This window comes from Streptomyces sp. P9(2023) (genome assembly GCF_032436795.1).
GTDB lineage: Bacteria > Actinomycetota > Actinomycetes > Streptomycetales > Streptomycetaceae > Streptomyces.
Map to the genome: position 1 here is coordinate 222,705 of NZ_JAUPWM010000001.1, position 230,686 is coordinate 453,390.

General features: G+C 71.8%; 180 protein-coding genes and 6 pseudogenes (2 of these 186 only partly in view). 86 read left to right on the forward strand and 100 right to left on the reverse strand.

The window, feature by feature from the left end:
• The 9 genes from Q5762_RS01095 to Q5762_RS01135 form a co-directional block, all read left to right on the forward strand.
• On the forward strand, positions 1 to 321 hold the 3' portion of the coding sequence (locus tag Q5762_RS01095) for an alpha/beta fold hydrolase (protein WP_315889956.1). The gene continues 585 nt to the left of window position 1, outside the view; the window shows 321 of its 906 coding nt (coding positions 586–906); the start codon falls outside the window, past its left edge; its stop codon occupies positions 319 to 321.
• The gene (locus tag Q5762_RS01100; RefSeq protein WP_315889957.1) at positions 318 to 1,832 is read left to right on the forward strand and encodes an FAD-dependent monooxygenase; all 1,515 of its coding nucleotides are present in this window, start codon (positions 318 to 320) and stop codon (positions 1,830 to 1,832) included. Before Q5762_RS01095 ends, Q5762_RS01100 begins: the two co-directional genes overlap by 4 nt.
• Positions 1,833 to 2,232: 400 nt before the next feature.
• A complete protein-coding gene (locus tag Q5762_RS01105; protein ID WP_315889958.1) occupies positions 2,233 to 2,598 on the forward strand; it encodes a hypothetical protein in 366 nt (121 codons plus the stop codon).
• A gap of 745 nt (positions 2,599 to 3,343) precedes the next feature.
• Positions 3,344 to 4,879 (forward strand): FAD-binding oxidoreductase, encoded by a 1,536-nt coding sequence (locus Q5762_RS01110; RefSeq protein ID WP_315889959.1) that lies wholly within the window; start codon positions 3,344 to 3,346, stop codon positions 4,877 to 4,879.
• A 248-nt stretch (positions 4,880 to 5,127) separates the two neighbouring features.
• Entirely contained in the window at positions 5,128 to 5,808 is a 681-nt protein-coding gene (locus Q5762_RS01115; RefSeq protein ID WP_315889960.1) for a cation:proton antiporter, read from the forward strand.
• Between the two features lie 878 nt (positions 5,809 to 6,686).
• Complete coding sequence (locus Q5762_RS01120; protein ID WP_315889961.1) at positions 6,687 to 7,142, forward strand: helix-turn-helix transcriptional regulator; 456 nt, start codon at positions 6,687 to 6,689, stop codon at positions 7,140 to 7,142.
• 263 nt (positions 7,143 to 7,405) lie between these two features.
• Positions 7,406 to 7,933, forward strand: coding sequence for a regulator component (locus tag Q5762_RS01125; protein WP_315889962.1), 528 nt, complete (start codon positions 7,406 to 7,408; stop codon positions 7,931 to 7,933).
• Complete coding sequence (locus Q5762_RS01130) at positions 7,930 to 9,120, forward strand: MAB_1171c family putative transporter (protein WP_315889963.1); 1,191 nt, start codon at positions 7,930 to 7,932, stop codon at positions 9,118 to 9,120. Before Q5762_RS01125 ends, Q5762_RS01130 begins: the two co-directional genes overlap by 4 nt.
• A complete protein-coding gene (locus Q5762_RS01135) occupies positions 9,117 to 10,307 on the forward strand; it encodes a cytochrome P450 (RefSeq protein WP_315889964.1) in 1,191 nt (396 codons plus the stop codon). Before Q5762_RS01130 ends, Q5762_RS01135 begins: the two co-directional genes overlap by 4 nt.
• 103 nt (positions 10,308 to 10,410) lie before the next feature.
• On the opposite strand, the gene Q5762_RS01140 is transcribed toward Q5762_RS01135, so the two are convergent.
• Positions 10,411 to 11,670 (reverse strand): FAD-dependent oxidoreductase, encoded by a 1,260-nt coding sequence (locus Q5762_RS01140; protein WP_315889965.1) that lies wholly within the window; start codon positions 11,668 to 11,670, stop codon positions 10,411 to 10,413.
• Positions 11,671 to 12,403: 733 nt separating this feature from the next.
• Here Q5762_RS01140 and Q5762_RS01145 point away from each other — a divergent pair.
• Positions 12,404 to 12,526 carry a hypothetical protein gene (locus Q5762_RS01145; RefSeq protein ID WP_315889966.1) on the forward strand — a complete coding sequence of 41 codons (123 nt, stop codon included), beginning with the start codon at positions 12,404 to 12,406 and terminating at the stop codon, positions 12,524 to 12,526.
• Positions 12,527 to 12,548: 22 nt separating this feature from the next.
• Here Q5762_RS01145 and Q5762_RS01150 read toward each other — a convergent pair whose 3' ends face one another.
• Positions 12,549 to 20,060 carry an SDR family NAD(P)-dependent oxidoreductase gene (locus Q5762_RS01150; protein WP_315889967.1) on the reverse strand — a complete coding sequence of 2,504 codons (7,512 nt, stop codon included), beginning with the start codon at positions 20,058 to 20,060 and terminating at the stop codon, positions 12,549 to 12,551.
• Between the two features lie 273 nt (positions 20,061 to 20,333).
• On the opposite strand from Q5762_RS01150, the gene Q5762_RS01155 reads away from it, so the two are divergent.
• The gene (locus tag Q5762_RS01155; RefSeq protein WP_315889968.1) at positions 20,334 to 21,293 is read left to right on the forward strand and encodes a 3-oxoacyl-[acyl-carrier-protein] synthase III C-terminal domain-containing protein; all 960 of its coding nucleotides are present in this window, start codon (positions 20,334 to 20,336) and stop codon (positions 21,291 to 21,293) included.
• A gap of 22 nt (positions 21,294 to 21,315) precedes the next feature.
• Here Q5762_RS01155 and Q5762_RS01160 read toward each other — a convergent pair whose 3' ends face one another.
• Complete coding sequence (locus tag Q5762_RS01160; protein WP_315889969.1) at positions 21,316 to 24,033, reverse strand: aminotransferase class III-fold pyridoxal phosphate-dependent enzyme; 2,718 nt, start codon at positions 24,031 to 24,033, stop codon at positions 21,316 to 21,318.
• A 179-nt stretch (positions 24,034 to 24,212) separates the two neighbouring features.
• Here Q5762_RS01160 and Q5762_RS01165 point away from each other — a divergent pair, with 179 nt between their 5' ends.
• From Q5762_RS01165 to Q5762_RS01185, 5 genes are all read left to right on the forward strand, one after another.
• Positions 24,213 to 25,145 (forward strand): hypothetical protein, encoded by a 933-nt coding sequence (locus Q5762_RS01165; protein ID WP_315889970.1) that lies wholly within the window; start codon positions 24,213 to 24,215, stop codon positions 25,143 to 25,145.
• Between the two features lie 342 nt (positions 25,146 to 25,487).
• Complete coding sequence (locus tag Q5762_RS01170) at positions 25,488 to 26,585, forward strand: UDP-glucuronic acid decarboxylase family protein (RefSeq protein WP_315889971.1); 1,098 nt, start codon at positions 25,488 to 25,490, stop codon at positions 26,583 to 26,585.
• A 128-nt stretch (positions 26,586 to 26,713) separates the two neighbouring features.
• The gene (locus Q5762_RS01175) at positions 26,714 to 28,603 is read left to right on the forward strand and encodes a glycosyltransferase family 2 protein (RefSeq protein WP_315889972.1); all 1,890 of its coding nucleotides are present in this window, start codon (positions 26,714 to 26,716) and stop codon (positions 28,601 to 28,603) included.
• Positions 28,604 to 28,637: 34 nt separating this feature from the next.
• Positions 28,638 to 29,660, forward strand: a complete 1,023-nt coding sequence (gene galE / locus Q5762_RS01180; RefSeq protein WP_315889973.1) for a UDP-glucose 4-epimerase GalE — start codon at positions 28,638 to 28,640, stop codon at positions 29,658 to 29,660.
• Positions 29,661 to 29,724: 64 nt separating this feature from the next.
• Positions 29,725 to 31,161: a UDP-glucose/GDP-mannose dehydrogenase family protein gene (locus Q5762_RS01185; RefSeq protein WP_315889974.1), complete on the forward strand. Its 1,437-nt coding sequence runs from the start codon at positions 29,725 to 29,727 to the stop codon at positions 31,159 to 31,161.
• An 89-nt stretch (positions 31,162 to 31,250) separates the two neighbouring features.
• On the opposite strand, the gene Q5762_RS01190 is transcribed toward Q5762_RS01185, so the two are convergent.
• Positions 31,251 to 32,924, reverse strand: coding sequence for a right-handed parallel beta-helix repeat-containing protein (locus tag Q5762_RS01190; protein WP_315890240.1), 1,674 nt, complete (start codon positions 32,922 to 32,924; stop codon positions 31,251 to 31,253).
• A gap of 504 nt (positions 32,925 to 33,428) precedes the next feature.
• On the opposite strand from Q5762_RS01190, the gene Q5762_RS01195 reads away from it, so the two are divergent.
• From Q5762_RS01195 to xdhC, 3 genes are read left to right on the forward strand one after another with little or no spacing between them, the layout of a single operon-like run.
• On the forward strand, positions 33,429 to 34,922 hold the full coding sequence (locus Q5762_RS01195) for an FAD binding domain-containing protein (protein WP_315889975.1): 1,494 nt from the start codon (positions 33,429 to 33,431) through the stop codon (positions 34,920 to 34,922).
• Positions 34,919 to 37,318: a xanthine dehydrogenase molybdopterin binding subunit gene (gene xdhB, locus Q5762_RS01200; RefSeq protein WP_315889976.1), complete on the forward strand. Its 2,400-nt coding sequence runs from the start codon at positions 34,919 to 34,921 to the stop codon at positions 37,316 to 37,318. The genes Q5762_RS01195 and xdhB overlap by 4 nt, the downstream gene beginning before the upstream one ends.
• A 1-nt stretch (position 37,319) precedes the next feature.
• Positions 37,320 to 38,129 carry a xanthine dehydrogenase accessory protein XdhC gene (xdhC, locus tag Q5762_RS01205; protein ID WP_315889977.1) on the forward strand — a complete coding sequence of 270 codons (810 nt, stop codon included), beginning with the start codon at positions 37,320 to 37,322 and terminating at the stop codon, positions 38,127 to 38,129.
• Positions 38,130 to 38,193: 64 nt separating this feature from the next.
• On the opposite strand, the gene Q5762_RS01210 is transcribed toward xdhC, so the two are convergent.
• Positions 38,194 to 38,961, reverse strand: a complete 768-nt coding sequence (locus tag Q5762_RS01210) for a response regulator transcription factor (protein ID WP_315889978.1) — start codon at positions 38,959 to 38,961, stop codon at positions 38,194 to 38,196.
• Positions 38,958 to 40,295 (reverse strand): histidine kinase, encoded by a 1,338-nt coding sequence (locus tag Q5762_RS01215; protein WP_315889979.1) that lies wholly within the window; start codon positions 40,293 to 40,295, stop codon positions 38,958 to 38,960. The genes Q5762_RS01210 and Q5762_RS01215 overlap by 4 nt, the downstream gene beginning before the upstream one ends.
• A 170-nt stretch (positions 40,296 to 40,465) precedes the next feature.
• Between Q5762_RS01215 and Q5762_RS01220 the strand changes: the two genes are divergently transcribed.
• The 5 genes from Q5762_RS01220 (at position 40,466) to Q5762_RS01240 (ending at position 46,702) form a co-directional block, all read left to right on the forward strand.
• Complete coding sequence (locus Q5762_RS01220) at positions 40,466 to 41,632, forward strand: serine hydrolase domain-containing protein (protein ID WP_399494161.1); 1,167 nt, start codon at positions 40,466 to 40,468, stop codon at positions 41,630 to 41,632.
• A gap of 260 nt (positions 41,633 to 41,892) precedes the next feature.
• Positions 41,893 to 42,564, forward strand: coding sequence for a DUF4389 domain-containing protein (locus Q5762_RS01225; protein ID WP_315889980.1), 672 nt, complete (start codon positions 41,893 to 41,895; stop codon positions 42,562 to 42,564).
• 599 nt (positions 42,565 to 43,163) lie between these two features.
• Positions 43,164 to 43,697: a hypothetical protein gene (locus tag Q5762_RS01230; RefSeq protein ID WP_315889981.1), complete on the forward strand. Its 534-nt coding sequence runs from the start codon at positions 43,164 to 43,166 to the stop codon at positions 43,695 to 43,697.
• Positions 43,698 to 43,702: 5 nt separating this feature from the next.
• The gene (locus Q5762_RS01235) at positions 43,703 to 45,820 is read left to right on the forward strand and encodes an HAD-IIB family hydrolase (protein ID WP_315889982.1); all 2,118 of its coding nucleotides are present in this window, start codon (positions 43,703 to 43,705) and stop codon (positions 45,818 to 45,820) included.
• A 93-nt stretch (positions 45,821 to 45,913) separates the two neighbouring features.
• Complete coding sequence (locus Q5762_RS01240; protein WP_315889983.1) at positions 45,914 to 46,702, forward strand: VOC family protein; 789 nt, start codon at positions 45,914 to 45,916, stop codon at positions 46,700 to 46,702.
• A 351-nt stretch (positions 46,703 to 47,053) separates the two neighbouring features.
• On the opposite strand, the gene Q5762_RS01245 is transcribed toward Q5762_RS01240, so the two are convergent.
• Positions 47,054 to 47,524: a hypothetical protein gene (locus Q5762_RS01245; RefSeq protein WP_315889984.1), complete on the reverse strand. Its 471-nt coding sequence runs from the start codon at positions 47,522 to 47,524 to the stop codon at positions 47,054 to 47,056.
• A 154-nt stretch (positions 47,525 to 47,678) separates the two neighbouring features.
• Positions 47,679 to 47,909 (reverse strand): DUF6213 family protein, encoded by a 231-nt coding sequence (locus tag Q5762_RS01250; protein ID WP_315889985.1) that lies wholly within the window; start codon positions 47,907 to 47,909, stop codon positions 47,679 to 47,681.
• 219 nt (positions 47,910 to 48,128) lie between these two features.
• Between Q5762_RS01250 and ligD the strand changes: the two genes are divergently transcribed.
• The 4 genes from ligD (at position 48,129) to Q5762_RS01270 (ending at position 50,861) form a co-directional block, all read left to right on the forward strand.
• The gene (gene ligD, locus Q5762_RS01255; RefSeq protein ID WP_315889986.1) at positions 48,129 to 49,046 is read left to right on the forward strand and encodes a non-homologous end-joining DNA ligase; all 918 of its coding nucleotides are present in this window, start codon (positions 48,129 to 48,131) and stop codon (positions 49,044 to 49,046) included.
• Between the two features lie 9 nt (positions 49,047 to 49,055).
• Entirely contained in the window at positions 49,056 to 49,673 is a 618-nt protein-coding gene (locus Q5762_RS01260) for a DNA polymerase ligase N-terminal domain-containing protein (protein ID WP_315889987.1), read from the forward strand.
• 149 nt (positions 49,674 to 49,822) lie between these two features.
• The gene (locus Q5762_RS01265; protein ID WP_315889988.1) at positions 49,823 to 50,443 is read left to right on the forward strand and encodes an endonuclease; all 621 of its coding nucleotides are present in this window, start codon (positions 49,823 to 49,825) and stop codon (positions 50,441 to 50,443) included.
• A gap of 112 nt (positions 50,444 to 50,555) precedes the next feature.
• Positions 50,556 to 50,861: a DUF3040 domain-containing protein gene (locus tag Q5762_RS01270; protein WP_315889989.1), complete on the forward strand. Its 306-nt coding sequence runs from the start codon at positions 50,556 to 50,558 to the stop codon at positions 50,859 to 50,861.
• Here Q5762_RS01270 and Q5762_RS01275 read toward each other — a convergent pair.
• Positions 50,858 to 51,271: pseudogene (locus tag Q5762_RS01275) on the reverse strand (Cmx/CmrA family chloramphenicol efflux MFS transporter); the annotation flags it as partial. The gene Q5762_RS01270 and the pseudogene Q5762_RS01275 sit on opposite strands and share 4 nt — an antisense overlap.
• Before the next feature lie 389 nt (positions 51,272 to 51,660).
• Here Q5762_RS01275 and Q5762_RS01280 point away from each other — a divergent pair.
• On the forward strand, positions 51,661 to 52,722 hold the full coding sequence (locus Q5762_RS01280; RefSeq protein ID WP_315889990.1) for a LacI family DNA-binding transcriptional regulator: 1,062 nt from the start codon (positions 51,661 to 51,663) through the stop codon (positions 52,720 to 52,722).
• 20 nt (positions 52,723 to 52,742) lie between these two features.
• Here Q5762_RS01280 and Q5762_RS01285 read toward each other — a convergent pair whose 3' ends face one another.
• From Q5762_RS01285 to Q5762_RS01295, 3 genes are read right to left on the reverse strand one after another with little or no spacing between them, the layout of a single operon-like run.
• Positions 52,743 to 53,453 (reverse strand): sulfite exporter TauE/SafE family protein, encoded by a 711-nt coding sequence (locus tag Q5762_RS01285; protein ID WP_315889991.1) that lies wholly within the window; start codon positions 53,451 to 53,453, stop codon positions 52,743 to 52,745.
• Entirely contained in the window at positions 53,450 to 54,862 is a 1,413-nt protein-coding gene (locus Q5762_RS01290) for an amidohydrolase family protein (protein WP_315889992.1), read from the reverse strand. The genes Q5762_RS01285 and Q5762_RS01290 overlap by 4 nt, the downstream gene beginning before the upstream one ends.
• Positions 54,859 to 56,166, reverse strand: coding sequence for a uracil-xanthine permease family protein (locus Q5762_RS01295; RefSeq protein ID WP_399494261.1), 1,308 nt, complete (start codon positions 56,164 to 56,166; stop codon positions 54,859 to 54,861). Before Q5762_RS01295 ends, Q5762_RS01290 begins: the two co-directional genes overlap by 4 nt.
• Before the next feature lie 511 nt (positions 56,167 to 56,677).
• On the opposite strand from Q5762_RS01295, the gene Q5762_RS01300 reads away from it, so the two are divergent.
• Positions 56,678 to 57,226 carry a DUF1062 domain-containing protein gene (locus Q5762_RS01300; protein WP_315889994.1) on the forward strand — a complete coding sequence of 183 codons (549 nt, stop codon included), beginning with the start codon at positions 56,678 to 56,680 and terminating at the stop codon, positions 57,224 to 57,226.
• Positions 57,227 to 57,374: 148 nt separating this feature from the next.
• Here Q5762_RS01300 and Q5762_RS01305 read toward each other — a convergent pair whose 3' ends face one another.
• The 9 genes from Q5762_RS01305 to Q5762_RS01345 all read right to left on the reverse strand — a co-directional run bounded on the left by Q5762_RS01305 (position 57,375) and on the right by Q5762_RS01345 (position 67,018).
• Complete coding sequence (locus tag Q5762_RS01305; RefSeq protein WP_315889995.1) at positions 57,375 to 58,886, reverse strand: aminopeptidase P family protein; 1,512 nt, start codon at positions 58,884 to 58,886, stop codon at positions 57,375 to 57,377.
• Between the two features lie 61 nt (positions 58,887 to 58,947).
• Positions 58,948 to 59,475 carry a MaoC family dehydratase gene (locus tag Q5762_RS01310; RefSeq protein ID WP_315889996.1) on the reverse strand — a complete coding sequence of 176 codons (528 nt, stop codon included), beginning with the start codon at positions 59,473 to 59,475 and terminating at the stop codon, positions 58,948 to 58,950.
• A 93-nt stretch (positions 59,476 to 59,568) separates the two neighbouring features.
• Positions 59,569 to 60,987 carry a hypothetical protein gene (locus Q5762_RS01315; RefSeq protein WP_399494168.1) on the reverse strand — a complete coding sequence of 473 codons (1,419 nt, stop codon included), beginning with the start codon at positions 60,985 to 60,987 and terminating at the stop codon, positions 59,569 to 59,571.
• Positions 60,974 to 61,939 carry an ornithine cyclodeaminase family protein gene (locus Q5762_RS01320; RefSeq protein ID WP_315889998.1) on the reverse strand — a complete coding sequence of 322 codons (966 nt, stop codon included), beginning with the start codon at positions 61,937 to 61,939 and terminating at the stop codon, positions 60,974 to 60,976. Before Q5762_RS01320 ends, Q5762_RS01315 begins: the two co-directional genes overlap by 14 nt.
• Positions 61,936 to 62,814: an aldolase/citrate lyase family protein gene (locus tag Q5762_RS01325; protein WP_315889999.1), complete on the reverse strand. Its 879-nt coding sequence runs from the start codon at positions 62,812 to 62,814 to the stop codon at positions 61,936 to 61,938. Before Q5762_RS01325 ends, Q5762_RS01320 begins: the two co-directional genes overlap by 4 nt.
• 23 nt (positions 62,815 to 62,837) lie before the next feature.
• Complete coding sequence (locus Q5762_RS01330) at positions 62,838 to 64,091, reverse strand: aminotransferase class I/II-fold pyridoxal phosphate-dependent enzyme (protein WP_315890000.1); 1,254 nt, start codon at positions 64,089 to 64,091, stop codon at positions 62,838 to 62,840.
• A complete protein-coding gene (locus tag Q5762_RS01335; RefSeq protein WP_315890001.1) occupies positions 64,091 to 64,957 on the reverse strand; it encodes a cupin-like domain-containing protein in 867 nt (288 codons plus the stop codon). The genes Q5762_RS01330 and Q5762_RS01335 overlap by 1 nt, the downstream gene beginning before the upstream one ends.
• 121 nt (positions 64,958 to 65,078) lie before the next feature.
• Positions 65,079 to 66,092 (reverse strand): 4-hydroxy-2-oxovalerate aldolase, encoded by a 1,014-nt coding sequence (gene dmpG, locus Q5762_RS01340; RefSeq protein ID WP_315890002.1) that lies wholly within the window; start codon positions 66,090 to 66,092, stop codon positions 65,079 to 65,081.
• The gene (locus Q5762_RS01345) at positions 66,089 to 67,018 is read right to left on the reverse strand and encodes an acetaldehyde dehydrogenase (acetylating) (protein WP_315890003.1); all 930 of its coding nucleotides are present in this window, start codon (positions 67,016 to 67,018) and stop codon (positions 66,089 to 66,091) included. Before Q5762_RS01345 ends, dmpG begins: the two co-directional genes overlap by 4 nt.
• A gap of 565 nt (positions 67,019 to 67,583) precedes the next feature.
• Here Q5762_RS01345 and Q5762_RS01350 point away from each other — a divergent pair.
• A complete protein-coding gene (locus Q5762_RS01350; RefSeq protein WP_315890004.1) occupies positions 67,584 to 68,879 on the forward strand; it encodes an MFS transporter in 1,296 nt (431 codons plus the stop codon).
• 93 nt (positions 68,880 to 68,972) lie between these two features.
• Positions 68,973 to 70,361, forward strand: a complete 1,389-nt coding sequence (locus Q5762_RS01355; RefSeq protein WP_315890005.1) for a hypothetical protein — start codon at positions 68,973 to 68,975, stop codon at positions 70,359 to 70,361.
• Positions 70,362 to 70,379: 18 nt separating this feature from the next.
• On the opposite strand, the pseudogene Q5762_RS01360 reads toward Q5762_RS01355, so the two are convergent.
• Positions 70,380 to 71,005: pseudogene (locus Q5762_RS01360) on the reverse strand (SDR family NAD(P)-dependent oxidoreductase).
• A gap of 1 nt (position 71,006) precedes the next feature.
• Here Q5762_RS01360 and Q5762_RS01365 point away from each other — a divergent pair.
• Positions 71,007 to 71,426: a VOC family protein gene (locus tag Q5762_RS01365; protein WP_315890006.1), complete on the forward strand. Its 420-nt coding sequence runs from the start codon at positions 71,007 to 71,009 to the stop codon at positions 71,424 to 71,426.
• Between the two features lie 127 nt (positions 71,427 to 71,553).
• A complete protein-coding gene (locus tag Q5762_RS01370; protein WP_315890007.1) occupies positions 71,554 to 71,973 on the forward strand; it encodes a DoxX family protein in 420 nt (139 codons plus the stop codon).
• Positions 71,974 to 72,048: 75 nt separating this feature from the next.
• Here the strand turns inward: Q5762_RS01370 and Q5762_RS01375 are convergent, their stop codons facing one another.
• The 10 genes from Q5762_RS01375 to Q5762_RS01420 all read right to left on the reverse strand — a co-directional run bounded on the left by Q5762_RS01375 (position 72,049) and on the right by Q5762_RS01420 (position 87,013).
• The gene (locus Q5762_RS01375; protein WP_315890008.1) at positions 72,049 to 73,284 is read right to left on the reverse strand and encodes a hypothetical protein; all 1,236 of its coding nucleotides are present in this window, start codon (positions 73,282 to 73,284) and stop codon (positions 72,049 to 72,051) included.
• A 240-nt stretch (positions 73,285 to 73,524) separates the two neighbouring features.
• Positions 73,525 to 74,955 (reverse strand): amidase, encoded by a 1,431-nt coding sequence (locus Q5762_RS01380; RefSeq protein ID WP_315890009.1) that lies wholly within the window; start codon positions 74,953 to 74,955, stop codon positions 73,525 to 73,527.
• Positions 74,956 to 75,035: 80 nt separating this feature from the next.
• A complete protein-coding gene (locus Q5762_RS01385; RefSeq protein ID WP_315890010.1) occupies positions 75,036 to 75,740 on the reverse strand; it encodes a helix-turn-helix transcriptional regulator in 705 nt (234 codons plus the stop codon).
• A 77-nt stretch (positions 75,741 to 75,817) separates the two neighbouring features.
• Positions 75,818 to 77,245 (reverse strand): nucleobase:cation symporter-2 family protein, encoded by a 1,428-nt coding sequence (locus tag Q5762_RS01390; RefSeq protein ID WP_315890011.1) that lies wholly within the window; start codon positions 77,243 to 77,245, stop codon positions 75,818 to 75,820.
• A 293-nt stretch (positions 77,246 to 77,538) separates the two neighbouring features.
• Entirely contained in the window at positions 77,539 to 77,868 is a 330-nt protein-coding gene (locus Q5762_RS01395) for a hypothetical protein (protein ID WP_315890012.1), read from the reverse strand.
• Positions 77,861 to 78,277 (reverse strand): ArsR/SmtB family transcription factor, encoded by a 417-nt coding sequence (locus Q5762_RS01400; protein ID WP_399494263.1) that lies wholly within the window; start codon positions 78,275 to 78,277, stop codon positions 77,861 to 77,863. Before Q5762_RS01400 ends, Q5762_RS01395 begins: the two co-directional genes overlap by 8 nt.
• Before the next feature lie 33 nt (positions 78,278 to 78,310).
• On the reverse strand, positions 78,311 to 79,048 hold the full coding sequence (locus Q5762_RS01405) for a hypothetical protein (protein WP_315890013.1): 738 nt from the start codon (positions 79,046 to 79,048) through the stop codon (positions 78,311 to 78,313).
• Positions 79,049 to 79,330: 282 nt separating this feature from the next.
• Positions 79,331 to 85,444, reverse strand: a complete 6,114-nt coding sequence (locus Q5762_RS01410) for a non-ribosomal peptide synthetase (RefSeq protein WP_315890014.1) — start codon at positions 85,442 to 85,444, stop codon at positions 79,331 to 79,333.
• The gene (locus Q5762_RS01415; protein ID WP_315890015.1) at positions 85,441 to 86,202 is read right to left on the reverse strand and encodes a class I SAM-dependent methyltransferase; all 762 of its coding nucleotides are present in this window, start codon (positions 86,200 to 86,202) and stop codon (positions 85,441 to 85,443) included. The genes Q5762_RS01410 and Q5762_RS01415 overlap by 4 nt, the downstream gene beginning before the upstream one ends.
• Positions 86,203 to 86,260: 58 nt before the next feature.
• On the reverse strand, positions 86,261 to 87,013 hold the full coding sequence (locus Q5762_RS01420) for an alpha/beta fold hydrolase (RefSeq protein ID WP_315890016.1): 753 nt from the start codon (positions 87,011 to 87,013) through the stop codon (positions 86,261 to 86,263).
• 502 nt (positions 87,014 to 87,515) lie between these two features.
• On the opposite strand from Q5762_RS01420, the gene map reads away from it, so the two are divergent.
• The 3 genes from map to Q5762_RS01435 all read left to right on the forward strand — a co-directional run bounded on the left by map (position 87,516) and on the right by Q5762_RS01435 (position 89,701).
• Complete coding sequence (gene map, locus Q5762_RS01425) at positions 87,516 to 88,286, forward strand: type I methionyl aminopeptidase (protein ID WP_315890017.1); 771 nt, start codon at positions 87,516 to 87,518, stop codon at positions 88,284 to 88,286.
• A gap of 79 nt (positions 88,287 to 88,365) precedes the next feature.
• Positions 88,366 to 88,989: a hypothetical protein gene (locus Q5762_RS01430; protein ID WP_315890018.1), complete on the forward strand. Its 624-nt coding sequence runs from the start codon at positions 88,366 to 88,368 to the stop codon at positions 88,987 to 88,989.
• Between the two features lie 7 nt (positions 88,990 to 88,996).
• Complete coding sequence (locus tag Q5762_RS01435) at positions 88,997 to 89,701, forward strand: TetR/AcrR family transcriptional regulator (RefSeq protein ID WP_315890019.1); 705 nt, start codon at positions 88,997 to 88,999, stop codon at positions 89,699 to 89,701.
• A gap of 145 nt (positions 89,702 to 89,846) precedes the next feature.
• Here the strand turns inward: Q5762_RS01435 and Q5762_RS01440 are convergent.
• The 3 genes and pseudogenes from Q5762_RS01440 to Q5762_RS01450 all read right to left on the reverse strand — a co-directional run.
• Positions 89,847 to 91,560, reverse strand: a pseudogene (locus Q5762_RS01440) (ABC transporter ATP-binding protein).
• Entirely contained in the window at positions 91,557 to 92,153 is a 597-nt protein-coding gene (locus Q5762_RS01445) for an ABC transporter ATP-binding protein (protein WP_315890020.1), read from the reverse strand. The pseudogene Q5762_RS01440 and the gene Q5762_RS01445 overlap by 4 nt, the downstream one beginning before the upstream one ends.
• Positions 92,154 to 92,302: 149 nt before the next feature.
• A pseudogene (locus Q5762_RS01450) lies at positions 92,303 to 92,917 on the reverse strand (ABC transporter transmembrane domain-containing protein); the annotation flags it as partial.
• Here Q5762_RS01450 and Q5762_RS01455 point away from each other — a divergent pair.
• The gene (locus tag Q5762_RS01455) at positions 92,877 to 93,131 is read left to right on the forward strand and encodes a hypothetical protein (RefSeq protein WP_315890021.1); all 255 of its coding nucleotides are present in this window, start codon (positions 92,877 to 92,879) and stop codon (positions 93,129 to 93,131) included. The pseudogene Q5762_RS01450 and the gene Q5762_RS01455 overlap by 41 nt on opposite strands.
• A 120-nt stretch (positions 93,132 to 93,251) precedes the next feature.
• On the opposite strand, the gene Q5762_RS01460 is transcribed toward Q5762_RS01455, so the two are convergent.
• Complete coding sequence (locus Q5762_RS01460; protein ID WP_399494177.1) at positions 93,252 to 95,120, reverse strand: NAD-binding protein; 1,869 nt, start codon at positions 95,118 to 95,120, stop codon at positions 93,252 to 93,254.
• Between the two features lie 487 nt (positions 95,121 to 95,607).
• On the opposite strand from Q5762_RS01460, the gene Q5762_RS01465 reads away from it, so the two are divergent.
• A complete protein-coding gene (locus Q5762_RS01465; RefSeq protein ID WP_315890022.1) occupies positions 95,608 to 97,155 on the forward strand; it encodes an alanine/glycine:cation symporter family protein in 1,548 nt (515 codons plus the stop codon).
• Between the two features lie 208 nt (positions 97,156 to 97,363).
• A complete protein-coding gene (gene nhaA / locus Q5762_RS01470; protein WP_315890023.1) occupies positions 97,364 to 98,680 on the forward strand; it encodes a Na+/H+ antiporter NhaA in 1,317 nt (438 codons plus the stop codon).
• Between the two features lie 21 nt (positions 98,681 to 98,701).
• Here nhaA and Q5762_RS01475 read toward each other — a convergent pair whose 3' ends face one another.
• Positions 98,702 to 99,421: a leucine-rich repeat domain-containing protein gene (locus Q5762_RS01475; RefSeq protein WP_315890024.1), complete on the reverse strand. Its 720-nt coding sequence runs from the start codon at positions 99,419 to 99,421 to the stop codon at positions 98,702 to 98,704.
• A 335-nt stretch (positions 99,422 to 99,756) separates the two neighbouring features.
• Between Q5762_RS01475 and Q5762_RS01480 the strand changes: the two genes are divergently transcribed.
• Positions 99,757 to 100,362, forward strand: a complete 606-nt coding sequence (locus Q5762_RS01480; RefSeq protein ID WP_315890243.1) for an AMP-binding protein — start codon at positions 99,757 to 99,759, stop codon at positions 100,360 to 100,362.
• Between the two features lie 67 nt (positions 100,363 to 100,429).
• Here Q5762_RS01480 and Q5762_RS01485 read toward each other — a convergent pair whose 3' ends face one another.
• From Q5762_RS01485 to Q5762_RS01595, 23 genes are all read right to left on the reverse strand, one after another.
• The gene (locus Q5762_RS01485) at positions 100,430 to 101,944 is read right to left on the reverse strand and encodes a DUF885 family protein (protein ID WP_315890025.1); all 1,515 of its coding nucleotides are present in this window, start codon (positions 101,942 to 101,944) and stop codon (positions 100,430 to 100,432) included.
• A gap of 34 nt (positions 101,945 to 101,978) precedes the next feature.
• Complete coding sequence (locus Q5762_RS01490; RefSeq protein ID WP_315890026.1) at positions 101,979 to 103,181, reverse strand: ATP-grasp domain-containing protein; 1,203 nt, start codon at positions 103,179 to 103,181, stop codon at positions 101,979 to 101,981.
• A gap of 3 nt (positions 103,182 to 103,184) precedes the next feature.
• On the reverse strand, positions 103,185 to 104,522 hold the full coding sequence (locus Q5762_RS01495; RefSeq protein ID WP_315890027.1) for an MFS transporter: 1,338 nt from the start codon (positions 104,520 to 104,522) through the stop codon (positions 103,185 to 103,187).
• Between the two features lie 130 nt (positions 104,523 to 104,652).
• A complete protein-coding gene (locus Q5762_RS01500; RefSeq protein WP_315890028.1) occupies positions 104,653 to 105,237 on the reverse strand; it encodes a cupin domain-containing protein in 585 nt (194 codons plus the stop codon).
• Complete coding sequence (locus tag Q5762_RS01505; protein ID WP_315890029.1) at positions 105,234 to 107,747, reverse strand: ATP-grasp domain-containing protein; 2,514 nt, start codon at positions 107,745 to 107,747, stop codon at positions 105,234 to 105,236. Before Q5762_RS01505 ends, Q5762_RS01500 begins: the two co-directional genes overlap by 4 nt.
• On the reverse strand, positions 107,744 to 109,048 hold the full coding sequence (locus tag Q5762_RS01510; protein ID WP_315890030.1) for an aminotransferase class I/II-fold pyridoxal phosphate-dependent enzyme: 1,305 nt from the start codon (positions 109,046 to 109,048) through the stop codon (positions 107,744 to 107,746). Before Q5762_RS01510 ends, Q5762_RS01505 begins: the two co-directional genes overlap by 4 nt.
• 3 nt (positions 109,049 to 109,051) lie before the next feature.
• A complete protein-coding gene (locus Q5762_RS01515; protein WP_315890031.1) occupies positions 109,052 to 109,873 on the reverse strand; it encodes a 2,3,4,5-tetrahydropyridine-2,6-dicarboxylate N-succinyltransferase in 822 nt (273 codons plus the stop codon).
• Positions 109,874 to 109,890: 17 nt separating this feature from the next.
• Positions 109,891 to 111,168, reverse strand: coding sequence for a diaminopimelate decarboxylase (locus Q5762_RS01520; protein ID WP_315890032.1), 1,278 nt, complete (start codon positions 111,166 to 111,168; stop codon positions 109,891 to 109,893).
• 36 nt (positions 111,169 to 111,204) lie between these two features.
• Positions 111,205 to 111,897 carry a class I SAM-dependent methyltransferase gene (locus Q5762_RS01525; RefSeq protein WP_315890033.1) on the reverse strand — a complete coding sequence of 231 codons (693 nt, stop codon included), beginning with the start codon at positions 111,895 to 111,897 and terminating at the stop codon, positions 111,205 to 111,207.
• A gap of 18 nt (positions 111,898 to 111,915) precedes the next feature.
• Positions 111,916 to 113,298: a hypothetical protein gene (locus tag Q5762_RS01530; protein ID WP_315890034.1), complete on the reverse strand. Its 1,383-nt coding sequence runs from the start codon at positions 113,296 to 113,298 to the stop codon at positions 111,916 to 111,918.
• 57 nt (positions 113,299 to 113,355) lie between these two features.
• Positions 113,356 to 114,966, reverse strand: coding sequence for a GMC family oxidoreductase N-terminal domain-containing protein (locus Q5762_RS01535; protein ID WP_315890035.1), 1,611 nt, complete (start codon positions 114,964 to 114,966; stop codon positions 113,356 to 113,358).
• Positions 114,967 to 114,973: 7 nt separating this feature from the next.
• Positions 114,974 to 115,837, reverse strand: coding sequence for a TauD/TfdA family dioxygenase (locus tag Q5762_RS01540; protein ID WP_315890036.1), 864 nt, complete (start codon positions 115,835 to 115,837; stop codon positions 114,974 to 114,976).
• A gap of 45 nt (positions 115,838 to 115,882) precedes the next feature.
• Positions 115,883 to 117,724 (reverse strand): asparagine synthase (glutamine-hydrolyzing), encoded by a 1,842-nt coding sequence (gene asnB, locus Q5762_RS01545; protein WP_315890037.1) that lies wholly within the window; start codon positions 117,722 to 117,724, stop codon positions 115,883 to 115,885.
• Between the two features lie 200 nt (positions 117,725 to 117,924).
• Entirely contained in the window at positions 117,925 to 119,262 is a 1,338-nt protein-coding gene (locus Q5762_RS01550) for a cation:proton antiporter (protein ID WP_315890038.1), read from the reverse strand.
• On the reverse strand, positions 119,259 to 120,236 hold the full coding sequence (locus Q5762_RS01555) for a hypothetical protein (RefSeq protein ID WP_315890039.1): 978 nt from the start codon (positions 120,234 to 120,236) through the stop codon (positions 119,259 to 119,261). The genes Q5762_RS01550 and Q5762_RS01555 overlap by 4 nt, the downstream gene beginning before the upstream one ends.
• Before the next feature lie 47 nt (positions 120,237 to 120,283).
• A complete protein-coding gene (locus Q5762_RS01560) occupies positions 120,284 to 120,739 on the reverse strand; it encodes a GNAT family N-acetyltransferase (protein ID WP_315890040.1) in 456 nt (151 codons plus the stop codon).
• Positions 120,740 to 120,769: 30 nt separating this feature from the next.
• Positions 120,770 to 121,780 carry a hypothetical protein gene (locus Q5762_RS01565; protein WP_315890041.1) on the reverse strand — a complete coding sequence of 337 codons (1,011 nt, stop codon included), beginning with the start codon at positions 121,778 to 121,780 and terminating at the stop codon, positions 120,770 to 120,772.
• On the reverse strand, positions 121,777 to 122,058 hold the full coding sequence (locus Q5762_RS01570; RefSeq protein ID WP_315890042.1) for a hypothetical protein: 282 nt from the start codon (positions 122,056 to 122,058) through the stop codon (positions 121,777 to 121,779). Before Q5762_RS01570 ends, Q5762_RS01565 begins: the two co-directional genes overlap by 4 nt.
• The gene (locus Q5762_RS01575; RefSeq protein ID WP_315890043.1) at positions 122,048 to 122,974 is read right to left on the reverse strand and encodes a chlorinating enzyme; all 927 of its coding nucleotides are present in this window, start codon (positions 122,972 to 122,974) and stop codon (positions 122,048 to 122,050) included. Before Q5762_RS01575 ends, Q5762_RS01570 begins: the two co-directional genes overlap by 11 nt.
• 2 nt (positions 122,975 to 122,976) lie before the next feature.
• A complete protein-coding gene (locus Q5762_RS01580) occupies positions 122,977 to 123,948 on the reverse strand; it encodes an amidohydrolase family protein (protein WP_315890044.1) in 972 nt (323 codons plus the stop codon).
• 11 nt (positions 123,949 to 123,959) lie between these two features.
• Complete coding sequence (locus tag Q5762_RS01585) at positions 123,960 to 124,196, reverse strand: acyl carrier protein (protein WP_315890045.1); 237 nt, start codon at positions 124,194 to 124,196, stop codon at positions 123,960 to 123,962.
• Positions 124,197 to 124,207: 11 nt separating this feature from the next.
• The gene (locus Q5762_RS01590; protein ID WP_315890046.1) at positions 124,208 to 125,809 is read right to left on the reverse strand and encodes an AMP-binding protein; all 1,602 of its coding nucleotides are present in this window, start codon (positions 125,807 to 125,809) and stop codon (positions 124,208 to 124,210) included.
• Between the two features lie 393 nt (positions 125,810 to 126,202).
• Positions 126,203 to 127,207 (reverse strand): LuxR family transcriptional regulator, encoded by a 1,005-nt coding sequence (locus tag Q5762_RS01595; RefSeq protein ID WP_315890047.1) that lies wholly within the window; start codon positions 127,205 to 127,207, stop codon positions 126,203 to 126,205.
• Positions 127,208 to 127,411: 204 nt separating this feature from the next.
• Between Q5762_RS01595 and Q5762_RS01600 the strand changes: the two genes are divergently transcribed.
• Entirely contained in the window at positions 127,412 to 127,735 is a 324-nt protein-coding gene (locus Q5762_RS01600) for a hypothetical protein (protein WP_315890048.1), read from the forward strand.
• Positions 127,732 to 128,016, forward strand: a complete 285-nt coding sequence (locus Q5762_RS01605) for a hypothetical protein (RefSeq protein WP_315890049.1) — start codon at positions 127,732 to 127,734, stop codon at positions 128,014 to 128,016. Before Q5762_RS01600 ends, Q5762_RS01605 begins: the two co-directional genes overlap by 4 nt.
• Positions 128,017 to 128,031: 15 nt before the next feature.
• Here Q5762_RS01605 and Q5762_RS01610 read toward each other — a convergent pair whose 3' ends face one another.
• The 3 genes from Q5762_RS01610 to Q5762_RS01620 all read right to left on the reverse strand — a co-directional run bounded on the left by Q5762_RS01610 (position 128,032) and on the right by Q5762_RS01620 (position 135,461).
• Positions 128,032 to 129,444: a M1 family metallopeptidase gene (locus Q5762_RS01610; protein WP_315890244.1), complete on the reverse strand. Its 1,413-nt coding sequence runs from the start codon at positions 129,442 to 129,444 to the stop codon at positions 128,032 to 128,034.
• A gap of 44 nt (positions 129,445 to 129,488) precedes the next feature.
• The gene (locus Q5762_RS01615) at positions 129,489 to 133,433 is read right to left on the reverse strand and encodes a Pls/PosA family non-ribosomal peptide synthetase (protein ID WP_315890050.1); all 3,945 of its coding nucleotides are present in this window, start codon (positions 133,431 to 133,433) and stop codon (positions 129,489 to 129,491) included.
• Positions 133,434 to 133,622: 189 nt separating this feature from the next.
• A complete protein-coding gene (locus Q5762_RS01620; RefSeq protein WP_315890051.1) occupies positions 133,623 to 135,461 on the reverse strand; it encodes a glycoside hydrolase family 15 protein in 1,839 nt (612 codons plus the stop codon).
• Between the two features lie 227 nt (positions 135,462 to 135,688).
• Here Q5762_RS01620 and Q5762_RS01625 point away from each other — a divergent pair, with 227 nt between their 5' ends.
• Positions 135,689 to 136,873 carry a serine hydrolase domain-containing protein gene (locus Q5762_RS01625; RefSeq protein ID WP_315890052.1) on the forward strand — a complete coding sequence of 395 codons (1,185 nt, stop codon included), beginning with the start codon at positions 135,689 to 135,691 and terminating at the stop codon, positions 136,871 to 136,873.
• A gap of 118 nt (positions 136,874 to 136,991) precedes the next feature.
• On the opposite strand, the gene Q5762_RS01630 is transcribed toward Q5762_RS01625, so the two are convergent.
• From Q5762_RS01630 to Q5762_RS01665, 8 genes are all read right to left on the reverse strand, one after another.
• Entirely contained in the window at positions 136,992 to 137,315 is a 324-nt protein-coding gene (locus Q5762_RS01630) for an SCO0607 family lipoprotein (protein WP_315890053.1), read from the reverse strand.
• Positions 137,316 to 137,397: 82 nt separating this feature from the next.
• Positions 137,398 to 138,606 carry a cytochrome P450 gene (locus tag Q5762_RS01635; protein WP_315890054.1) on the reverse strand — a complete coding sequence of 403 codons (1,209 nt, stop codon included), beginning with the start codon at positions 138,604 to 138,606 and terminating at the stop codon, positions 137,398 to 137,400.
• On the reverse strand, positions 138,603 to 140,291 hold the full coding sequence (locus Q5762_RS01640) for an NAD(P)/FAD-dependent oxidoreductase (RefSeq protein WP_315890245.1): 1,689 nt from the start codon (positions 140,289 to 140,291) through the stop codon (positions 138,603 to 138,605). The genes Q5762_RS01635 and Q5762_RS01640 overlap by 4 nt, the downstream gene beginning before the upstream one ends.
• Before the next feature lie 50 nt (positions 140,292 to 140,341).
• Positions 140,342 to 142,012 (reverse strand): NAD(P)/FAD-dependent oxidoreductase, encoded by a 1,671-nt coding sequence (locus tag Q5762_RS01645; RefSeq protein WP_315890055.1) that lies wholly within the window; start codon positions 142,010 to 142,012, stop codon positions 140,342 to 140,344.
• Positions 142,002 to 151,547: a non-ribosomal peptide synthetase/type I polyketide synthase gene (locus Q5762_RS01650; RefSeq protein WP_315890056.1), complete on the reverse strand. Its 9,546-nt coding sequence runs from the start codon at positions 151,545 to 151,547 to the stop codon at positions 142,002 to 142,004. The genes Q5762_RS01645 and Q5762_RS01650 overlap by 11 nt, the downstream gene beginning before the upstream one ends.
• A 268-nt stretch (positions 151,548 to 151,815) precedes the next feature.
• A complete protein-coding gene (locus tag Q5762_RS01655; protein WP_315890057.1) occupies positions 151,816 to 152,676 on the reverse strand; it encodes a sterol desaturase family protein in 861 nt (286 codons plus the stop codon).
• A 337-nt stretch (positions 152,677 to 153,013) separates the two neighbouring features.
• Positions 153,014 to 153,541, reverse strand: coding sequence for a cysteine/serine endopeptidase inhibitor (locus Q5762_RS01660; RefSeq protein WP_315890058.1), 528 nt, complete (start codon positions 153,539 to 153,541; stop codon positions 153,014 to 153,016).
• Between the two features lie 189 nt (positions 153,542 to 153,730).
• Complete coding sequence (locus Q5762_RS01665) at positions 153,731 to 154,321, reverse strand: TetR/AcrR family transcriptional regulator (RefSeq protein ID WP_315890059.1); 591 nt, start codon at positions 154,319 to 154,321, stop codon at positions 153,731 to 153,733.
• A 184-nt stretch (positions 154,322 to 154,505) separates the two neighbouring features.
• Here Q5762_RS01665 and Q5762_RS01670 point away from each other — a divergent pair, with 184 nt between their 5' ends.
• Positions 154,506 to 155,456, forward strand: coding sequence for an alpha/beta fold hydrolase (locus Q5762_RS01670; protein ID WP_315890060.1), 951 nt, complete (start codon positions 154,506 to 154,508; stop codon positions 155,454 to 155,456).
• 91 nt (positions 155,457 to 155,547) lie between these two features.
• Here Q5762_RS01670 and Q5762_RS01675 read toward each other — a convergent pair whose 3' ends face one another.
• On the reverse strand, positions 155,548 to 156,090 hold the full coding sequence (locus tag Q5762_RS01675) for an MOSC domain-containing protein (RefSeq protein ID WP_315890061.1): 543 nt from the start codon (positions 156,088 to 156,090) through the stop codon (positions 155,548 to 155,550).
• 82 nt (positions 156,091 to 156,172) lie between these two features.
• On the opposite strand from Q5762_RS01675, the gene Q5762_RS01680 reads away from it, so the two are divergent.
• Together Q5762_RS01680 and Q5762_RS01685 are read left to right on the forward strand one after the other, a co-directional pair.
• Entirely contained in the window at positions 156,173 to 156,874 is a 702-nt protein-coding gene (locus tag Q5762_RS01680; protein WP_315890062.1) for a 4'-phosphopantetheinyl transferase superfamily protein, read from the forward strand.
• A 120-nt stretch (positions 156,875 to 156,994) separates the two neighbouring features.
• Positions 156,995 to 158,173 carry an ROK family transcriptional regulator gene (locus tag Q5762_RS01685; RefSeq protein ID WP_315890063.1) on the forward strand — a complete coding sequence of 393 codons (1,179 nt, stop codon included), beginning with the start codon at positions 156,995 to 156,997 and terminating at the stop codon, positions 158,171 to 158,173.
• A gap of 27 nt (positions 158,174 to 158,200) precedes the next feature.
• Here Q5762_RS01685 and Q5762_RS01690 read toward each other — a convergent pair whose 3' ends face one another.
• The gene (locus Q5762_RS01690; RefSeq protein ID WP_315890064.1) at positions 158,201 to 158,485 is read right to left on the reverse strand and encodes a hypothetical protein; all 285 of its coding nucleotides are present in this window, start codon (positions 158,483 to 158,485) and stop codon (positions 158,201 to 158,203) included.
• Positions 158,486 to 159,269: 784 nt separating this feature from the next.
• Here Q5762_RS01690 and Q5762_RS01695 point away from each other — a divergent pair.
• The 6 genes from Q5762_RS01695 to Q5762_RS01720 all read left to right on the forward strand — a co-directional run bounded on the left by Q5762_RS01695 (position 159,270) and on the right by Q5762_RS01720 (position 164,499).
• On the forward strand, positions 159,270 to 160,448 hold the full coding sequence (locus tag Q5762_RS01695; protein WP_315890065.1) for an ATP-binding protein: 1,179 nt from the start codon (positions 159,270 to 159,272) through the stop codon (positions 160,446 to 160,448).
• Positions 160,445 to 160,846, forward strand: a complete 402-nt coding sequence (locus tag Q5762_RS01700; RefSeq protein WP_315890066.1) for a roadblock/LC7 domain-containing protein — start codon at positions 160,445 to 160,447, stop codon at positions 160,844 to 160,846. The genes Q5762_RS01695 and Q5762_RS01700 overlap by 4 nt, the downstream gene beginning before the upstream one ends.
• Positions 160,843 to 161,220: a DUF742 domain-containing protein gene (locus Q5762_RS01705; protein WP_315890067.1), complete on the forward strand. Its 378-nt coding sequence runs from the start codon at positions 160,843 to 160,845 to the stop codon at positions 161,218 to 161,220. The genes Q5762_RS01700 and Q5762_RS01705 overlap by 4 nt, the downstream gene beginning before the upstream one ends.
• A complete protein-coding gene (locus tag Q5762_RS01710) occupies positions 161,195 to 161,788 on the forward strand; it encodes an ATP/GTP-binding protein (protein WP_315890068.1) in 594 nt (197 codons plus the stop codon). Before Q5762_RS01705 ends, Q5762_RS01710 begins: the two co-directional genes overlap by 26 nt.
• Before the next feature lie 8 nt (positions 161,789 to 161,796).
• On the forward strand, positions 161,797 to 163,146 hold the full coding sequence (locus tag Q5762_RS01715; RefSeq protein ID WP_315890069.1) for a cytochrome P450: 1,350 nt from the start codon (positions 161,797 to 161,799) through the stop codon (positions 163,144 to 163,146).
• A 246-nt stretch (positions 163,147 to 163,392) separates the two neighbouring features.
• Positions 163,393 to 164,499: a tryptophan dimethylallyltransferase family protein gene (locus tag Q5762_RS01720; protein ID WP_399494266.1), complete on the forward strand. Its 1,107-nt coding sequence runs from the start codon at positions 163,393 to 163,395 to the stop codon at positions 164,497 to 164,499.
• Here Q5762_RS01720 and Q5762_RS01725 read toward each other — a convergent pair.
• On the reverse strand, positions 164,496 to 165,830 hold the full coding sequence (locus Q5762_RS01725; protein WP_315890071.1) for an FAD-dependent oxidoreductase: 1,335 nt from the start codon (positions 165,828 to 165,830) through the stop codon (positions 164,496 to 164,498). The two genes, Q5762_RS01720 and Q5762_RS01725, sit on opposite strands and share 4 nt — an antisense overlap.
• Positions 165,831 to 166,135: 305 nt before the next feature.
• Here Q5762_RS01725 and Q5762_RS01730 point away from each other — a divergent pair, with 305 nt between their 5' ends.
• The 5 genes from Q5762_RS01730 (at position 166,136) to Q5762_RS01750 (ending at position 170,790) form a co-directional block, all read left to right on the forward strand.
• Positions 166,136 to 166,942, forward strand: a complete 807-nt coding sequence (locus tag Q5762_RS01730; protein ID WP_315890072.1) for an endonuclease — start codon at positions 166,136 to 166,138, stop codon at positions 166,940 to 166,942.
• A 141-nt stretch (positions 166,943 to 167,083) separates the two neighbouring features.
• Positions 167,084 to 168,334, forward strand: coding sequence for a serine hydrolase domain-containing protein (locus Q5762_RS01735; RefSeq protein ID WP_315890073.1), 1,251 nt, complete (start codon positions 167,084 to 167,086; stop codon positions 168,332 to 168,334).
• 51 nt (positions 168,335 to 168,385) lie between these two features.
• A complete protein-coding gene (locus Q5762_RS01740; RefSeq protein WP_315890074.1) occupies positions 168,386 to 168,727 on the forward strand; it encodes a helix-turn-helix transcriptional regulator in 342 nt (113 codons plus the stop codon).
• Positions 168,724 to 169,920, forward strand: coding sequence for a hypothetical protein (locus tag Q5762_RS01745; RefSeq protein WP_315890075.1), 1,197 nt, complete (start codon positions 168,724 to 168,726; stop codon positions 169,918 to 169,920). Before Q5762_RS01740 ends, Q5762_RS01745 begins: the two co-directional genes overlap by 4 nt.
• 90 nt (positions 169,921 to 170,010) lie before the next feature.
• Positions 170,011 to 170,790, forward strand: a complete 780-nt coding sequence (locus Q5762_RS01750) for a hypothetical protein (RefSeq protein WP_315890076.1) — start codon at positions 170,011 to 170,013, stop codon at positions 170,788 to 170,790.
• On the opposite strand, the gene Q5762_RS01755 is transcribed toward Q5762_RS01750, so the two are convergent.
• The 4 genes from Q5762_RS01755 to Q5762_RS01770 form a co-directional block, all read right to left on the reverse strand.
• The gene (locus Q5762_RS01755) at positions 170,782 to 171,381 is read right to left on the reverse strand and encodes a DUF998 domain-containing protein (RefSeq protein WP_315890077.1); all 600 of its coding nucleotides are present in this window, start codon (positions 171,379 to 171,381) and stop codon (positions 170,782 to 170,784) included. The genes Q5762_RS01750 and Q5762_RS01755 overlap by 9 nt on opposite strands.
• 101 nt (positions 171,382 to 171,482) lie before the next feature.
• Positions 171,483 to 172,286, reverse strand: a complete 804-nt coding sequence (locus tag Q5762_RS01760; RefSeq protein ID WP_399494196.1) for a pyridoxamine 5'-phosphate oxidase family protein — start codon at positions 172,284 to 172,286, stop codon at positions 171,483 to 171,485.
• On the reverse strand, positions 172,283 to 173,695 hold the full coding sequence (locus Q5762_RS01765) for a globin domain-containing protein (protein WP_315890078.1): 1,413 nt from the start codon (positions 173,693 to 173,695) through the stop codon (positions 172,283 to 172,285). Before Q5762_RS01765 ends, Q5762_RS01760 begins: the two co-directional genes overlap by 4 nt.
• Positions 173,696 to 173,924: 229 nt before the next feature.
• Entirely contained in the window at positions 173,925 to 175,958 is a 2,034-nt protein-coding gene (locus Q5762_RS01770) for a prolyl oligopeptidase family serine peptidase (protein ID WP_315890247.1), read from the reverse strand.
• 348 nt (positions 175,959 to 176,306) lie between these two features.
• Here Q5762_RS01770 and Q5762_RS01775 point away from each other — a divergent pair, with 348 nt between their 5' ends.
• From Q5762_RS01775 to Q5762_RS01790, 4 genes are all read left to right on the forward strand, one after another.
• Positions 176,307 to 176,558: a hypothetical protein gene (locus Q5762_RS01775; RefSeq protein ID WP_315890079.1), complete on the forward strand. Its 252-nt coding sequence runs from the start codon at positions 176,307 to 176,309 to the stop codon at positions 176,556 to 176,558.
• A gap of 129 nt (positions 176,559 to 176,687) precedes the next feature.
• Complete coding sequence (locus Q5762_RS01780) at positions 176,688 to 177,494, forward strand: HlyD family efflux transporter periplasmic adaptor subunit (protein WP_315890080.1); 807 nt, start codon at positions 176,688 to 176,690, stop codon at positions 177,492 to 177,494.
• Positions 177,491 to 179,761: an NHLP family bacteriocin export ABC transporter peptidase/permease/ATPase subunit gene (locus Q5762_RS01785; protein WP_399494199.1), complete on the forward strand. Its 2,271-nt coding sequence runs from the start codon at positions 177,491 to 177,493 to the stop codon at positions 179,759 to 179,761. The genes Q5762_RS01780 and Q5762_RS01785 overlap by 4 nt, the downstream gene beginning before the upstream one ends.
• A 1-nt stretch (position 179,762) precedes the next feature.
• Entirely contained in the window at positions 179,763 to 182,687 is a 2,925-nt protein-coding gene (locus tag Q5762_RS01790) for an NHLP bacteriocin export ABC transporter permease/ATPase subunit (protein WP_315890081.1), read from the forward strand.
• Here Q5762_RS01790 and Q5762_RS01795 read toward each other — a convergent pair.
• Both Q5762_RS01795 and Q5762_RS01800 read right to left on the reverse strand, forming a co-directional pair.
• Positions 182,675 to 183,895 (reverse strand): MFS transporter, encoded by a 1,221-nt coding sequence (locus Q5762_RS01795; protein ID WP_315890082.1) that lies wholly within the window; start codon positions 183,893 to 183,895, stop codon positions 182,675 to 182,677. The two genes, Q5762_RS01790 and Q5762_RS01795, sit on opposite strands and share 13 nt — an antisense overlap.
• Positions 183,892 to 184,743 (reverse strand): DMT family transporter, encoded by an 852-nt coding sequence (locus tag Q5762_RS01800; protein ID WP_315890249.1) that lies wholly within the window; start codon positions 184,741 to 184,743, stop codon positions 183,892 to 183,894. Before Q5762_RS01800 ends, Q5762_RS01795 begins: the two co-directional genes overlap by 4 nt.
• Positions 184,744 to 184,894: 151 nt before the next feature.
• On the opposite strand from Q5762_RS01800, the gene Q5762_RS01805 reads away from it, so the two are divergent.
• On the forward strand, positions 184,895 to 186,028 hold the full coding sequence (locus Q5762_RS01805; protein ID WP_315890083.1) for an AI-2E family transporter: 1,134 nt from the start codon (positions 184,895 to 184,897) through the stop codon (positions 186,026 to 186,028).
• 4 nt (positions 186,029 to 186,032) lie between these two features.
• Positions 186,033 to 186,791 carry a hypothetical protein gene (locus tag Q5762_RS01810; protein ID WP_315890084.1) on the forward strand — a complete coding sequence of 253 codons (759 nt, stop codon included), beginning with the start codon at positions 186,033 to 186,035 and terminating at the stop codon, positions 186,789 to 186,791.
• Here Q5762_RS01810 and Q5762_RS01815 read toward each other — a convergent pair.
• A complete protein-coding gene (locus Q5762_RS01815) occupies positions 186,788 to 187,090 on the reverse strand; it encodes a hypothetical protein (RefSeq protein ID WP_315890085.1) in 303 nt (100 codons plus the stop codon). The genes Q5762_RS01810 and Q5762_RS01815 overlap by 4 nt on opposite strands.
• Before the next feature lie 67 nt (positions 187,091 to 187,157).
• Between Q5762_RS01815 and Q5762_RS01820 the strand changes: the two genes are divergently transcribed.
• Positions 187,158 to 187,613: a hypothetical protein gene (locus Q5762_RS01820; RefSeq protein WP_315890086.1), complete on the forward strand. Its 456-nt coding sequence runs from the start codon at positions 187,158 to 187,160 to the stop codon at positions 187,611 to 187,613.
• A gap of 26 nt (positions 187,614 to 187,639) precedes the next feature.
• Here the strand turns inward: Q5762_RS01820 and Q5762_RS01825 are convergent, their stop codons facing one another.
• Both Q5762_RS01825 and Q5762_RS01830 read right to left on the reverse strand, forming a co-directional pair.
• Positions 187,640 to 188,488, reverse strand: coding sequence for an SMP-30/gluconolactonase/LRE family protein (locus tag Q5762_RS01825; protein WP_315890087.1), 849 nt, complete (start codon positions 188,486 to 188,488; stop codon positions 187,640 to 187,642).
• Positions 188,485 to 189,255, reverse strand: a complete 771-nt coding sequence (locus Q5762_RS01830; RefSeq protein WP_315890088.1) for an IclR family transcriptional regulator — start codon at positions 189,253 to 189,255, stop codon at positions 188,485 to 188,487. Before Q5762_RS01830 ends, Q5762_RS01825 begins: the two co-directional genes overlap by 4 nt.
• A gap of 200 nt (positions 189,256 to 189,455) precedes the next feature.
• Between Q5762_RS01830 and Q5762_RS01835 the strand changes: the two genes are divergently transcribed.
• The 7 genes and pseudogenes from Q5762_RS01835 to Q5762_RS01865 all read left to right on the forward strand — a co-directional run.
• A complete protein-coding gene (locus Q5762_RS01835) occupies positions 189,456 to 190,622 on the forward strand; it encodes a mandelate racemase/muconate lactonizing enzyme family protein (protein ID WP_315890089.1) in 1,167 nt (388 codons plus the stop codon).
• Entirely contained in the window at positions 190,619 to 191,665 is a 1,047-nt protein-coding gene (locus Q5762_RS01840) for an alcohol dehydrogenase catalytic domain-containing protein (RefSeq protein ID WP_315890090.1), read from the forward strand. Before Q5762_RS01835 ends, Q5762_RS01840 begins: the two co-directional genes overlap by 4 nt.
• A 116-nt stretch (positions 191,666 to 191,781) precedes the next feature.
• Entirely contained in the window at positions 191,782 to 192,768 is a 987-nt protein-coding gene (locus tag Q5762_RS01845) for a hypothetical protein (protein WP_315890091.1), read from the forward strand.
• A gap of 5 nt (positions 192,769 to 192,773) precedes the next feature.
• The gene (chvE, locus tag Q5762_RS01850; protein ID WP_315890092.1) at positions 192,774 to 193,883 is read left to right on the forward strand and encodes a multiple monosaccharide ABC transporter substrate-binding protein; all 1,110 of its coding nucleotides are present in this window, start codon (positions 192,774 to 192,776) and stop codon (positions 193,881 to 193,883) included.
• Positions 193,884 to 193,919: 36 nt separating this feature from the next.
• Entirely contained in the window at positions 193,920 to 195,470 is a 1,551-nt protein-coding gene (gene mmsA, locus Q5762_RS01855; protein WP_315890093.1) for a multiple monosaccharide ABC transporter ATP-binding protein, read from the forward strand.
• A complete protein-coding gene (gene mmsB, locus Q5762_RS01860) occupies positions 195,467 to 196,726 on the forward strand; it encodes a multiple monosaccharide ABC transporter permease (RefSeq protein WP_315890094.1) in 1,260 nt (419 codons plus the stop codon). The genes mmsA and mmsB overlap by 4 nt, the downstream gene beginning before the upstream one ends.
• 71 nt (positions 196,727 to 196,797) lie before the next feature.
• A pseudogene (locus tag Q5762_RS01865) lies at positions 196,798 to 197,163 on the forward strand (serine/threonine protein kinase); the annotation flags it as partial.
• Positions 197,164 to 197,296: 133 nt separating this feature from the next.
• Here Q5762_RS01865 and Q5762_RS39915 read toward each other — a convergent pair.
• From Q5762_RS39915 to Q5762_RS01885, 4 genes and pseudogenes are all read right to left on the reverse strand, one after another.
• Positions 197,297 to 197,639, reverse strand: a pseudogene (locus Q5762_RS39915) (transposase); the annotation flags it as partial.
• A gap of 146 nt (positions 197,640 to 197,785) precedes the next feature.
• Complete coding sequence (locus Q5762_RS01875; protein WP_315890095.1) at positions 197,786 to 199,231, reverse strand: glyceraldehyde-3-phosphate dehydrogenase; 1,446 nt, start codon at positions 199,229 to 199,231, stop codon at positions 197,786 to 197,788.
• 95 nt (positions 199,232 to 199,326) lie between these two features.
• Positions 199,327 to 200,934 carry a molybdopterin-dependent oxidoreductase gene (locus tag Q5762_RS01880; protein ID WP_315890096.1) on the reverse strand — a complete coding sequence of 536 codons (1,608 nt, stop codon included), beginning with the start codon at positions 200,932 to 200,934 and terminating at the stop codon, positions 199,327 to 199,329.
• Between the two features lie 67 nt (positions 200,935 to 201,001).
• The gene (locus Q5762_RS01885; protein ID WP_315890097.1) at positions 201,002 to 201,805 is read right to left on the reverse strand and encodes an N-formylglutamate amidohydrolase; all 804 of its coding nucleotides are present in this window, start codon (positions 201,803 to 201,805) and stop codon (positions 201,002 to 201,004) included.
• 96 nt (positions 201,806 to 201,901) lie between these two features.
• Between Q5762_RS01885 and Q5762_RS01890 the strand changes: the two genes are divergently transcribed.
• The gene (locus Q5762_RS01890; protein ID WP_315890098.1) at positions 201,902 to 202,264 is read left to right on the forward strand and encodes a zinc ribbon domain-containing protein YjdM; all 363 of its coding nucleotides are present in this window, start codon (positions 201,902 to 201,904) and stop codon (positions 202,262 to 202,264) included.
• A 63-nt stretch (positions 202,265 to 202,327) separates the two neighbouring features.
• Here the strand turns inward: Q5762_RS01890 and Q5762_RS01895 are convergent, their stop codons facing one another.
• A complete protein-coding gene (locus Q5762_RS01895; RefSeq protein ID WP_399494269.1) occupies positions 202,328 to 205,168 on the reverse strand; it encodes a hypothetical protein in 2,841 nt (946 codons plus the stop codon).
• Between the two features lie 252 nt (positions 205,169 to 205,420).
• On the opposite strand from Q5762_RS01895, the gene Q5762_RS01900 reads away from it, so the two are divergent.
• Entirely contained in the window at positions 205,421 to 206,335 is a 915-nt protein-coding gene (locus Q5762_RS01900; RefSeq protein WP_315890099.1) for a diiron oxygenase, read from the forward strand.
• Positions 206,336 to 206,369: 34 nt separating this feature from the next.
• Complete coding sequence (locus tag Q5762_RS01905) at positions 206,370 to 208,022, forward strand: FAD-dependent oxidoreductase (protein WP_315890100.1); 1,653 nt, start codon at positions 206,370 to 206,372, stop codon at positions 208,020 to 208,022.
• 169 nt (positions 208,023 to 208,191) lie between these two features.
• On the opposite strand, the gene Q5762_RS01910 is transcribed toward Q5762_RS01905, so the two are convergent.
• The 3 genes from Q5762_RS01910 to Q5762_RS01920 form a co-directional block, all read right to left on the reverse strand.
• Entirely contained in the window at positions 208,192 to 208,842 is a 651-nt protein-coding gene (locus Q5762_RS01910) for a DUF4232 domain-containing protein (protein ID WP_315890101.1), read from the reverse strand.
• A 30-nt stretch (positions 208,843 to 208,872) separates the two neighbouring features.
• Entirely contained in the window at positions 208,873 to 209,493 is a 621-nt protein-coding gene (locus Q5762_RS01915) for an L-threonylcarbamoyladenylate synthase (RefSeq protein ID WP_315890102.1), read from the reverse strand.
• Between the two features lie 77 nt (positions 209,494 to 209,570).
• Positions 209,571 to 210,149, reverse strand: coding sequence for a Type-2Aa cytolytic delta-endotoxin (locus tag Q5762_RS01920; protein WP_315890103.1), 579 nt, complete (start codon positions 210,147 to 210,149; stop codon positions 209,571 to 209,573).
• A gap of 113 nt (positions 210,150 to 210,262) precedes the next feature.
• Here Q5762_RS01920 and Q5762_RS01925 point away from each other — a divergent pair, with 113 nt between their 5' ends.
• The gene (locus Q5762_RS01925) at positions 210,263 to 211,510 is read left to right on the forward strand and encodes a Tm-1-like ATP-binding domain-containing protein (RefSeq protein WP_315890104.1); all 1,248 of its coding nucleotides are present in this window, start codon (positions 210,263 to 210,265) and stop codon (positions 211,508 to 211,510) included.
• Positions 211,511 to 211,584: 74 nt separating this feature from the next.
• Here the strand turns inward: Q5762_RS01925 and Q5762_RS01930 are convergent, their stop codons facing one another.
• On the reverse strand, positions 211,585 to 214,302 hold the full coding sequence (locus tag Q5762_RS01930; protein ID WP_315890105.1) for an FAD/NAD(P)-binding protein: 2,718 nt from the start codon (positions 214,300 to 214,302) through the stop codon (positions 211,585 to 211,587).
• A 170-nt stretch (positions 214,303 to 214,472) separates the two neighbouring features.
• On the opposite strand from Q5762_RS01930, the gene Q5762_RS01935 reads away from it, so the two are divergent.
• Entirely contained in the window at positions 214,473 to 214,934 is a 462-nt protein-coding gene (locus Q5762_RS01935; protein ID WP_315890106.1) for an Rrf2 family transcriptional regulator, read from the forward strand.
• Between the two features lie 26 nt (positions 214,935 to 214,960).
• Here the strand turns inward: Q5762_RS01935 and Q5762_RS01940 are convergent, their stop codons facing one another.
• Together Q5762_RS01940 and Q5762_RS01945 are read right to left on the reverse strand one after the other, a co-directional pair.
• Positions 214,961 to 215,299, reverse strand: a complete 339-nt coding sequence (locus Q5762_RS01940) for an antibiotic biosynthesis monooxygenase (RefSeq protein WP_315890107.1) — start codon at positions 215,297 to 215,299, stop codon at positions 214,961 to 214,963.
• 45 nt (positions 215,300 to 215,344) lie between these two features.
• Positions 215,345 to 216,388 carry a M28 family peptidase gene (locus tag Q5762_RS01945; RefSeq protein ID WP_315890108.1) on the reverse strand — a complete coding sequence of 348 codons (1,044 nt, stop codon included), beginning with the start codon at positions 216,386 to 216,388 and terminating at the stop codon, positions 215,345 to 215,347.
• A 184-nt stretch (positions 216,389 to 216,572) separates the two neighbouring features.
• On the opposite strand from Q5762_RS01945, the gene Q5762_RS01950 reads away from it, so the two are divergent.
• On the forward strand, positions 216,573 to 217,118 hold the full coding sequence (locus tag Q5762_RS01950; RefSeq protein ID WP_315890109.1) for an EF-hand domain-containing protein: 546 nt from the start codon (positions 216,573 to 216,575) through the stop codon (positions 217,116 to 217,118).
• Positions 217,119 to 217,202: 84 nt separating this feature from the next.
• A complete protein-coding gene (locus Q5762_RS01955; RefSeq protein ID WP_315890110.1) occupies positions 217,203 to 217,439 on the forward strand; it encodes a hypothetical protein in 237 nt (78 codons plus the stop codon).
• Here Q5762_RS01955 and Q5762_RS01960 read toward each other — a convergent pair.
• Entirely contained in the window at positions 217,436 to 219,310 is a 1,875-nt protein-coding gene (locus Q5762_RS01960; RefSeq protein ID WP_315890111.1) for a S8 family serine peptidase, read from the reverse strand. The genes Q5762_RS01955 and Q5762_RS01960 overlap by 4 nt on opposite strands.
• Before the next feature lie 207 nt (positions 219,311 to 219,517).
• Between Q5762_RS01960 and Q5762_RS01965 the strand changes: the two genes are divergently transcribed.
• The 3 genes from Q5762_RS01965 (at position 219,518) to Q5762_RS01975 (ending at position 223,464) form a co-directional block, all read left to right on the forward strand.
• A complete protein-coding gene (locus Q5762_RS01965) occupies positions 219,518 to 220,183 on the forward strand; it encodes a response regulator transcription factor (protein ID WP_315890251.1) in 666 nt (221 codons plus the stop codon).
• Entirely contained in the window at positions 220,180 to 221,514 is a 1,335-nt protein-coding gene (locus tag Q5762_RS01970; protein WP_315890112.1) for a HAMP domain-containing sensor histidine kinase, read from the forward strand. The genes Q5762_RS01965 and Q5762_RS01970 overlap by 4 nt, the downstream gene beginning before the upstream one ends.
• 339 nt (positions 221,515 to 221,853) lie before the next feature.
• Positions 221,854 to 223,464: an alpha/beta hydrolase gene (locus tag Q5762_RS01975; RefSeq protein ID WP_315890113.1), complete on the forward strand. Its 1,611-nt coding sequence runs from the start codon at positions 221,854 to 221,856 to the stop codon at positions 223,462 to 223,464.
• On the opposite strand, the gene Q5762_RS01980 is transcribed toward Q5762_RS01975, so the two are convergent.
• Positions 223,458 to 223,736, reverse strand: a complete 279-nt coding sequence (locus tag Q5762_RS01980; RefSeq protein WP_315890114.1) for a hypothetical protein — start codon at positions 223,734 to 223,736, stop codon at positions 223,458 to 223,460. The genes Q5762_RS01975 and Q5762_RS01980 overlap by 7 nt on opposite strands.
• A 182-nt stretch (positions 223,737 to 223,918) precedes the next feature.
• Between Q5762_RS01980 and Q5762_RS01985 the strand changes: the two genes are divergently transcribed.
• Entirely contained in the window at positions 223,919 to 224,110 is a 192-nt protein-coding gene (locus Q5762_RS01985) for a hypothetical protein (protein ID WP_315890115.1), read from the forward strand.
• 57 nt (positions 224,111 to 224,167) lie between these two features.
• Here the strand turns inward: Q5762_RS01985 and Q5762_RS01990 are convergent, their stop codons facing one another.
• Positions 224,168 to 225,367, reverse strand: a complete 1,200-nt coding sequence (locus Q5762_RS01990) for an aromatic acid exporter family protein (protein WP_315890116.1) — start codon at positions 225,365 to 225,367, stop codon at positions 224,168 to 224,170.
• A gap of 208 nt (positions 225,368 to 225,575) precedes the next feature.
• Here Q5762_RS01990 and Q5762_RS01995 point away from each other — a divergent pair, with 208 nt between their 5' ends.
• Positions 225,576 to 226,304 (forward strand): VOC family protein, encoded by a 729-nt coding sequence (locus Q5762_RS01995; RefSeq protein WP_315890117.1) that lies wholly within the window; start codon positions 225,576 to 225,578, stop codon positions 226,302 to 226,304.
• A gap of 10 nt (positions 226,305 to 226,314) precedes the next feature.
• Here the strand turns inward: Q5762_RS01995 and Q5762_RS02000 are convergent, their stop codons facing one another.
• A complete protein-coding gene (locus Q5762_RS02000) occupies positions 226,315 to 226,932 on the reverse strand; it encodes a hypothetical protein (protein WP_315890118.1) in 618 nt (205 codons plus the stop codon).
• A 162-nt stretch (positions 226,933 to 227,094) separates the two neighbouring features.
• Here Q5762_RS02000 and Q5762_RS02005 point away from each other — a divergent pair, with 162 nt between their 5' ends.
• Positions 227,095 to 228,672, forward strand: a complete 1,578-nt coding sequence (locus Q5762_RS02005) for a GMC oxidoreductase (protein ID WP_315890119.1) — start codon at positions 227,095 to 227,097, stop codon at positions 228,670 to 228,672.
• Positions 228,673 to 228,698: 26 nt separating this feature from the next.
• Here the strand turns inward: Q5762_RS02005 and Q5762_RS02010 are convergent, their stop codons facing one another.
• On the reverse strand, positions 228,699 to 229,184 hold the full coding sequence (locus Q5762_RS02010) for a carboxymuconolactone decarboxylase family protein (RefSeq protein ID WP_315890120.1): 486 nt from the start codon (positions 229,182 to 229,184) through the stop codon (positions 228,699 to 228,701).
• Positions 229,181 to 230,260 (reverse strand): dihydrodipicolinate reductase, encoded by a 1,080-nt coding sequence (locus tag Q5762_RS02015; RefSeq protein ID WP_315890121.1) that lies wholly within the window; start codon positions 230,258 to 230,260, stop codon positions 229,181 to 229,183. The genes Q5762_RS02010 and Q5762_RS02015 overlap by 4 nt, the downstream gene beginning before the upstream one ends.
• A gap of 183 nt (positions 230,261 to 230,443) precedes the next feature.
• Here Q5762_RS02015 and Q5762_RS02020 point away from each other — a divergent pair, with 183 nt between their 5' ends.
• Positions 230,444 to 230,686, forward strand: the 5' portion of a protein-coding gene (locus Q5762_RS02020; RefSeq protein WP_315890122.1) for a DUF779 domain-containing protein. It continues 138 nt past the right edge of the window; 243 of the gene's 381 nt are visible here — the first part of the coding sequence; it begins with the start codon at positions 230,444 to 230,446; its stop codon lies beyond the right edge, outside the window.

Here is a 230,686-nt window from a genome sequence, read left to right on the forward strand (position 1 = left end):
CGCCGCCTCGTCGGCGAGCCGTACCGCTTCCACGGCTCGATCCACGCCCTGCTGTCCACCCTCAGGAATTTCCCGCTGGCCGCCCAGCACGACCTGTACCGGCGAGCCGGCCGGCTGCCGGTGCCGAAGCTGCTTCTGTGGGGCAGGCACGACCGGGTCACCCCCATCGACCAGCTCGAGTCGGTCCGGGAGCTGTTCCAACCGGACGACAGCCACCTGTTCGACCACTGCGGGCACATGGTCCCGTTCGAGGACCCGCACGGCACCGCACGGCTGCTCGCCGCCTTCTTCCGCACGATCACCGGAGAACGATCCGCATGACCACACAGCACCACGACGTCGACGTACTCATCGCCGGGGCCGGTCCGACCGGCTCCACCCTGGCGGCGGACCTGCTCCGGCGCGGCGTGCGCGTCCGCCTGATCGACAAGGCACCGCACGCCTTCACCGGCTCCCGCGCCAAGGGCGTCCAGCCGCGTACCCAGGAGGTCTTCGAGGACCTCGGCATCCTCGGCGAGGCGCACAGTGAGGGCGGCCCGTACCCGCTCGCGGGCCTGCACCTCGGACCGGTCACCGTGCCGTGGCGGATGCAGCAGAACAACCAGCCGACCCCCGACGTGCCCTATCCGAACATCCTGCTGCTGCCGCAGCACCGCACCGACGCCATCCTGCACCGCCTGCTCGACCGCCAGGCACTGCGCGTCGAATACGGCGTCGGCCTGGCGGGCTTCGGACAGGACCCCGCCGGCGTGACAGCCACCCTCTCCACGGGCGAACGCCTGCGCAGCACCTACCTCGTCGGCGCCGACGGCGGTGCGAGCACCGTGCGCAAGGACGCGGGGGTCTCGTTCATCGGAGCCACCGACGACTCCGACCGGACACTCATCATCGACGGCACGATCGACAAACTGTCCCGCAACCGCTGGCACATGTGGCCCCGTACGCACGGCAGATCCGTGGGCGCGTGCCCGCTGCCGCACTCCGACCAGTTCCAGGTCATGATCCGGCTGAAGCCGGACGACACACCGGACCTCGACCACGCCGCACTGAGTGCCCAGTTCCGGCGGCTCACCGGCCTGCGACTGCGCGACATCACCTGGACGTCGGTCTTCCGGCCCAATGTCAGGCTCGTCGAGCACTACCGCGTCGGTCGCGTCTTCCTGGCCGGCGACGCCGCCCACGTCCACACCCCGGCCGGCGCGCAGGGCCTCAACACCGGGGTACAGGACGCCTACAACCTGGGCTGGAAGCTCGGCCAGGTCATCGCCGGGGCACCCGACAGCCTCCTCGACACCTACCAGACCGAGCGGCAGCCGATCGCCGCACGCGTCCTGGGCAAATCCAGCGAGCTGTACCAGGGCCTCGACAAGCACCGACTGGCCGGCCTCAAACGCGGAGACGAGGAACGACAGCTCTCGCTCTCCTACCACGCCGGCCCACTCGCCCCCACCGGCACACCGACCACCACCACACTGCACGCGGGCGACCGGGCACCCGACGCGCCCTGCACCGGACCAGACGGAGCCCGACGCCTGTTCGACCTCTACCAGGGACCGCACTTCACCCTGCTGGCCTTCGGCTCCAACGCCGCCCAGGCACTGCCCGACCTGACCTGGCCGGCCGACGGCGCCGAACTGCACCGCTACCCCGTCCACACCGGAGGCGGCGCCGATGACAGCGTCATCGACACCACCGGAGAACTGGCCGAAATCTACGGCATCACCGGCGACGCACTGATCCTCATCCGGCCCGACGGCTACATCGCACGCATCATCACGGCCGACTGGACAACCGCCTTCGCCACCGCGGCCAAGACGCTGGCCCCGGCGTAACCCAGAGGACCTCGACGCTCTGCCCGCGCCCACGCCGTGCCATACGCAGCCGCGTCCGCGTAGTTACCCGCCTGGTTCCGGAACAGCCGACCGACCGGCGCCACGCCGAACCGTTCGACGTGTGCACGGAAGATGCGTACGAACCGCGGCGGGACAGGCACAGGCCGGATCGCGGTAGCCGCACGGCGTCTGAGTGCGCGCTCCTCGTGCAGCGCGCCATCGCCCGCCGCGTAATAGATACATCCGAAGTACGCCTCCAGGGAACCAGCTTCACCACCATCTCCGGGGGACGCGGATGGTGACATGATTCCAGCCGCCCGGGGAGCGGTGCGGGCATGACCGGCACCCGCACCCCGGGCGGCACCCCATCCGCACCATCCTGAACGAGGAGTGGAGCAGCATGTCCTATGACGGGGCGTTCCTGTGGGGCCCGGCGAACTTCTCCGGGCGGCCGCCGGCCCGCCTGGTGGTAGAGGGCGTCGTCGTGGGCGTCCTGACGGCCGGTCTGGTCGCGGGTGCCGCGGTGACGGGGGTGCTGACCGGTTTCGACACGGTGGGCACGGTGGTCGGCGTCGTCGTGGGCTTGGCCGCCGCCTGGTATCTCTTCTCGACGAACGCGGGACGTGTCCTGGTCGGCGCGGTCGCCCTGCTCGGCGGGGCGCTCGCCTGGTGGATACCCGGCCAGGCCACGCAGGCCGTCCTCGCGGCGCGCGGCGAGGACCGTACGGTGGTGGTGACCGAGGTCCACGTCCACCGCTACGAGTGACGGGACCACGTCAAGAACTCCTGCTCGGTACGGCTGCTCGACGGCACCCCCGTCCCGACCGAAGCCTGGCGCACCTGCGGTGCCACCGCACGCCCGGGCCGGCACCTCACGAGGGTCTTCGACCCGGAGGACGCCGTCCCACCGACGGACCGCGTCCTTCCCTCCTCTTGCCGCCGAGGCCCTCGCGGGGCCGACGGCGGCGACTCTGGCCCTCGCGGCGCTGTGCTGCATCGCGGTGATCCGATCCCAACCGTGACACGCGGGCTGTGCGCGCCCGCGCGGACAGCCCGGTCGTGCCCCGAACCGTGCTCACCACGAGTGGCCTGCCCGCCTGGTGGTACCTCCTCCGATGCCTCGCGGATAGTGAGGATGCGGGGGGGCCGAGGAGGGGCCGCTCCCCGCGACCTCCGCCGCCCTGAAGGACCAGTGCGACCTGGACAAGGCCCTCTCGGCGGTGCCCCGGAAGGGGGTGGGAGTCCAACAGCAGCCGGCGACTCGCCCGACACGTCCTCGCGCACGGGAACGACGTGCGGTCTCCACGGCGCGGCGCGGCCCACCCGCCCGTCGCGCGCGGGGTCTCGCTCCGTTCGTATGAATCGCGAGCGCGGCCGGGTGTCACGGCCGGTGCCTGCTCCGTGCGCCCTCATCGTGGGTCCGGGCCGCCGACCAGTGCCCTCTGCCGCTCGTGCCCGGGTCCACTTTCCGGTACTCGAGCTACTCGAGCCCACCACGAAGGGGTGCACCTGTGAAGACCGGCCGACGAGAACTACTGCGCACCGGAGCGGCCGTCGTAGCCGCCGGGAGCCTGATCGGGCTGGGCGCCGGCTCCCGACGGGCCACCGCCGGCCCCCGCCCCCAGGCACCCTCCGCACCACCGCCCTTCGCTGGTGAGGACGTCGAGCCGGGCGCGTGGCGCGCACTGAGGCGGAGTCTCAGCCCCGCCGCCGCTCTGTACCGTCCGGGGGCCTCGCAGTACGCGACGCAGGCGGCACCCGACAACCAGCGCTACGCGTCCGTCCGCCCGGCCGGCGTCCTCGCCTGCGCGACCGAGCACGATGTGGCCACCGCGATTCGGTGGTGCGCCACACACCATGTGCCGTTCGCGCCTCGCTCCGGCGGCCACAACTACGCGGGGTACTCCACCACCCCAGGTCTCGTGATCGGTCTGCGCGCTCTGAAGGAGGTGGTCCCGCAAGGGCGGCGGCTGCGCCTGGGCGGCGGCGCCACGAACTCGGACGTGTACGCGGCCCGTGAGTTCGACCTGTACTTCCCCGGCGGGCGTTGTCCGGGAGTGGGCGTCGCCGGGCTCACCCTGGGCGGCGGACTCGGTTTCAACGACCGTAAATGGGGCCTGACGTGCGACCGGCTCACCGAGACCCGTGTCGTCCTCGCCGACGGGACGCTGGTGCGCGCGGCCGACGACGAGAACGCCGACCTGTTCTGGGCCTGCCGGGGTGGAGCGGGCGGCAACTTCGGCATCAACACCGGCTTCGTCTTCGACGCCGTCCCCGTCAGCGGGCTGCGCGCCACCGTCTTCGACGTGAGCTTCGGCCTGGACGCGGGCGTCAAGGTGATGGAGGAGCTGAGGTACGTCCTCGACGGGGACCACCACCACGACTTCGACGTACGGATCGGCTTCAAGCACGCCGGCGACGGGACCACGTCGCTCTGGCTCCTCGGGCAGCGGCTCGGCGACGCGGACGCCCTGCGGCGCCTGTTCAGGCCCCTTCTGCAGCTGCGACCGACACGGACCGTCATCGAGGAACACGGGTTCTGGTCCGCGCAGAACCGCCTCATGGAAACCCCCGGAGCGAAGGACGCCTACGCCTCAAAGTCCCTCGTCCCCGACCGGTGGCCCGGTCCGGACGCGGTGGCCGCCGTCGGCGACTGGGTACGCGGCTGGCAGCCGGGACCCGGCCGGGCCACCGGTTACATCACCCTGTTCGCCATGGGCGGCGACAGCGCCGCGCCTCGCCCGGACGAGACGGCCTACCCGCACCGCCACGCGACATTCGTCGTCGACATCGGCACCCACTGGAAGCCCGGCGCCCCACACTCCGAGGTACGCACGCTCCTGGAACAGACCCGCGCCGCCCACCACATGCTCCGCCGCCGCCTGTCCACCCGCGCGGCCTACGTCAACTTCCCCGACCCGGAGCTGCACGACTGGCAGCACGCCTACTACGGCCCCAACTACGACCGCCTGGTCGCCGTGAAGCGCCGGTACGACCCCGAAGGCCTGTTCCGCTACGAGCAGGCCGTAGGCGGTCCCCGCGGCTGAAACCGCCGCACAAGGCGGCGCCGGCCCCGCCCTCGGAAAGACCGGCATCACCCACCTCCGGGTCCCCGCACTCGTACGTCACGGACTGAATGTCGAAAGCGGCCTGAACGACGGCATGGCGCGGAGGAATGCGTGGTCGGCATCTTCTGTCGCGCCCTGGTACTGAGCACCGCGCTGGGTCTGCTGGTCGGGTGGGTCGGTGGCCGGCTCCTGCAGTGGTCCCGGGCCAAGGGATGGGTCACGCGGGAGTGGCGGCACGTCTATCTGCCGGCGTCGCGGCCGGGGCGTACGAACTCGCCGTCGTGACGTACGGCAGCGGCTTCATCGCCGCCTGGGTAGCCGGGTTCGCCGGCGGGTTCGCCCTTCGCCGTCACCGGATCGAGGGCGGGAAGGGACAGCGGGACCACACAGCCGAGTTCACCGAGAATCTCGGAGGACTCCTCGCCGCGATCAGCCTTCTCGTCTTCGGTGCGGTGCTGCTCGGCCCCGCGCCGGAGCACGTGAACTGGCGGATCATCCTGTGCGCCGTCCTCAGCCTTACCGTGGTCAGGATGCTGCCGGTTGCTCTCTCCCTCGCCGCGAGCGGGCTGCGGCCGCCCACCGTGGCGTACATCGGCTGGTTCGGGCCGCGCGGTCTTGCCTCCGTGGTCCTGGCGCTGCCCGTGGTGGAGGAACACGTCCCGGGGGTGGAGTCGCTCGGGCAGGTGGTCGCCATCACCGTCGGTCTCAGCATCCTTCTGCACGGCGTCTCGGCCGTATCCCTCGCCGAGCGGTACGGCCGCTGGCACGAGAAGGCCTCGGCCACCTCCCGGGATCTGCGCGAGGGCAGCGTGAAGGGCCAGGTCGCCGGAGTGGAAGTGGTTGGGATCCAGCGGCCCACTTCGCAGGGTCGCTACCCAACAGCCACAACCGGGCCGGCCGTGACCTGAGGACGGTTCGGGAGCAGCGGCGCGAGATTGTCCCTGACGAAGTCCGCCGCCCGCTCGATCGACTCTTCGGCGCCGGATCGGTCTTCAAAGACGCTGGTAGAGACCATCACTCCGTCCCCGGCGTCCACCCAGTAGTAAGCCACGAAGCCGGGGACTCGGCGGAGGAGAGGTACGAATCCCTCGTCCACTCGGCGTGCTGCCTCGGTGGAGTCAGTCACTCCTTCGTAACGCCGAATCACAGCGTACATAGCTGATCTCCTCGTGGATCCCAAGGTCGCCTTGCGCGAATCGACCTACCCCCACCGAGCGTCTCTCGCTCGGTGGACGTCCGCACGTGACCCGGATAGGCGTACCGGTGATCCAATGGGGAGCCGCAGGTCGTGGCGGTGCAATCCCGGTTGGTGGCCCCTTTGCACACCATGGCCACCGATCGAAGAGACTGACCTTCCCATCCGGCCGAAGCCACCTGTCGCCGGCATGGCACGGCGCCGGCTTGCGGCAGGCACAACGGCCTGACAGGCGACGCGTCCCCGGACGCGGTACCCGCAGGCCCGTTCCCCGACCGATCGCGTCAGTCGGCGAACGGGACGGCCTCGGGCCTGCGCCTCCCCCGCGTCGCCGCGCGCCGGCCGGGGCCAACCCGGCCGGCGCGGCCACGGCGCTCCGGGCCGTCGGTCGAGCTCACCCCCGTGAAGCTCAACGCCGACCCGGCCCGTGCCGCCACCACCCCCTCGACACTTCAGTGGTGACGAAGCATTGGTAACGTACACCAGAGTGACTGTCCGGCGTCAACCAAAGTGTTGCCGGGGCCGGCCCGATGGGCTTCGAGAAACACTGTGGTGGGCAAAGACTCGGCATCACACAAGGAGGTCGTGTACGTGGAGGATGACCAGTCGCCCACCTTCGCCCAGCTCCTGGACCACCTCTTCCGTGAGGTGCACCCTCCTTCCCGGGGGCCGTACACCTACGCGGAGGTCGCCGAGGGAATCCGCAAGGCCGCGACCGGAGAGGGACGCGGGGTGACGGCGAGTGCCATCCAGCAACTGCGCACAGGCGCCAAGCGGAACCCGACGCGACACACCATCAAGGCCCTGGCCGACTTCTTCGGAGTCCCGGCGGGCTACTTCGTCGACAGCGCGGAGGCCGAACGCACCAAAGCGGAGATCGGCCTCCTCGCCGCCATGCGCGATCAGGACGTCCGCAAGGTGGCCCTGCGCGCCAACGGCCTGAGCGTCGACAGCCTGAAGATGCTGTCCACCGTGATCGAACAGGCCCGGAAACTCGAAGGGCTCACCACCGACGACCCCGCGCAGGACCTCAACCTGGACGACTGAACCGCGCACCGGGCGGCGATCACACGGTCCCCGCCCCGACACGACACCCCCCTGTGGTCGCTCTTCGACAGGGGGGCATCAGGCGTTTCCCGGCACAAGCCCGGCATCCCGAGCCGCACGGCCCTACCGCGGCGGCACCCCGCCCTCGAATGGGAGTCGCGAACATGTCAGCATTGGGGCGCGCGTACGACCCAGGGGGCAGGCTTCGAGGGAGAGGTTCGCCCCGGCCGACCACCCCCGACCGGCGTCACCAGAGTGAGGACATGGACCTTGAGCAGCTTCGCGCCACGTGTGAGGCGCGCATCGAGGCACTTCAACTCCCGCACCGCTTCAGCACCCGCGACCTCCGCGACGCCGTGGCCGAACAACGCGGACGCCCCATCATCCTGCGCCCCCTGAGCACCCTGGGCGCCATGGACGCCCCGTGCGGCATCCGCCTGGAGACCCCGGACGCCGACCTGTTGTTCTACGAGGAGGCCACCTCCCCCCTCCACCAGAACCACATCCTCGCCCACGAGATCAGCCACATCATCTGCGACCACCCCGGCAGCCTGGAACTGGACCAGGACACCCTGCGCGCGATCGGCTTCAACCCCACCCTCGTCCAGCGCATGTCCGGCCGGACCAGCTACACCAGCGAGGACGAACGCGAGGCCGAGGTGATGGCCAGCGTGATCCGACAACTCATGTACCGGGGACGCGAAGGCCCGTCGAGCCGGCCCGCCAGCGGCGCCGAGAGCTGGGACGCGCTGTTCGCCAAGCCACACAGGAAGAAACGCCACCGGAAATGATCAACATCCTCTTCACGGGCACGGCCGTCGTACTGCTGTGCTTCGCCGCCTACTGGGTGCGAGGACGAGGCGGACACCGCCCCACGGGCACCTGGGCGATGGCGGCGCTGCTGACCTCGTTCGCCCTCGCCTTCGCCTCCTACGCCCCCGCCGTGGAGCGCGCGGTCGAGTCGGTGGTCCCCCACGTCGCCCGACTCCTCAGCAACACCTTCACCCTGACGGCGGCCACCTCGGTCCTCGCCTTCCTCTTCCAGCTCAATCTGGACCGCGAGCGGGCCCACCGGCAGATCCGACTGCGCGTCATCGCCCTCGGGATCTCCGTCGCCGGCATGACCGCCTTCTTCGTCGCCGAACAACTCACCGGGCGGAACCCGGTGTTGTACGCGTGCTACGTGCTCATCTACATCTCCTACCTGGGCTACACGGCCAAGGACTTCCTGCTGCAGACCTGGGCCCAGTCCAAGCGCTCGACCCGCCGCAGTCAGCGCTGGGGCCTGCGCACGACCTCGGTCGGCTGTGGCTTCGCCCTCGTCTACGCCGCCTACAAGCTCTTCGCCCTGGTCTCGATCGGTCTCGGCCTGGGGCTCGTTCCCGACGGCGCCCGGTGCTCGACGCCGCTGACCCCCTTCCGCTGCACGTTCAGCGTGACCGCGCCCGCCGTCGCCGTCCTCCTCATCACCGTCGGACTCACCCTCCCCGCCCTGCTGTGGCCGCTCAGCCAACTGCGCCGCCGCCGCTGGGAACGGAACTCGTTCGCCGCGCTGGAACCCCTGTGGCGGGAGGTCACCTCGGCGGTCCCCGAAGTCGTACTCGACCCGGGTAACACCGAAGCCGACACCCACGACCTCGACTTCCACCTCCACCGCCGGGTCATCGAGATCAACGACTGCGTGCTGGCCCTGCGCCGGTACCGTCAGGCGTCGGTACGGGACGCCGCGGCCGCCGAGGTCGCCCGCCGGGGCACGGCCGACACTCCCGAGGGCGAGGCCGAGGTGGAGGCGGCGGTCATCGCCGCGGCCGTCAACGCGAAGCGCGCCGGACTCCCCCTCGACGGCGACGAGGCCCCGCCCGCCGCCGGCACCGGCTCCCGCAAGGGCGACCTCCCGGCGGAGACCGCGTGGCTGCTGCTCGTGGCGGACGCCTACGCGCGGCACCCGGCACCCGAGAACGCGGGAGCGGCCTCGTGACCGCCCCGCGGCAGGACCCGCTGCGCGACCCGCGCTTCTTCGCCGACCCCTACCCCACCTACGACCGGCTGCGCGAAGGCTGCCCGGTCCAACGAATCCCCACCGGCTCCGGCGGACACCACGCGTACCTGATCACCGGCCACCCCGAGGCCCGCGAGGCGTTCACCGACCACCGCCTGTCCAAGGACACGGCCCGCTTCTTCGCCGACCGGCCCTCGAACCGCGACCTGCACCCGGCGATCTCCCGCAACCTGCTGGCGAGCGACCCACCCGCGCACACCCGCCAACGGCGGGTGGCGACGCCCCTGTTCACCACCGGTCGCGTCCGGGAACTGCGCCCGTACATCACCCGGGTCGTCGACGACCTCATGACCGCGTGGCGACCGGGCACGGAGGTCGACCTGGTGGCAGACCTGGCGGTACCCCTGCCGGTCACGGTCGTCTGCGAGCTGCTGGGGGTGCCGGAATCCGACCGGGCCACGCTCGCCGGCTGGTCCCACGACCTCTTCGACGCGACCGACACCGACCGCGTCGACGCCGCGTCACACCGGATCGGCGACTACCTGACCCACCTCGTCGACTCGACCCGCGCCGCCCCCGGCGACGGCCCGCTCCACTCCCTCCTGCGCGACTGCGACGCGGGCGGCCTCGACCTGGACGAGACCGTCTCCCTGGCCGCGCTCCTCCTGGTCGCCGGGCACGAGACCACCACCCACTTCATCGGCAACGCCGTCCTGGCCCTGCTCCGCCACCCGGACGCGTTCGACCGCCTGCGCCGGGACCCGGACCTGATCCCCGGCGCCCTCGACGAACTGCTCCGCTTCGACTCCCCGGTGAGCGTGGCCACCTTCCGCCACAGCACGGAGGACCTTCAGATCGGCGGGATCGACATCCCGGCGGGCTACCCGGTGCTCATCGCCCCCGGGGCCGCGAACCGCGACCCGGCGGCGTTCCCCGACCCGCACCACCTCGACCTCGACCGCGACGCCGGCGGACACCTCTCCTTCGGCCACGGCATCCACCGCTGCCCGGGCGCCCCCCTGGCCCGGGCCGAGGCGGAAATCGCCCTCCGCGCCCTGGTGACCCGCTTCCCGAACACGCGCCTGGCTATCCCCACAGAATCCCTGACCTGGCGCCGAACCCGCCTCACCCGCGGCCTGACCACCCTTCGCCTCACCCTCACCTGACCCACCCCAACCACTGCGCCCGACCCCCGACCGGGAACCCGTGCGGGCTCCGAACGCTCGCCGTTCACCGGCACGGGTTCCGGAACCAAGGCGGAGCCTGGGGTCATGACGCCTCCCGCACCGCGGAGCCGCCGCGGACCGATTCCGCAGGCGGCCGCTCGCGCAGCGCGCCGTACCCGATGAAGTAGGCCGGTACCCGGTTCAGCCACCGCGAGTCGGTGACGAGTTCCGTCAGCCGCTTCGCCCGCTGCGGGTGGCCGAACGCGGCGCGCCCGGCCAGCAGAGGTTCGATGACCTGGGCGTGGGCCAGGCGTTGCAGGCCCTGGGTCACCACCGTCGTGGGCATGCGGCGGCGCTGTACGCGGCGTACGTCGTGAAGCCCCACGGTCCCCGCGCGGAGGGGTTCCACGAGGTAGCGGGCCGCGGCCACCGCGTCCTGTACGGCGAGGTTGATGCCGATGCCGAAGACCGGCGACATGGCATGGGCGGCGTCGCCGATGCACAGCAGCCCCGGCCGGTGCCAGCGGCGCAACCGGTCCAGCCGTACGTCGAGCAGCTTGACCTCGTCCCAGGAGGTGACCGAGTGCGCCCGGTCGGCCAGCCACGGGACGGCCTCCGTGAACTGCGCCATGAACCGGTCCAGGCCTTCGGCGCGCCGCTCGGCATCGGTCCCCTTGGGGATGAGCCCCGCGCACTGCCAGTAGTCGCCGCGGTCGATGAGCGCGCTGAAGAACCGCTCGCCCAGACCTCCCACGAGCCCGCTGGGATCGCCGTCATGGCGCGGTAGCCGGAACCACCAGGCGTCCATCGGGCACGGGAAGCTCTCCAGGCCGAGCTCGGGCAGCTCCCGGGCGAAGGATCCGCGGCCGTCGCAGGCCACGGTCAGCGTGGCCCTGAGCTCACCGGCGGCACCGTCCGCGGTGCGGTACCGCACGCCCGCGACCCGGCCGCGTTCCATCAGGAAGGACGTCGCCTCGGTGTCCATGCGCAGCCGGAAGGAAGGCTCCTTGCCCGCCTCGTCGGCGAGCAGGTCGAGCAGGTCCCACTGCGGAACCATCGCGATGTAGTTGTACTTCCCGTGCAGCGCCCCGATGTTCCCGACCGTGACGAGGGATCGGTCCGGCCCGATGGGCAGTTGCACGGAGGTCACCCGCCGCTGCGGCAGCCGGGCGAACCGCTCGGCGAGTCCGATGTCGTCCAGCAGCGACAGGGTGGACGGGTGCACGGTGTCGCCGCGGAAATCGCGCAGGAAGTCGCCGTGTCTCTCCAGCACGGTGACCTCCACCCCGGCCCGGGCCAGCAGCAGGGCCAGCACCATCCCGGCGGGCCCGCCTCCCACCACACAGCAGGCCGTACGCTCCACGGCAACCACTCCCTTCGCCCGGCATCGGGTCAAGCCCAAACGACGTATACCCCACCAGGGGCGGCGGTTTGCGGTAGCGCCTTGCGAGTCGGCCGCCGACTGCTGGGAGTTGTCGTCAAAGCCTCACGCCCACATCGGGAGCGAAGCGGGGGTGACGGCTGCTTGGTAGTACCTGCCGGCCGTCCTGCAAGCAGCGCGGGGCTTCGGCAAACACGCGGACACACAGCTCAGGACCAGGACCCTGCGCCGGGACGCTCAGTACGGGTTCAGACTGTGTGGTCGCCTGGCTCGCGGGCGTCTCCGCCGCACGACGCTGCCGGGCGGTGCCCTTGGCCTGGCCGGCTGCACACTCTCCAGCATCCGCAGATAGGTCGGCTCGTCCACGAGCGGGACGCCCTCGTCCGCGGCACGACGCAGCTTCCCGGATGTCGCGCCGGGGTCGTTGGTGACGACCAAGCCAGGATTGCGGTACGCAGGGGGCGTCAGCCGGCGCCGGCAGAGGGCCCCGCGTGTCGCCTCCCATCGCCGGGCCGAGCAGGCTGAACCTGGAGTGCTTCTTCGCGGAGCGGCGAGCAAGTCCTTCGCACGGTTGCAGGAGGCCCTGGAGACGTACCGGGCAGGGGCGTGCAGGCCCGCGGCGGCGGCGCCTCGCTCTCGGTCAGGATGCCGGTTGCCCACCTGCGCCTGCCCGACGTGGCACTCCCCCGTCTTGAACAGCTCGCCTCGAAGGTCCGTGGCCGCGACATCCTGGCTCTCCTCGGCGACGAACCACGGCCGTCGGCGCCTGGACGTTCCAGGCACCCCGGTGGCCGCCAACAATCGCCCGTTCTACCTGCCGACGGGGCCGCGCCTCTGATTCCGGGGCCGAGCGGCGGCGCTCACCCTCGCCGCTCCGTGCCGTCGAGTTGGGGGGCCAGTCGCTGGTGGACGACCCGCGCGACGTCGGCCAGTGTCATGGCGGAGCCCAGCAGTTCGGCGGGCGAGACGGACAGGTCGAAGCGTTGACGGAGCCTGACGAGGAGCTCGGCGCCCATCAGGGAGTCCATGCCGTATTCCTCCAGGCGCCGGTGAGGATCGAGCTCGTCGACGTCCATGTGCAAGACCTCCGCCACGAGCGCCGCGAGCATGTCGGTGATCCTGCTCTCCGCCTCCTCCGCGGGCAGGCCCGCGAGTTGTGACAGCAGGTCGCCCTGATCCGCTTCACCGCCGTCTGCCGCGCCGGACACCACCCGCGACCAGCGGGGGCTGTCGAGCAGGGGAAGCAGCACGCGCGCGCGGGTCCAGTCGAAGCGGCCCACGCCGGTCGTGACGGTTCCGTCGCCGAGCAGCGGTCCCGCGGTGCCGAAGGCTTCCCGGGGCGACACCGGTACGAGTCCGACGCGGCTGACGGCCTCCTCCATACCGTGCCGGGCCACGTAGCCCGTCTCCCCGATGGCACCCCAGGCGATGGTGGCGCTGGGCAACGCACCGGCCCGCCGGTGTCGCGCGAGTGCTTCCAGATACGCGTTGCCGGCGGCGTACGGCGCCTGGGTGATGTTGCCGATACGTGCCGAGACGGAGGAGTAGGCCAGGAAGAGGTCCAGTTCCCGCTCCCGGGTGAGGAGGTCGAGCAGCGCGCCGCCCGTCATCTTGGGCGCCAGAACGGCATGCAGGCGGTCGTGAGTGAGGTCGGTCAGGAGCGCGTCGTCCAGGTGCATCGCGCAGTGCACCACACCGCGCAGCCGGTGGCCCGTACCGTCGATCTGCTCGATCAGTCGGCGCACGGCGCCCTCGTCCGTGACATCGACCGCGTACGGGGTCGATGTGACCCCCCGTTCGGCAAGCCGCTTGAGGACGCCGGCCGCCTCGGGCGACCGGTCGCCGCGGCGTCCGGCCAGCGCCAGGTGACGGGCTCCGAGGTCGGCCAGCCAGCTCGCCGTCGCGGCGCCGAAGCCGCTCAGGCCGCCGGTGACGAGGTAGGTGCCACTCGGGTCCAGGACGGGCGGGGCCGGGGTGGGCACCGTGCGAACGGGCTCGTCGAGCGGGTCGAAGGTGACGACGACCTTGCCGATGTGACGGGAGTGTTGCAGCAGCCGGAAGGCCTCGCCGACCCTCGACGCCGGGTACGCGCTGTGCGGCAACGGTCCGTACCGACCCGACGCGACCCGTTCCGTCACCTCGGAGAACACGGTGTCCGTGCCTTCGGGCCCGGTCGGCAAGGTGTTCAGGTCGACGCTGAAGAAGGCGATGTTGCGGCTGAACGGACGCAGGCCGAGCGGCTTGTTCTCGTAGATGTCGCGTTTACCCAGCTCGATGAAGCGCCCACCGTGCTTGAGCAGGTCCAGGCTGCGCGCGATGGCCGCTCCGGCGACGGAGTTCACCACGACGTCGACACCGAGGCCGCCGGTGACCTGGAGCACTTCATGGGCGAAGTCCAGGCTGCGCGAGTCGAAGACGTGCTCGATGTCGAGGGTTCGGAGCCAGTCCCGTTTGGCATCGGTGCCCGCCGTGGCGATCACCCGCGCACCGCACGCGCGGGCGTATTGGAGGGTGGCCAGACCGACACCGCCCGCACCGCCGTGGACGAGCACCGTCTCACCCGGCGTGAGGCGGGCAAGACGGTGCAGGCTGTGGTGGACCGTGGCATGGACGACCGGGAGGGTCGCCGCCTCCGCGAAGCTCATGCCGTCGGGAATGCGGCCGAGCGCTTCGGCGGAGGTGACGGCGTGCGAGGCGAGGGCGGCGGCGGCGAGGCCGAACACGCGGTCCCCGGCCTTCCACCCGGTCACGCCCGGACCCACCTCGGTGACGACGCCGGCGCACTCCATGCCGAGGCCCTGGGCGGTGGGGGTGCCTTCGACCACCTCGTGCGGCAGCAGCCCGTTCGCCGCGAGCGTGTCCCGGTAGTTGAGTCCGGCCGCGCGCACGGCCAGGACCACGTGCCCGGGGCCCGGGCGTGGCAGCGTGGTCCCTTCCCAGCAGAGCCGGTACCGCAGTCCGGGGTCCTGGACGCGCAGTGCGAACGACTCCCCGTCGCAGGGGGAGGTGAGGGGGTCGGGATCCGGTGCCTCGTTCGTCTCCCGGGGTACGTAGCGGCCATGACGGGTCAGGACGATCTCGTCCTCGTCGTCGGGTGCGAGGAGTTCGCCGGCCAGGCGGTGAGCGTCGGCGTCCAGGTCGTCGCCCCGCTCCATGCTGATCCGGCGGATGGTCAGCCGGGGCTGCTCATTGGCCAGGGACCGGGTCATGCCCCACATGGCGGCGTCTCCGGGGTGTGCCGGGGTCTCCGGTGCCGGGAAGAGTCCGCTCGGGCGGGTGACCACCGACAGCCCGATGTCCACGCCGTCCGGCAGGTCCCGGCAGGCGATGGCCAGGGCACGCAGGAGGCCGGCTCGGAACGCGGTCTGCGCCGTCAGGCGCGCGGGATCGGTCTCCGGCTCGGCACAGACGAGGACGACGACCGCCCGCCCGGCGTCGGCGGGCATCGAACGGGCCCAGCTTTCGGACGACGTGTCGGCTGCGACGGTCCCGACCGTGCCCTGGTCATCGGCTCCCGATCGGCGCAGCCGTGCCGCGATCGCCTGTGCCGTCGCGTTCTCGTGCTCGTTCTCCGCGGCCACGATCCAGGTGGTGGCCTCGGTCGGCGCGGGCGCTGCGGCCGGTGCGGCCGGTGGGGCGAGACTGTCGGACGGAACGGACGCGAGCAGGACCGAATAGTGCTCCCTGCAGGGCTCGCGGTCGTCCCCGCTCTGTACCACGTCGGCGAAACCGCACTGCTCCAACAGGCCGGGCCACTGCTCGCGTGCGAGCAGGATGGACCGTGGCCGGAGGTTCTGGTCACTGCGTCGCCAGAAGCTCTCCAGCGTGCCGAACAAAGAGCCCAGCAGCTCCGTGTCGTGCGACTCCACGGCCAGCAGGTGGCCACCCGGCGCCAAGAGGGTGCGAATGCGCCGCAGTGAGGCGGCCACGTCGCTGGTGGCATGCAGGGTGTTGGCGGCGACCACCAGGTCGAACTCGCCTTCCGCCAGGTCCTGGCTGCCTGGGTCGGCGTTGAGGTCGAGGGTGCGGTAGGTGAGGAAGTCATGGGCTGCGAAGCGGTGCTCGGCGCGGGCGAGGAATGTCGGTGAGATGTCGGTGTACGTATAGCGAGTGAGCTGGGGAGGCAGCAGCGGCAGGAGGGCCGCCGTGGTGCCGCCCGTGCCCGCGCCCACCTCCAGCACGCGCAGCGGCCGGCCGGCGGGCCAGTCCTCGAGGAGTCGCCCGACCAGAGCCTGGGCGATGCGGTTGTGGAAACGGCAGATCGGCGCGATGTCGTAGAACTGTTCGTAGACCGCGCCGTCGGTGGCCAGCAGCTCCAGGGGATCCTCGGCGCCACGCAGGACCGCCCCCAAGTGCCGGGCGCGTCGGGCGAACAGGGCGGTCTCCGCGGAGAATGCCGGATGGTCGAGCGCAAGGCAGCGCAGAAGTTCCGCGGCGCGGAAGGCTTCGGCCGTCAGGCGCCACCGCCCTTCCGCCACCCGGCGCACGAGGCCGTACCGCTCCGTCAGCGACAACATGGGCTTCACCAGCCGACGGTGGGTGGTGCGCAGCCCCGCCTCGGTGAGCGTCGTCATGTCGAAGTCGGAGCGGGGGTCTGGCAGGAATCCGCTCAGCACCTCCGCCCAGACGTGTGCGAGGCACTCCTTGGTCTGCGCCTCGAAGTGCTCGTAGCGTGCCTCGCGCCAGGCGGTGCGCAGCTCGGCGATCCGCTCTTCGGCCGCCTCCGCGATGCGGGACGCCGTGCGCGCGTCACGGGGTGGCGGAGGGCTGTCGTGCCGAGGCGCGCCGCGCAGCACGGTGTGCTGGACCTGCACCGGCGTGGTCCCGGCCATGGCGAGGCGGCGCAGGCGGCAGCCCTCGATCTCCACGGCGACGGCTCCGTCGTCGTCGGTGACGGTGATGTCCCAGCAGACCTCGGCGGCGCTGCGGGACCGTTCGCGTACGTGGACCAGGCCCGTGGGCGAGGGGGCGCGCCACACCCGCACGGATGTGAGCGCGTAGGGCAGGTGCGCCGTGGCCGTGCCGGCCGGCTCGGTCAGCAGGGGCGCCCCGGCCTGCAGCGCGCCGTCCAGCAGGGCCGGGTGTGCCTCGTAACCTTCCGTGTCCGGGTCCGGGAGGCAGTACGTGGCCAGGACCTCACCGTTGCCCACCCGTAGTTCGCCCAGCACCTGGAACGCGGGCCCGTAACCGAGCCCGGCGTTCTCGCAGGTGCGGTAGTGGTCGGAGGCGTCGAGGGTACGCGGGCACCGGGTGCGTACCGCCGCGGTGTCGAGGCGTGCCGGGTCTTGGCCGAGCAGGGCCCGCACCCGGGCGCGCACGTGCTCACGCGGTTCCGTGGTGTGGGCGTCGGTGCTGGTCACCGTCAGTACGTCGTCCGGTGTGAGGGCCACGTGGGTGCGCAGGGACTCGGGATCCGGCCACGGCACGGTCAGGGGGCGGTGGATCTGTACGTGATCGACCTGAGCCGGGCCGCCCAGGGCCCGCCGGCCCGCCGCCAGCGCCATTTCCACGTAGCCGGTGGCGGGCATGACGACGGTACCGGTGAGGCGGTGGTCGGCGAGCCAGGGAACCAGGACGGGGTTGACCTCGCTCGACCACAAGGGATGCGGGGCTGGGATCCGCTCGCCCAGCAGGGGGTGGTCGATCCGGCCGTCGCCACCGGAGTTCAGCACCCATTTCTCGGGCGTGCCACACCAGTGGCGCTCGCGCTGCCATGGGTACGCGGGCAGCGTGGCGGGCCGGCCGGGGTGGGGGAAGTGACGCGCCCAGTCGACCGGGGCGCCCGCGGTGAGCAGTCCGGCGAGCGTGCCCCTCATCGCGGCGACACCGTCGGCTTCGCGGTGGAGCGTGGGCAGACAGGTGACGGGGACGGGCAGCGCGGGATCGCTCGCCAGGCGCAACAGGTAGGGGCGCAGCACCGGGTGTGGGCCGATTTCCACGACGACGCCGACGCCGCTCTCGTCCCACGCCCGGGTCACCGCGTCGGCGAAGCGGACGGGCTCGCGAACGTTGCGCCACCAGTAGCCCGCGGCCAGCTCCTCGCCCCGCACGGGGCGTCCCGTGACGGTGGAGATCATGGGCAAGCGGGTGACGGTGGGGGTGAGGCCGGCGAGTGCGTGTGCGAGGGGGCCGCGGACCGGGTCCATGGCCCGGCTGTGGAAAGCGTGGTCGAGTCCGAGGTCGCGGAAGAAGATCTGACGGGCTGCGAGCTCCTCGCCGAGCGCCCCGAGCGCGTCCGGGTCTCCCGCGACCGTGACGTCCGTCGCGCTGTTCACCCCCGCGATCTCCAGGGCTGCCCCGTACGGGGCGATGATCTCGCGGGCCTGTTCTTCGCCCATGCCCGCGGCGGCCATCCGGCCGCTGCCGGCGGTGCCCACCTGAGCTCGGCTGCGTTCGGCGATGACACGTGCGGCGGACGGCAGGTCGAGCGCTCCCGCGGCGTGCGCGGCGGCCACCTCGCCCACGCTGTGCCCGATGACCAGGGAGGGGTGAACTCCTCGGTCCGCGAGCAGCGCGACCAGACCGACCTGGAGCGCGAACAACAGGGGCTGGGCGACGTCGGTGCTGTCCCAGTGCATCTGGCCGGAGAGTCGTTCCGCGGCTGACCATCCCAGGTGCGGGAGGAGGGCCGAGTCCACGTCGTCGACGGCTGCTTTGAAGACCGGCTCGCGGGCCATGAGATCGGCGGCCATGCCCGGCCACTGCGAGCCGTTGCCGGAGAAGACGAACGCCACGGTGTCCCGGCTGCCGGCAGTGCCGACGACGCCGGGGGGCCGTCGTGTGGACGGGGAGGTGCCCTCGGCGGGGAGGAGCTGTCGCAGCCGCCCGGCGGCCTCCGGGGCCGAGCCCGCGATGACGACGGCCCGGTGCGGGTGGGCGGTGCGCCGCACGCAGCTGGTGCGGGCGATGTCGTAGAACTCGTCCGGCCCGGTGACGGTGTCCAGCTGCTCCGCGACCTGCTTCGCCAAGTCCCGCAGCGCGCCCGCCGACCGGGCCGACACGAGGACGGGCAGCGGACGGTCCCCGCCGCCGCGGGAGCCCTCGTGGCGGCGGGGCGCGTCGGCGGTGGTCGCGGGGGTGACGACGACGTGGGCGTTGGCGCCGCCGAAGCCGAAGGAGTTGACGCCCACGACGGAGGCCTCGGTCAGGGTGACGCCGCACGGTTCGACGACGGGGGCGAGCCCGAGGCCGGCGAAGTCGATGTCCGGATTGAGTGGTTCGGCGTGGAGGGACGTGGGGATCCGTCCGTGGCGCAGGACGAGCAACGCCTTGAAGAGCCCGGCCATTCCGGAGGCCGGCTCCAGGTGCCCGAGGTTGGATTTGACCGAGCCCATCGGCAGCGGACCGCCGCGGCGCCGTCGTCCGAGTGCGCGGCCGATGGCGGCGGCCTCGACGGGGTCACCGACCGGCGTACCGGTGCCGTGCGCCTCGAAGTACACGAGGTCGTCGGGGTCGACGCCGGCATCTGCGTAGACGGCACGGAGCAGTTGCTCCTGGGCCTCCGCGCTCGGCAGCGCCAGCCCCTGCGTATGGCCGTCGCAGTTCGCCCCGGAGGCGGCGATCACGGCGTGGACGCGGTCCTCGTCGGCCAGCGCGTCGGCCAGTCGCTTGAGCACGACGACTCCCCCGCCCTCGGCCCGGACGAAGCCGTCTGCCTCGGCGGAGAACGCCGAACAGCGTCCCCGCCGGGACAGCATTCCGGCCTGCGAGAAGCCGATGAACCCCTGAGGTCCGAGCAGCACGTTCACACCGCCCGCGAGGGCGGTGCGGCCGTGGCCCTCACGCAGGAAACGGCATGCCCGGTCGAGTGCGACCAGTGACGAGGAGCAGGCGGTGTCGATGGCCATGCTGGGGCCACGCAGATTGAGGAAATGCGACAGGCGGTTCGCCGCGATGGAGGGTGCGCCACCGATCATGGTGTAGGGATCCACGCTCTCGGTCATGCAGAGCTGCAGAACCCCGTAGGAGTGGTCGGAGATTCCGATGAACACCCCTGTGTCGGAGCCGGCCAGCGACGAGGCGGGCATCGCGGCGTCATCGAGGGCCTCCACCGCCATCTCGAGCACCATGCGGTGCTGTGGATCCATCCGGGCGGCCTCCCGGGGAGAGATTCCGAAATACGCCGCGTCGAATCCGGCGATGTCGGGAAGGAACCCACCGGCCGCCGTGTACGACTTTCCGGATCGCGGGTAATTCCGGTCGACGAAACGGCTGATGTCGAACCGGTCCGCGGGCACCTCACCGATCAGTTCCCGGCCTTCTTCCAGCGCCGTCCAGAGCCCCGACAGGTCATTGATTCCGCCGGGGAGCCGGCAGCCGACACCCACGATGGCCACGGCTGCGTCACGTTCACCGGCCCGGATCCGTCCCATGCGCACGGTGCCTCCACAAAGGAAAATGGTGGGTGACGAAAACCCCTCGGATCACGTCCCACGGTTCGCAACCTACGATGCACCGAGCTGATGGAGTCGGTGTACACGCCGAATGGGATTCCTCCGAATCTCGTCCTTTTGGGATTGATGGCGCGGTTACCTCGCGGGCGGGACCGCGAAATGAACGGATCGCGCTACTGTGGCGCAATGTCGTCTCGTTCACGTGCCCGCCTGTCCGGTATCGCGGTCTGGCTTCCGCACGGATACCGGACCATGGAACAGACCCGCGCCGAACTGGAGCGCCGTAGCCCTTTCGTCCCGCCGCACCGGGTCCTGGAGGACCTCACCGGAATCCGCGGCGTCCATGTGCGGGAGCCCGGAGAGCAGGCGTCGGACCTCGCCGTCGCCGCCGCGCGGAAGGCGATGGCGGAGGCCGGGGCCGGCACCGCTGATGTGGATCTGCTGCTGTTCGCGTCCTGCTGCCAGGACCTGATCGAACCGGCCACAGCACACATCGTGGCCGCGAAACTCGGCCTCGGCTGCCCCGCGTTCGACGTCAAGAACGCCTGCAACAGTGTGCTCAACGCCTTGGAAGTAGCCGGCGCTTTCATCGAGTGCGGGCGCTACCGCACCGTTCTCATCGCATGCGGCGAGACCCCCACCATGGCGACCCGCTGGCATCTGCCGGACGAGGACACCTTTATTCGCGCCCTGCCGGGATACACGCTCTCCGACGCGGGCGCCGCACTGCTGCTCACGGCCGGGCCGGCCGGGGAGAACGATCCCGGCCTGATCACCACGGTCTTCGGGGCCCATTCGGCCGCCTGGAACGCCTGCACCGTGGAGAGCGGCGGATCCCTCCACTACCGGCCGGTCGACGACGAACCGACCTATGTCCGGCTCAACGGCGACTTCCTGCGCGACACCGTCCTCGATCTGGCCCCGATGGCTCTGGAACATGCCCGCAGCGAGCTGGAGTCCGTCCGGCGCAGCGCCTTCATCGCCTTCCACCAGATCAGCCGGAGGCACTACGACGAGATGTGTGACGGCCTCGACCTGCCCGCCGACCGCTGTCTGCCGGCCGTGGTCGACCACGGCAACACGGCCTCGGCGTCCCTGCCGCTCCAGCTGGTCCGCGCCCGGGAGGCCGACCGCGTCGAGCCCGGTGACCAGGTGGCGCTCATCGGGATGGCCAGTGGCTTCAGCGCGGGCCTGGCCCTCATCCGGCTCTGAGCCTACGGCGGCCGGCGGGCGGCTATGCGACGAAGAAACCGTCGTCGGCCATCTCCGAGAGGCTCAGTCCGAACGCCTCGGACACCCGCTGGACGTCGTCATCGGTGTGAGCCGCATTGAGCAGCATCGTGTGCAGTTCGGGCACGTAGACACCGTGCTTGCGCATGTAGTACGACAGGGCCAGGTTGGCCTTGAAGTTCGGGCCGGCCAGCCGGTCGCGGATGAGCCGGGGCTCGGTCCGGTCGAACGTGATGGAGAAGATCGACCGCAGGGCCCTGACGCTGAAGGGAATGCCCAGGGCTGCCGCCTGGGCCGCCATGTCGCCGGCCAGCCAGTCCGTCCTGCGGTCCAGGTCCGCGTAGATCTCCGGGTGCGCTCGCAGATGTCCGAGCACGGCGGCGCCGGCCGCGGCGGTGACGGAGTTCCCGCTCATCGTTCCACCGACGAACGCCCTGTGCTCCAGGTCGGTGAACGGGTCCTCGCTCGTGCGGACGATGTCGACCACGCCGGCGCGACCGGCCACCGCGCCGCACGGCAGACCACCTCCGATGATCTTGCCGAGGCAGGTCAGGTCGGGCCGCACGTCCACGAGGTGCTGCGCGCCGCCGTAGTGCACCCGGAAGCCGGTGACGACCTCGTCGTAGACGACCAGAACGCCCTTCCGGGCGCAGACGTCCCGGAGTTGTTCGAGGAACGCCCGGTCGAGCGTGCCGAGCGCCGAAGGCATGGGTTCGAGGATCACGCAGGCCAAGCTCCGGGCATGGGCGGAGATCCGTTCCAGTGATGCCGACTCGCCGTACTGGAGCACCAGCGTGTCGTCCACGACCATGCGGTGCATGCCGGCCGAGTTGGCGACCGGACGGGGGTGGTGTGCGTCTCCGCTGTGGCGGAAGAGCGAGCTCACGAGACCCTGGTCGGAGAAACCGTGGTAGTGGCCCTCGAATTTGGCGACCCCCTGCCGGCCCGTGTAGGCACGGGCCATGCGCAGGGCCATCTGGACGGCCTCCGTGCCCGAGTTCCCGAAGACGACCTTGCTCCCGGGTGCGAAGGCCTGCGAGATCGCTTCCGCGAGGCGCAGTTCCGCCGGGTTGGCCAGGGCATTGACGGCGCCCCGGCTCACGGCGTCCTGAACGGCCCGGACGACGACGGGGTGCGCATAGCCGAGCATGTGGGGGCCGTATCCGGACGACAGATCGATGTACGTGTTCCCGTCGAGGTCATGCAGCCGGGCTCCCTCGGCGCGCGCCACGACCAGGGGGAACGCGCTCGGCAAGACGTAGCGGTCGAGGTGGGTGGGGGCGACCAGATGGCGTGCGGCGCCACGTCTGGCGGCCATGGACCGGGGCGTGACCCGCCCGATGTCGCGCTCGAACTTCTCCCGCAGGTCCTCGCTCAGGTACGGGGAGCACATGTCGGTGAACCGCCGTGCGTTGCGAGGCAGGTCGATGTCGGGATCGGTCTGCGACACGAACCCCTCCCCGGTCAGCAGGGACAGGGCGAGGAGCGAGAACCGTGTCGAGGCGCGGGCTCCGCAGGTGGCGCCGAGCCGGGTGGCCTCGTCGAAGAACGCCATGGTGGACCATCGGGACGTCCGTCCCTCGAAGTGCCTGCGCAGGATGGCCGCGAGTTCGTCCTCGTAGGGCTTGCGATGGGCCGGGAGCTCCTCGGGGTTCGCCACGAAGGTGCGGACGAAACGCTGGACGGCGACGGCCCACTGCCCCCTCATGCAGGCGTAGTAGAACGAGCCGAGGTTCCACCTGTCGTCCGGGGTGAGGTGTCCGACGAGACCGAAATCGAGCATGACGATCTGACCGTCGGGGCCGAACAGCACGTTTCCCGGGTGCGGATCGACGTGGAAGAGCCCGTGGAAGAACACCATGGTGTAGAAGGCGTCCTGCATCCGGCGGGCGAGCGATGGACGGGGGTGCCCCGTGAGGTCGGGCTCCTGGCCCCGGATGCCGTGCACGTACTCCATGACGAGGATGTCGTTCCCGCACAGTCGGTCGTACGTCGTCGGCACGCGCACGAACGGATGCAGGCGGAAATTCGTGGCGACCTCCTGCTGCCTCAGCGCTTCCCGGCGCATGTCGCCCTGGCCCGCCAGCAGCGGCCGAAGCTCGGCGAAGTGTGCCGGGAGGTCGTACCGGCGCAGCGGTGGGACCAGTGCGTGCACGGTGGCCAGCAACTTCCCCAGGGTCCACGCGCTCACATGCAGTCGTTCCCGCACCCCCGCCTTGACCACCTTCACCGCGACCTCGCCACCGTCGTGGAGGACCGCCCGGTGTACCTGGGCGACGGAACCGACCGCGACCGGCTCCCAGTCGAACGACCTGAACGCCTCCTCCACGGGCAGGGGAAGGCCACGGGCGAGGGTGCGGCGCAGGTCCCGCTCGTTCATGGCAGGGAGTTCGCTGAAGAAGGAGCGGAACTCCGCCGTGGCCTCGGGGGACAGCAGACCCGTCTGGGTGCCCAGGACCTGACCGACCTTCATGTACAAGGGCCCCAGGCCCAGCATGCAGCGGCGCAGCAAGGCCGCGGTGTGCTCGTGGGAATGGTCGTCGCGGCGCACGAGGCGGGTCATTGCCCAGCGGGCGAGGCAGTACGCGGCCCACCACACGACGCGGGCGCCTTCGACGACGGCGAGCGGCACCGCGCGCAGGACGTGTGGGGGTACCTGGTGCTCCGCGACCGGCGCTGGAGCGGGCTCCGCCGAGGAACCGGTGTTCGGGGACTCCGACATCGACGTCACAGTAGCGACAGTGGCCGGGGTTCTCGCGCCGTCCACGCCGCATTCAGTCGTCGCGGGCCGCGGCCTGCCGACAGCGCGGCGCTCGTTGCGGACCGGGTGCGACACGCGCTGCGGGGGTGCCCGCGTGGGGTGAGGGGCTCGGGGATCCTGGTGGGGAGTGAGGGTAGTCCGTGCCCCGCCCGGGGAGGTGTGTCGTCGACGGATCCGCCTGCGCCCTGCTGGGCGTGTACAAGGGGTTCGGCGCCGGGGCCGTCGCCGCGACCGTGCGGCACGAGGAGCTCCTGGGCCGGCCTGTCGAGATCGGCAACGACTACCTGCCGCACAAGAGTTGGGCGGAGTTCGATCCGGCGGCGATGTGCCGGTACCAGCTCGATCCGTGGCGCACATGGCGGGACGGACGTCCGGGATCGGCGTTCGTGTACGGGGTTCCGCCGCTGGTCGAGGGTTGTGAGGGAGCGTTCGCGCGGGGGGTGGCGGGCGAGTTCGACGCCGCGTACGGGAGGGCGGCGCGGGCGCTGGTGGAGTCCGGGCACGGCGACGCGATCGTCCGGCTCGGCTGGGAGCCGAACAACCGGGCCATCGGCCCGTGGCAGGCGACGGACGACCCGGCGGGCTACACCGCTCTGTTCCGGCATGTCGTCGGCGTGTTCCGCGCGACACCCGGGTCGTGCTTCACGTTCGAGCTGTCGAGCTCCCTCGGGGTGCAGCCCGGACGACGGCTGCGCACCTTCACCGACTACTACCCGGGGGACGCGTACGTCGACTGGCTGGGCATGAACGTCTACGACCTCAAGTGGGGCGACCCGACGGTGTCCCCGGACGACCGCTGGTCGTGGATCCGGTCGCAGGCGTCGGGCCTCGACGCCCATGTGGCCTTCGTCCGCGCGCGGGGGAAGCGCAACGTGTGCTCCGAGTGGGGCCTGTACCGCCGCGGGGACGCGTTCGCGGGCGGCGGGGACGACCCGTACTACGTCGATCGGATGGTCGAGTACTTCTCCTGGGGCGAGGTCGCGTACCAGTCGTACTTCGACCACGACTGGGGCGGCGGCACCCTGGCGGAGTTCCCCGCGGGACGGGCCGCGTACCTGGGGCGGCTCGGGTAACCCGATACGGGCAACCAGGTTCGGACAGCCCCGCTCGGGTGCCCTGATTCCGATCAGGCATACGCGGCGCGACTCACACCTGCGCGTGACCCTGACGAATTACGCCGTTCGAATGCGGGATCAACCTCGCACTGGGCGGTGACGCCGTCCACCCCCCGCGCGGCCGCCGCCGAACAGCCCAACAGCCAATTTCACCTTCCCAAAAATGCCTTCATACGCCGATATCATCGCCCTACGTTTTCCGAGAGCACTCCGCTTGTCGGCTCGTCAGGTCATCTGCAATTCGGCCGTCCGTGCGAGCGGGGCGTGAGGTCAATTCGCTTCTCATTCATGGAGAAACACATGCGCGTTGCCGTCACCGGTGGCGGTGGTTTCCTCGGGTCACACCTCTGCGAAGCGCTCTTGCGGCGCGGCGACTCGGTGGTGTGCCTGGACAATTTCTCGACTGGCGACCCCGCGAACATCGCACACCTCCTGTCCGACCCGGCCTTCGACTTCCAGCACGCCGACGTGAGCGTGTCCGTGGAGGTCGCCGGCCACATCGACGCCGTCGCCCACCTGGCGTCCCCCGCCTCCCCACCCGACTACCTGCGTCAGCCGCTGGAGACCCTCGCGGTCGGCAGTCGTGGCACCGAGAACGCGCTGCGCCTGGCCCTGCGTCATGACGCGCGCTTCATCCTCGCGTCGACGAGCGAGATCTACGGCGATCCCCTGGTCCACCCTCAGGAGGAGGCGTACTGGGGCAACGTCAACTCCATCGGCCCGCGGAGCGTCTACGACGAGGCGAAACGATACGCGGAGGCGGTTTCGGCCGCGTACCGCCGCACGCACCGCGTCAACGTCGGCATCGCACGGATCTTCAACACCTACGGCCCGCGGATGCGGCCGCACGACGGCCGTGTGGTGTCCAGCTTCATCACCCAGGCGCTGACCGGTGAACCGCTCACCATCTACGGCGACGGCCTGCAGACCCGCAGCTTCTGCTTCGTGGACGACCTGGTCCGCGGTCTCGTCGCGCTCCTCGACTCGTCCGAGATGGGCCCCTTCAACCTCGGCAACCCGGTCGAGCGCACCGTCTCCGAACTCGCCGAGATCGTGCTGGCGATGACGGGCTCGACCTCCGAGGTGAAGTACCACCCGCTGCCGGTCGACGACCCGGTCCGGCGCCGCCCGGTGATCACCCGAGCGCGCGAGGTGCTGGGCTGGCAGCCGGAGATCGACATCACCGAGGGCCTGCGCCGGACCGTCGCGTACTTCGGCGCCCGCCCGGACCGGCTGACCGCTTCGGCCGCGGCGATCCGCGGCGGCCAGGGCGAGACGGTCCCGCTCGCCACGGTGACGGACGCGGCCACCATGGCGCAGACGATCCCCGGCCCGTCGGCCGCCTCCGCCGAGGTGGCGTCCGCCGCCGCGGCCGGGCCGTCCGCCTCGGGCGGCTGATCCCCACGCCGCGGCCGGCCGCTCCGCCGGCCCGGCCGCGGCCCTCGTCGTACCTCCCGCCTCCCCTCTCCCCGCACCTCCCCGCACGCCCTCGGCCCGCTGTCGCACTGCCTGGAGAACCCGCTGCCATGACGTCGTTGGAGCAAGGTCCCACCCTCGGGACCGGCACCGTCCAGGACCCCCCGCTCCCCACTCCGGCACCCGGCTCGCCGGAGGAATGGGAGGCGTTGGGGCACGAGATCACGGCCCTCTCCCACGGCGCGGTGGCCTCCATCGGCCCGGACGGCCCGGTTCTGGCTACGCCCCGGCACCGCTTCGAGACCCGCCCCGACAGCTTCGTGCGCGAGTTCTCCCGCGCGAACCGCGCCCTCGTCATGCTGCTGTCGCTGGGCTGGTTGGCCTGCCTGGTCTGGTTCTGGGTGTGGTGGCTCCAGCCCTCCCACCGCATCGGCTGGACCGGACTGGTGGTCAACAGCGCCCTGCTGCTCTACCTGGCGTATCTGCCGGTGCACTTCCTCGTCGCGCTGATCCGGATGCGACGCTTCAACCCGTCCGTCGAGGTGCCGGGGCTGCGCACCGCGTTCGTCGTCACCCGCGCCCCGTCCGAGCACTGGGACATCGCCCGCACCACCCTGGAGGCGATGCTCCACCAGGACTTCCCGTACGTCTACGACGTCTGGCTGTGCGACGAGGACCCCACCGAGGAGATCATCGACTGGTGCCGGGCCCAGGGCATCGGGGTCTCCTGCCGACGTGGCCGCGCCGACTACCACCGGGCCGACTGGCCGCGGCGCACCCGGTGCAAGGAGGGCAACCTCGCCTACTTCTACGACCACTGGGGCTACGAGCACTACGACGTCGTCGCCCAGCTCGACTGCGACCACGTGCCGCACCCGCGCTACCTCGCCGAGGTCGTCCGGCCCTTCGCCGACCCGGCCATCGGCTACGTCGCCGCCCCCAGCATCTGCGACGCCAACGCCGACCAGTCCTGGGCGGCCCGCGGCCGCCTCCAGCGCGAGGCGCTCTTCCACGGCCCCGTACAGCTCGGCTACTCCGCCGGACTCGCACCGCTGTGCATCGGCTCCCACTACGCCGTCCGCACCCAGGCGCTGCGGGACATCGGCGGCCTCGGCCCGGAGCTCGCCGAGGACTTCTCGACGTCGTTCCTGCTCAACTCGGCAGGCTGGCAGGGCGCGTTCGCGATCGACGCCGAGGCCCACGGGGACGGTCCGATCACCTTCGGCGCGATGATCACCCAGGAGTTCCAGTGGTCCCGCAGCCTGGCGGTGATGTTCTTCGGGATGCTGCCGCGTCACCTGAGCCGGATGCCCGGAAAGCTGCGGCTCCGCTTCGCCTGCGCGCTGCTGTACTACCCGCTGCTCGCCCTGACCACGGTGATCGGCATCATGCTGCCGCCGATCGCGGCGCTCACCGGTGTTCCGTGGATCAACGTCAACTACTTCGAGTTCCTGGCCCGCTTCTGGACGATGTCCGTCTGGCTGATGCTGCTCACGCTGCTGTGCCGCCGGCGCGGCCTGCTGCGCCCGAAGGACTCGCCCGTCGTCAGCTGGGAGATCTGGCTCTTCGGCCTGGCCCGCTGGCCGTACGTGGCCTGGGGCGTGGGCGCGGCCCTGATGCAGAAGCTGCGGCCACGTCCGGTCACCTTCAAGGTGACGCCGAAGGAACGCGACGGCCTCGAACCGCTGCCGCTGCGCGCCGTGGCGCCCTACCTGCTGATCACCCTGTTCCTGTCGAGCACGGCCGTCGTCGGCCAGTTCACCGGTCCCGCCTTCGGTTACGTGTTCCTCTGCATCCTCGGCGCCCTCTCGTACGCGGCGGTGACCCTCGCGGTCTGCGCCCTGCACATCGGGGAGACGGCGCGCGCCGCCGGAGTCCGGCGGCACCGGGCTCTGCGCACCGCCGCCGTCCCGCTCACCGCGGGGCTCCTCGTCCTGATCCCGCTGGCGCTCGCCGTCGGCGTCTTCCCCACCTACCTCGCCGGCTTCTACGCCTGGTGACGGCCCCCGGGCCGATCGAGAAATGAGGTCCCCCGTGCCCCAGACGGTCCTGGTGACCGGCGGCGCCGGTTTCATCGGCAGCCACACCTGTGTCGAGCTCCTCCGCTCCGGCCACGAGGTCGTCGTGCTCGACGACCACTCCAACAGCTCCCCCGAGGCCCTCGAACGCGTCGAGAAGATCGCGGGCCGGCCGATCGCCGCGTCGCACGTCGCGGACGTCCGCGACCGGCGGTCCCTGGACGCCGTGTTCACGAGCCACCCGATCGACGCGGTGATCCACTTCGCCGCGAAGAAGGCCGTCGGCGAGTCGGTGCGCATCCCGCTCGTGTACTACGACATCAACATCGGCGGCACCACGGCCCTGGTCTCGGCGATGCACGACCACGGGGTGCGTCGGCTGGTGTTCTCCTCGTCCTGCTCGATCTACGGCGACACGACGACCGTCCCGCTGACCGAGGAGTCCCCGGCCGCGCCGACGAACCCGTACGCCACCACCAAGTGGACCTGCGAGCAGATCCTCGCGGACCTGTGCCGGCACCTGCCCGACCTACGGGTGCTGGCGCTGCGGTACTTCAACCCGGCCGGCGCCCACCCCACCGGGCTGCTCGGCGAGGACCCGCGCGGCGTGCCGAACAACATCATGCCGCTCCTCACCCAGATCGCCGTGGGCCGCCGCGACGAACTCAGCGTCTTCGGCGACGACTACCCGACGCCCGACGGCACGGGGGTGCGCGACTACATCCACGTCGTCGACGTCGCCGAGGGGCACCGCGCGGCCCTCGAACACATCGACGACGAGCCCGGCATGCGCGTCTTCAACCTCGGTACCGGGCGCGGCGCGTCCGTCCTTGAGCTCGTGCGCGCCTTCGAGGAGGCCTCGGGGCGGCCGATCCCGCATCGGGTCACCGAGCGTCGCCCCGGCGATGTCGCGGAACTCGTCGCCGATCCGGCGAAGGTGGCCGGGGCCTGGGGCTGGAGCGCGCGGCGCGACCTGGCCGCGATGTGCCGCGACGCGTGGAACTTCCAGCAGCAGAACCCGTACGGCTACGCCCCCTGACCCGTCCCGTTCGCCCCCCTTCCCCTCCGGCCCCACCTCCGCGCCCCAGACAGGAGAGCAGCACATGCGGTTGACCGTCATCGGTACGGGATATCTCGGAGCCGTGCACGCCGCGTGCATGGCCGACATCGGACACGACGTCCTCGGTGTCGACGTCGACACCGAGAAGATCACGGCCCTCGCCGAAGGCCGACCCCCCTTCTACGAGCCGGATCTCGACGACGTCCTGACCCGGGCGCTCGCCTCGGGACGCCTGCGCTTCACCACCAGCCTGCGCGAGGCGGCGCTGCACGGCGAGGTCCATTTCATCTGCGTGGGCACCCCGCAACAGGCCGGCTCCCAGGCGGCCGACCTGCGGTACGTGGACGCCGTGGTCGACGGGCTCGTGCCGCACCTGCCCGCCTCGTGTCTGGTGGTCGGCAAGTCCACCGTCCCGGTGGGCACGACCGCCCGCCTGACCTCCCGCATCGCGAGTCTCGCGCCGGCGGGGGTACGAGCGGAGGTGGCGTGGAACCCCGAGTTCCTGCGCGAGGGCTTCGCCGTCGACGACACGCTGCGACCGGACCGGCTCGTCGCGGGCGTGACCAGCCGGGAGGCCGACGAGACGCTGCGCCGGGTGTACGCCCCGATGCTGGCGGCGGGGGTCCCGTACATCAGCACCGACCCGAACACGGCGGAGCTGGTGAAGGTCGCGGCCAACTCCTTCCTCGCGACCAAGATCTCCTTCATCAACGCGATGGCCGAGGTCTGTGACGCCGCGGGCGCGGACGTGGTCACCCTGGCCGACGCCCTCGGCCACGACACCCGGATCGGCCGCCGGTTCCTGAACGCCGGTCTGGGCTTCGGCGGCGGCTGCCTACCCAAGGACATCCGGGCGTTCACCGCCCGGGCACAGGAGCTGGGTGTCGGTCCGGCGGTGGCGTTCCTCGACCAGGTCGACGAGATCAACAGACGTCAGCGCACCCGGACCGTCGCGCTCGCCCGTCAGCTGGTCGGCGGCGACCTGACCGGCCGCCGGGTGACCGTCCTGGGCGCCACCTTCAAGCCGAACAGCGACGATGTGCGCGACTCGCCGGCCCTGGCCGTCGCGACGGCGCTGCACCGGCAGGGCGCCGACGTCCGGGTGCACGATCCGGAGGGCTCGGCGAACGCGCGGGTCGCCCACCCGGAGCTGGCTTGCGGCGCGGACCTGCTGACCGCCTGCCAGGGCGCGGAGATCGTCCTCCACCTCACCGAGTGGGGCCAGTACCGCGAGGTGGACCCGGTCAAGCTGGCTCGCGTGGTCCGCGAGCCGGTCCTCATCGACGGGCGCAACGCGCTCCCGCACGACGAGTGGCGGGCCGCCGGCTGGACCGTCAAGGCGCTGGGTCGCCCCGCGCCGTCGGACCGGCCGCCGACCGCCCGGTCCGGGGAGCGGCTGCGGGCCACGATCACGTCCCCGGCCACCGATGCCGATCGGGCCGGGGCCAGGGCCCCGGCGCTGCCGACCGGCAGGGCGTAGCACCGGCTACGAGAAACACACCGGCTCTGCCCTGCCGCACGGTCCTCGACCGTGCGGCGGGGCAGAGCCATGTGACGTGCCGGTTCGGCTCAGTCGGCGGGGCGCGGTTGCGCGGCCCCGACCGTCAGCGCCTCGCGGATCCGGTTGCCGAAGTAGTCGACGGGGCCCGGGTTGACGCCCGACGCCTGCGGGCCCAGGGCGGCGGGCACCTCGTCCTCGCAGCGCGGCACCAGATCCGAGGCGCCGGCCGAGTCGGCGATCGGGGCGGCCAGACCGCGCAGGCACGGGTCGTCGACGGAGCCGGTCGGCTCGCCGTCGAGCGTCTCCTGGCGGGAAGCGGTGCGCCAGCCCGCCAGCGACGCGAAGCGTTTGGCGCCCCACCCCAGTGACCAAGGGCCCGTGCTGTAGTAGTCGTTGCCCTGGAGCCGAAGCGTGGCGGGGGCGTACGACGACTCGGCCTCCAGCAGGGGGCCGCCGTCCGTGGCGAAGATGTTGTTGAGGACGCGCACGCCACGCATGCCGTCGCGCAGCCGCAGCGCCGGCGGCCGGTTCCCCGCGGAGGCCAGGCCCTCCGTCCGCATCACGACCGTGTTGTGGTAGATGTCCAGGTTCCTCATCCGGGTGCCGTAGGCGACGATGCCGCCGTACTGGGGCAGCTTCCGCGCGTCGTCCCAACTCATATTGAAGCGGACGGTGTTGTTCCGGTGGGCTCCGGTCGACTGGCCGGAGTAGACGAGGAAGCCCGGCCCGTCGTTGCCGTACGCGAGGTTGTACTGCATGACCGAGAAGGACACGTTGTTGTCGAGTCCGAATCCGCCGCCGTCGACCCGTGAACCGGTGCGGTTACGGTAGGACCTGTTGTTCTCCAGCACCACGCGGGTGGAGTCGTACACCCAGATGCCCTCGGGCCCCTCCTCGGCGTCGGCGGCGGACCTCGCACCGTTGTCGTGGGCCACCGAGCGCGTCACCGTCACGTCCCGGACGCTGCCGAGTGCGATGCCGCTGCCGGTGTTGCGCGCGCCGCTCTTCGGGTCGCCGGTGTTGGAGTACGCCTTCACCCGCTCGATCCGAAGCCCCGAGTGCGCGTAGGCAGGGTTGTCGGCCTCGAACTCGGGCCCGTAGAAGACGAGTCCGCCCTCGAGGTTGTGGTGCACGGAGACATCGGCGATCCGAACGTCGCCGAAGCCCACGGCGGCGTCCTTCTCCGCGCCGACGCTGATCCCGTTCTGGAAGCCCCTCGCCTCGACGTTCGTGATCGTGACGTGGTCGAGCCGCCGGGAGCCCGGGAGGGTTTTGCGGAAGGCGATGCCCACCCCTTCTCGTAGCGCCCTGCGGTCGCCGACGAGCGCGATGTTCCTGATCTCCACGCCGGCGGTGTCGCGCACGGTGATGCCGGACGTGCCGCGCGGCGCGATCGTGGCGCGGCCGGTGCCGTACGACTCGATCACGACGGGCCGCGTCGCACTGCCCGCCTCGGTCTTGTCCAGGCTGACGCTGCCGCGGAACCGCTCGCCGCCCTTGAGTCTGAGCTGGTCGCCGGGCTGGAAGCGCACGGCGTTCGCATGGTCGAGGGTCTTCCAGGGCTTCTGCGGCGAGAGGCCGTCGTTCTTGTCGTCGCCGTCGGGGCTCACGTAGAAGGTGTACGGACCTCCGGTGGCGGGTCGAGCCGGCCGGTAGATCCCCTGCACGTCGCACCCTGTCAGCAGCAGAAGCACTGCGGCCGAGACTCCGGCGACGGTCTTCGTCGCCTGGCTCCGCTTCACCGCGTTCAAGCGCACCCCTTAGGGACGTTCCTCTGGCACATCAAGCACACAACGCCACAGACTGCCAGAAACCGCGCATACGAAACGCCGCCGGGAGTGCGGCATCCGAGTCACGTGGGCGCGCGATGTTAACCAGCCGGTCGCTGTACTTGGCGGAGGCCCGCCACTTGACCGCTGGGACGTCAGCCGCTAGCTTGCGGTCCACGTCGATCCAGAACGACCGAGAGGAGGCGACCGGCGGATGTACACCAGCTCTGACCTGAGTCGCCTCGCCCACACCACGGTCTGGGTTCCGGGTCGTATCGCGCACGGCTGCTGATTACGCCGTTCTGATGTGCCCGTCCGTGGCGCATTCCAGGTTTCCCTTCCCCATCTCCTGGCACGTCGCTGTCGCGTGCCGTTCTGCGCCCGCTCCTGTCCCGTGGCGCGTCTGAACACAGAAAGCTGCCCGAAATTGGCGAACATGATGAATCGACCGATCGCGCACCGAAACGAAGGCCCGTCATGGTAGGGCCGCGGATCACGGTCAACGGGAACGAAACACCCCTTTCTCCGGCTGCCCCCCAGACCACGGTGCTGGATTTTCTGCGCGAGCGTGGCCTCACCGGAACCAAGGAGGGCTGTGCCGAGGGCGAATGCGGCGCCTGTTCGGTCCTGGTCGCCCGCCCCGGGGTGAACAAGCCCACCGACTGGGTGGCGGTCAACGCCTGCCTGGTCCCGGCCGCGGCGCTCGACGGTCAGGAGATCATCACCTCCGAAGGTCTCGCCACCGCCGGCGAACCCGGCGCACCGCCCACGCTGCACCCGGTACAGGAGGAGATGGCGGTCCGCGGCGGCTCCCAATGCGGCTACTGCACACCGGGATTCGTCTGCAGCATGGCTGCCGAGTACTACCGACCCGACCGCTGCGCGCACGCGGAATCGGCGGACGGCGCCGGCTCGGCCGACGCCACCGACTCCGACTCTGACTCCGAACACGGTCCGAACGGTTTCGATCTGCACTCGTTGAGTGGAAACCTGTGCCGCTGCACCGGTTACCGTCCCATTCGCGATGCCGCGTTCGCCGTCGGTGCCCCCACCGCGGACGACCCTCTGGCGCGGCGTCGCGAGCAGTCCGCGCCCGAACCGGTCGCCACCGAGTACACCCAGGGCGACAGCACGTTCCTGCGGCCGAGCACCCTGAGCGAAGCGCTGCGGCTGCTGGGCGAGCGGCCCGACGCGGTGGTGGTCGCCGGGAGCACCGACTGGGGTGTGGAGGTGAACATCCGTTCCCGCCGGGCGAATTGCGTGGTCGCCGTCGACCGACTGCCCGAACTGCGGGAGCTGCGCGTCGAATCCGACCACATCGAGATCGGCGCGGCGCAGACACTCACCGAGATCGAACGCCGCCTCGACGGCACCGTCCCACTGCTGGCGGAGCTCTTCCCGCAGTTCGCGTCGCGGCTCATCCGCAACAGCGCGACCCTCGGCGGCAATCTGGGTACCGGCTCCCCCATCGGTGACACCCCGCCGGTGCTGCTCGCGCTGGAGGCGTCGGTGGTACTCGCCGGCCCGGACGGTGAGCGCGAGGTCCCGCTGGCCGACTACTTCACCGGCTACCGGCAGAGCGTCCGCCGGCCCGGCGAACTGATCCGCGCGGTGCGCGTCCCGCTGCCGCTGTCGCCGGTCGTGGCCTTCCACAAGATCGCCAAGCGGCGCTTCGACGACATCTCCAGCGTGGCGGTCGCCTTCGCGCTCGACATCGAGGACGGGATCGTCCGCAAGGCACGCATCGGGCTGGGCGGCGTGGCCGCCACCCCGATCCGCGCCCTCGCCACCGAGGCGGCCCTGGAGGGCAAGCCCTGGGCGGCGGAGACCGTCGAGGCCGCGGCCCAGGTGCTGCGGGCGCAGGGCACACCGATGAACGACCACCGCGCCAGCGCCGAGTACCGCTCCGCGATGCTCGGCCAGAGCCTGCTGAAGCTGTACGCGCGAACCACCGAGGCGGTGCCGTCATGAGCCATCTGTCCGAACTCCCCGAAAAGCCTGTCGTAGGCGTCTCGATGCCGCACGAGAGTGCCACCCTGCACGTCACCGGCACCGCGCTCTACACCGACGACCTGGTCCAGCGCACCAAGGACGTGCTGCACGCCTACCCGGTCCAGGTCATGAACGCCCACGGCAGGATCACCGCGCTGCGTACCGAGCCCGCGCTCGCCGTGCCCGGCGTGGTCCGCGTGCTGACCGGTGCCGACGTGCCGGGCGTCAACGATGCAGGCATGAAGCACGACGAGCCGCTGTTCCCCGACACGGTCATGTTCTACGGCCACGCGGTCGCCTGGGTGCTCGGGGAGACCCTGGAGGCGGCCCGGCTGGGGGCGGCGGCCGTCGAGGTGGAACTCGACGAACTGCCCTCCCTGATCAGCCTGCGGGAAGCGATCGCGGCCGACAGTTTTCACGGCGCCCGGCCCGTGATGCTGGCCGGAGACGTCGACGCCGGCTTCGCCGACTCCGCGCACGTGTTCACCGGCGAGTTCCACTTCTCCGACCAGGAGCACTTCTATCTGGAGACGCACGCGGCGCTGGCCCATCTCGACGAGGGCGGCCAGGTGTTCGTCCAGAGCAGCACCCAGCACCCCTCGGAGACCCAGGAGATCGTCGCGCACGTGCTCGGCCTGCACAGCCACGAAGTGACCGTGCAGTGTCTGCGGATGGGCGGTGGCTTCGGCGGCAAGGAGATGCAGCCGCACGGGTTCGCGGCCGTCGCCGCGCTCGGCGCCAGGCTGACCGGCCGGCCGGTCCGGGTACGGCTCAACCGGACCCAGGACCTGACCATGTCCGGCAAGCGCCACGGGTTCCACGCCGAATGGAGGATCGGCTTCGACGACGACGGGCACATCCAGGCCCTGGACGCCACCTTGACCGCGGACGGTGGCTGGAGCCTGGACCTGTCCGAGCCGGTGGTGGCCCGCGCGCTGTGCCACATCGACAACACCTACTGGATCCCCAACGCACGCGTCGCCGGTCGCATCGCCAAGACCAACAAGGTCTCCAACACCGCCTTCCGCGGCTTCGGCGGACCGCAGGGCATGCTGGTGATCGAGGACATCCTGGGCCGGTGCGCGCCGCTGCTCGGCCTGGATCCGATGGAGTTGCGGGAACTCAACTTCTACCGGCAGGGCCAGTCCACGCCGTACGGACAGCAGGTCCTTCATCCCGAACGGATCTCCGCCGTCTGGCAGGAGGTTCACGACCACGGGGGCATCGCCGACCGGAAGCGTGAGATCGCGGCCTTCAACGCCGCACACCCGAACACCAAGCGGGCGCTCGCGCTCACCGGCATCAAGTTCGGAATCTCGTTCAACCTCACCGCCTTCAACCAGGCGGGCGCACTGGTGCTGATCTACAAGGACGGCTCCGTCCTGATCAACCACGGCGGTACGGAGATGGGGCAGGGCCTGCACACCAAGATGCTGCAGGTGGCGGCGACCACGCTGGGCATCCCGCTGCACAAGGTACGGCTGGCCCCGACACGCACCGACAAGGTGCCCAACACGTCTGCCACCGCGGCGAGTTCCGGCGCGGACCTCAACGGTGCGGCGGTGAAGAACGCCTGCGAGCAGCTGCGCGATCGGCTGTTGCGGGTGGCCGGCACCCAGTTGGGTGCGAACGCCTCGGATGTGCGCATCGTCGAGGGCGTCGCGCGCGTCATCGGCAACGACAGGGAACTGGCCTGGGACGACCTGGTGCGCACCGCGTACTTCCAGCGGGTTCAGTTGTCGGCGGCCGGCTTCTACCGGACCGAGGGCCTGCACTGGGACGCGAAGACGTTCCAGGGCTCGCCGTTCAAGTACTTCTCGTACGGCGCCGCCGCGACCGAGGTGGAGGTCGACGGCTTCACCGGCGCGTACCGGATCCGGCGGGTGGACATCGTGCACGACGTCGGCGACAGCCTGTCACCGATGATCGACATCGGCCAGGTCGAGGGCGGCTTCGTACAGGGCGCCGGCTGGCTGACGCTGGAGGACCTGCGCTGGGACACCGGTGACGGGCCGAACCGCGGCCGGCTGCTGACCCAGGCGGCGAGTACCTACAAGCTGCCGAGCTTCTCGGAGATGCCCGAGGAGTTCAACGTCAGGCTGATGGAGAACGCCACCGAGGAGGGTGCGGTCTACGGGTCCAAGGCGGTGGGTGAGCCTCCGCTGATGCTGGCGTTCTCGGTCCGAGAGGCGCTGCGGCAGGCCGCCGCGGCGTTCGGGCCGGTCGGGGTCAGCGTCGAGCTCGCCTCCCCCGCGACACCGGAGGCGGTGTACTGGGCGATCGAAGCAGCCCGCGGGAGCGACGTGCGGCGCGACGGCCACGCTCGCAGCGGCAGCGAGATCCCCGCCGACGCAAGCGCTCTGAGCGATGCCTGACATGACCTGGGTGACCGCGGTCGCGCGGTTGCGAGCCCGTCGGGAACCCGGCACGCTCGCGACCGTCGCGACCGTGCGCGGCCACGCGCCCCGTCGGGCCGGTGCCAAGCTCGTCGTGGGGCTGACCGAGACCTGGGGTTCGATCGGCGGCGGCAACATCGAGGCCGTCGCCATCGATCGGGCGCGCGAACTGAACGTCGCGGCCGATCCGGAGCCGGAGTTGATGGAGTTCGCCCTCAACGACAAGGTCACCGGTCGGCACGGCGTGCAGTGCTGCGGCGGAGCCGTCACCGTCCTGCTCGAACCGCTGCCGGTGGTCCAGGCGGTGGCGGTCTTCGGCGTCGGGCACGTCGGGCTTGAGCTGGCGCGGATCCTGGCCCGCCACGACCTCGATCTGCACCTGATCGACAGCCGCCCCGACGTACTCACCGACGAACGGCTCGGCGTACTCGCGGACGCGGTGGCGCAGATCCACGTGCACCACACACCACTGCTTCCGGAGGAGGTCCTCGGGCAGCTCCCGCCCGGCACCCACGTCCTGATCATGACCCACGACCACGCCGAGGACGCGGCGCTGTGCGACGCCGCCCTGCGCACCGCCGGTCTCGGCTCGATCGGATTGATCGGCTCGGCCGCCAAATGGGCGCGGTTCCGCCACCGCCTGGCCACCGAGGGCGACCACGACGCCGCCACCATCGACCGGATCAAGACCCCGGTCGGAATCGGCGAGATCAGGGGCAAGGAGCCCGCCACGATCGCGGTGAGCATCGCGGCGGACCTGCTCCGGACGTTCGAGAGGGACCGCCGCTGAAGGGGAAGGCTGTTCTTGCCGGACGGCGGTGACGTCGCGCACCGGCGCCGAGGCCGACGGCGCCTCAGCCTGTGAACCCCGGCACCACCAGACCGGACTCGTACGCGATCACCACCGCGTGGGTCCGGTTCTGCGCGCCGAGCTTGGTCAGCACGTTCCCGACGTGCGTCTTGACCGTCTCCAGGCTCACTGTGAGGGACTCCGCGATCTCCGGGTTGGAAAGCCCGGTGGCCACCAGCCGCAGTACCTCCTCCTCCCGCACCGTCAGCGCCGCCTTCGGCAACGCCTCGGCGGACTCCAGCGGACGGGCGGCGACCATCCGGCGCAGTGTCGTCGGGAAGAGGATCGCCTCCCCCGCCGCCACCACTCGTACCGCCTCGGCGATCTGCCGGACCGGAAGCCGCTTGAGTACGAAGCCGCTGGCCCCGGCGCTGAGCGCGGCGGTGACGTAGTCGTCGTTCTCGAAGGTCGTGATCACGACGACCTTCGGCGGTCCTGCGGACTGGACCGGCGCGGCCGACTCGGTCGACTCGGGCAACTCGGTCGACTCGGTCGACTCGGCGAGGAGTTGGCGGGTAGCTTCGATCCCGTTGCGACGTGGCATGCGTACATCCATCAGGACCACGTCCGGACGCAGCCGCCGCGCCTGCTCGACCACCTCGACCCCGTCGGCGGCCTCCCCGATCACCACGATTCCCGGCTGCGCCGCGAGCAAGGTGCGCAGACCGCTGCGGGTCACCTCGTCGTCGTCCGCGACGAGGAGTGTGACGGGCGTGTCCGCCGGGACGGCCGGCTCCGCCGTACCGGCCGTGCTCGCCGTGGGGCCGTTCATGCCGACAACCGTACGGGCAGCCGCACGGCCAGCCGCCAGTGCCGCGGCCCGTCCGGGCCGGCGTCGAAGTCACCGTGCAGCAGCCGCACGCGCTCGGCGAGGCCGGGCAGACCGTGCCCGGATGTCGGGAAGGCACCCCCGCGCTGCGGTCCCCGGCTCGTGCCCTCGCCCGTGCCCCCGCTCGCTCCGGCCCTGGTCGCGTTGACCACGCCGAGCTCCAGTCCTTCCGGTGCCGCCGCCACCCGGACCTCGATCGGACCGCCCGCTCCGTGCCGCATCGCGTTCGTGAGCCCTTCCTGCAGGATCCGGTACGCCGCCCGGGAGAGCGTTCCCTGCACCTGCGCCGGGTTCCCCGAAAGCTCCAGCTCCACCACCCCGCCCGCGTGCCGCACGCGGTCGAGCAGCTCGGGCAGATCGGCCAAGGTGCGAGGCGGCGCGGTCTCGGCCTCCCTTTCGCGCAGCACACCGAGCACGTAGTCCAGGTCTTCGAGCGCGGCCCGGGCCGACTCCTCGATGCTGCGCAGAGTGGCCCGCGCCGCCACCGGGTCGGTGGACATCACCTCGCCCGCCACCGCGGCCTGGATCGTGGTCGTCGTCAGCGTGTGCCCGATCGAGTCGTGCAGCTCGTGGGCCAGCCGGTTGCGTTCGGCCAGACGCAGCTCCCGTTCAGCCGCCAGCGCGAGCCGCTCCGCCGACGACGGCCCGAGCAGCCTGGGCGCCGACCATCGCATGGCCTTCGTCACCCCCGCGCACACGGCCGCCGCAAGGAGCAGGCAGCCGAGCCCGGCCGCCCAGCTCTCCCAGCCGCCCGACACCCGTACCGACCGTCCGAACAGGCTCAGCCCTGCCTCGGCCTTGAGCCAGCCCACCGGGAGAGTCAGGCCCATGAAGAGCAGCACACCGCTCCCCAGGGCCCCCGTCCACCCGAGTGCCACGTGCAGCAGCATCCAGAGCGGAGTCCGCCAACGGTCGGCCACGGACGCCACGGCAGGGCCCGGCAGGCCAGGGGCCGACCCGGCAGCGGCCGACCCGGTGCCGGACGAGCTCGCGGACGTTCGTACGGCAGCGGGATCGGACAACGACACACCCAGCAGCCGGCGGGCGGACACGATCAGCACCCGCCGCGTGGTGCGGGCCAGCCCGACCAGGCCGACCAGCACCGCCCAGACGAGCAGGACCACGACGATCTGCACACCCTCGGGAGCGGACCGCCAGGCCAGCGCGGGCAGCAACGCGAAGGACAGCAGGGGAAGGCTCGCCAGGACGCCGCCATAGGCGAACAACGCACCCGCGTACGTGGATCGGCTCAGCAGCGGCCGCATTGCTCTGATCATGATCAGCCAGTATGTACGGGCGGCTCACCTGCGGCCTCCCCCGATCGGGGGAGCATTTTCTCCCGCCTTCCCGCGATGTGCGCCGGAGCCCCCGGAATCCATGATCGTGTCCTGCCCGGTCGACGGGTGGAGCAGCCGACAGCACCCCACGATTCCAACGGAGTTGACTTATGCGTGAGCAGACATGGCACGGGCCTCGTTCCTCCGAGCGGCGGCACGGCGGGCGACGCGGAGCGATGGCGGCCGCGGCCGCGGTGGTCGTCGCCGTCATGACCACGGGCACACTGGCGCCGTCCCCGGCGTCCGCCGCCGCCCGGCCCGACGCCGTCCAGCAGGGCCTGCAGGCGCTGGTGCGGGACGGCCAGCCCGCCGCGCTGGCGAGCGTCGAGGACCGTGATGGCCGTACCCGTACCTATACGGCGGGGGTCGGCGACCTGGCCACCGGCTCGAAGGTGCCCAGGGACGGTCAGGTGCGGATCGGCAGCAACACGAAGACGTTCACCGCGGTGATCGTGCTGCAACTGGTCGGCGAGGGGAAGATCGCCCTGGACGCGCACGTCGACACCTATCTCCCGGGCCTCGTACGCGGAAAGGGCATCGACGGACGCCGCATCACCGTCCGCCAACTGCTCCAGCACACCAGTGGACTTCCCGAGTACGGGGTGCACATCAGCGACGACGAGCTGAAGTACCGGTACTTCGAGCCCCGCGAGCTCGTCGACATCGCTCTCCAGGACGAGGCCGAGTTCGCCCCCGGGAAGAAGTGGAGTTACAGCAACACGAACTACGTGCTGGCCGGCCTGATCATCCAGAAGGTCACCGGCCGCCCCCTCGCCGAGGAAATGGACCGGCGCATCATCAAGCGCATCGGGCTGCGCCACACCTACTTCCCCACGCCCGGTGACAAGACCATCCGGGAGCCGCATCCGAAGGGGTACGCCAGGAGTTCGGACGGCGCGCCGCCGCGCGACTTCACGGAGATCGACCCTTCGGCGGGCTGGGCGGCAGGCCAGCTGATCTCCACCAACTCCGACGTCAACCGCTTCTTCACCGCGCTCCTCGGGGGCCGCCTCCTCCCGGCGGCCCAGCTCGCCCAGATGCGTACGACCGTCCCGGTCGGGGACACCGGCAGCCACTACGGACTGGGGGTCATGAGCAGGAAGCTGTCCTGCGGAGGCGTCTACTGGGGCCACGGCGGCGACCTCGTGGGCTACGAGACCCGGGGAGGAGCCACGGACGACGGCCGCGCCGCCAACGTCACGGTCACGAGCATCCCGCCGGACGAGGCGGGCACGAACCGTGTCCAGGCGGTCGTGGACACGGCTCTCTGCCGCTGAGACGTCCCTGCCCGGTCAGCAGGTGTGCATCCACGACCGGATCCCTGCCGCGCACGCCGTCGCCCACGGGCATGCCCCTGACAGGATGCGGGGTCACCCTCCCACGGACCACGGAACCGGGCGATCCTGAGAGGTGGGAGGGACGCCGGCCGGCTACTCGACGTCGTCTCGGAGGTGCACCTGGTGACGGTGTCGCGGGGGGGCGGGGGCTGTACCGGCTCTCGTACGCAGACGACCGACCTCGTGAGGAAGTGACCCTCATGGACACCCCGTCCGCCCCGTCCGCCCCGTACCCGCCGGTCGCGGTGACGGCCGAGCTCGACGCCCCGCTCTCCCGCTGGCTGTGGCTGGTCAAGTGGGTCCTGGTGATCCCCCACTGGATCGTGCTGTTCTTCCTGTGGATCGCCTTCTTCGTCGTGACCGTGATCGCCTTCTTCGCCATCCTCTTCACCGAGCGCTACCCACGGGGCCTGTTCGACTTCAACCTCGGTGTGCTCCGCTGGTCCTGGCGCGTCTCGTACTACGCGTACGGCGCCCTCGGCACCGACCGGTACCCGCCCTTCAGCCTGGGCCCGGAGCCCGACTACCCGGCCCGGCTGGACATCGCCTACCCGGAGCGGCTCTCGCGCTCGCTCGTCCTGGTCAAGTGGTGGCTGCTCGCCATCCCGCAGTACCTGGTGATCGCCTTCTTCACCGGCGGCATGCGGACGCACTGGTGGGGCGGCGGGCTGATCACCCTGCTCGCGGTCATCGCGGGCTTCGCCGTCGCCTTCACCGAACGCTACCCACGCGATCTCTTCGCCCTGCTCGTCGGCCTGAACCGCTGGGTCCTACGCGTGGCCGCCTACGCGAGCCTGATGACGGACGCATACCCGCCCTTCCGGCTCGACCAGGGCGGCACGGAACCGACGAGGAGCGACGAGGTCCGCTGACGGCACCGCCCCCGGACCGCGCCCCACGGCCCGCAGCGCACAAGACTCACTCTCAGTGATCCCGCCGTCCCCAGGTGATCCCGACCCGCGAGGGAAGAGAACCATCACCGACAACCCACCATCGTCCTCGTCCACGGCTTCTGGGGCGGCGCCGCCGCCCACTGGGCGAACGTCATCGTCGAGCTGAACAAGCGCGGCTACGACATGATCCGCGCGGTCGAGAACCCCCTCACCGCCCTCGTCTACGTCGCCCCCCCCGACGCGGGTGAGAGCCCCGGCCCCCGGCAAGCCCTACGAGTCACGCCAACGGGTCGCCGCCACCATCCTCGGCGTCCTCGCCGCAGAGGGCCGCAGAACCGGAGCCCTGGGCCGACCGTCTGGTGGAACGGCCGCATCGTCGGAGCCTGGGCACAACACGCCGACGGCGGCATCAACCACCAGCTCCTCACCGACCCCGGCCAAGAAGCCCGCATAGCCACAACAGGGGGACGTGCAAGCGTCAGCCGCTCGGCCCCTCCCCGCGTGCGCGCGGCGAGGGTTCCGGCGAACGTTGATCTGATTGACCAGGCACCCAGGCTTCCGGGAACGAGGTGCGGATCGTGTCGTTGAGGATCAAACGGATCGACCCCTGCAGTGGATCTCTCCACCAGTACGTCACCCTCACCGGAACCCTGCTCGGCACCCGGCACATCCTGTGGGGTGACCGTGTACTGGAGGAGGGCGAGTGGAAGGGTGAGGTTTTCGCCCCCGGGGACGTCACCCTCACCTTCACCATTCCGCAGGGCAGCGGAACCGTGTCCGTGGTCGCCATCGACGGCGAAGAGCGCAGTAACACCGTGCACTTCACGTACATCCGGCCTCCGGTCCAGCCCGATGGTGCGGAAACCCCTGCGCCGCTCCTCGACGGAGAGCCGTCGGTCTTCGACGAACTCGTGAGTTGTGTTCGTGGAGCGCCGCGCGAGCTCGTCGACCGGCTGGAAGAGAGCGACGACGCCAGGATGGCCCGGCTCGGTCGTGCCATGCGGAGTGTCCGTGGGCAACTCCCGCCCGGACCCGACGGATCCGACCGCTCAAGCCTCACCGGCGACGGGCCCACCGTGATCGACCCCGTGACGCACGACCCGGCCTGGTAGCCCCAGTGCCCGGCGCCAGCCCAAGCCCCGGCCCAAGCCCCGGCCCCACGGTCCTTGTCGCTGACCTCGACGGGACCCTCCTGGCCGGGGACCCGGACAGCCGCCGACAACTGCTCCACGCCCTGCGCCGGCACCCCACGATCACGGTCGTCTACGCCACCGGCCGCGGCCTCTCCTCGGTACAGGCGCTCCTCGCTCAGGACCCCCTGCTGCCGCCGCCACGCTGGATCATCGCGGACGTCGGTGCGAGCGTCATCGACGCCACCGACATGCGCCACGTCACCGCTCTGGAGGAGCCGCTCCGTACCGGATGGCCGGGACACGACCACGTACGGAGGGCGCTCAGCCGGTTCCCCGCGCTCGTGTACCAGCACGACGCCGACCAACAGGGCCGCTGCTCGTACTATCTGGCGCCCGAGCACCGCTCACCTGACATCACGGCAGCCGTTGACGAGTTGGGCTGCACCTGGACGTACTCCGCAGACCGGTACTTCGACGTCCTGCCGGCCCGGTCGGGCAAGGGGCCCGCCCTCCGCCGGCTCATGCGTCGCCTCCGCTGGCCCGAGACCGGGGTGCTCGTGGCAGGTGACTCCCGCAATGATCTGTCGCTGTTCCAGATCGGTTCGCACGGTGTCGTCATGCGGAACGCCGAGCCCGATCTGCTGGCGCACGTCAGCACCGACCCGCTGGTGCACCGACCCGCGCTAGACGGCGCGGCCGCCATCCTCGCGGCCCTGGAACGCCTCGGCTGGGTGAAGCGCCTCAAGGGCGTGGTGATCGGCTATCACCGCCCGCCCGTGCACTGGTCGGAGGGAGAGTGGCACGAGCCGTGCAGCCCCAACGGCATCCTGCCGACGCTGGCGTCCCTCCTCGACTCCGGCGCGGACGATCTCGACGCCGTCTGGGCCGCCGCCACCACCGACGACGACGCCGGGGCCGCGCCCGTACCGACGCGGCTGCCCCTGGCCCTCCTCCCCGTGCCGGCCGACCGGTGGAACGGCTACTTCCACCGCGCCTGCAAGGAGACGTTGTGGCCCGCACTGACCTCCCAGGACCATCTCATCCAGCATGACGCCGCCTGGTGGGCCGACTACGAGGCGTTCAACTCCGCCTTCGCCCGCCACATCAACACCCACGCCGCGCGCAACGGGACCGTCTGGCTCCACGACTACAACCTCTGGCTCGTCCCCGGCCTGCTCAAGCGGGAACGTCCCGACCTCGCCGTCGGCCTGTTCCACCACACCCCCTTCCCCCACCCCCTCGCCTTCCGCCGTCTGCCGGCGGCCGAGCAGCTGCGCACGTCCCTTCTCCAGCTGGACTGGGCGGGCTTCCACACAAGCGACTTCGCCGACAACTTCCGACGCGTGCTCGGCGGATCCCCTCGCATACCCCGCATCGGCGTCCATCCGCTGGGCATCGACCGTCACACCGTCGCCGAGCTCGCCCGTTCACGCGTTCCCGCCGCGCCCAGGGACCCGCATGCTCTGCTGGTCCTGTCGGTGGAAAGGCTCGACTACGCCAAGGCGCCCGTACAGAAGATCGACGCCGTCGCCGCGCTCCTCGAACAGCAGCCGGCGCTGCGCGGACGACTGCGCTACCGCCTGGTGTGCCCGCCGCCCGCTCCGGGCATCCACGCCTACGACACCACCCGCGCCCACCTCGAACACGCCATCACCGAGCTCAACTCACGTTGGCACACCCCGGATTGGGCACCGATCGACTACCTGCCCGAGACGTTGTCCTTCCCCGACGTCATCGATCACTACCTGGCCGCCGACGTCTTCTGGGTCACCTCGCTTGCGGACGGCATGAACCTCACCGCTCAGGAGTTCCTCGTCGCACAGGCCGCGACCGAAGGGGCGGGCGTTCTCGTCCTCTCCCGTTACGCCGGTGCGGCCGACTACCTCCGCGGGCCCGCACTTCTCACCGATCCCCAATGCGCCGACGACCTGGTCGACGTCCTGCGCACCGCACTCACCATGACGCCCGCGCAGCGCCGTGCCAACACCATGCGCCTGATCCGTCTCCTGACCATGCCCCCGCCGGCCGAGTGGGCCCGCACCGTCATCGCCGCGATCCGCGACGAGCCCGTGCCCGTACCCGGAGGCGTAGTGTCGAGATGAGGGCAGGTCTCCGTCGTACGTACACGCAGGATGATCGGTGGCCGTGGTCTGCCGGCAGCTGTGTGCTGAGCGTGACCAGGGAGGAGACCGAGCGTGGTCCAGGTGACCTCCGACGTACTCGGCGCCCCGTGCTGGCTGAGCCTGATGGCTCGGGACCGGCAGGCCGCCGAGGCCTTCTACGGGGCCGTACTCGGCTGGACCTTCCGCCGGGCCAGCTTCGGCCGGGCCTTCTCCGTCGCCGAGCTGGACGGCGTGCCCGTGGCCGGCATCGGCGCCCTGGCCGGTGAACTGGCCGTGCCGGTCGCGTGGACCGCGTACTTCGCCGTGGCCGACGCCGACACCGCCGTCGCGCGGATCCGGGAACGCGGCGCCACCGTCGGCGTCGGGCCGGTGTCCTATCCGCCGAGCGGACGGGCCGCGCTCGCCGCCGACCTCGAAGGCGCGAGCTTCGGCATCTGGGAGGGCCGCGTGCGCTCCGAGTGGCGGTTCGGCGACGGCCGGGCACCGGCCTGGCTGGAGCTGCACACCCGGAACGCCTTCGACGCCGCCGTCTTCTACGGCGAGGTCCTGGAGTGGGCGGACGGCAGCGACGGCTGCTGCGACATCTCGTACGAGGAGGACCAGGTCGTCCTCCGCCACGGCGGACAGCCGGTCGCCCGCCTGAACAGCGGTCCGGTCGAGCAGGCCGCCGAGAAACCGCAGCTACGGCCCCGGTGGCTCGTCCACTTCAAGGTCCCCGCGCTGGAGCCGGCCCGCGCCGCCGTGATCGAACACGGCGGCAGCGTCATCAAGGACGGCCCCTGGCCCCGTACCGAACACCAGCTGACCGTCCGGGACCCGGACGGCGGACTGTTCACCCTCGACCAGTCACCGGCGGTCTGAGGCCGGGTGACCGGCGACAGCAGGCGCGGGGCTGTTACGAGGCGTCCCTCGTCGCTCAGCGCCCTCCGTACGGATGACGGGATCCGGGGCCGGTACGGGGCCGGGCAGGGGGCCGGGCTGGGGGTGCGGCTCCGGGCGTGGGGCGGGTGGGGGCTGCGGATCGGGTTCCGGTTGGGGCGGTGCCGGTGGGGTCGGGTCGGGCCCGCCCGGCGAGGGGACCGGACCTGGTACCGGCCCGGGCTGCGGACCGGGGCCCGGGCCTGGTGCCGGGGTGGGGCTCGGGGGTACCGGATCGTCGGGAGGAGTACCCATGGCCGTCTCCCTCGCGGTCGCGGTTCGGTGGGTGGAGGTTCAGGCGGGGCGCGCGGCTCCGGGGTGTACGGGCGTGGTCGCGGCCGGGGACCGACCGTGCCGACGCCTCGTCCCGAGGGCGGCCTCCCCTCGGTGGACGATATGGAAGCGGTGACGTTCCCGGGCGAGTTCCCGGCCGTCGGGGTCGACGATCCGGCCCGTCACCTCGTACGTCCCGCATCCGCGCCCGATGGGAAGCCGCTCGGCCGGCAGCTGGATCTCGTACGGCCCGCCGGCCCGGAACCCACCCAGGACGGTACGGTTCTCGGCGATCACGCGCCCCTCGTGCGACCGCTCCTCCAGGAATGTCAGCCCGTCGACCTCCTCGCCCGTACGGAAGGTCAGGGCGACGCCGATCACCGTCCCCTCCGGCAGCTCGACGGCTTCCCGCCCGTTCGTGTTCAGGGGCACGGTGACCCGGCCGTACTCGTCCGACACCAAGGCCACGTCCATCAGCTCGAAGACCGCCATGGCGGACTCACGACCTCTCGCCCCGGGCGTACGGCGGGATGGCATCCGTCAGGCGACGTTCCCTGTACTGATCCCGGTGGCATCCACGGTACGCCCCGACAGCGGCCACCCTCCGTGTCGCTGCGGCCACACCACGACAGGGCCACGGCGGTTCTCAGGCCTCTTCGTCCCGGGACGGCATGAAGGCGATGCACTCCGCATCGAGCTGGTCGGCGACCGCGCTCAGCGCACCTGCCAGCGTCCCGACCGTGTCCGCGTCAAGGCCGCGCGCGTCCGCCGTACGCAGCCAGCCGTCCGCGAAGTGCCGCAGCAGCTGGGACACCTCGTCGGCGGGGACCAGCAGATGGGCACCGTCGGGGGACACCAGGGAAAGAGCCATCACCATGCCGAATCGCCTCCGGAGGCGCGAGCGAGCGGGAAGTGACTTCCTCCCTCCCACCTTGCCTGTGACTCTCGGGCCGCGCCTACCCGGCCGGCCTGTGGGCACGCGCGCCGCTCGTGGCTGTTTCGGGCGGAGGCCGACGAGCCCGGCTCGGGCGATGGCGCGGCGCATACCGGTCGGTGCCCAGGGCAGGGGCTGACCAGGGGCTCAGGAGGGAGCATGATGAGCGCGGCGCAGAAGGTCCGGGCGGGCAGACACACCGTCGAGGTCAGCAGGCCGGAGAAGGCGCTCTTCCCTGATGACGGCATCACCAAGGCCGACCTCGCCGCGTACTTCCGCACCGTCGCCCGCCGAATGCTGCCGCATCTGCGTGGCCGCCCGCTGATGCTGGAGCGCCATCCGGACGGTATCGACCATGCCGGGTTCATGCAGAAGGAGATCCCCGAGCACTTCCCGGACTGGGTCCACCGCGCGGAACTGCCCAAGGAGGGCGGCACGGTCACGTACGTGATCTGCGAGGACACCGCCACCCTGGTCCTGCTCGCCGACCAGGGTTGCATCACGCCGCACCGGTTCCTCTCGCGGGCCGACCGGCCCGATCATCCGGACCGGCTGGTCTTCGACCTCGACCCGCCCGACCTCGACCCGCCCGACGAGTTCGGCCGGGTCCGCGAGGCCGCCCGGTGGTTCCACGAGCTCCTGGACGAGCTGGGACTGCCGTCGCAGCTGATGACCACGGGCTCACGTGGTCTGCACGTGGTCGTGCCGCTGGACCGGCGCGCCCCCTTCGACGACGTACGCGCCTTCGCGGCCGACGCCGCGGCCGTACTCGCCGACCGCCACCCCGACCGGCTCACCACGGAGGTCCGCAAGAAGGCGAGGCAGGGGCGGCTCTACCTCGACATCCAGCGCAACGCCTACGGTCAGACGGCTGTCGCACCGTACGCGGTACGGGCCCGCCCCGGCGCGCCCGTCGCGGCCCCGCTGGCCTGGGGCGATCTGGAGGATCCGGCTCTCGACGCGCGCCGGTGGACCCTCGCGGACGCGGACGTGCTCCTCAAGGAGAACCCTTGGAGCCCCGCACCCCGACCCCGCTCGCTGAACGCGGCGGCGGACCGCCTCCGTCGCGCCCGACGGTAGGAGGAGGCCATGGCGGCGAGGCAGTCACTGACGGAGTACCGCCGTCGGCGTGACTTCTCCAAGACGGCAGAGCCGAAGGGCGACACCGGCGGGGAAACGAGCGCGCGGCCCTCCTTCGTCGTCCAGATCCACGACGCGAGCGCGCTGCACTTCGACTTCCGCCTCGAAGTGGACGGTGTACTGAAGTCGTGGGCGATCCCGAAGGGCCCGTCCAGCGACCCGCACGACAAGCGGCTGGCCATGCCGACCGAGGACCATCCGCTGGAGTACCGGGAGTTCGAAGGTGTCATCGAGTCGGGCGAGTACGGCGCCGGCACGGTGATCGTCTGGGACGAGGGCACGTACCGCAACCTCTCCACCGACCGCCACGACGAGCCGGTCCCGCTCGCCGACGCCCTGGAGCACGGACACGCCTCGTTCTGGCTGAACGGCCGGAAGCTGCACGGGGGTTACGCCCTCACCCGCATCCGCGCCGACCGCGGCGGAGAACGCGAGGCCTGGCTGCTGGTCAAACACGCCGACGAACGCGCCTCCGCCCACGGCACCCCCGACCCCTGGCGCGCCCGCTCGGCCCGCAGCGGTCACACGCTCAAGCAGGTCGCGGCGTCCGGTGGTGAGACATCATGAACCGGCTGCACGGCCGACTGCCCGCCGAGCAGAAGGGCTTGCCGCGCCGGGTCCGGCGGCGGGGATCCCGATGCCGGCGGCCGCGCAGGCCTGCCACCACCCGACACACCCGACGTGAACCAGGGATGACGGGCCGGAAGGAGCGTCCGATGGAAAGCGCCCGGATGATCGAAGGGCTGCTGCGCGAGCACGGACAGACGTACGCCGACGAAGCCGGCATCACCCTCCGCGACAAGCCCGCCCCGCTGTACCAACTCCTCGTCCTCACGGTCCTGTGCTCGATCCGCATCAGGGCCGAGACGGCCACCGCCGCAGCCCGGGAGCTCTTCGCCGCAGGACTGCGGACGCCGCAAGCGATGGTGGAATCCACCTGGCAGCAGCGCGTGGACGCCCTCGGACGGGCGCACTACGTCCGGTACGACGAGAGCACCGCGACCGCGCTCGGCGACGGCGCGCGACTGGTACTCGACCGCTTCGACGGCGACCTGCGGAAACTCCGTGAGACGGCGGCGGGTGACACGGACGAGCTGCGCGAACTGCTCCAGGAGGTGCCCCGGATCGGGCCGGTGGGCGCGGACATCTTCTGCCGGGAAGCCCAGGAGGTGTGGCCGGAGTTGCGCCCGTTCTTCGACGAACGCTCCCTCGCGACCGCCGCCGACCTCGGACTCCCCCACACCCCTACCGGCCTCGCCCACCACGTCCCCCCGAAGGACCTGGCCCGCCTTGCGGCCGCGCTCGTACGCGTCAGTCTGGCCCGCGTGAGGCGGTGAACAGGGGTTACCGCGGGTACCTCCGAGGGCGTGGCGAAGGGACGCATCCAAAGGGTGCCCGGCGGGAACCCTTCCTCAGAGAGCACCCGCTCGCAGTCCAGAAGGGGTCACCATGAGTCACCCCGCAGATGACCAGCGCATCCTCGCCGAGATGGAAGACGCCCTCGCCCTTGACGATCCCACCCTCGTCGCCGCGATCGACAATCTGAACCGGCAGTTCCCCGAGGAGTCACCACTACCCACGAACACCGCCGCGCCCCGACATAGCCGCCGGGTCGTGGTCGCCGTGGTTCTGGCCATCATCGCCCTCGTGGCGCTGCTGATCACCGTCGCCCTGAATTCCTCGTCCCCCCCGACCGGCGAGGAAGGCGTCTACCCCGCAGCCCTGACCGTGGCCACAGTCCCCTTCGCGCGCTAGGGGCGGTGGCCCGCGGCCCGGGCCACTCCCGCCAGGACCAGCGCGGTGGCGACGAGCGCGGCGCTCACGACCAGCGGCGAGCGGTAGCCGAGGTCGGCACTCAGGGCGAGACCCCCCAGGGCGGGTCCGGCCGCCGCGCCGACGTTGAGCGCGGCCGTGGCGAAGCCGCCGGACAGTGTGGGGGCGTCCGAGGCGGTGTAGAGGGCCTGCGCGATCAGCGTGGAGCCGACACCGAACGAGAGCACCCCCTGGACGAAGACGAGGATCAACGCCACGACCGGGTTCGCGGCCGTGAGGGCGAAGAGGAGCCAGCCCGCCGAGAGCGCCGCACCACCGACCGCCAGCACCCGGCCGGGACGGCTGTCCGCAAGCCGGCCGCCCACGTTGACCCCGACGAAGGACCCGATGCCAACGCATGGACCGGAAGGTCATGCGGTCGCGTGGGAGTTGCCTCGGAGAGAGCTCCGGGCGTGGTCCCGCGCTGCGGTTGATCCGTGGCGGATGCGCGACGTACTGCTCGGCGACGGGGCCGGAGGAAGCAGGGTCGTCAGAGGGTTACGCGATCGGCCACCGGATCACCGGTGGCCCGCTTCTTTCCGCCTCAGGACTCGACATGTCTCGCAACGTAGCAACGCCCGGATCGCCGCGTCCAACGCATTGCACCCCCGGCGTTCCGGCGGATCGACGGCGCCGCCCTGGCCATCGACGCCGAACCCTGGGGTGCAGGCTCCGCCGCCGCGCGCGTTCGGCGAAGATGGTGGGGTCACCCGTGCTCAACACGCGAGGAGTGTTCCCGCAGATGCCCACTTCCGGTTCCGGTCCGAGGCCGCCGACGATCGCCGATGTCGCGCGGGTCGCGGGGGTGTCCCGTACGACGGTCTCGCACGCCCTCAACGGAATCGGCAAGGTCGACCCCCGGACCCGCGAGCGCATCAAGCAGGTCGCCGGCGAGCTCGGCTACCGGCCCAACCTGCGGGCGCAGCGGCTGCGGCGCGGGCAGGCGAAGGCCATCGCGCTCGCCTCCTCCATGCCGTTCGCGGTGGCCGGCGGACCGTCCCGGCTCGGGTTCTACATGGAGGTCGCGGCCGCCGCCGCCGAGAGCGCCCTCGTACACGACTACGCGCTGGTCCTCGTGCCGCCCGTGCAGTCCGGGTCCGCCCTGTACTCCGTCGACATCGACGGGGCGATCGTGGTGGAGCCCGACGTGGACGACGCGGCGGTGGCCACGTTGCAGGCGCGCGGGCTGCCGTACGTGGCGCTCGGCAGGCCCGTGTCGCCGGACGCGGACGTACCGTACGTCGATCTGCGCGGCGGGCTCGTCGCCGAGCTGCTGCTCGCCCACCTGCGCGAGCAGGGTGCCCGGCAGCCGGCCCTGATCATCGGCTCCGGCTCACGGCACTCGTCCGTCGACGCGCGCGCCGCCTACGCTCGGGTCGCCGAGGAACACGGCTGGGCCCCCCTCGTGGCCACCGCTGCCGAGGCGGGCGGTGAACAGGCCGGGTACGAACAGTGTGCCGCCCTGCTCGCCGAGCACCCCGGGATCGACGCGGTCTGCGCGCTGGTGGACGCCTTCGCGGTGGGCGCCGTCCGGGCGGTCCAGGACAGCGGGCGGACCGTCCCGGACGACGTCATGGTCGTCACCCGGTACGACGGGCTCCGCGCCCGCACCTGCGAACCACCGCTGACCGCCGTCGACCTGCACCTGGACCGGGCGGCCGCCGAGGCGGTGGAACTCCTCCTCGGCCGACTGCGCGGCGACTCCGCCGCCACGACGGTGGCATCGATGGCGACGGTGGCGACGGTGCCCGAACCGCGGGTGATCGCCCGGGCTTCGTCGCTGCGGGAACCGGCCGGGCCGTAAGCCACACCGGGTTCGTACGGTCAGATTCCCAGCATCAGCACCGCCCCCGAGACCAGGGCGAAGACCAGCACGAACAGACGCATCCGCCGTGCGTCCAGCCGGTGGTGCACCAGGCGGCTCAGCCACGCCCCCACGGCGATCGCGGGCAGCAGCGCGAGCGCCCACCCGAGGTCGGCGGGGTTTCCCTCCCCCGTCGCGAACAGCAGCAGCAGCGAGGCGACTTCGCCGACGAGGAAGCACGCGGCGACGGTGGAACGCAGTTCGGCGGGCGGCCGGTGCTGATAGACCAGTGCCAGCGGCGGGCCGCCGACCCCCGTCGCGGTCTCCGTCAGACCGGTCACCGCACCCGCACCCACATAGGCGGCCCGGCCGGGTGTGAACGCGGGCGCGGCCAGGCTCACGACGGCGGCGAGCACGGTGGCGATGCCCACGAACAGGCCGATGCTGCGGTCCGGAATCAGCCAGAGCAGCGCCAGTCCGCCCGGCGTGGCCGCCAGCCGCGCGGCCGTGATCCATCCGGCACCCCGCAGATCGAGCGAGGCCCGCTCACGCCAGGCGACGTACACGTTGAGCGGGATCATCGACGCCAGCACGAACACCGGGAGCAGGCCGGGATCCAGGATCCCGGCCACCGGGGCGACGATCAGGGCGAAGCCGAGACCGCTGCTGCCCTGGACGAACGCGGCGACGGTCACCGTGACGGCGAGCACCGCCAGTGTCTCGGTGGTCACCTCGCCGTGCTCCGCCCCCGTGCCGCGGCTTCCCGTGCCGCCGTGGAAGTGGGGTGTACGCGGGTGACGGCGGCCCTTCCCACGGCCGCGCGGGCCAGTTCGGCCGCCCGGCCCACGAGTGCGGGACCGTCCCAGTCGACGGGCCGGCCGTCCCACAGCCGCAGGCGTCCGCCGACGAACACGGCGGTGATCTGGTCGCGGTTGCCGCGCCGTACCAGCTCCCAGGGAAGGTCCCAGGAGAGCGCGAGTTCGGGGGTGGTGACGTCGACGAGGAGGAAGTCGGCGGCCAGGCCCTCCGCGATCGTGCCGGTCCGCGCGCCGAGTCCGACGGCGTCGGCGCCGCCGCGCGTGGCGTGTTCCAGCCAGGTCCAGCCGGCGCCGCAGGACGAGTCGCCGGTGACGAGCCCGTACGCGAGCCGCTGCGCGAACTCGGCCGCCTCGGCGAGCCGGAATCCGTCGCCCCGGGTGCCGTCCGTGCCGAGCCCGAAGCGGACGCCGCGTTCCGCCATGGCGGTCGCGGGTGCGACGGCGTTGCCCTTCCAGGCGCTGGCGACGGGGTTGTAGCTGACCGCCGTCCCGGTGTCGGCGAGCAGGGTGAGCTCGCGGGGTGTGAGGAGGGTGGCGTGCGCGGCGAGCAGCTGCGGGCCGAGCGCGCCGATGCTGTGCAGGTACTCGAGGGGGCGCAGCCCATGACGTACGAGGGAGCGCTCGACCCCCGCCAGGTGCTCGTTGACGTGGATCTGGACGACGGCCCCGGACTCGGCGGCGAGGCGGGCGGTGCGCCGGAGCGTCTCCTCGGTGGCCGCCTCGGGGATGGAGACGGCGAGGGAGGCGTGGACGAGCGGGTCGCCGTCGTAGCGCGCGAGGTGCTTCTCGGCGAGGGCCAGGGCGGGCGTCGGGTCCTCGCTCTCGGCGTCGTTGCACACGAGGCCGAGCACGCAGCGGATGCCTGCGTCGCGGGCGGCGGACGCGACCACGTCGACGTCGACGTCCGCCCGGGTTCCGGCGTCGGCGACGGTGGTGAAGCCGCCGCGAAGGGCTTCGAGCGCGGCCAACTTGGCGGCCACGTACGCCGATTCCTCGTCCAGCGCGCCCTCCAGCGGCACCCACACCCGGCGGAATATCTCCGACGGTTCGCCGAAGGCGAGCGCGGAACCGAAGCTCTGGGTGAGGTGGTGGTGGGCGTCGACGAAGCCGGACATCAGGACGTGGCCCGGCAGACGTATCGGGTCGAGGTGCGGATGCGTCCGTACCAGCTCCTCGGCCGGCCCCACGGCACGGAAGGTGCCGTCGGCGACGACGGCCGCGTGGCCGTCGGCAGGGCCTTCGGGCAGCAGGACGGCGTCCGGTACGAAGAGGAGGGGGCCGGGGCCTGGGTCGGTCAGGAGGTCGCGGGTGCGGGGGTTCATCGGTCGCTTTCCGTACGGGGGGTGGCCGGGCGGGCGGGCGCCAGGCGGGCGGCGATGCCCGGCCTGACGTGGTGGAAGAGGATGTTGAGGACGGCGGCGACGAACGCGCCGACGGCGACGCCGCTTTCGAGGAGGATGCGGACGTTCGGCGGGAAGCCGCCGTACACGCCGGGAACGAGGATCGGCAGCAGGCCGAGCGCGAGGGCGACGGCGCAGATGAACGTGCTCGTGTGCTTGTCGAGGTCGGAGCGGCCGAGCATCTGCACGCCGAGCACGGTGATCACGGCGAAGACGACCATCGCGGTGCCGCCGACGACCGCGGACGGGATGACGCTGATCGCGCGGGTCACGGGCGCCAGGAACCCGATGACGATGAGCACGACGCCGGCCGCGGCGGTCACGAACCGGCTGCGTACGCCGGTGACACGGACGATCCCGATGTTCTCGCCGCTGGTGACCATGAGCGGCAGTCCGAAGAACCCGCCGAAGAGCGAGGTGAGCGCGTCGCCGCGGACGGTCTTCGGGACGTCGGAGCGCTTGTCGATCTCCTTGCCGACGGCTTCGGCGTTGATGACGGTCTGTCCGGTGGCCTCCGCCATGGAGGCGAGGCTGTAGAGCATCAGGGGCAGCGCGGCGACCAGGTTGAACTGGGGCGAGCCGAACGGCATCAGCTGCGGAACGGTCCACAGGCCGCCGTCGGCGGCGCGGCCGAGGTCGATGCTGCCGAGGAACCCGGCGAGAGCGGTGCCGGCGAGGAGTCCGAGCATGACGGCGAGTTGGCGCAGGATACCGCTGAAGAGCAGGTAGAAGGCGACGGTGAAGCCGATGGTGGCCAGGCCGAGACCGAGGTTGAGGGGGTCGGCGAAGCCGGGCCGGCCGGGCCGTCCGGTGACGAGGACCGCGCCGACCTTCACCAGGTTGACGCCGACGATGACGATCATCGTGCCGATGACGAGGGCCGGGAAGAAGGCCAGCAGCCGGGAGAAGACCGGCAGCACGACGAAGTAGAAGACGGCGGTCAGGATCACCGCGCCGGTCGCCGTGCGCAGCCCGTGCTGTTCGGCGATGGCGAGGAAGAGGATGAGCGGCGCTCCTCCCGGCAGCATCACGAACGGGAGCCGGGGCCCGAACTTCCAGGGACCGAGCGACTGGATCAGGGAGCCGACCCCGGAGAGCACGAAGGCGGCGGAGAGCAGGTTGACGGTCAGACCGGGGTCGAGGCGGAGGGTCGCGCTCATCAGGAAGATCGCCGAGATGGGGGTGGCGGCCATGACGAGGACGTGCTGGATCCCGAAGAGCAGAATCCGGCCGAGGGGGCGGGATTCGTCGACGGGGTGGGGAGTGGCGGGTGCGGGTGCGGGTTCGGGTGCGGGTGCGGGTTCGGGTTCGGTTGCGTGCTCGGCTGCGGGTGCGGGTTCGGGTGACTCTTGTTCCGTGCCGGGCAGGGTCGGGCGGGGACTGGACACGTTCAGGCTCCGTTCGGGCGTTGCTGCACGCTCGGATTTCAGCCGCGATCCGGCCCTGGACGGAGAGCCAAATCGATTTGGCCAAATCGATTTGGCCGCCAGTATCGAAGGACGACCGCCGGGCGTCAAGGGTTCCGGCAGGACGGCGCTCGGTGGCGGGGGGCCGCTCCGAAAACCGGTGGAACGGCGCCGCGCTGCGCCACTACCGTGCTGACCGACCAAGCCGTCTAGCCAAGGACGCCCCGTTGTACACCGTGTGAGACCTCCCGAGAGCTGATCTGTCGCGCGTCGCGCATCTGCGCCGCGCTCCTTTTTGCTGCGGACTTCTCACTGGAACCGGTGTACTTCTGTGCTCAATCGCTGGGTGGTCATGCCCACCTGCCTGCCTACCGTTCTCCGCCGCTGCCACGCATGCGCGTCCGAGCGCTTCAGGGCGAACGGCAAGTTTCGCGTCAACGCGAACCACAAGCTCCTCGACGCCTGGCTCCTCGTGCTCTGTACCGCGTGCGGGGACACGGCGAAGCTCACGGTCCTGGAGCGGATGAACGTCCGCTCCGTACGACCTGATCTCCTCGACCGGATGCATGGCAACGACCCTGTCCTGGCAGCCGAGTTGCTCCAGGATCCGGTCGTCCTGCGCCGTAATCGCATCGCCCTCGACTGGGACGACGCCTGGCGCCTCGACACCGGTGGATCGGATCACCTGGCGAACGACGTCATCGACGTCTCGGTCCGCTTCGAGGCGCGCATCCCTGTCCGGCCGGCGCGACTGATCGCTGAAGGCTGCGGTCTTTCGCGGGCCGAGGTCGAGAGACTGATCACCGAGGGCAGACTCGTCTCGGCGGTCCGGCTGAGCGGCAAGCTCTCCGGCGACTTCACCTTCATCCTCAAGCGCTGAGCCCTCCTCGGGACCAGGGGCCTGTCCTGCAAGCTCCGCCGGCCAGGCCCCAGTTCGCCCATAGGGGATGAGCCCGCTGACGACCGTGCCCCTGCCGGATCACCGGCAGGGGCACGCTTCAGTCAGGCCTGTCGAAGCCCTGGCGAAGTCATCGGTTCGCCGCGGGATCCGACACCCGCGCGATCCACTCCTCCACCTCGTAGGAGGCACTCGGCATCGCGGCGGACAGGTTCTCGCAGCCGTCCTCGGTCACCAGCACGTCGTCTTCGATGCGTACCCCGATGCCGCGGAACTCCTCCGGTGCCAGCAGGTCGTCCGCCTTGAAGTACAGGCCCGGCTCGACCGTGAGGATCATGCCCGGCCTCAGCTCGCCGTCCATGTACTCCTCGCGCAGCAGCAGCTGGCAGTCGTGCACGTCCATGCCCAGGTGGTGGGAGGTGCCGTGGACCATCCAGCGGCGGTGCCAGCCGCCGTTCTCCGGGTCGAGGGTCTGCTCGAGCGTGACGCCCTCCGGCAGCAGCCCCCACTCGTGCAGGTGGCGCGCGACGACCTCGTTCGCGGCGGCGTGGATGTCACTGAACCTGTTGCCGGGCTTCACCGCCGCGAGGCCGGCCTGCTGCGCCTCGTGGACCGCGTCGTAGATCTTGCGCTGTACGTCGGTGAAGCGGCCGGTCACCGGAAGCGTACGGGTGATGTCGGCGGTGAAGAGGGAGTCGATCTCGATCCCGGCGTCGACCAGGATCAGGTCGCCCTCGCGGACCTCGCCGGTGTTCCTCGTCCAGTGGATGGTGTTGGCGTGGTCGCCGGACGCGCAGATCGACTCGTATCCGACGCCGTTGCCCTCGTGCCGGGCGTACAGACCGAAGATCCCTTCGACCCACCGCTCGCCGCGCCCCTTGCGCACGGCTTCCGGCAGGGTGGCGATGATCGCCTCGAATCCCTTGTGGGTGGCGGCGATCGCCGTGCGCATCTCGCCGACCTCCCACTCGTCCTTGACGATCCGCATCCCGGACAGGTGGCAGGCCAGTTCCTCGTCGGCCTCCTCCTGTTCCTCGACGGTCAGGGACGTTCCCGCCTGGACGCGGGTGGTGTCGACGAGCTCGGCGAGCCGCGGGTCGGCCGACCGGACCACACGCAGCCGGGCGGCGGCCTCGTCCTTGGCCAGGTCGGCGGGGAGCTCGTCGATGTGGCGTGCGGTGAGGCCGAGTTCCGACTCGACGTCCGCGATGGTCCGGCGGGAGCCGACCCAGAACTCCCCGTACCGGGAGTCGATGTAGAACTCCTCGGTGTCCCGCGGGGCCGGCGGGCGGAAGTACAGGACGGCATGATGTCCGCCCTCGGGGCTTGGATCCAGGACCAGGACGCTGTCGGGTTCGGCGTGTGCGCCGAGCCCGGACAGGTGGGCGAAGGCGGTGTGCGGCCGGAAGGTGTAGTCGGTGTCGTTGCTCCGCACCTTCAGGCCGCCGCCGGGGATGACGAGCCGCTCGCCGGGGAACCGCTCGGACACGGCCGCCCGCCGGCGGGCCGCATGGTCGGCCACCTCCGCACGGGGCGCGGGCGCACGGTCGTCGGTCGCCCATCCGGAGGCCATGAACTCGCGGAACTCGGTGCTGATGGGGATGCCGCGGTGGCCCGCCTTGGGCTGATTCTCGCTCGTCATGCCGGATATCCTTTCAGACCGACCGATCATTCGGACCCCCGTCGATCAAACTGACGATCACTCACACCTCGTGGCTGGACGGGGCGTCGGGAGCCACGTCCGCTCCCTCCCGGCAACGCACCATGAACGACCGCTCGAAGACGATGACGGACTCCCCCGTCGACTTCGTGCCCGTCGTCTCCACCGTGATGATCCCCTGCCCCGGACGGGACCGGGACAGTCGCTTGTCGAGGATCCGGCTCGTCGCGTAGAGGGTGTCGCCGACGAAGACGGGGTCCTTCAGACGGACTCTGTCCCAGCCCAGGTTGGCCACCGCCCGCGCCGACAGCGCCTGTACGGTCATCCCGCCGACCAGGCACAGCGTGATGCCGCTGTTGACCAGGACCCTTCCGTACTCCGCGCCGGCGCCGTAGTGCTGGTCGAAGTGGAGCGGGTGCTGGTTCATCGTCAGCAGGGTCAGCCAGGTGTTGTCGGCCTCGGAGAGGGTACGGCCCGGCCAGTGCCGGATCACCATGCCGGGCTCGAAGTCCTCGTAGTCCCCGCCGTGTTCCTCGGCGTACTCGTTGTCCTTGACATGGCGCAGGGTCATGCGGTTTCACTCCGGTGATGTCGCTGGAGAGGGCGACGCGGACGGCACGTCCCGCGCGCCCGGAAGATGGGCAGAGCTCGACGCGTCCTGCCGTCAGATCGCCACCATCACGTTGTCGGAACTGCTCGTCCCTCCCCGGACGCTGACGATCCCGGCGGAACCGTCGCCGAAGAACCGGCAGAACAGCCCGGCCGGGCGACCACCGAACACCAGGGGGCCGAGGACCGGGGCGACGTCGACGTCGTGGGGCTCGTCGGAACCGTCGGCGATCAGCGCGACCCGGCAGGTCTGCGGCCGTACGAACTCCTGCACCACGCTGGTGCCGGCCTCGACCGCCGCACCGACGGCGGACTCCCACCCGGCCTGGTCGACCTCGCGGCCGATGACCACCTGCTTCCCGCTCTCCCCCAGGCCGGCCTTGAGTACCAGCAACTCCCGGTTCGCCAGCACGAACGGAAGCAGGTCGACCTGCCGGCCCTCGCGGTCGGTCTTCCGCTCCGAGAGGATCCGCGTCCACGGCAGGTACCGCTCGACGAGCCTGCGCTCGCCCTCGGTCATCCAGGGCCTCCCCTCCGACAGCAGGCCCATGGTGAGCTTGCTGTGCATGAAGGTCGAGGTCTGGGTGCCCACCAGCAGGCAGCCGTTGTCGAGGGCGTCCTGGACCGGCGCGGTGTCGAGGCCCACCTCCAGCCAGTCCGGGATGGTGAAGTTCCGCAGTCCGATCGGATGACGCAGATGCGGGGCGCAGTCCCAGGCCTCATGCAGCTCCTCCGGCTCGAAGAAGCGTGCGCTCAGGCCGTGGCTGTTGTAGTAGTCGGCCTCCATCTCGAAGTACCGTCGCTGCACGCCGATCACCCGGGCACTGCCGACGACGGCCACCCGCGGTGCCAGCGCCAGCTCCGCGCTGAGCGACCGGAACATCTCGGCGCGTACGGCGAACGGGCTCGGCGAACGGAACGGGGTCCGGCCCTCCGCGTCGGCGTGGAGCCTGCGCCACACCGCCAGCCGGCTCTGCGTCTCCACCACGCCGCCGAGCGCGCCGCTGACGTTGAACTCCAGGAACTGTGGCCCGTTGGGCCCGATGACCAGATCCGGGCGGACCACGGAGTCGGCGTACCGCTCCTCGATGAAGGGGTCGCGCACCCACAGCCGGTCCTCGGTGGCGGGCATGTCGTAGGCCGTCAGCCTGTCGGCGGTGGTGGGTCCGGTCTCCAGGGCGGTACGGCGCAACAGCTCGATCAGCGCGACGCTCACCCGGAAAACCTCGGCGTAGGCCGCACGCGGGATCGCCATCGGTGCCGCGGGAAGGAGCCGCTGGTGCGGCCAGCCGGTGTCCCGGAGCTCGTGCCGCAGCATCTGCCGGATCGTGTCCGCCGACGCGGCGGGCCGCAGCCGGTGACCACCGAACCACGGATGCCCGTTTCCGGTATGCCCGTTCCCCATATGGCTGTTCCCCGTGTGCCCGTGCCCCGTATGGCCGTTCCCCATACCCAGGTCCTCATATGTGTCCATCCGGCACTCCCTCCCACAGCGCCACCGCGGCGGCGGTGTCCTCGATGGCCATCCCGACCGTGCGCAGCACCGAGGTCCGGCCGACGACGCCGATCTCGCCGCTCACCACCCGGCCCAGCTCGTACAGGTCCTCCGCCTTGATCGAGCCGTCGGCCACTGCGGCCCGGATCTCGCCCGCGCCGTCCTGCGCCGCGGCCCGGTCCTCGACGAGCGTCACGGCGCGGGCCAGAAGGGCTGGGTCGAGCTCGACGGCGTCCGGGTGGGTGCCACCGATCACGTTCACATGCGCCCCGGAGGCCACCCAGTCCGCCTCCACCACGGGTGTGGCGTCGGCGGTCGAGGTGGCCGTGCAAATGATCGGCGCGTCGGTGACGGCGTCCTTCGCGGTGTCGCAGACCGTCGCGCGGACGGGTCCGGGTACGGTCTCCCGGATCCAGTCGGCGAGCCGCTCGGCGCCGGCGCGCGTGCGCGAGTGGATCCGTACGGTACGGATCGGGCGGACCGCCGCCACCGCCCGGATCAGGGCCCGCGCCTGTACCCCCGCGCCGATCACCGCCAGGTCGTCGGCGTCGTCGGGAGTGCACCAGCGGGTGGCCAGCGCGGCGACCGCGCCGGTACGTACGGCGGTGAGCTCGGCGCCGTCGAGGAGGGCGGTGATCCGCCCCGTCTCCAGGTCGGTGAGGGCGACGATCCCGTGGATCAGCGGCAGCCCGCGTGCCGGGTTGTCGGGGGTGAGCGTGGTGACCTTGACGCTGCCCACCCCGCGCTGCTCCCAGACGGCGGGGCTGACCAGGAGGACGCGCTGATCACCGTGTTCGACGACGGTACGGGCCGGGGACCGGGTCCGGCCGGCGGCCAGGTCCACGAACATCTCGCCGAGCACGTCGATCACTCGGGTCATCCGCCGGGTGCCGGACATGTCGGCCGCGTGGACCATCACCGGTGCGGTCATGCCTGCTCACCGTCTCCGCCGAACCGGCTGGTCCAGGCGTCCTCGCGCGCCACCGTGGTGCGGGCCAGCCGGGCGAACGGCGGCCCGACCATGTTGCCGTCCAGGACGGCGATCCCGCCGTTGGCCGCCGTCACGGCCTCGGCCACCTGGCGGGCCAGTCCCAGTTCAGCGGGTCGGGGCCGCAGCATGTGGTTGATCACGTCGAGTTCGCCCGGGTGCACCGTGGCCTTGCCGTGAAAGCCGAGGGCCCGCACCCGGGTGGTCTCCTCGGTGAGGACCGCCGGCTCGGCGAGCCGGAAGTTGGCCGTGTCGATGCAGGCCGCGCCGGACCGGGCGCAGGCCATCGCCATCGCCTGCCGGGCGGCCTGCATGGCCTCCCAGCTGATCTCGACCCCGAGCGTGGCGGCCAGATCGGCCGAGCCGAGCACCAGGCCGTCGGCGGAACTCGCGATGGCGTCGATGTTCGTGATCGCCTCGACCGTCTCCACCGTCACGTAGAGCTCCGGATACGCGCCCGCCGACGCCAGGATCCGGCGCAGCAGGTCGATCTCGACCGCCGAGTTCACCATCGTCATCATGACGATGCCGGGCTTCACCGGACTGTCGGTCAGCATCAGTACGTCGCGCACCGCCGCGAGGCTGCCGAGCTCGTTCATGCGCACGGCGACGTTCTCGGGCCGCGGCGCCTGCTCCAGCGCGGCCAGGCAGACCGCGCGGGCGGCCGGCTTGTCGGCGGGCGGTACGGAGTCCTCAAGATCGATGAGGTGGACGTCCGCGTCGTACGACCAGGCCTTCACCACCCGTTCCAGCGAAAGGGCCGGCGTGTAGAGGATGCTGCGCGGGATCGCCCGTGCCGTGCCCGTCGTCCCTCCCACGCCGGTCGTCCCTACCACGCCGGTCACCGGGGTTCCGGCTCGGGCAGGGCGGCCGCCGGGCGCGCCCCGGCCTCGATCAGAGCCGAGCAGAGCCGCTTGATCTGCTCCTCGGTCTGGCCGGCCCGCAGCATCACGCGCAGTCCGGCGGTGCCGCGGGCGACGATCGGGAAGAACACCGGCGAGGTGTAGAACCCGGCCGCGAAGACCTGCTTGGCGGCGTCGACGACGGTCTCGTCGCTCATCGGCACCACCCGGATCGGGTACGTGCTGCTGGCCTGCTCGGTCGTGACCAGCGAGTCGAACAGCGCGATGTTGGCCCGCAGGCGCCCCTGCAGCCGGGTGAGTTCCTCGGTGCGGTGGATCTCGGCCGAGGCGAGCGCCGCGCCGACCGCGGCGGCGTTCATCTTCTGCGAGTAGCCCAGCGGGCCCGCGAACCGTTCGACGAGCCGCCGCGTGTCCTCTCCGTACCCGTCGAGCAGGATCGCCGTGCCACCGGCGCCGAAGCCCTTGCTCAGGGTCGCCACGGTGATGGTCCGCTCGTCGAGGACCGGGGAGTGTGAGCGGACGTAGCCGATGCCGCGCTCACCGTAGGCGGACAGCGAGTGCGAGTCGTCGTAGAACACCAGGAGGTTGTACTTCTCCTGCAGTTCGGCCAGCTCGTCGACGGGCGCGTAGCCGCCGAGACTGTCCGAGCCGTCGACCACGTACGCGACGCGCTCGTAGGTGCGGCACATGTCCTTGAGGAAGTCGAGGTCGTGGTGGCCACAGCTCACCACCTCGGTCTCGTCCGCGCAGCTCGGCTTGGAGTTGGCCAGCGAGACATGGGCGTTCTTGTCGAAGACCATCAGCGGCCGGGTGCCGTTGCCGAGGTGCCCCGACGCGATCAGCGGAAGCAGACCGGTGCTGGCCGCCGCGGTGGAGACCGCGCTGATCACCATCGCGCCGAACAGTTCGCCCAGCGACTCCTCCAGCTCCAGCAGGACCGGTGTCTGGACGCGGGTGCGCGGGATGCAGTGGTCGAGCACCCCGAAGCGGCGCAGTGAGGCGACCGCACCGTCGATGACCTTGGGGTGGGTGTCCAGGTCCAGGTAGGAGCAGACGGTGAAGTTGACGAACTCGTGCCCGTCGGGCATGTGGAACACGCCGTCTTCGAGGTCACCGACGATGCCGGCGACCCCGTGCTCGTAGGACATGTTCCAGAAGGTGTTGCCGATCCCGATGAGCCTGTCGTTGTTGCGGTACCGGTGGGTGGGAGTGATGGACTTGCGCTCGGTCATCAGGAGTTCACCTCGGTGGGCTGGTAGCTGTAGACGCCCTTGAACCTCCGGTAGGCGTACGTGTACAGCGCGACGCCGAGCACGTGCGGCCTGCGGAGGATCTTCTTGGACTTGAGCCAGAAGTTGACGTTGATGTTCATGTCGTCCAGCGACTCGGCCTGGTGCCACCAGCCGAGCGGCAGGTAGAGCATGTGGCCGGGTTCGAGGACGAAGTCACGGCGCTGGCCGAGCTTGGCCGCCAGCCTGGGGTAGCGCTTCAGGTCGACGTCGTCGAGGTCGACGACCTGGGACTTGTCCCCGAACCCGCGCAGTACCGACCTCGGGTAGTAGTCCCGTACACCGGGAGGCGCGATGATGAACCGCTTGCGGCCCTCCAGCGCGATGTTGAAGTTCTCGAACTCGTCGAAGTGGTTCTTGGTGAACACACCGCGGTGGCTGATCCACAGGTTGGCCGCGTACAGGCTGTCGCCGTAGCCGAAGAACTCCTCGGCGTCGAAGCCTATGACGGCGTTCACGTCGGCCGGACTGCTGCGGATGTTCGACACCACCCGGTGCCAGGTGTCCGTGCCGGTCAGGTTCCGCTCGTCCGCGAAGAAATCGCGGAGCTTGATGTCCCGTGTCTCCCAGCGCCCCGGGTGGTTCTTGTCGCCCGGCTCGGTGAAGAGGGTGACGGTCATCTCGGCGAGGCGCGCGGCCACTTCGTCCCGGCCGAGTCCCTGCACGCTGCTCGGCAGCTTGATCACCACGGGCCGGTCGGCGTTGTAGAGCCCCCGGGGGCCGACGGCCGTGAACTCTTCGAACGACATACGGGTGACCTCGACACCCGTCGCCCCGTTCGACTCGGGCACAGCTTCCGGAACTGCCATGTCGTTTGTCCTCCTTTCCTGAAGGCCGGGCATTCTTGAAGGGCGGGCTTCTTGAGGGCGGGCTCTGCTGAAGGCGGTCTTCTTGAAGGGCAGGCTTCTTGAGGGTGGGTCAGATGCCCCGTCAGCCGTCTGTCTCGCGGCCGCTCAGCTGCGCCACCACGTCCACGATCAGGTCCTCCTGGCCGGCGATGGCCTGCCGCCGGCCGAGTTCGAAGAAGACGTCGCGCGGGTCCACACCGGCGGCCGCGGAGAGTTCGACGACCCGGTGCTTGAATCCGGAGAACACTCCCGCCAGGCCGCTGACGATGCTCATCGAGGCGGTCACCGGTGGTGCGGGCATGAGTTCGCGCTCGGCGAGGTCGGCGGCGTCGAGGAGTGCGTACAGGTCGATACCGGTGGCGTACCCGCTCCGCTCCAGCACCGGGACCACCACTTCGAGCTGAGTGTTGCCCGCTCCGGCGCCGAAGCCACGGGCGCAGCCGTCGATGATCAGGGCGCCGGCGTCGGCCGCGGCCACCGAGTTGGCGACGGCCATGCCGAGGTTGTTGTGTCCGTGGAAGATCACCGGGACGGAGTCGGCCGCCTCGACGATCGCGCCGATCCGCGCGGTGACGTCCGCGGGGAGGAAGTGGCCCGCGGAGTCCATGATCCCCACGGCCTGCGCCCCGTATCCGACGGCCCGCGCGGCCTCCTCGGCCAGTTCGTCCGGGGAGGCCATGTGACTCATCATCAGTACGCAGTGGGCCTCTGCGCCTTCGTCCCGTAGGAAGCCCAGGTGGCGCTCGGCGAGTGACGTCTCGGTGGCGTGTACGCCGATGCGGAAGACGTCGACCTGGTGGGCGATAGCCCGCCGCAGGTCGTCGGAGGTGCCCCAGCCGGGCAGCATGAAGACGCCCATCCGGCTGTGGCGCAGCGACTCCCGTACGGTCGAAAGCATCTCGTCGTCGCTCGCCGCGGCCTGCCCGACCTGCAGCGAGGAGGCGCCCAGACCGTTGCCGTGGCCGACTTCCACCACCGGAATCCGCGCCGCGTCCGCGGCCTCCGCGTATCGGCGCAGCGCGGTCACCCCGAGCTGGTGCCGGACCGCGTGCTGGCCGTCGCGCAAGGTCGGGTCGTGGATCACGAGTCGCTTCATGAGGTCACCCCCGTGCGGGACGCCCGGTCCGGCCGGGCCGCGTACTGCTCGGCGACCATGACGGCGGCGGAGTTGATGATGTCGAGGTTTCCGGCGTACGGCGGCAGGACGTCGCTGTGCGCAAGGACCTGGAGAGTGATCGTCACCAGGTCGCCGACCGCGGTGCAGGCGGTGACCTCGTACCCGGGGGCGAAGGACCGCACTTCCTCGGCCACCCCGTCGACCACCGCGCGCACCGCGGCCGCGTCGGCGCCGGCCATGCGGGCGTGGACGGCCGTCCGGAAGGTCGCCGGCGGCACCGCCGGACTGATGTTGAGGATCGCCTTGACGTCGCTCACGCCGGAGAACGCCGTCACGGCGTGGCCGGTGGTCGCCACGTACTCGTCGAGGTTCAGCCTGGTCGCACGGCCCGCGACGTCACTTGCCACGGTCGAGACGACCTCGATGTACGTCACCGGGAAGCGGGCCGCGAGCGCGTGCGTGACCGGGACGGACGCCTGACCGCCGCAGCTGATCAGATTGACGTTGCGCCCGGTCGCCGCCGACAGGCCGGTCACGGTGGGCGCCACCATCTGCCCGACCTTGCTGGGCGTCAGATCGATCACCAGCGTCCCGAGCGGCTCGAGGAGCGGCCAGTGATCCCGGTGGGACGCGGCACTGGTGGCGTCGAAGACGACGTCGAACGGGCGCGGGGCCGCCAGTACGGCTTCGATGCCGTCGGCGGTGGTGGCGTAGCCGAGGCTCTCGGCGTACCGCAGGCCCGCCGACTCCGGGTTACGTCCGGCCACCAGCCGGCACTCCAACGCGGGTGACCGGTCGATCTTGCTGACCAGGTCGCGGCCGATCGCCCCGGTGCCGATGACGGCGACCGTCACAGGTTCGACGACGTCCGGGCGGACTTTCGTCAGGCTGGCCGTGAGACTCAACGTATGCCTCCGTCAGGCCGGAGGTGGCAAGTTCCCATGAACGTCGTCCTCAACCCTTCGACGTGCGCGCGGCCGCTTGTGGCGGCCCTGACTCAGGCGAAGCGTGAGGAAGCCGACGTGCGGCGGGACCGGAGACGGAGAATCCGCGGCCGCGGGTCGGCGCGCCGAAACGATTCATCCCCAAGTCGGACCAGGGGCCCTGACGGAGCGTACGAATGCCCCGACGACGGCCTGCCCTCCCCCTGCATACACCGTGCATACACCGTTGCTGACCACCGGTTCAGCGCCCAGCGGCGGCGAACATATCAGAAGACCGCGGGACGCAAACCCCCTCTGCCATACGGAATTTGATCTTCCTCGGACGAGCTCGGGCGACAGGTGTCTCGCCGCCCGACGGACCTGATCTTTCCCTCGACGCCGCCGCACGGCGCCGTCTATCCTCGCCGAGACCGGCACGCCAGGCGTACGGGTCTCGGCGAGCGACGGCGGGCCGATGGGGGTCGCCGACCGGCGGCATGTCGAAGGGGGAGACGGTGGACTGTCGGCTGCGCTGCCGCATGGCGTCATGAGCACATCGACGACCGACAGGACCAGCGCGCAACGGCCGCGCCTGGGCCGCGACTTCTCCCGGCTGTGGTGGTCCGCCGCCGTGTCCTCGCTCGGCGACGGGGCCACGATCGCCGCCGCCCCGCTGCTGGCCAGCCGGCTGACCGACGACCCCCGCCTGATCGGCGCGGCCTCGGTCGCCTTCACCGCGCCGTTCCTCCTGTTCGGCATCCCGGCCGGGCTGTTGGTCGACCGCGTCGACATCCGGGCGATGATGGTGCGCGTCGACATCGCCCGGGCCACCCTGCTCGCGGTACTCGCCGTCGGGATCCTCGGCGGCTGGGGCGGGCTGCCGCTGCTCTACGTGTGCATGTTCCTGCTCGGCGTCGGCGAGGTCCTCTGCCGCAACGCCGCCCAGGTACTCGTCCCGTTCATCACCCCGAAGGCCGGACTCTCCACCGCCAACGCCCGCATCATGGCCGCGCAGGAGGCCGGCACCGGCTTCGTCGGCCCGCTCCTGGGCGCGCTGATGTTCGGTGTGGCGATGGCCCTGCCCTTCGCCGTGGACGCGGCCACCTTCCTGTGTTCCGCCGTCCTGGTCAGCCGTATCCGCCGCACCCGGCCGATCGAGCGCGGACCGGACAAGGCCGGCTCCGGGGTGCTGTCGGAGATGCTCGCCGGCGCCAAGTGGCTGTTCTCGCACCACCTGTTGCGCAGCCTCGCCCTGGTGTCGTGCCTGATCAACCTCGCCGGGAACGCGATGCTCGCCGTGCTCGTGGTGTACAGCGGGAAGGTGCTCGGCCTGGGCCCGTTCGGGTACGGAGTCCTGCTCGCCTGTCAGGCCGTCGGAGCCGTCGCGGCCTCTCGATTCGCTCCCGCCCTGACCGAACGCCTCGGCCGGGAAGGAGCGTTGGTCGCCACCGCCGTCCTGATCACCATGAGCGAGACGGTGCTGGCCACCGTGGACTCGGTGTACGCGGCCGGCGCGGCCCTCGCGATCTTCGCGTGCGGGACGGTGACGTGGAACGTCGTCGTGGTCGTGCTGCGGCAGACCCTGGTGCCGCAGCACCTGCTCGGGCGGGCGAACAGCGTGTACCGGCTCGTCGCCTGGGGCGGACTCCCCGTCGGTGCGGCGGCCGGCGGCATCCTCGCGGCCGAGGTCGGCACCCGCGCCGTGTTCGGCGCCGGCGCGGTCGTCATGGCGGTCGTCGCGGTGGGGCTCCTCGTGGGCGCCCGCCGCCATTGGATCACCCGAGCCGAACAGAACGCCGAGCAGAGCACCGAGCAGGCACCGCGACCGACGGACACGGACTGATCGGCGCGTCGGCGCGTCGGCGCGTCGGTGCATCGGTGCATCGGTGCATCGGTGCGTACCGGACCCCACAGTCAGCTCCGGAAAGGACATGCGATGACGACCACCAGCCTGCCCACGCCGCCCAGGTCGCGGTTGGGCCACGCGTACGCGGAACAGCTCGCGCGGCATGCGTGGACGGGTCACCCCACGGCCGCCGCCCGGGAGTCGGCCACCCTCACGCTCGCGTACCAGGACCGGTTCCTGAACGGCCCGGCCTTCCTCGCCGAGGCCGAGCGCCGCACCGTGGTGGAAGACCTCCACACCGTCTACGAGCTGCTGCGCTCGCTGCCGGAGCGGGTGTTCGGCGGCAGCATCACCGCACTGGCCGCGGCGGTCGGCATGGATCCCCTGCAATCCGCGCTGATCACGCGGAGCGCCCGGACCGGAGTGCTGCTCCCGCTGGGGCGGGCCGACCTCTATCACGACGGTACGGGGTTCAAACTCCTCGAATTCAACATCACCAGCGCGCTCGGCGGCTTCGAGAACGCGGACATCAACCGGGCGATGCTGACGTACCCACCGCTCGAGGAGTTCGTACGGCGGCACGGGCTCCGCTACCGGGACACGCTGGGCCTCATGGTGCGGACGATGTACGCCGAGTGCGCCGCGGCCATCCCCACCGACCGGGCGCCCGTCGTCGCCGTGGTGGACACGGTGGAGAACTTCGCCGTCGTGGGCCCCCGGCTGAAGGTGTTCGCCTCGATGCTGGCCGACCACGGAGTCGAGGGGATCGCCTGCGACCTCGGCGAGCTCACGTACCCGAACGGCCGTCCGACGGTCTCGGGCCGGGCCGTCGACGTCGTCTTCCGGTACTTCCTGGCCGAGGACCTCACCGACCCCGCGTCGGCGGCCCAGCTGGAGCCGCTGCTGGCCGCGGTCGAGCAGGGCAGGGTGGGCCTGTTCAGCCGGCTGGACGCCGAACTGTACGGAAACAAGGGCACCCTGGCGATGCTCTCCGACGAGCAGCACCGTGACCTGTTCGACGCCGCCGAACTGGCGTGCATCGACCGGGTCCTGCCCTGGACACGGTACGTACGCCCCCGCACCGCGGACCCCGGCGGCACCCAGGTCGACACGCTCGCCCACGCCCTTGCCCACCAGCACGAGCTGATCCTGAAGCCGACCCTGCTGCACGGTGGCAACGGAATCATCGCCGGCTGGAAGGTCGCCGCCGCGGAGTGGGAAGGCCAGGTCACCTCGGCGATGAACGGCCCGTACGTGCTCCAGCACCGGGTACGTCCCGCGGCTGAGCCTTTTCCCGACGGCGTCGGCGGCGTACAGGAACTCTTCCTCAACTGGGGCCTCTACCTGGGTGCCCGCGGCGCCGACGACGACGGCTACGGCGGCGGCTTCGTACGAGCCGGCACCGACCCGGCCGTGGGCGTGGTCAGCATGGGCAGCGGCGCCACGGTCGGTTGCGTCTTCGACGGTGGTGACCGCTGAGGACGCGTGGACCAGGGGTCATACGAGTTCCGGCCCGCCGTCGACGGTGAGGATCTGGCCGGTGAGCCAGGTGGTGCCGGGGTCGGCCAGGCGCAGGATCCACTCGGCGACCTCTTCGGGTTCAGCGCGCCGGCCCAGCGGGATCCGGGCAGCCTCGTGCTGCACGAGCGCGCCAGCTGTTCGAGGGCGGCCTTGGACGCCCCGTAGGCCTTGGACGCCCCGTGGTGGGTGGCCCCGGGGTCCGGCCGGTGGCCGTAGGTACTGGAGACGTTGACGATCGCGCCCCGACTCCGTCGCAGGTGCGGCAGAGCCGCGTGCGCCAGCAGGCTGGGCGCGACGACGCGCAGGTCGAACCGGCCTCCTCCAGCGCGGCGACCCGGCGACCCACGCGCCGCCGGCGTCATCCGCGGCCGGCAGGAAGGCACCCGCAGCTTCGTCCGGCTGCGCCGGGAGGACCTCGACGCCCGGTTCCCGGGACTGCTCGACGCCATACTCGCCGCCGACCGCGACGGCGTAGGGGCCCAGGCAGGCATCGCCGACGACCCGACCGCGTCCTGGCTCGCGTCCACCGGGGAGTCGCCCAGGCCGTCGGCGGAGATTCGCCTAATCTGCCAGAACTGACGCACCATCACGAAGGGATGCATCGTGCCTTCTCGGCTCAACCCCTACATCAGCTTCGACGGCGACGCCCGGCAAGCCATGGAGTTCTACAAGACCATCTTCGGCGGCACTCTGACGATGAGCACCTTCGGTGACTTCGGCGAGAAGGAGGCCGGAGACGCCGCCGACAAGATCATGCACAGCATGCTCGAAGCCGACAACGGCTTCACGCTCATGGGCGCCGACACCCCGCCCGGAATGGGGCACAAGCCCGGGAACAACATCTCGGTGAGCGTGAGCGGGGAGGACGACGCGGAACTGCGTGGCTACTGGGACAAGCTCTCCGCCGGCGGCACGGTGTCCGTCCCGATGGAGAAGCAGATGTGGGGGGACGTCTTCGGCATGTGCACGGACCGCTTCGGCATCACCTGGCTGGTCAACATCAACCAGCAGCCGCAGGCCTGAGCGCTCGCGGGCTCTGTCCCTCCGGACCAAGCCCCTCGTGTCGGGGGCTCCGGAGGGTCGGCCTCGCTTCGCGGTCACGGTGAGAGAATTGAGATGTCGCGGCCGCAGGTGTCTCCGGGAGGTCACCATGGACGCATTGGTACTCATCGGGCGCATTCTCTTCGTCCTGCTCTTCTTCGCGTCGGCCTTCGGCCATCTCACCAAGACCCAGGCCATGGGGGCCTACGCCGCCTCGAGAGGCGTACCGGCCGCCGTCCCGGCCACGATCGCCAGCGGCCTCCTCATACTGGCCGGCGGGGTGAGCATCGCCCTCGGCATCTGGGCGGACCTCGGCGCCCTTCTCATCGCCGCCTTCCTCTTCCCCACCGCCGTCCTGATGCACGGCTTCTGGCGGGAGGAAGATCCCCAGGCGCGGCAGATGGAACAGGTCCACTTCCTGAAGGACATCGCCCTGGGCGGTGCGGCGCTGATGCTCCTCGCGTTCTTCTCGTACGTCGGCGACGACCTGGGCCTGACGATCACCTGCCCGCTCTTCGACATCAGGTGAGGGCGCGCCCCGTGCGCGAGGAGCGCCTCCAGGGAAACCCTGAGGCGCTCCTCGGCGGGGTCGCGACACGGCGCGTCAGGCGCTGTCCGCCGCGCCGGCCGCCCTCGCGGAGCGCACCACGGTCGAGCCGGCCAGCATGACCACGGCCACGGCGCTCAGCAGCGCTGCCGCCTTCGCCCAGGTGTACGTGAAGGCGAGGCCGCTGTTCAGCAGATGGACCATGCCGCCGCTCTCCAGTGCGTGGAGCACGATGACGCCGACGGCGAGCCCCGTGGCGGCGGCCCAGACGATCATGGTGTCCCGTACCGCCAGCCATACGCCGCACAGCAGACAGAGCACGGTGACGACCACGGACAGCGTCTCCGCCTGGCCGCCCGCGCGCAGGTCGGCGAGATCCGTAGGCACGTGGACGAGGCCGCAGACGAGCAGGGCGACCGCGGCCGGCCAGCGGAACACGGACCGCAGCGCCGAGGAGGCGGTGTGGCTGCCGGGACCTGCGGCCAGGGCGCCGTCCAGGGCCGACCTCGGCCACTTCGCGGATCCCTCCGGCCGCTTCGAGGCCTTCGAGGCGGCGGCGTCGCTGCCGACCCGCTCGCCGTCGTCCTTGCCGCGCCCGGCCTTCCGCTCCTCGGCGTCCGCGCCGGCGGAGCGCCAGTCGCTGCCGTCCGTTCCGAGGATGTTGACGAGCGCCACCACGTCCTCGATCGGCCGCCCCACGGCCGCGGCGCGCAGCGTGGTCTCGGCCTGGTGGAGGTCGTACCCCGATTCGTTGAGCAGCGCGACGAGCTGCCGTACCTCGTCCAGGGGGCGGGTGACGGCGGCCGCGCGGAGCGCCACGTCGGCGGGGCTGGACAGCTCTCCGGTCGCCTGGAGGCGGGCTACCAGCGAGGCGACCTCTTCGACCGGCCGCTCGGTCGCCGCCGTCGAGAGAAGGGTGTGTATCGCCTCGTCGCCGGTCTCGGACCTGTCCGCCTGCTCCGAGGCGTCGGCTGTGTCGGCTGCGGCGGGTGCGGCGGGTGTGTCGGCTTCGGCGGGTGGGGCGGGTGTTTCCGCTTCGGCGGGTGGGGCGGGTGTTTCCGCTTCGGCGGGTGGGGCGGGTGTTTCCGCTTCGGCGGGCGTTTTGGCTGCGGCGGGCGTTTCGGGTGTGCCCGCTGCCCGCTCGTGGCCCGGCGGCGCCGGCCATACGGCAGCGGGAGGGGGCGTACTCGGAGCCGGGGGGACAACGAACTGAGGGGACGGCGTGGGGGCGGGCCCGGCGATCCGGTCTCCGTCGTCTTCGGCCCGATTGCTGGTGAAGGGGTAGGGGGTCATCGCGGGCTCCGTTCGTGGAACAACCTAGGCGTCCACCGTGGCTGTCTCGTGAGCACCAGAAAGCGCACACTTGATTACCAGTAGTGCGCAGCCGGTGATACTGCGCCATCCGGGAACGTCCCCGCTGGGCCGACGGAGCGAATAACACGTCCGGGGAGCAGTACTACGAGGTCGATCCCGGGTCTCCCCCGCCCCGGCACCGGCACCGGGCACTGCCGGGGTCGCCGTACCGCCGCGATGTCACGAGCCCTGGATACGCCGGAACGGGCGCTCGGCCTCCAGCGCGAACGCGGCCTCCAGCAGCGTCCGTTCACTGCCGGGACGGCCGGAGAGCATGACGCCGACGGGCAGCCCGTCCTCGGTCGCGCCCGGCGTGGGCACCGAGATCGACGGGGTGCCGACGACGTTGTCGATCGGCGTGAACGCGACGTACGCGAGGATCCGTTCGATCAGCGTCGGGTAGGGGACGGTGGGGCCGAGGTGACCGATCGGGGGCGTGGTGTGGGCGAGTACGGGGGAAAGGATCAGGTCGAGCCCGCGGAACGCCGCCGCGTACGCCTCCCTCGTGCGCTTGAGCCTGCGCAGCACGCCCGGAGTGCGCCGCCAGTTCTGGAGGTACGCGTCGCGTAGCCCCCGGCTGAGGCCGTCCATGCGGTGCCGGTCGAAGTCGGCGCCGAGGGTCCGCCCCGTGGCGCCGATGAGGAACGACAGCATGCCCCAGTAGGTGAGGAAGTCCTCGGTGAAGCGGGGTTCGATCGCGAGCTCCACCGGCTCCACGGTGTGCCCCAGGCGTTCGAACGTCGCCACGGTCTCCGTGACGGCCGTACGGGTGGCGGCGTCGGAGTGGACCCCGTTCGGCGAGTCCAGCAGGAACCCGATGCGCAGCCGCCGCTCCGAGGGGCCCTCGACCCGGCCCACCGGCGGCAGCTTGGGGTTGCGCCAGTACGTCTCGGCGGCGGCCAGGAACGCGGCGGTGTCCCGCACGGAACGGCTCACGATGCCGTCGGAGATGATGTCGAGCGGCAGTTGCCGGCTCTGGGCGTTCGCCACGACCCGGCCACGGGTCGGCTTGAGACCGACGAGACCGCAGCAGGCGGCGGGGATACGGATCGAGCCACCACCGTCGTTGGCGTGCGCGATCGGCACCGCGCCGGCGGCTACGAGCGCGGCGCTGCCGCCCGACGAACCACCGGCCGAGTACGCCGTGTTCCACGGGTTCCGGACCGGCTCGGCGCCTTCGTACTCCGTGGTCGGGCTGAACCCGAACTCGGGCAGCCGGGTCTTGCCCAGCACCGTGACGCCGCTGCCCAGGAACTGCCGGGCGAACGGCGCGTGCCGCCGCGCCGCCCTCGGCGTGAAGGCCGCGCTGCCGTGACCGGTGGGCAGGCCCAGGTAGTCGGTGTTGTCCTTGACGAAGGTCGGCACTCCGGCGAAGGCACCGCCCGCTTCGGAGCCGCCCGCGTCGGCGCCGGCCGCCGGGACGTCGACGTACGCCTGTACGGCGTTGAGGCGCGCCTCGACCGCCCGTACCCGCTCGGCCGCATCCCTGGCGACCTCGGCGGCTCCGACCTCGCCCCGCCGGATCGCCGCGGCGAGACCGACGGCGTCGTGCTCTCCCAGGGCGTCGTCCCGGAAGGCGTGCACCTTGGTCCGCTCGTCGAAAGTCGTCACCGCTACCTCAGCCCCCCGCGTATGGATGGTTGTCCCCACATCATCGCTTACCGATGAGTAACACGCGAGGGGTTCACCGCTCAGGGCGAGGGCCGGGTGCCGGCGTCGGCGAGGTGGAGGAAGCGGTCCGGGAGGGCGTGCAGCCAGTCGGCGCGTTCAGTGGCGATCTCCTTCAGCCGTGCGTGGTCGCTGCGGGCGACGAGGTGGCCCATGTAGCGCTCGTTGAACCGGCCGTACTCCTGGTGAAGGGTGCGCAGCGCCTGCGCCACTCTGCGCTCAGGGGCGCCGACCAGCCGCGCGAGCGTGGCGGTGTGTTGCTTCCAGCGGCCTTCGACGGCCTGGCGGAGTATGCCGTCGAGTTCGCCGGCGCGACCGATGACGCGCAGCAGTTCGCCCGGTTCGAGGCCGAGGGCGTCCGCCAGGAACAGCGTCTGCCGGTCGGTTCCGCTCCAGTCGTGGTCGTTCTCGGCCCGGGCGTACGTGTGTACGTCCATGCCGATGCGCTGGGCCAGGCGCTCCGCGGTGAAGTGCCGGGCCAGGCGATGTTCGCGCAGGGATCTGGGCTGCAACGCCATGAGCTCCGGTACGGAGCACCACAGGGCGTCGGCCAGCGCGAAGAGTTCGGTCTCCGAGGGCGCCGCCACCCCCGTCTCCCAGGAGATGACGGTCTGCGCCAGGTGGTGCACCCCCAACTGGGCCATGGCCGCCACGACCTGTTCGGGGGTCAGGCCGATACGGAGACGGGCGGCCCTGGCCTGGGCGGGAGAGAACGGAGGGTGGGACACGTGCGGATCACCTCGGTGGGCGGCTCCGCAGAGCGACGGGCTCTGCGGAGCGGAGACGGGTCAGCGGGCCGCGGCGGTCAGCGGGCGGCCGCGGCGGCCTGCGGACCCGCCCCGTCGTCGTACGCGGCAAGCCCGTCCCAGTCGATCGCCTCCCGCTTGCGGCGGCTCTCGAACACGTGGAAGAACAGGTTCAGCAGGACCGCCGCCAGCGTGCCGAGGGTTATGCCGCTGCCCAGGACGGCCCGCACCTCGGTGGGCATGCGCTCGAAGAACGGCGCGACCGCGGTCGGGAGCATCGCGGCGCCGAGACTGACGGCCAGGATGATGGAGTTGCGTTCCTCCCGCAGGTCGACCTTGCCGAGGATCTGGATGCCGACGGTGGCGACCATGCCGAACATCACGACCGCCGCCGCGCCGAGCACCGGGTGGGGTACGGAGGCCACGACGGCGCCGGCCTTCGGCACGAGGCCGAGCAGGATCATGAAGACACCGGCCGCGACGATGACGAACCGGCTGGTGACGCGGGAGATCCGGACCAGGCCGATGTTCTCCGCGAACGCCACGTACGGGAAGGAGTTGAGCACGCCGCCGAGCACGGTGGCGACGCCGTCGGCCCGCAGCGCACGGCTGACCGTGTCCCCGTCGACCTTCCGGCCGGTGATCTCGCCCATCGCGTACACGTCTCCGGTGGTCTCCACCACGGTGATGAGCATGACGACGACCATCGCGAGCATCGGGAAGACCGAGAAGTGCGGCATGCCGTAGTGGAAGGGCGTGCTGACACCGAGCCAGTCGGCCTGGTCGACCGCCCCGAGGTCGGCGTCGCCGAGGAGCCAGGCGACGGTGGTTCCGCCCACCAGTCCGAGCAGCACCGCGACACTGCGCAGGAACGGGCCGCCGAACCGGATCACCAGCAGGATGAAGAGGAGAGTCCCGCCCGCGTAGGCGAGGTTGACGGGGTCTCCGTAGCCGGGCCGGCCGAGCAGCGCCGAGCCGCCGCCGACGTCCTGCAGCGCGACCGGGATGAGGACGATGCCGATGACCGTGAGGAGGGTGCCGGTCACGATCGGCGGGAAGTACGCGGTCAGCCGCCCGGCGAACGGGGCGAAGAGGAAGGCCGCGACTCCGCCGGTGATCACGGCGCCGTACACCACGAGCAGACCGGCGGTGCCGCCGCCCGCGCCCTGGCCGATGGCGATCATGGGCGAGACGGCCGTGAAGGTCGCGCCCTGGACGAGCGGCAGCCGGGCTCCGATCCGCCAGAAGCCCCACGCCTGGATGATCGTGGCGATGCCGGCGGTGACCAGGTCGGCGTTGATGAGGTAGACGAGTTCCTGCCGCGAGAGTCCGAGGCTGTTGCCGAGGATCACCGGTACGAGCACCGCGCCGGCGTAGAACGCCAGGACGTGCTGGAATCCGTAGAGCGCGAGGCTGGGGAGCGGAAGGACCTCGTCCACCGGGTGCGGGGTGGTGCGGGGTCGTCGGCGCGCGGCCAGTGGTGCCATCTCTGCCTTGCCTTGAGGGTAGGTGAATGAGAGGGAGCGCGACGCGGGTCGCGCGGCGAGCCTCGACAGGTCGTCCGGGCGGCCGCGCGGATCGGGCGGTTCACCGGCTGGCGGCACGGGGTTACCGGTGCGCGGCCAGGCGTCCAGACATGGAGGCGTGCGGGGGCCAGGGCGAAACGGCCCGGGCAGGACTCAGATACTTGCGGACAGGTATGGCACCACGCAAGCCGAAGAGCCATGCTTTTTTAAGCAAAACCCTTGAGTAACATTTGAATCGATGGTCGAGAGCCATCTCAAGTGCGGATTTCGTTGCCTCCCCGAGAGGGTTCGGCGGCCGGTCGGACCGGGACGCGGACGCGTGCGAGCAGCCCGACGCCGAGCCGCCCCTTGAGCAGGCCGCGCAGGGTGCCGGGGACGAAGGTCGCCGCGCCGACGAGCAGCGCCGCCAGTCCGGCGGCCGTGTCCCAGGGGCCGGGCAGGAAGAGGGAGACCAGCAGCAGGACACCGGAGACGGCGGCGGCCTGGAGCTCGCGGACCTGCCATATCGCGGCCGGCGGCGCGGCAGGCTCGGCGGCGGCGGGAGCCGGGGCGGGCGTGTCGGTCCCGCAGCACGCGTCAGCCATGAAGGGCCTCCTCGGCCGTGGTGGCAGCGGTGGTCGCAGTGCCCTCTCCGCCGGGGCGGGCGCAGTCGTCCGGGGCGCACACCTCCTCGGCCGCACCCTCGGAGTCGACGAGCAGGACCAGGGCGGCCAGCTCGGCGAGGGCGTGCGCGAGCTTGGGGTCGGCCAGTTCGTAGCGGACCCGACGGCCGACGGACACGGTGCGCACCAGGCCGCAGCCGCGCAGACAGGACAGGTGGTTCGACACGTTCCCGCGGGTCATCCCCAGCGTTTCGGCGAGATCCGAGGGATACGCGGGGGCCTCCAGCAGGGCCAGCAGCAGCCGGCGCCGGTTCTCGTCGGCGAGCGCCGTCCCGATGCGGGCGAGCGCGGCGGCGTTCACGGCGACCGCGGGGGCGCCTGCGTGACTCATCTCCATGAGCCGAACAGTACAGTCGATCCTGAATTAAGCCCAGCCTGAATCGGATTGCAAGCGCTTGGTGGCGGCGAGTCCGAGCCCCACCACGGCCGTACGCAGCAGGACACCGCACACCGCGGCCAGCAGGACGGGGGTCGCGGACGGCGGCAGTGGCCGGAGGGCGGCCAGGACGACGCCGACCGCGGGGCTGATCCCGGCGACCAGCAGCCAGGGCGCGAGCCGCCCCTCGGCCTCCTTGATCAGCGTGGCCAGGGCGAGTCCCTCGCCGACCGAGTGCAGCACGAGCCCGAGGATGACGGGCAGTGATACCGACAGACCGAGAGCGGTGCCCTCGATCACGCGGTGGGTGACGAGGGCGGCAGCGGTACCCGTAACGCCGAACACGGCCGAGGGCCGCGGAGGCCTGGCCCGGTCGGGACCGCATCCGCAGCCGGGGCGGGTGACGGGGGCGATCACCAGGAACCCGGTCGCGGCGGCGACCGCGCACCACCACAGCGGTACGCCGCTTTCGACGGCCCCCCGCCAGACCTCCGGGCCGATGTCGGTCAGCGCGGTCACCAGCATCACGGCGGAGCCGAGCGAGAGCCACAGGGCCACGCTCCGTTCGTACCGGCGGACCAGCCAGGCGCCCAGCAGGGTCGCGGCGCAGATGAGGGCGGCCGCCGCCCACGCACCCTCTCCGGGGGAATTTCCTTCATGGGAGTCGCCGGCGAAACGCAGGAACTCGTGCGCGGTCGGCGCGTGCCGCCGGGAAGCAACGATCATGCGACCGTCCGTACCAGAGAACGGGCGGGTATACGCGCAGGCCGGGCGGGTCGAGCGTCAGGTTCGGCCCGTGACGACCACCGTGCGGCCGCCACCTCCAGCGCGCCGCACCAGGGGGCAGCCAGGTCGGTGAGCCGGTCGGCGGTCCTGCCGACGCGGCCGGGCCGCAGATGCCGGTGGTCGCCCACCGGCCGACCTGCGGCTCGCGGTCCGACGACGAGGGCCGCGGTGGTGGGGAGGTTCCTCCACCACCGCGGCCCTCAGGCGTCGTCGGCTGTCCGGTCAGCCGTTCGCCTCCGTCCCGAGCCGGTCGACCGTCGTCGCCAGTTCCGCGATCGTGCGGCAGGTGAACATCTCGCGCAGGCTGATCGGGACCTGGAACCCGTCGCGGATGCGGACGACCAGTCGGGTCGCGGCCAGCGAGTTGCCGCCGAGCTCGAAGAAGTTGTCGTGGACGCCCACCTGCGGCAGGTCCAGGACCTCGCACCAGAGGATGGCGAGCCGTTCTTCGGTCGAGGTGCGTGGCGCGACGAACCCGGGCGCGTCGCCGGACTGCCTGGGGGCGGGCAGAGCACGGCGGTCGAGCTTGCCGTTGGGGCTGAGCGGCCAGCTGTCCAGGGTCAGCACATGGCCGGGGACCAGGTGCGCGGGCAGCCGGTCGCCGAGCCACTCCCGGAGCCGTTCGGTGAGCGGCCCGGCAGGCCTCGCAGGCTCATGCGGCCGGGCCGGGGCGCTGCGGTCCACCCGGCCGCCCAGCAGGGAGTGCACCAGCACGTGCCGCTCGCCGAGCGCGAGCAGATGCCTCACCGGGTCGAAGGAGAGCGCTCCGATCGGGCAGAGGCCGATGACGTCGGTGCGCGCCGCCCGGTCCATCAGGGCCTGGCCCATGTACCCGGCTTCAAGCAGGCACAGATCGCGGGCGATCGAGCCGTACATGGGCTCGATCGCGTCGAGGTCGGCGACGAGGAAGACGCTGAAGCCGGCGGCCTCGAAGACCGCGCGGTTGTGCGCGGCGTGGATCCCGGCGTCGACCGTGGCGCTCTCGTCGAGGGTGACCAGCGCGTTCTCCCGCGGGTCCAGGTAGTACGTTCCCGCCGGCAGGCCGGACACCGCGCCGGCCTTCACGTACAGGTACGTCTGGACCGGGTAGAGGCCGCCGCCGGACGGGTAGCGGCACTTGGCCAGCCCGTCCACCTCGTCCTGACGCAGTACGCCCAGGCAGTCGGCCAGTTCGGCGAGGCCGATCGGCTCGGCGAGGAACGCCCGGTCGCTGCGCCGCCGCGACGGCTGGTCGGGGACGCGCGGGAGGGCGACCCGGGGCCGTTCGGGTTCGCGGCGCAGTCCGTTCCGGGCGAGCTTGAACGCGGCGCGGTCCACCGGGTCGAGCAGGGTGACGCCGCTACGGCGGGCCTCCTCGATCTCGGCCGCGTCCGGCTCGGCGGCATCGAGCACGGCGGCATCGAGCACGGCGACGCCCGGCCCGGGGCCGCCGGCCGACGGCTCGGCGACGACGTAGGCGACCAGGCCGTCGTGCCCGGGCCGGTCGGGGCGGCCGGTGGCCGTGACGACGGCCGAGGCGACGGCGGGGTGCGCGAGCAGCGCCGCCTCGATCTCGCCGAGTTCGATGCGCTGGCCGCGGATCTTGACCTGGAAGTCGGCCCGGCCCATGAACTCGATGGTGCCGTCCGGCCGCCACCTGCCGAGATCGCCCGTGCGGTACATCCGCTCCCCGGTGTCGGGGTGGGCGAGGAACACCGCGTCGGTGCGCTCGGGGTCGCGCCAGTAGCCGTCGGCGAGGCAGGCACCGGAGACGTACATCTCGCCGGTGACCCAGTCCGGGCACTCCTGCAGCCGCTCGTCGAGCACGCGGTAGCGGACGTTGGCGAGGGGGGTGCCGTACGGGATGCTCCGCCAGGCCGGATCGACCTCGGTGACGCGGTGCCAGATGCTCCAGACCGTCGTCTCGGTCGGGCCGCCGATGGAGACCACCTCGACGCCCGGCGCCGACCGCGCCAGCCGGCCCGGCACCGTCAGCGGGATCCAGTCGCCGCCGAGGATGGCCAGCCGGAGCGAGGCGAGCCGGTCGCCTTCGCCGGCGCTCTCCAGGAGCATCTCCATCATCGCCGGCACCGAGTTCCACACCGTGATCCGGTGGGTGGCGATCAGCTCGGCCCAGTGCGCCGGGTCGCGGCGGCCGGCGGCGGCCGGTACGACCAGCGTGCCGCCCGCGCCCAGCACACCGAAGACGTCGAAGGCGGACAGGTCGTGATGGAGCGCGGTCACCGCGAGACAGCGGTCGCCCTCGGCGATCCGGAACGCCTCGATGGTCTCCACCAGGCAGTTGACGAGCGCCCGGTGGTTGACCATCACACCCTTGGGTTCGCCCGTCGAGCCGGACGTGAACATCGTGTACACGAGGTCGGCCGGGCTGCCGCCGGACGGGAGCGCCGTCCCGGTGGCGTCCGGGCCCGTGGCGGGCAGCGGCCGGTCCAGGCAGAGCCGCAGCGGTCCGGTCGGCCAGTCCAGGCTGTCGTCGAGCCGTGACTGGGTGAGGACGAGCTCCACCTCGCCCTTGGCGAGCAGCCGGCGCAGGCGCGGGCCGGGCAGGTCCGGGTCGATCGGCAGGTACGCCGCGCCCGAGAACAGCACCGCGTAGGCGGCGACGGTCTGCTCCCAGCCCTTGTCCATGACGATGGCGACCAGTCGGCCGGGACGGGCGCCGTGCGCGCACAGCCAGTCGGCCACCTGCCGGGCGGCGGTGTCGAGTTGGGCGTACGAGAGGGTCCGGTCCGGGGCGATCACCGCGGGGGCGTCGGGACGGGCGGCCACCTGCCGTGCGAACAGGTCCTGCACCTGGAGGTCCGGGACGGCGCGGCTCGGGCCGGCGCTCCTGTGGCGGCGCTCCGCCTGCGCGGCCGGCAGGGCGAGCGGCAGCTTCCGCGACCAGGTGTTCTCGTCGGTCGCGAGCCGGTTGAGGAGGGCCGAGTGCGCGGCGAACATGTCGTCCAGCAGTCCGTCGGGGAAGAGCTCGTCGACGGCGTCCCAGTTCAGGAGCAGCGCGCCCGCCTCTTCGTGAACCTGCTCGTCGAGGGAGACCTGCGGGGTCTGCGAGACGGCGAAGACCGGGGTGAGCAGCTCCTCCAGCGGCGTCCTCACCGCGGTGGCGAAGGCGAGGTTGCTGGTCATGACCACCGGCATGAGCGCCTGGTCGAATCCGCCCTGGAGCCGCATCAGTTCGCGGAGCACCTCGACGCCACTGACGTCCTGGTGGCGTAGGTCGGACCTGAGCTGTCGCTGCAGCCCGCGCGCCCGGTCCTCGAAGGTGGCGGCGGTGCGGAAGTCGACCTCAAGGAGCGTGAAGGACGCGAACTGGCCGAACACCTCGTGGTACGCAGGGTCGTGCACGGGCCGGGTGAGGCGCGGCACGTTGAGCGTGAAGTGCCGGCCGGTGCTCCAGGTGGCCACGGTTTCGGCGTAGACGGCGAGCAGCAGTCCGGTCGGTGTCAGCCCGGCCCGGCCGGCCCGCTCCTTGAGGCCCTGCCACAGTTCGGCGGAGAGTGTGGTCTCACGCCGGGTGAACCGCGGCCGGTCGACCGATCCCGCGCGGGCGGCGGCGGGCAGCTGCGGTGCCGGGGGCAGTTGCGGCAGCCTGCTCCACCAGTAGTCGCGCGAGCGCAGGTAGGCGGCCCCCTCGCGCCGCTCCGCCTCGGCACGCACGTGGTCGCGGAAGGACTTCCGCGGTGCCGACGGCCGGGCGTCGGGCTGGTCGTAGAAGCGGGACAGGTCGTCGAAGAGCAGCCGCCCGGAGGAGAAGTCGGCGATCAGCGAATCCACGCTGAGGTGGATGCGCAGGCCGCCGTCCAGCCTGGTCGCGGCGACCTCGAACAGCGGCCACTCGTCGGCCGGACGTACCTCGTGCGACAGCCGGTCCCGGGTTGCCGCCAACTCCGCCTCGGCCTCGTGGCGTTCACGGCCGCGCAGGTCGGTGACCTGGATCTCGTACGGGGGCACCTCGGGGAGGATCCGCTGCTCGTTGCCGTCGGGCAGCATCACGGCCCGCAGCATCTCGTGCCGGTCGATCACCCGCCGCCAGGCGTGCTCGAAGCGGGGCAGGTCGAGGTCGGGGGCGTCGAACTCCAGATAGACGTGGGTGGAGACGTTCCCCAGCTCGAAGGCGCCGGTGCGTCCGAGGCAGTAGGCCTGCTGGGTGTCGGTCTGGGGGAAGGGGGTGTGGGGGTCGGCGGCCTCGGCGGCCTCAGCCGGCTCGGCATCCTCGCTCGTCCCGGTGGCTCCGGTGGCTCCGGAGGTTCCGGGGGTTCCGGGGGTTCCGGGGGTGAGCGGGAGTCCCGACGGGCGCCGCTGGACGATCGTGGCGGCGAGCGTGGTGATCGTCGGATCGCCGTCGAACACGGCGTCGGAGACGTCCACTCCCAGGTCGCGCTCGATCCGGCCGACGAGCCGGAGCGTGGCCAGGGAGTCCAGACCCAGGTCGAGCAGCGGTCGCTCCCGGTCGGGCGCGCCCGTGCCGGCCGGCACCAAGGTCGCCACCAGGCCGCTCAGATAGGCCTCGACGGCGGGGTGCCGGTCGTCTGCGACGGGTTGCGCCGGGCTCGTGTCCGCACCGGCGGTCCACTCTCCGACGACGGTGAGGGTGCCGTCGAGGAGGGCCTGCCGGGTGGCCCGCCGCTGGATCTTGCCGCTGGACGTCTTGGGGATGGTGCCGGTACGTACGAGGACCAGGCGGTGGAGGCGGACGTCGAACTCCGCGGCGATCGCCCGGCCGAGGTCCCGTGCGACCTCGGCCGCGGGCGGCAGCTCCGCCCCGCGCCGGACCTCGGCGATGAGCACCAGCTGTTCCGCCCCGCCGTCGTCGACGGCCACGGCGGCAGATGAGTTGGCCTGCAGGGCCGGATGGCCGCGCTCCGCGCAGCGTTCGATGTCCTGCGGGTAGAGGTTGCGGCCCCGGATGATGATCAGGTCCTTGGTGCGGCCGGTGACGAACAGTTCGCCGTCGCGCACGAACCCCAGGTCTCCCGTGCGAAGGAACGGCCCTTCTCCGGTGGCCAGTTCGGCTTCGAAGACCGCCGCGCTCTCGTCCGGCCGCCCCCAGTAACCGTGGGCGACGTTCGGGCCGCTCACCCAGACCTCACCGACGTGCTCGGGGCCACGGACGGCCCCGGTGGCCGGGTCGACGACGAGTAACCGCTGCCCGTCGACGGCCGAACCGCACCCGACGATGTCCCGGCTGCTGCAGGGCGTGGCGTCGGCCGCGCCAGGCGCGCCAGGGACGACGGGGACGATGGGCAGGACGCGGTGCGCCTCCAGGGCAGAGGCGTCGAGCGTGACGGCGGACGAGCGGGTGAGGTGCTCCCCGCAGGACACCATCAGGGTGCCCTCGGCAAGGCCGAAGCTGGGCCGCAGCACTTCCCGGCGCAGCCCCCAGCGGGCGAAGTGGTCGGCGAAACGGTCCAGCGTCGCGGCCCGTACGGGCTCCGCGCCGACGATGACGGTGGCCAGAGTGCTCAGGTCCAGGGGCTCGTGGTCGGCGGGATCGACCCGGTCGACACAGAGGTCCAGGGCGAAGGGGGGTGTCGGGGAAGTCGTGGCGCCGTAGGTGGAGATCGCGCGCAGCCATTGGACGGGGTCGAGGACGAAGGTGCCCGGCGCCATCAGGACTCCGGGGAACCCGGCGACGAGGGGTTGCAGAATGCCGCCGATGAGTCCCATGTCGTGGTACGGCGGCAGCCAGCTCACATTGAGGGAGTCCGCCGACGTCCGCGTACGCCGCTGGATCTGGGCGGAGTTGTGCAGCAGGTTGCCGTGCGAGACCATCACGCCCTTCGGCGCGGCGGTGCTGCCGGAGGTGTACTGCAGGAACGCGAGGCTGTCGGTGCCGACGAGCGGATCGGTCCACTGCCCGGCGTCGGCGGTGAGGGCGCCGGTCGGCAGCCAGATGACGGCCCGCAGCTCGGGCGCGTCGAGGAGCTGCCCGCGGACGCCGGGCGCGATCCGGTCACCGGTCAGGGCGGCGGTGGGTGCCGCGTCCGCGGCGACGGCCCGGAGCCGGGCCAGGTTGCGGGAGTGCGGCGGGTAGCACGGTACGGCGATGGCCCCCGCGTACAGGCAGCCGAAGTACGCGCTCAGGTAGTCGGCGCCCGGCGGGTGCAGGATCAGCACCCGGTCGCCGGTCTTGCTCTCCCCCTGGAGGGTCGCCGCCACCACCCGTGCGCGGTGGTCGAGTTGCCCGTACGTGAGGCGGGACTCCTCCTCGCCGTGACTGTCGAGGAAGACGTACGCGAGGCGGTCGGGCTGCTGCGCGGCCCGTGACCGCAGCAGGTCGACGATGCTGCTCGGTCGACGGCCGTGCACCTGCGGGAAGGGTACGGAGAGGTTCATGACTGCTGCGTCCCGTCTCGGTCGTCGTCACCGGGGTGGGCGGCCGGCTTCTCGGCGCTGACCAGCAGGGTCGGGATCCAGGGGCCGCTCCACCACATCCGGGGGCCGGCGTCGGTGCAGGAGGTGTTGACGGCGCCCGCCGCGAGGAGGATGTCGAGGTAGCGGCGGGCGTGGAAGATGTCGGCGATGAGCAGCCGGCCGCCCGGCTTGAGGACCCGGTAGGCCTCGCGTACGGCCTCCTCGCGTCCACGTGCGCTGGTGATGTTGTGGATCGCCATGCTGGACACGACGACATCGAACTGGTCGTCACCGAGGGGTAGTTGCCGCATGTCGGCGGTGACCAGATCGACCTGGTCGGCGACCTGTTCGCGCTCGGCGTTGCCTGCGGCGGCCTGCTGGTTGTTGCCGGACTGGTCGACCGTGCGCCAGATGTCGACGCCGGTGACCCGCCCCTTCGGCACCCGGCGGGCCACCGCGGTCAGCACCGCTCCGCGCCCGCAGCCCAGGTCCAGGATCCGTTCGTCGCCCCGCAGGTCGAGCGCGTCCAACTGCTCTTCCCAGACGAGGAACTTGCCACGCACGGTCGCGTGCAGGTACAGCCCTGCCGGGACGGCCAGGACCGGCGGGATCCGCAGCAGCCAGCGGGGGCCGCCCGCGGCCACCGCCGCCAGCGGGGCCACGACCCCGCCGCCAAGGGCCAGCAGCCAGCCCGGCCCGTCGACGCCGTAGCGCCCTCGTCGCAAAGATGTGTTGCTCATGAAAGACATTCCTTGATTCCCGAATTTCATAAGGTCGGAGTGCGGATCGGAGTGCGGATCAGCGGGTCCGGCAGGCGGCCGAAACGAGAGCGAGGACCTGGTCGGCCTGCTCGAAGGGGAAGAAATGGCCACCGGGGAAGGTCCGGACCGTCACATCGGTGCCCAGCTCCCGCCAGCGTTCGACCTCGGCGGGCGAGGCCGCCGGGTCGTCGGCGCCGCCGAGGGCGATCAGCCGCACACCGGCCGACAGCGCGCTCGGGGTCCGATAGGTCTCGGCCGCCTCGAAGTCGGCGCGCAGCACCGGGAGGAAGAGATCGAGCCACTCCTTCTCGGCGAGCAGCTCCGGCGGAATGCCGCCCAGCGCGCCGAGACGGTCGCGGAACTCCTCGTCCGGGAGCAGATGCATCGCGGGGGTGCTGCGGGGTACGTGCGGCGGAACGGTGCCGGAAACGACCACCGCCGCCGGTGGGCGGGGACCGTCCTGGAGGGCGAGGCCGAGTTCGTAGGCGAGCAGGGCGCCCATGCTGTGGCCGAACAGGACGTAGGGAAGGTCACCGGCCCGTTGGGCGATCGGCTCGGCGAGCCGCTCGCGGAGCCGGACGATCGAATGGTCGGCGGGCTCCGCCAGCCGGATCCCGCGCCCCGGCAACTGAACGGGAACGACCTCGATCCCGGGACCCACCAGGCTGTGCCACGGCTGGAACACCGACCCGTCCGCTCCACCGTGCGGAACGCAGAAGAGCCGGGCATCGAGCGGGGACGTCACGGAACGTTCGGGTGGGAACCAGAGGTTCTGGGAGATGACACTCACGGATGGCACGCACTTTCGATTTACTGGTGACACTTAGTCACCCCAATGGATCTTTGAGTGCAACGAACGCTCCGACCGAAGGAAACGGTGATCTTGATGGCGGCGGTGCGGCGCAGGCGGCGAGGCGGAGCTCCGGGTAGGTCGCGACGGTGAACCGCTGAACATCCAGGGTGAGTTCGCCGACGACAGGATGAACCGGAACCGACGCGCGGGCCGTCGAGTACGGACTGCCGTCGGGTTCCGTGGTCCAGAAGACTGGCACCGGGCTCCCGCAGGTGAGCTCGTGAGGCCGGCTCCAGGAGGCGGCCACATGGGGCCGGTGAGCCGATCGGCCGACTTCGGCGAGGACTACCCGGTCGAGCTCGTCGACCACCCGCAGCGGAGGCACAGCGATGACGCAGGTCACGGGGTCAGCGCCGAGTCACGGATCACCGGTGGCACCCATTCTCGTACCGGTATAGTATTGCCGGTATAATTATTGGTTGCATGAGAAGGGCGCCGCGTGATCGAGATTCTGAACCCCACCCTGCTGGCCCGAGCGAAGGACACCGGCGCCCTGGTCGCTCACATCCTGCAGACGCTGAAGAGCCGAAGCACGACCGGCACGAACCTTCTGGACATCGACCGGTGGGCCAAGGCCTTGATCGTCGAGGCGGGGGCGCAGTCCTGCTACGTCGACTACGCGCCCTCCTTCGGGCGTGGCCCGTTCGGCCACTACATCTGCACCGCCGTCAACGACGCCGTGCTCCATGGCCGGCCGTACGACTACACGCTCGCCGACGGCGATCTGCTGACCCTCGACCTCGCCGTCTCCCAGGGCGGAGTCGCCGCGGACGCCGCCATCAGCTTCGTCGTGGGCGACGCGAAGCACCCGGAGAGCGTCGCGATGATCAGCGCGACCGAACGCGCGCTGGCCGCGGGGACCGCCGCCGCCCGGCCCGGGGCGCGCATCGGCGACATCTCCCATGCCATCGGCACGGTCCTTCGCGAGGCGGGGTACCCGATCAACACCCAGTTCGGAGGCCATGGCATCGGATCGACGATGCACCAGGACCCGCACGTGGCGAACACCGGACGGCCCGGACGTGGCTACAAGCTGCGCCCCGGGCTGCTCCTCGCCCTGGAGCCGTGGGTCATGGCGGACACCGCCGAACTCGTCACCGACGCCGACGGGTGGACGCTCCGCAGCGCGACCGGCTGCCGGACCGCACACAGCGAGCACACCATCGCCATCACCGACGACGGAGCCGAGATCCTCACCCTGCCGAAGTAGGCGCAGCCGTCACGGTGATCGACCTGACGAGACGACTCGGCGCCAGGGCCGAGTGCTCGTCAGGTGTCGGCGCCTGCCGGTGTGTTCAGCCGCGGACCGCCTGGCTGGTCAGGGCGGCGACGGCGGCGGGCTGCGGGCCACCTCGACGGTCCTCGAGTCCGGGCTGCTCGCGGTCACAGCGCTGGAGAACCCCTACCGCGCCCGGGGTGGCTGGCCACTGATCCTCGTCCTGCGCACCCGGCCCGACCGGACCCTGCGGCTTGCCCGCCATCTCGCCCAGATGTACCCGGTGAAGACCGTCTGGGTGCTGGACAACAACGAGACTTTCGCGCTCGTGCACCCCCGCGACCGGGACGAGCGCACCGAACTGACGCCACGTCATCTTCCGATCGCCGCCGATCTCCTCGACCCGCGGACCCTGCCGGTCCTGCGCGCCCACACCCTCGCGGGGCCGCCGCAGCCGCCGCTGCTCACCGGCGCACAGACCCGCGCGATCCGTCACCCCTACGGCGATCCGAGCCTCGAACCCGGCGCCCGGCTCGGCGCGGCCACGCACACCTCCGCCGCTACGGCCCAGCGGCGGCTCCACCGGTTGCTGCTGACCGGCGGCGCGGAGATCGCCACCGTCTTCGACCGCTGCCAGGGCGGCCTGCCGAGCGCGCATGACCCTCGTCTTCGGCAGGGCCTGAACAGAAGGGCATGATGGGACGGTGTCCCGAACCAACGCACCGCACGGCCGTGTCGGCCGACCGCCCGTGACCTCCCGTACGCAGATCCTGGCCGCCGCCCGTCGGCTCATCGATCGGGACGGCTGGGAGAAGCTGACGATCCGTCGGCTGGCCGCCGAGATCGGCATCGGGGCGACCACCCTGTACCACCACGTGCAGAACAAGGAGGACCTGCTGTTCCTCCTGATCCAGGAGTACGCCGAACAGATCCCGCACCCCGGGCTGCCCAGTGAGCCGCGGGACCGGATCATCACGGCCATCACCGCGATCCACGACGCCCTCGCGGACTGGCCGTGGGCGGCGGACGTCCTCACGGCCCACGGGTTCCTCGTCCGGCTCGGCGACTCGGCCCTGTGGCTGGTCGAGACGATCGTGGCCGGCGCGATCGACTACGGCTGCACACCCGAACAGGCCGTCTACGTCGTCCGCAACCTCTGGTACTACACGGTCGGCGAGATCCTCGCCCGCGCGCACTCCGCCCGCCGGCGGGCCGACGACGAACAACCCGCCGACCGCGACGCCCTGTCCGGCATCCTCGACGCGTCCCAGGTGCCGAGGCTCGCCTCCCTCAGCGACCAGTGGTCCGCGCTGGCCTCGCGGGACGACTACCACCGGGGGCTGCAGGCCTTCGTCGACGGCCTGCTCGCCCAGGCAACGGCGGCCACGCCCCCGCGCGACAAGGCCTGAGGAGCGCGACCGGAGTCGTCAGCCGTGCGCCGGGGGCCGGCCGGTAGGTCTCGCCCAGACGGTAGTGGCTCGCGCCGCCGCCGTGCGGGAACAACAGCACCCGGGCCGGGGTTTACGGTGGCGGCGCGAGGCGGATCGGCGTGACCTAGTCCCCCGCTACCGGTGCCATGGAGATGTTCCAGAAGTCCGCGTACCGGCCGCCGCGGCGCAGCTGTTCGTCGTGGCTGCCGTCCTCGACCACCCGGCCGCCGTCCAGGAAGACGACGCGGTCGGCGCGCTGGACGGTCCGCATCCGGTGCGCGACCATCATCACGGTCCGGCCCGCCATGAGGCGTTCGATGCCCTCGTGGACGGCCGCCTCGTTCACCGGGTCCAGTGCCGAGGTCACCTCGTCGAGGAGCACGACCGGCGCGTCCTTCAGCAGGGCGCGCGATGGAGACGCGTTGGCGCTCACCGCCGGACAGCAGCGCGCCGCCCTCGCCGACGTTCGCGCCCCATCCGTCGGGCAGCCGCTCGACCACCTCGTCGAGGTTGGCCGCGGTCGCCGCCGCCCGTACCTCGGCGTCGGAGGCGTCGGGCCGGCCCAAGCGCACGTTCTCCTCGATGGTGCCGTCGAAGAGATACACGTTCTGGAAGACGATGGCGATCTTCCCCATCAGGACCTCGGGGTCGATCCGGCGTACGTCCACGTCGCCCACGCGCACCGCGCCGGCGTCCACGTCGTAGAACCGCGCGAGCAGCTGCAGCAGGGTGCTCTTGCCCGCGCCGGACGGGCCGACGACGGCGAGCCGCTGTCCCCGCGGTACGGAGAGCGAGGCGTTGTCGATCACCGTACGGTCGCCGTGCTGGAAGAGCACGGAGTCGAACGTCGCGTCGTGGCGTACCGGCCGGACCGGTTCGGCGGCCTCCGGAAGCGGTTCGGTGCTGAGGACCGTGTCCAGCCGTGCCAGTACGGAACGGGCGCCGCGGAGCTTGCCGCCGATGTCCGTCAGCGACAGCAGCGGATCGGCACAGCGGGCGGCCAGCACCAGGATCGTCAGGATCTCGGGCACGCCGATGTTCCCGTCGAGGGCGAGGTAGGCGCCCAGGACGAGCAGCGCGGTGAACATCGCCTGCACCGTGAGCGTCAGACCCACCGCGCCGGGCAGCGCCGACAGGGTGGAGCGGCGGGAGGCGCGCTGGACCTCCCGCAGCGAGTCGTCGAGCAGCCGGAGGCGCTCGGAGGTCCGGCCGCCGGCCCGCAGCACCGGCTGGGCCTGGAGGAACTCGATGACGCGGCCGGTGGCCTCGTGGTCGCGTTCGTCGCGCTCCGCGTCCTCGGCGGCGGTCGTACGCCCCGTCCAGACCTGGATCGCCGCCACGATCGGTACGGCGACCAGCGCGGCGAGACCCATCTGCCAGTTGAAGGCGAGCATCACGACGACGATCGTCAGGGGAGTGACGGAGGCCGAGATGAACGGGGCCAGCAGGTGCGCGATCACGCTCATGGCGTCCAGGACGCCGCGGCCGGCGAGTACGGACACTTCGCCGAGCCGGCCGGCGCTGTACCAGCCGATGGGCAGCCGGGCCAGATGGTCGCCGAGCCGGTGGTACATGCCGCGCAGCAGCGCGGCGCCGACATGGAAGCCCGACAGATCGCTGACGTAGCGCAGCACGGCGTAGAGGGCGATGGCGACGCCGAAGGCGATCAGCCAGGGCCAGACGTCCTCGGGGGTGCTCCCGAACAGTTCCCGTAGCACTGGAACCAGCAGTGCGTAGGACAGCCCCTCGACGATCGAGGTCACCGTCATCAGGGTCAGGGCGCGACGCAGCGGCTGGGCGAACTCGCGCCCCAGCACGCGGAGCAGCATGCGGATCATCGGGACTCGTCTCCTTGCAGTACGCCACCGCGCGGGTCGGTCTCCTCCGCGACGGCCGACCGGTGGGATTGCCAGAACGACGCGAACCTGCCGTTCCGTGCGAGCAGTTCGGAGGGCCTGCCGCGTTCGACGATCTCCCCGTCGTCCAGCATCACGACGGTGTCGGCGTCGGCGATCGTCTCCAGGCGGTGGGCGATGACCAGGATGGTCCGGTCGCCCTCCAGCGTCGCCAGTGCCTGGCGCACCGCCTGCTCGGTCTGGGGGTCCGCGAAGGCGGTGGCCTCGTCGAGCACCAGGACGGGCGCGTCGGCGAGCAGTGCGCGCGCCAGCGCGATCCGCTGCGCCGCGCCACCGGACAGGCCGGCGTCCTCGCCGATCACCGAGTCGTAGCCGCGGGGCAGTTCCAGGACGCGGTCATGGATGTTCGCGAGCCGGGCGGCCCGCACCACGTCGGCGTGGTCGGCGTGCGGTACGGCCAGCGCGATGTTGTCCGCGACCGAGGCACGCAGCAGCCGGACGTCCTGGAAGACGAAGGAGACCGTCCGGTAGAGCTCCTGGCTGCCGAGCTCGCGCAGGTCGACGCCGCCCAGCACGACCGAACCGTGGGTCGGGTCGAAGAACCTCGGCAACAGCGCTGCGCGCCCTGCATCTCGTCGAAGCCGTGGCCGAGGGCCGCCACCGGGGCGGTCAGGCCGAGGCCGAGCAGCAGCAAGGGCAGCAGGTCGGCCGGGGCCAGGGAGCCGTCGGTGATCAGGGCCGCGCCGCCGATCAGCACGACCAGGAGCACGAACGGCGGGGACAGGACGAACTGCATGCCCGCGGCGATCCTGGAGATGCCGTGCACCCAGCGGTTGAAGGTGCCGACGAAGTCGTCCGCGGCGGTGATGAACATCCGGTGGGCGCGGGTGGATCCGCCGAACGCCTTGACGACCGCGATGCCCTGCACGAACTCGACGACGGAGGTGGAGATCCGGCCCATGGCCGTGTCGAACTCCTCCTGCTCGCGCTGCCGCGTCGGGGTCATCATCAGGGGAACGAGTGCCATGGCGAGGACCACCGGGATCAGCGTGATCAGGGTGAGCCGCCAGTCGACGGTGAACAGGTAGATCAGGGACGCCAGGGGCACCACGAACGCGGAGACGAGCTCGCCGGGGGTGTGGGCGATGAACGGGTGCACGGCGCTGACGTCCTCCCCCACCACCTTCGCCAGCTCGCCGGTCCTGCGCCTGGAGAACCATCCGACGGGTACGCGTCCCAACTGCGCGGCCAGTTGCCGACGGAACGTCAACTGCACCTTGCTGTCGAGGAGATGGCCGATGCCGGACGACGCGGCGGTGCAGACCAGCCGGACGAACAGGCCGACCGCCCAGGATCACGACCGTCCAGACGTGATCGCGGTCGACCGTGCCGGGCGCGAGGAGGGTGCGACCGAGTTCGACGACGGCGAGCAGGGGTGCGAGGCCCGCGAGAGCGCCGACGACCTGAAGGATCACCACGGCCGCGAAACTCCCGAGGTGGGGACGGAGGAGCCGCCCCATGCTCGGTTTCTCCGCGGATTCGGCTTCGGGTAACGGCATGGACCGCTCCTTCACCTCAGCCAAGTCGATCGCATTCATCGGACTCCCCTGAGTTTTGAAACGCGTTCCGATATTACGTTGGCGCGCACGGGCCCATGGGGCCACACATCTCCGTCAGTCCAGGAGTTCCGCGAGGCCTCGGCGGGTGGCGGCTATGACGACGCGGTCCTCGGGGTGGAGTACGTAGCCGGGGTGGAGGTCCCAGAGCAGCTGGTGCTGTTCGCCGTCGTGGTGGGTGGAGGCGAGGTCGGGGCGGCGGGCTCGGGGGGAGGCCGTGTCGAGGGCGAGGAGCCGCCAGGCTCCGGGGCGGGAGGCCTCGGCGACGGTGCGGCCCTCGAACTGGGGGTGCGCGGCGACCAGGAGGGCGGCGAAGAGCAGGACCTTGCGTTCGACCGGTATCGCGCCGAGGATCTGGCGGCCCATCATGGCGCCGGCGAACGCGGGCGCGGCGAGGTGGGTGACACTGCGGCTGCGGGTGAGGGCGCCGGGGTGCGTGGTGCGCAGGGTGCGGTAGACGGCGGTGGCGAAGTCGTCGTCGTACAGCCGTAGGGCGACGCGCAGGTCGGCCTTGACGGTACGGGCGTAGAGGACGGCCTCCAGGTTGGTGGTGTCGGAGCTGGTGAGGGCGAGCAGCGCGTGCGCGCGGTGGATCTTCGCGGACTCCAGGACGCCCTCCTCGGTGACGTCGCCGAGGACGACGGGGACACCGAGGCCGCGGGCGACGGGGATGCCGCGGGCGTCCGGGTCCTCCTCGACGCAGACCACGGGGATGTCGAGTTCGCGGAGCCGGGCGAGGACCCGGGTGCCGATTCTGCCGAGCCCGAGCAGGACGACGTGCCCGGCGAGGCCCCGGGGCGGGCGCCGCAGGGCGCCGGCGCCCCGGAAGGTGCCCAGGGCCTCCAGCGCGGCGGCGACGAGCAGGGGCAGCAGCGCGAGGCCGACGAGACCGGACAGGAGCTGGAGGATCTGGTGGGTGGTCCCGGCGCCGAGCGCGGGGTCGTTGATGGAGAACAGGTCGAGCAGCGTGATGTACGCGGCGTGGACCGGGTCGGCGTCGGTGAGCAGGGTCGTGGTGAGGGTCAGGGCCACCACCGAGGCGACGATGCCGGCCAGCGCCCAGCGCAGTCGGCTGGAGAACAGCTCGCGCAGAGGAGCCCCGCCGCGGGCGAAGCGCCGGACGGGCAGGGTCGGTCCGGCGTACCGCACGGTCTCCAGGACGATGCTGCCGCGCCCGGTGCTGCCCGCCACGGTCCGGTCGTCGGGCAGCAGCAGGGGGCCTTGCAGGCCGCTGGCCTCCGAGCCCTCGGCGCCCGCCGGGTCGGCGGTCGTGGACGACAGCAGCGCGAGGGTGCACAGGCCGGGGTCGGGCACCTCGCCGCGCCCGGGCGGGGTGCGTTCGGCCGCGCGCAGGAGGAGGCCGTCGGCCTGGACCACCTTGCTCGTGCCGGCGACGGCGGTGGCGGCGAGGGCGGGGGCGGCGGTGTCCGCGTCGGACAGGACGGTGGTGGAGGCGTCGAGGACGGCCCGGTCCATGCCGGGGGCGTGCACCAGCGCGGCCTGGTCGAGCAGCTCCTCCAGGTGCTGGCCGAGCCTGCGGTTGTACATACGGACGACGAGCCGGATGCCCGGGCTGAGGCGGCGGGCGGCGAGCGCGGCCCGCAGGTTGGTCTCGTCGTCCTCGTAGAGCAGCGCCAGCGCGCTCGCCCGGGCGACCCCGGCCGCGAGCAGCGCGTCCTCCGTGGGGGCCTGTGCCGTCATCACGCGGACCGGCGTGATCGCGCCGCCGCTCGTGGTGTTCGAGGTGCCGTCGCTCGTGGTGCTCGCGGTCGCCTCGCTCCGTGCGGTGGTCCGCTCCTCGGCCGGATCGCCGCTGACGACCAGGACGACGCGCTGCCGGTAGACCTCCCGTAGTTCGTCGGCCAGCCGGTACGCGAGCCCGTCGTCGCCGCACACCACCATGTGCCCACCGGCGTGTCCCGCCATGTCTGTCTCCCCCTGTGACGTCATGACACCCGCCCCTGGAGGAATCGTTCCATCGAGTCGACTCCCGGTGCACTGCGGGAGTCCGGCAAGATTCCGCCCCTGACAGGTGCGTCGATAGCACAAGCCCCTGACCTGCGAAAATAAATGCACCGTGAACGGATACGGGTGTTCGGATAACGGTCACATCACGAGTGCTGGGCTTTCCCTTGATCACACTCCGTGGTGTGGGATGCGTCACACAGGATGCGCGGGGTGTCGTGGTAGGAATGCGCAACTTCGCAGGTGGCACCACCCCCAGCCACCTCGCGCAAGGCCGGCACCATCCCCGGCAGCACGACGCACGTGATCACGGTCCGAGAACGCGGACCGTCGACGCCGGTCGCAGATCGGACGACGGCGTTCGCTCTCCCAGACCGCTCTCCCAGATCGCTCTCCCCACCAGTGCGGCATTCAGCGCGCCGGTCCAGCGCCACTGAGGTAACCCACCGTGTCACTCGATTCCTTCACCCAGTCCGTCGACAAGGCGGTGAGCGGGTTCTTCGAGCCCATCGCCACCTGGCTCGTCGACGTCGTCTTCTACTCCGTACCGGTCGGCGGGACCGAGGTTCCGCTCATCGTGGCCTGGCTCGTCGTCGCCGGTCTGGTCTTCACCGGCTGGTTCGGCCTCGTGCAGGTGCGCAAGTTCAAGCTCGCCGTGAACGTGGTGCGGGGCAAGTACGACGAGAAGGGGTCGGCCGGTGAGGTCAACCACTTCCAGGCGCTGACCGCCGCCGTCTCCGGCACGGTCGGCCTCGGCAACATCGCCGGTGTGGCCGTCGCGGTCTCCATCGGTGGCCCCGGCGCCACGTTCTGGATGATCCTGTGCGGTCTGCTGGGCATGGCGACGAAGTTCGTCGAGGTCACGCTCGGTGTGAAGTACCGCGAGGTGCACGCCGACGGCACCGTCTCCGGCGGCCCGATGCACTACCTGCCCAAGGGCCTGGCCGAGCGCTTCGGCAAGAACGGCAAGACGCTCGGCAAGGTCCTGGCCGTGCTCGCCTCGTTCTTCGTGCTGTTCTTCGGCCTGTTCGGCGGCAACCTCTTCCAGGTCAACCAGTCCTACGCCCAGCTCGTCTCCGTCACCGGCGGCGAGGACGGCATGGTGGGCTCCTCCGCCGGCGCACTCTTCTTCGGCATCCTCATCGCCGCCCTCGTCGGCATCGTGCTCCTCGGCGGCATCCGCTCCATCGCCTCGGTGACCAGCAAGCTCGTGCCCGCCATGGCCGGCATCTACATCGCTGCCTGCCTGGTCGTCATCCTGGTCAACGTCAGCGCCGTCCCGACCGCCGTCTCCTCGATCATCGAGGGCGCGTTCAACCCCGAGGGTGTCGCCGGTGGTGTCCTCGGCGCGCTGATCGTCGGTTTCAAGCGGGCCGCGTTCTCCAACGAGGCCGGTCTGGGCTCCGCCCCGATCGCGCACTCCGCGGTCAAGACCAAGCACCCCGCGAGTGAGGGCCTGGTCGCCCTGCTGGAGCCGTTCATCGACACGGTCGTCATCTGCACCATGACCGCCCTGACCATCGTCATCGCCAACCCGGCCAGCTGGGCCGAGGCCCGCGCGGGCGAGTCCATCGGCGGCGTCACGATCACCTCGGACGCCTTCGGCACGGTCCTGCCCTGGTTCCCGTACATCCTCACCATCGCGGTGATGCTGTTCGCGATCTCCACCGTGCTCACCTGGGGTTACTACGGTCTCAAGGCGTGGACGTACCTCTTCGGCCGTAGCAAGGCCAGCGAGATCACGTACAAGGTCGTCTACACCGTCGTCGCCGTCGCGGGCTCGCTGCTCACGCTCCAGACCCTGATCGACATGGCCGACGCGGTGCTCTTCATGCTCGCCGTCATCAACATCATCGGCCTCTACCTCCTCGCCCCCGTCGTCAAGCGCGAGTTGAACTCCTTCCTCGCCTTCGTCAAGAAGCGCGACGCGGGTCTCGACACGGACGAGGCCACGGACGGGGACACCGACCAGGAGCCGGTGAAGACCACCGTCTGACCCCCCCTGCGGTACGGCTCCCGAGAGGGCCCGTCCTCACCTCGCGCCTTGGTGGGGACAGGCCCTCTCACCCGTCCTGTACCGGCACGCCCGCCACCCGATAGGGTGTGAAGAACGCGTCAATACGACGCTGGTGTGCCGGGAAGTCTGGTCGGCGTCCGAGGGGCTGTGCGCCCATCTGTCGACTCGCCCCGGAGGTTTCCTTCCCATGGCCCAGGCACGCCCGCCACGCAGGACCGTCCTCGGTCTGCTGCCCTGGCCCGAGCGCCAGGCGGTCGCCGAAGCCCTGCGCACCGAGACGGTCGGCGGCCTGGTCCTGCTCGCCGCGGCCGTCATCGCCCTCGTCTGGGCGAACAGCCCGTGGAGCGCGGCGTACGAGTCCGTTCGCAACGCCCACTTCGGCATACCGGCCCTCGGGCTCGACCTGTCCGTCGGGCACTGGACGGCCGACGGTCTGCTCGCCGTCTTCTTCCTCGTCGCCGGCATCGAGCTCAAGCGCGAGCTCGTCGTGGGTGAACTGCGCACCCCCGCCAACGCGGCGCTGCCGGTGATCGCCGCCTTCGCCGGCATGGCGGTCCCCGCCGCCCTCTACACCTTCACCGCCGCGGCGGGCGGCGGAAGCCTCGACGGCTGGGCCGTCCCGATGGCCACCGACATCGCGTTCGCCCTCGCGGTCCTTGCGGTCATCAGCACCCATCTTCCGGCCGCCCTCCGGGCGTTCCTGCTCACGCTCGCGGTCGTCGACGACCTCGGTGCCATCCTCATCATCGCGATCTTCTTCACGAGCGACCTCAACTTCTGGGCGCTGGGCGGCGCGTTCGCGGGACTCGTCGTCTTCTACGGCCTCCAGCGCCTCCGGGTGCGCGGCTGGTGGTGGTACGCGCCGCTGGGCATCGTGATCTGGGCGCTGATGTACAACTCCGGGGTGCACGCGACCGTCGCGGGCGTCGCCATGGGCCTGATTCTGCGTACGACCCGTGACAAGGGCGAGGAGAAGTCCCCGGCCGCCCGGGTCTCCCACCTCGTGCACCCCTTCTCGGCGGGCATCGCCGTCCCCGTCTTCGCGCTCTTCGCAGCGGGCGTGAGCGTGTCGGGGGACGCCCTGGCCAGGGTCTTCACGGACCCGGAGCCGCTCGCGGTCTTCATCGGCCTGGTGGCGGGCAAGATCCTCGGAGTCTTCCTCGGCACCTATCTGGCGGCCCGCTTCACCCGCGCCAGGCTCAACCCGGACCTCGCCTGGGCGGATGTCCTGGGACTCTCGGTCCTCGCGGGCATCGGCTTCACGGTCGCGCTGCTCCTGGGCGAACTATCCTTCCCGGACGCCACCCAGGCCGAGCACGTCAAGGCCGCCGTCCTCCTCGGCTCCCTCGCCGCGGCGGCCCTCGCCGCCGTACTGCTGCGCCGCCGCAACCGCGTCTACAAGCGCCTGTACGAGGAAGAGGAAATCGACGCGGACGCGGACGGCATCCCCGACATCTACCAGGGCGCCGGCCGCGTCCCGGGATCCGGGCACCCCGAAGGCTGAAGCGCGCCCCGGGCGGCTCCCTCACGCCAGGACGACGCACCCCCGCCGCTCCAGCTCCCCGACGAGCGGCTGGGAGGGATCGACGTCGTTCCAGCGCAGATCCAGCTTCTCCAGCGAGGGCATCCGGGCGAGCCAGTCCGGCAGCCGGCGGAGGCGGTTGGAGCGCACGTCGATCTGACGCAGGCGCGGAAGGCCGGCCAGTGAACCCGGCAACTCGGTCAGCGAGTTCTCGCGGAGGTCGAGGTGGCGCAATTCCAGCAGTCCGGCCGCCGACGACGGCAGCTCCTCGATCGCGTTGCCCCGGAGCCACAGCTCACGCAGGTCACGGAGGTGCCCGATGCTGTCGGGCAGGGTGGTGAGCCGGGTGTGCTGCGCCCTGAGCTCGACGAGGCCGGTCATCGCGCCGATGGTCTCCGGGAGGGTGGCGAGCGGGTTCTCACCGACGTTGAGATAGCGCAGCCGGGTCAGCTCTCCGAGAGCGTCGGGGAGCCGTGACAGCTGGTTGTCGTGCAGGTAGAGGAAGCCGCTGAGCCCGGTCAGCCCGCCGAGTTCCTCCGGCACCGACGTCAGCGCGTTGTGGCCCAGGTCGAGGGTGGTGAGGCGGCACAGCCGCCCGATGTCCGGGGGGAGGGACGTCAGTCCGTTGTCCGCGAGGATGAGCACGCGGAGCTCGGTCTGGTGCCAGACCTCCTCCGGCACCTCTCCGAGCTGGTGACGCCAGAGGTTCAGTGCATGCCGCACGGCCTCTCCCCTCCCCTTCGTACGTGTCGAATGCCGAGGTCCAGCTTTACCCCATGGCTGGGCGGCCTAGGCGGGCCCGCCTCCCTCATGGCGAGTCGAATCGAGCCGAGTCGGTCCGATTCGACGGATATCCCCCGTTCGCGTTCCAGGCATCAACCTGCCGTGCAGCATCTTGATCGGCTGCGTCCGCCGCGCGGTGGGCGGGTTGTGTCAGCGTGTTCTGCGCCGACGAGCCGACGTGACAGGGAGAGACGCGTGACCGTGAACACGGCGAACACCCGGCGCGGGGTGGAGCAGGTCCGGTTCCTGGACCGACCGGGTCCGGGGAGGCCGCGCTGTCGACCGGCCTCGCCCAGGGCGAGGTCTACGCGGCACTGGTGACCGGCGCGACCCTGGTCCTGGTCTCCCCCGAGGACGCCTCCTCCGCCCCGGCGCTCGCCGCTCTGATGCGCGAGCAGCGGGTCACGTACGCGGGCCTGTCGGTGCCCCGGCTGGACCAGCTCGACAGCGGTCCGTACCCGCACCTGCGCCACCTCACGGGCGACGGCGAGGTGATCCCGGCGGAGCTGGTCAACAAGTGGAACATCCCGGGCCGTAAGTTCGTGAACCTCTACGGAACTGCCGAAACGGGCGTCGCCTCCACCCGACACCTCTGCGCCCACGTCAAGTGGCAGACGCCACCGCCGGTCGGCCGGCCCGAACCCGGTCGGCGCCACTACGTGGTGGACGTGCACGGCGACCTGCTGCCGGCCGGGGTCGCGGGCGAACTGCTCGTCGGCGGCGAGGGTCTGGCCCGCGGCTACCTCAACCTGCCGGAGCTCACCGCCGAAAGGTTCGTGCCCGATCCCTTCGTGCCCGGCGGCCGGGTGTACCGCACGGGCAGGTCGGCCCGCCGGACGCCCGGCCTCCGACTGGAGCTGCTGGACAGCCTCGACCGGTAGCCACGGCACGCACGCACACGATCAACCCCCGCCGCCCCGGCGGGGGTTGATCGTGTGTGGGTGCCGGTCAGGCGGCGAGGTCGCCGACAACGGCCCGGGCGAGCAGGCCGATCGGCGGCATGCCGAGCGCAAGCAGCGCGTCGTGGAACCGCCGGTGCGTGTAGCCCGCTCCCCAGCCGCTCCGCGCCAGGCTCCGAACCCGCGCGATCTCCAGCTTGCCCAGCACATAGCGGCCGTACGTGGACTCCACGGCGCCCCTGAGGGCTTCCCCACGCGCGGCCCGGCCGCGCAGGAACGCGTCGGACTCGAAGCGCGCCGCGGCCTCCTCGACCGTCATGGCTCCCGTGTGGATGCCGACGGAGCACGTCAGCCGGGTGACCCGCAGCAGGGCCTCGACGGCCATGCCGATCGCGTACCGCGGGTCACCGCCGCGGAACCCCTCCTCGGCGTACAGCTCCTCCACGTAGTGCGCCCAGCCCTCGACGAACGCGGGCGATTCGAGCGACCGGCGTACGTCGCTGGTCAGGGCCCGCAGGGCGCGGCCGTGGGCGTAGTGGCCGGGGGTGACCTCGTGCACGGTGATGGCGGGCAGCGACGTACGGCTGAAGACCGCGAGCCACTCCGCCCGTTCCTCGGCCGGCCAGGCGGGGTCCGGCGGCACGACGTAGTACCAGCTCGGGGCGTCCGCCTCGTAGGGCGCCGACCACGACATCATGGCCTGGGCGAAGGCCCGTGAGGCGGGGGCGGGTCCGACGCGGCACAGGCCGCCGGGCTCGCCGATCAGGTTCCGTTCGCGCGCGAAGTCGCTGACCTCGCCGATCAGGGCGGAGGCCTCGGCGAAGACGCCGTCCACGGTCACCGGGTGATCCCTCATCAGGGCCGGAACGACCTCGGCGGCCTTCTCGCCGGGGGCGTACCGATCGACGGCCTCGTCCAGGATCGCCCGTAGGCGGGCCGTCTCGCGTTCGGCGGTCTCCGTCAGCCCGGCGAGCTCGTAGGCGATCCCCTCACCGGCGCCGAGCAGCCGCAGGAACGTGTCGGCGCCCAGCGCCGCCGAAGGCTCGCCGTCGCGTTCGGCCGCCTCCACATGGGCGACGAAGCGGCGCACGGCGGCGAGGGCCTTCGGGTCGTCCACGCCCTCCGCGAGGCCGCGCACGGCGGGCAGCGACGCGGCGGCGACGGGGGCCGGCACCCGGTCGAGGGCCTCGACGGCGTGGTCCACCGCCGCCGGCCAGGCCGCCAGGTGCCGTTCGCGGGCGCGGCGACGCTCCTCGGCCGGGGCGTACTCCCGGTCGTAGCAGGCCAGGTCCATGGCGCCGACGTGCAGCAGCGGATCGCGGCGGTGCACCTCGGCCTCGGCGAAGCGGGCGCGCAGCCCGTCCTCATGGATCTCCGTGACGGCCGCGTCGAACGGGTCCCGGGGCAGCGGTCCGGTCCCCAGGGCCGCCAGCGCGGCCGTCACCCCGCTCGGCGACAGGTCCTGGACGCGCCCGTCGTACGTGTGCAGCCCGACGTACTCGCGCGCCCGCGCGACATCGAGGTCCAGGGCCGCGCGGACGCGTGCGCCGGGGGCGTGCGTCATGGCCGGTGCCTTCCCTCGGGTCGGATCCGCGCGCTCATCCGGTGTCCCCGTCGGGCCGGCGGGTCTCCACCCGCAGCAGGCCCCGGACCTCGGCGAGCGCGGCCTCCAGCTCGTCCCGGCGCGGCGCGGCGAGGACGACATGCCCGACCCGCCCGGCCGACGAACGTACGGGGGCGATGGTCGCGCCCTCCGCGACCTCCACCTCCGCCTCGACCACGCGGGGATGGGCGAGGACCTCGGCGAGGCCGTGGACGGCGGTCACCGTCCCCGGGTGCGCGGTGGGCAGATAGCTCGCCGTGTGGCGCAGCGGTCCCTGGGGCGGCGGCGGGAGTTCACGGCCGAGCGCCATGCGGACGACCATCTCGTACCAGTCCGTCCCGTACGCCAGACCGAGCAGGTCCATGAGGCGGTCGCCGGGGGTGCGGACGGCGACCTCCATGACCGCGGGCCCGTCGGGGGTGAGCCGGAACTCCAGGTGGACGATGCCGGTGTCCATGCCCATGGCGTCGAGGACGGAGCGGCCGAGGGCGTCGACGATGTCGCGCGTGGGGCCGTCCACCTCGGCGGCTGTGCGGTGGGCCGTCTCGACGAAGTAGGGCGGTCCGGTGGTCTCCTTCCGCGTCAGGTTGGCGAACCACACCTTCCCGCCCCGGACCAGCGCCTCCCAGCTGAACTCCGGCCCGCTGACCGCCCGTTCGACGAGCAGCCGGCCCTCCGTTCCCCGGCGGGCGACGACCTCGTCGTACGCCGCGTGGTCCGCGACGAGTTCGACGCCCGCGCTGCCGGCCGAGGAGAGCGGCTTGACCACCACGGGCAGGTGCGCGGACGCCCAGGCGCGGGCGTCGGCGAGGGCGTCGGTCACCAGGTGGTCGGGCTGGCCGATGCCCGCCGCGGCGAAACGGCCGCGCTGGAGCGCCTTGTTCCGCGAGAGCGCGGCGGCGCGCAGCGAGGGTCCTGGCAGTCCGAGCTCGTCCTGGACGAGTGCGGCGGCGAGCACGTGCGGTTCGCTGAACGCCACGACCCCGTCGGGGCGGGCGGCGCGTACGGCTTCGCTCGCGGCCTCGTACCACAGTTCGTCCGAGCCGCCCCGGCACACGGTGACGTCGTCGACCTCGCCGGCGAGCGTCGCCGCGCGTTCGGCCGTCTCCACCGCGTGCACCCGCACGCCGAGCCGTCGTGCCGCGGCGACGTAGGGGCGTCCGGTCAGACCCACCCCGATCATCAGCAGCCTCTGCATGGGTCACCTCTCCTGTGACAGCTCGTCCGCGGGCGTGCGCGACGCCTCGCGTCCGGCGGCCACCGTCTCGTCGGCCGATTCGGTCTCGTCCTGCGCCGGTTGCTGGTTCGCGGCCGTCGCCTGGGCGCGCCCCGCCCGACCCGCGATCAGCACGATCGCGAAGCCCGTCAGGACGAAGCAGCCGGCCAGGCCCACCCAGCCCGCGGCGCCGTTCTCGATCACGCCCCAGGTGATCAGCACCGGTCCCGCGGCCGACGCCCCGCTCGTGCCGAGCTCGTAGACCGACAGATAGGTGCCTCGCCGCTCCTTCGGGGACAGCGCGTAGGACAGCCGCCAGGCGCCCACCGACTGCCAGATCTCCCCCAGCGTCAGGGCCGCCGTGGCCGCGAGGAGTAGCACCGTGGCGGTCACGGCGCCGCCCTGGGCGGCCAGCGCCACCAGGACGCAGCAGGCGGCCAGGCACAGGCCCGACCACTGCTGGCGTCGCGCCGCGCTGCGCAGGTCGGTCGATCCGCCGCTCAGCCGGACCTGGGTCAGCACGACCATCCCGGTGTTGAGCACGACGACGACACCGATGACCGCGGGCGGGGCGTCCGTCCGGGTGCTGATCCACAGCGGAAGGGCCGCGGTGAGGAGGACGGTGTGGAGGAACAGCACTCCGTTGAGCACGGCGAGTGCCAGGAACCGCGGGTCGTGCACCTTCATGCCCGGCCGGTCCGCCTTCGCGCGTCCGGCCCTGACGTTCGCCACCGCGGGCAGCCGCGAAAGCAGCACGGCGGCGGCGAAGAACGTGACGGCGTCGGCGAAGACGAGACCGGAGAACGCCCTGGTGCTCTCGGTCGCCAGCGCGCCGGCCGCCAGGACCGCTCCCAGGCTGAAGCCGACGTTACGTACGGTGGCGATCACGGCCATGGTCCGCACGCGCGCCGCGTCGCCTTCGACGGCGCCGACGATGCTCTGCACGATCGGCCCGCCGCCCCATTCCGCGATGCCGATGAGGAAGGCGATGACGTAGAAGAAGGCGGGCTCGGCGGCGAACGGATAGACGGCGAAGCAGAGCCCCCGCCAGGTGTAGAGCGCCACGATGGCCTTCTTGGCGCCGATGCCGTCGGCGAGCCTGCCCAGCGGCACCATGCCGAGGAATCCGGCGAGTCCGGCCAGCGAGAGTCCCACGCCCACCTGGATCGTCGACAGTCCGAGGCCCCGGGTGAAGAAGAGGGCCGAGCCGGCGATGAACAGGCCCGTGCCGACGGAGTCGACGAACGACGCGGCGATGAGCCGGCGGGCGCTGCGGCCGGCGGGCAGCCAGGAGCGCAGCCGGGCGCTCAAGGGCGTGGTCATAGGCGGGTCGACCTGTCGTGAGGGGGGTGGGGTCAGAGGAAACGGGCCTGGTCACAGGCTGGCAGGACGCGGGCCGACCAGGTCCGTCCGCGGCGGGCATCAAGCTGCACCGCAGCATCCTGCCGGGCGGTCATCCCTGGATTTGTTCGGACTTTCGGGGCCGGGCGTCCTCGTGTCGGCCGGCCCGCTCGGCGCCGATGCCCACGAAGCACATCAGGGCCGGGCGGTCACCGCGGTTGTGCCAGGCGTGGCGGGTGCCCAGCTGTACGACGCAGGTCCCGGGGGTCACCCGTACCTCCTGGCCGTCGTCCAGCTCCAGATGCAGCTCGCCTTCCAGGCAGATCCCGTAGTCGAGCGTGTCGGTGGTGTGCATCCCGGAGTCACCGGACTCGAACACCTCAAGCAGACCCGGGAGTTCGCGCTCCACCTCGGCGGCGAGCTCGTCGGGGTCGCCGACCGGCGCCGGGGCGGAGGATTCCGGCTGGTAGCGCGCGAACAGCAGCCGCGTACCGCCCTTGCCGGCGAAGAACGGCATGGTCGTCGGGGTCGGCGGTCCGCCGTCGAGCTCGACGGAGCCCTCGGTGCCCCACAGCAGGAAGAACTCCGAGCCGGGCCAGGCACCGACCGTGACCGGGCGCACCTTCTCGTCGAGGGTGACGGCGGAGCCGCCGTCGTGGCCGCGGGCCGCCACGACGAGCCGTGGTTCCAGGGTCATCGCGGGTCCTCCGTGGGCTCCACCCGGACCGACGCGAAGAACTCGGTCAGGAACCGTTCCAGTACGGCCGCGGGCGCGGGTCCGACGACGCCGGCGACGGGTACGTCGGCGTCCGCGTAGGTGATCGTGGTCTTGATCGGCTCGTCGGCTCCGCGCTGCACCCAGCGCTGGACCACCGGGTCCTGGCGGAAGGGCTCCTCGCCGGTGATCCGGCAGTACCGGGAGCCCAGGGTGTGGCCGGGCACCACGAACCAGCCGTAGCGCTCGTCCGGTTCCGGCGTACGGACCTCCGGCCGCTCGGCGGCCCCGTCGACGATCAACCGCACCTGTGCGGACGGCATGTGGACGCCGGTGGCCAGCGCGAACGTGTCGACCACGTCGGCACCTCCGACCCGCGCCCCGACCTCCAGGAACACCGGACCCTCGTCGGTCTCGATGGCCTCCAGGTGGAACGGGCCGTCGTGGATGCCGACCGCGCGCAGGCAGGCCAGCGTCCAGTCGACGGTCTCGGGCGGGGTGTCGATCTGTACGGAGCCCAGCGGCCGGCCCTCGGCGTATCCCAGGCAGGTGCCGACGTACCGGCTCGCCTGGACGACGATCGGCTCGCCGGCCGCGACCAGCCCGTCGACGTGGATGATCGGTCCGGTGACGAACTCCTCGACCTCCAGGGAGCCGATGTCGATGCCGGGCTCCGCGCCGCGCACCGCGTCGAGCGCGGCGGCCGCCGTCGAGTACGTCGTCACGCCCTCGCTGGACGCGCCCGCGACGGGCTTGAGGACCGTGCGGCCGCTCCAGGGGAGGGCGTCGGCGCCCTGGCTGAGCGCCTTCAGGAGCGGGGCGTACCGCGGTGTCCGCAGTCCGGCCGCCGCGACCGCCGCCTTCATCACGACCTTGTCCCTGGCCGGAAGCACGTCGTCGGGCCGGGGCCCGGGGACACCCAGCGCCTCGCGTATCCGGGCCGCCGGGATGAGGTCGTACTCGGACAGGGCGATGACCACGTCCGGCGTCGGGAGGCCGGCGACGGAGGCGAGCACCTCGGCGACGGTGTCCCCGATGCCGGGGCGTTCGAGCCGACGGGCCTTCACGTCCGCGGGGAGCGTGGCGGTCCGGTCCACGGCGCTCACATACGTGACGTCGTGCGCGTCGTGGTCGATGTTCTCGGCGTACCGCACGAACGAGTCCGGGATGCGGTGCAGGACGAGGATGCGCAGCGAGGGCCGCTCGGCGGCCGGAGGGCGCGGGGACGGTACGGAGCCGGTGGCCCCCGTGGCCCCGCCGACCGTGAGCCGCAGCGCGCGTTCGGCGTGGGCCAGCGCGGCCTCGCAGTCGGCGTCCGTCTCCGCGACCGCCGTGGCGAGGGCGATCCGGCCGTCGATCAGGCCCTTGCGCGGCGGCGAGACCACGTCTCCTGGGCCCACCAGCGGGTCCAGCAGGTCGAGTTCGGCGGGCAGGCCCTCCGGGTCGAAGGCCACCGAGGCGATCAGCGTGTCGTTCTCGCGCGGGTAGAAGAAGCGCACCCCGGCGAAGGCGGCAACGGAGGGCGCCACGTCGGGCGCCACGCCGCAGGCCACGTCCGCGGCGGCCAGGCCGGGGTCGATGCCCGTCGCGCGCAGGCCGAGGTACGGGATGAGGTCGCCGCCGAGTCGTCCGTTGACCTCGATGAGCTTGGGTCCTTCGGGCGTCAGCTTGAGCTCCGCGTGCGTCCAGCCGTCCGTGCAGCCGAGCGCCCCGTGGATGTCCGTGAGCGTCCGCAGCAGCTCCGGGTCGGTCAGCAGCGGGTCGGCGCCGCTGACCCGGTGGCCCGTCTCCTCGAAGTACGGCGGGAAGCCGACTTCCTTGCGGCCGACGAAGACCGGGGTGACCCGGCCCTCGTGGACGACGGAGTCGACGCTGATCTCCGGCCCTGCGAGGTACTCCTCCACCAGGACGACCCGGTCGAAGTCGGGCGCGTGCGGGACCGGGACGTCCCGGGTCGCCTCGAACTGGTCGGCCAGCTCGGCCGCGTCGCGGACCAGCACGACGCCCTGACTCCCGCCCGCGGCGCGCGGCTTGAGGACGACCGGGTAGCCCAGCCGGCCGGCGGCGGACAGCGCCTCGGCGACCGTCCCGACCAGGGCGAAGGCGGGCTGCGGGAGCCCCGCCGCCGCCAGGGCGGTCCGGGTCTCGAACTTGTCCCGGCAGCGGCGCACGGCGGTGGCGCGGGTGCCCGGCAGGCCGAGTTCCTCGGCGACGAGGGCCGCCTGGACGATGTGCTCCTCGTGCCAGCTCATGACCCCGGCGACCGGCTGCTCGGCGGCGATCCGCCGGGCGGCGGCCGACACCGACCGCTCCCCCGTGTCGGGGACGACCGTGGAGCCCGCCAGGTACGGCAGCTCCCAGGTGGGCGCGACGGAGTCGATGAGGTGCACGCGGTAGCGGGTGGCGATCGACCTCAGCAGGTACTCGCGGTAGCGCCGGAGTCCGCTGGTGATGACCAGCAGCAACGGCTTCTCCTCGTCCAGCGGTGTCATCGGGAGGTGTCCTTGGTCTGGAGGATGGGCGGTCGGTGGGAGGCGGAAGCGGAAGCGGAAGGAAGGAGAGCAGCAGTGCGTACGCCGGTGGTCATCCCGTCCCGCAGACGCAGGAGTGCCTCGCGCATCAGGGGCTCCTCGTGGACGAGGGCGATCCGGACGTGCCCGGCACCCGGGTTGACGCCGTCGTGCCCCACGGCCCCGAAGTAGCGGCCCGGCATCACCGACAGGGCGTGGTCGCGCCACAGCCGCAGGGCGGTGGCTTCGTCGTCGTCCACCGGCAGCCAGAGGAAGAACCCGGCCTCGGCCCTTCGGTAGTGGGGGACGTCGGCCAGGATCTCGTCGGCGAGCTCCCAGTTCCTGGCCAGTGCCTGGCGTGTCAGCTCCACGTGCTCGTCGTCCCGCCACAGCCGGGCGGCGATCGAGCAGACCGGCAGCGGGGTCGACACGCCGCAGACCCGGTTGTGGTACGCGTAGTCGGCCACGGTCTCGGCGTCGCCGGCCGCGAACCCGCTGCGCAGTCCGGGCGCCCCGGACCGTTTGGACAGGGTGTGGAGCACGAGGAACCGGCCGTTCGCGGCCTCCGACCGCTCCACGAGGGCGAGGTAGCCGGTCGGGGTACGGCCGAACGACAGGTCCGTGTAGCACTCGTCGACGACGAACAGGGCGTCCGCGGCGCGGGCGGCCGCCGCCGCGTCCCGCAGGAACGCCTCGGACAGCAGGTCGCCGCGCGGGTTCCCCGGGTTGCAGACGATCAGCGCGGCGACGGGGACGCCCGCCGCCGCGACGGCTTCCTCCACGGCGGCGGCGCCCCGGTCGGGGTCGTAGAAGACCGGGCGGGCGCCGGCCGCCAGCGTCGCGGCGTGGTAGGTCGGGTAGAAGGGGTTCGGCATGACCACGGCACACCCACCCCGCCCGCCGCCGACCCGGCCGCCGGCCTCGCCGGAGACCCCGGAGGCTCCGGCGGCCCCGGCCCGCCCCACCGCCCGGGCGAGGGCGAGCGCCACCGCCTGCTTGGTCCCCGGGGTGGGTTCGACCGCGACGGTCCCCCGGGCCAGTGCCTCCCGTACGCCGAAGCGCCGCTCCAGCCAGTCGCGGTAGGCCGCGCGTAGCTCCTCCGTGCCGCCGAGCGGCGGGTACCGGGACCAGCCGCCGGTGGCGAGGAGGGCCAGGTCGTCGATGCCCGAGCTCGGCAGCCGCGACTCACCGAGGTGGAGCCGGACCGGGGTGAGCCCCGGCGGTGTGGGCACGCCGTCCTGGAGGGCGCGCAAGCGGGCGAAGGCGCTACGGGCCTGCTGCATCGGTCAGTCCCGTACGAGGTCGTTGAGGGCCGTCTTGCCCCGGGTCCGCTCGTCCGCGTACTTCACGATCACCGCGGCGTACGTGGAGAGTTCGGGCCGCTTGGGGTCTGTGCGCGCGCCGGGGACGACGACCGCGTTCTCGGGTACCTCGCCCCGGGTCACCTCTCCGGTGGCGCGGTCGACGATGGGGGTGGACGCCCCCAGGTAGACCCCCATGCCGATGACGGCCCCGGTGCGGACCCGTACGCCCTCGGCGATCTCGCTGCGCGCGCCGACGAAGACGTCGTCCTCGATGACGACGGGGTTGTCGCCGATGGGTTCGAGGACGCCGCCGATGCCGGCGCCCCCGGAGATGTGGCAGCGCTCGCCGACCTGGGCGCAGGAGCCGACCGTCGCCCAGGTGTCGATCATGGTCCCGGCGCCGACGTACGCGCCGATGTTGACGAAGGACGGCATGAGTACGGCTCCGGGGGCGACGTACGCCCCACGGCGGACGACGGCGCCGGGCACGACCCTGATCCGGGCCTTCTCGAAGTCGGTCTCGTCCCACTCCTCGAACTTGAGCGGGACCTTGTCGTAGGTGGTGGGCCGGCCGTCGGCGGACCGGGCCAGGGTGTTCCGGCTCAGCGGGAAGGACAGCAGGATCAGCTTCTTGACGAAGGTGTCCGCGGCCCAGCCGCCCTCCACCGGGTTCGCCGCGCGCAGTTCACCGCGGTCGAGGGCGGCGAGCCCGGCCTCGATGTGCGGGGCGAGCGCCGCGAGGTCCGCCGGCGTCAGCGCGTCGCGGCGTTCGAAGGCGTCCTCGACGAGGTGCCTGTCGTACATGGCTTTCACTCCCGTACTCATGCGATGGGTGCCGCGTGCCGGTGCGCCGGGGCGGCCAGGACGGGGACCGGCTGGGGCGCGGTCGTCGCGACGTAGTCGGCGAAGGTCTCGGCGCGCCGGATCTCGACGACGTCGCCGTCCTCGGTCAGGAGGAGTTCGGCCGGCCGCAGTCGCCCGTTGTAGGTGAAGCCCATGGCGTGACCGTGCGCGCCGGTGTCGTGGACGAGCGCGATGTCGCCCTCGCGCGGCTCGGGCAGCGGCCGGTCGACCGCGAACTTGTCCATGTTCTCGCAGAGGGCGCCGACCACGTCGTACGCCGACTCGGGCCGCCCTTCCGCGAAGGGGAGACTCACGTGGTGGTAGGCGCCGTAGAACCCGGGGCGCATGAGCGCGGACATCGAGGCGTCCACGCCGACGATCTCCCGTCCCTTGCTGCACCGGTTGATGACCGAGGTCACGAGGACCCCGTGCGGGCCGGTGACGTACCGTCCGCACTCCGTCAGGATGCGGGGCGTCGAGCGGGGGAAGAAGCGGCGGCGGGCCGCCACGATCGCGTCCGCGTAGACCTGGAAGTCGAGCGGCCGGTCCTCCGGCCGGTACGGGATGCCGAGACCGCCCCCGACGTTGACGTAGTCGAGTTCGATGCCGGCCCGGTCGGCGACGTGGGCGCCCAGCTCGATCACGTCGACGGCGGCCCGGACGGCCCGGTCCACGTCGAGTTCGTTGGCGCAGATCATGCCGTGGATGCCGAAGCTGGTGGCGCCGCGCGCCTTGGCCTCCCGGTAGGCGTCCACGAGTTCGCTCACCGGCACCCCGAACTTGGTGGCCCGCGCGTCGCCCATGAGGCGGGAGCCGGCGGAGAGTCCGTGGGGCGAGACGCGGAACGCGACGGTGGGCGGCAGGGGGTCCGCCTTGTCGAGGAAGGAACGGTCGTCGAAGGTGACGAGCGAGCCGGTGGCGAGGGCGAGCCGGTACTCCGACACCGCGGTGTTGTTGGAGGTGAACACGGTGTCGCCGGGTCCGACGCCCAGGCCGCGGGCGAGTTCGAGCTCCACCGGCGAGGCGCAGTCGAGTCCGCTCCCCTGCTCCCGCAGGAGCGCCAGCACATGCGGGTTGGGCAGGGCCTTGACGGCGAAGTACTGGCGGTACGGCTCTCCTGCGAAGGCGTCCGTCATGGCGCGGTAGGTGTCGACGATGCCACGGGCGTCGTAGAGGTGGAACGGGGTGCCGTAGGCCGCCACGAGCTCGGTGAGCAGCGGCGTCAGGCGGCGCGAGAACCCCTCGGATATGGGCACGGTCTCCCTTTCTGGGGCAGGAACGGCACGCTGGGGCTACGGGACGCGGGCGACCACGACGGTGCGGTTCCGCAGCCCGCTGAGGGGCCGCAGGTACGGGAAGTAGTAGCTCTCCACCGGTATGTGGCCGAGCGCCGAGAGGCGGTCCGCGAGGTAGTCCTTGGAGAGGAACCAGAAGTCCTCGACCCGCTCGTGCTGGGCGAACGCCGCGTGCCGGTCCGCGGGCGCGTCGTTCGAGAAGACGAGCAGGGTGCCGGACTTCAGCTCGAGCTCGGCGAGCTTCGCGAGCGCGGGCGTGATCTCGCGTTCGCCGTCGAAGAGGTGGCCGAGGAAGCCGTCGGCGTAGACGAGGTCGGCGCCGGCGACGTCCGAGGGAAGCAGGGCGAAGTAGTCGGCGGCGAACGCGTCGACGCCCTTCTGCCGGGCCAGTTGGACGGCCTCCTCGTTGAAGTCGATCCCGCGGACCGTCCGGTTCTGCGCCGCGAGCACTCCTTCGACGGCGGCGTTGCCGCAGCCGAGCGAGAAGATGCTCCCTCCGTCATCGGTCAGCGAGAGCAGCTTGAGCGCCATGTGGGAGCGGTACTCGGGCACGTACGTGGAGGGGGTGATGGAGTCGTTGAACGCGCCGCCCTGCTCCCAGATGGCGTAGATGCTCGCCTGCTCCTCGCCGACGGAACGCTTCACCGTGTAGTAGTCGCGGACGCTGCCGAGGTTCTGCTTCGTTTCCATGATCATCGTGTCCCACTCTCAGGAGGCCGAGGTGCCGGTGGCGTGGAGGTGCTCTTGGGTGTACTCGATGGACTTGAGGGGCTCCTGACGGAGGATCTCGACCAGCGAGGACAGCGGGGCGGCGGTCGTCGGCCCGTACCGCTGGTGCAGCCGGACCGAGCGCTGGGCGTCGCTGGCGAGCAGGCTGTCCGCGAGGACGCGGGCCAGCGAGCGCAGGCCGGCCAGCACGGTCTCGGTCTCCCCCGCCAGCCGGGGACCGTTCTCGTCGACCGGTTCGAGGGCGCCCAGCTGCGTGAGGTAGGAGAGCTGGAGGAACATGCCGTCGCTGTCGGGGAAGCGGCCGAGCCCCCGGTCCACGTACCGCAGGCACTCCGCCAGGTAGTACGCGACGCAGTCGGCGGGGTCGATGCCGAGGCGCGGCGCCCATACGTCGGCGAGGATGAGGATGCCGAACACGTCGGCGGCGACTTCCTGCAGGACGACCGAGGCCCAGCGGTCGGCCGCGTTCAGCTCCTTGAAGTCGGTGGCGGGGCGGTGGACGAAGTGGCCCAGCTCGTGGCTGAGGACGCCGAGCGTGGGGATGGCGGCGCACCGCGGCGCGGCCGGGTCGAACCGTGCGTCGAGCCGTAGGTGCTGCTCGGCCAGCGGCACCGACACGCTCTCCAGGAGCGCGTGGTGGGTGTTGGCGAAGTAGTACGTCTTCTTGAACGGCGAGTACTTGACGCCCTCGTCCTCGGGGAGGAAGTAGGCGATGTGCTTGGGGTGCAGGTTTCCCTCGCCGGCCATGAAGAACAGCTCGGCCGCGCCGAAGGCGGGCAGCTCGCCTACGCGCAGGTCGGCGTGGAGCCTGCCGAGGCGGGCGGCGACCTCGTCCGGGGCCGCGAGGGCTTCGGTGACCAGGCGTTGGCGGGTCTCGTCGGCACGGCATCCGAAGGCCGTCGGCAGGCCTCGCACGTCCTTGCCGTACCAGGTGGATATCTGCCCGGCGACGACCGTGAACTCCTCCTGCAGGGTGGCGAGTTCCTGGAGGATGGCGTCGTCGTAGCCCTCCTGGACGGCGTGGGCGCGCAGTTCGGCCGCGCGCCGGTCGTCCTCGCCCGGCAGGTGCTTGGCGACCTCGCGCATGGCCTCCGCGACGGACTCGGGCTCGTTGAAGCGGCGACGGGCGGGGATGCCGAGCTCCTTGACCCGCTGCCACTCGGCCTCGACGGCCGTCTTCAGCGCCGCCAGGGCGGCCGGGAACCCGTCGCCGAGCGCGGGGGTGGTGTCGGCCAGGTCCAGGCAGGCCAGCGCGTAGGAGCGGGACGGCGGCCAGAAGGCGCTGCGGTGGGCGCGGTACGAACCGGCCGCCGCGAGGTTGGATTCGTATGCGAAGCGATCCGCCGTGAGCTTGTCAGACATTGGGTTTCCACTTCTGGAATCGAGGTTGAGCGACCATCGATGGGACTCCGTGGGGCTTCAGGAGCGGGCCCACTCCTTGTGGTCCTCCAGGACCATGGCGGCGCCCTTTTCGCCGATCATCAGGCTCGCGGCGTTCGTGTTGCCCGAGACCATGGCGGGCATGACGGAGGCGTCGATGACGCGCAGGCCGTGCACGCCGTGCACGCGCAGCCGCTCGTCGACCACCGCGCCCGGATCGTCGCCCATGCGGCAGGTGCCGACCGGGTGGTACGAGGTGTCGCCGTGTTCCCGTGCGTAGGCGAGGAGTTCGTCGTCGGTCCGTACGTCGGCTCCCGGCGTCAGTTCGAACGCCCGGTAGCCGTCGAGGGCCGGCTCCTCGACGATGCGGCGGCCGATGCGCATGCCGGCGACGAGCGTGGCGCGGTCCGTCTCGCTGTCCAGGAAGCGCGGGCGGATCGCCGGAGCGGTCAGCGGGTCGCGGGAGCGGATGTGCAGGGAGCCCTTGGACTCGGGGCGCAGCGGATAGACCCCGAGGGTCATGCCGGGTGACGTGTCGAGGCGCCTGCTGGCGCCGGCTCCGTAGCTCGCGGGCGCGAAGTGGAACTGGATGTCGGGGCGGTCCGGGCTGCGGTCGGTGCGGACGAATCCGTACCCGAGGGCGATCGGCAGGCTGAGCAGGCCGCGCCGCTCGCGCAGGTAGTGGGCGACCTCGCGGGCCAGTCCGAGACCCCGGGACCGCTCGTTGAAGGTGATCGGCCGGCGCACCCGCCACCTGAGGCGGGCCGCGAAGTGGTCGCGGAAGTTCTCCCCGACACCGGGCAGGTGGTGCACGACGGGGACTCCGGCCTGGCCGAGGACGTCCGCCGAGCCGATGCCCGAGAGTTCGAGCAGCTGCGGCGACTGGACGGCGCCCGCGCTGACGATCACCTCACGCCCGCAGCCGGCGCTGTGCTCGGTGCCCCCCTGCCGGTAGTTCACCCCGGTGCAGCGGGTGCCCTCGAAAGTGAGCGCCGTGACGTGGGCGTCGGTGATCAGGGTGAGGTTCGGCCGGCGCCTGGCGTCCTTCAGGTAGGTGCCGGCGGCCGAGGAGCGCCGCCCGCCCTCGTGGTTCACCTGGTAGTAGCCGAAGCCTTCCTGGTCCCCGGAGTTGTAGTCCGGGTTCTCCTGGTAGCCGGCCTTGACCGCGGCGGCGAGGAAGGCGTCGGTCAGCTCGTCGCGGTCGCGCGGCGGTCCCACCGAGATCGGGCCGCTCCGTCCACGGCCGGCGCCCTCGATCCCGTGGACGCGCTCCATGGAGCGGAAGTACGGCAGGACGCCCTCCCAGGACCAGCCGGGATTCCCCAGCCGCTCCCAGTCGTCGTAGTCCTCCCGCTGACCGCGTACGAAGATCATCCCGTTGATCGCGTTCGAGCCGCCGAGGAGCCGGCCCCGGGGAATGCGCACGCTGCGGCCCAGGACCGTGGGGTCGGCGTCCGTCTCGAAGCACCAGTCGTACTTGGGGTTCCCCATGAGCACGGTCTCGGCGGCGGGGATGTCGAGGAGCGGGCTGCGGCGTTCGCTGCCCGACTCCAGGAGGAGCACCCTGATGGCCGGGTTCTCCGTGAGCCGTCCGGCGAGCACGCAGCCCGCGGCGCCCGCGCCGACGACGATGTGGTCGTATCGCATCATCGGCCGGTCACGCCTCGCTGCCCGTGCCGGCGGCGGACCGCACGCCCGAGATGGTCGTCCGGTGCATCAGACGCCGGTGCTTGACGTGGTCGTAGTACGTGGCGCGGTGCATCGCGCTGCGGTTGTCCCACAGGACGATGTCGCCCACGCTCCACCGGTGGCAGTACGTGAACCGCGGCTGGACGGAGAACTCCTGCAGGAAGGTGATGAGCGGCGCGCTCTCGTCCTCGGAGAGACCCTCGATGCGCCACGGCACGTTCCCGCCCGCGTAGAGCGCCTTGCGGCCGCTGACCTCGTGGACGCGCACCAGGGGGTGGGTGACGTCGACCCACTCGGCGCGTTCCTTCTCGGTGGGCGCCGGACGGTCGGGGTAGTTGTACGGCCGCGACTGGACCCGGCTGATGACGACCTTGAGGTCGGCGATCCGCTCCTGGACGGCCGGCGGCAGCGCGTCGTACGCGGCCATCATGTTGCCGTACCAGGTGTCGCCGCCCTCGGGGGGAACCTCGCGGGCGTACAGCATGGAACCCACCGGCGGGTCGGTCAGGTAGGCGCCGTCGCTGTGCCACACACGGCCGCTGTAGGCGGAGCCGATCGGCTTCCCGTCCCGGGTGATGTTGGACAGGATGAGGATCTCGGGGTGTTCGTCGTCGTTGAACTGCGAGCGGGTGTAGGTGAAGACCTCGCCGAAGTGCCGGGTGAACTCGACGTGCTGGGTGGGGGTCATGTCCTGGCCGCGGAACACCAGGATCGTGGTGTCGATCCAGGCCTGGTAGATGCGCTCGAGGTCAACGTCGGAGACGGGCCGGGTCACGTCTATGCCGCGGACCTCGGTGCCGATTCCCTCGGTGATGGGGACCAGTTCAAGCATGAAGGGGACTCCCTGGGAGTTCTGTCGTTTCGTCGGGCGGCTCCGTCAGGGGAGCGCGACCTGGTACTCGTCCATCCAGTTCCGCAGTTCCACGAGCTGGATCAGCAGGGCCGCCGGGTTGGAGCCGCCGGGCAGCTCCTCCCGGATCGCGTTCGCACCGATCTGCCGGATCAGCCCGTTCAGCCCGTCGCCGTCGAACATCCAGGACAGCGGAGAGGCCTTGTCGTTGACGATCCAGGACGCCTCGCGGACCAGCGTCCGGTCGTACTCGGGGTTCTGCACGTGCGGGTAGGCGCTCTTCTTGCGGTTGACCGTGCTCGGCGGGAGCACGTCCGCCATGGCCGCCTTCAGCAGGCCCTTCACGCCGCCCCGCGACTTCATCGCCCAGGGCACGTTCCACACGTACTGGACGAGCCGGTGGTCACAGAAGGGCACCCGCACGTCGAGACCGTGCGCCATGCTCATGCGCTCCTTGCGGTCCAGGATCACGGCGAGCGGCCCGGAGAGGCCGAGGAAGAAGACCTCCCGCATACGGGCGTCCCCGGCGCTCTCGCCGGCCAGCCGCGGTACGGCGGACAGCAGTTGGGAGTAGCGGGCGCGTTCGTCCTCCGCCGGGTCGAGCTCGGCCGTGAGGTCCGGCGAGAGGAAGCGGGAGAGCTTGGGGCCGTCGCCGAGCCAGGGGAACCCGTCACGTCCGGTGATCTCCGGCTTGAAGAAGTACGGGTAGCCGCCGAAGACCTCGTCCGCCGCCTCGCCCGTCAGGGCCACCGCGCAGTTGCGGCGGATCTGCTCGAAGATCAGGTACATCGACGCGTCGAACTGGCCCCAGCCGGGCAGGTCGCGGGCGCGCCGCGTCGCGGGGATGACGTCGAGGAGTTCGCCGACCGTCGCCGTGAGCGTGGCGTGCCGGGTGCCGAGGAACTCGGCCGCGGCCGCCGCGTAGGGGGCGTCGACGTCCGGCCTGAGCTCGGTGGAGACGAAGTGGGCCGGGTCGCTCTCGAACTGGACGCAGAAGGTCTCCAGTTCGCGGCCGGGATCGCGGGTGGCCAGCGCCCGGGTCGCGAGGGCGGCGACGGAGGTGGAGTCCACGCCGCCGGACAGCATCGCGCCCAGCGGTACACCGGTGACCAACTGCCGGCCGACCGTGTCCTCGAGCAGCTCGCGCACCCGCAGCGCCGTCTTGTCGAACGAGTCGTCGTGCGGTGCGCTGACGAGCTCCCAGTAGCGCCGGCGGGAGGATCCCGACTCACCGTAGGTGAGGACGTGCGCGGGCGGAACCTCGTACAGCCCCTTCAGCGGTGTCTCACCGGGCAGGGTCAGCCTCGGCTGCAGGACGACGGGGAGTGCGGAGATGTCGAGGCGCGCCTCGAATTGCGGATGGGCGATTATTCCCTTGGGCTCGGACGCGAAGAGAATTCCACCGGGATACTCGTGGTAATAGAGCGGCTTGACACCCAGGTGGTCCCGGCCGAGGTGCAGTTTCCGGGTCCGGCCGTCCCAAATCGCGAAACCGAAGGCTCCGTTGAGCCGGTCCACGCATTCGGCACCCCAGAGCAGGAATGCCTGCAGGAGGCATTCGGCGGTGGACGCGTTCCTGAGCCTGCCGCCGGCCGCCTCGATGTCCCGCCCGAGCTCCGCCGTGTTGTACAGCTCGCCGGTGTGCGCCACGTACACGGTGCCCGTGGGCGCGTCGAACCGCGCCGGCCGTGCGTCGTCCGCCTCTCCGGTGGTCGCGAGTCCGCGGTGGCCGATGGCGGCGCACGGGGACAGCCAGACGTCCCGGGTGTCCGGGCCACGGTGTCGCAGGGAATCGGTCATCGCGTCCAGAACGGCGTCCTGACGGCCGATGTCGCGCCGGAAATCGATCCAGCCCACCACGCCACTCATTTGTTCTCTCCTGATCGGTCGAAGCAGAATCTTTTGTTCCGACAAGCTGCCGCGCATGTGAATTCGGGCTGGCTGCGCACGCCTGGGACAACCGTGCCACGCAAGGCGGCCGGAAAGGCTCGGCACTTCGGCACATCAAGCTGCATGGCAGCTTGATGAACGCGAGAGGTAGAGCAATAAATCGGGCATACCGATTCTTGTTAGGGGGTGCTCCCCGACGAGGCGGACACGGCGGCGCGGCCGGGTTCGGGGCCTGGTTCCGGCTCGGCCGGGCCGGCGGTGTCCGGCCGGGCGAACCACCGGAGCAGCGGGCCGGTCATCGCCGTGGTGAGCACAGCCATGACCACGAAGAGCGAGAAGAGCCGCTCGTCGATGAGTCCGGCCTCCAGGCCGATGCCGAGCGCGATGAGCTCGGTCAGTCCCCTCGTGTTCATCAGACTCGCCAGGACGGCGGCGCTGCGGGACGACAGCCCCTGCGAGCGCGCGGCCACCCATGTGCCCCCGAACTTGCCGGTGGTGGCCACCAGCAGGATCAGTCCGAGGTGGACCAGACCCTCGGCCCCGATCCCGGACAGGTCGACCTTGAGCCCCGCGACGACGAAGTACACCGGCAGGAGGATCGCGGTGGTGTGCTCGGTGCGCCGCACGAGGTCCTCGCGCAGGCCCGGTATCTCCTGCCGGGGCATCACCAGGCCGAAGAGGAAGGCGCCGATCACGAAGTGCAGCCCGAGGAGCTGGGTCACCGCGGCGGAGACCAGCGCGCCGGTGAGCGCGATGACGAGCGGCCCGGCCGACCTCCCCGGCCCGGCCGACTTCCGGTCCGGTCCCGCCGAACTCCCGTCCGGGCCCGCCGACTTCCCGTCCGGGCCCCTCCGGGCCAGGACCTTCCGTAGCAGGGGCCGGACACCGAAGACGAGCAGGAGCACGTACGGGACGACCAGCAGGACCTTCCACGGGCTCTGGCCGCCCGTGCCGGCCAGCACCTGGATGCCGACGAGCGCCGTCCACGCGGCCAGGTCGCAGATCGCCGCCGTCGAGAGGGCCAGGGTGCCCAGCAGCGTGCCGCCCATGCCCCGGTCGGCCAGGATGCGAGCGAGCACCGGGAAGGCCGTGACCGACACGGCGACCCCGATGAAGAGCGCGAACGCCGTACTGTTCACCGGCTGGTAGTCACCGACGAGGTACCAGGCGAGCAGCAGCCCGAGGCCGAACGGAAGCAGGGTCGAACCGGCGACGGCGGCGCCGGCTATCCGGCCCGCTCCCCGGAGCCGGCCGAAGTCGAACTCCAGGCCCACCAGGAACATGAAGAGCACCAGGCCGAGGTTGGCCAGGACTCCGAGGTGGGGACGGATCTCCACCGGGAAGAGGGTGTCCGCGACGGCTCCGTCGAGGAGGGTGGGGCCGAGCAGAACCCCCGCGCCGATCTCGCCGATGACCGCGGGCTGGCCGAGGGCCCGGGCGAGCCGGCCGGCGACCCGGCAGACCGCGAGGATCAGGGCGAGATCGACGAGCAGGATCGCGACCTGGGTCTCCGTCATGCCGCCTCCCGGGCGCGGGTGACCTCCCGCAGCCCGTGCAGCAGCTCCGTCTCCGCCGTCTTCAGCCCGAGGCAGAGGGCCGAAAGCCGGTCCACGTCCAGCAGGCCGGTCACCTTGCCGAGCAGCAGCTGGTTCTGTGCGTCCGCCGTCCGCGCCACGATCCGGTCCAACACCGCCGCGACCTCCGGCTCGGCGGCCGAGCCGGGTATGGACGGGGCCGAGCCACGTATGTACGCGGCCAGGCCGGCCCGCGACCCCTGATAGATCGAGAACACGTCGTGCAGGGCGGCGATGGCCCGCTCGGGGGCGATCCAGCGGCTGGCGAGGAGGTCCCCGACCCCGGTCAGCAGGGTGTGGCTGTCCTCGTACCGGTCCACCCGGTCGGCGAACGCCCGGCGGGCCGCCTCCCGGCCCTCGTCGGCGTCGAAGGACGTGGTGGTGTAGTACCGGACGCGGCGCAGCTCGTTGTTGTCGAAGCCGGCCGCGATCACGTCCTCGGGGTACGCGTACGAGCACAGGACGCTCGCCGGGTTGTCGTCGATGATCGACCACTGTCCGGTGTCCGGCTCGAAGCCCTTGAGCACGATCGTGTGGACCAGGTGCTTGGAGGTGTACTCCGGGCAGTGCGGCCAGTAGAAGACATCACCGACGAGGATGGCGGAGCCTTCCCCGGCCACGACGTCGAGCAGCAGCCGCCGCGCCTCCGCGTAGGTCTCGAAGGCGACCTCCTCGGCGACGATCCCGATGCCGGCCAGGTCGTCGGGGGCGAGCAGCTCGCTGTCGAACGCGTACTTGGGACGCTGTTCCCGGACGATCTGCCGCAGCATGTCGTCCGTGCTGACCAGGCAGCGGTGCAGCAACTGGGGCACCGGCGCCCCGCGTTCGGCGAGCATCACCAACGACTGGCGCTGGAAGCAGTTGAGAAACAGCCGGCTGTACAACCCTTTGTCGTAGGGGTACACCATGTCTTTCACGTACCGTCCCCTTGGGTGTCGAGCGGGGTTCCCGCTGCGGGGCTCCGCTAGAGCAGTCTCGTCATGAAGGCGCTGTTGGGGTCTTCCTTGTACTCCGCGAACGGCGCGCAGGGCTCGAAGCCGAACTTCGTGTACAGGGCCCGCGCGGGTGCGAAGAACTCGGTCGAACCGGTCTCCAGGCTCAGCCGCTCGTATCCCGCCTGCCTGGCCTCGGAGATGATGTGGTCGAGGAGCCGGGACGCCACTCCGCCGCGCTTGCGCGCCGGGTCGGTGCGCATCGACTTGATCTCGGCGTGGCCGGCGTCGAGCCGCTTGAGGGCCCCGCATCCGACGAGGGTTCCGTCGTCGGTCATCGACCAGAAGGTGACCTCGGGCCTGCGCAGCCCGTCGAGGTCGAGGGCGTGCTTGCTCTCCAGTGGCGTGACGGACCGCATCTCCAGGACGTGCGCTTCGAGGAACGCGGCGATCTCGGGGCCGGAAAGGTCGTCCACTGCAATCTTCATCCGTCTCACCTTTGCTTGGGAGGAGGGGGGTCAGGCGCCGGCGAGCAGTCCGCAGGCGAAGAACCCTGGCGCCGAGGACTGGGCCAGATACAACTCTCCCGCACGGATGCCGACGGCTTGGTGATAGTCGACGAGGTTGATCATCCAATCCGAATTGCCGCAATGGCCATAGGCGGCGAGCGTGTCGGTGAAGTGCAGCCGGTCCCGGTCCACCCCCGCCATGGTGGTGTTGAAGAGCGTGACCGGTGCGTAGAGGTTGGTGGGGAACACCTTGGTGACGTCGTCGAGCCGTCGTCCCTCGCCGAGGACCCGGGCGTACGCGGCCTGGGCGACCTTCTGGCGCGACAGGAAGGAGTCCTGGCCCAGCAGTCCGGCGTGGTCGAGGCCGACCGCCGACGACAGCAGGCGCACCGGGCCGGTGCCGTCCAGGGCTGCCTCGCGGGTGATCAGGCAGCTGACGACGGCGTCGCTGAAGAGCGCGAAGGGTCTGACCCGGTCGGCGTCCTCGGGAGTGAAGTCGAGCGAGACGACGACCACGTTCCGCACCGCGGGGTCGCGGAGTTCGGCCCAGCCCTGCGCCAGCGCCGTCAGGGAGCCGCAGCACTGCTGGAAGGAGATCACCTGCGGAACGCAGTGGACGAGTCCCAGGCCGTCCAGCACGCGCGCGGCGAAGTCGGGCCCGAGCGAGCCGAGTCGGGCGTCGCTGGTGGCGAAGACGATCCGGTCGACGCGGTCGGCCGGAACGGAGCCGGTCCGCAGGGTCGCGCCTACCGCCTCGCGCACGTACTCCTCGATCGGGCGCGTCATCGTACGGAAGGTCCCGCAGCCCATCGCGGTGAAATCGGTGTCGGGCGAACGGTCGTTCCACAGGCGCTCGAAGTCCGGGATGTCCTGCGGCTTCCGCTCCCGTTCGCCGAAGGCGCGGGCGAACGCGCCGATGACCACGCCCTCGTGGCCTTCGGTCGAGGGCTGTGCGGGGTCCCGGGTCCCGGCGGCCGGGGCGGCCGCCGGGCGGGAACTGCCGGAGGCGTCGACGGTCACGCCGGCGCCTGCGCGAGGTCGGTCTCATCGATCTCGCGCAGCACGGAGGCGATTCCGTCGATGTCGCTCAGCCGGGAGACCCATTCCGGCTTGATCGGAACCTGGTCGTTCTTGTGTTCCTTGATGTAGTTCACGACCACGAGAATGATGTTCAGCGAACTGATCCCGAGCTCTTCCCGGGTGGTCGCCCGCATGACGTCCTCGTGGCTCACGCCCTGACCCATCGGCTGTGTCAGGAGGAAATCGGCGAACTTCTTCCGGTATGCGTCAGCGCTCATCGATGTCGACCTTCTCGAAGGGGAAGCCGTTCAGGTTCTTCTCGTGGATCCGGTTGTGCCCGTAGTTGTCCTCGCCGGACACCAGGACACTGCCGTGGTAGTCGAGGCTGATGGTGTCGCCGAACTCGCTGAGGCTGTCGACGTCCTCGTAGACCTTCACGGACGGCGACACATAGCGGGAGGCGAATCCCAGCCGGGTGGTGTCGCTGACGTTCGGCAGGGAGCCATGAATGCACTTGGCCAGGAAGATGACGAACTGGCCGGGCTTCATCTCCATGTCGACGATGTCTTCGTCGTTCGGGTCCCAGTCCTTGTCGAGCTTGAGCTCCGAGTAGTCGTACCCGAAGAAGTCGTGGGACTTGCTCTCGACATCACGGGTGAGCGGCTTGCTCTCGTCGTAGTACCACTTCTTGTGACTGCCGGGGATGTAGCGGAGGCAGCCGTTCTCCTTGCCGGCGGGCGAGAAGGCGGTCCAGACGGTGAGCTCCTGCGTCACCTTCTCGCTCTCCTCCGTGTACTTCAGGGAGGGGGAGGAGGTGGTGGTGGTCTCGCCCACGACGAAGGTCTCGACCTGGTGCCAGCCGGTACCGGCCTCGCCGGGCGCCTTCTGGAAGATGTTCGTCTTCCAGCACAGGACGTCGTCGCCGATCAGACTGCGCAGCTTGTGCACGATCTCCGGGCGGCTGATGTGCCGGGAGAGGGTGTTGCAGTCGAGGTGACGGTCGTAGTTGATGATCGTCGAGTTGTGCGGCTTGTTCTCGGAGGTGACCATCTCGATCATGGCCTGGTTCCACAGCATCGGAGCCTCGTCCTCCGCGTACAGGTCGAACGGGCCGACGAAGCCGTTCTCCTGGAAGAACTCGAGCTGCTCCTCGGTGAGGCCGAGGAACTCTTTCCCAGTGGTGCTTTCAGTCACGTTCAGGCCTTTCTCGATGACACGGGTGACGGAGTCGACGTGGGCGTCTTCAGCTTGTTCTTCGCGAGGAGCCGCGCGGCGTTCTTGTGGAAGAAGAGTTCCTTGTCCGCCTCGGACATGGACTCCGGGAAGGCGCCTTCCTTGTACAGCTTCCCGACCAGGCTCTCCTGCCGGCCCTGCAGCCGGAACACCGGCCAGTCGGTGCCGAAGAGGATCTTGTGGTTGATCCCCCGGCGGAACAGCGTGTTCAGTGCCGTGGCGCCGAAAGCCTCGTATCCGCTGACGTCGACGTAGACGTTCGGCCGGTTGTTGCACAACATGGCGACCTCGTCCGGGTAGTGCACACTTCCGTGCGCCAGGACGAAGTCGATTCCCGGGAAGTCCCTTGCGGCCTTGTCGACGTAGATCGGCTGGGCGATCTCGAAGTCGAGCACCGGAGATGTGGCCCCGATGTGGGAAAGGACCGGCAGCGCGTACTGCGCGCAGATCTCGTAGTACGGATAGAGCAGGTCGTCGGAGAGCTTGTAACCGCACGGCGGATACAGCTTCATGCCGTCGAAGCGGTAGTCGACGATCGCCTTCTCGAACAGGGCCAGACCGTCCGCGCCCCAGCGCGGGTCCACGCCCACCAGCACCCGGAAGCGGCCCGGGTGGCGCTCCACGACCGCCTTGTGGTGGTCGATGAGCTCCTCGATGGTGTGCGTGCTGTCCTTGAGCGCGTACGTGAAGTCCGGCAGCAGGAGGACGGACTCGGAGATGCCGGCCTCGTCCATCTGCCTGACCAGTTCGTCGCAGAGCGGGTCGGTCAGCGTGCCGCCGTGCATCCGCGCGACCTTGTCCCGGGTCACGGGCAGACCCCGGCTCGCCAGCGCCACCGTCATGTTGTCGACGACGCCGTCCTGGAACGACTTCGGGAAGCACATCTCGGACGCGATGTGGCTGTGGAAGTCGATGATCGTGGGCTTGTCGCTCATGGTCGCGGACCTCAGCTCTTCCGGACGATCGCGATGAGGTCGGAGACGGACTCGGCGCCGACGAACTCCTCGACCCGGCTGAAGGCGTCGATGCCGGCCTGCTCCTCCAGGACGAAGACGATGCTCATGAGTCCCAGCGAGTCGATGCCCAGATCACCCCGCAGGCTCATGTCCGGGGAAATACCGTTCCTGGCCGACTGCTTGGGTAGCGCGCCGGCGATGATCCGGCAGATGTCGTCGTCGCTCACATGCTCTCTGTTCATCGTCCCGCCCGAGTGCCGTCGTCAAAGATCCGCCGCATGACCGCGTCTCTGTCGACCTTGAAGTTCCTGGTCAACAGGCCGTTCTCCACCGTCAGTTCATCCTCGGGACGGAAGACGACCCGAGAGATGCGCTGCGCGGTCTCCCTCTTCTTGTTCGACTCGCCGATGTACGTCTCCACCTCTGCGGTGCGTTCGGAGGACTGCCAGTCGTCCAGCCAGACGACACAGGTCAGCAACCCCTCCTGCCCGGGAGCGGCGACCATGGCCTTGGCGACCCGGCAGCCCTTCTCCACCGCCAGCTCCAGTTCCTCCGGATTGATCTTGACGCCGCTGCGCGTGACGATGATGTTCTTCTTGCGTCCGATGAGCCGCAGGAAGCCGGCCCGGTCGAATCTGCCCAGGTCACCCGTGGCGACGACGCCGTCGGGCAGGAAGACCGCGGCCTGGGTCTCCTCGCCCTGGAAGACGTAACCCAGGCACTGCGGATACTCCGTGCGGACCAGGACCTCGTTGTCTGCGGCGATCTCCACCTGGATCCGGTCGACGGGGCGCCCCGCGCTCGCGGTCCGGTGCCGGCCGGGCAGGTTGAAGGCGATCCACCCGATCTCCGTCGAGCCGTACACCTCGAAGAGCGGCGCCCCGAGCCGCTGGAACAGCCGCACGGTCCGCGGCGGAACCGGCGCCGACCCGGTGAGCATGAGCCGCACCCGCGAGCCGTACATGCCCAGCCACTTCCTGCCGAGCCGTGCCCGCAGTCCGCGGCTCAGCCACCCGGGGGCGATGCCCTGCAGTACGCCGGCGAGGACGTACGGCAGACGGTCCTTCAGGCTCCCCGAGGTGACGCGGTGGTACGCGACCTCGAAGAACGACGGAGGCCCGAGGATGATCGTCGGCTCGAACTCCCTGAGCTTCTGGAACATGCGCTCCGGCGCCACGACGGTGATGTCCGCCCCGTGCCGTACCGCCATGTACATCAGGTACCGCTGCTGGAAGTTGGAGAAGGGCATGACGATCAGCACGTTGTCGTCGCCCGAGACCTGCCAGGCCTCCGCCGAGGTCCGGATGGTGTTCTCGACACCCTTCCCGGACATCAGGAGACCCTTCTTGCTCCCCGAAGTCCCGGACGAGAAGGCGATGGAGAAGACATCGTCGGCGAGCGGCGGACGACCACTCGACTGCTTCCGCCTGTCGAGGACGAGCGGACGCTCCTCCAACACCGCCACTCCCCGGGGGAGTTCGGATCCCACCGGCAGCGCTCGCGTGATCAGCACGGCCGCGAGCCCGTACGTCTCGGCGAGCTCCCCCACGGTCGCCGCGTCGGTCCGGCGCTCCAGCGGCAGTGCGACCGAGACGCATTCCAGTCCCAGCAGCGCGAGATCCCCGACGACCCATTCGTACGAGTTCGGTCCGGCGATTCCCACGAGATCCCCGGACCCGAGGCCGCTCGCACGCAATTCGGCCATCAGCCGGATAACGTCTGCGTGAACCTCCGCGAAAGTCTTGGTTACCAACTTTCCGTCGATGGACAGAAATCTCATCCGACGGTCCGGGTGTTCCGTCAGATTCTCGTAGAGGCCGCTCAGCCCGTGCTTCGACAAGGACTCATCCCCAGCCGGTGTCGTCGTCGGCGACGACGACCCGGTCCAAGGCGCCGGCCTGCCCCCCGGCACCGGCCGTCCCCCAGCCTCCGAGAATCGCCACGGCGATCGCACCCATCAGCACAACGGACCTCTGAAAGCCCTTCACAGCCTTTCCCCCCACCTGTTCCGTCCTCGCCTTTCTCGACTCCGTGCGACTGCCGCGACGCTGCGGCAGCGGGGAGTCGACCTGCACTCAAGGTGCCAGGCCGGGGGGAGTTCAGGGAGCATCTCCAGGGAGCATCAAGCTGCATGGCAGCATGATGTCCACCGGAAGAAACCGGCATAGGCGACGCGACGACACTGGCGCGTCGGTGAAATGGGGGACGCGACGACACCGGCGCGTCCGGGGAGTTACGCGGAATGCTCGCGCTGGGCCAGCAGATAGCCGGCCTGGAATCGGCTCTCGGCGTCGATGGTGGCCATGATCTCCGCGACGTGACGCCGGCAGGTGCGGACGGACATGCCGAGCCGTCGTGCGACGGCCACGTCCGTCATGCCGGCGGTGAGCAGCCGGACGATGGCCTCCTTCAGGTCGTCGGTGATCTCGGGCTGTGCCTCGGAGTCCGCCACGAAGGGTTCGGCGGCCAGCCAGAGCCGCTGATACGCGTCGACCATGAAGGCCACCACGTTGGGATCCCGCACGATCGCGGCGACGTTCGGGTCGGCCGACGTCGCGAACACCGCGCACTCCCGGTCGAAGATCAGCAGTCGGGTGAACTCGTCGTTGGTCGTGCGGACATGGGCACCGAGCCCGGTCACCTGCTCGACGTAGGCGTGGGTGCCCCGGCTGGAGCGCGCCGTGTGCTGGTAGAGGATGCGCATCGTGACGCCTCTGCGCAGCGCCTCGTAGTCACGCGGCGCCGCCTCGACGAGCACCTCCTCGCGACGGCCGCCCCCCGGTTGGGCCGTCAGGATCTCCTCCCGGCACTTCGCGGCGAGTTCGGCGATGATCATCCGGACGTCGGTGAGGCTCTCGATCAGGTCGACCTGCCTGCGGTCGCCCTGCCGGGTCAGGCTGGCGTCGAAGACGGGCGCGAAGGACGTGAGCCGACGGCGGGTCTCCTCGATGTGCACGCGCCGTGCCTGCAGTTCGAGCTCCAGCGGCCCGACCACCCGGCTGACGGCCTCGTCCGGCGACACCGCGACGATGCCCCGGCCCGACTGGGTGCGCAGGAGCCCTATCTCGGTCAGTTCGGCAAGTGCGGTATGGGTGTCCATGACCGGCAGATCGAGCTCCGCGGCGATCCCCGAGACGTCGATGACGTCCCCGAGGGGCTGGCCGAGGACGCAGGCGTAGACGCGGCGCAGCAGTTCACCGTCGACCGCGTTCCGCCGGAAATAGGAGTCTGCTTCCACTCTTGGCGTTCTCCCCCCTGTGGCAGCTTGTTGCAGCTGCACGTTGTTGCTGTGCGAGTCGCAGCGTTCGGCACGGTACCGACCGGTCACATTCTTGTTAAGGAGCTGTCCGGCTGTCGGACGTGGTGGAGCGCGACATCCCCCTCCCGCCGGGGGAAAGCGAGCCGTACCGTGGAATCCGTACGAGAGCGAGGAGGCCCCGTCATGAGCGCGTCGCCCCGAGAGACGCCGGTGCCGGCGTACGCGAGTCCGTACCGGATCGAGGCCCACGAGGGCCCGCAGACGCTCGCCGAGCTCCGTGCCGCCCTGGCGGTCGTCGACCCCGTCGAACTCACCGCGTTCACCGCGAAGTTCGACGCGGCCCGCTTCGGCGTCGAACAGGCCGCGGTCATCACGCACGCCCGCCACCTCGTCGCCCTGCGGACCCGCCCCGAGGTGACGGAGGCTATCCGGGCGTCGCTCGCCGGCGAGACCGAGCTCATGAGCGCGGACGACCTGTGGGCCGAACTCGACAAGGGCGCCGCGTGACCCAGTGGGCGGTCCAGGTGCCCCGCCGGCTGTACGCCGAGTTCGCGCACCTCTCCCCCGCCGGCCGCCGCGCGGTCCACGACGCCCTGGCCCTCCTCGCCACCGACCCCCGCCACCCCACCTCGACCGCCGGCCCCGTCCAGTCCGCCGAGATCCGCCACCTGACGACGGCCCCGACCCCGGACACGGCGGTCACGATCACCCTCCTCTACCGCGTCCACGACCCGAAGCCCCAGACCCCGGGCCGGGTAGAACTCCTCTTCATCCTGACCGGCCCCTGAGCATGTACGAAGGCGCTAGGCCGAAGCCGTCCCCCTGATCGCCGGGCCGCCGCCCCCGTTCATCGGGGGGTAGCCCGGGCGGGCCGGGATCGGCGCGGCGCCGTGCGGCGTGGGCAGGGGCGGCAGGGCCGGCTCGTACAGCCAGGCCGTGAACAGGTCGTTCAGCGGCTCGTTGGCGTAGCCCGTCGCGTGCCCGGTGAAGCCGGCCGTGGTGACCACGCCGTGGCGGTGCACGGTGGCCCAGTCGCGCAGCATGCGGAAGAACGCGCCGTCGCCCAGGGCGCAGCGGACAGCGTGGACGGCGAGGCCACCGCGCTCGTACAGGCGGTCGTCGAACATCAGCTTGCGGCCCGGGTCGGCGAGCTTCAGGTCCTGGGGCTGGGTGGTCAGCAGCCGGTGCGCGGTGGCGGCCATCTCGTGCGCCGTGCGGCCGCCCGAGCGCTCGGACCAGAGCCACTCGGCGTACTTGGCGAGGCCCTCGTTCAGCCAGATGTGCCGCCAGTCGGCGATGGTCACGCTGTTGCCGAACCACTGGTGCGCCAGTTCGTGCGCGATCAGGCGCTCGGAGCCGCGCGCGCCGTCCACGTGGTTGGTGCCGAACAGGGAGAGGCCCTGCGCCTCCACCGGGACATCGAGCTCCTCGTCGGCGACGACGACCGCGTACTCGCCGAAGGGGTAGGGCCCGAACAGCTCCTCGAACAGCTGCATCATCGCGGGCTGCCGGGCGAAGTCCCGGGAGAAGTTCGGCAGCAGGTGCGCCGGTACGTGGGCGGTCTGCGGCACACCGCCGAGACCGGGGTCGCCGAGCAGCACCGTCTGGTGCATGCCGATGGAGAGCCCGACGAGGTAGCTGGAGGTCGGCGCCGGCTGCTCGTACACCCACGTGGTCGTGGAGGCCCTGGTCGTACGGGTGAGCAGCCGGCCGCCCGCCACCACGGTGTACGCGGAGGGGGTGTTGACCGAGATCAGGTACGAGGCCTTGTCGGCGGGCCGGTCGTTGCAGGGGTACCAGGACGGCGCGCCGACGGGCTGGCTGGCGACCAGCGCGCCGTCGGTCAGCTCCTCCCAGCCGAGGCCGCCCCAGGGGCTGCGCACCGGCTTGGGGTTGCCCGCGTAGTGCACCTCGACGGTGAACGCGGCGCCGGCGGGCAGCGGCTTGGCCGGCCGGACCCGGAGCTTGCCTCCGCGGTGGGCGTAGTGCGGCGCCCGGCCGTTCACCAGGATCCGGCCGACCTTGAACTCGCCCAGGTTCAGCTGGAACTCGGTGAGCGGGGCCCGGCCCACTATCGCGCTGAGCCGGGCCGTCCCGGCCAGCCGGTTGGGGCCGGGACGGTACTCCAGCCCCAGTTCGTACCGGTGCACGCGGTACCGGGAGTCGCCGTTGGCCGGAAAGTACGGGTCCGACGCCGTTGTCTGCTGGCCGCTCACTGCCGCTTCCGCTCCCTGCCCTGTGCTGTGCTCGTACCGCCCGTTCAGGGTCGCCACGCCTCGATCGGATTGCCCAGCCAGCGGGTGTCGGCGGGGACGGTTTCCCCGGCCATCACGAGCGAGGCGGGACCCAGTGTGCTGCGGGCCCCGACCGAACTGCCCGGCAGGACGATTCCGCCCGGGCCCAGGGTGGCGCCCTCGCGGAGGACCACAGTATCCGTCCTCAAGATCCGGTCGTGGAAGAGGTGGGTCTGCAATACGCAGCCCCGGTTCACGCTGACCGCGTCGCCGAGGACCACCAGGTCGGTCTCGGGCAGCCAGTAGCTCTCGCACCACACGCCCTTGCCGATCCGGGCCCCGAGCCCGCGCAGCCACAGGGACATCACGGGGGTACCGGGCACCGAGCCGATCAGCCAGGGCACGGCCAGCACCTCGACGAAGGTGTCGGCGAGCTCGTTACGCCAGACGAAGCCGCACCAGAGCGGATGCTCGCCCGCCCGGTGCCGGCCGACGAGGAGCCACTTCGCGGCGGCCGAGACCACACACGCGGCGACACCTGCGGCCAGCAGCACCGCCCCGGACAGCAGCGCGGCGCCCGCGACACCGACACCGCTCGCCATCAGGGCGCAGAAGGCCGCCACGGTCAGGACGGCGAGCGCGGCGGAGCAGAACACGGGAAGGATCCGGCACAGCTCCACGAGGCCGCGCGCCCAGAGCAGCCGGGCGGGCGGGTCGTACGTACGGCTCTGGTCGGAGTCGGCGGCGGACCTCGGCAGCTTCACCGGCGGCAGGCCCAGGTACGAGCTCCCCTTCTTGGCCTTCTTCGGGGTCGCGGAGAGCACCCCGACGAGGCCGTCGTCGGGCACCGTACGACCCGGCGCGGTCATGCCGGAGTTGCCGAGGAAGGCCCGGCGGCCGATCTCGGAGTGGCCGATCCGCACCCAGCCGCCGCCCAGCTCGTACGGCGCGGTGAGGGTGTCGTCGGCGAGGAACGCGCCTTCGCCGACGGTGGTCAGGCTCGGCAGGGCGAGCACCGTGGACACCTCCGCGCCGCGGCCGATCTTCATGCCGAGCAGCCGCAGCCACACCGGGGTGATGAGCCCGGCGTAGAGCGGGAAGAGGGTCTCCCGCGCCAGGTCCATCAGCTGGGTGACCGTCCAGGCCTGCCAGGCGACCCGGCTATGGGTCGGGTGGCTTCCGGTCCGCAGGCCGAGGCTGAGCAGCCGTACGGAGACCAGGACCAGGGCCGCGTACGCGAACCCGTAGGCGAGCGCGCCGGGGACCACGGCGAGCAGCGCGCCCCGCAGCGCCTCGGCGAGCCCGGCGCCGGCGGGTACGAACCGGCTGACGACGAGCAGCGCGGGCAGGGCGGCGAGCACGGGCAGCGCGGTCAGGCAGAAGCCGGTCGCTCCGTATATGGCCCGCCAGTGGACCGCGCGCGGCGGCCGTTCCTTGGGCCAGTTGCGCTTGGCCTTGCCGAGCTTGCCGGCCGGGGCGCCGGCCCAGCGCTGGCCGGTCGGGATGGTGCCGACGACGGCGGAGCCGGGGGCCACCTCGGCCCGCTTGGCGACCCGGGCCCCGGGGAACAGCACGCTGCGGGTGCCGACCACGGCGCCCGCGCCGACCTTGACCGGGCCGATCTCCAGCCGGTCGCCGTCGAGCCAGTACCCGGAGAGGTCCACCTCGGACTCGACGGCGCAGCCGCGGCCGAGCTTGAGCATGCCGGTGACCGGGGGCAACGAGTGCAGGTCGACGTCGGGGCCGACCTTGGCGCCGAGAGCCCGGGCGTAACGTTCCAGCCAGGAGCCGGTGAGCGCGGTCGCGCCGACGCACTCGGCGAGCCGTTCGGCCGTCCAGAGCCGCAGGTGGACGCTGCCGCCGCGCGGGTGGCGGCCCGCCTTCACGCCGCGCAGCAGCAGCCGTGCGCCGCCGGCCGCGATCGCGAGGCGGCCGGGCGGGCTGAAGAGCAGCGCGGCGCCGGCGGCGACGAGCCACCAGGAGGCGGTCGGCGCCCACGGGTAGGGACCGAACCAGTGCAGGACGTTGCTGAAGGCCAGCAGGGCCACCGTCCAGCGCAGGCCGACGACGGTGAAGAGCGGGAGCAGCAGGATCGACTGCGTCACCTTGGCCCGGAGCGGGACCGGGGCGACGGTCCGGGCCGCGCCGTCGTCCTGGACGGACTTCTCCAGGCGCCGGGCCAGCTTGCGCAGGGTGGGCTGCTGGTAGATGTCGAGGACGGCGGCGCTCGGATAGCGGGTGCGCAGCAGCGTGGTGAGCTGGGCGGCGGCGAGGCTGTTGCCGCCGATGGCGAAGAAGTCGTCGGTGGCGCCGGCGACGGTGGTGCCGAGGGTCTCGTTCCACTGCTCGGCGAGCCAGGCCTCGGTGCCGTACAACTGCTCGACGGGGCCGGTCTTCTCCAGCTCGGGCTGGGGGCCCCTCCCAGCGGTAGCTGGGGGAGGCCAGGGCAGCGCGTCCCGGTCCACCTTGCCCGAGGTACGGGTCGGCAGCTCGGCGACGGGCGCGAGGAGCGGTACGAGGGCGGCGGGCAGCTCGGCGCGCAGCCGCTCGACGGCCGCCGAGTGGTCCCAGCCGTCCTGGGTGACGAGGTAGCCGACCAGCAGCTGGTTGCCGCTGCGCGCGGTGCGGACGGCGGCGGCCGCGCCGGCGACGCCGGGCAGGGCCTGCAGGGCCGCGTCGACCTCGCCGAGCTCGATCCGCCGGCCGCCGAGCTTGATCTGCTCGTCGCCGCGGCCGAGGAAGACCAGGCCCTCCGTTTCGGCGCGGACGAGGTCGCCGCTGCGGTAGGCGCGCTCCCAGCCGAGGGATTCCAGCGGCGCGTACTTCTCTGCGTCCTTCACCGGGTCGAGGTAGCGGGCCAGGCCGACGCCGCCGATGACCAGCTGGCCGCTGCCGCCCATCGGCACCGGCTCGCCCGACTCGTCGACGACGGCCAGCTCCCAGCCGTTCAGCGGGAGGCCGATCCGGATGGGCTCCTCGCCGGTCATGAGGGAGGCGCAGGCGACGACGGTGGCCTCGGTGGGGCCGTACGTGTTCCAGACCTCGCGGCCCTCGGTGACCAGCCGCTGGGCCAGCTCCGGCGGACAGGCCTCGCCACCGAAGATCAGCAGCCGGACCTCGTCCAGTGTCTCGGGCTCCCAGAGCGCGGCCAGGGTCGGCACGGTGGAGACGACGGTGATCTCCTGCTCCACCAGCCAGGGGCCGAGGTCGGCACCGCTGCGCACCTGGGAGCGCGGGACGGGCACGAGGCAGGCGCCGTAGCGCCAGGCCAGCCACATCTCCTCGCAGGAGGCGTCGAAGGCGACCGAGAGGCCTGCCATGACCCGGTCACTGGGGCCGATCGGCTCCTCGACCAGGAAGAGGGCGGCCTCGGCGTCCACGAAGGCGGCGGCGCTGCGGTGGGTGACGGCGACGCCCTTGGGCTTGCCGGTGGAACCGGAGGTGAAGATGATCCAGGCGTCCTGCTCGGGTCCGGGGCGCGCGGCGGGGGCGCGGTCGTCGGCGCTTCCGGTGAGTTCTCCCGCGGTGACGTCGACGCGCTGGTCGGCGCCCAGGACGGCGCGGACGCCGGCCTCGCCGAAGACCAGCTCGGCCCGCTCGTCCGGGTCCTCGGCGTCGACCGGCACGTAGGCGGCGCCCGCCGCGAGGACGGCGAGGATCCCGACGTAGAGCTCGTTCGTCCCCGAGGGCACGCGGACGCCGACCCGGTCGCCGAGGCCCACCCCGGCGGCCGCCAGGGCGCGCCGTCGGCGCTCGACCTCGCCGGCCAGCGCGCGGTACGTCAGCTGGGCGCGGCCGTCGTCCAGGGCGAGCTCGTCGGGGTACGCCTGGACGGAGGCCTCGAAGACGTCGATCAGGGTGCGCGCGGGGGCGGCGGGCCCGGCGGCGAACCGGGCGTGCTTTCCGGATTCCTCACGGGTGTCCGCGTCGTCGAGCAGAGTGAGCTCACCACTCCCAGGTGTCGCTGCCATCGGCCCTCGCGTTTCGTTCCCGGGCACTATCCGGGGTGCCGGGCGGAGCCCGGGTCTGCCCAGGTTGTTCCGTTCCGACGCCAAACAGCCCGCCAGTCTAGTCCGTCACGGTGGAATTTCTGGTGGACGCCTTGCGCATGGCCGGGAAGGGGCGGTATTGGGGGCCCGCCGTCGTAGGCGTCGAGGCGGTCATCGCGGCGGGTTCCAGGCGTCGTGGGCCCTGTCCAGTTCCTCGTCCAGGGCCATGGCCGCCGTGATCAGGGCGAGGTGGGTGAACGCCTGCGGGAAGTTCCCGAGCTGCTCGCCGGTCGGGCCGATCTCCTCGGCGAAGAGGCCTACGTGGTTGGCGTACGTGAGCATCTTGTCCATCGCGTAACGCGCCTGGTCGAGGCGGCCCGCCCGGGCCAGCGCTTCGACGTACAGGAAGCTGCAGAGCGAGAAGGTGCCCTCGGAGCCGCGCAGGCCGTCGGGGGACGCCTCGGGGTTGTAGCGGTAGACGAGGCTGTCCGTGACGAGTTCGCGGTCCATCGCGTCCAGGGTGGACAGCCACGAGGGCGCCTTCGGCGAGATGAAGCCGACCAGGGGCATGAGCAGCAGGGACGCGTCGAGCACCTCGCTGTCGTAGTGCTGGACGAACGCCCCGCGCTCGGCGTTCCAGCCGCGCTCCATCACCTGCGTGAGGATCGCGTCACGCTGCGCGATCCAGCGCGGCAGGTCGGCGGGGCGGGCGTACTGGGTGGCGAGGCGGATGCCGCGGTCGAGGGCCACCCAGCACATCAGCCGGCTGTACGTGAAGTCCTTCCGGCCGCCCCGGGTCTCCCAGATGCCCTCGTCGGGGCGGTCCCAGCTGTCGGCGAGCCAGTCGAGGAGCTTGGCGAACCCCTTCCAGGCCTGGTAGCCGGCGAGGTCGGCGAGGTCCGGGGAGTGGGTCATCGCGTAGGCGAACTCGCCGTAGATGTCGAGCTGGAGCTGGCCCGCGGCCCCGTTCCCGGCCCGTACGGGAGCGGAGTCGCGGTAGCCGGACAGGTGCTCCAGGATCTCCTCGGACAGTTCGGGGTCGCCGTCGATCCGGTACATGATCTGCATGGGCTCGCTGCCGGGCGGGCGGGGCGCGCGGCCGCGCTCGCCGAGCCAGCGGCGGAACGCGTCGGCCTCCTCGACGTAGCCGAGGTCGAGCAGGACGCGGACGGAGAAGGACGCGTCGCGGATCCAGGTGTAGCGGTAGTCCCAGTTCCGCTCGCCGCCGACCTGTTCCGGGAGGCCCATGGTGGCGGCGGCGATCGGGGCGCCGGTCGGGGCGTAGATGAGCAGTTTGAGGGTGATGGCGGACCGGTTGACCATGTTCTGCCAGCGGCCCCGGTAGCGGCAGCGGCGGATCCACAGGTGCCAGAAGGCGTGGGTCCCGCGCAGTTCCTCCTCCAGCGTCGGCGCGGTGACGGGCGCGGGGGCGGGGGCTCCCGGGGAGGAGGTCTCCAGGACGATCCCGGCCCGCTCGCCCTGCCGGAGGGTGACGGTGGCGCGGACGTCCTGGCCGTCCGCGTCCAGCGGGACGGAGCTGCGCAGGTGCACGTCGAGGCCGGGGCCGTGGAAGGTGGCGGCGTCACCGTCGAGGGTGAGGGTGTGCCGGGCGCGGCCGTAGTCGAAGCGCGGCCGGCACTGCACGTCGAAGGTGAGCGTGCCGCGTACGACGCGCAGGGCGCGGACCATGCGGTGCCGGTCGGTGGCCACTCCCGGCCGCTCGTCCACCGGCATGAAGTCGACCACTTCGCCGACGCCCTCCGGGGTGAGGAAGCGGGTGATCAGGACGGCCGTGTCGGGGATGTACAGCTGACGGACGGTCACGTCGTCGCCGGCGGGCGCGATGGTGAAGTGGCCGCCGCGCTCCCGGTCGAGGAGGGCGGCGAAGATGCTGGGTGAGTCGAAGCGGGGCGCGCAGAACCAGTCGACGGCGCCGCCGGCGGAGATCAGCGCGGCGCTCTGGAGGTCGCCGATCAGTCCGTGGTCCGCGATCGGTGGGTAGCCGGGCACGAAGGACCTCGCTTCCGCCGCGCGCGGCTCGTGGGTCCGGTACGGCTCGTCGACTCGGCTCCACGGAACGCGCCGCCGTCCGTCTCGGCAACCCGGGGGGCCCGACCGGGCGAACGTGGCGCGGCGGGGCCGCGTGGCCGCGCGGGGTCGGTACACACCCTTCCCGCCGGTCCGACCAGTCGGTATGTTGCGGGGACTGCCACGCGCCGAGCGCCCCTGGAGGCCCCATGTCCGAGCCCGACCCGGTCCGTTCGCCGGCCGCCACGATCGAAGGGCAGTGCGACCCGCGTTTCGCCGCCGTACGGGACGCCTTCGAGGCCAACTTCCGTGACCGGGACGAACTCGGCGCCGCGGTGACGGTCCAGGTGCACGGCGAGACGGTGGTCGATCTGTGGGGCGGCTGGGCGGACGCCGCCCGTACCCGCCGCTGGGAACGCGACACCGTGGTCAACGTCTGGTCCACGACCAAGGGCGCGACCGCGCTCTGCGCCCACCTCCTCGCGGACCGCGGGCTGCTCGACCTGGACGCGCCGGTCGCCACGTACTGGCCCGAGTTCGGCGCGGCGGGCAAGGAGACGCTCCCCGTACGGTTCCTCCTCTCGCATCGCGCGGGGCTTTCCGGCCTGCGCGAGCCGCTCTCGCTCGCGGAGTTCTACGACTGGGAGACGACGACCGCCCGGCTGGCCGCGATGGAGCCGTGGTGGGAGCCCGGCACGCGCTCCGGATACCACGCGCTCACGTACGGCTTCCTGGTCGGCGAGGTGATCCGGCGTGTCACGGGACAGCTGCCCGGCGCCTTCCTCCACGAGGAGGTCACCGGGCCGCTGGACCTCGACTTCACCATCGGCCTCCCGGAGAAGGAGGCGCCGCGGGCGGCCGAACTGGTGCACCCTCGGGTCGCCTCCTCCAGTGAACAGGCCGCTCTCTTCGCCCAGTTGGATCCCGCCGCACAGGCCGCCCTGGCCAACCCGCCGGTCGGCGCGACGGAGGCGAACAGCGCGCCGTGGCGTGCGGCGGAGGTGCCGGCGGCCAACGGTCACGGCACGGCTCGCGCGGTCGCGGGGCTGTACGGCGTGTTCGCGCGGCGCGGCCGGTCCGGGGAGCGGGTGGTCCTCTCGGAGCGGGCCGCCGAACGGGCCCGCGAGGGGCAGGGCTCCTGCCGTGACCTGGTGCTGGGCGCGGGCTTCGCCCACGACACGGAGTGCGCCCTCGGCCTCTGGCTCAGCGGCCCGAACGCGTCGTACGGCCCCAACCCGCGCGCCTTCGGCCACGACGGCTTCGGCGGCTCCTGCGGCCTGGCGGACCCGGAGGCGGGGCTCTCGCTCGGCTACGTGATGAACCGCATGGGCCCCCGCATCGCGGACGACCCCCGCAAGATGGCCCTGGTCGAGGCGGCGTACGCGGCGCTGTGACCCGGCGAGCTCACGCCGCCGGTCGAAGCGATGCGCTCACGGCCCCGTCGTCGGGGGAAGCGGGGCCCGGCGACGGCGCTCAACGCGACGTGACGGGCCCCAAGGGCGCTCGGGCGGCCTACGGGGCGTCGATGATCTTGCCGTCCTTGTCGAGCGTGTGGGTGTTCCAGTAGATGTCCCACTTGTCGTCGACCTTCAGCGGGACCTTGCCCTCGGGGTAGCGGGTGTAGCCCTCCGGCGGCTGCTCCTCGTTCAGCACGCACGCGGAACCCGTGGCGCCCACGGTCATCACCGGGTACTCGCCGCTGCTGCAGATGTCCTCCTCGTAGGCGCAGCCGGTCAGCACCCAGGCCGCCGCCACCGCCGTGACGGCGGCGGCGACGGTCGTCCGCCGGCCGCGCCGTGCGGCGGGGCGGGGCGTGGACATCGCGGGCTTGGACATGGTGGTGGCTCCTGTCGTCGGTGTGGGCATCAGATTCGCCCACGCCGACCGCCCTGCCATGAGTACGCGTACTCAACCCGCCTCACCAGGTGACGGGCAACGACCTCAGGCCGCTGAAGAACTCCCGGGATCGCCAGCGCAGTTCGCCCTCCGGGACCGCGAGGCGCAGCCCGGGAAGGCGGGTCGTGACGCGTTCGAGGGTGATCTGGAGTTCCAGCCGGGCCAGGTGCGCGCCCAGGCAGTAGTGGATGCCGTGGCCGAAGCTGATGTGCGCGGCGCCCGGCCGGTCCAGGACCAGCCGGTCGGGGTCGGGGAAGACGGCGGGGTCGTGGTTGGCGGCCGCCTGGGAGACCACGACGGCCTCGCCCTCGCGGACGACCGTGCCGCCCAGTTCCACGTCCTCCAGGGCGTAACGGGGCAGGGTCAGTCCGTTCAACAGCGGTACGTAGCGCAGGAGTTCCTCGACCGTTCGGGGGATGAGTTCGGGCCGGGAGCGGAGTGCGGTGAGGCACTCCTTCCCGTCTCCCCCGGCCTCCCCCGGGATCAGCAGGACGGCGAAGAAGTTGGCGATCTGGTTGGTGGTCGTGACGAAGCCCGCGATGAGGAGCTCGCCGAGCAGGCCGAGCAACTCCTCCTCGGTGAGCGCGCCGTCCTCGTCGTGCGCGCGGACGAGGAGGGTGAGCAGGTCGTCGGCGGGGTTCCGGCGGCGTTCCTCGATCCAGCCGTGCATCCGGCCGAAGAAGTCCTTCCCCTGCTGCTCGACGGTCTCGGCCGGCACGTCCCCGGCGCAGATGACGTCCGCCCACGCCCGTACGGAGGGCACATCGCGGGCGGGGACGCCGACCATGTCGCAGATCATCGTCATCGGCAGCGGGAACGACAGGTCCTCCACCAGGTCGGCCGGGGGCCCGGCGTCCTCGATCCGGTCGAGCAGCCCGTCGGCCACCTCGCGGATGCGGGCGCGCAGTCCCTCCATCCGGCGGGCGGTGAACGCCTTGGCCAGCAGGGCACGTACATGGGTGTGCCGGGGTGGGTCGAGGGCGATGAGGCCACCGCCCGCGCGTGGGGTCGGGTCGATGCGGGGATGGTCGCGCAGCAGGGACTCGGCGAGGGAGAAGCGGGCGTCGGACAGGACGGCGCGCACGTCCTCGTAGTCGGTGGCGAGCCAGGCCTCGTCGCCGTACGGCAGGCGGACCCGGGTCAGCGGCCGGCCGCGCAGCGGCGTGTACCCGGTGGACAGTCCGAGCCCTTCGTCGGTCCAGAAGGGGTACGGGAGGGGGGTCGCGGTCATGGGAGGAGCCTTTCTCGGCTGAGGGGTGCCAGGGGTGCCTGCGGGCCGTCCGGGCCCACCGGGACGAGGACGTGCGTCGGCAGGGGTGCGCTGGTGTCGACGGAGGCCGTGAAGTCGAGGCCGTCGTCCCGGCAGACGAACTGCATGACCTGGCGGCCGGCCGCGGCGGCCCGGATCAGGCCGCCGGTCGTGGCCCACACCCCGGAGAGGTAGAAGTTCCGCAGGCCCGGCAGGACGGGGCCGTTCTTCTTGACCAGCTCCTCCATCGCCTCGCCGCTCTCCACGAACGGCTGCCAGCCGAGGAACGTCCCCTCGTAGCTGCCCGTGTAGCGGATCTGGGTGAGGGGCGTGCTGGTGTCCCGTACGGCGACGGAGTCCTTGAGGCCGGGGTAGCGGGCGTCGAGGAAGTCGACGACGGCGTCCCGCGTACGGCGTTTGGCGAGGGCGTACGCCTTGCCGCGCCGGACCGGAAGGGTGTGCAGCTCGGTTCCCCGGCGGGGGCGGGTGAGCCGCTCGGGGCCTTCGGCGAGCTCCCGCCAGGGCGCGGTGTCGGAGAAGTAGGTGGCGTAGATGACGGTCGTGTCGTCCGGCGACAGCTCGGGGTAGAACCGGTTGCGGAACTGGATGTTGAGGCTCGGATGCCGGATGCCGGTGAGCCGTGCGGCCGTCGCGTCGTCCAGCAGGTGAGTGGTGGTCGGTTCGGCGTCCGGGAAGGAGCGGCGCAGACCGAGGAAGACGCTGACGTAGCCGGGGAAGACCATGCCGGGCTGGTGCAGGGTCTCCCGGTAGAGCGTCGCGTAGTCGTCGTCCAGGTAGCGGCCGTCGAGGAGCTTGAGGAGGGTGGCCGGGCCGTCGCAGGCGGAGACGACGATGTCGGCGTAGTGCTCCTCGCCGTTGGCGAGCCGGACGCCGATCGCACGGTCGTCCTTGACCAGGATCTCCTCGACCAGGGCGTTGTACGTGATCTCGCCGCCGAGCCGCAGATAGCGCTGCTCGATGGAGCGGGCCAGGCCGAGCGAGCCGCCCTCGGGGACGCCGGCCGACCGGTGGGCCTGCGCGGCCATCTGGAAGTAGAACGGCAGGACCGGGAAGCCGGGGTGCTTCTCGTACAGGATGTAGTTGAACGCCTCCCTCAGCAGCGGGTCCTTGAAGCGGGTCGAGTACTCCGTCATCAGCGTGGTCATCGAGGTGCGGAAGAGGTTGAAGTACGGGACGAAGCCGGCCAGCATCCGCCAGCGTTCGCGGCGGGTCATCAGCGGCACGGGCTTGAGGAAGGGGTACGAGGGCAGGCAGGCGATGAACTTGCGCAGGCCCGCGCAGAAGGCCCGGACGGGGTGGGCGTCGGCGGGCGAAAGCTCCAGCAGATGCGCTTCCAGCCGGTCCGGGTCGCAGTAGAAGTAGACGGCCCGGCCGTCCGCGCCCCGGACCGTGTTGAAGACGTCGAAGTGACGCATCTCCTTGCCCTGGAGCGCCCCGAGTTCGAGCCAGATCTGGTGCATCTCGTTGCCGGGGCCGTTGCCGAGGAGCCAGCTGATGCACGCGTCGAAGGTGTAGTTGCCCCGGTCCCAGCCGGTGCAGCAGCCGCCCGGGATCTCGTGCATCTCGAAGATCCGGGTGCGGTAGCCGTTCATCCGGGCGTACGCACCGGTGGAGAGGCCGCCGAGGCCCCCACCGATGATGATCATGGATTCCCGGCGCTGCGAGCGCTGGGGGCGTCGAGTCTTCGTCACGGTGGTCACCTGACCCTGCGGGATTCGAGCTGCGGCAGCCGGCCGAGCCGGCCCGGGTGCCACGGCGTGGTGTCGGTGGACTCCCAGGCCCGGAACTCCAGGCCGAGGTCCTTGCACAGGTACTGGGTGACGAACCGGCCGCTGGCGGCGGCGCGGATCAGGCTGCCGCCACCGAACCACTGGCCCGCCAGCGAGAGCCCGGCCAGGCCCGGCAGCCGCATCCGGTCCTTGTTGATCAGGGCGGTGATGACGTCGTCGGCCTTGGTGAAGGACTTCCAGCCGAGGATGGAGCCGCCGTGCACCCCCGTGTACCGCTCGGTGGTCACCGGGGACGCCACGTCGACGACCTCGATGGCCTGGCCGATCCCCGGGTGGTGCCGCTCCAGGAAGCCCCGGACGAAGTCGGCGACCTCCTGCTTCCGCGCCCAGTAGGCCTTGCGGTCGGTACGCCGCAGCGCCTTCCAGGAGTCGTAGTCGCTGAAGTACGTGCAGTGGACGACGGACTTGCCTGGCGGGGCGAAGCCGTCGGAGTAGCGGGAGCGCATCTGCACGACGAGGCTGTTCTGCAGGACGCCCGGCAGGGCCTTGCTGTCCTCGTCGGAGAGCAGGTAGGTGGTGCTGTGCCGGGCAGTGGGATCCAGCTCGTCCTTCAGACCGACGAAGGCGGAGACGACCCCCGGGTAGAGGACGTCCGGGCTCTCGGCCAGCTGTGAGAACAGCTCCTCGACCCGCGGGCTGGTGTAGCGGCCGCCGAGCAGGCCGTGGATGGTGGTGGGGCCGTCGCAGGCCGCCACCACGTGGTCGGCGAAGTGCCGTTCACCGCCGCGCAGTTCGACGCCGATCGCGCGGTCGTTCTCCACCAGGATCCGTTCCACCCGGGCCCGGTAGTCGATCCGCCCGCCCAGCGCCGTGTAGCGGTCCTCCACGGAGCGGGCCAGTCCCAGCGAACCACCTTGCGGGAAACCGGCGTTGAGGTGGTAGGCGCTGGCCATGTTGAACAGGTACGGCAGCAGCGGGAAGACCTCGTGGTCCTGGAAGAAGATGAACGGGAACGCCCGGCGCAGCAGCGGGTCCTGGAACCGCTCGCAGAAGGTCTCCATCCGGGTCACCGCCGTCCGCCACAGCAGCACGAACGCGGGCAGCACCTCCCGGAGCGTCGCGAGGCGCTCGCGCGGGGACTGGAGCGGCGACGGGGTCATGAACGGGTAGAGGTTGATCCGGGTGAAGCGCCGCAGGTCCCGGCAGAACGCCCGGATGGGGCGAGCGTCGGCGGGCGACAGCTCCAGGAGGTGCGCTTCGAGCCGGTCGGGGTCGTTGTAGAAGGTGACCGAGCGGCCGGTCTCGTCGGTGACGGTGTTGAACATCTCGAAGTTCGCGATGGACTTGCCGTCGAGCGCGCCCAACTCCCGCCAGAGCCGGGCCGCGTCGTTGCCGCGGCCCGTGCCGGTGAGCCACTCGATGCAGTAGTCGAAGACGTAGTCCTGGCGCGACCAGGCGGTGCAGCAGCCGCCGGGCAGCACATGCCGCTCGAAGATCCGCGTCTCGGCGCCGCTCATCTGCGCATACACACCGGTGGAGAGCCCGCCGATGCCACCGCCGATGACGATCACCCGGGGCGCCTCGCCCGGCGCCCGGGACTCCCGCCGCTCCCATACGGGCCGCTTCTCACGCGACATCGGACTCCCCCTCGGTGGAGGCCCCGGGGCACGTCGCCGTCAGGAACGTGACGCCTTCCCGCGCGGCGGCGGCGATGTCGTCGTCGAGGGCGGCCCGGGCGAGCGCCGCGTTGCGCGCCGCCGGCTTCTCGTCGAGCATCTCCGCGTGCGGCCCCGAACCGCGCACCAGTCGGTTGCCGGTGGTGGAGGCGGCGGCCCAACTGCCACGCAGGCCCACCGCGTACAGCTCCGCCTTCGCCTCGTCGGCGATCACCGTCACGGCCGCGGTCACCGTCCCCAGGTTCGGGGTCCGGCCGCAGAACTCCAGGTAGTCCCTGGCCTGCCGGAGGGTCTGCGCGGTGACGGTCTCGGAACCGGTGTGGCGGCGCATGTGGTCGCGGAGCTCGTGCTCGAAGGCCTCGACGTGCTCCGCCCCGATGCCGTACGCCTCCTCGATCCGGTACGAGTCCAGGATCACGACGTGCGGCACCTCGCGGCCCCGCCGCTCCAGCTCCTTGGCGACCTCGAAGGCGAGGTTGCCGCCGAGGGAGTAGCCGAGCAGCGGGCAGGGGCCGGTGGGCCGGAGCTCCTCGACCAGGTCCGCGTAGCGGCCGGTCTTGTCGCCGTCGACATGGTTGAAGGCGATCAGCTCGTACGAGGGCAGGTGCGCGGCGAAGTGGCGGTAGACCAGGCCGTGGCCACCGGCCGGCGGGAAGCAGAACAGAGCCGGTCCCGCGCCCGGGTTGAACGTGAGGTGCGGGAGGGTGCCGTCCACGCGGCCGGTGACGATGTCCTCGACCGTGCGGGCCATGCCGTGCAGCGTGGTGACCTTGAAGAGCAGGCCGACCGGGATGGCGATGCCGAACTCCTTCTGGAGGTGGTGGATGAGTTCGATGAGGGTGATGGAGCTGCCGCCGGAGGCGAAGAAGTCGCTGCGCAGGCCGATCCGTTCGAGCCCGAGCACCGCCTTCCAGTGGGCGGCGACCCGCTCCTCGTAGAGCGTCACGGGCGGTTCGTGGTCCTCCTCGCCGGCGTCGGCCGTGGGCGCGGGGAGCGCGGCCGGGTCGACCTTGCCGTTCGGGGTCAGGGGCAGCGCGTCCAGGACCGTCAGATGGGCCGGGATGAGGTACGTGGGGAGTTGGGCGGCGAGATGACGGCGCAGGGCGAGCGGGTCCGGCGCGTTCTGGTGGTCTTCGGGCGTCCCGACGACGTACGCGCAGAGCGCCGCCTCGCCCGTCACTCCCGTACGGACGGTCACGAACGCCTCGGCGATGCCGGGGAGTTCGAGCAGCAGGGACTCGATCTCGCCGGGTTCGATGCGGTGGCCGCGCAGCTTGATCTGGGCGTCGGCGCGGCCGAGCAGGTGGATCCGGCCCCGGTCGTCCCGGCGGGCCAGGTCACCGGTGCGGTAGAGCCGCTCGGGGGCGGCGTCCGGATCGCGGTCGAGGGTGAGGGGGACGAAGCGCCGGGCGGTCTGCTCGGGGTCGCCCGCGTAGTCGAGGGCGAGGCCGGGCCCGCCGACCCACAGTTCGCCGACGACGCCGGGCGGTACCGGCTCCTGGCGGGCGTCCAGGACGTGCAGGACGCAGTTGGGCAGGGGCGCACCGATGGGGACGGTGCCGTTCGGGTCGAGCCCGTCGGTGGGGCCGTCGAAGCAGGCGCTGTCGACGGTCGCCTCGGTCAGACCGTACGAGTTGATGACGCGGGTCTCCTCGCCGCAGAGCCGCCGAAGCCGTTCGTACTCCGTGACCTTCCAGGTGTCGGAGCCGACGATCAGCAGGCGCATGAAGTCGAGCCGGTGGCCGCCTTCCTCGCAGTGGGCCGTCAGGGCGCGGGCCGTGGCCGGCACGAACTCGGCGCAGTCGACCCCCTCGGCGGTCATCGCCTCGTACAGCCGGGCCGTGTTGAGCAGCAGCTCGCGGTCGGCGAGGACGAGCCGGCCTCCCGAGCAGAGGGCGCGGACGAGGTCGCCGGTGAAGACGTCGAAGGAGACGGCGGCGAGCTGGAGATGGACCCCGGGCGCGGCGGCGAGACCGTACTCCTCGCGCCAGGCTCCGTAGAGGGCGGCCAGGGCGCGGTGCGAGACGCGGACGGCCTTGGGGCGGCCGGTCGAGCCCGAGGTGTGGATGACGTACGCGGGGGTGTCGGGGTCATCGGGTGTGTTGGGGCCGTCGGGCGTGTCGGCCGGTGTTCCCTCGGCGCTCCCGGCGAGCACGTCCGTGAGGAATTCCGTTCCGAGCATGGCGAGCCGCTCCGGGCCGTCGGGCTCGGTGATGACCAGGCTCGCGCCCGCGTGGCCCGTCATGGCCGCCAGCCGGTCGACCGGGTGGCCTGGGTCGAGCGGCAGGTAGGCGGCGCCCGCGCGCCATACCGCGAGCAGCGCGACGATCAGCTCGGGCGACTTCGGCAGGCAGACGGCGACCACGTCACCGGGGCCGACCCCACGCCCCCGGAGCCGCCGGGCGAGCGCTCCGGAGGCCCGGTCCAGCTCGCCGTACGTCAGGTGGCGGGACGCGCCCACGGTCCCGGCGGCGGGCACGGTGACCGCGACCGCGTCGGGTGTGCGGGCGGCCGCCTCCGCGAAGAGCAGGTGTACGGGACGGTCCTGGGCGATCTCCGGCCCGCGGGCGCCCCGGCCGTGCAGGATTTCGTGGCGCTCGTGCGCGCCGAGCATGTCGAGCGCGGCGACCGGCCGGTCGCCGGGGGCGCGGGTCAGGGCGTCGAGGAGCGTGCGGTAGTGGTCGGCCATGCGGCGGACGGTCTGAGGCCGGAACAGGTCGGTGTTGTACTTCAGGACGCAGTGGAAGCGGCGCTCGGCCTCGTCCTCGTAGGCGGAGAGTGTCACGTCGAACTGCCCTTCCTCCTCGGGGAGTTCGATGTAGTCGAGGTGGTATCCGTACTGCTGCGACGACACCTTGTGGGCGAGCAGGATGAACATCGCCTGGAAGACCGCCGAGCGACTCGGGTCGTGCTGGAGGCCCAGCTTCTCGACGAGGAGCACGAACGGGTACTCCTGGTGGTCGAGGCCGCCGAGAACGGTCCGGCGGACCTGGGCGAGCAGTTCGCCGACGGTCGGTTCGCCGGCCAGGTTCACGTGCAGCGGCAGCGGGTTGACGAAGTACCCGTAGACGGAGGCGAGTTCCTCGTCGGTGCGGCCGGTCACCGGGCTGCCGACGACGAGGTCGTCCTGCCCGGAGTGCCGGTGCAGCAGCAGGTAGTAGGCGCACAGCAGCACCATGAAGGCGGTGACACCGTGCTCCCGGGCCAGGGCGTGCACCCGGGCGCTGAGCTCCTCGTCGAGGACGAAGAACTCCGACGCGCCGTTGTGCGTCTGCACCGGCGGCCGGGGCCCGTCGGTGGGCAGCGCGAGCGGCGGGATCTCGGCGGGTAGCGCCCCGCGCCAGTACTCCAGCATGCGGTCGGCGTCCGGGGAGGCCAGGAAGCGGTTCTGCCGGTTGAGGAAGTCGAGGTACCGGGCCGGGACGGGCTCCAGCTCGACCGGCCGGCCCGCGCGCATGCCCTCGTAGAGCGCGAGCAGTTCCTCGATGAAGGTGAAGGTGGAGATGGCGTCCGAGACGATGTGGTGGACCGCCTTCATGATCACCCAGCGGTCGGGGCCGCGCCGGAACAGCCGGAACCGCATCAGCGGGTCGCGGGCGAGGTCGTACGGCCTTCGGTACTCGGCGACGATCAGCTCGCGGATCTCGTCCCAGGGCAGGCCCTCGACGTCGAAGACCTCGAAGTCCGGCTCCATGGTGTCGGAGACGGTCTGCACCGGCCGGCCGTCCTCCAGGACGAAGTTGGCCCGCAGGACGGGGTGGCGGGCGACGAGCGTGCGGACGGCCGTGGCCATCAGCTCGGGCTCGATGACGGTACGGACCTCGACGGCGCCACCGATGTTGTACGCGAAGCCGTCGGGGTTGAGCTGCTTGAGGAACCAGAGCGCCTTCTGGTTCTGGGTGAGGGGGTGGCGGCTCGCGTCCTCGTGCAGCTCGATCGTCACCGCGTCGCTGCCCTCGGGCCCAGCTCCCTGGGCCGCGAGCGTCTCGGTGGCGGTGTGCAGCTGGGCGATCAACTCCCGTACGGGAGCACCGCTGAGCAGCGCCACGACAGGCAGCGCGACACCGGTCTCGGCCTGGATCCGGGCCCGCAGCTCCATGGCGAGGAGCGAGTCGAGACCGAGTTCGCCGAGGCCGGCGTCGGGGTCGATCCGGTCGACGCCCACGCGGAGGACGGTCGCGGCGGGGGCGAGGAAGTGGTCGGCGACGAGCCGACCGCGCTCCTCGCCGTCTGCGGCGACGAAGCGGGCGAGATAGTCGCCGTGTTCCTCGCCTCCGCCTACGCTCGATGAGGACGCGGCCTCGGCGGCGAGGCCCGTGACCAGCGGGGGCGGGGCCGGGTACCAGGCCAGGAAGGTCTTCCAGTCGCTGATCGTGGCGATCAGCAGCTGGGCCCGGTCCTGGCCGAAGACCCGCTCCAGGACGGCCGTTCCGGCGGCCGGGGAGAGCGAGCTCATGCCCCGGACGGTGCGGTAGTGCTCGACCAGGCTCAGCTCCTCGATCATGCCGGTGGCCCACGGGCCCCAGTTCAGGCTGAGGGCGGGCAGGCCCTGGGCCCTGCGATGGTGGGCGAGGGCGTCGAGGAAGGCGTTGCCGGCGGCGTAGTTGGTCTGCCCGGTGGTGGTGAGCAGCGCGGCGACGGAGGAGAAGAGGACGAAGTGGTCGAGCGGCTCGTCGCGCAGATGGTGGTGCAGGAGCCAGGCGCCGGCGGCCTTCGGGGCGAGGACGGCGTCGAAGGAGGCGCGGTCCATGTCCTGGACCGGGATGTCCCGTACGTGCCCGGCGAGATGGAACACCCCGCGTACGGGAGGGGCGTCCCGGTCCCGGTAGTCGGCCAGCCACGCGGTGAGCGCGGGCTCGTCGGCGATGTCGAGGGCCGCGTGCACGGGGTGGGCGCCGAGGGCCTCCAGCTCCTTGACGAACCGGGCCCCCGAGCCGGCCGGGGCCTCCGGGTCGAGGGCCCGCCAGGTGGCACGGTCGGGCAGTTCGGTACGGCCCACCAGGATGAGGTGGCGGGCGCCCTGGCGGACGAGGTAGCGGCACAGCAGCCGGCCGAGCGCGCCGAACGCCCCGGTCACCAGGTAGGCGCCGTCGGGGCGGAGCCGGGGCCCCAGGGGGCGGGTGAGGCCCTCGGGGCGGGCGAGGCCACTGACGAGCCGCCGGCCTCCCCGCAGGGCGACCTCGTCCTGCGGGTGGGCGGGGGCCACAGGCGCGAGGACCTCGCGGAGGAGGGCGTGGGCGTCGGCCTCGGGGGCTGTTCCTGACGTGCCCCCCTCCAGGTCGATCAACGTGCCGGTGTGCGCCGTCAGTTCCTGGTGCCGTAGTACGCGGCCGATGCCCCAGACGGGGGCACCGAGGGGCTCCACCGCGTCGCCGGGCACCGCCGCCTGCGCGCCCCGGGTGACCAGGTGCAGGGCGGCGGGCGCGGCGAGCTGCCCGGGGTCCTCCCGTAGGGCCTGCGCGAGCGCGACGACCGAGTAGGCGCCGAGAGCGCTGTGCTGGTCGAGGTGCGCGCGGGCGGTGGCGTCCAGCGCGGGGAGGTCCAGGTTCCACAGGTGGACGACCGTGCCGACGGGGCGCCCGTCGCGGGCGGCCAGCTCGGCGAGGAGCCGCCGCAGGTCGTCGGCGCTGCCGGGCGTGACCGCCGAGCAGGTCCCGGCCGAGTCGAAGGCGTACGCCTCGCCCGGCCGGACGAGGTGGCAGGTCCCGCCGTGCGCGGTGACGAGCTCCGCGAGCGCGTCCGCCACTCCCCCGGGCCGGTCGGCGAACAGCAGCACGCTGCCGGGGTCCTGGGTCTCTGGCTCGGCCTCCAACGGCGCCTCGGTCCACGTCAGTTCGGCGAGCCAGCCGTCGATGGTGGCGAGTCCGACCGTCGCCGACGCCTGCTCGACGTCCGCGGCGCGGAAGCCGTGGACGTGGCCGACGGGCTCGCCCTCCTCGGTGCAGAGGGCGATGTCTCCGACGAGTTCGTCGTCCTCGCGCCGGGTGATGGTGGCGTGGGCCCACAGAGGCCGGTCGCCGATAGGCGTCGTCCGTACCTCCTCGACGGAGAGCGGCAGCAGGATGCCCGTACCGGAATTCCGCTGGTCCGTGAGCCCGAGCCCGGCGACCAGCAGGGTCTGGAAACAGGCGTCGAGGAGGACCGGGTGCAGCTGGTGTCCGGCCGCGCCGTCGCCGACGCACGCGGGCGGCCGGATCAGCGCCAGCGCCTCGCCCCGCCCGTGCTCGCCACGTCCCCGCCAGACTTCGGCGATGCCCTGGAACGCGGGTCCGTAGTGGTAGCCGCGCGCGCCCAGCGTCTCGTAGGCCGTGGTGGCGTCGAGGAGCTGCTCGCCGCGCTTGCGGATCGCCGCCAGGTCCAGGGCCGTGCGGCCGGTCGCGGTTGTTCCGGTGCGGACGACTCCACAGGCGTGGACCGTGGCGGTGTCGCCGCCGCCGGTCGCCACCGTGAAGGCGGCGGACCGGGCGGAGAGCGACAACTGGACGGCCCGGGGAGCGTCGTCGGGCAGGAAGAGGGCCTTGCGCAGCTCGATGTCGCCGAGCACGACATCGTCGGCTCCGGTCACCGCCCGTACCGCCTGGGTCGCCATCTCGATGTATCCGGCGGCGGGGAACAGGGTCCGCCCCTGGATGCGGTGGTCGGCGAGGTAGGGCTGCGTCTCGACGTCGAGCGCCGCTTCCCAGGCGGGCTCGGCGGTGGCCAGGCGCCGGCCGAGGAGGGGGTGGTCCATCTGCCCGAGGCGTACCTGCGCGACGGGCTCGGGTTCGGCCCAGTAACGGTCGCGCCGCCAGGGGTAGCGCGGCACGGGCACGGAGCGGCCCCGCGGATGGAGGGCGTTCCAGTCGACGGGGCAGCCGAGGGTGTGGAGGGCGGCGAACGAGGTGGTGAAGCGGAGGGTCTCGTCCTCGGCGCGGCGGATCGACGGCAGCGTGGTGACGGTGGCCTCGGCCGGGTGAGCCGGGTGGTCCACGTGGTCCGCATGGTCGAAGCACTCCCTGATGGAGTGGCCGAGGACGGGATGGGGTCCGATCTCCAGGAACGTGCGGTAGCCGTCCGCGGCGAGCGCGTCGACCGCCGAGCGGAAGCGGACGGTGTCGCGCACGTTGTGCCACCAGTACTCCGCGTCGAGTTCGGGGCCTTCGGCCCGGCCTTCCCGTCCCGTCAGGTAGAGCGGCAGGCGGGCGGGGCGCGGCTCGATGTCGGCGAGTTCGGCGAGGAGTTCGTCCTTGACTGCCTCCATCGCGGCGGAGTGGTACGGCACTTGTACGTCGAGGAGCTTGGCGAACACACCGTCGGCGCGCAGGGAGGTGGCGTACGCGGTGAGCGCGTCCTCCTCACCGGCGAGGGTCAGCGCGCCCGGGCTGTTCACGGCGGCGACGGACAGCCGGTCGCCGAAGGGCGCGGCGCGGCGCAGCGCCTCCGCCTCGGGCAGGCCCACGGCGAGCATGGTGCCGGCGCCGGCCAGCCGGTTCTGGAGCCGGCTGCGGTGCAGCACGATCCGTACGGCGTCGGGCAGGCTGTACACCCCGGCCTCGTAGAACGCCGCGACCTCGCCCGTGCTGTGGCCGACGACGGCGGCGGGGTGGACCCCGTGCGCGCGCCAGAGCGCGGCCAGGCCGACCTGGACGGCGAAGTTGGCGGGCTGGGCCAGCCAGGTCTCCGCCATGCGGGAGGCGTCCTCGGTCGCGTTCAGCTCGGCGACGAGGGACCAGCCGGCCTGGGCGGCGATCTCCCGGTCGACGGCCTCGACGGCCTCCCGGTATACGGGTCGGGTCGCGAACAACTGCCGCCCCATCGCCCACCATTGGGGGCCCATGCCGGTGAACACCCAGACGGGTTCGACCGGCCGGCCCTCGCGCCGCTTGCCATGCAGGACGCGGGGGTGCTCCTCGCCCCTGCCGTACGCCGCCAGCGCCTCGTCGAGCTCCTCGGGCGAGCCGTAGACCACGGACAGCCGGACGTCGTGGTGCTGGCGGCGCCGGGCGAGGGAGTACGCCAGGTCGGGCAGGGACGCGTCCGCTTCGGGGGTGGCCAGTTCGGTGCGGACGGCCTCGGCGAGTACGGGCAGGACGCCGGCGTCACGGGTGCTGAGCGGCAGCACGGAGGGCAGCGGGTTCTCGGTGTCAGCGGGCTCCGGCACCTCGGCGGGGGCGGGCGGGGCTTCGAGCAGGACGTGGGCGTTGGTACCGCCGAAGCCGAAGGAGTTGACCCCGGCGCGGGCGGCTCCGTCGTGCGCGGGCCAGGGGGTGAGCCGGTCGGGGATCTCGTACGGTGCGGCCGCCAGGTCGATCGCCGGGTTGATCCGCTCCAGGTTGATGTGCGGCGGGATGAGCCGGTGCTTGAGGCTGAGCGCGGTCTTGATGAGCCCCGCGATGCCGGCGGCGGATTCGGTGTGCCCGATGTTCGTCTTGACCGATCCGACGTAGCAGGCGTCGCCCGCCTTACGGCCGATGGCGAGGACCCGGGCGAGCGCGCCCGCCTCGACCGGGTCGCCGACGGGCGTGGACGTGCCGTGCGCCTCGACGTACTGGAGGTCTCCGGGCGTGATGCCGGCCCGTGCGCAGACCTGCTCGATCAGCTCGACCTGGGCGTCGGCGCTGGGGACGGTGATGCCGTTGGTCCGGCCGTCCTGGTTGACGCCGGTCTCGGTGACGACGGCGTGGATCCGGTCCCCGTCCCGTACCGCGTCCGAGAGCCGCTTGAGGACCACGATCCCGACACCCTCGGCGCGGACGTAGCCGTTCGCGTCCGCGTCGAAGGTGCGCGAGCGGCCCTCCGGGGAGAGGAAGCCGCCCTTGGTCTCGGCGATCGTGTACTGCGGCGTCAGGTGCAGCAGGGTGCCGCCGGCCAGGGCGAGCGAACTCTCGCCCCGCCGCAGGCTCTCGCAGGCGAGGTGCACGGCGACGAGCGAGGAGCTGCACGCGGAGTCGACGGAGAGGCTGGGGCCCCGGAAGTCGAAGCAGTGCGAGAGCCGGTTCGACACCATCGTCATCATCGTGCCGGTCGCGGTGTGCGCACCCAGGGTGTCGAACCGCAGGTCGGCGAATTGCAGGATCTTGTAGTCGAGCGTGAACGCGCCGACGAAGACACCGACGTCGCGTCCGGCGAGCTCGGCCGGCTTCTGTCCGCCGTCCTCCAGCGCCTCCCAGCTCACTTCGAGCAGCTTGCGCTGCTGCGGGTCCATGGAGTGCGCTTCACGGGGGCTGATCCCGAAGAACTCCGGGTCGAACTCGTCGACCCCGTCGATGTATCCGCCGCGCCCGCCGACGAGCCGACCGGGTTTGGACTTGTCCCGGCTGCCGAGCGAGGCGACGTCGTAGCGGTCGAGCGGGGTGGGCGTGATGCAGTCCTTCCCGTCGACCAGGTTGCGCCAGAATTCGCGGTGATCGTTCGCGCCGCCGGGGAAGCGGCAGCCGATCCCGATGATCGCGATCTTCTCGGCGCGCCTGGGGAGCGCGGCCGAGGTCACATGGGCATGGCGAGGCGATTCAGGCATGAGCGGTCCCTTGATTCGCGTGATGAGAGAAAAGAAGAGACGAAAGGAAAGGAGACGAAGCGAGCGAGAAGCGGCCGAAGGCAGAACGGCCCGGGGAGAGAGCCTCGTTGGGGACACGGGGGCCCGCGGAACGGGTCCGGGGAGGGCAGGCCCAGGGACGGACCCCCGGGACAGGCCCCCGAGACAGACTCCGGATAGGACCCCGGAGTCGGACCCGGGACGGACCCCGGTAGGACCCCGGGTACGGGAGACCCGCGGACGTGACCCGTCAGACGGTGGAGCGGGAGCGCCGCCACGGGTGGACGAGCGTGGCCAGGACGGCGCCGGTGTCGGGGAAGGCGCCGGGATCGGTCAGTCCGACGGACTCCGGTTCACGGCCGGGACGCCAGGTGAACGTGCCGAACACCCGGTCCCAGACGGACAGGTCGGAGGCGTAGTGCCCGGCTTCGGAGAGGTCGGTGCTGTGGTGCAGCCGGTGCTGCTCGGGCCCGGAGAGGACGTGGTTCAGCCGCCCGAGCCGTACGCGGATGTTGGCGTGCACGAAGTACCCCTGGGCGACGACGAACAGACCGACCGCGAACACCGTCCGCTCGGAGAACCCGACCGTTGCCAGGGCCAGTTGGACGAAGCCCTGGGAGATGACGACGTCGAGCACGTGGTTGACCCCGTTGTTGCCGGCGTTGACCTTGGTGGGGACGTGGTGCACGCCGTGCAGCCGCCACAGCCACGCGTAGGTGTGGCCCGCGCGGTGCACCGCGTAGCTCGCGAGCGAGCCGAGGAGCAGGGCGACGGGTATCTCGGCCCACAGCGGAAGCCACCCGCCCCGGGGCGCGACCTTGCCCACGCCGAACATCACCAGGTGCTGCCCCAGGGTGCCGCCGAGCGCGGTGAGGACGTAGTAGACGGCGTACCACCCCCACTCCCGGCGCCCGGGCTGCCAGGAGCGGTCGTACGGGATGAGGAACTCGAGCAGCACGAGGTATCCGAGCACCGAGAACTGGAACAGCAGGATGGCCTGCCCCGGCTCCCATCCGCGCCCTTCGGTGAGCAGGAAGACGGCCGCGACCGCGAGCAGCAGGACCGGCTGAGCGGTCACGGCCAGGACATCGCGCGCCGAGAACCGGGGCATAACACTCCACTTCCTTGCTGGGACACCTACACACGCGGGAGTGCTCCCCGACGGAAGAGGGAGGCACCGGGGAGCTTGATGACAGTATGAATTTGCATGACTACGTACCGCAACGGCTGCCGACCGGCGCACGGTGTCGAACGCGCCGGTTCCAGTGATCCGGAAACCCCCCGCGCGCGCCCCAGAAGATCGTCTCAACCAGGCTTAATCTCCTGGGGAGTTGATCGCTCCGGTTGGCGGATCGATTCGCCAACGACATGGCGAGGCCGCCGGCCCGAACGGGCGGACCGGCGGACACAGTTGAGTCAGGCGTTCAGGAGTTCAGGAGTTCAGGAGTTCAGGCGTCAGGCGCAGGGGCCGTCGTCGCGCCAGACCGCCCAGTGCGACCGGCGGGCGCGGGCAGGGGCGGGGCGGGATCCGGGTCGCCGCCGCCGGAGCCGACGAACTTCCAGGTGATGTCCCGCACCAGGCCGGTGCCCAGCGGAGCTAGCTGCTGGAAGGCGGTCTCGCTGAGGTCGATGTGAGTGGATGCGCAGGACGGGCACTTGTCCCTGACCGGCACGGTGATGGTCTTGCCGCCGTAGCTGACCTCGACCGAAATGCCCGCGCACAGCTGGTCGTTGTTCGGATTGGCGGCGGTCCACCAGGCGGCGGAGACGGCCACGAGGTCCTGGGTCGTCGGGTCGATCTGCGTCCCGCAGGCGCCGTAGCCCCTGTCGTTGTAGTGGGTCATCCGGCCGGTCATCGGCTGCCCAATGGGTATCTGGGCGAAGGCCGTTCCGGTCCCGAGGATCAGAGTCGCGATGGTGGCCAATAAGGCCAACAGGGCATGCCCTGACCGTCGGAGCAGTCTCGCGCGTTGCACGCGTCCTCCCCTGACTGGGTTCGTTCGGAAACCTTCCTAACGATAGAGTTGACCGCGCACACTCAACAGACGGCGTCACGCGTGACGTCCGCCACGAAGGCCAGGGCGCATGGGCAGCGGCCGTCGGCGGCTGCCCGATCCGGGCAGGGGCAGCTACGTACGGCCCCGCCTTCGTTCGGATCGTCGTCGTCAGCTCGGGCGGCGCAGGCCCGCGACGAGGAGCGCGGCCAGGCGGCGCGCGTCGTAGCGCGGGTCGTTCTCGGCACCGATACAGAGGTTTCCGATGCCGCGCATGAGTTGATAGGCATCGAGGTCGGGGCGGATCTCGCCCGAGGCGACGGCGGCGTCGAGGAGCTGGGTGCACACCGGCACGAGGCGTTCGAGGAAGTAGGCGTGCAGCGCGTCGAAGCCGGCGCCGTCCCCCTGCATCGCGGCGGCCAGGCCGTGCTTGGTCACCAGGAAGTCGACAAAGAGGTCGACCCACCGCCCCAGCGCGGCGTGCGGAGATGCGGCGCTCTCAAGCAGGGCGGGGCCGGCCTCGGCGCAGGCGTCGACCTGGTGACGGTAGACGGCGATGACGAGGTCCGCCCGGGTGGGGAAGTGCCGGTAGATCGTGCCCATCCCGACGCCCGCCTTGGCCGCGATGTCGCGCACCGGCGCCTCCACGCCCGACGAGACGAACACCGCTGCGGCCGCGTCCAGCAGGATCTGCTGGTTGCGCCGGGCGTCCTTGCGTGGGGACCTGGCCGAACTGCCCGGACCCTGGCCGCTGTCGTGCACCGCGGCACTCCCTTCCCATCGCCGGTCTTGCGAAGCGGAACCGTGTTCCGTATCGTTAGCGGAGCAACGTTCCGTTTCACTCATCATGGCAGACCGGAACGCGGGCGACCAGTCCGTGACGCCCGCCCTCTCCCGCCCCTCGGCGAACCCACGTCTGCGAAAGCACTGATCGGAAGGCACCTCCATGTCCGCAGCCGCATCCGTATCCGCATCCGTATCCGCATCCGTATCGAAGCCCACGACAGCGCTGGTCTCCGTCAAGCCGGTCGTCCTGTCCGCGCCGGGCCGCGGCGAGGACCTCCAGGTTCGGGTGTCCGCCCCCGCGACCGGCCGCGACCTGCCCGTCGTCCTCTTCTCGCACGGCTTCGGCTGGTCGATGAACGGCTACGCACCGCTGGCGGACCACTGGGCCGCGCACGGCTTCGTGGTCGTGCAGCCCACCCACCTCGACTCCAGGACGCTCGGCCTGCCCGCCGAGGATCCCCGTACGCCGCGGATCTGGCGCATCCGCATCGAGGACCTCACGCGCGTCCTGGACGGACTCGACGTTCTGGAAGCCGCCGTGCCCGGGCTCGGCGGGCGCGTCGACCGCGGCCGTGTCGCCGTGGCCGGCCACTCCTGGGGCGCGCAGACCGCGAGCACGCTGCTGGGCGCGCGGGTCCTCGACTCCGACGGCGTACCCGGCGAGGACCTGTCCGACCCGCGCGTCACGGCGGGCGTGCTGCTCGCACTGACCGGCCTGGGCGACGACCTGACGCCGTTCGCCGCGGAGCACCTCCCCTTCATGAGGCCGTCCTTCGCCACCATGACCGCGCCGGCGCTCATCGTCGCCGGGGACAAGGACCAGTCCCATCTCTCCACGCGCGGACCGGACTGGTTCACCGACCCCTACACGTACAGCCCGGGCGACAAGAGCCTCCTCACGCTGTTCGGGGCGGAGCACTCGCTCGGCGGCATATCCGGCTACGAGGTCGCCGAGACGACGGACGAGAGTCCGGCCCGCGTCGCCCTGATCCAGCGGCTCAGCACGGCCTTCCTGCGCAGCGCCCTCCACCCCGGGGACAACAGCTGGCAGGCGGCGGCCACCGCACTGGCGGAAGAGACCGAGCCGCTGGGGCGGCTGAAGACCAAGTAGGCGGCGCGGGGCAAGTCGGCCCATGCGTCCGTCGGACATGGCCCTAAGGCCCTACGGACCTAAGGGCCTAAGGGCCTAAGGGCCTAAGGACCTACACGCGTTCCAGCGGTCGGTGCGGACCCGGCGGGAGCTCGACGTCGATCCGGTCGCCCGGGCGGACCGTGCCGCCGTGCCGGACGACGCCCATGATCCCGGACTTGAAGGAGAAGTCCCCTGTCGTCGGGTCGAGTTCGAAGACCTCCTTCAGGAGGCCGGTGCGGAACTGGTCGATCTTCGAGCACGGGTTGCGCAGGCCCGTCACCTCGACGACCGCCGTCGCACCGAGGTGCAACAGGGCGCCGGTGGGCAGGCCGAGGAGGTCGATCCCCCGGGTGGAGACGTTCTCGCCGAGCTGGCCCGCCGCGACGGCGAAGCCCTTGGTGGCCAGTTCGTCGAAGAGTTCCTCGTGCATCAGGTGCACTTGGCGCAGGTTCGGCAGGTCCGGCTCGTACGTCATACGGAACTGGTGCCGGATCGTCTCCCCCGCGTGCACGTCACCCTCGACACCGAGGCCGGCGAGCAGGGTGATGTCCGGGCAGTTCGGCTTGCTGAAGGAGTACGTCCCGTTCCTGCTCACCGCCGTGACCCGCGCCATGCCCATCCCCACGCCTTCCCCCCAACGCACCCGTCCTCGAACCCGGTCAAGTCTACGGGTCGCGACTTCATAGACTGTCGCCATGACGACCCCGCCGCGCCCGCTCCCCCGCGTCTCACGGCAGGACCCGCTTCCGCCGCCCGGCCCCGGCGACGCGCCGCACGTGTGGCTCGCCAGGACGCCGGACGACGAGGTCGACGCGGAGCGCGCCGGCGTGCTGGACGCCGGGGAGGTGGCCACCGCCAGGGGGTTCCGCAACGGCTCGGACCGCCGTACGTACGTCGAGGTGCACGTCGGGCTGCGCGTCCTGCTCGGGGCCTATCTGGGGATGAGCCCCCGCGACGTCCCGCTGGTGCGCCGGCCGTGTGTCCGGTGCGGTGAGCCGCACGGACGGCCCGCGGTCGAGGGCGACCCGATCCACTTCTCCCTGTCGCACACCGACGGGCTCGGGCTGCTCGCCTTCGCGGCGAGCCCGGTCGGGGTGGACGTGGAGAAGGTCCCGACCCCGGAGACGGTCGCCGAGATCGCGCCGAGCCTGCACCCGCGCGAGACACAGGAGTTGACGGCGTGGCCGCTGCCGGACCGCCCCCGTGCCTTCGCCCGGACCTGGGCCCGCAAGGAGGCGTATCTGAAGGGCATCGGTACGGGACTGAGCCGCGGGCTCGCCCTCGACTACCTGGGCTCGGCCGAGCCCTGCGCGGCCCGGCTGCCCGGCTGGCACATCACCGACATCCCCGTCGGCCCCACACACGTCGCGGCCGTGGCCCTGGCCGTTCGGCCATGAAGTGAAGTTCAGCGCAGTGCCGTGCAGTGCAACCACCCCGCGCTCACGCGGTCACGCGCTCGCCCGGACCATCAGGAATCGCGTGCCGGGAGGGGTCCCGCCGTGCGCCAGAATGACCGGATGACCAGCAAAGACGAGGGTGGAGAGCAGGCGATCTGGAACCCGCAGCGCCTGCGCAGCGGGAACGAACGGTTGCTGCTCGCCCTGCTGCGCTCGGGCGGGCCCGCCTCCCGGGCCCAGCTCGCCCGGACCACGGGACTGTCCAAACCCACGGTGTCCAGCGTCCTTGCCTCGCTGGAGAAGACCGGACTCGTCCGGGAGGCCGGTGTCCACACGCCCGAACGCGGCCGGACCGCCGTGCTCTACGCCCCCGATCCGACCGCCGGCTACGCGCTCGGCATCGACATCGGCCGGGCCTGGCTGCGCGTCGCCCTGTCCGACCTCGACGGCACGGTCGTGGCCCGTACGGAGGTCCGCAACCAGGCCCGGACCTCAGGGCCGATGGCGGACCTGGTGGTCGACACCGCCCGGCAGCTGGTGGGCAGTTCGGGGGTCGCACCGGACAAGGTCGTCCAGGCCGTCGTCGGTACGCCCGGCGTGTACGACGAGGAGCGCCGGAGGGTCCGGCTCGCGCAGCATCTGCCCGGCTGGGGGCGCCCGGGACTCTTCGACCGGATGCGCGAGGGGCTCGGCCTGCCGCTGGCCGTCCACAACGACGCCAACCTCGCGGCGCTCGGCGAGTACACGGTCGGCGTCGGCGCGGGCAGCAGGCTCTTCGTCTACCTGATGATCGGCACCGGCCTGGGCATGGGCGTCGTGAGCGAGGGCCGGCTCTTCACCGGCGCGCACGGCGGCGCGGGCGAGATCGGCTTCCTGCCCTGGCCCGAGTGCAAGGGCCCGGGGACCCATGAGGAGCAGGTCGCGGGCGACGCGGTGGTCGCGGCGGCGCGGGCCCACGGCACGACCGGGCCCCTCACCGCGAAGGACGTCTTCGACGCGGCCCGAGCCGGCGACCCGGCGGGTGTGAAGGCGGTCGAGCTGGAGGGCGAGCGTCTCGCCCACACCGTGGCCGCCGTGTCCGCTGTCCTGGACCCCGACCTCGTGGTGCTGGGCGGCGGCGTCGGCCACAGCGCGGATCTGCTGCTGGGTACGGTACGCGGCACCCTGCGGACCCTCACCCCGATCCGCCCTCGCGTCGCGGCGAGCACCCTCGGCGAGGACGCGGTGCTGCACGGCGCCCTGGCCATAGCCCTGGACACCGCGCGCGACGTCGTGTTCGAACGGCGCCCGCACCCCTAGGGGTGTACGACGGGGTCGGCCTCCTGCTCAGCCGAGCTGGTTGAACGAACCGCCCTTGAACAGGCTCGTGCTGACGCGCCGCAGGTCGAAGGGGGTGTCCCGGACACCCGTGCCCGCGAAGGTCTTCGTGGCCGGCTCGTAGGCGATGAGGTCGTTCTTCCGGTCGCCGTCGTAGTCGCCGGAGCCGATCAGCTCGCTGTAGCGGCCCCAGCCGCCGCCGACGCGGATGCGGCCGGTGAAGGTGCCGTCGCCCTTTTGGCGCCGGCGGGCAGGCCGGTGACCTGGCGGCTGGCGGTGGCGGTGTGCGTCCACAGCGTGGCACCGGACTCAGGGCTCAGGGTGGTGAAGACGGCCCGACCCGCGATGCCCATCGCGTCCGTATTGCTCCCGGGGAGAGTGAACGTGGCGCCTGTCGCCATGTTCACGGCGGACCTGGTGTTCTCCTCCAGGTACAGGTCCCCACCGACCGTCTCCGTGAAGCCGATCCGGGAGGTCGTGCCGTCGGCGTAGCTCGTCCAGTAGATCGGGTCGCCGGTGCCCTCGTTCTCGGAGAGGAAGCCGGCCGTGCCGGCGCTCAGGACCTCCGAGTTGAACTCCATCCGGGCCACGCCGTCCTGGACTTGGGACGTCCCGGCCGACGGGGCGGAGACCGCGCCCGGGACCGCCACGGCCGCGGGGACGGTCAGCACCCCCGGCGCCGAGGGTCACGGCGAGGACGGTGGCCACCGAGGCGGCGACGCGGCGGCGCGGAGTACGTACGGAAACCAAGCTTCCTCCTGGGAAGAACCGGTTGCCACGCGCTTGGGCGCATAGCCACCGTCATGCCACCTGACCAGGGGAAAGGGTTGTACGAGAGATCACGTCCAGGGGCCGAGACGGTGACTCGCCGATGAACCTGGGGTGTACGGACACGGCGCTGCGGCGGACTGTCGAGCACAAGGGGGAAACCCGCCAAAGGCCACCATCGGGGCCCCTCCTGACGATCGGTCACCTGTTCGCGCCCGGTGCTAAGATCACCACGCTTGCGGACCGGTACGTGGGTGCAAGCATTTGACGGAAATTCAGCAACGACCGTCAGTCGCCTGAAGAGAGCCTTATGACGTCTTACGTACAGAACCCAGTCCTCTGGGTCCTCGTGGCAGCCACCATTGGCGCCGTAGCCGTAATTGTTCGCCAGCGCAAGGCGATACGGACTTTACGGCAGGCCGCCGAGGAGCTCAAGGCCCACTACTCCGAGTTGGAGAACAGCTACTCGAAATCCGTCGAGGACGAGAAGGAACGAGCCCAGGACTCGACCAAGTCGGTCCTCAAGTCCGCGATGCGGACGCTCCAGGGTCTCGCCGCCGAACAGCAGTTGGTCATCTCCGGACTGCAGAACAAGTACGGCGACTCCGTCATTCTGCGGGACCTCCTGGAAATCGACCACACGAACTCGCAGTTCGGCCGGCGCGCCCAGTCCATCGCCGTGCTGTGCGACGGCTGGCTCGGCCGTCACCGCGAGATCGCCTCGGTATATGACGTGGTCCGCAGCGCCCAGGGCCGGATCCGGCACTTCCGGCGCGTGGAGATCCTCTCGCAGGTCGACTTCGGCATCACCAGCCGCGCCGTCGAACCGGTCGCGCTGGCACTCGCCGAACTTCTCGACAACGCCACCAGCTATTCCAGCCCGGACACGGTGGTCGAGATCAATATCCGTACCGTGCCCAAGGGCATTTGCATCGTCGTCGACGACGCCGGTGTCGGAATGAACGACGAGGAGCGGGCCCGGGCCGAGAAACTCCTGTCGACCGAGCGGGTCTCCGGTGTCTCCGGACTCGGCAGCCCGCCACAGTTCGGTTTCGCCGTGATCGGTGTGCTCTGTGAGCGCTTCGGATTCGAGGTGTCCGTGGATTCCAGCTCTCCGTACGGAGGCGTCCGCGGCGTTCTCCTCGTGCCGCACGACCTGCTCACCGGAATGCCGGAGAAGAAGGCCCCGGCCCCCGCGCCGGCCGCCACCGCGGCCGCGGTGGTGACGGAGCCGAGCGGCCCCGCGCCCGTGGCGGCCACGGCCACCACCGACGACGGTCTGCCGCGGCGCCGCCGCAAGCGGCCGATGGCCATCGTGCCCGGCGGCGAGCCGGCCGCGGCCGCGCCGTCGCGCTCCGGTGCGGAGACCGCCGCGATCATGGGGGCCTTCCAGCGGGGCACGCAGTCCGGTCGGGCCGCCCGCCCGGACTCGGCGGACCAATCGAGCGGCACACGTGATGCGAGCAGCGAAGGGCATGAGGTCTCGTGAACGACGATCTGTCATGGATGCTTGACAGCGCCTTGGAGATACCCGGGGCCCTGCACGCGGTCCTGGTCTCCGCGGACGGCCTGCTGATGGCCCGGACGAGGGACTTCGAGAAGGACAACGCGGACACCGTCGCCGCCGCGATGAGCGGCATGCAGTCGCTCAGCCGCTCGCTCGGATTCTTCGTCGAGCCGGGGCGACTGCAGTGGCGTCAGACGCTGGTCGAGTTCGACGGCGGCTGGGTCTTCCTGATCTCCGCGGGTGAGGGCGCCTATCTCGGTGTCTCGGCCTCGCCGGACGTCGACATGCAGGACATCACCTTCCGGATGCAGCAGCTCGTCGGTCAGCTGGGCAAGGCCCTGACGACCCCGCCGCGCGAGAACCTCGGCGTCCGCTCATGAGCCGATTCGACGAACGGGAGCCCGAGGCGGCGGAGTTAGTCCGTCCGTACGTCATCACCAAGGGGCGCGGTCTGCCCGACGAGGAGCAGCTGTCCCTGGTGACCCTGGTCACCGCGTCGGCCGACCACCAGCAGCGCCCGACCAGGCTCTCCCCCGAGGAGCAGAGCCTGCTGGACCTGTGCACCGCCGGCTATCTCTCGGTCGCCGAGGTCGCGGGCCACACCCGGCTGCCGATCGGCGTGGTGCGGATCCTGCTCTCCGCCCTCACCGAGGGCGGCTACCTCATCACCCGCCCTCCCGTGCAGCGTGCCGCGCTCGCGGACCGAGACATCCTCGAGGAGGTCCTGAATGGGCTCCGCGCCAAGTTTGGGTGAGCAGGCGTACGTTCGGGACGGCGCGACGCAGACCGCCGTCAAGATCCTCGTCGTCGGCCACTTCGCCGTCGGCAAGACCACGTTCATCGGTGCGATTTCGGAGATCCCTCCGCTGACCACCGAGGAGACGATGACCCGCGCCGGCGAGTCCTTCGACGACCTCAAGGGCGTCCGGTCCAAGACCACCACCACGGTGGCCATGGACTTCGGCCGGCTGACCATCAGCGACCGGGTCGTGCTGTACCTGTTCGGGACGCCCGGTCAGCAGCGTTTCGTCCAGATGTGGGAGGACATGGCACGCGGCGCGCTCGGCGCGCTCGTGCTCGTCGATCCCGAGCGGCTCGCGGACTCCTTCGCCGTCATCGACCTGATCGAGCAGTACGGCCTCGACTACGCGATCGCCGTCAACCACTTCGACGGCACGCGGGACCGCGAGGACCGGGCGCTGCGCGAGGCGCTGGACCTGCTCGACGACACACCGATCGTCACCTGCGACGCGCGCGACGAGAAGTCCTCCGCCGACGCCCTGATCACCCTCGTCCGCTACTTGCTCGAACGCGCCCCCTAGGAAAAGACATGGAAGCTCGACCCACCACCCCCGTACCTCCGCCCGGGTGTCCCGCCCACGCCGACGGCGGCCGGGTACCGCTGCACGGGCCGGAGTTCCAGGCGGATCCGCAGGCGTACTACGCGTATCTGCGCCACTTCGGCCCGACGGCGCCCGTGGAGCTCGCTCCGGGGGTGGAGGCCACCCTCGTCACGGACTACGCGACGGCGCTGCAGCTCCTCCAGGACTCGGGCTCCTTCCGCAAGGACGCGCGCCGCTGGCGGGATCTCAACGAGGGCCACATCAGCCCGGACAACCCGGTCGTTCCGGTGCTGGCGTACCGGCCCACCTGCATGTTCAGCGACGGCGCCGAGCACCTGCGGCTGCGGCAGGCGATCACGGACAGCATGGCGCGCGTCGACTCGCGCAAGCTGGGCCGCATCACGGAACAGGTCTCCGAGTACCTCATCTCGCAGTTCGGCGCCCGCGGCTCCGCCGATCTGCTCGGCGACTACGCCAAGCAGCTGCCGCTCCTCGTCTTCAACGAACTCTTCGGCTGCCCGGCCGACATCGGCGACCGCGTGCTGTTCGGCATCAGGGGCATGTTCGACGGCGTCAACGCCGAACGGGCGGTCGAGGTCCTGTTCGGTGCCGTCGGCGAACTCGTGGCGCTGAAGCGTGCCCGGCCGGGCGAGGACGTCCCGTCGTGGCTGATGCAGCACTCGGCGCAGCTGACCGACGAGGAGATGGTCCATCAGATCGCGCTCCTCCTCATAGCGGGCAACGAACCGCTGCGGAACCTCATCGGCAACACCCTGCACCGGCTGCTCACCCATGACGCGTACGCCCACAAGGGCGGGCTGATCGACGAGGCGATCGACGACACGCTGTGGGAGAACCCGCCCATGCAGAACCTCGCGGCGCACTATCCGGCGGCCGACATGGAGTTCGCCGGGCAGAAGCTGCGCGCGGGCGATCTCGTGCTGGTCAGCTTCGCGGCCGCCAACACGGGGCCGGCGCTGACGGCCGCGCGCCAGTCCGGCAGCAACCGGGCCCATCTGGCGTGGAGCGCGGGCCCGCACGCGTGCCCGTCCAAGGACCCCGCCCGGCAGATCACCGTCACCGCCATCGAGAACCTCCTCAACCGGCTCCCCGATGTCGAACTCGCGGTGCCGGAGGAGAGCCTCGTCTGGCGCCCGGGCCCGTTCAACCGAGGCCTCGCCGTGCTGCCCGCCCGGTTCACGCCGGTCGAGACCGTGCGCCGGAACACCGCGCAGGCGCACCCCGAGGCGCCCGCGCGCCCGGAGGAGGCGGAGGCGGGTCGCAAGCGCGAACGCGGGGGAATGTGGAGCCAGTTCCTCACCTGGCTGGCGAAGTGACAGACGCAACTCCCGTTGTCTCCCGCCAGGGCATGAACGCTTTCCCACGGGGGTAGTGAGCACGGCGTTGTTCAGGCGTGCTCATGAGGCGAAGGAAGTGTCGTGGACCACATATCCACTGATACCGGTTTTGTTCCAGGCTCCACCCCGTTCGACCCCCTCGATACCCGCCCCTCCGGGCGGGTATCTTCCTGGGCTCTCTCACGCGTTACGGAGACGCTCGGCGGTCACACCGCGAGACAGACCCTGCGGCTCTGCGAGGCCGCGGGGTTGAGCGGGTCCGACTCCGCCGAGTACGCGCGGACGCTGCTCTCGGCACTGGGCCCGATCGGCGAGCGGCCGCTCGAATTGCCCGCCCCGGACGACTCGTTCCTCTCGGACGACCACACGCCGGTGGAGTTCTCGCTCGCCCTCACACCGGATGGGAACCCGACGCTGCGGGTACTGATCGAGCCGGGATGCGGCGCCCCCGGCCTCGCGCAGAACGGCCGCAGGGGGCTTCGGGCCGTCCGAGAGATGGCGCGGCGCTGGGGTGTCGACACCTCGCGCCTCGACGACCTGGAAGACCTGTTCTTCCCACCGAACCCGCGGGGGCCGCTGGCGCTCTGGTGCGCCCTGGAGCTGGTCCCCGGCGGCGTGCCCAGGATCAAGGTGTATCTGAACCCGGCGGCGTCCGGGCAGGAACGTTCCGCCGACACGGTACGGGAGGCCCTGCGCCGGCTCGGCCACCGGCGGGCGTTCGCTTCGCTGCCCGAGGGCGACCGTCTGCTGTTCTTCGCCCTGGATCTGGGCGACTGGGACGAGCCCCGGGTGAAGGTCTACCTCGCGCACCACGACCTGTCGGCCGCGGAGGCGGCGGACCTCTCCCGGGTGGACGGTGGTCCCGGTCCGGCGGAGATCGCGTCGTTCTTCCGCCTGGCGGCCGGCCACGACATCGACGGGCCCGAGTCCCCGGAAGGGCGGGACCAGCGGCTCGACCGCCGTCCCGTCCAGTCCTGCCACGCCTTCACCGAGACGGCGAGCGGCCGGCCGAGCGGCTTCACGCTCTACATCCCGGTCCGCGACTACGCCCGGCACGACGGCGAGTCCCTCGACCGGGCGGTGGCCGTGCTCGGGCGGCACGGCATGGACCCCGACCCGCTCGTCCGCTCGCTGTCCGCCGTGACCTCGCGACGGCTGCGGGACGGCGTGGGCCTCATCGCGTACGTGGGGCTCGCGCACCAGGAGGGCAGGCCGCGGCGGGTGACGACCTACATCTCCTCGGAGGCGTACGACGTCAGGCCGCCGGCCCTCGCGGCCGTGTCCTCCCCCGGGCGCGGGGCGTCCGCCGGGACACCCGCCACCCGACGCTAGACGTTCTGCGGCACCCGGAGTTCCTGCAGATAGGCGCCGACATCCACCTGGACGGAGGCGCCTTGGGTGCGACCGTAGCGCTCCTCGATGCCGTTCAGGTACGTGGCGATCTCGTCGCGCATGACGTCCGCGGTCGGCAGGGGGACCTCGCCCTCGACGGCCCGCGCCACCCAACGCGCCTGGGCCTCCACCAGGCGCGTGATCGCCCCCACGGGACGGATCAGGCCGACGAAGTACAGGCCGGGCCGGCCGGGTGCCACCACGCGCTTGTAGAGCTCGACGACACCCTCCTTCCCGTCCGTAGGACACCCCGCGGGCAGGAAGGGGAAGGCCATGCGGAACCCGGTGCAGTAGACGATCGTGTCCGCCTCCTCCACGGTGCCGTCGGTGAAGGTCACCCGGTCGCCGTCCAGGCGGTCGATCTCGGGCTTGGGGACCACCCCGCCGTGCCGTATGCGGCTGAGGATCTCGTCGGAGATGGTCACGGCCGAGGAGAAGAGCGGGTGGTCGGGCTCGGGCAGCCCGTAGTCCGACAGCCGCCCACGGGCCACGAGCAGCGCCTGCCCGACGAAGGCGCGCTTCTCGGGGAGGGTCATCTCGTGCCACCACGGCGCGTCGGCGATCAGGTCCACGGACATGCCGAAGAGCTGCTTGGGCACGATGTGCAACGCACGGCGGATGGACAGCAGCGTCCGCGCGGCGTGCCGGGACAGGTCGGACGCGATGTCCACGCCCGAGGCCCCCATGCCCACGACGACGACCCGCCGGCCCGCGTAGTCGCTGCCGTCGAGGTAGTCCATCGAGTGGAGAATCGATCCGGCGAAGGAGTCGGCGCCGGGCGGAAGCGGCCGGGGCAGCACCGCCTCGGTGTTGTGGCCCGAGGCGACGACCACATGCGGGAAGCGCCGTTCCGTCACCTCTCCTCCCGCGTCGCGGCTGGTGACCGTCCAGGCGCCGTCGCCGTCCTGGCGCACGGCGAGCACTTCGGTGCCCAGTTCGACGCGGTCCAGCAGTCCGGCCCACTCGGCGAACGACCGCAGATAGGTGGCGACTTCGCGGTGCCCCGGATAGAGGGGCATGTCGGCCGGCATCGGAAAGTCGGTGTACCCGGTGAGCTCTTTGGCGTTGTTCAGGTGCAGTGACAGGTAGGCCGGGCCCCGTTCGCCGGCTCCCGGCTGACGCCAGATGCCACCCACGTCCGGTGCCTTCTCCAGACAGACGAAGTCGATCCCCCGGGCCGACAGCGCGTGCGCGGTCGCAAGCCCCGACAGGCCCGCGCCGATGACACACACGGTCGGGTCGGCGGGGCCGCCGACGCGTGAGTCGACCACGTATCCCTCCACAAGCACACCATCCGTCCTCACACCGGGCCACAGCCACGGCCGCGCCCCCGGGCGGGCGCCCGGAGTGATCACGATACCGATCAGGCTTTCGGGGCGAGTTGCCGCGGTGGCGGGGAGCGGCGGCGGGCCGTGCCGTATGCGAGAACGTCACGAAAAAGCCTTCTCCGGGTTACACGACGGCTCCCGAACCCGTGCGACGCTCCCGCTTGCACGAAGTCAACACGCGTAGATCGCCGCGGCGTTGAGCAGATCGCCGCGGCCGGCGCGTGCCGCCCCCCGCGAAAGGTCCCCCCATGTCCGTTCTGCGCATAGGCAGATGGAAGGCCGTGGCCGCGGCGATATCCGCCGTGCTCGTCGGCCTCACGCTTCCCACGGTCGCCGCGACGCCGGCGAGCGCCACCACCACCGCGTACGACAGCACGTACTACAAGAACGCGATCGGCAAGACCGGCCCGAGCCTCAAGTCCGCGCTCCACACCATCATCAGCGGCAACCAGAAGCGGATCTCGTACGACGCCGTCTGGAACGCGCTCAAGGTCACCGACCAGGACCCGAACAACAGCGCCAACGTGATCCTGCTCTACAGCGGCACCTCGCGCAGCAAGTCGCTCAACGGCGGCGACGTGGGCGACTGGAACCGCGAGCATGTGTGGGCCCAGTCCCACGGCAACTTCGGCACCTCGGCCGGCCCCGGCACGGACCTGCACCACCTGCGCGCCGCCGACGTCCAGGTCAACAGCATTCGCGGTAACAAGGACTTCGACTTCGGCGGCAGCGCGGTGAGCGGAGCGCCCGGCAGCTACACGGACGCCAACTCCTTCGAGCCGCGCAACGCCGACAAGGGCGATGTGGCCCGCATGATCCTCTACATGGCCGTCCGCTACGAGGGTGACGACGCCTGGGCCGACCTGGAGCCGAACGAGTCCACCTCCAACGGCAGCGTCCCGTGGCACGGCCGGCTCTCGGTCCTGAAGCAGTGGAACGAGCAGGACCCGCCGAGCGCCTTCGAGGAGCGCCGGAACGACATCATCTTCGGGACCTACCAGAGCAACCGCAACCCGTTCATCGACCACCCGGAGTGGGTTGAGGCGATCTGGTAGCCCGCCGCCCACAGGCCGGGCCCGCACCTCGGGCGTGGGCCCGGCCCCCTGGCGGACACGCTCTGCCCCGCTTGGGCCCGTATAGCCCACTGCACGGAGTGTTCCGACGGTTCGTGCGGAGCTTCCCGCCATAGTGCGGGCATGACACACACCCCCACCCCGAGGCGCCCGCGCGCTCGTGCGGCCACCCGTGCGGCCCTCCTCTGCGCCGCCCTCGCCGGCCTCACGGTCCAGGCCACCGCCGCCGCGCCCGCGTTCGGCGAGGGCCCCGACGGTCGCGGCGGACGCGACTGCGTGCGGACCGAGCGCCCGCGCGACCCGAAGGCCCGGCAGGTCCTGGACGTCACGCGCAAGGCCAAGGACGACCTCGACCTGAACTCCGTGGAAGTACGGGTCACCGTCGACGGGCGCGAGGTCGTCACCGACGCGCTCGGCGAGTCCATGACCGGCGTCCCGGCCGAGCCGGGCATGCATTTCCGCGCCGGATCCGTGGCCTTCGCCCACATCGCCACGGGCCTGCTCCAGCTGGTCGAGGAGGGCAAGGTCCGGCTCGACGACACCGTGGAGCGCTGGCTGCCCGACCTCCCCAAGGCCGACAAGATCACCCTGCGGATGCTGGCCACCAACACCACCGGCCTCCACGACTACGTCACCGACCCGAAGTTCCTCGCCGAGCTGGAGGCCCGCCCCTTCCGCGCGTGGACCCCGAACGACCTGCTCGCGTACCCCCTGAGTCACCCGTTCTGGTACGAGCCGGGGACCAACTGGAGCTACTCCCACGCCAACTACCTGCTGCTCTCCCTCGCCCTGGAGAAGATCACCGGCGCCGGGATCGACACCTTCATGAAGGAGCGGGTCTGGAAGCCCCTGGGCCTTCGTGACACGCAGAACAACTTCACCCCGGAGATCCCGCGCCCGGCCCTGCACGCCTTCACATCCGAACGTGGGCTCTACGAGGAGTCCACCTTCTGGAACCCGTCGTGGACCACGGCGCCCGGCGCGGTGATCACCACCGACATCTGCGACCTGGCCCGCTCGGCGCAGGCCGTAGGCAGCGGTGAACTCCTCTCGCCCGATTCCTACCGCACGCTGCTCGATCCGGGCACGGTCGGCCTCGGCCACGCGACCGACACCTGTCCCGCCACGATCTGCCTGACGCAGACGGAGGCCGCTCACTTCGGTCTCGGCGTGCTCGTGGTCAACGGATGGGTGGTCCAGAACCCGTCGTTCTCCGGGTACGCGGCGATCCAGGCGTATCTCCCGTCGAAGGGGCTCGCCATCGCGGTCTCCACCACCAAGACCGCGACCGCGCCCGACGGCAACACGGCCGAGGTGATCGCCGAGCGCATCTCGGACAAGCTCGCCCCGGGCAATCCCCTGATCCTCGGCTGACGCCCGCGCACGGCTTCCGTCCGCCAACTCTATCTATATAGAGTTAGTGGCATGACCCGTTTCCGACGCCCGTCCGCGCAGACCACGGCCGTGGTGCTCGCGCTGGCGGAGCAGCCCGCCGCCTGGCGGTACGGCTACGAGCTCTGCCGCGGCCTTGGCATCAAGCCCGGCTCGATGTATCCGATCCTGATGCGCCTGACCGACCGGGAACTGCTGGAGACCGCCTGGGAATCCGACGTCCCGGCCGGCCGGCCGCCACGCCACCTGTACCGGCTGACCGGGGCCGGCCGGGCGCTGGCCACCGAGCTCGCCGCCGGCGCCCCCGCGCCCGAGCCCACCACCGAGAGGGCCTCCGGCCCGGCCCGGCTGAAGACGGGGTGGCAGGGGGCGTGAGCTGGACACTGCGTACCTTTCAGACCGTCACGACCTGTGCCATCGCCACGGTGTGGGCGGCCTTCTTCGTCGTCGCTCTCCTGACCGCCGATACGCTGCCCACACCGGACACGGCCGTCGCGCAGCTGGTGCTCCCGCCGCTGCTGTGGGTCCTCGCCGCACGGTTCGTCCTCCGCCACTGGTGGTCCGCGACCGGCGCCCGGATGGCAGCGATGGACGGGCCCGAGCGGCTGCTCACGGCCGCCGCCGCGGCCCTGCCCGCAGGCCGCCGCGAGTGGGGCGTGGCGATGGCCGCCGAACTGGCCGGGGTGGAGGGGCGGTCGGACCGGTGGCGGTTCGCGCTCAGCAGCCTCCGGGCCACGCTGTGGCTGCGACCGGCAGGCGGACGGCCGGTGCTCGCTCTCGTCACCGTGGCCGTCGTCGCCGCCACGGTGGCCGTCGGGCCGATGGCCGGCGCCGCGGTGCCGGGGCTCGACGTGTTCGCGGCGACCTTCACCGGGCTCGTCGGCGCGATGGTGGTCCTGGCCGTCGCCCGCACCCGCCGACCGAGGCTGCCGGTGCCCGTACCGACCCTCCTGGTGACCGCGGGCGTGGCAGCGGCGATCACCGTGACCGTGGTCTTCCTGCGCCGGGAGCCGGCCGCGGCCGCGCAACTACCGCCTGCGGCGGCGGTGTACCTCGCCGCCGTCCTGGCCGGTTGCCTGTGGATCGCCCTCGCGTCCCCCCGTTGGCTGGGCACGGACCGGCTCGCGCCGCACCTCGGGGCCACCGCGGCCGTTCTGTTCGTGGCCTGGTTCCTGCTGCTGATCCGCACGGAAGGCGCGGAACCGCCCCTCGCACTCGTCCTGTTGCTCGTGGTCGTCCTTCCACTCACGCCGGTCGCCGTCTTCCTGATCCCGGCCTTCGCCGCGCGGCGCGGCGGCCGGTCGTTCCGCTCCGGGGTGCAGGCCGCCGTCTGGACGGCGGCCGTCGCCATGCCCCTCACGTACGCCCTCTGGCTGCCGGCGGCGTTGCGCCAGTACGCGATCGACGGCACGCTCCTGGTCGGCGAACGTGCCCCCGTCGGGGCGAACCTGACCGATGCCCTGATCTTCGCCCTCGGCATCTTTCCGGTGCTCGCCCTCACGCTCGGGGTGATCGGCGCCGGACTCGGCGCCCGTGGGAGAGCGACGTCGCAACCGGCGCCCTGGTAGGACCCGCCGAACGTCGGGGCCGGAATTCCGGTGGATCCGGTCCCGACGGCGTTCACCTGCGGGAGGGTCGCTTCGGGCAGCATGGGCACCATGAACTCGGAGCTCCCGCCGCCGCACGGAATGAACGTCGCCCATCCGGCCACCCTGTTGCACTCGGCCGACGTCATGAACGCGAAGACGACCCTCCTCGAACTCCTCGCCCGCACGGGCGTACCCGTGGACGAGGCCGGGCAGCTCGTCACGCTCATCGAGGCGGGCGCCCTCGCGGAGGCGTACGGCGAGATCGCCGGGGCGGGGGCGAACGTCCCGGCGGGGCAGGGGCAGCGGTACGCCTCCGGGTGGCTCGACGGCGCCCGGACCGTCGGCGACGCGCTGCTCCGCAGGGCCGACCGCGCCGTGCGGGAGGCCCTCGGCCCGGAGGTGCCCGTCCCCGAAACCTCGCACGTCCACCCGCCGGTCGGCGGGGTGGAGGTGGAACGGGCGAAGGTGGCGGTGACCCAGCTCTATCTCACGCTCTCGCACGTCTCGGAGCTCGACCCCGAAATGTCGGACGACGTCCTCGTCACCGTCCTGTCCACGATGAGCACCGCCGAGCGGGCCGGCTACACCGGCCGCCTCGACGAGTTCGCCGAGGCCCGGCGTGAACGGCTGACGTGGCTGTACGCGGAGTACGGACCCGGCAGTGACGTCTCCATCCACGGCCGGTACTCCCTGCTCCACTCCCCCAGCAGTGTCGCCGTCCTCGAACGCCTCGTCGCGGCACCGTCCGCGCTGCGGGAGGAGTGGGAGAGCTCGGAGCTGCCGCCCGTCTGGCTGGAGGGTCTCGCGAAGGCCTGGGACGCCTCTCCCGGCGCGGATCCGTCAGCGTGAGGCCACGTCCTGGTCGGAGAAGCGGAGGCAGGAGGCGACGACCACGAAGGGCCACACCGACTGCATGCAGGTCACGAAGCGTTCGGCGGCGCCGGGAGTGCCCCCGCGGTGGATCTCGACCAGGAACCAGAGCGCGCCGAGGGCCATCAGGCCGGTCGCGGTGAGCGCGGGCACCGGCCGCAGCCCCCAGGGCGCGGTTCCGTGGCGCCGGGCGGCCAGGACCGGCCACATCGCCAGGAGCGCGAAGCCGATCGCGGCGACCGAGCCGTGGCGCAGGGACCCTCCGCTGCTGGGCGCCGGAAGCAGCGCCACCACCAGGGCCGTCACCCCGCCGGCCGCCAGCGTCAACCGTCCGGCCCGCGCGGCCGGGCGCAGCGCCCAGGCGGTCAGCAAATGGCAGATGCCCAGGGCGAGCAGAGCACCGGTCATCACCCAGAACCCCTCGGCCCCGTAGGCGGCCAGGACGCTGATCGTCTGGGTGGCGGGGTCGTACGTGGGTCCCTCGAGCCGGGCCGCGATCAGCCAGCCGCCGGCCAGCAGGACAGGGGCGCACCCCGAGGAGACCAGAGCCCACCGCGGAACAGGTCGCATCGGCCCACCGTAAGCCGATCGGTCGCCGCCACCGCGCGGACGCGGGCGGGCCGGAGTCCGAACGGGTGGCGCGGAGTCCGTACCCCCTCCCGGTGTGCCCGTCAGGCAGTCACGTTTCTGCGGAACCAGCCATGGAACTCACGCTCCTCGGCTTCGGTGGCGGCGCGCTGCTCGGCCCGCTCCAGCACCTTCTCCGCCTCCGCCCGCCAGGCCGCCGCGTCCGCGCGCGGCGGGGGCAGGTAGGGGCCTCGGTCGGTCGCGTCGGCGGCGGAGCCGAAGAAGTCGCCGCCCTTGCGCCGGTAGTCGTCCGTTCCCCAGGCGCGGCCGCCGCCGGTCCGGTCCACCTTCTGGAGATGCGGGATGTGCTTGGCGCAGTGGATGTACGCCTCCTCGACCGCGACCTCCACCCACACCAGGGCGCGCCGCCCGGGGACGGGGTCGTACGGCAGCCCCGGATGCGCGCCGCGCATGGTGTCGTCCGGCACGATCCGCGCCCGGCCGTTCACGTGCAGCCCGATGCGGTCCCGCAGGAAGTCCATCATGAGGAGGCCGACGTGGGCGTTCTCCTCGATGTTGCCGAGGCTGGCGTGCACACCGTTGCCCCGGTACTCGGGGTACGCGAGGGTCCGGTCGTCCAGGACGTGGAGGAAGCCGGGCGGGCCGGCCCGGAAGGTGTTGTCGCACTCCCCGTGCCGGTCGGCGGTCGCCAGGAAGAACATCTCCTGCCGGGCCACGAACTCGCGCATCCGCGGGTTGAGCCGGTCGAGGACCTGCTCGTCGTAGAACTTGTCGGCGCGGTCGGCGGTCCCCATGCGTTCCTGGACCATGTGTTCGCCGTCGCTGCCCGGGCGGACGGCGCGGACCGGAGTCGGCTGCCGGTACCCGGTCTGTTCGAAAGTGCTCAATTCCGTGCCCCGACCAGTTCTTCGATGGAGTCGTGCCGTATGCGGTGGGTGGGGATGCCGATGCCGACCAGGGTGTCCACGCCGCGGCGGATCATCCCGGGCGGCCCGGAGAGGTAGGCGTCGTAGGTGTGCCAGGGCCCGTACTGGCAGACGGCGTCCGGAAGTTGGCCGCACAGCTCGCCCTCCGGGCCGTCGTCGACGACCGGCCGGACCGAGAGCCAGGGGTGCGACTGCTGGAGCCGCAGCATGGTGTCGATGTCGTACAGGTCGTGGTCGCGGCGGGCCCCGTAGAAGACCTGGACGGATCTCCGTCTGCCGTGCTGCGCCACGTCCTCGACCAGGGCCTTGATGGGCGCTATGCCGGTGCCGCCGCCGAGGCAGAGCAGTCCGTTGTCGGTGGTGTGGTCCACGGTCATGGAGCCCATGGGCGCGCCGAGCCTGATGACGTGGCCGGGACGGGCCCGGTGCACGAGGGCGTTGGAGACCCAGCCCGCCGGGACGGCCTTGACGTGGAAGGAGAGCAGTCCGTCGGAGCGGGGCGCGGAGGCGAAGGAGTAGTGCCGCCAGACGCGCGGCCACCATGAGGTCTCCAGGGCGGTGTACTGCCCGGCGAGGAAGGGGTACGGCTGGTCGGGGCGGACGGTCACGACGGCGACGTCCGGGGTGCGCATCTCATGGGCGACGACTTCCGCCTGCCACCAGGCGGGGGCGCGCAGCTCGTCCTGGGCCGCCGCGTCGATCATGATCTGGGAGATCGCGGTGTAGGCGCCGACCCAGGCCGCTTCGGTCCGCGGTCCCCAGCTCCGCGGGGCGTAGCGGGCGAGGGCGCCGATGAGGCACTCGCCGACGGCCGGATAGTGCTCGGCCTGGGTGCCGTACTTCCGGTGTCCCCGGCCGAGCCGGGTGAGGTACGCGGTCAGGGTGGCGGGGTCGTCCACATGCGTCGCGGCGGTGAGCAGCGCCGTGAAGAGGCGGTCGCGCTGGGTGTCCATCGCGACCGGGAACATGTCGCGCACTTCCGGGTGCTTGAGGAAGAGCAGCGCGTAGAAGTGCGAGGTGACGGTGTCGGCGATCGGCTCGATCTCGGCGAGCGTGCGGCGCAGCAGCGCGGCGTCGGACGTGTCCTCGGGCGGCTCGGGCGCCGTGCGGCTGGGCTCAGGACGGCTGGGCTCAGGACGGCTGGGCTCCGGCGCCGTACGAGGGGGCGCCGGCTCCGGCGCCGTCCGACGGGGCGGGGGCGCGGGTGCCGTACGAAGGGGCGCGGGCGGGGGCGTCGTCCGGCTGGGCGCGGGCGGTGCGGGCGTCGTGCGGATGGGCGTGGTGCCCGGGCTTCGCCCGAACCAGCCGCCGTCCCGGCCTATGCCGCCTGAGCGCTCGTTGTCGGCCGACGTGGGGGTCGGACCATCCATCGGTTTGCCTCGCCTCGAACGTCTTTCGGTCGGTCTTCGCACATGGGGTCCGAGTGTGCCCCGATTTCCCTCTCCCTTTCGGAATTCGTGGTAAACACCCCCGTCCGCCAGAAAGCACTGCTATATGCGGCTCTCGACAAAGGCACGGGCGTGCGACGGGCTCGACCATACCTCGGGGGCCGGAATCCATAAAGGCACTCCCCGGCCGCACAAAATCTTCGCGGTGTGTTCACCTCCCCCCGAGTCGCTGCCACAGGAAGGTGTGCGTCAGGGCGTTGTTGTGGGCGGCCTGTTCGTTGTCGCCGGCGCCCGCGTGGCCGCCGCCGACGTTCTCGTGGAGCAGTACCCGGTGGCCGAGTTCGCGCAGCCGTGCGGCCGTCTTGCGGGCGTGGCCGGGGTGGACGCGGTCGTCGCGGGTGGAGGTCATCAGCAGGACGGGCGGGTAGCTTCGGTCGGCGGCGAGCCGGTGATAGGGGGAGAGCGCGCGGAGGTGGGGCAGGTCGGCCTCGTCGTCCGGGTCCCCGTACTCGGCGATCCAGGACGCGCCCGCGAGGAGCCGGTGGAAACGGGTCATGTCGAGCAGCGGCACCTGGGCGACGATCGCGCCGAACAGCTCGGGCCTGCGGGTGAGCATCGCGCCCATGAGCAGCCCGCCGTTGCTGCCTCCCGCCGCGCCGAGCATCGCCGGGGTGGTGATACCGCGCGCGACGAGGTCCTCGGCGACGGCCTCGAAGTCCTCGAAGGCGCGCGGCCGGTTCGCCCCGAGGGCGGCCTGGTGCCAATCGGGGCCGTACTCCCCGCCGCCGCGGATGTTGGCGAGTACGTACGTGCCGCCGCGCTCCAGCCAGGCGCGGCCGCGCACGGCTCCGTAACCGGGGGTGAGCGACACCTCGAAGCCGCCGTAGCCGTACAGGAGGGTGGGCCCGGGACCGGATCCGCCGGCCGCGCGGTCGGGGCCGACGACGAAGTACGGCACCCGCGTGCCGTCCTGGGAGGTGGCGAAGAACTGGTCCACCGTGAGGCCGGCCGTGGCGAAGCGCGCCGGGGACTGCTTGAGGATCTCGGTGTCCCCGCCGATCCGGCCCCGGTAGAGCGTGGAGGGCTGCAGGAACCCGGACACGTCGAGGAAGTACTCGTCGGAGGCGTCGGGGTCGGTGTCCACGACGGTGACGGCGGAGAGCGGCGGGACGTCGGTGAGCGGCTCGCGCGCCCAACCGCCGCCTCCAGGGGTGGGGGTGAGGATCTCGATGTGGGTGCTGACGTCGCGCATCGTCTCCAGCAGGAGATGGTGACGGGTCCATGAGTGCCCGGCGAGAGCGGTCCGCTCGTCGGGGGTGAACAGCACCTCCGCGGTGCGGTCGCCCGCCAGGAAGGCGTCGAAACCGAAGGCGAGCAGGGAGCCGGCCCGGTGTCCGAGCCAGTCGGACTTCAGGGTGACGATCAGGTACCGGCGGTGGGCGTAGGCCCGGGCGTCGTCGGGGACGTCGATCTTCACGAGGTCGCCGTCGGCGGTCAGGAGGTACGTCTCGCTGTGGAAGAAGTCCGTCGCGCGGCCGACGAAATCCCGCTCGAAACCTGGGGTGGTGTCGCGCATCCCCCAGGCCGACACGTCCCCGGGCTCGGCCTCGAAGACCACGGCAGCGCTCTCCAGGGGCGTACCGCGGCGCCATCGGCGGACCGTACGGGGATAGCCGGAGTCGGTGAGTGAACCCGGTCCGAGGTCCGTACCGACGAATACGGTGTCGGCGTCGATCCAGCCGATCCGGGTCTTCGCCTCGGGCACGCGGAACCCGCCCCCGACGAATTCCCGGGCGGTGAGGTCGAACTCGCGGACCTCCACGGCGTCTCCGCCGTCGCGCGACAGACACACCAGCGCGAGGTCGTCCTCGGGCCGGCGCACCCGCGCACCGGCCCAGAGCCACTTCTCGCCCTCGGCGGCGGCGAGCGCGTCGATGTCGAGGAGGACCTCCCAGTCGGGTTCGTCCTTGCGGTAGCTCTCCAGCGTCGTCCGCCGCCACACCCCCCGTACGTGCTCGGCGTCCCGCCAGAAGTTGTAGAGGAACGCGCCGCGCCGCGTGGTGTACGGAATGCGGTCCGACGCGTCCAGCACCTCCCGCAGCCGCTCCTTGAGGGCGGCGAAGCCGTCGTCGGTGGTGAGGGCCGCGGCGGTCTCGGCATTGCGCTCGGCCACCCACGCCAGGGCGGCCTCGCCCTCGACGTCTTCCAGCCACAGGTACGGGTCGTCATCGGTCACATCCCGCATTGTGCAGGGGTTCACTCCCCCGCACCTGCCGAAAATCTGCACAACGTGCGCGTGTTGACGTCGGCCCCCTTCACCGTTCCTCGACCGGGGCGGCACGGGGCGCGCCCGGTGGGCCCCGGTCTGTCCGTTAGGTTCCCCGGGCGTTCCGTCACTCCGGAATGTGTTACTCGATCCTGCGAAGAAGATGTCGGTGTTCCGTGAAATTGGCTGCACGGCCGTTTCCCTAGAGACACATCCATTCACGTGTCAGCGTCAACCGAATTGGTCCGGCCACCCGTTCGCATGCTTTGATCGGCCACCTGCGGCCGCAGAAACGGATTCCCCCCAACCAAATGAAGGGTGCGCATCATGCGTCACGACATTGAGACCGCCGAGATCTCCGACGCCGACCTCGACGCCGTTTCCGGCGGTCTCGTCTCCGTCTCCGGTGGCCTCGCCGGCGCCGCGACCAGCGACGTCACCGGCCTGCTCGGCACCGTCGGTTCGCTCCAGACGGTCCAGGGTGTCGAGGCCATCGCCACCGGCGTCCCCGGCCTGGCCCAGGGCCTCACCGGCGTCTCGGTGAACACCTCCGGCATCACCGGTCTCGCCGGCCTCTGAGCCTCAGAGCCTCTGAGCCGAAATACCGCCCATGAACCCCGGAACCGTCCCGGTTCCGGGGTTTGTGGGCACCCCCCTTCCGCGCACCCGCGCGCCCGCCCGATCCGAATGCAGTCGAGGGAATAGTCCGTGCAGTTCCGCCAGAAGGCGCTTTCCAAGCTGCAATCACCCGAAGAACTCGACGTACCCGTGCGTTTCGCCCGCCCCCAGGGACGTCTCGTGCTGGCCGTCACGGTCGTCGTCATGGCCGTCGCGGGCTACTGGGCCCTCACCGGCACGGTCGCGTCCACGCTGAGCGCGCCCGGCGTCCTGACCCACGCCGAGGGCAGCTACCTGCTGCAGAGTCCGGTCGCCGGACAGGTCACCGAGGTCCTCGTCGAGGAGGGCAGGCCCGTCTCCCCCGGCGCGCCGGTGCTGACCGTCCGTACGGACAAGGGTGACCGGCCCGTGCGCGCGGTGGCCGGCGGCCGGGTGACCACGCTGTTCGCCCGGATGGGACAGGTCGTCACCACCGGCGCGGACGTGGCGACGGTGGAGCGGGTGACCGACCCGGACGCCCCGCTGGTCGCGATGCTGTACCTCCCCGGCGACAGCGCCTCGACGGTCCAGGTGGGTGCCTCGGTCGACCTCGCCGTCCAGTCCGCCCCGCGCGGCCGGTTCGGCGTGCTGCGGGGCAAGGTGAAGGCGGTGAGCCGCACGCCCCAGACGAAGGCGCAGATCGGCTCCTTCCTCGGCGACGGCGGGCTCGCCGCGCAGTTCTCCCAGCAGGGCAACCCGGTCGCCGTCCTCGTCTCCCTCGACCGCTCGTCCGCCACCACCTCCGGTTACGCCTGGTCCTCCGAGGAGGGCCCGCCGCACGCGCTCGACTCCGGTACGCCGGTCACGGCCGCCGTCCGCCTCGCAGCGCAGCGCCCCGTCGACTGGCTGCTGCCGTGAGCGCGCCGCCGGAGACCCCGCAGGGGCGGGCCCGCTCCCGCGCCGAGGCCCGCGCCTCGGCGCGCCGGCTGCCGCCCGCGCGACGCCGCCGCCCGCCCGTCCCCACGGGCCGCCGGACCAGGACCGTGCGCACCCCCACGGTGCTCCAGATGGAGGCCGTCGAGTGCGGGGCCGCCGCCCTCGCGATGGTGCTCGGCCACTACGGCCGCTTCGTCGCCCTGGAGGAGCTGCGCATCGCCTGCGGCGTCTCCCGCGACGGGTCCCGGGCGAGCAACCTCCTGAAGGCGGCGCGCGGCTACGGCCTCCAGGCCAAGGGCATGCAGATGGATCTGGCCGCCCTCGCCGAGGTGGCCGCCCCGGCCGTCCTGTTCTGGGAGTTCAACCACTACGTCGTCTACGACGGCATGGGGCGCCGCTTCGGGCGCAGCGGCGTGTACGTCAACGACCCCGGCAAGGGCCGCCGGTTCGTCCCCATGGACGAGTTCGACACCAGCTTCACCGGGATCGTGCTCACCTTCGAACCCGGCCCGGGGTTCCGGCGCGGCGGGCGCAGGCCCGGCGTCATGGGCGCCCTGCCGGAACGGCTGCGCGGCACCTCGGGCACCATGGCCGCCGCCATCGTCTCCAGCCTCCTGCTTGTGGTCGTCGGCGCGTGGGTGCCCGCGCTGAGCCGTACGTACATCGACATGTTCCTCATCGGGAACCAGACCTCGCTGCTGAGCGTGCTGTTCGCGGCGATGGCGACCACCCTCGTCCTCACCGCGACGCTGACCGCCGTGCAACAGGCCAATCTGCTGCGCGGGAGGATCATCGCCTCCACCCTGGGCAGCGCCCGCTTCCTGCGTCATCTGCTCAGGCTCCCGCTCACCTTCTACGCCCAGCGCAACCCGGCCGACCTGGTCCAGCGGCTGCAGACCAACGACGCGGTCGCCGAGACCCTCGCCCGCGACCTGGCCGCGGCGGGCGTGGACGCCGTCGTCGTGCTGCTCTACGCCGTGCTGCTCTGGTCGTACGACCCGCAACTCACCGTCGTCGGCGTGCTGATCGCGCTGCTCAACGTGGTGGCCATGCGGATCGTGATCGGGCTGCGGGCCACCGGCACGCAGAAGCTGCGCGCCGAGAGCGCCCGGCTGACCAACACCGCGTACAGCGGTCTGCAGCTCATCGAGACGATGAAGGCGACCGGCGGCGAGAACGGTTTCTTCCGGCGCTGGGCGGGCCAGCACGCGACCACCCTCGACGTGCAGCAGCGGCTCGGCGTGCCCACCGCCTGGCTGGCCGTCGTGGCACCGACGCTTGCCGCGCTGAACAGCGCGCTGATCCTGATGATCGGCGGGCTGCGGGCGGTCGAGGGTCATCTCTCGGTCGGTCTGCTCGTCGCCTTCCAGGCCCTGGTGACCAGCTTCACCGCGCCGATCACCCGGCTCAACGGCGTGGCGGGCCGGATCCAGGACTTCGCCGCCGACGTCGCCCGCCTCAAGGACGTCGAGAACTTCCCCGTCGACCCCGTCTACACCCGGCGCGAACCACCGGCCCGGACCCGCCGTCTGACGGGCCATGTGGAACTGGACGGGATCACCTTCGGCTACAGCCCCCTGGACGCCCCGCTCCTGAAGGACTTCTCGCTCTCGGTCGGCCCCGGGCAGCAGGTCGCGCTCGTCGGCGGTTCCGGCAGCGGCAAGTCGACCGTGTCCCGGCTGATCTCCGGACTGTACGCCCCGTGGGAGGGCGCCGTCCGGATCGACGGGATGCGTCTGGAGGACATCCCGCGCGGGGCGCTCGCCGCCTCCGTCTCCTTCGTCGACCAGGACGTCTTCCTCTTCGAGGGCACGGTCCGCGACAACATCGCGCTGTGGGATCCCTCCGTCCCGGACGAGGCCGTCGTGGCCGCCCTGGAGGACGCGTCGGTGTACGAGGTGGTCGCCCGGCGGCCCGGTGGCATCCACAGCCGGGTCGAGCAGGACGGCCGCAACTTCTCCGGCGGACAGCGCCAGCGGCTGGAGATCGCCCGCGCGCTGGTGCGCCGCCCCAGCGTGCTGGTCCTCGACGAGGTGACCAGCGCCCTGGACGCGGCGACCGAGCAGGTCATCATCGACAATCTGCGGCGCCGCGGCTGCGCCTGCGTGGTCATCGCCCACCGGCTGAGCACGGTGCGCGACAGCGACGAGATCGTCGTGCTCGACCGGGGCACGGTCGTGGAGCGCGGCCGCCACGCCGAGCTGGTCGCCGCCGGGGGCGCGTACGCCGAACTCGTCAAGGAGCACTGAGGTGACGTTCCCTCACCAGCCCACGGTCGTCGCCGCCCCCGTGGACCCCGTCGTCGCGGCCCTGGGCGGGCTGGGCACGGGGGTCGACTGCGCGGGACTCGGCAGCGTCCCCCTCGAAGGCCCGCACGTGCTGTGGCTCGTCGTCCACGGCGCCATGGACCTGTTCGCCGTCGACGCCGCGCAGCTCGGTGCCTGGCACTTCCTGGGCCGACTGGAGGCGGGCACGCTGCTGCTCGGCCCGGCGCAGGGACCCGAGCACACGCTGATCGGCCGGCCCCTGGAGGGGTGCGTGCTGCGGCGGGTGGAGCTGCGCGAACTGGCGCTGCCGGCCGGTCAGGCGTACGGAGGCCAGTACGGAGACCAGGCGTACGGCGGGCAGTGGTACGACGGTCAGTGGTACGCCCACCAGTCCGCCCCGTACGGAGCCGTCGAGCCGCAGCCGAGCCCCCTCGAGCACGCCTTCGCGCTCGGCATCGGGCGTGGCCTGCGCGTCCTCTACCAGGCCCCGCTGGACGGCCGCGCCACCGACGACCCGAGCGGCGCGGACGACGACATCCTGTGGATGCACGTCGCCCCCGGCAGCGTCGTCTACGGCGCGGCGTACGAGGGGTACGGGGACGACGCCGCCGGCACCCTCCTCGTCGAGCCGGCGATGTGGCAGGGCATGGTCGACCAGCAGTACCGGCTCCTGTACGCCCTGGACAGCTGGATCGAGCAGCTGGAGCGCGCCCACGAGGACCGTACGGCGGCCGGGATCGAGGCCGGCCGGGCCGCCCGTACGCAGGCGGACCGGGCGCTGCTCGACTCCATCGGCCGGTCCGGCACACCGGGCGCCTCCGCCCGGGGCGGCCACGACCGCGCGCAGGACGACGCGACGTACGACGTCTGCCGCCTTGTCGCCGAGGAGGCCCGGATCACGCTGGCCGGTGCGGACGAGGCGAGCGCCCTTCCGGGACGGCTCGACCCCGTCGAGCGGGTCGCCATCGCCTCCCGGATCCGTAGCCGGGTCGTCCGGCTCGACGGACGCTGGTGGCGTGAGTACAGCGGGCCGCTGGTCGGGCGGCGCGAGGCGGACGAGGCGCCGGTCGCGCTGCTGTGGCGGCGCGGCCGGTACGAGGCGGTCGACCCGGCGACCGGCACCCGCGAGCGCGTCGGGAAGGCCAACGCGGCCACCGTCGCGCCGCGTGCCGTGATGCTCTACCGTCCGCTGCCCGACCGCCCGTTGGGCCTCCTCGGGCTGCTCCGGTTCGCGGTGCGCGGCACGCGCGCGGAGCTGCGGACGCTGCTGCTCGCCGGTCTCGTCGCGGTCGGTCTGGGCGCGCTCGTGCCGATCGCCACCGGCAAGGTGCTCGGCGAGTACGTGCCCCGGGGCGAGAACGGTCTCATCGTGCAGACCGCGCTGGCGATCGTCGCCACGAGCGTCGTCTCGGCGTCCTTCATGCTGCTGCAGAACGTCTCCATCCTGCGCCTGGAGGGCCGGATCGAGGCCACCCTCCAGCCCGCGGTGTGGGACCGTCTCCTTCGCCTGCCGACCCGGTTCTTCGCGGGCCGCTCCACCGGGGAGCTGGCCAGCGCGGCCATGGGCATCAGCGCGATCCGCAGGGCGGTGTCCGGCATCGGTCCGGTCGTCGTGCAGGCGGGCAGCGTCGGCACCATGAACCTGGTCCTGCTGCTCGTCTACAGCGTGCCGCTGGCGCTGGTCGCGCTCGCCATGCTGCTGGTCGTCGCGGCGCTGTTCCTGAGCCTGGGGCTCTGGCAGCTGCGGTACCAGCGGCGGCTGATCCGGCTCGGCAACAAGCTCAACAACCAGGCGTTCCAGACCCTGCGGGGGCTGCCCAAACTGCGGGTCGCCGCGGCCGAGAGCTTCGCGTACGCGGCCTGGGCGGGCGAGTTCGCCCGGACCCGAGATCTGCACCAGCGCGTCGGGCGGATCACGAACCTCCTCACGGTCCTCGGCGCGGTCTGTCTGCCGCTGTGCACGCTCGTGATGTTCATGCTGCTCGCAGGACCCGCGCGGGGGTCGATGTCCGCCAGTGAGTTCCTCACGTTCAGCACCGCCGTGACGATGCTGCTGTCGTCGGTGACCCAGCTGACCGGGGCGCTCCTCTCGGCCGCCGCCGTGCAGCCGATGTTCGAGCAGGTCAAGCCGGTGTTCCGGGAGGCGCCCGAGGTACGGGGCTCCAGCGCCGCACCCGGGGAGCTGAGCGGGGCGATCGAGGCCGAGAACCTGTCCTTCCGTTACAGCGACGACGGCCCGCTGGTCCTCGACGGCGTCGACTTCCAGGTGCGGCCTGGTGAGTTCGTGGCGGTCGTCGGCGCCAGCGGCTGCGGCAAGTCGACGCTACTGCGGCTGCTCATCGGCTTCGACCGGCCGTCGTCCGGCGGTGTGCGGTACGACGGGCAGGACCTGGCGGCGCTCGACCAGGCGGCGGTGCGGCGGCAGTGCGGTGTCGTGCTGCAGAACGCGCAGCCGTTCTCCGGCACGATCCTGGACTGCATCTGCGGCGCGGAGACGTTCCCGCTCGACGACGTGTGGGCGGCGGCCGCGATGGCGGGCCTGGCCGAGGACATCAAGGCCATGCCGATGGGGCTGCACACGATGCTCTCCGACGGCGGCGGCACGATCTCGGGCGGGCAGCGGCAGCGGCTGATGATCGCCCAGGCGCTGGTCCGCAGGCCGCGGATCCTCTTCTTCGACGAGGCCACGAGCGCGCTCGACAACGAGACGCAGCGGGTGGTGATCGAGTCCACCCGGGCCCTGAACGCGACCCGGGTGGTGATCGCCCACCGGCTGTCCACGATCATGGACGCCGACCGGGTGATCGCCATGGCGGACGGCCGGATCGTCCAGCAGGGGTCACCGGCCGAGCTGCTCGCCGACACGACGGGACTCTTCCACGAGCTGGTCCGCCGTCAGCTGCGCTGACCCGGCTGATTGAGGACTCGTGCCAGGTAGAGGCCGGTGGTCGCGGCGAGCAGGGTCACGCAGCCGGTGAAGACCAGGCCGGCCGTGTCCAGGCCCAGCCACATCGTCAGCGCGCCGACCCCCACCACGGGCAGGGAGATGCCCGCGTAGGCGACGACGAAGAACGAGGAGACGGTCGCCGCCCGGTGCGCGGGCGGGGCCGCATCGCCGACGGCGGTCAGTCCGGCCCGGAAGGCGAGCCCCTGGCCCGCCCCGCCGCAGACCGCGCCGGCCACCAGGAGCGGCAGCGTCTCCACCCACAGGGACGCGCCGACCAGGAGCAGCCCGACGACCAGCACGAAGCAGCCGAGCGGCAGGGCCACGCGCACGGGCAGCCTGGCCGTCCAGGACTGGCCGAAGGTGGAGGCGAGGAAGACCGAGAAGACGATGACGCCCGAGACGGCGTGGTTGGTGATGTCGAGGGTCTGCGCGACGAAGCTCGGTGCCACGGCGGTGAAGAGGCCGAGCAGCGCGAACCCGGCGAAGGCGGCGAGGGCGGCGGGCGTGAAGACAGCACGGACCTCGGGCGGTACGTACAGCCCCGGCGGGCTCGGGCGGGCCCGGAGGCGTCGGTGCTCGACCGTCTCCGGCAGCAGCGCGACGATCACGCAGGCCACGGCGACGAGCCCGAGGTGGACCAGGAAGGGCAGCACCAGCGGCTCCGGGGCGTACTCCGCGAGGAAGCCCGCGAGCAGCGGTCCGCAGCCGAGGCCGCCCATGTTCGCGGCCGTGGCGGCGAAGCCCGCGCGGGACTTCCGTTCCGGCGGTGCCAGTTCGAGCACGGTGACCGTGGCCGCCCCGCTGAGCAGTCCGGCCGAGAAGCCCGAGAACAACCGGCCGGCGAACAGGAGCGGCAGCCCGCCCTCGAAGAGGAAGCAGAGCGCGCTGGCGGCGGCCATGCCGAGCGCGGTCCACAGGACGGGGCGGCGCCCCACCACGTCCGAGTGGTTGCCGACGAGGAGGAGGGTGGCGATGACCCCGATGGCGTAGCTGGCGAAGATGACCGTCACCATCAGCTCGGAGAATCCGAGTTCCTCGCGGTAGATCCCGTACAGCGGGGTGGGCAGCGTCGTGCCCGCCATGCCGATGGCGAAGACGACGGCGGCCGCGAGGTAGCCGAGGTGGCGGCGGGTGGTTCCGCGCACGGAGGGAGCGGCGGCACGGGTCACGTCGACGCCTCGGCCCGCGCCAGCGCGAACACGCCGAGGACGATCAGGCCGACACCCACCACTTCCGGAACCAGCCACCATCCCACGCGTACGTCCTCCTCGTAGATCAGGATGCCGAGCATCAGGCTCACCGTGGCGTCTCCCAGGGTCAGCGCGGGCTGTGAGGCGACCAACGGTCCGCCCTGCATGGCGTGTTCGAGCAGCAGCAGGGCGGCGATCCCCGCCCCGCAGAAGGCGTACGTCTGCCAGGCCGTCAGAAAGGCGGTCAGGCCGTCGTCGTCCAGGATGTGCATGGACGTCTTCATCAGGCCGGCGGTGAGCGCGTAACAGATCGCCGTGGCGGCGCCGAGACAGGCCGCGCGGGCGCGGCCGGACGGTCTGCGCAGCCCGGCCACCGTCAGGGCCACGACCGCGGCGGCGGCGATCACGAGCGCCGGAATCCAGCGGTCCAGGGCCACTTGGGTACGGTTCCCGTCCGGCGAGGCCGCCATGAGCGCCACCCCGAGCCCGGCCACGACCGCGGCCACGGCCACCCACTGCGTCTTGGGCAACCGCTCCCGTGTCATCAGGGAGGCGATCAGCAGCGCGAGGGGCAGTTCGAGCACGAACAGCGGCTGTACGAGCGACAGCGGACCGGTCGCCAGGGCGGCGGCCTGGCCGACACCGGCGACGATCACGGCGAGGATGCCGGCGAGCCAGAGCGGGCGCCGCAGCAGATCGAGGATCAGGCCGGGCCGGAACGAGTCGGTCTGACGGACGGTGAGCGCGGCACGGCGTTGCAGCACCGTGGCGAGCGCGTTGCTGAACGCGGCGCACACGGCGAAGAGAACCGGCAGAACGACGCCCATCCCCCGATGGTCGGCGGAGCCGGTGGACGGCCGGGTGCCGACACCGGCGCGGGCGCGCGGTTCACCCGCCACGCGCCCGTCCTGCCGCCGGTCGGCCGAATACCGGGCCGTGGGCGTGGACGGCCGGGCCCAGGGTGGTACGTCGTCGGGCATGCAGCCAGGCACACCGCCGCAGGTGATCCCGTTCCTCCGTACCGCCGCCGCGTACGCGTGGCGGCTGCTGGTCGTGGGCGCGGTGGTGTACAGCCTGTTCGCCCTGCTCGGCCGGTTCCACGAGATCGGGGTGGCCGTCTTCCTCGGCCTCGTGGTCACCGCGCTGCTGCGTCCGGTGGCGAACGTGGCCGCCCGGGGGCTGCCCCGGCCCCTGGCGGTGGCCCTCACGCTGCTCGGGAGCATCGCGCTGGTCCTGGGCGTGCTCGCGCTGGTCGGCGAGGCGGTGGAGGGCGATCGGACAACGCTGGTACGGGAGTTCCGGGAGGGCATCGGCCGGATCGAGGACTGGCTGGAACGGCCGCCGTTCCGGCTGAACCCGGAGGCGCTCGGGGACGTGCAGAGCAGGATCGGCCGGTTCCTGTCGAGCCATCGCTCGACCCTGGTCAGCGAGGCGGTGAGCGGGGCGCACCGGCTGGTGGAGGTCCTCACGACGCTGGCCCTCGCACTGTTCTGCTCGGTGTTCTTCATCCACTCGGGAGACCGTCAGTGGGTGTGGCTGCGGGACCAGCTGCCGGGGACGGTACGCGACCGCATGGACGTCGGGGGCCGGGCCGCATGGCGTACGTTCACCGGCTACACGCACGGGATCGTGCTGGTCGCGGCGGTGAACGCTGTCCTCGTCGGCCTGGCGCTCTGGCTCCTCGGGGTACCGCTGGCGGTCCCGCTGGCGCTCCTCGAGTTCGTCGCCGCGTTCGTCCCGCTGATCGGTTCGCCGATCGCGCTCGCGGTCGCCGCCGTGGTGGCGCTGGCCTCGCAGGGGCCGTGGGTGGCGGCGATCGTGGTCGGCCTGATCGTGGTCATCGGTCAGATCGAGGGACATCTGCTGCACCCGCTCGTGATGAGCTGGGCGGTACGGCTGCACCCGCTGGTGGTGGCGATCTCGGTGATCGCGGGAGCGATCGCGGCGGGTGTGGTGGGGGCGGTGGTCGCGGTGCCGCTGGTGTCGGTGATCTGGTCGGTGTGGACGGCGCTACGGGACACGGGCGGCGGGGCGGACGGCGAGGGCGCGGCGGACGGCGACGGGACGGCCGGCGATGCGGCGGCCGGTGACGGGGCGAAGGGAGACGGCTGAGGTGATGGACGTCGAGCAGGTCATCGACGAGCTGTACGGGGTGGAGCCGGGCGAGTTCGTCGCGGCCCGGGACGTTCGGGCGGGCGAGGCGCGGAGCGCGGAGGACCCGGCAGCCGCGAAGCGGATCGCGGCCCTGCGGCGCCCCACCCTGGCCGCGTGGGCCTCGAACCGGTTCGTACGGGAACGGCCCGAGGAGGCCGAGCGGCTGCTCGCGCTCGGCGCGACGCTCCAGGAGGCCCACCGGCTCCTGGACCCGGCGACGTTCCGCGAGGCGTCCGGGCAGCAGCACAAGGTGATCGCCGCCGAGGTCCGTACGACGGCGGCGCTGGCGGAGGAGGCGGGCCACCCGCTGAGCGCCTCGGTCCAGCAGGAGGTGGAACAGCTCTTCCGCGCGGTGCTCGCCGACCCGGAGATCGCGGCGGAGTGGTCGACGGCGCGGTTGTCGAAGCCCCCGGAGGCCCCGGTCGGCTTCGGCGCCATCACCCCGGAGGCCCTCCCGCCCCGGCCCGAGTCGCCCGAGCCGCCAGACCGCCGCGCCCGCGAGGCGGCGAAGAAGGCGGCCGAGAAGGCGGCCGCCGAAGCCGCCCTCAGGGACGAGGAACTCCGCGCGGCGAAGACCCGGGCGGACGAGGCGGACGCCCGCGTGGCGCACCTCGAAGAGGAACTACGCCAGGCGAAGTCCGACCGGAAGGAGGCCCGGGCTGCGGCGACCAGAGCCGCGACCGAGGCCCGCGAGGCCCACGCCAAGGCCGACGGAGCCTAGGCCTTCGGCAACGCTTCGTACCCTTCGAACCCGGCGAGGCTGAGCCGCAGGCGGGTCTGGTCCTCGGCCTCGACGGTCACCTGGCGCCCCCAGTACGTGGTCAGCCGCTGCGCGACGGCGACAAGGCGCCGGCGCTCCTCGGGCGTGTACGCCGGGAACCGCGCCCAGCCCCGGTCGGCGATCTCGTTGCCCAGTTCGCTGAACAGCACGGCCCGGACTCGCTGCTCCTCCTCTTCGGTGAGCGGCGTGGTGGCGCCCTGCTCGGGCCGCACCCGGACGTTGTGGAGGTCTCGTATCACCGGCGGCTCGCAATCTGCTCAAGGTCCTTCGCGGGAGCCTATCGGCCGAGGTGCGAGGATCGTTGTCATGGATCAAGAAAACGCAGGGGGCGCGGGGCGCGCGGATCTGTTGGGGACGGTCGGGTCGGCCGCCCGCGGGGTGCCGGGCGGGCGGGTCGTGACCGCGTCCGTCGTGTGCCCGATGTGCGGTTCGCCGGACTCCGAGTCCGCCGAGTTCGAGGCCTCCGGAGGCGAGTGCTTCTGCGTGGCCTGTTGCCTGCCGATCGGCATACTCGACGGGGACATCGCCCGCGCCTTCGGCAGGGCCGACGCCTCCCTGTGGAAGCTCACGCCCGGCCCCTCCGCTGAGCCCGCCGCCCTCGACAGCTGCCCCGACGGACACGGGGTGTTCCAGATGGCCGTAGCCCTGTGCCTCGACGCGGACGACTCGGTGCGCGGCGTCACGGTCGGCCTGCGGTGCGTCGAGGACGGCGGACTGCACCTGTACGTCGACAACGCGCGGGTGACGACGCCAGGGGCCTGACCCGACGGCACCCGGCCGTCCCCCCGTCAACCTCCGAATGCGACGCCCGGCAGGCCCTGACCCGCCCCGCGCAGTACGAGGAGCGAGCCGGTGAGCGGGTGCGGGTGGGGCAGGCCGGTGCGGGCCGTGGTGATGTACAGGTCGCGGAGGTCCGGGCCGCCGAACGCGCAGGCCGTCGGGCGGCGCACCGGCAGCGGGACGACGCGGTCGAGGGCGCCGTCCGGCGTGTAGCGGCGGAGCTGCGCGCCGTCCCAGAGGGCGACCCAGACGCAGCCGTCCGCGTCGACCGTGAGCCCGTCGGGGAAGCCCGCACCGGGTTCGATCGTCGCGAAGGGGCGGCGGTGCGTGGCGGGTTCGGCGTCCGCCGGACAGACGTCGACACGGCGGGTGGGGCTGTCGACGTAGTAGAGGAGGGAGCCGTCCGGGCTCCAGCCGATGCCGTTGCTGACCGTCACCGAGGGGAGCATCTCGCGCGTGGTCCCGTCGGGAGCGAGGCGGATCAGGTTGCCGCCGCCGGGAGCCTCGTCGTAGCGCATGGTGCCCGCCCACAGCGCCCCGTCCGGGGCGACGGCCGCGTCGTTGCCGCGCCTGCCGGGCACCGGCTCGCGCAGGAGCCAGGTGAATGCGCCACTCGCGTCGTAACTCCCCACGCCGTCCCGGAGGTTGACCACCAGGCCGCCGTCCGCCCGTGGCTTCGCCGCGCCCACGTGCTGCTCGGTGGCCATGACCGTACGGCGGCCCGTCGACGGACTGTACGTGTGGACGCGCGAGCCTAGGATGTCGACCCAGATCAGCCGCCCCGCGGCCGGATCCCAGGTGGGGCCCTCTCCCAGTGCGGCCTGTTCCCGTACGGCGACGGCGAGTTCGGCCCTCATCGGGCGCCCCGGTGGCCGAGTCGTACGGAGAGGTCGGCGGCGCCCTTGGCCGCCAGCTCCACGAGCTCCCGCTCGCGCTCCTCGCTCCACCGGATCACCGGGGCGGAGACGGAGAGGGCGGCGACGACCCGGCCGGCGCCGTCGCGGACGGGGGCGGCGACGCAGCTCACGTCGGGGTTGGACTCGCGGTGCTCGACGGCGACGCCCCGCTCGCGGATCTCGGCGAGGGCGGCCCGGAGCGCGTCGTGGGCCGTGATGCTGTCCGGCGTCATGGCGACGAGCTCGCGGCCGTCGATGCGCCGGTCCAGCTCGGCCGGGGTCAGCGAGGCGAGCAGCATCTTGCCGACTGCGGTGCAGTGGGCGGGGAGCCGGCGGCCGGTGGCGGAGACCATCCGGACCGCGTGGGTGGAGTCCACCTTGGCGATGTAGATGACGTCGGCGTCCTCCAGGAGGGCGACGTGGACGGTCTCGTCGCAGACCTCGGCGACCTCGCGGGCGACCTGCAGCCCCTCGGCGGCGAGGTCGAGCTGCTCGGCGTACCGGCTGCCGAGCTGGTACGTGCGGACGCCCAGCCGGAACCGCCCGGGCTGCTCGGGGGCGGGCACGAGGTAGTGCCGGGCGGCCAGCGTCGTGAGCAGTTCGTGCACGGTGGTGCGCGGCAGCCCGAGCCTGCGGACGACGTCCGGGGCGGCCAGCGTCTCGCCGTCCGTCAGGAACAGCTCCAGTATGTCCAACGCTCTCGCCACCGCTGGAACCTGGCGTCCCATCGCCACTCACCCACCCCTCATGTCGCCCGGTGTTCGGCATTCCGGTCGATGGCCGATATGACGAACACAGGCTAACCACAGGCACGTTGGTCGGGCAATGGTCGCGCGATCCGTTGACACGCCCCGGACCGGCCCCCTACGGTCACGCCTACATTTCGAACGCATGACGAAATCTCGAACGAGATCGAGGGGCAACTGCCGTGCGCATCACGGGAATCAGCACTCATGTCGTCGGAACTCCCTGGCGCAATCTCACGTACGTACTCGTCCACACCGACGAGGGCCTGACCGGTGTCGGCGAGACCCGCATGCTCGGCCACACCGACGCGCTGCTCGGCTACCTCCGCGAGGCGGAGGCCAACCACATCGCCGGATCCGACCCGTTCGCCGTCGAGGACCTCGTCCGCCGCATGAAGTACGGGGACTTCGGGCGGGCCGGCGAGATCGTGATGTCGGGCATCGCGGTCGTCGAGATGGCCTGCTGGGACATCAAGGGCAAGGCGCTCGGCGTGCCGGTCTGGCAGCTGCTCGGCGGGAAGGTGACCGACCGGGTCAAGGCGTACGCCAACGGCTGGTACACGACGGAACGGACCCCGGAGGCCTATCACCGGGCCGCCCGTACGGTGGTCGAGCGGGGCTACCAGGCCCTGAAGATCGACCCGTTCGGCACCGGACACCTCGAACTGTCCCACCAGGACACGCTGTACGCCGTCTCCCTGATCGAGGCCGTACGGGACGCGATCGGGCCGGACGCGGAGCTGATGCTGGAGATGCACGGCCGGTTCGCGCCGGCCACGGCGATCCGGCTGGCCCACGAACTGGCCCCGTTCCGCCCGGCCTGGCTGGAGGAGCCGGTCCCGCCGGAGAACCTGAAGGCGCTGGAGAAGGTGGCGGCGAAGGTGGACATCCCGATCGCGACCGGTGAACGGATCCACGACCGCGTCGAGTTCCGCGAGCTCTTCGAGAGCCAGGCGGTCGACATCGTCCAGCCGGACGTCGGCCACCTCGGCGGCATCTGGGAGACCCGGAAGCTGGCCGCGACCGCCGAGACGCACTACATGCTGGTCGCCCCGCACAACGTCGGCGGCCCGGTGCTCACCGCCGCCTCCCTCCAAGTGGGCTTCACCGCCGCGAACTTCAAGATCCTCGAGCACTTCAACGACTTCGCGGACGCGGAGATCGCGAAGGTGGTGAAGGGTGCCCCGCAGGTGGTGGACGGGTACTTCCGGCTCTCGGACGCGCCCGGTCTCGGTGTCGAGCTCGACGTCGACGCGGCGGCCGAGTTCCCGCAGCAGCAGGCCCGGTTCGACCTCTGGGCGGACGGCTGGGAGCGCCGCGCCCCCGCGACCCGGGGCGGCGCGACGTGAGCCGCCCGCCGGGTGACGTGAGCCGCCCGCCGCGCGGCTCCGGGTGCGCGGTCGTGGTCGACGGGCCGGGCAGACACCGGCTCGTCCCGCACGAGCCGGTGCCGCCAGGACCCGGCGAGGCGCTGGTCCGGGTGTACGCGAGCGGGGTCTGCGGCAGCGACCGGGAGGTGTACGCGGGCACCCGGCCCGAGGGGTACGTGCGGTATCCGCTCGTACCCGGTCACGAGTGGTCGGGGAAGGTGGCCGAGGTCGGCGCGGGCGTGCCCGAGGGGCTCATTGGCAGCAAGGTCGTCGGCGAGGGGTTCCGTAACTGCCAGTTGTGCGAACGTTGTCATTCGGGCGACACCACGCTCTGTACGGCCGGATACGACGAGACCGGCTTCACCCGGCCGGGTGCGATGGCGCCCACGCTGACGCTGCCGGCCCGACTGCTGCACGTACTCCCGGACGACGCCGACCTGACGGCGGCCGCCCTCCTGGAACCGGCCGCCTGCGTGGCGGCCGCGACGCTCGCCGGGGCGCCCCGGCCGGGCGAACGCGTTGCCGTCGTCGGCGCCGGAACCCTCGGGCTGATCGCCGTCCAACTGCTCGCCGCCTGCTCGCCCGCCGAGCTGTACGTGGTCGAGCCGAGGCGCGAACGGGCCGAGCTGGCCCGGGAGTTCGGCGCGACCGCCGTGGTCGAGGGCGTGGACGTCCTTGAGGGCCGGTGCGATCTGGTCCTGGAGGCTGCCGGGGCGCCAGGCTCCGCCCGTACCGCCGTGGACCTCGCCCGGCGGGGCGGCAGGGTCGTCCTCACCGGCATCCCGGCGCCGGGGTCGGCCGGCCTCGATCCGACGGCGCTCGTCACCGGCCGGCTGACCGTGCACACGGTCTTCGGCGCGCCGCCCGCCGCCTGGTCCCATGCCGTACGCGCCTTCGGGGCGGGCCTGCTCGACCTCGGCGCGCTGGTGACGCACGAACTGCCGCTCGGCGCGTTCCCGCAGGCGATCGAGCTGGTCGGCTCCGGGGACCCCAAGGTCGGAAAGGTGCTGCTACGGCCCTGACACACCCGGGAACGACGACCGGATCCCCGCACGCCTGCGTCTCCTCGGGTGCCCTGGATCCCTCCTACCCACCCATCCGAACCATGTCCGACATGCCGAACACAGGAGGACCGTTCGTGACCGAAGCCGCCCCTTCACCGCCCCGCCGCCCCGGCGAACCCGCGCTCGCCGTCCTCGGGCTCGGGGCCCCCGCCCTCTCCCCCGCCGACACCTCCCCGCACGCCTTCCCGGACGGCGGCACCTGGCGTACCGAAGTGCCGTCCGTGGAAGGCCCCGAGGCGCTGGAGGCGGTCCTCGCCGAGTCCGCCCGGCTCGACGTGCCGGTGCACCGGGTCAGCCAGGGCAGCGGGGTCTGGATGCTCACCGACGACGAGATCGCCGAGATGGTTCGCGCGTCCTCCGAACGGGCCGTCGAACTCTGCCTGTTCACCGGTCCGCGCGGCACCTGGGACATCGGCGGCTCGGTCCGTACCGACTCCCGTGGCGGCGGCCTGCGCGCCCGTGGCCACGACGCGGTCGCGGGGTGCGTGGAGGACGCCGTCCGCGCCACCGAACTGGGCGTGCGGTGCCTGCTGGTGGCCGACGAGGGCGTGCTGTGGACGCTGCACCAGGCGCGGTGCCGGGGCGTGATCCCCGCCGACACCACGCTGAAGGTCTCGGCCCTGATCGGCCCCGTGAACCCCGCCGCGTACGCCGTCCACGAACGACTCGGCGCCGACTCGGTGAACGTGCCCAGCGATCTGCCGCTCGCGCACCTCACCGAGATCCGCCGGCTCAGCGCCGCCCCGATGGACATGTACATCGAGGCGCCCGACGACCTGGGCGGCTACGTCCGGATGTACGAGGTCGCCGAGCTGATCCGGCGAGGCGCCCCGCTGTACCTCAAGTTCGGTCTGTCGAAGGCCCCTTCGCTCTACCCCTCCGGTCTGCATCTCCGCGAGACCGTCCTCGCCACCGCCCGTGAGCGCGTGCGGCGGGGCCGGCTCGCCCTCGATCTGCTGGCCCGGCACGGCGCGGACGGCGGGATGTCCCCGCTCGGTGCCCGGCTGCCCGGCACCCTGAACCGCTTCCCCGACCCGATCACCCACCCGGACAAGGACTGATGACCATGCGCACACTCCGCCGAGCCGCCACCGCCACCGCCCTCGCGACCTGTCTCGCCCTCGCCCTCTCCGCCTGCGGGCAGAGCGGCTCGGGCGGGGCGAAGGAGGAGAAGGGCGCGAAGGATCTGACGGTGGGCATCGCGATGCCCACCAAGTCGTCCGAACGCTGGATCGCCGACGGCAAGAACATGGTGAGCAGTCTGGAGAAGTACGGCTACAAGACCACCCTCCAGTACGGCGAGGACGATCCCGACCAGCAGGTCTCGCAGATCGAGAACATGATCACCCAGGGCGTGGACGCGCTGGTGATCGCGGCCATCGACGGCCGGGCGCTCGCCAACGTGCTCCAGCAGGCGGCCGACGCGAAGATCCCGGTGATCTCGTACGACCGGCTGATCCTCGGCTCGCCGAACGTCGACTACTACGCGTCCTTCGACAACGAGAAGGTCGGCGAGCTCCAGGGCGGGTACCTCGTCGAGAAGCTGGGGCTGAAGGACGACAGCAAGAAGGGCCCGTTCAACATCGAGCTGTTCGCCGGCTCGAACGACGACAACAACACCCGCTACTTCTTCCAGGGCGCGATGAACGTCCTGCAGCCGTACATCGACAAGAAGCAGCTCGTCGTCCGGTCCGGCCAGACCAAGCTCAACCAGGTGACAACGTTGCGCTGGGACGGCGGCCAGGCCCAGAAGCGCATGGACGACCTGCTCACGTCCTCGTACGCGAAGGACCGGGTGGACGCGGTCCTCTCGCCGTACGACGGGATCTCGATCGGCATCCTGTCCGCCCTGAAGTCCGACGACTACGGCAGTGCGGGCAAGCCGCTGCCGATCGTCACGGGCCAGGACGCGGAGGTCGCGTCGGTGAAGTCGATCATCGCGGGCGAGCAGACCCAGACCGTGTACAAGGACACCCGTGAACTGGCCAAGGTGGCCGGGCAGATGGTCAACGCGCTGCTCGACGGCAAGAAGCCCGAGGTCAACGACACCACGACGTACGACAACGAGAAGAAGGTCGTCCCGGCCTTCCTGCTCGACCCGGTGAACGTCGACAAGTCCAACTACCAGTCCGTGCTGGTCGATTCGGGTTACATCAAGGCGAGCGACCTCAACTAGACCGCTGGACCTCGATCGGAGAGGGGTGGGTGTGCCATGGCGGGAGCCGTCCTGGACATGCGCTCGATCAGCAAGACCTTTCCCGGCGTGACGGCGCTGTCGGACGTCTCCCTGACCGTCCGCGCGGGCGAGGTCCACGCCGTCTGCGGGGAGAACGGAGCGGGCAAGTCGACGCTGATGAAGATCCTCAGCGGTGTTCATGCGTACGGGAGTTACGAGGGAGAGGTGGTCTTCCAGGGCGAGCCGTGCCGGTTCCGGGACATCGGGGCCAGCGAGAAACGCGGCATCGTGATCATCCATCAGGAGCTCGCCCTGGTGCCGTACCTCTCCCTCGCGGAGAACATCTTCCTCGGCAACGAGCACGCCACCCGGGGCGTGATCAGCTGGGACCGGACCCTGCGGCACGCCGCCGAACTGCTGCGCCGGGTGGGTCTGGACGAGCATCCGCAGACCCGGGTCGCGGACATCGGCGTCGGCAAGCAGCAGCTGGTGGAGATCGCGAAGGCGCTCGCCAAGGAGGTGAAGCTGCTGATCCTGGACGAGCCGACGGCCGCGCTCAACGACGAGGACAGCGGCAAACTCCTCGATCTCATCGAGGAGTTGAAGGGTCAGGGCATCACCTCGATCATCATCTCGCACAAGCTGAACGAGATCGCCCGGGTCGCGGACTCGGTGACGGTCCTGCGGGACGGCCGGTCGATCGAGACCCTCGACGTGAAGGCCGCGGAGACCACCGAGGAGCGGATCATCCGGGGCATGGTGGGGCGCGATCTGGACCACCGCTTCCCCGAGCGCACCCCGCACGAACCGGAGCAGGGCGCGGCGCCGGCGCTTGAGCTCCGGGACTGGACCGTGCACCACCCGATCGACCAGCACCGCAAGGTCGTCGACGGCGTCTCGCTGACCGTGCGGCGCGGGGAGATCGTCGGCATCGCGGGGCTGATGGGCGCGGGCCGCACCGAGCTGGCCATGAGCGTGTTCGGGCGCAGTTACGGGCGGTACGGCGGCGGCACGGTCCTCAAGGACGGCGTGGAGATCCGTACCCGTACGGTCCCCGAGGCGGTCGGCCACGGCATCGCGTACGTGACGGAGGACCGCAAGCACTACGGCCTGAACCTCATCGACACCATCAACCGCAACGTCTCGCTGAGCGCGCTGCCGAAGGTGGCCCGGCGCGGCATCGTCGACGAGCACGCGGAGGCCCGGGTCTCCGAGGGCTTCCGGCGGTCGATGAACATCAAGGCGCCGACGGTCTTCGAGCCGGTCGGCCGGCTCTCGGGCGGCAACCAGCAGAAGGTCGTGCTCAGCAAGTGGATCTTCGCCGGTCCCGACGTCCTGATCCTGGACGAGCCGACGCGCGGGATCGACGTGGGCGCCAAGTACGAGATCTACACGGTCATCGACCGGTTGGCCGCCGAGGGCAAGGCGGTCCTCTTCATCTCCTCGGAACTCCCCGAGCTGCTCGGCATGTGCGACCGCGTCTACACCATGGCGGCGGGCCGGCTGACGGGCGAGGTGTCCCGCGCCGAGGCGACCCAGGAGCTGCTGATGCGGCTCATGACCAAGGACAGGAGCGAGCACGCATGAGCACGGATCTCACCACGGGGACCCAGGCCCCCGACGACGGCACGGGGAAGAGCCCGGCAGGCGGCCCCCCGGGCGCCGGACCCGGCGTCGGCCGACTGCTCCTCGACGGGCTGCGCGGCAACATGCGCCAGTACGGCATGCTGATCGCCCTCGGCCTGATCGTGGCCCTGTTCGCGGTCTGGACGGGCGGCGACCTGCTGCTGCCGCGCAACGTCTCCAACCTGGTCCTGCAGAACAGCTACATCCTGATCCTGGCGATCGGCATGATGATCGTCATCATCTCGGGCCACATCGACCTGTCGGTGGGCTCGCTCACCGCCTTCGTCGGCGCGGTCTCCGCCGTGCTGATGGTGGAGCACCGGATGGCCTGGCCGCTGGCGGTGGTGCTCGTGCTGCTGCTGGGCGCGGCGGCGGGGGCGATGCAGGGCTTCTTCATCGCGTATCTCGGCATACCGTCGTTCATCGTCACGCTCGCCGGCATGCTCCTGTTCCGCGGGCTCACCGAGATCTTCCTCAAGGGCCAGACGATCGGGCCCTTCCCCGACGGGCTGCAGACGGTCTCCAACGGCTTCCTGCCCGAGGTCGGGCCGAACACCGACTACCACAACCTGACGCTGCTGCTCGGCCTGGCCCTCATGGTCTTCGTCGTGTGGCAGGAGGTGCGCGACCGCCGCCGCCAGCGCGCGTACGACCTCCAGGTCGCGCCCGTCGGGCTGTTCGCCGTGAAGCTGGCCGCGCTCGTCGCCACGGTCCTGGTGTTCACGCTGCTGCTCGCCAGCTACAAGGGCGCGCCGGTGGTGCTGCTGATCCTGGCGGCACTGCTCGTCGGCTTCGGGTACGTCATGCGGAACGCGATCGTCGGCCGCCATGTGTACGCGATCGGCGGCAATCTGCCGGCCGCCAAGCTCTCCGGGGTGCGGGACAAGAAGGTCACCTTCCTGGTCTTCCTCAACATGGGAGTGCTCGCGGCGCTCGCCGGTCTGGTCTTCGCCGCCCGGTTCAACGCGGCCTCCCCGAAGGCGGGCATCAACTTCGAACTGGAGGCGATCGCCGCCTCGTTCATCGGCGGTGCCTCGATGAGCGGAGGTGTCGGCACGGTCCTGGGCGCCATCGTCGGCGGCCTGGTCCTCGGCGTCCTCAACAACGGAATGAACCTGGTGGGGATCGGCACGGACTGGCAGCAGGTCATCAAGGGCCTGGTGCTGCTCGCGGCGGTCGGCTTCGACGTCTGGAACAAGCGGAAGGTCGGTTCGTAGCGCCTGGCGACACCCCCGGGCTTGGATAGGGTGCCGGTCGACATCGGTGTTCTGTGTGCGGGAGACATGAGTTGATGAGTCAGCAGCCGGGGCGGGGAAGCGCTCCTCAGATCTTCCAGCCGCTGGCCGGGGACGACCCGACCAGCGTGGCCGGATACCGGCTGGCCGCCAAGCTCGGCGCGGGCGGTATGGGCAAGGTGTATCTGTCCTACACGCCCGGCGGCCGGCCGGTCGCCATCAAGGTGATCCGTCCCGAGTTCGGTGACGACCCGGAGTTCCGGCGGCGGTTCGCCCAGGAGGTGCAGTCGGCGCAGCGGGTGCAGGGGCTGTTCACGGCTCCGGTCATCGACGCGGACACCGAGGGCCCGCGGCCCTGGCTGGCGACGGCGTACGTGCCCGGGCCCTCGCTGGCCGACGCCGTGGTCGCGAACTCCAGCCGGTTCAGATCCCGGGTCGCCGCCAGCACATGGGTGGCGTCCGTGCGCTGCCGTCTGCCCGGCTTGACCAGCCCCGCTTCCCCGGCCGCCCGCAGCACCGCGTCGAACACCGTGCGGCCCGCATCCGGCTCCACCAGCCGGGCCCGGAACTCACTGAGCACCGAGAAGTCGAAGCCGGTATCGGTCAGCTCCAGTGACAAGGCGTACTTCCAGTCCAGACGCGAGCGCACCGCGTGCGCGGTCTGCCGGTCGGTCAGCCCCTCCGCGAACTGCAACACCGACACCAGCGCCAGCCGGGCCGGCGACACCGCCGGACGCCCTCGCACCGGGAACAGCTCCGCGAAGTCGGCATCGGCGAAGACCGGCCCGAGCGCATCCCGCATCCGCATCGCCAGACACCCCTTCGGGAACACCGCACGCGCCACCCGCGCGGTCTCCCCCGGAATCTCCGCCAGCTCCACTCCACGCAACAACACGAACCCACCCCTGAGACGACGACGGCCTGCACAACCCCAACGGGGTCATGCAGGCCGTCGTCACGCAGGCCCTGGATTTACCAACAGCGTCCGTTTCCGGCGGGGGCCTCGCTCATGCGTGCGTACGCGCCCGGGGGCGTCTGGGATCAGACCGCCGGGGCCGGGTACGTCGGGTACTCGACGCCGGAGACGTGCTGGACGACCCGGATGACCTGGCACGAGTAGCCAAACTCGTTGTCGTACCAGAGGTAGAGGATCGCGTTGTCGCCGTCGACCTTGGTGGCGCCGGCGTCCACGATCGACGCGTGGCGCGAGCCGACGAAGTCCATGGAGACCGCGTCCGGGGCCGTCGTGAAGTCGATCTGGCGCTTCAGCGGCGAGTGCAGCGAGACGTCGCGGAGGTAGTCGAGGACCTCCTCGCGGGTGGTCTCGCGGCCCAGGCGCAGGCTCAGGATGGCGATCGAGACGTCCGGCACGGGGACGCGGATCGAGCTGCCGGTGATCGGCGCCTTCAGGTCGGGCAGGGCCTTGGCGACGGCCGAGGCGGCGCCGGTCTCCGTGATGACCATGTTGAGCGGCGCGGAGCGGCCGCGGCGGTCGGCCTTGTGGTAGTTGTCCAGCAGGTTCTGGTCGTTGGTGAACGAGTGGACGGTCTCCACGTGGCCGCGCAGCACGCCGTACTCGTCGTCCATGGCCTTCAGCGGCGGGACGATCGCGTTCGTGGTGCAGGACGCGCAGGACAGGATCTGCTCGTCCGGCTTGATCGTGTCGTGGTTGACGCCGTGCACGATGTTCGGGACGTCGCCCTTGCCCGGGGCGGTCAGGACGACCTTGTCGATGCCGGGGCGCAGGTGCTTCGACAGGCCCTCGCGGTCCCGCCACTTGCCCGTGTTGTCGATGAGGATGGCGTCCTTGATGCCGTACGCCGTGTAGTCGACCTCGGAGGGGTCGTTGGCGTAGATCACCTTGATCGTGTTGCCGTTGGCGACGATCGTGCTGTTCGCCTCGTCCACGGTGATGGTGCCCTGGAACTGGCCGTGGATCGAGTCGCGGCGCAGCAGCGAGGCGCGCTTGACGAGGTCCTGGTCGCCGCCGCCGCGCACGACGACGGCGCGCAGCCGCAGACCGTTGCCGGAACCGGCCTTCTCGATGAGCAGCCGGGCGACGAGGCGGCCGATGCGGCCGAAGCCGTAGAGGACGACGTCGCGGCCGTCACGGCACTCGATCTTGTTGGCGCCGGTGGCGCCGGCGACGGCTTCGGCGGTGAACTCCTCCACCGAGAGACCGCGGTCGTCGGCCTTGTACGTCGCGGCGAGCATGCCGATGTCGATCTGGGACGGACCCAGGTCGAGCGCGGTGAGGGCCCGCAGGAACGGCATGGTCTCGGTGACCGAGAGCTCCTCACCGGCGATCTGCCGGGCGAATCGGTGGGTCTTGAGAATGCTCACCACCGACCTGTTCACCAGGGAACGGCTGTGCAGCAGGACCGTGACGTCCTGCTCGCGGTGCAACTTCCCGATGATCGGAATCATCGACTCCGCGATCTCCTCGCGGTTCTTCCAGCTGGTGAACGAGTCGTCATTGACAGTCACGAGTTCATCTTTCGAGCTAGGCGGTGCTCATATGCTAACCCGACAGATTTTCGATCTTGCCGCCGGGCCCCGCCTTCGGGCCGAGGGCCCGCCCGTCACCCGACCGTCACCTCGACCGAGTGCCAGCCGGCCGCCCCGTCCGGCGCGGTGTCGGTGCGCTCCTCGGGCTGGGTGGCGCCGGTGCCGTCGGTCGCGCGGACGGTGAGGGTGTGGCGACCGGGTTCGGCCTGCCAGGGGTGGACCCACTGGCGCCAGGTGTCCCGGCTGTCCTCGGCGCCGAGCCGGGCCTCCTGCCAGGGCCCGTCGTCCACCCGGACCTCGACCCGCGCGATGCCCCGCCCCTGGGCCCAGGCGACCCCGGCGATCATGACCGTGCCCGCGTCCGGGCGGCCGAGCGACCTGGGCGTGTCGATCCGGGACTGCGTCTTGACCGGGGCCTGGGCCGCCCAGCCGCGCGGGACCCAGTAGGCGTCGTAGGCGTCGAAGGTGGTCAGCTCGATGGACTCGATCCACTTGCAGGCGGAGACGTAGCCGTAGAGACCGGGGACGATCATGCGCACCGGGAAGCCGTGGTCGAGGGGCAGGGGCTCGCCGTTCATACCGAAGGCGAGCAGGGCGTCGCGGCCGTCCATCACGTCCTCGACGGGCGTGCCGATGGTCATGCCGTCGACGGAGCGGGCGACGAGCTGGTCGGCGGGCCCGCCCTCGGACGGCGGGCGCACCCCCGCCTCGCGGAGCAGATCGGCGAGGCGTACGCCGAGCCAGCGCGCGTTGCCGATGTAGGGGCCGCCGACCTCGTTGGAGACGCAGGCCAGGGTGATGTCCCGCTCCACGACCTCACGGGCCATCAGCTCCGGGAGGCTGAGGGAGAGTTCGCGGCGCACGCCGCTGCCGTGGATGCGCAGCCGCCAGCTGTCGGCGTCGACCTTGGGGACCAGGAGCGCGGTGTCGACCCGGTAGAAGTCCTTGTTCGGGGTGAGGAAGCGGCTGATCCCGGGCACGTCGAGCTGCGCCCCGCGGGGTACGGCCGGGGCGGCCGAGGCGGGCCGGGGCAGCCGCAGGGCCCGGCGGGAGGCCGTGGCACTGTCCCCCGCGGACGGACCGGCCGCCCGGCCGAGCGCGGCGCCGGCGGTCGCCGCCAGGCCCGTCGCGGCGGCGACGACGAGAAAGCTGCGCCGGTCCGCGCGGGCGGCCGCGCCCGGGACCTCGGACGGGTCCGATCTATCCGAGTCCTCCGACGCGAGCAGCCTGCCCATGAGGACGTACAACAGGAGGGCTCCCGCCAGCGCCCCGACGAGCGAGGGCAGGGCGTCGAGCGCGGAGTCGGAGTCGGGCCGGCTGGCGGCGGCGAGCGCGCCGACGACGCCGAAGGCGAGGACACCGGCCGCCCCGGCCACCCGGTGGCGCAGGGCGAGCAGCCCGAGGCCGGCGGCGATCAGTCCGAGGATGAGCACGATGCCGAGCAGCAGGACGGTCTTGTCGCTCGCCCCGAACGTGCGGATCGCCCACTGTTCGACGGCGGCCGGGGTCCGGTCGACCACGACGTCGCCGACGGCCGTGACCGGCCCCGCCTCCTGGCGGATGCGGCCGGCGAGGAGGTCGGCGACGGCCAGGGCGACGTAACCGGAGAGGATCCCGCCGAGCACGGCGAGCAGCCGGTCGGTCCGGGTGGGCTGCCGGTGGGCGGAGCGGGTGACGTTCATGATGCCCAGCATCGGCGCGAAAGGGCCCGCACGGAACGCTTTCCGGCGCGACGTCACGGAATGGTTCTCATTCGAGCGGCGCCGCCGCCTCGACCAGGGCGGCGAGCGCGGCGCCGAGGGCGTCGAGACCGGGCCCGGCGGGCCCGCCGGGCTCCCGCATGTAGACGTCGCGGCGGATCTCGATCATCAGGGCGGAGACGCGTGGATCGCGGCCGTAGTGCGCCAGCGGTACGTACGTCCCGGCGAAGGGGCTGTCCGTGCCGGTGCCGCCGAACGACGCGAAGGCCTTCCGCGCCGCGTCGAGCAGGGCGGGCGGGGTGTGGAAGGGGTCGGTACCGAGGCAGATCGGCGGGCGGGGCCCGGCGCCGTGGAGTTCGTACGGCAGCGGCTCGGTCGGGTACGAATGCACGTCGATGATCACGGCGCGGCCGGCCGCCGCGAGGCGGGCGTCGACGGCGGCCGTCATGGCCTCGGCGTACGGCGTGAAGTAGCGGTCCAGGAGCGGTCGGGCGTCGAAGTCCGCCGGCCGCAGCTCCGCGCGGTGCGTGGTCCGGGTGTAGACCGCGCCCATCCCGACCGCCAGCATCTCCTCCCGCTCGTCGGGGAAGCGCTCGGGGTCGACCACCAGCCGGGAGAGCCGGTTGACGAACCGCCAGGGGGTGACGGCGGCGGTCCGCGCGGCGGAGCCGGCGATCGCGGCGGTGTGGGAGTCGGTGATGTGGTCCAGCTCGCGCGCGAGCTCCTCGTCCCCGAGCACGATCCCCTCGCGCACGTCCGCCGGCAGGTGCCGGGAGGAGTGCGGCACATGGAGGAGGACCGGGGAGTCGGCCGCCCCGGGGAGCAGCTCGAAGGAGTTCGGTACGTCGGTCATGGCTGGTCCTCGCTGTACGGCGGCGGTGGCTTCCGGACTCCAGCATGATCAACGGAGCGGGAGCCGGGGAGCCCTGGCTGAAAGTAGGATGGGCCCATGACCGAGAATCTTCCGCCGTGCCCCCGATGTTCCAGTGCGTACACCTATGAGATGGGCGCGCTCCTGGTCTGCCCCGAGTGCGGCCACGAGTGGTCGGCCTCGGCCGCCACGGACTCCGCCCCGGGCGGGGGCGCCGGGGAGAAGGTGATCAAGGACTCGGTCGGCAACGTGCTCGCCGACGGCGACACCGTGACGGTGGTCAAGACCCTCAAGGTCAAGGGCAGCCCGAGCGGCATCAAGGCGGGCACCAAGGTGCGCAACATCCGCCTCGTGGACGGCGTGGACGGCCACGACATCGACTGCCGGATCGAGGGCTTCGGGCCGATGCAGCTCAAGTCGAGCGTGGTCAAGAAGGCCTGACCGGACGGCGGTCGCGGCCGTGGCCGCGGTAGCCGCCCGGTCAGGCGGGTCACTCAGGGGACGTCACGCGGCGTCCGCGTCCCGTACCGAGCCCGTGAACTCCGGGCCGTGGTGCGGCTCCCAGTTCTCGTCGTACAAGGTCAGCCGGGCCTTCAGGGTCTCCGTGGGCTCACCGACCTGGTCCGCGACGGTCGGGATCGTCACGTCGACGCTCGTCTCGCCGGGGGGCACGGTCACCCAGACGGTCGGGGCCTCCCCCTCGAAGCCGAGCTGCGAGAGCGGCTTGGGCGGATCCGGCAGCTCGCCGAAGTTCTCCTCCACCCAGCTCCGTTCGACGTCCGCGGTGGACAGCTCGGGGCCGCCGGTGACCGGCAGGAGTTCGACCACCCCGCCGATCTCCGCGTCGGCCGCCCCGGACAGCTTCATCCGCCAGGTCAGCGCCTTGCCCTCGGTGACGTCGTCCGCGACCGGGGTCATCGTGACCGTGGGCTTCGCGTCGTCGTTCCGGGCGGTCACCCCGCCGCGGTGCGAGCCGACGGCCACGCCGCTCACCGCCTTCACGGACACGTCCTGCGAAAGGTCGTAGCCGTAGCGGGTGTTGCCCCGCACCTCGACCGGCACGTCGATGGACTGGCTGCCCGGTCGTACGGTCACGATCCGGGACGTGACCTCCTCCGAGTCCGGCTTGAAGGAGAACACCCGGACCTGGCCGCTGCCCTGGCCCGAGACCCGGACCGGAACGCGGTAGGTGCGTACCCCGGAGTCGCCCTCGTCCACGGTCAGCCGGCCGATGTCGACGCGCGGCATCGTGCTCGGGCGGACCGCCGGGGTGCCGGGCTTCCAGCCCCAGGCGTCCATCAGCCAGGCCTGGCCCGAGCCACCACGCGGGTAGAAGTGGAGGGTCGTGATCTTCTGCATGTCCAGGCCGGCCCGGACGGCGATGTCCAGCGGCACACGGATCTCCCGGCCCCAGTAGGACGCGGTCCGCTCGCTGCCGGGCAGCCCGTCGAGCTTGACCCGGCCGAGGGAGGCCCGGCGGCCCGAGGCGTCGCCGACGGCCATGTCGAGCTGCGTGCCGGTGGTGTTGGGCGGCACGATGACGCGCAGCGCCATCGCTTCGGCGCCCTTGAGGGAGACCGGGCGGGTGGAGCGGACGGTCACCGGGGACCCCACGCGCTTCCCGGTCCAGTTCATCAGGACGGCGTCACGGCCCGGTTCGGGCGAGGTCTCCCAGAACGCGAAGTGCGGTGACTGGCCGGCCGTCTGGTCCTCGTTCTGCGGCAGGCAGGCGCGGTCCGGGTCGGGATCGATCTGCGCGCACAGCCGTCCGCCGCCGGTCACGGTGAGCGACGGGCCGGGCAGGAAGCCGGGCGTGCGGTGCGCGCCGACGGCGTGGCTGAGGACACGCGCGGGGCCCGCGGAGGGGGCGCGGCGGCCGGTGCCGTCGAGGAGCGGACGGACACGGTCGTCGCCGGCGACGAACAGCTGGGCCGCGGCGGCGATGTAGGTGGCGCCGGCGGTCTGCTGCTGCGGGGCGGTCAACCGGGTCGCGGTGCCGGGCGAGCACACCGGGTCCGGGTTCTCGCCGTCCGAGTAGAAGTCGTCGTCGGCCGGCGCCTCCGCCTGCCCCGGAGTCCACTCGCTGTTGAAGAAGTTGTGGTTGGCACCGACCATGTACACCGCGCTCTGCAGCGCGGCGCCGCCGCCGACACCGCGCGTGCCGTCGACGTAGATCTGGCCCTGCAGGTCGGAGACGTCGCCGTCGCAGCCCGGCAGGATCGTCATCGAGGGCACGTCGGCGACCGGGTTCTGGCCGAAGATCGTGGGCCCGATGAGGACGTTGCCGCGGATGTTCCAGCGCACCGGGCCCTGGTAGCCGTCCTGGTCGGCCGGGGGCCGGTTGAGGCTGTCGAGCGCGGCGCGGTTGACGCCCTCGCCGCCCCGGGAGTGACCGACGAGCAGGACCTGGGCGAGGTCGGCGGGCGCGGTGGCCTTGACGGCGGCGGGAGCGCCGGCCGGCTTCTCCGACCAGTCCGCCCAGCGGGCCAGGTGCTGCCGTACGAGGGACGAACGGGCCTGCGCGCCCGCGTCCTCGGCCTTGTGGTCCTGGCCGTTGATGCCGTTGGCGGAGATCGAGACCGTCACGTACCCCTGCGAGGCGAGGAGTTTCTGGGCGGCCAGATAGCCCTTGTGGCTCGGGATCGGCTTGGTGCCGGGACCGCAGGGCCACTCACCGGTCACCTCCTCCGCGCCGCCGTAGCAGGTGGCGTGGCGGCCGTGCAGGAAGAGCGCGAGCGGCCGCTTCCCGGGTGCGCCGGTCGGTCCGACGACGACGGCGCGCATCTCGATGGGCTGGTCGTACCCGGGCAACCGGACGGATTCCAGGTCGTATTCACCGCTGACGGTGCGGTACGCGCCGGGCTTGCCGGGGTCGACCGCGTTGACCGGCAGGGGCGCCTCCGGTCGCCCGGTGGGGGCGGCCGGACGGTTCCGGGGCGGCTCGTTCGCGGCGCCCGCGTCGCCGGGAGCGGCGGCGTCGAGGCGTCGTCCGCCCGCCATCACCTTCAAGTCCCGTACGGAGCCGATCCGTACGCCGTCGGTCTTCAGCCGGAAGGCGTGTCCGTCGGCGGCCGGGGCGGGGCGGCCGAGGAGCCGGCTCCCCGAGTAGAACTCGACGCGCGCGTCGCCCATGGGCACGGGGTCGGCGGACGTCCAGACGAGCTCCCGGTCGGCGGCCGAGCCGGTGAGGCGCCAGCCCTCCGGCAGCGTCCCGTCGCCGGCGACCTCGCCGCCCGCCCGGGGCAGCGGGCCGGGGGACGGTTCGGCGAACGCCGGTACGGGCGACGCCATGGCCAGTGCGAGTAACGCCACGGCCGTGGTCACCCCACGTGTGACACGTATCAAAGCGGTCTTCCTCACGATCGGTCTTCTCGCGACACCTCGGGGTTCCCTGGTGCCCCTCTCGTGACCGGAGGACGGCAACGGGCGGGGGTGGGTTGCCTCATGGGGCGGTACGAGTCCGGGCGCGTGGGAGATCGGCGGGAAATCGGCGCATGGGGGTAGGCCCGCACCGCCCGCTTGTTATACGTTCCGTCTAACAGCTTGCTAGACGCCGCATCTAACAAGCGTGCGACGTCTCGATCCAAGGAGCCGCACATGGCGAGCAGCACCGTCCCCCCGGAGAGCGAGGACCGGCACGCCGAGCAGGAGGTCGCCCGACGGCTGCTCGACTCCGCCGCGAAGCTGTCCTACGACCCCGCCACCGAGGTGGACTGGGACACCCCGCTGGACAAGGACTTCCACGGCGCGAGCCCCGAGTGGTCCACGCTCTACTCCACCGCGTACTGGGGCGAGTTGACCGACGCACAGCGCAAGGAGCTGACCCGCCAGGAGGCCGCGTCGGTGGCCAGCACCGGCATCTGGTTCGAGATGATCCTGCAGCAGATGGTGCTGCGCGACATGTACGCCAAGGACCCGACCGACCCCCGCTTCCAGTGGGCGCTGACCGAGGTCGCCGACGAGTGCCGGCACTCGATCATGTTCGCCCGGGGTGCCGCCAAGCTCGGCGCCCCCGCCTACCGGCCGCGCCGGATCGCGGTCGAACTCGGCCGGGCCTTCAAGACGGTCGCGTTCGGCGAGGCGGCGTACGCGGCGATCCTCGTCGCCGAGGAGGTCCTCGACGTGATGCAGCGGGACTGGATGCGCGACGAGCGGGTCGTGCCGTTCGTCCGCACGATCAACAACATCCATGTCGTCGAGGAATCGCGGCACATGAAGTTCGCCCGCGAGGAGACGCGGCGCCGACTGCGCGGCGCGAGCCGGGCGCGCCGCGGGTTCCACGCCCTCGTGATCGCCATCGCCTCGTACGTGATCGTCACCAGCATGGTGAACCGCAAGGTCTACGAGAGCGCCGGCCTCGACGTCGAGCGTGCCGTCCGCGAGGCGAAGGCGAACGAGCACCACAAGTCCCTGATGCGCTCCAGCTGCGCGGGCCTGATGGACTTCCTGGCCTCGGCCGGGCTGCTCACCCGACCGGCCCTGGTGTTCTACCGGCGCGCCCACCTGATCTGACCGCAGCGGACCCGAACCGAGCTGAGCCGACGACATGACCTACGCCATCACCCAGACGTGCTGCAGCGACGCCACCTGCGTCGCCGTCTGTCCCGTCAACTGCATCCATCCGACGCCGCAGGAGCGGGAGTTCGGCAGCACGGAGATGCTGCACATCGACCCCGCGACCTGTATCGACTGCGGTGCGTGCGCCGACGCCTGCCCGGTCGACGCGATCTTCCCGGTGGACCGCCTCTCCCCCGCGCAGGCCGGGTACGCGGCCGTCAACGCCGCGTACTTCGCCGACAAGGAGCCCCAGGAGGCTGACGCGGGACCGAACTTCCACCCCTGGGGCGCGCCGGTCTTCGAACGGAGCCTGCCCGCCGGCTTCGCGCCGATCCGGGTCGCGATCGTCGGGACCGGCCCGGCCGGCATGTACGCGGCGGAGGATCTGCTGCTGCACACCGACGCCGAGGTGACCCTGGTCGACCGGCTGCCGGTGGCGGGCGGGCTCGTCCGGTACGGCGTGGCGCCGGACCACCCCGCCACCAAGAAGGTCGGCGACACCTTCGCCCGCTTCCACACCCACCCCCGGGTACGGATGCGGCTCGGCGTCGAGGTCGGCAAGGACGTCACGGCGGAGGAACTCGCCGCACACCACGACGCGGTGGTGTACGCCGTGGGCGCCTCCACCGACCGGCGGCTCGGCATCCCGGGCGGGGAACTGCCCGGAAGCGTCCCGGCGACGGCGTTCGTCTCCTGGTACAACGCCCACCCGGAAGCCGCCCCGGAGGCGTTCGACCTGACCGGTGCCGAGCGGGTGGTCGTGGTCGGCACCGGCAATGTCGCGCTCGACGTCGCCCGGATCCTCGTCATGGACCCGGAGACGCTGGCAGGCACCGACATCGCCGACCACGCGCTCGCCGCCCTGCGCGCGTCGCGGGTACGGGAGGTGGTGCTGCTCGGGCGCCGGGGACCCGGGGACGCCGCGTACACCGGCTCCGAACTCCGCGCGCTCACCCACCTGTCCGGTGTACGGCTTGTCGTCGACGACCACGACCCGCGGACCGGCGCGGCGATCGACGGCGCGGGGCCGCAGGAGAAGGCGGGGCTGTTGCGGGGCGTGCCACGGGAGCGCGTGGACTGGTCGTGCCCACCGGGTCCGGAGCGGCGGATCGTGCTCCGGTTCCACTCGGCGCCGGTGGCGTTCGTCGGCGAGGACGCGGTACGGGGCGCGCGGGTGACGGAGGGGGCCGGCGAGCGGGAGATACCGGCCGGTCTGGTGCTGCGGGCGGTCGGCTACCGGGGTGTGCCGGTGCCGGGGCTGCCCTTCGACGAGGCGACCGGCACCGTCCCGCACGAGCGCGGCCGGGTGGCGGGAATGCCGGGGACGTACGTCGTCGGCTGGATCAAGCGCGGCCCCTCGGGCGGCATCGGCGCCAACCGGACCTGCGCCGCCGAGACGGTCGGCACGCTCCTCGCCGACGCCGTGGCGGGCGCCCTGCCCGCTCCGTCCCGTACGGCCCGGGCGTTCCGTCGCCTCGCCCGCGGACGCGGCGCCGAGGTCGTCGACGCCCGGGGCCTGGCCGCGATCGACCGCGCCGAACGCGCCCGCGGCGCGGCGACAGGACGTCCGCGCGTCAAGCTGACCACGGTGGCCGACCTGGTGGCGACGGCCCGCCGCGCCCGCCTGCGCCTGACGGACTGACCGGTCCCGCCGGCGACTTCCGTCGCGGTCACGGCCCCCGGCGGACAGGACTGCCCTGACGGGCACAACGGCCCCCGGGCCACGGCACACGGTCCGCACGCCGGGCCCCCGCGCACGGGCCGCACGCGGACCACCGCCTGCGGCCCGTGCCGGGACCGCCGACCGGAGGTCAGTCCGTGACCTTCTGCCAGGCCGTCGTGCCGAGGAGGCCCGTGTCGCCGATGTCCAGGCCGCCGTCGGGCTCCACCGTCTGGCGTGCCACGCCGGCGGCCGGGGCGATCTCGACATACACACCGCTCCCCCGCTGGGTCGCCGCGTCCACGGCCGAGTACCGCCAGACGAAGACGGAGCGCGCGGACTCCCCGGGCTTCAGGGCGACCGGGTGCGGGCCCGGATCGTCGAGCTGGGTGATGGGGCCCGGGCCCTTGAGGACGGTGACGTCCATCGGCTCGCGGTTGACGTCCCGTACCCGTACGTCCGGATATCCGTTGACGCGCTGCTCGCGCGCGCCGCAGTTGGTGAGGGTCACCGGCATGGCGCGCAGGCCCATGGTGGCGCTGACCATGCCGGTCGTCACCTGGACCCCCGTGGCCGGGCAGCCCGGCGGGGCGGTGGCGGCGGGCGGCTCGACCTGAGGGGCCGGGCCCACACCGCCGGGGCCGCCGGCCCGCGACGGGTCGACCGTCGGCGGGGCCGGCGTGTGCGCCCTGGTCCGCTCGGGGTTGGCCTCGCGGTCGAGTTCGGCCCCGAGGCCGCACCCGGCGGTCAGGACGGCGGCAGCCGCCAGGATCAGGCCGTGCCGCGGAGATATGACGGTCATGGCGCGATCATCACATGCCGCGCGGTACGGCTACTCGAACCGCGAGGTGTCGCCCGCGCCCCGGCGGACGATCTCGGGCTCGCCCTCCGAGAAGTCGATCACGGTCGTCGGTTCCGTACCGCAGTCTCCGGAGTCCAGGACGGCGTCCACCGCGTGGTCGAGCCGCTCCTTGATCTCCCAGCCCTGGGTCATCGGTTCGTCCTCGCCGGGCAGCAGGAGGGTGCTGGAGAGCAGCGGTTCGCCGAGTTCCTCAAGGAGCGCCTGGGTGACGACATGGTCGGGGATCCGGACGCCGACGGTCTTCTTCTTCGGGTGCAGCAGCTGGCGCGGCACTTCCTTCGTCGCCGGCAGGATGAACGTGTAGCTGCCGGGCGTCGCCGCCTTGACCGCGCGGAAGACGTCGTTGTCGACGTGCACGAACTGGCCGAGCTGCGCGAAGTTCTGGCACACCAGGGTGAAGTGGTGGCGGTCGTCGAGTTCCCGGATCGCGCGGATCCGGCTGATGCCGTCGCGGCTGCCGATGCGGGATCCCAGCGCGTAGCAGGAATCCGTCGGGTACGCGACGAGCGCGCCGGAGCGGATGCTGTCCGCCACGCTGCTGATGGTGCGCCGCTGGGGGTTCTCGGGGTGTACGTCGAAATACTTCGCCATGCCGGGCAGTCTAGGTTCCCGGCGGGTCCGGCCCGGGACGGCGGGCCGGTGCGGTTCCCCGCACGTTCGGGCGACCGTCAGGCCGCGACGCGCAACTCCTGGCGCAGGACGATCGCGTTGAGCCGGATCGCGTACGGTGCGATGTCCATCAACTCGAGCGCGGTGGCCCGCTCCTTCGCGAGCCCGACGGTCACGTCGACGCAGAAGGCGATCGCGTACATGTGGTCCCCGGTCTCCTCGTCCTGCAGGGCGAAGAACAGGTCCCGGTAGTAACTGGTGCGGTCGGGGCCCTCCTCGTAGTACGAGAGTCCCGGCTCGCCCTCCTGCGCGGCGAGGCCGGTGAAGGCACGGGCGAGCTCCTGCTCGACGGTGCCCCAGAACGCCGCGTCGGCGAACTCGCCGGGCAGCGCCTGGCGCACGGCCTCCTTCAGGGAGAGCACCATGACCATGCCGGGGGCGTGCTCCTGGAGTCCCCAGCCCCGGACCATCTTCACGACGGCGCTGTCCGGGATCGCGGCGGCCGCCTGATGGATGTTCTCGAAGTCGAAGTTGACGGTGGCCGGGGCTATCGCCTCCTGGAACAGCCGGTCGATGGCCCGGGCCTGGTCGAGATGGTCCGGGCCCACCTCGATGACGGTCTTGAAACTGGCGGTCATGACTCCTCCTGACACGTGATGGTGATCAAGGCGATCAAGGGGGGTCAGTATGCCGTCTGGCGTCGGGCCGCCACACCCTTGTCGTCATGTCGACTTCGCCGGACAGTACGGGGATGGCGATCGTTGTACTGGTGGGAACGCTGGACACCAAAGGTCTGGAGTACGGATGGCTGCGCGCGCGGCTTGAGCGCCGCGGGGTCGAGGTCATCATGGTCGACACGGGGGTGATCGGGGACCCTCGGATACCCTCCGACGTCCCCCGCGCCGAGGTGGCGCGGGCGGCGGGCACGGATCTGGAGACGTTACGGAGCGAGGGGGACCGGGGCGCGGCGGTGACCGCGATGGCGCGCGGGGCGGCGGAGGTCGTCCGGCGGCTGCACGCGGAGGGCAGGCTCCACGGGGTGCTGGCCCTCGGCGGCAGCGGCGGCACGTCGATCGCGACGCGGGCGATGCGGGTGTTGCCGCTCGGGGTGCCGAAGGTGATGGTGTCGTCGATGGCTTCGGGTGATGTCGCGCCCTATGTCGGCTCGGCGGACATCATGATGATGTACAGCGTGGTGGACATCGCGGGGATCAACCGGGTGTCGGAGCCGATACTGGCGAACGCGGTCGACGCGGTGGCGGGGATGGCGCGGGGGTTCGAGGCCGCCGCTCCCCCGGTACGGGGCGACCGGCCGCTGGTCGCCGCGAGCATGGCGGGCGTGACGACTCCGGGGGTCGACGCGGCCCGGGCGCGGCTGACCGAACTCGGCTACGAGGTACTGGTCTTCCACGCGAGCGGGGCGGGCGGCCGGACGTTGGAGTCGCTCGCGGAGCAGCGGCTCTTCGCGGGGGTCCTGGATCTGACGCTCTGCGAGCTGGCGGACGACCTCTGCGGGGGCATCCTGACGGCGGGTCCCGACCGGCTGCTGGCCGCCGGGCGCGCGGGGATACCGCAGGTGGTGAGCCCGGGCGCACTGGACATGGTGAAGTTCGGCCCGCTCGACACGGTTCCGGAGCGGGTGCTCGACCGGGACGTGCGGGTGCACAACCCGTCGATATCGGTGGTGCGGACGACGGCGGAGGAGTGCGCGGAGCTCGGCGCGCGCGTCGCGGCGAAGCTGCGGTCCGCGACCGGCCCCACGACGGTGTGCCTGCCGCTGCGCGGCCTGTCGACGCTGGGGGCGCCGGGCGGCCCGTACCACGACCCGGCCCTGGACGAGGCGGTGTTCGGCGCGGTCCGGGAGGGGCTGCGGGGCAGCCCCGTCGACGTGGTGGAACTCGACACCCACCTCAACGACCCGGTGTTCGGCCGCACCACGGCGGACCTGCTGCACCGCCTGATCGAGGAGCGCGCGCGGAGCGGAGACACGGCCGCCTGACCGTCCGGACCTCCGGCCGGTCGGCCGGAGGGTACGGAGGCCGGACGGCCGGACCGGAGGAGTCGACGCGGTCCTCAGTGCGGGAGGTCCGACAGGCGGCGGCGGTCCAGGGGGGAGGCTCGGCGGTCGAGGCGTTCCTCCAGGAGGTGGCGGGCCGCGTCGCTCTGCCCCGCCTCCAGGAGCGCGTGGAGCAGGGTCTCCTCGACGACCTCGCGCTGCGCGGCGCTGCCGCCCACCCGGCGGAGGGTGGGCAGCAGTCCGCGCAGCCCCTCCGCCGCCGCCGTCCACCGCTCCTCGAGCACCGCTTCGAGCGCCTGGCAGAGCGGGGCGATGACCTCGCGCTGGACCGTGTCGGCTCCGACCGCGTGGGTACGGAGTCGGCGCAGCGCGGGCAGATCGCCCCCCGCGGTGAGGGCGACCGCGCTGTGCAGCGCGGTGAACGCCGTCGCGGGTCGCTCCAGGAGGTCGCGGGCGACGGCGTCGAGCACGCCGTCGACGGGAACGCTGCCGGTCCAGTTCCGGGTCATCCGGGCCCGCCACAGCAGGGAACCGGAGTCGACAAGCGCCCGTACGCCGTTGACCTGGCGCGGCGCGAGCTGGGCGAACCACCGGCGGCGTACCGCCTCGGAGTCGTCCAGGGCGAGTTCGTGCAGCGCCACGTGCCAGGAGAAGTGGGCCCGGTGCACCGCGCCCCGGCCCTGGCCGCCGATCCAGCCGTCGAGCCAGTCGCGGCCGACGCGGTGGTCGCCGGACTCGTAGTGGACATGGGCGAGGGCGTGTACGGCGTGTCCCGAGGCGGGTTCGACGGCCAGGGCGGCCGTGGCGAGGGCGCCCGCCTCCTCGATGCGCCCCTGCTCCTGGCGGACGAAGGCGAGCAGCGAGGTCGGGAACCAGTGGCCGTCGTAGGCGGGCGCGGCGTGCTCGACGAGGCGCCGGGCGAGCGACCCGTCGAGATCGCCGACACCGGAGAAGGCGATCGTGGGTACCGCGATGCTCAGCGCGAAGGCGTCGCCCGGGTACCGGTCGAGGTGGTCGACGAGCGCCCGGTCGCCGTCCGATCCCGCCACCCCCTCGTGTTCCTGGATCCGGCGGGTGACGACGTCCACGAACGAACGCTCCCGGTCGTCGCCGCGCTCGGCCACGCTGCGCTGGGCGTCGGCGAGTTCGCGGTGCACGTCGAGGTCCTCGCCGCACTCGTGGCCGAGGAGGGCGAGCGCGGCGTGGCCGAGGGCGAAGCCGGGGTCGAGCGTGGTGGCCCGGGCGAACGCCTCGGCGGCCTTCGCCCGTACGGTGACGACCCGGCCGAGGCCGCTGCGGAAGGCGGCGGCAGCGGCGGCGTGGGTGGTGAGCGGCAGGCCGAACTGGTCGGTGGGCCGGCGGCGCGCGGGCTGCGGGGCGCGGGTGAGCGGGGCGAGCACGGACTCGGCGATCTCCCGGGCCTGCGCCCTGATCTCGGGGATGGCCGTCGTCTCCCACAGCTCGCCGCGCCGGGACGCGCCGAGGGTGAACACCGGCCGGTCGGTGGTGCCCCGGGCGTCGCGCAGTCGGCCCGCGTCGGTGGCGACGCCGATGCCGAGCGGGCCGGGCACCGCGAGGCCGTCGGCGAGCAGGCCGCCCCAGAGCGGGTCGCCGGCGGCGTCGACCCGGAGCCCGGGCCCGGTGCAGTCGACGACCCACGCCACCGTCACCTCGCGCCCGTCGGCCAGCCCGACGGCGAGCCGGCCGTCGTCCAGCGGCCGGGCGGCGGCGATCCGGCCCGCGTGGAGGCGCAGCCGGTCGGCGGCGCGCGCCCGGGCGATCGTCTCGGCGGTGGTCGGTGCCATCCGGTGGCGGTGGACGTTCCACCGGGTCGCGTCGCGGTCGAGGAAGTCGGCCCGCTCCTCGTCGGTGAGCCCCTGCCAGAGCGCGGCGATCGTGGGCCGCAGCCCGTCGAGGGCCGGTCGCCAGTCGCCGTGATCGCGCAGTGAGGCGGCCAGGTGCCGGCGCAGCGCGGTGCGCAGCCGGCGCAGCGGCAGGGCCGTGAGGCCGGGCGGTGGCGGTACGGGCGGCAGCGGGGCGACGGCGTGCGGCCGGGGCAGCAGTCCGCTGCGGGAGAGCGCGTGCACGGTGCGGCCGGGCCGGTCGAGCACGAGAGCGAGGTCGACGGCGGTCAGGCCGGTGCCGACGAGCAGCACGTCGTCGTCGGCGCCCACGGCGTCGAGCGCGCCGGGTGCCCAGGGGGCGGCGATGAACCGTGCGGAGCCGCGCAGTTCGGCCGGTGCCCAGCGCGCGGTGCCGGCGGCGGGCCCGGTGGCCAGGACGACGCTGTCGGCGGTCACCGTCCCGCCGTCGGCGAGCCGCAGTTCGAAGCGTCCGTCGCCGGTGTCCGCGCAGCGGGTCACCCGGGTCCGCAGTCGGCGTACGGCGACGGTGCCGTGGGCCGCGATGACGGCCCGGCCGAGGGTGTCGGCGAGGTAGGAGCCGAAGCGGTAGCGGGAGGCGAAGTCCGCGGCGGTGACGGTGGATTCGCCGTGGCGGCAGAGCCAGCGCCGGAAGTGACCGGCGTCGTCGGGGTAGCAGCTCATCCCGCCGACCGGCACGTTGAGCCGGTGCTCGGGGACCTCGGTGGCGTATGCCGTGCCGCGCCCCGCCTCCGCCGCCGGGTCGATCAGGACGAGATCGAACGGCGTGCGGCGCCGGGCGGCCGTCTCGCACAGCTGGACGGCGACCAGGGCCCCGGCCGCACCCGCGCCGACGACGGCCACGGTCGGTCGCGGCCGCGCGGCCGCCGCCGACCCCGATGACACGGACATGGGCACGGGCTTGGGCGTGGGCGTGGGCTTGGGCACGAGGGACCTCCGGCCGGGGCGGGCACTGCACGACGTTGTTCACTATGTCGATGAACAATGTGAACCGACAAGGGCGCGCCGGTACTTCGCCAGGAGCCGGATCGGTTTCGCGCCAACCGTGAGACATTGAGGCGGTGAGGATCTCAGCGCGAACGGACTACGCGGTCAGGGCCATGGCGGAGCTGGCCTCCTCCCCCGACCGGCCGTTGAAGGCGGAGGACGTCGCCGGCCGGCAGGACATCCCGGTCCGCTTCCTCTTCGTCGTCCTCAGCGAGTTGCGGCAGGCCAGGCTCGTACGGAGCGTGCGCGGCCCGGAGGGTGGCTACATCCTTGCCAGGCCGCCCGCGGAGATCACCCTGGCCGATGTGCTCCGGGCGATGGACGGGCCCCTGGTGAGCGTGCGTGACCTGAAGCTGACGGGGCTGGAGTACCAGGGTGCGGCGGCCCCCATGCCGGACGTGTGGCGCGCGGTCCGCGCGAGCCTGCGCCAGGTCCTGGAGGGGACGACCCTCGCGGACCTGGCGTCGGGTGCGCTGCCGGAGCTCGTACAGGAGCGGGCGCGCGAGTACACCGACGACGTACGCACGTATCCGTAGGCCCACCGCGGGGCTCCCCCGGGCGCCTACCGTCCCGGCAGCCCCAGTTCGCCGCCCTGGTAGAAGGCCTCGGTCTCCTCGACGACGTACGGCGCCATGATCTCGCGGCGCGACCGCTCCGCCTCGGAGGACCGCCAGGCGTCGCACGCCTCCCGCGAATCCCAGAGCGAGACGCCGGTGATCTCCTGGCCGTCCTCGGTCCAGTAGGCGTACGCCCGGTGCAGACCGTCGGGTGAGAAACCGGGGCGCCAGGCCCGCTCGAACTCCTGCAGGGTGCCCGGCTTGATGCGGCGCGTGGTCACCCAGACGAAGCGCTGCTCCATCGTGGCCTCCTCGGGTACGGGGATCGGTGCGGGGTCGCGCACTTCGACCACCGTAGGTCCGTGCGGCCGATCCCGCCTCCGAGGCGGCTACCGGCGGTGACCGTACGGCCGCCAGAGCGCCGCGGTGACCGCGGTGGCGACGGCGACGGCCGTCAGGCGCGGGTAGTCGAGCGTGTCGGGGGTGTCGGTGGGCCGGTGGTAGCGGGGGTTGCGGAAGTTCGCCGTACCGGTGAGCAGGACGGCCGGCACACCCGCGCTCCAGAACGCGGCGTGGTCGCTGCGGCCGAGGTGGTTGACCGGCGGCACGGCGAGGCCGGCGAGCGTGCCCAGCGGGCCGTCCGGACGGGGGTCGCGGAGGGTGACGACGGGCAGGGGCGGATCCGCCGCGCCCGCGGCCCGGCGCCACAGGTCGGCCGCCGCGTCCGAGGAGCGCCGGTGGACGACGAGGGTGAAGTCACCCCGCCGGTCACGGGCGCGTACGGCTCCGGCCGCGTCCCGGAACAAAGCGCCGAAGCCCGCCGGCATCGCCTGCGTCCCGGGCCCGTCCGCGAAGCAGCCGACGGACTCCAGGCAGAGCATGCCGGTGACGCGCCGGCCGTGGCGCGCCGCGCGGGCGACCGCCCGGGCGCCGACGAAGCCGAGCTCCTCCATGTCGAAGCAGGCGAGCCGCACCGCGGGCGGCTCGGGCAGCCCGCCGAGCAGCCGGGCGACCTCCAGGAGGGCCGCCACCCCGGAGGCGTTGTCGTCGGCGCCGGGGCTGTCCACGACGGTGTCCAGGTGCGCCCCGACGAGCACGGCGGGCCGGTCCCCGAGGTCCGGCGGCTCGGCCAGCAGGTTGGCTCCGGTGAGGCGTCGGTGCAGGCGGACGCGGCGCGGTGACAGGCTGCCGCCGACGGGGCGGTCGGTGGTGCCGGGGCGCCATCGGACGTCGAACGGCTGCCGCTCGGTCCGCCAGCCCGCCTCCGCCAGCCGGGCCGCCACATGGGTCTCGGCCCGCGCCATGGCCTCGGGCGCGTGGGTCCGGCCGCGCGGGCGGTCGGCGAGGTACTCCACGTCGTGCCGGAGGCGCGCCGGATCGGCCCGCCGGGTGAGTTCCCGGACGAGGGCGGGCACGTCGGGACCGGCCTCCATGGCGTCGATGGTGGCGTACGGCGCCCGACTCCGCCCGTTCCACGGGTCCCGGGTCCGCCCGTTCTCCGGGCCACGCGGCGGGCACGCGACCGGCGCGTGCGGGTGCCCTGGCGCGGCCGGGCAACCAGACTGGAGGTTCCGCCGTCCCTCTCCATACGACTCCCTCCCACGGAAGGAACCCGGCATGGCGACGCTCGATCCGGTCACCCGGAGGCTCCGGCGACTCTTCACGGTCCTGGACACCGACGGCGACGGGTACGTCACCTGGTCCGATCACCGGCGCGTCGTCGAGGCGTACGCCACCGCGTACGGCCTCGCGGCGGACGATCCCCGGATCCAGGCCCTGGAGCGCGCGTACTGGGCGCAGTGGCTCGGTCTGCTGACGCAGTCGGTACCGGGGCGGGAACGCCTCGACCAGGACGGGTTCGTCGCCGCGCACCGCGCGGTGGGCTACGACAGCGACCGGCCCGAGCTGCTCGAGAACCTGGCGGCGGCCATCTTCCGCATCATGGACACGAAGGGCGACAAGCGGGTCAGCGGGGACGAGTTCACCGCCTACCTGGCCGTCTGGGGCGTCTCCGACGACGAGGGGGCGGAGGTCTTCAGGCATCTGGACCTGGACCGTGACGCGTACGTCTCGCAGCGGGAGATCGCCCGGTCGCTACGGGCGTTCCACCTCCACAACGACAACCTGAACACGCCCGGCGGCATCTTCCTCGGCGTGTACTGACGCCGCTGCTGACGCGGCGCCGGTGCCGACCGGGCGCGGCGGGTGACCGTGCGCCGCGGGCCGGGGTGTGGTCGTATCGGCGTCATGGACGTCACAGAGGCGAACGACGGTGCGGCGGGGCCACCACCGGGGCCGCCCGGTCCCGGCGGCGACCGCCGTCGTGCCGCTCGGCGGGCCGTCGCGAGCCGGACGGCCGACCCGGCCGAACTCGCGGAGTTCCTGGACATACTCGATCTGCGGCCCGAGTCCGACCACCTCTACTCCGGAACGGAGTCCGGGCGCCCCCGCCGGTCCGGCGAGGGGCGCCCGGAGAAGGCCTAGAAGGTCAGGTTCCAGGCGTCGATCCGGCCGGTGTCCTGGCTCGCGTTGTCGTTGACACGGAGCTTCCAGACGCCGTTCGCGACCTCGGCGGAGGCGTTGACCGTGAAGGTCTGGACGAGGTTGTCCGCGGAGCCGCCGGTCCGGTTGTGCAGGGTGTACACGGTGCCGTCGGGCGCCACCAGGTCGACCTTCAGGTCACCGATGTAGGTGTGCTTGATGTCGACCCCGACCTTGAGGGTCGCCGGGGCGTTGCCCGTCACTCCGCCGACCGTGATCGGGCTCTCGACGGTGGCGTTGTCGGCGACCGTCACGTCGGTGAGGTTCTCGAAGTACGCGCCGGGGGGCGGGGTGGAGCCGCCGACCGCCTTCAGCGCGTCGACCCGGCCCTCGCCGAAGAAGCTGTTGTTGGCGGTCGTGCCGGTGCACCGGCCGTCCGCCGGGCAGGCCAGGTCGGTGGCCTGCGTGCCCAGCTTCGTACGGATGTCCGCGGGGGTGTCGCCCGGGTTCGCGCTCGCTATCAGGGCGGCGACGCCCGCGACGTGCGGGGAGGCCATGGAAGTGCCGCTCAGCGACGCGTACTTGCCACCGGGGACGGTGCTGTAGACCGACTCGCCCGGCGCCGACACCTCGATGACGTTGCGTCCGAAGTTGGAGAAGGACGCCTTGGACGAGCCGCTGGTGCCGTTGGCCGCGACCGTGACCACGCCCGGCAGTTCGGCCGGGATGTCCAGGCAGTCGTTGGTGATCGTCCGGGTCACCGGGGTGGAGTCGTTGGGCGAGGAGGTGTCCGTGGTCTTGTTCGCCAGGTCCACGTTGGAGTTGCCGGCCGCCGCGACCTGCAGCGAGCCCTTGCCCTCCGCGTACTTCTGGGCGCGCCCGACACCCTCCAGGATGGCCGCCTGGTCCACGTCGTTCGGGCAGTTGAACTGCCACGGGTCCGTGTAGTAGCTGTTGTTGGTGACCTTGAAGCCGCGGTCACCGGACCAGACGAGCCCGCAGATCGTGTTCTCCGGGAAGAAGAGCGTGCTGCCCGGCTCCGCGATGCGGACCGACGAGATTTTCACGCCCGGCGCGACGCCGATGGCGCCCTTGCCGTTCTTGGCGGCCGCGACGGTGCCGGCCACGTGCGTGCCGTGGGTGTCGACGTCCCGCCAGGCCCCGGCCCGGGTGTCCGCCTTGCCGTACGCGCAGGAGACCGAGTCGGCGGCGTTGAAGTTCGGTGCCAGGTCCTGGTGCTGGTCGTCCACGCCGGTGTCCAGGATGCCGACCTTGACGGTGGGCGAACCGGTGCTGACGGCCCAGGCCTGGTCGGCCTTGATCTGGGTCATGTCCGAGCGGACCGGCTCGGTGGCCGGGGCCGCGGACTGCGCCGGGTTGCCGGGCAGCGCCGGGTTGTAGGCGTCGGCCGGAACGTCGGAGGTCCGGCTGGCGCCGACCTGCTGGACGCCGCTGACGCCGCGCATGGTCGAGGCGAAGGTGCCGGAGGTGGAGTGCGCCACGACCACGCCGATGGCGTCGAAGTACGAGAAGACCGTACCGCCGTTGGCGGCGACGGCCGCCCGGACCGCCGAGGAGTCCCCGGGGGCGGTGATCACCAGATACGCCCGGGTGCCGGCCACCCAGCCCGCCGCCTTCGCGGTGGTGAACGTGCGGGACGCCGAGGCCGCGGCGGACGAGACGTACGCGTCACTTCCGGCGGAGTTCATCGGTGCGGCGGAGTTCACGGGCGCCGCCGAGGCGGTCGTGGGCTCCGGGACGCCCGCGGGGGCGACCGGGGCGGCTCCGACGGGCGCGGCGAGCGCGACGACCGCTCCGAGGGCGGTGACGGCCGTGGCCGGGAGTCTCAGCCTGCTGGTTATGTGGGAAAACAATGCGTCCTCCGATGGCCCGGTGACGCTGGTGACGTCGGCCGGACCCTGTGTTGTGTGGGGTGGACGCAAGATCCCAGAGGCCGTGGGCGGAAGGAAGCCTTCTGTCCGACAAGCCCGTTGGCGTTACACACTGTTGACCTGACGGTGTGTCGGTCGGGGCGGGTTTCGGAGCGCTTGGGCGGGTTCGTTAGGGTGGGCGCCGTGCGGGTGCTGCTGGTCGAGGACGACGGGGATCTGCGTTTCGGGGTGGCCGCCGCGCTGCGGGCCGCCGGGTTCGCGGTCGACGAGGTCGCGGACCTTCCCCAGGCGGACGAAGCGCTCTTCGTCACGTCCTACGACTGCGCGGTGTTCGACCGGATGCTGCCCTCCGGGGACGCCGCCACGTACGTCGCGGAGCTGCGCCGCCGGGGCGGGGCCGTGCCGGTGCTCTTCCTCACCGCCCGGGACACCGTCGCCGACCGGGTCGGCGGCTTCGCCAGCGGCGGGGACGACTATCTGGTCAAGCCGTTCGCGGTGCCCGAACTCGTCGCCCGGGTGGGCAGTCTGTGCCGCCGGGCGGGCGTCGTCCGGCCGCCCGTCCACCGCGTCGCCGACCTGGAGATCGACACCGCCCGGCGGCAGGTCAGGCGCGCCGGGGTCCTGCTGACTCTGACGGGGCGCGAGTTCGCCGTCCTGGAGGTGCTGGCGGCCCGCGCCGACCAGGCGGTCTCCCGGGCCGAGCTGATCGAGAGCTGCTGGGACGAGATGGCGGAGCCGCGCTCGAACGTCCTGGAGGTCCTGGTCTCCCAACTGCGCCGCAAGCTCGGCGACCCGCCGCTCATCCACACCGTACGGGGCCTCGGCTACCGGCTCGCCCCGGCGGGGCAGGAGTGAACATCCCGGCGGCCCGGGCGCTCACGCCCACCGAGCGGGTCCGCCGGCTGCGCAGAAGGATCACCGCCCTGTTCGCGCTCACCAGCGCCGCAGGACTCGTCGCCATGGCCGTCCTCGCCGTGCGCAGCGACGACGCGCGGTGGCGCGAGCAGCTCGACCAGGCGATGAACCTGGACACCACGCAGGCGATCAGTCTGCTGACGTACGACGAGGACGACCGGCTCGACACCGCCGACCTCGCCGGGACCATGGACACCGGCTGCCCGCAGCTGACGGTGTTCTCCGTACCGAGGGACGGGTCCTCCGGGCCGGTCGTCGACTACGCCGGGAAGGACCCCTGTCTGGCCGGGCGCCCCGCCGACGTCCGGGCGGTGGCCGGGACCGCGCTGCGCCGGGAGGACGTCGTCGCCGTCGACGGGCGGGCGGTGGACGGGCGGCCGGTCCGGCTGTTCGCGGAGCCGTTCTTCGCTCCCGACGCCGAGGGCGACGCGGGCCGGGACGGCGCGGTCGTCACGCTGTACGAGACCTCCGAGGCGATGGCCGACCACCGGCGTACGACCTGGCTCCTGGCGGCCGGCTGCGCGGTCCTGGTGCTGCTGTCGGCGGCGGTCGGCCATGTGCTGTCCGGGCGGGCGATCCGTCCGGCGCTGACGGCGCTGGGGCAGCAGGAGGCCTTCCTGGCCGACGCGGCCCACGATCTGCGGACGCCGGTGGCCTCGCTGCGGATGCTCGCCGAGACCGCCCTGCGCGGCGACACCGACAGCACGGAGGTGCTCCGCCGGACGATGCGGCTCGCGGACGGCATGGGCGGGCTCGTCGACGGGCTGCTCACCCGGGCCAGGCTGATGACCGGGGTACAGACGCTCGCACGGGAGCCGCTGCGGCTCGACCAGCTGGTGGAGGCGGTGGTCGCGGACACCCCGGCGGAGGGGCACCGGGTGACGGTACGGGCCGGGGAGACGGTCGTCGTGGCCGACCCCGATCTCGTACGCCGGGCGGTCGCGAACCTGCTCGGCAACGCCCTCGCCCACGGGCACGCGCCGGGTGAGGCGGCGGACGTAATGATCGAGGTCGCCCGGGAGGGACGCGAGGGGATCGTGACGGTGACGGACGGCGGTCCCGGGCTGCCGCCGGGGGTGGCGGACGCGCTCTTCGAGCGGTTCCGCAGCGGGGCGGGGTCGACCGGGCTCGGCCTCTCCATCGCCTCCTGGGTCGCCCACGCCCACGGCGGAAGCCTCACCGCCACGAGCGGCGGGGGCAGCGGAGGCGGAGAGACGGGCGAGCTCCGCGGCGCCCGCTTCGTGCTGCGCCTGCCCGCCGACGAGAGCTGAGGCCCGCGGCCGACGGCCGGCGCCCTCGCCCTGGCCGGGTCCGCGGCGGCGGACGCCGGCCCGGGACCGAGGCCCCGGGACCGACGAACGGCGCCCCATCATGCTGCGCCTGCCCGCCGACGGCGGCGGCCGGGGCCTGGTGCGCCGCGCCGCCGACGGCGGCTGAGGCCCGGCGGCCGGGGCCTGGTCGAGCGCGCCGCGCCGCCGACGGCGGCTGAGCGCCGGCTGCCGACGGCGGCCGAGGCCCCGGGCACGGGCCGAGGGGCCTCCTCACGAAATCCTCAGCATCGCCCCGCGAAGCTGAGGCGCACCGCCCCCAGGCCTCCCAGGAGCACTCTCGTGAAGCGCGTCGTCCGTCCTCGCCCTGCCCTCGCCCTGACCCTCGCCGTCCTCGGCGCCACCACCCTCTCCGCCTGCACCACGGCCGCGCCGTCGGCGGCGCGGACCGACGGCCGTGCCGCCGCCGTCGATCCGGCCACCCGGCCCGAGTTGAGGTCGTTCTACACGCAGAAGCTGAAGTGGACGGCCTGCGGCGAGTTCCGGTGCGCGCGGCTGACCGTGCCGATGGATTACGGCGATCCGGCAAACGGGCGGACCTTCGTCCTGCCGGTCGCGAAGGCGGCCACCGCCGACCCGGCGCGCCGCATCGGCTCGCTCGTCTTCAACCCCGGCGGTCCCGGCGGCTCCGGCGTGGGCTCGCTCAAGGAAGGCGCCGCCGAGTCGTTCAGCGCCAAGGTCCGCGAGCGCTTCGACATCGTCTCCTTCGACCCGCGCGGTGTGGGCGCCAGTACCCCGGCCCTGACCTGCGACGACGGCAAGGAGGATGGAGAACCCGCGGCGGACGCGCCGCGCAACGAGCACCCGCTGAACCCGCGTACCGACGCCGACCGGGAGGGCGCCCTCGCCCTGGCCAGGTCCGCGGCGGCGGAGTGCGTGGAGCGGAGCGGCGCCATCCTGCGGCACGTCGGGACCCGTGACGCGGCCCGCGACATGGACGTGCTCCGGGCGGCGCTCGACGAGCCCCGGCTCACCTATCTCGGCTGGTCGTACGGGACGAGCCTGGGCACCTCGTACGCCGAGCAATTCCCGCGCCGGGTACGGGCGTCGGTCCTCGACGGGGCGATCGACCCGTCGCTCGACTGGCGCGCCCGCGCGCGGAGCCAGGCCGTCGGCTTCCAGCGGGCCGTCGACGACTACGCCACGTACTGCGCCGACGTCGTCGGGGACGGTGTCTGCCCCGGGGCGACCCCGGACGAGATACGTACGGTGATCGACGGGCTCTTCGCCCGGACGGCCCGCGAGCCGCTGCCGGTCGACGGGTCGGAGTTCGGGGTCGACGAGCGGGCGCTGCTCGACGCGCTGTCCATGGCGATGTACACGCCCGAGCAGCAGTGGAAGGGACTGTCGGAGGCACTGACCGCGGCCGCCGGCGGCGACGGTACGAAACTTGCCGCGCTCGCGGACGGCGACGAGGCCCCCGAGGACGACGGCGACAGCGGCGCGGAGGAGGTCCCCGGCGAGGAGTCCGGGCCCGCCGACAACGAGGACGCCGCGCTCCTCGCCGTGAACTGCGCCGACACCCCGCACCCCCGCGACGCCCAGCCCTACTGGGACGCCCTCGCCCCCGCCGACAAGGCCGCCGGCCCGTACGGCACCACGAGCGTGCTGGACGCCATGACCTGCAAGGACCTGCCGGCGGGTGCGGGGAAGCCGCACCGCGTCCGCGCCGAGGGCGTGCCGCCGGTCCTCGTGGTGGGCACCACCGGCGACCCGGCGACCCCGTACGAGGAGTCGGAAAGCCTCGCGGCCCAGTTCCCCGGCGGGATGCTGCTGACGTACGAGGGCGTGGGCCACACCGCGTACGGCCGCTCGGGCGCCTGTGTGACGGACGCCGTCGACGCCTACCTCGTCACGCTGAAGCCGGTCCGTCCCGGCACGACCTGTCAGTAGAGCCGCGGGGACATGACGTGCGGTTCGGCGCCCGGTACTTCGAGGACACAGCGAGGGATGCCGGGACCGGCGGCGGCCCGGACCGTCGCCGGGGTCGGCGGATCGGTCGGCAGTTCGATGTGGACGGTCACCGGGCGGTCGGCGCCGGTCGTGGCGTACCCCGTCTCCTTGCCGTCGACGAGGACCTCGACGACGGCCTTGTGGCCGGTCTGGACCGTGACGCTGACCGAGTGCCCCGCGTGGTCGATGTGGAAATGGTGGCGTCGTCTCATGGGGTCGCCTCCGACCGGGTCGCCGTCACGCCGCCCCTTCGCTCCAGGGTAGCCACGCGGCACCCCGGCGGCCTCCGATGCCCACGCGGCGTCATCACCCGAACAGCCGCCCTCCGGGCGTGCAACCCCCCCTCGGTCGGGTGCACTGGAGGAGCAAGCGTCCGCCGAGCATGGAGACGACCATGTACGAAATGCACGTCGGCATAGCGCCCCGGGACGGGGTCTTCGTCTGGCACGTGGCCGCCATCGGCAAGGCGACCGCCCTCTGCGGGCAGTCGCTGCACGAGGAGCCGCTCGAAGAGCGCGAGAGGACCGACCGTCACTGCACCCCTTGTATGAGTTCTTTCCAGGAGCTGATGAACGACCGGCGGTGACTGCCGGAGTTTCCGATTTCCCCCGCCCCCCAGCGCACCACGTCGTACCACCGCCCCTCACACCCCCAGTCGGTCGTAGAACGCCGACAGCCTCGGCCGCCGCTCGGCGCGTTCGCGCGAGTGGCGGTCGAGTTCTTCCATGAGGCGGCGGCTGCGGTGGTCGAGATCCAGTTCGTCGAGGATCCGGTCGACCTCGGCGAGCAGCGCTCCGTACAGCTGCCACTCGCGGGGGTCGCGCTGAACGACCTGGAGCAGCAGCTCCGCCGCGTGGTCGCGGACGGCCCGGGCGGCGCGGAGTTCGCCGGCGAGCCGTTCCTCGGCGGCGTCGGCGTCCGCGCTGACGTGGGTGGAGACGAGGACGGCGAAGCTCACCAGCGTGTCGGCGACCCGGTCCAGGAGGTCTTCGAGGGCGAGCGCGACGTCCTTCGGGAAGAGTTCCGTGCCTCGGCGTTCCCTGGCGAGGTCCGTGAGCGTCCTGGCGAGGACCCGGAGGACGACGGCGCAGATTTCCAGCGTGTCGAGTCCGGTACGCAGCACGATGCGGTGCAAGACCCCTTCCTTGACCCGGGGGTTGAGCCGGAGGCTGTCCTCCGCCTGGCGCAGCGCCGCGTCGACGTCGGCCACGTCGTTGTCGAGGCGGCGGGCCTCGTACAGGCGGGCGGCGGCACGGTCGACGGGGACGGGGCTGGTGAGTTCCTCGCCGATGCCCAGCATGAGCCGGCGCATGCGGCGCGCCAGGTCCTCGATGGACTCCCCCGCCGTGCCGACCCAGACGGGCGGGACGAGGACCGTGTTGAAGGTCAGTCCCACGACCGCGCCGATGAGGGTCTCGAGAACCCGGTCCCAGGCGGTGTCGGTGACCTGGGTGACGCCGAGGACGAGCATGGCGCTGATCGCGACCTCGGGGACGAACTCGTCGACGCGCACGAAGCGGCCCACCACCAGCGAGGCGAGGATGATCAGCCCGAGACTCCACCAGGTGAGGCCCACCAGGGCGCTGAAGGCGATCGCGATGATGACGCCGACGACCACCGAGTTGACCCGGCGGATGCCGGTGGTGAGCGTGGAGTACAGGGTGACCTGGACGACGAGCAGCGCGGTGAGCGGGGCGGTCAGCGGGGCTGCTTCGCTGCTCAGCTGGAGCGCGACGACATAGGAGATCGTGGCCGCGGCGGTCGACCGTACGGTCTGCGTGACCGCCGGGTCCCGGCGCCGCGCCCACAGGTCGGCCACGGCTCGTCGTAGCGCAGCGCGCACGTCCCTCACCTTGTCAGGCTTTCGCACCGGCGGACTCTTCGCATGCCGTACTGCCCCGGGACAGGCGTACCGGGACGGGCGTGGCGGAATGGCGATCTCGCCGGGCGTACGGTGGGATGGTGAGCGATCACACGTCCGCGACGGATGGATGAAGGCTGTGTCGACCTCGAGCCATGCGGTGTCCGGCGCCCCGTGTTGGGTCAGTCTCATGGCCCGCGATCTCGGCGCCGCCGAGACCTTCTACGGGGGTGTCTTCGGCTGGGAGTTCCGGCCCACCCGGCTGGGCGAGGAGTTCTCCGTCGCGCTGAGTGACGGTGCCCCGGTCGCCGGGATCGGCGCCCTCGCGCCGCGCCTCGCGGTGGCCGTCGCCTGGACCCCGTACTTCGCCGTCGACGACGCCGACGTGACGGCGGCGCGCATCCGGGAGCGGAGCGCCACGGTGGCCGTGGGGCCGCTGCGGTTCGGGACGGGGCGCGCGGCGCTCGCCTCGGACCGTGAGGGTGCCGTCTTCGGCATCTGGGAGGGCGAGGTCATCCCGGACTGGAGCGTCGGCAAGGGCGGTGCCCCGGCGTGGCTGGAGCTGCGGACCCGGAACGCCTTCGACGCGGCGATCTTCTACGCCGAGGTGCTGGACTGGGCCGGTGAGCGGCCCGGCTGCTGTCAGGTGAGTTACGAGGACGACCACGTCGTCCTGAGCCACGGCGAGATCACCGTCGCCCGGCTCTACGGAGGCGCGGTGGAAGCCGCCCCCGACCCGCAGGTCAGGCCGCGCTGGCACGTGCACTTCCGGGTACCCGACGTCGATGAGGCGATCGAGGCGGCCCTCCGGCTCGGCGGGACGACGACCTCGCCGATCCGGCCTTCGGGCAACGGCCGGTGCATCACGCTGCGCGATCCCGACGGCGGGCTCTTCACGGTCGCCGACAGCGTGGAGTGACCCGCTCCTGTTACTCCCCCGCGTGCGCGGCGCGCCGGATGGTGGCGTCCACGAGGGCCAGGGCCTGATCGGCGGTACGGCCGGGGGCGCGGTTCCAGGGGCCGATGAGGCCGGTCCAACCCTGGGCGCGCAGTTCGGTGACGAGCCAGGCGGCGGAGCGGTTCATGGTGTCGGCGCTGCCGTAGCCGAGGCGGTGCGCGCTGAGCAGGGCGCCGCAGACGCAGCGGGCGCCCCGGGTGTCGCGGAGGCGGTACGGCTTGTTCTGCCAGCCCCACTCGACGAGGACGCGGCGGGCGTGGGCGAGGTGGGTGGAGGGCCGTACGTCGGGCTGGCCGAGGCGGCGCCAGGCGTGCAGCCGGTCGGGCAGCACCGCGCCGAGCCGGCCGGGGAGCGGCCGCTCGGCGGGCGGCGGCGGGGCGAGGCCGCCGAGGGCGGTGGCCACGAGCTGGTCGACGGGGACGGAGAGCAGCCGACGCCAGTCCCCGGGAGCGGTCGGCGGACCGTCGTGCGACGGGGTGCCGCCGTACGGCGTATCCCAGTGACGGACGATTTCCTGCCACGCGGCTGTGTCGTGGAGGTCGACGGCGGCGCGGTCGAGGTCGTCGGGGGCGAGGGTCGGCAGGGACATGCGCGCTCCGGGCTCTCGGCGGATCTTTCACTCATCGAATCGTCGGCTTTGTCCCGAACATTCTTGAGCGATCCAGCCAAAAGTTACCAATAGGTATGCCGTGACTTCCCGTGCCGACGGCAGTAGAACTCGTTCCCATTCCACCGACAGTGAGGGCTCCTCATGGCTGTTACACGCCGTGGATTCATCACGGGAACAGGTTCTATTCTCTCCACCCTCGCACTCCCCGGGCACGCACTCGCCTCGGCCACCCAGTCCCGTATCCCCGCCCTGGTGATCGGCACCGGCTACGGCGGCTCCGTCGCCGCGCTGCGGCTGGCCCAGGCGGGGGTCGACGTGCGCATGGTCGAGATGGGCATGGCCTGGGACACCCCCGGCCCCGACGGAAAGGTCTTCGCCAACACGACCACCCCTGACCTCCGCTCCTTCTGGCTGCGCACCCGCACCAAGCAGCCCCTCAGCCAGTTCCTCGGCTTCCCGCTCGACAAGGACGTCCCCCGCCACACCGGGATCCTCGACGCCGAGGAGTTCGGCGGCATCACCGTCTACCAGGGGCGGGGCGTCGGCGGCGGCTCCCTGGTCAACGGCGGTATGGCGGTCACCCCGCGCCGGGAGAACTTCGGCGCGATCCTGCCGACCGTCGACGCCGGCGAGATGTACGACCGGTACTACCCGCGCGCCAACGCGGGGCTCGGCGTGAACCACGTCGACCCCGGCTGGTGGGAGAGCGCGGCCTGCTACCAGTACGCCCGGGTCGGCCGTAAGCACGCCCAGCGCTCCGGCTTCCCGTTCGTCTTCGTGCCCAACGTCTACGACTGGGAGTACATGAAGCAGGAGGCGGCCGGCGCCGTCCCCAAGTCGGCGCTGGCCGGGGAGGTGCTCTACGGCAACAACCACGGCAAGAAGACGCTCCAGAAGACCTATCTGGCGCAGGCCCGGGCGACCGGGCGGGTCACCGTCTCACCGCTGCACAAGGTCACGTCCGTCGCCCCCGCGTCCGGCGGCGGGTACACGGTGGTCATCGACCGCCTCGACACCGCGGGGAACACCACGTCCACGGAGAGCGTCGTCGCGGACCGGGTGTTCTTCGCGGCCGGCAGCGTCGGCACCAGCAAGCTGCTGACCAGGCTGAAGGCCACCGGCGCGCTGCCCGGCCTCAACGGCGAGATCGGCAAGGGCTGGGGCGACAACGGCAACGTCATGTGCGGCCGCGCCAACCACATGTGGGACGCGACCGGCAAGCTCCAGTCCTCCATGCCCACCGCCGGCATCGACAACTGGGACGCGGGCGGCGCGTTCGCCGAGGTGGCACCGCTGCCCACCGGCATCGAGACGTACGCCTCGTTCTACCTCTCCATCACGAAGAACCCGCACCGCGCCGAGTTCTCCTGGAACGCCGCGGCCGGCCGGGTCGAGCTCAACTGGCAGACGGCCTGGAAACAGGCGTCCATCGACGCCGCCAAGACGATCTTCGACAAGATCAACGCGAAGGAGGGGACGATCTACCGCACGGACCTGTTCGGCGCGTACAAGATCTGGGGCGACCACCTGACGTACCACCCGCTCGGCGGCGCGGTGCTCGGCCGGGCCACCGACAACTACGGTCGGCTGCACGGCCATCCGGGCCTCTACGTGATCGACGGCGCGCTGATCCCGGGCAACACCAGCGTCAACCCGTTCGTCACGATCACCGCGCTCGCCGAACGCAACATCGAGCAGATCATCGCCACCGACCTCTGAGGTCACGGGTCACATGAGGCCTCGGGTCACGACGTCGGCAGCACACACGCCGCGTCGAGGCCGAACACCCGGTTGAGCCGGCCGAACGACAACCAGGAACCGATGCTCATCGTCAGCTCCACGATCTCGGGCTGGCTGTACTGCGCGGTCAGACGGGTCCAGAAGTCCTCGTCCTCGTCGAGACCGTGATGATCCAGGGCGTACCGCTCGGCGTACTCCGCGGCCAGCCGCGTACGGTCGTCGAACGCATCAGTGGTGCGCCACTGGTTCACCGCGTCCGCGAACGACTCCTCGACCTTCTCGCCGTCGCGGTCGGTCCGCCAGTCGAGGCAGAACAGACAGCCGTTGATCTGCGCGATCCTCAGCCGCGCGGCCTCGAACTCCCGCAGCCCCAGGGTGGTGTGGGCGTAGACGGAGAGGGAGAAGTTCGCGGCGGCGGTACCGATCTCGGGGACGATCTCGCCCCATACGTACTCGATCGGGTGCCTGCCCTCGGGGACGTCGATCCTCATGGCCTCTTCCTTCCCAGTCTGCCCACTGCGGGGCGCAGCGGGACGTCGAGCGCGTCGTAGAGGCCGGGCTTCGCGTCCACGAGCCAGTCGACGGCGTTCACGAGCCGGCCGACGGCCGTCGCGTTGCCGCCCGCGGAGCGGTTCTCGCCCTCGTCGGTCGCCTCGACCGTGACCTCGATACGGGGGCGGCCCTCGATGACCACCCGGTGAGCGCCCACGCCGTCGGGCGGGGTGGGCCAGTCGGGGGCGCAGGAGGGGTGGATCCGGGTGACGTGTTCGATGACGATGCGGGGTTCGCCGCCGACGATGCCCTGGACCTCGAACCGTACGGCGCCCTGGGTGCCGGCCTCGAAGTCGCCCATCGTGCGGGTGGTCACGGTGGATTCGAGGGGGCGGCGCGCCATGGTCTCGCGGATCTCGTCGAGTTCGACGCCGAGCGCCCGGGCCATCAGCCGGATCTGGCCGCCCCACACCATGGTCGGTATGGACGGGGCGAGCATCAGGGGCTCGTACTCCATGGGGTGTCCCATGCCGATGAGATGGCGGACGGAGTCCTCCTGCTCGTACGTCGAGTAGTCGAAGATCTCCTGGCAGCGGACGACGTCGACGGTGGCGCCGAGGCCACTGACGAGCAGCGGCAGTACGTCGTTGCCCCAGCCGGGGTCGACGCCCGAGACGAAGAGCGAGCCGCCGCCCTCGGCGACGGCGGCGAGCACCGGGTCGCGGAACTCGGGCGGGGCGCCGCGGTGGTCGTAGAGCGGGTAGAGCGCGGGCGTGACGACGACCGCGCCGCCCGCGACGGCCCTGACGACGTCGGCCAGCGCCTCGTCGGGCCGGATGTCGCCGGAGGCGGCGTACACCACCGCCCGGGGGCGGGCGGCGAGCACGGCGTCGATGTCGTCGGTCGCCGGCACCCCGAGGGAGCGGTCGAGTCCGGCGAGCGCGCCCGCGTCACGGCCGACCTTGCCGGGGTCGTGGACGAGGACGGCGGCGAGCGCGAGCCCCGGGTGGGCGTCGACGGCCCTGATGGCCGCGCGGCCGACATTTCCGGTGCCCCAGACAACAGTCGGAATCATGCGGGGAGGGTAACCTGACGGATCGTCAGTTCCTAGGGGTAGGGACGACTTCGCGAGACGACTTCACGAGAGCACTTCGAGGCACTGGTTCGAGGGCTGTGGGGGCCTCGGGGGTCGCAACCCGGTCGCAACCTCCGGCGGTGTTCCCTGGAGCCTCGACGGAACGCGGGGAAGGGGCGGGCGATGGATCGACCAGGCGACGCACGTGTGGAGTTGACGCCGGCGGCGGCCGACCTGCTGCGTTCGTTGCGGGAGTCGCACGGCCCGCTGATGTTCCACCAGTCGGGCGGCTGCTGCGACGGCAGCGCCCCGATGTGCTATCCCGACGGTGAGTTCCGTACCGGGGGCTCGGACGTACTGCTCGCCTCGCTGGAGGTCGAGGGCGTCGCGGAGCCCATCGCGTTCTGGATGTCGAAGGCGCAGTTC

Bases quoted from the DNA above. Each gene is read 5' to 3' on its own strand.
- Q5762_RS01100 (WP_315889957.1), top strand. From the start codon at position 318: ATGACCACACAGCACCACGACGTCGACGTACTCATCGCCGGGGCCGGT.
- Q5762_RS01105 (WP_315889958.1), top strand. From the start codon at position 2,233: ATGTCCTATGACGGGGCGTTCCTGTGGGGCCCGGCGAACTTCTCCGGG.
- Q5762_RS01125 (WP_315889962.1), top strand. From the start codon at position 7,406: ATGGACCTTGAGCAGCTTCGCGCCACGTGTGAGGCGCGCATCGAGGCA.
- Q5762_RS01130 (WP_315889963.1), top strand. From the start codon at position 7,930: ATGATCAACATCCTCTTCACGGGCACGGCCGTCGTACTGCTGTGCTTC.
- Q5762_RS01150 (WP_315889967.1), bottom strand. From the start codon at position 20,060: ATGGGACGGATCCGGGCCGGTGAACGTGACGCAGCCGTGGCCATCGTG.
- Q5762_RS01155 (WP_315889968.1), top strand. From the start codon at position 20,334: ATGGAACAGACCCGCGCCGAACTGGAGCGCCGTAGCCCTTTCGTCCCG.
- Q5762_RS01160 (WP_315889969.1), bottom strand. From the start codon at position 24,033: ATGTCGGAGTCCCCGAACACCGGTTCCTCGGCGGAGCCCGCTCCAGCG.
- Q5762_RS01170 (WP_315889971.1), top strand. From the start codon at position 25,488: ATGCGCGTTGCCGTCACCGGTGGCGGTGGTTTCCTCGGGTCACACCTC.
- Q5762_RS01175 (WP_315889972.1), top strand. From the start codon at position 26,714: ATGACGTCGTTGGAGCAAGGTCCCACCCTCGGGACCGGCACCGTCCAG.
- Q5762_RS01185 (WP_315889974.1), top strand. From the start codon at position 29,725: ATGCGGTTGACCGTCATCGGTACGGGATATCTCGGAGCCGTGCACGCC.
- Q5762_RS01195 (WP_315889975.1), top strand. From the start codon at position 33,429: ATGGTAGGGCCGCGGATCACGGTCAACGGGAACGAAACACCCCTTTCT.
- xdhB (WP_315889976.1), top strand. From the start codon at position 34,919: ATGAGCCATCTGTCCGAACTCCCCGAAAAGCCTGTCGTAGGCGTCTCG.
- xdhC (WP_315889977.1), top strand. From the start codon at position 37,320: ATGACCTGGGTGACCGCGGTCGCGCGGTTGCGAGCCCGTCGGGAACCC.
- Q5762_RS01210 (WP_315889978.1), bottom strand. From the start codon at position 38,961: ATGAACGGCCCCACGGCGAGCACGGCCGGTACGGCGGAGCCGGCCGTC.
- Q5762_RS01215 (WP_315889979.1), bottom strand. From the start codon at position 40,295: ATGATCAGAGCAATGCGGCCGCTGCTGAGCCGATCCACGTACGCGGGT.
- Q5762_RS01220 (WP_399494161.1), top strand. From the start codon at position 40,466: ATGCGTGAGCAGACATGGCACGGGCCTCGTTCCTCCGAGCGGCGGCAC.
- Q5762_RS01225 (WP_315889980.1), top strand. From the start codon at position 41,893: ATGGACACCCCGTCCGCCCCGTCCGCCCCGTACCCGCCGGTCGCGGTG.
- Q5762_RS01245 (WP_315889984.1), bottom strand. From the start codon at position 47,524: ATGGCGGTCTTCGAGCTGATGGACGTGGCCTTGGTGTCGGACGAGTAC.
- Q5762_RS01250 (WP_315889985.1), bottom strand. From the start codon at position 47,909: ATGGTGATGGCTCTTTCCCTGGTGTCCCCCGACGGTGCCCATCTGCTG.
- ligD (WP_315889986.1), top strand. From the start codon at position 48,129: ATGAGCGCGGCGCAGAAGGTCCGGGCGGGCAGACACACCGTCGAGGTC.
- Q5762_RS01260 (WP_315889987.1), top strand. From the start codon at position 49,056: ATGGCGGCGAGGCAGTCACTGACGGAGTACCGCCGTCGGCGTGACTTC.
- Q5762_RS01265 (WP_315889988.1), top strand. From the start codon at position 49,823: ATGGAAAGCGCCCGGATGATCGAAGGGCTGCTGCGCGAGCACGGACAG.
- Q5762_RS01270 (WP_315889989.1), top strand. From the start codon at position 50,556: ATGAGTCACCCCGCAGATGACCAGCGCATCCTCGCCGAGATGGAAGAC.
- Q5762_RS01280 (WP_315889990.1), top strand. From the start codon at position 51,661: ATGCCCACTTCCGGTTCCGGTCCGAGGCCGCCGACGATCGCCGATGTC.
- Q5762_RS01290 (WP_315889992.1), bottom strand. From the start codon at position 54,862: ATGAACCCCCGCACCCGCGACCTCCTGACCGACCCAGGCCCCGGCCCC.
- Q5762_RS01305 (WP_315889995.1), bottom strand. From the start codon at position 58,886: ATGACGAGCGAGAATCAGCCCAAGGCGGGCCACCGCGGCATCCCCATC.
- Q5762_RS01310 (WP_315889996.1), bottom strand. From the start codon at position 59,475: ATGACCCTGCGCCATGTCAAGGACAACGAGTACGCCGAGGAACACGGC.
- Q5762_RS01315 (WP_399494168.1), bottom strand. From the start codon at position 60,987: ATGGACACATATGAGGACCTGGGTATGGGGAACGGCCATACGGGGCAC.
- Q5762_RS01320 (WP_315889998.1), bottom strand. From the start codon at position 61,939: ATGACCGCACCGGTGATGGTCCACGCGGCCGACATGTCCGGCACCCGG.
- Q5762_RS01330 (WP_315890000.1), bottom strand. From the start codon at position 64,091: ATGACCGAGCGCAAGTCCATCACTCCCACCCACCGGTACCGCAACAAC.
- Q5762_RS01335 (WP_315890001.1), bottom strand. From the start codon at position 64,957: ATGGCAGTTCCGGAAGCTGTGCCCGAGTCGAACGGGGCGACGGGTGTC.
- dmpG (WP_315890002.1), bottom strand. From the start codon at position 66,092: ATGAAGCGACTCGTGATCCACGACCCGACCTTGCGCGACGGCCAGCAC.
- Q5762_RS01350 (WP_315890004.1), top strand. From the start codon at position 67,584: ATGAGCACATCGACGACCGACAGGACCAGCGCGCAACGGCCGCGCCTG.
- Q5762_RS01355 (WP_315890005.1), top strand. From the start codon at position 68,973: ATGACGACCACCAGCCTGCCCACGCCGCCCAGGTCGCGGTTGGGCCAC.
- Q5762_RS01370 (WP_315890007.1), top strand. From the start codon at position 71,554: ATGGACGCATTGGTACTCATCGGGCGCATTCTCTTCGTCCTGCTCTTC.
- Q5762_RS01375 (WP_315890008.1), bottom strand. From the start codon at position 73,284: ATGACCCCCTACCCCTTCACCAGCAATCGGGCCGAAGACGACGGAGAC.
- Q5762_RS01390 (WP_315890011.1), bottom strand. From the start codon at position 77,245: ATGGCACCACTGGCCGCGCGCCGACGACCCCGCACCACCCCGCACCCG.
- Q5762_RS01395 (WP_315890012.1), bottom strand. From the start codon at position 77,868: ATGGCTGACGCGTGCTGCGGGACCGACACGCCCGCCCCGGCTCCCGCC.
- Q5762_RS01400 (WP_399494263.1), bottom strand. From the start codon at position 78,277: ATGAGTCACGCAGGCGCCCCCGCGGTCGCCGTGAACGCCGCCGCGCTC.
- Q5762_RS01405 (WP_315890013.1), bottom strand. From the start codon at position 79,048: ATGATCGTTGCTTCCCGGCGGCACGCGCCGACCGCGCACGAGTTCCTG.
- Q5762_RS01410 (WP_315890014.1), bottom strand. From the start codon at position 85,444: ATGAACCTCTCCGTACCCTTCCCGCAGGTGCACGGCCGTCGACCGAGC.
- Q5762_RS01415 (WP_315890015.1), bottom strand. From the start codon at position 86,202: ATGAGCAACACATCTTTGCGACGAGGGCGCTACGGCGTCGACGGGCCG.
- Q5762_RS01455 (WP_315890021.1), top strand. From the start codon at position 92,877: ATGCCGGACGACGCGGCGGTGCAGACCAGCCGGACGAACAGGCCGACC.
- Q5762_RS01460 (WP_399494177.1), bottom strand. From the start codon at position 95,120: ATGGCGGGACACGCCGGTGGGCACATGGTGGTGTGCGGCGACGACGGG.
- nhaA (WP_315890023.1), top strand. From the start codon at position 97,364: ATGGCCCAGGCACGCCCGCCACGCAGGACCGTCCTCGGTCTGCTGCCC.
- Q5762_RS01485 (WP_315890025.1), bottom strand. From the start codon at position 101,944: ATGACGCACGCCCCCGGCGCACGCGTCCGCGCGGCCCTGGACCTCGAT.
- Q5762_RS01490 (WP_315890026.1), bottom strand. From the start codon at position 103,181: ATGCAGAGGCTGCTGATGATCGGGGTGGGTCTGACCGGACGCCCCTAC.
- Q5762_RS01495 (WP_315890027.1), bottom strand. From the start codon at position 104,522: ATGACCACGCCCTTGAGCGCCCGGCTGCGCTCCTGGCTGCCCGCCGGC.
- Q5762_RS01500 (WP_315890028.1), bottom strand. From the start codon at position 105,237: ATGACCCTGGAACCACGGCTCGTCGTGGCGGCCCGCGGCCACGACGGC.
- Q5762_RS01505 (WP_315890029.1), bottom strand. From the start codon at position 107,747: ATGACACCGCTGGACGAGGAGAAGCCGTTGCTGCTGGTCATCACCAGC.
- Q5762_RS01510 (WP_315890030.1), bottom strand. From the start codon at position 109,048: ATGCAGCAGGCCCGTAGCGCCTTCGCCCGCTTGCGCGCCCTCCAGGAC.
- Q5762_RS01515 (WP_315890031.1), bottom strand. From the start codon at position 109,873: ATGTACGACAGGCACCTCGTCGAGGACGCCTTCGAACGCCGCGACGCG.
- Q5762_RS01525 (WP_315890033.1), bottom strand. From the start codon at position 111,897: ATGGAAACGAAGCAGAACCTCGGCAGCGTCCGCGACTACTACACGGTG.
- Q5762_RS01530 (WP_315890034.1), bottom strand. From the start codon at position 113,298: ATGTCTGACAAGCTCACGGCGGATCGCTTCGCATACGAATCCAACCTC.
- Q5762_RS01535 (WP_315890035.1), bottom strand. From the start codon at position 114,966: ATGATGCGATACGACCACATCGTCGTCGGCGCGGGCGCCGCGGGCTGC.
- Q5762_RS01540 (WP_315890036.1), bottom strand. From the start codon at position 115,837: ATGCTTGAACTGGTCCCCATCACCGAGGGAATCGGCACCGAGGTCCGC.
- asnB (WP_315890037.1), bottom strand. From the start codon at position 117,724: ATGAGTGGCGTGGTGGGCTGGATCGATTTCCGGCGCGACATCGGCCGT.
- Q5762_RS01550 (WP_315890038.1), bottom strand. From the start codon at position 119,262: ATGACGGAGACCCAGGTCGCGATCCTGCTCGTCGATCTCGCCCTGATC.
- Q5762_RS01560 (WP_315890040.1), bottom strand. From the start codon at position 120,739: ATGAAGATTGCAGTGGACGACCTTTCCGGCCCCGAGATCGCCGCGTTC.
- Q5762_RS01570 (WP_315890042.1), bottom strand. From the start codon at position 122,058: ATGAGCGCTGACGCATACCGGAAGAAGTTCGCCGATTTCCTCCTGACA.
- Q5762_RS01580 (WP_315890044.1), bottom strand. From the start codon at position 123,948: ATGAGCGACAAGCCCACGATCATCGACTTCCACAGCCACATCGCGTCC.
- Q5762_RS01600 (WP_315890048.1), top strand. From the start codon at position 127,412: ATGAGCGCGTCGCCCCGAGAGACGCCGGTGCCGGCGTACGCGAGTCCG.
- Q5762_RS01615 (WP_315890050.1), bottom strand. From the start codon at position 133,433: ATGGCAGCGACACCTGGGAGTGGTGAGCTCACTCTGCTCGACGACGCG.
- Q5762_RS01625 (WP_315890052.1), top strand. From the start codon at position 135,689: ATGTCCGAGCCCGACCCGGTCCGTTCGCCGGCCGCCACGATCGAAGGG.
- Q5762_RS01630 (WP_315890053.1), bottom strand. From the start codon at position 137,315: ATGTCCAAGCCCGCGATGTCCACGCCCCGCCCCGCCGCACGGCGCGGC.
- Q5762_RS01635 (WP_315890054.1), bottom strand. From the start codon at position 138,606: ATGACCGCGACCCCCCTCCCGTACCCCTTCTGGACCGACGAAGGGCTC.
- Q5762_RS01640 (WP_315890245.1), bottom strand. From the start codon at position 140,291: ATGATCATCATCGGTGGGGGCCTCGGCGGCCTCTCCACCGGTGCGTAC.
- Q5762_RS01645 (WP_315890055.1), bottom strand. From the start codon at position 142,012: ATGTCGCGTGAGAAGCGGCCCGTATGGGAGCGGCGGGAGTCCCGGGCG.
- Q5762_RS01650 (WP_315890056.1), bottom strand. From the start codon at position 151,547: ATGCCTGAATCGCCTCGCCATGCCCATGTGACCTCGGCCGCGCTCCCC.
- Q5762_RS01655 (WP_315890057.1), bottom strand. From the start codon at position 152,676: ATGCCCCGGTTCTCGGCGCGCGATGTCCTGGCCGTGACCGCTCAGCCG.
- Q5762_RS01670 (WP_315890060.1), top strand. From the start codon at position 154,506: ATGTCCGCAGCCGCATCCGTATCCGCATCCGTATCCGCATCCGTATCG.
- Q5762_RS01675 (WP_315890061.1), bottom strand. From the start codon at position 156,090: ATGGCGCGGGTCACGGCGGTGAGCAGGAACGGGACGTACTCCTTCAGC.
- Q5762_RS01680 (WP_315890062.1), top strand. From the start codon at position 156,173: ATGACGACCCCGCCGCGCCCGCTCCCCCGCGTCTCACGGCAGGACCCG.
- Q5762_RS01685 (WP_315890063.1), top strand. From the start codon at position 156,995: ATGACCAGCAAAGACGAGGGTGGAGAGCAGGCGATCTGGAACCCGCAG.
- Q5762_RS01695 (WP_315890065.1), top strand. From the start codon at position 159,270: ATGACGTCTTACGTACAGAACCCAGTCCTCTGGGTCCTCGTGGCAGCC.
- Q5762_RS01705 (WP_315890067.1), top strand. From the start codon at position 160,843: ATGAGCCGATTCGACGAACGGGAGCCCGAGGCGGCGGAGTTAGTCCGT.
- Q5762_RS01710 (WP_315890068.1), top strand. From the start codon at position 161,195: ATGGGCTCCGCGCCAAGTTTGGGTGAGCAGGCGTACGTTCGGGACGGC.
- Q5762_RS01715 (WP_315890069.1), top strand. From the start codon at position 161,797: ATGGAAGCTCGACCCACCACCCCCGTACCTCCGCCCGGGTGTCCCGCC.
- Q5762_RS01730 (WP_315890072.1), top strand. From the start codon at position 166,136: ATGTCCGTTCTGCGCATAGGCAGATGGAAGGCCGTGGCCGCGGCGATA.
- Q5762_RS01735 (WP_315890073.1), top strand. From the start codon at position 167,084: ATGACACACACCCCCACCCCGAGGCGCCCGCGCGCTCGTGCGGCCACC.
- Q5762_RS01740 (WP_315890074.1), top strand. From the start codon at position 168,386: ATGACCCGTTTCCGACGCCCGTCCGCGCAGACCACGGCCGTGGTGCTC.
- Q5762_RS01750 (WP_315890076.1), top strand. From the start codon at position 170,011: ATGAACTCGGAGCTCCCGCCGCCGCACGGAATGAACGTCGCCCATCCG.
- Q5762_RS01755 (WP_315890077.1), bottom strand. From the start codon at position 171,381: ATGCGACCTGTTCCGCGGTGGGCTCTGGTCTCCTCGGGGTGCGCCCCT.
- Q5762_RS01765 (WP_315890078.1), bottom strand. From the start codon at position 173,695: ATGGATGGTCCGACCCCCACGTCGGCCGACAACGAGCGCTCAGGCGGC.
- Q5762_RS01770 (WP_315890247.1), bottom strand. From the start codon at position 175,958: ATGCGGGATGTGACCGATGACGACCCGTACCTGTGGCTGGAAGACGTC.
- Q5762_RS01775 (WP_315890079.1), top strand. From the start codon at position 176,307: ATGCGTCACGACATTGAGACCGCCGAGATCTCCGACGCCGACCTCGAC.
- Q5762_RS01800 (WP_315890249.1), bottom strand. From the start codon at position 184,743: ATGGGCGTCGTTCTGCCGGTTCTCTTCGCCGTGTGCGCCGCGTTCAGC.
- Q5762_RS01805 (WP_315890083.1), top strand. From the start codon at position 184,895: ATGCAGCCAGGCACACCGCCGCAGGTGATCCCGTTCCTCCGTACCGCC.
- Q5762_RS01810 (WP_315890084.1), top strand. From the start codon at position 186,033: ATGGACGTCGAGCAGGTCATCGACGAGCTGTACGGGGTGGAGCCGGGC.
- Q5762_RS01820 (WP_315890086.1), top strand. From the start codon at position 187,158: ATGGATCAAGAAAACGCAGGGGGCGCGGGGCGCGCGGATCTGTTGGGG.
- Q5762_RS01825 (WP_315890087.1), bottom strand. From the start codon at position 188,488: ATGAGGGCCGAACTCGCCGTCGCCGTACGGGAACAGGCCGCACTGGGA.
- Q5762_RS01830 (WP_315890088.1), bottom strand. From the start codon at position 189,255: ATGGGACGCCAGGTTCCAGCGGTGGCGAGAGCGTTGGACATACTGGAG.
- chvE (WP_315890092.1), top strand. From the start codon at position 192,774: ATGCGCACACTCCGCCGAGCCGCCACCGCCACCGCCCTCGCGACCTGT.
- mmsA (WP_315890093.1), top strand. From the start codon at position 193,920: ATGGCGGGAGCCGTCCTGGACATGCGCTCGATCAGCAAGACCTTTCCC.
- mmsB (WP_315890094.1), top strand. From the start codon at position 195,467: ATGAGCACGGATCTCACCACGGGGACCCAGGCCCCCGACGACGGCACG.
- Q5762_RS01880 (WP_315890096.1), bottom strand. From the start codon at position 200,934: ATGAACGTCACCCGCTCCGCCCACCGGCAGCCCACCCGGACCGACCGG.
- Q5762_RS01885 (WP_315890097.1), bottom strand. From the start codon at position 201,805: ATGACCGACGTACCGAACTCCTTCGAGCTGCTCCCCGGGGCGGCCGAC.
- Q5762_RS01890 (WP_315890098.1), top strand. From the start codon at position 201,902: ATGACCGAGAATCTTCCGCCGTGCCCCCGATGTTCCAGTGCGTACACC.
- Q5762_RS01900 (WP_315890099.1), top strand. From the start codon at position 205,421: ATGGCGAGCAGCACCGTCCCCCCGGAGAGCGAGGACCGGCACGCCGAG.
- Q5762_RS01905 (WP_315890100.1), top strand. From the start codon at position 206,370: ATGACCTACGCCATCACCCAGACGTGCTGCAGCGACGCCACCTGCGTC.
- Q5762_RS01910 (WP_315890101.1), bottom strand. From the start codon at position 208,842: ATGACCGTCATATCTCCGCGGCACGGCCTGATCCTGGCGGCTGCCGCC.
- Q5762_RS01915 (WP_315890102.1), bottom strand. From the start codon at position 209,493: ATGGCGAAGTATTTCGACGTACACCCCGAGAACCCCCAGCGGCGCACC.
- Q5762_RS01920 (WP_315890103.1), bottom strand. From the start codon at position 210,149: ATGACCGCCAGTTTCAAGACCGTCATCGAGGTGGGCCCGGACCATCTC.
- Q5762_RS01925 (WP_315890104.1), top strand. From the start codon at position 210,263: ATGGCGATCGTTGTACTGGTGGGAACGCTGGACACCAAAGGTCTGGAG.
- Q5762_RS01930 (WP_315890105.1), bottom strand. From the start codon at position 214,302: ATGTCCGTGTCATCGGGGTCGGCGGCGGCCGCGCGGCCGCGACCGACC.
- Q5762_RS01945 (WP_315890108.1), bottom strand. From the start codon at position 216,388: ATGGAGGCCGGTCCCGACGTGCCCGCCCTCGTCCGGGAACTCACCCGG.
- Q5762_RS01950 (WP_315890109.1), top strand. From the start codon at position 216,573: ATGGCGACGCTCGATCCGGTCACCCGGAGGCTCCGGCGACTCTTCACG.
- Q5762_RS01955 (WP_315890110.1), top strand. From the start codon at position 217,203: ATGGACGTCACAGAGGCGAACGACGGTGCGGCGGGGCCACCACCGGGG.
- Q5762_RS01980 (WP_315890114.1), bottom strand. From the start codon at position 223,736: ATGAGACGACGCCACCATTTCCACATCGACCACGCGGGGCACTCGGTC.
- Q5762_RS01985 (WP_315890115.1), top strand. From the start codon at position 223,919: ATGTACGAAATGCACGTCGGCATAGCGCCCCGGGACGGGGTCTTCGTC.
- Q5762_RS01995 (WP_315890117.1), top strand. From the start codon at position 225,576: ATGGCCCGCGATCTCGGCGCCGCCGAGACCTTCTACGGGGGTGTCTTC.
- Q5762_RS02000 (WP_315890118.1), bottom strand. From the start codon at position 226,932: ATGTCCCTGCCGACCCTCGCCCCCGACGACCTCGACCGCGCCGCCGTC.
- Q5762_RS02005 (WP_315890119.1), top strand. From the start codon at position 227,095: ATGGCTGTTACACGCCGTGGATTCATCACGGGAACAGGTTCTATTCTC.
- Q5762_RS02010 (WP_315890120.1), bottom strand. From the start codon at position 229,184: ATGAGGATCGACGTCCCCGAGGGCAGGCACCCGATCGAGTACGTATGG.
- Q5762_RS02015 (WP_315890121.1), bottom strand. From the start codon at position 230,260: ATGATTCCGACTGTTGTCTGGGGCACCGGAAATGTCGGCCGCGCGGCC.